Below are 173,116 nucleotides of genomic sequence, written 5' to 3' on the forward strand. Positions count from 1 at the left end.
TCCCCGCAACGGGGGAGGGAGACAACTGCCGCATCAAAGAAAATCCGCACGAAGTAATCCCCCCACTCCCGCACCCATGCGATTCTGCCCCCGTCACCCACACGGGCGCGGTCGCGTACGGACGGTCGGTGGGGCGATTTCGGTGCTGGGGGAGCCGTCCCCTGGCGGCCGCGGCTATGGGCACCCGTCCACCGTTTCCGTGCTTAGCGCACGGCGTGCGAACGCTTCCTCGTGGTCCCCGCAAAAACTCCGAACAGTTCCGGCGTGGCGACGGCCTTCATATTGCGGACTACCCGCGTGGTCGAAGCCACGCCGGAACCGCCCGACTACCCGAGCACCCCGGAGCCGAGAGGCGGTCGGGCAATTTGTCCTGGCCGGCCCTCCCCATTGTCATCGGGCTGGTCTAGGGTCCGCGCCGACGAATTACTGGAGGGACATCATGGAATATCGGTTGCTCGGCCGCTCCGGCCTAAAGGTCTCATCGCTGTCGATCGGCACGGTGACGTTCGGCAATGACGGCTCGTGGGGCGAGACAGAACTCAAGGACGCGCAGCGCCAGATCGACCTCTGCCTCGATGACGGGATCAACCTGATCGACACCGCCAATGTCTACAACGCCGGCAAGTCCGAAAGCATGATCGGCGAAGCGCTGGTGGATGGGCGGCGCGACAAGCTGCTGATCTCCTCCAAGGTGCGCTTTCCCACCGGCAAGGGCCCGAACGACCAGGGCCTCAGCCGCTGGCATATCATCCGCGAATGCGAGAACTCGCTCAAGCGGCTGAAGACCGACGTCATCGACATCTATCACGTGCACGAATGGGACGGGCAGACGCCGCTCGAGGAGACCGTCGAGGCTCTCGATACGCTGGTGAAGCAGGGCAAGATCCGCTACGCCGCCTCGTCGAACTTTTCGGCCTGGCACCTGATGAAGGCGCTCTCCATTGCCGACGCGGCGCACTACCAGCGCTTCGTTGCCCAGCAGATTCACTACACGCTCTATTCGCGCGAGGCTGAGTTCGAACTCGTGCCGCTCGGGCTCGACCAGGGCGTCGGCATTCTCGTCTGGTCGCCGCTGGCCGGCGGTTGGCTCTCGGGCAAGTACACCCGCAACACCAAGCCGGAAAGCGGACGGCAGGTTACCGGTTTCAGGGAGCCCCCGATCTACGACGCGGATCGGCTCTGGGACATCGTCGATGTGATCAACGAGGTAGCGGCAGCCCACGGCGTCTCCGGCGCACAGGTGTCGCTGGCCTGGCTGCTGCAACGGCCGCTGGTGGCCTCGGTGATCATCGGCGGGCGCAGCACAGCGCAGTTCGAGGACAACCTGAAGTCGGTCGACCTGAAGCTCACTGCCGAGGATGTGGCCAAGCTCGACAAGGTCAGCCAGCCGAACCTGCCTTATCCCTACTGGCATCAGAGCTTCACCGCGCAGGACCGCCTCGGCGAGGCCGACCTCGCGCTGCATCGGCCATACATGGACGAATGACCAATGGTGCGGGCAGGCCGATCTCCCCTGCCCGCACAATCCTGAACTGCGGCGTCATGTTTTCTTGACTAAGTTTAGAACCGTTATAAAGTGTGAGGCAGTTCCAGACCCCATCCAGCCGGAAGACTCCTTGAAAAGCAGGGCTTCCGCGGGGAAGCAGCAAAAGTCGGCGTGACCGCCGAATCGGAGATTCGATGAGACTGACTCGCCAGTCCAACTATGCCATCCGCACCCTGATCTATTGCGCGGTGAACGACCCTGGCCTCAGCCGCGTCGCCGACATCGCCAAGGCGCACGCCATTTCAGAACTGTTCCTGTTCAAGCTGATCAAGCCCTTGGTCGAGAACGGGCTGATCGAGACGGTGCGCGGCCGCCGCGGCGGCATCAAGCTCGGCCGTCCGGCCGATGAGATCACACTGCTCGATACCATCCGCCTCACCGAGGAGAGCTTCTCGATGGCCGAGTGCTTCGAGGACGGCGACATCACGTGTCCGCTGGCCGAGAGCTGCGACGTCAATGCGGCGCTGCGCGAGGCGCTGGGGGCGTTCTTCAACGTGCTCGAGAGCTACACCATCGCCGACCTCGCCTCGAAGCGTAAGTCGCTGCGCGAGCGGCTCGGCCTCAAGTTCGAGGATATGGAACCGGTACTGATCGCCCAGGCGGCACACTGACCGCTCCGTACAAGTAGCGGATGCCGGACCGACTCCAACCGCCCGGCACCCGCCCTTTCGCTGCACACGCCCGACCCGAAGGGCGTTGCTCGTGCAGCGGAACCCAGTCTCTCTGGGATTGCCGGCAGGCGGCCAAGGGCCCGGAATAGTGGACCCTCGGAGACCTGCCAATCTGCCCCGAAGCCCGCGGCAACGCGTTTTTGCCAAGTCGCAGTTGAACGGCTTCTGACTCCGGCCGTTAGGCCCGGTTCATTCATCTTTGTGGCGGGCACGGCGTCGCGTTGATCTCGCGGCCCGCACGTGCTCTATGCCGCCCGACCCCTCTAGACCCCGGACTTCCCGATGGCCCCCGCGCCCATTCTGTTCCTGCAGCAAATTCGCCTGAGACTCGGCTCGACCGAATTGCTCGAGGGCGCCGAGCTGCAGCTGATGCCCGGCGAGAAGGTGGCGCTGGTGGGTCGCAACGGTTCGGGCAAGTCGACGCTGCTGAAGATCGCCGCCGGCGAGATCGAAGCCGACGGCGGCCGCCGCTTTCTGCAGCCGGGCGCCACCATCCGCTACCTGCCGCAGGAGCCAGACCTCTCCGGCTATGCTGATGTGCTCAGCTATGTCGAAGCGGGCATGCAGGCGGGCGACGATCACTACCGGGCGACCTACCTGCTCAACCATCTCGGCCTCACCGGCACCGAGGAACCGTCGCGGCTCTCTGGCGGGGAAGCTCGCCGGGCGGCGCTGGCCCGGGTGCTGGCGCCCGAACCCGATATCATCCTGCTGGACGAGCCCACGAACCATCTCGACCTGCCGGCCATCGAGTGGCTGGAAAACGAGCTGTCATCGATCCGCTCGGCGCTGGTGATCATCAGCCACGACCGCCGTTTCCTTGCCGATCTCACCCGCTCGACCGTCTGGCTCGATCGCGGCACCACCCGCCGCCTCGACAAGGGGTTCGGGGGCTTCGAGGAATGGCGCGACCAGGTGCTGGAGGAGGAAGAGACCGCCCGGCACAAGCTCGACCGGCAGATCGTCCGCGAGGAGCACTGGCTGACCTACGGCGTTACGGCGCGGCGCAAGCGCAACGTGCGCCGCCTCGACGGCCTGTTCGCGCTGCGCCAGGAGCGGCGCGACCTGAAGCGCTCGGTCGGTGACGTGAAGATTTCTGTCTCCGAGGGCGAGACCTCAGGCAAGATGGTGATGGAGGCCAAGGGCATCTCCAAGGCCTTCGGCGAACGCGTCATCGTCAACGATTTCACCACCAGGGTGATCCGCGGCGACCGGCTCGGCATCATCGGCGCCAACGGCGCCGGCAAGACCACGCTGATCAAGCTGCTGACCGGCGTGCTGGAACCTGATAGCGGCACGGTACGGCTCGGCGCCAATCTCGAACTCGCCAGCCTCGACCAGCGTCGCGCCTCGCTCACCGCCGACATGACGCTGAAGGAAGCGGTGACCGGCGGCGGTTCCGACACCCTGATCATCAACGGCCAGCCCAAGCACTTCATGGGCTACCTCAAGGACTTCCTGTTCGGGCCCGAGCAAGCCGGCACGGCGGTCAGCAAGCTCTCGGGTGGCGAGCGCGGCCGGCTGGTGCTGGCCCGCGTCCTGGCGCTGCCCTCCAATGTGCTGGTGCTGGACGAACCGACCAACGATCTAGATCTCGAAACGCTCGACCTGCTGCAGGAAATGCTTGCCGACTATCCGGGCACGGTGATCGTGGTCAGCCACGATCGTGACTTCCTCGACCGGGTGGCGACCTCGGTGATCGTCTCCGACGGCGGTGGCCAGTGGACCGAGTATCCGGGCGGCTATTCGGACATGGTCACCCAGCGCGGCTATGGCGTCACCGCGCCGCCCAATGCGGGCAAGACCAAGGGTGGTAAGCAGGCGGCCTTGCCGCAGACCACCTCGCATCCGGCAAAGCATAAGCTCAGCTTCAAGCAGAAGCACGCGCTGGAAACGCTGCCCAAGGAGATGGCGAAACTCGAAGCCGAGATCGCCAAGCTCAACGGCACGCTCGCCGATGGCAGCCTCTACGCCAAGAACCCGCAGAAGTTCACGGACACCGGCAAGGCGCTGGAAAAGGCCCAGGCAGCTCTCGCCAAGGCCGAGGACGAGTGGCTGACGCTGGAAGCCCTGCGCGAACAAATCGAAGGCTAGCGCGTCTTTCTATCGTCATTAGCCGATGGTCGACTCGACGGAACATCCGACGCGCGCTAGACAGCGTTGAAGCGATTCAATCCATCGAGGGAATACCATGCAATATCGTAAGCTCGGCAATGGCGGCGCCGTCGTCTCCGCCTTCACTCTTGGCACGATGACCTTCGGTGCCGAAGCCGACGAAGCCACCTCGTTCCAGCTGATGGACGATTATGTCGCTGCCGGCGGCAACTTCCTCGATACCGCCGACGTCTACTCCGCCGGCAAGTCCGAAGAGATTGTCGGCCGCTGGCTGAAGGCCCGTCCGGACGCGGCAAAGCAGGTGGTGGTGACCACCAAGGGCCGCTTCCCGATGGGCACTGGGCCGAACGATCTCGGCCTCTCGCGCCGGCATCTCGGCCAGGCGCTCGACGCGTCGCTGCGCCGTCTTGGCGCCGAGCAGGTCGACCTCTATCAAATGCACGCCTTCGACGCGTTGACCCCGCTGGAGGAGACGCTGCGCTTCCTCGACGACTCGATCCGCAACGGCAAGATCGCCTATTACGGCTTCTCCAACTTCATCGGCTGGCAGCTGACCAAGGCGTCGTTCCTCGCCAAGATGGGCAACCTCGCGCCGCCGGTGACGCTGCAGCCGCAATACAACCTGCTGGTCCGCGACATCGAGCACGAGATCGTACCGGCGGCGCTCGACGCCCAAATCGGGCTCTTGCCGTGGTCGCCGCTGGGCGGCGGCTGGCTGTCGGGCAAGTACAAGCGCGACCAGCAGCCAACCGGCGCCACCCGGTTGGGCGAGAACCCGAACCGCGGCTCGGAATCGTATGGCCCGCGCAACGCGCAGGAGCGGACCTGGCGGATCATCGGCGCGCTGCAGGACGTATCCGAGACCCTCGGCGTGTCGATGGCGCAGGTCGCCCTCGCCTGGCTCGCCGACCGCCCGGCGGTGACCTCGGTGATTCTGGGGGCACGTACGCGGGAACAGCTGGCGGACAATCTCGCTGCCGCTGGTCTCAAGCTCGATGCCGAGAACACGCAGAAGTTGACCGAGGCCAGCGCGCCGGAGGTTGCGGACTATCCGTATGGCAAGGGCGGCGTGAACCAGCGTCACCGCAAGATCGAGGGTGGGCGCTAACTCATCACCAGCATCGGCGACCCGCTGATCGGAGGGTGCTGACCTATGACGGCAAGGACGCTCCGGTTTAGCGAGTTTTAGGCCGGAGGTGGCGGGGTTGGGAAACTGGCCACCGCTTCTCTCAGCCAGGCCACGAAATGCTCCGTCTTTCGTCGCCCAGGCCGGTCGACCCTCACGACATAGCGATAATTGCTTTCCAGAAAGCCGCGAGGCGCCAGCAGCCGACCGCGCGTCACATCCTCGGCAATGAGATGCCACGGTACGATTGCCGCACCGAGACCGTTCAACGCGGCCTCGATGGTCAGATGGTAATGATCGAACGTTCGGATCACACTGGCCTTGTCCTGCCGAGGCTCACCGGTGAGGCGCGCCCAATCTTGCCAGATCTGGCTGCGCGTCCGGGTTTCGAGGCGCGGCAACCCCGCCACAACGGCCATTGATGGCGCAACGACCATGCCGATTTTTTCGTGAAACAGCAGGCTGGCGTTTTCCGGGGTCGGCGCGTCCGGCGGCATCACCACGATCTGCGCATCGACCGGGGTGCGGACCGGCCTGTCGTCGGTGGCGAGGCGCACGTCATAGCGCGGATATTGTGCGGCGAAATGATGCAGGCGGGGAATGAGCCAGCGCATCGCGAAAGTGCTGAGGCACCCCACGTCCAGTATCGTATCATCGCTCTTGGCAATGATGCGCAGCGCGTCCTCCATCTGGTCGAAGGCGGCGGTGAGCGCGAAGCCAAAGACGCGGCCTTCCGCTGTCAACGTCGGACGATTGCGGGCCCCCTCGAAAAGCGGCGTTCCAATAAGCACCTCGAGATGGCTGACATGGCGGCTGACCGCCCCATGCGTTACTGCGAGCTCCTCGGCTGCGGCGGTCAGCTGGCCGTGGCGCGCGGCGGCTTCAAAGGCACGAAGGGCCGCGAGGGGTAGGTTTCTCTGAAGTTTCATTGTGACTAGAGATCACAATGAAACGGCCAAGGTGTCAATATGTACAGCGGCTTCACTGTGATAATTCAGCTGACATTGCAACATGTCAGGTTGAGCCATGCCCTTCGTCAGAACCGCCGTGCCCTTCGGAATGGATCCCGCGCGCAAGCGTCATATCGTCGAGGGCATTCATGACGCCCTGGTCGACAGCATCGGCATGCCCAGGGACGAGTTGTTCAACCTCGTCAACGAATACCGCGATCAGGACTTCTTCTTCGACCGTGGCTTTAATGGCATTGCCCGTTCCGACGCGCTGATCGTGGTCGAGATCACCATGCGGCGGGGCAGGAGCGACGCGATGAAGCGGGCGCTCTATGCCGCAATTGCGCAAAATCTCGAAGCCCGGGCGGCCGTCTCCCCGAAGGACGTCTTCATCTTCGCCCATGAGAACGACTACTCGGACTGGAGTGTGGGCAACGGCGTTTTCGCCATGGCCCTGGCGCAGCAGCGCGGAGCCGACGGCTAAGCGTCAATGCAGTGCAGCACCGCTCTATCAACACCCTCGATGCCACGCCGGCCTTGTGCCGGGGCCCATCTCGAGATCAGGCCGCCGCCCTCAGAACCAGATCTCCGGTTCGTGCAAAATCTGCAGATTCTCCGCTGCTTCGCCATTAATCCGTCGGAGCAGCAGTTCACCCATCTGCTTGCCGGCGAGCGCGGTGTCCTCGAAGATCGCGTCGACCTTGGGCCGCACCTGGCTGAAGATGCCGGAAGTCTGCTTCACCACCATCTGCACGTCCTTGCCGATCTGCCGGCCGGCATCGGTGATGCCCGCCATGATCGACAGGGCGGCGGCGTCGCCGGTGCAGATGAAGCCGTCCGGCGCGTCGGGCTCGGCGATCCGCCGCATAATGGCAAGGCGGATTTCGTCGGCGGCGTTGTCGAGCGTGGCGCCGTCGATGATCTCGTAAGCGAGCCCGGTCTCGTTGATCGCCGCCATGAAGCCGTCGCGTAGGTGATAGCCGAAGCTGAAACGGTCGGGCGGCAGGATGATCGTCACCTTGCGGCAGCCCTTGGCCTTGAGCCGCATCACCGCGTGATGGGCGAAGGCATAGTTGTCGTAGTCGACATAGGGGTGCGGTGACGGGAACGCCGTGCGCCCGTGCGAGACGAATGGAAAGTTCTCCTCCATCAGCAGCTTCACCCGGTCGTCGTCCGGCTCGGTGCGCGAGAAGATCACCCCATCAGCCGCCTTGTTGCGAAGGATGTAGAGGATCGGGTCGAGCGGCGAGGCATTGGCGTAGGTCGGCGTGATGACGAGGTGGTAGGGCGTGCCGCGCAGCGCCGCCGTCAGCCCCGAGACCATCGACTGGCCGAAGCCGAGGATTTCGTCGTGCGGATCGAGGATCAGGCCAATGACGTGGGTGCGCCCGGTCTTCAGCCGCAGGGCCGTGCGGTCGGGGACGTAGCCGATTTCGGCCGCGATCTTCTGCACCCGGACGCGGGTTTCCTCCGACAGTTCCGGCGCATTGTTGAGCGCACGCGAAATCGTGGTGATCGCGAGGCCGGTCATCTCTGCAATGGTGCGCAAGGTGGGCTTGCCGCCCGGCTTGATGGCGCCGCCAACGCCAAGAGGGCGACGACCTTTGGCGCGCTTCTTGTCGCGCGTTTCCGTATCGGCCAACGATGTCCTCCCTCGAGCGGATGATGCCTTCTTGCGAGGCATATTGGGTGAGCGGCGATGCTCCCCAGATCCGCTCAGGCGTAGCTCAACAGATTATGCAATCGATTTCAAGGCAGGAAGCCCAAGGCTTCCATCACGCTGGCATACTTTGGTAGCAACCGTTGCGGCGGCCATGACGACGCGCCGAGCTTTTCGTCCGATCAAATCTAATGGGCAGGAAATTTCACTTTGATGCTAGCGGTTTGGAACGCGCCGGGCTGGCGAAGCGGCCGTGGCCCGCCTATGTTTGCGAGATCGACGACGAAAGCCGGATAGACCTGCGGCAGCCGACGCCGTATAACCACCAGATGGCGGACTCAGGTTCGCCACAGAAAAGCTGCGGGCGACGAGCTATTCTCGCCCTCATTGGAATCACCCAGGCCGATGGCCGCCGGAAGGAGACGAACATGCACATCGCAATTCGCACCACTCTCCAAACCGGGCTTATTGGTAAATGGGTAGATCGCTCCAACGGGTGTTACCGACCCCAACGAATGTGACCTCTGTCACCCATTCGTCTCACAGTTCAGGTAACACCCCGGCCGTCCCCAGAGACGTGCCGATGGAGGTCATTCCATGCAGCATGCCCCGTTCGAAAAGCCGCATAGCGCCAAGCCCATAGCCGTCGATGTCGATGGCGAGCCGAAGGGTGTCTTGGTTGCGCTCGATGCCGGTTTCCGCTTCCTCGCCGTCAAGTTCGACGCGTTCGGAGTGGATGGCCAGATATTCGAGACCATCGAAGCCGCCGAGGCGGCAGTCCGCGACGCACTGCGTCCCGGAGTATGACAAGGGTCCCCGTTAGGGGGCCCTTTAGGTCCGGCTAGCGGACCGTTACGTCATGAACTTCCGCCAGTCCGACGCATAAGCGGCGGCGGCAGGACCGCTCTCCACCAGAACCGGCGCATGGCCATCGGCAAGCGGCCGATCCATCCGCGCCAGCAAGCCAGCACCGATCGACGTGCCTGTGGCGCTGCGCTTCACCGGCTCCACGGGACGCCCGGTCGCCGCTGCCAGCATTCGCAGGAACAGCGCGTTACCGGCAAAGGGGCCCTCGACCACAGTGTGGTTCTCGGCGCCGGTCAGCGTCAGGCACTCGGCCGTCATCATCGCCAGGTAGAACGAGGTGACGACATAGACCTCGTCATCGCTCAGTTGGTCGCGCGGCTTGCTCCACTGCGCCTGCCGGCCGGGGAACGGGCCGGAGCCCTGCACCACCGACGGGGTCAGCATGATGCGGTCGCGGAGCACCCGCTCGATCGCTTCGGCCGATGGCTCGCGCGGCGTCGTCAGCATCTCGAACTCGCGGCCGCCCATGAAGCGCGATGAGGGCACTGGTCGTCCCATTGCATCTATGTTGGCAAGGCAGTCGCGGTCCGGATCGAGATTGTCGATATCGCCACCGGGCGAGGCGACGATTACCCAGGTACCGGTGGAGACGAGGCCAAAGGGCGGGTCGCGCTCGAGCAGGTGCGGCAGCAGCGAGGCGTTGGAATCGTGGATGCCGGAATAGACCGGCAGCGGGCGCTTCAGGCCCAGCGCGGCGGTAACCGCGGGGAGGGTGACGCCGAGGATGTCGGAGGCGGGTCGGACTTCGGGGAACTTGTCGAGCCAGCCCTGTTTCATCACCAGCGAGGAGTAGAGGTCGGTGGTGAAATCCCACAGGTCCGTATGGCAGCCGAGCGAGGTGATCTCCTCCGCGACAACGCCGGTCAGCCGGAACGACCAGTACTGCGGGTAGGTGAGGATCCACCGGGTGCGGGCGAAGTCGGCCGGAAACGCATGGGCCTGCCAGAACAGCTGGGCCCCGAGATTGAGCCCGCCGGGCAGCCGCGGGGTGAAGCTTTCGGAGAAATCCGGGCGGGCGCGATCGTACTCGGCCCAGAGCTGGTCGGGGCCGGCGAACTCGTAATCCAGCACCGGCAAGGCCAGCTCGCCATCGGCGTCGATCAGCGCGGCGGAGGCGCCGTGGGTGGTGACGCTGAGGGCGTCGAAGGGGATTTCGGCGTTCAGCTCACGCAGCGCATCGGTGACGAAGTTCCAGAGCCCGTCGATGTCGAAATGCGGATACTTCCCATCGCGGAGCACAGAATTTGGCCGCTTGCGCACGGCGATCTCGGTGCGTGTGTCGAGATCGACGACAGCCACTTTCGCATTGGACTTGCCAATGTCGATGACCCCGACCTTCGAGACGGTCACTTGCGGATCATCCGGTAGACGATGGGGAGGGCGATCACCACGATGAGCAGTAGTCCGATGAAAATCGACATGACGATTCCAGGGACATTCAAGAGCCCAAGGCCGAACGTTACAAGCCCCATGATGAAGGCGGCGATCACCACGCCGATGATCGAGCCGGCGCCGCCGAGGATGGAGACGCCACCGAGCACCACCATGGTGATGACCTCGAGCTCCCAGCCCTGGGCGATCGACGGACGGGTCGAGCCGAGCCGGCTGGTCAAGAGCACCGAGGCGATGCCGGCCATCAGCCCGGTGAGGCAGAACAGCACGAACTTCACCCGCTCGACGCGGACGCCGGAGAACTGTGCGGCGGTTGAATTGTTGCCGATGACGAAGATGCGGCGCCCGAAGCTCGTCCGGTGCAGCACCACGTAGTAGATGGCGGCCGCGGCGAGGAAGAGCACGAACTCGAACGACACCACCCACCAGACATAGCCCTGGCCGAAGACGGCGAAGCTTGCGGGGTAGCCCTTGAAGGCCTGGTCGCCCAGGACGATGAAGCTGATGCCGCGGAACAGACTCATCGTGCCGATGGTGACGACGATCGAGGGCAGCCCTAGGCGGGTAACGAGGAAGCCGTTGAAGGCGCCGCAGATCAGCCCCGTGCCGATGCCGATGGCGACCAGCCCCGGCGTATCGACGCCGAACTGCAGCGCGAAGCCCATGGCGGTCGAGGCCAGCGCGATGATCGCAGCGACCGAAAGATCGATCTCGCCCGAGATGATCAGCAGCGCCATGGCGAGCGCGATCAGCGCCTTCTCGGTGAAGTTGAAGGTCGCGTCGCTGAGCGACCAGGGCGAGAGGAAATAGGGCGAGGCCAGCGAGTTGGCGATGAAGATCGCTAGGGCGACCACCAGCAGCAGGCTCGGCCAGCTGAACAGCGCCGAACGCAGCGGCTTATCGAGCCGGTCGGGGATGTGGCGCGTGGCCGGGGTCTGGTCGTTCATGGTGCGACGGCCTCCGCCCGCTTGAGGATGATGCGGCCGGTCTTGCGGCCGGCGCGGGCGTTGAGGACGACGGCGAGGATGATCGCGGTGCCAGAGATGGCCATCTGCCAGAACGGCGATACGCCGATCACCGGCAAAGCCGAACTGATGACGCCGAGGAACACCGCGCCCAGCAGGGCGCTGCCGACTGTGCCGACGCCGCCGGCGATCGAGACGCCGCCGATGACGCAGGCGGCGATCACCTGGAGCTCATAGCCCACCGCCGTCTCGGAGGAGGCGATGACGTAGCGCGACACCCAGAGGTAACCGCAGAGCCCGGCGACGAGCCCGGAAATGCAGAAGGCGATGAACTTGGTGCGGCCGACATTGATGCCGGCATAGACCGAGGCCGTCGGGTTGACGCCGATGGCGTAGATCGAGCGGCCGATCGGGGTGCGGGTCATCACCACATAGAACGCGGCGGCGATGACGACGGCGGACCAGCTGAGGAGCGGCAGGCCGAACAGCTCGATGCGGGTGATTGAAATGAAGTCGGGCGTCATCTCGGCGGCGTTCACCCACTGCCCGCCGGCGACGAGGAAGGTGGTGCCGCGATAGATGGTGAGGGTGCCGAGCGTCACGACGATCGCCGGGATATCGAGCTTCCAGACGAGGAAACCGTTGATGGCCCCGAGCGCCAGCCCGATCAGCGGCGCGGCGAGGATCAACAGCGGGACCGGGATCCACGGCATGGTGGAGTTGAGCAGCGCGATGACCATGCCCGAGAGCGCCACGTTGGCGGCGATCGACAGGTCGATCGAGCGGGTGAGGATCACCACCATCTGGCCGAGCGCCAGGATCATCAGGATGGCGGTGTTGTTGAAGATGTCGGCGAGATTGGCCGGGGCGGCGAAGCTCGGCGCCCGGGTGGCGATGGCGCCGATCATTGCGGCGATACCGATGGCGAGCCAGAACTCGCGCAGCTTGAACAGCCTTAGTGGCGCGAGCGTAGAGAGATTCCGGGTCATGCCGCCACCTCGTGGGCGCCGATGGCGCGCTTGACCAGCGCGTCGGCGGTCAGTCCCTGGTTGTCGAGGATGGCGTCGATCCGGCCGGCGCGCATCACCACGATGCGGTCGGACATGCCCATGACTTCGGGCAGTTCGGACGAGACCATGATCACTGCCAGCCCCTCGGCCACCAGTTCGGCCATGAAGGCGTGCACAGCGGCCTTGGAGCCGATGTCGATGCCCTTGGTCGGCTCGTCGAGGATGATCACCTTGGGCTGGGTGGCGAGCCACTTGGCGATCACCACCTTCTGCTGGTTGCCGCCTGAGAGGGTGCCGGCATTCTGGCTGAGCGAGGCGGCACGCAAGTCGAGCCGCTCGGTGTATTTGCGGGTCAGCGCGAACTCCTCGGCCATCTGCAGGAAACCCTGGCGTGAGGTCTTTTTCAGCGACGGCAGCGAGACGTTCTGGACGATCGGCAGATCGACCACCACGCCCTGCTTGCCGCGCTCCTCGGGCACATAGACGATGCCGGCTTCGATGGCGTCCGCCGGCGAGTGAGGATGGAACGGGGTGCCGTCGAGGGTCATGGCGCCGCGCGAGGTGCGCGTCAGCCCGAAGATTGCCTGCATCACCTCGGAGCGGCCGGCGCCCACGAGGCCGTAAAAGCCGAGGATTTCGCCGCGGCGGAGCTCGAAGCCAATGTCGTCGAATTCGGTCGGATGGCTCAGGCCCTCGAGCTTCAGCACGGTCTCGCCGATGGTTGGCGCCCGCTCCGGGAAGATGTGATCGACCGAGCGGCCGACCATCATGCGGATGATGTCGTTCTGCGGCGTCTCGTCGATCAGCCCCTTGCCGATCATCTCGCCATCGCGGAACACGGCGAAGCGATCGGCGATGCGGTAGATCTCGTCGAACTTGTGGCTGATGAACAGCACCGCTTTGCCGTCCTCCTTCAGCAGTTCAATCAGGACGAACAGGTCCTCGATCTCCTTGTGGGAGAGCGCCGCGGTCGGCTCGTCCATGATCACCACTTCGGCGTCGATCGACATGGCGCGGGCGACGGCGACGAGGTGCTTGTTGGCAATCGACAGGTCGCGCAACCGCGTCTCGGCATTGATGTGCCCGGCGCCCATGTCATCAAGCACCTGGCGGGCGTTCTTCCGCATCAGCGTCCAGTCGATGGTGCCGAAGCGGGTCTTGGGCGCGTGGCCCAGATAGATGTTCTCGGCGACGCTGAGATCGTCGAACAGCACGGTTTCCTGGTGGATGGCGGTGATGCCGAGCTCGAACGCCTTGTGGGCGGAGCTGAGGGTCACGGGCTTCCCGTCGAGCACGATCTCGCCGGCGTCGGGCTGGTAGATGCCGGTGAGGACCTTCACCAGGGTGGACTTGCCGGCGCCGTTCTCGCCGATCAGCGCGGTAACCTGGCCGGGATAGAGCTCGAGGCTAACCTCGTGCAGCGCCCGCACGCCGGGGAAGGACTTGGTGACGCCGGAGAGGGTGAGCTTGGGTTCGGGCATGCTGGGCATTGTACTCTTTGCCAACCCATTCACCGATGTCATCCCGGCGCAGGCCGGGATCCAGCCTGAGATATGGCTGTCGGCGTGGGTGGTGAGACCTCAGGATGGCCCCCGGCCTGCGCCGGGGTGACACCGTGGGTGTGGAAACAGAAGCCCGGCAGCGCGAGCGCCGCCGGGCCGGGTCAGCGACCTCAGTAGATCTTCGAGAACTCTTCGATGTTCGACTTGTTGAACTCGAACGGTGCGGCCATGGCGGCCGAGTTGGTGTCGTCCAGCGTGATCGAGCCGACGCGGCCGATCGAGATAGTGGCGCCCGGCTTGGCTTCGACCTTCTTGGTCGCGAGCTGGTAGGCGATCTGCACGGCCGAGTAGCCGAGGTCGATCGGGTTCCACAGCGCCACGGCCTGCGAAGCGCCGTTGTCGATGAACTGCTTGAACTCGGACGGCAGCGCGAGGCCGGTGACGTTGATCTTGCCGATCAGGTTGTCATCGGTCACCACCTGCGCGGCGGCAACGACGCCGACGGTGGTCGGTGCGATGATCGCCTTGAGGTTCGGGTAGGAGGCGATCAGGCCCTTGGCTTCGTTGGTGGATTTCACCGAGTCGTCATCGCCGTAGACCGTGGCGACGATGTTGAGCTTGGGGAACTTCTCGGGCTGCACCTTCTTGGCCGCTTCGATCCAGGCGTTCTGGTTCGTGGCAGTCGAGGAGGCCGAGAGGATCGCGACGTCGCCGCCATCCGGTAGGTAGTCGGCAGCGAGCTTCAGGATGGTCTCGCCGATCAGGTTGGTGTCGGACGGGTTGAGGTGAACCTGGCGGCCTTCGGCGGCAACGCCCGAGTCCCAGCTGATCACGGTGATGCCGCGTTCCATCGCCTTCTTCAGGGCGGGAACCAGCGCATCCGGATCGTTGGCCGAAATCGCGATGGCGTTGACGTTCTGGGCGATCAGCGAGTTGATGATTTCGATCTGGCCTTCGGCGGTTGCCGTGGTCGGGCCGGTATAGATCACCTCGACGTCGCCGAGTTCCTTGGCGGCTTCCTGCGCGCCCTTGTTGGCGGCATCGAAGAAGCCGTTGCCGAGCGACTTGACGACCAGCGCAATCTTGGTCTGGGCGAGCGCGGCGGGGGCCGACAGCATCACTGCGGTCAGCGCCGTGGCGACGGCCAGTTTCTTCAATAGGCTCATGATTTCCTCCCTGAGCGGTTGTTAGTCGTTATTGCCAGCCGGTCAGGCGACCGATTGGGATTTGTTGATCTCGGCGGTTTCCACGGCAGCATCGACCACAGTAAGGCCGACGCCGGCTTTCTCCAGCATGGTGCGATCCTCGTCGCGGATGCCGCCATCGGTGATGACCATGGTGATGCGATCGAGCCCGCAAAGGATCAGGCTGGAGCGCCCCTCGAACTTCGAGGAGTCCGCCAGAACGATCAGCTCTTCGGCCTGCCCGATCAGCGCCAGTTCGGACTGCACCACCATCGGGTCGGCTTCCATCAGGCCGTGCTGGCCGAGGCCCTGGCAGCCGATGAACATGCGCTTGGCGTAAAAGTGCGAGGCCACCACGCCGCCGAACGGCGAGAGGATGACGTTCTGCTCGCGATAGACGGTGCCGCCCGGAATGACGACGCTGTTGCGCGAATTGTGCAGCAGGTGCTCGGCGATACCGAAGCTGTTGGTGAACACCGAAAGCCGGCGGCCCGTCAGGTAGTGCACCATCTGATAGGTGGTGGTGCCGCCATTGATGATAATCGGCTCGCCGTCCTTGCAGAGGTCGGCGGCGGCGCGGGCGATGGCGCGCTTGGCGCCGATGTTGATCGTCTCATTGACCGAGAACGGCCGGCCCATCAGGCTGCCCTGCTCGGGCGGGTTGATGGCCTCGGCGCCGCCACGCACACGGCGCAGCCGACCCTGCACGTGCAGCGCTGCGATATCGCGGCGAATGGTGGCTTCCGACGTGCCGGTGATATCCACCAGATCGGCCACCGTCGCCAGCGGGCGCGCCTGGACCGCGGCCAGAATGACCCTGTGTCGCTCGGTTTCGTGCAAAGTCTTCTCCCTTACTGCCTCAATTTCACCAAAACCCGTCAGTGTCAATCATTGTGCCGCAGAGAGTGCGACTTTCGGCCCAACTCTGATTGTTATTGAGTGTTTCTGATTGACATGCTCGGGCCTTCGGAGGCATGTCCGATACCAAATCAGGACCAATGCCTACGGGAGGAATATCATGTCGGGGACCGCGCCAGCGCGCCTGCAAAACCTTTGGGACGATGCCAAGGCGGCAGGAATGACCGAGCCGGAACGGCTGGTCTACCGCTCCAACATCCTGGGCTCGGACAAGCGCGTCACCAACTATGGCGGCGGCAACACCTCGTCGAAGATCTTCCAGAAGGACCCGCTGAGCGGCCAGGACGTCGAAGTGCTGTGGGTGAAGGGCTCGGGCGGCGACTCGGCCTCGATCAAGCTCGACGGCTTCTCGACGCTCTATATGGACAAGCTCCGCGCGCTGAAGGGGCTCTATCGCGGGCCCGCGCACGAAGACGAGATGGTCGGCTACCTGCCGCACGCGACCTTCAACCTCAACCCGCGCGCTGCCTCGATCGATACGCCACTGCACGCCTACGTGCCGCACGCCTTCGTCGACCACATGCACCCCGACGCGATCATCGCGATCGCGGCGAGCAAGGATAGCAAGGCGCTGACCAAGGAGATTTTCGGCGACGAGATCGGCTGGCTGCCGTGGAAGCGGCCGGGCTTCGAGCTCGGGCTGTGGCTGGAAAAGTTCTGCCTCGAGAACCCCGGCGCAAAGGGCGTGATCCTCGAGAGCCACGGGCTGTTCACCTGGGGCGATACGCCCAAAGAGTGCTACGAGCAGACCATCAACACTATCAACAAGGCAATCGCCTGGTTTGAGGGCAAGACCGCGGGCAAGGCGGCCTTCGGCGGCCAGGTGGTGGCCCCGCTGCCGGCGGCGGAACGCCGGGCCATCGCGGCGCGGCTGATGCCGAAGATCCGCGGGCTGATCTCCAACGAGTTCAAGATGCTCGGCCATTTCGACGACAGCGCCGCGGTGCTGGAGTTTGTCGGCTCGCGGGACCTGAAGCCGCTGGCGGCGCTCGGCACCTCGTGTCCCGACCACTTCCTCCGCACCAAGATCCGGCCGCTGGTGATCGCGTTCGATCCGGCCAAGCCCGATATCGATGCGGTGGTGGCCGGGCTCGAGAAGGCGACGGCGGATTACCGCGCCGACTACGAGGGCTACTACAACCGCTGCAAGCACCCGGACAGCCCGGCGATCCGCGACGCCAACGCCGTGGTCTACCTGATGCCGGGCGTCGGCATGTTCACCTTCGCCAAGGACAAGGCGACGGCCCGCATTTCGGGTGAGTTCTACGTCAATGCCATCAATGTGATGCGGGGAGCATCTGCGGTTTCGACCTATCAGGGGCTAGCAGAACAGGAAGCGTTCGACATCGAGTATTGGCTGCTCGAGGAAGCCAAGCTCTCCCGCATGCCGAAGCCGAAGTCGCTGGCCGGGCACATTGCGCTGGTCACCGGCGGCGCCGGCGGCATCGGCAAGGCAACCGCGGTGCGGCTGTTGCGCGAGGGTGCGTGCGTGGTGCTCGCCGATATCGACGAGACGGCGCTGGCCGCGGCGAACGAGGAACTGGGCAAGGTGTTCGGCAAGGACTTCGTCCGGCCGGTGAACCTCAACGTCACCAGGGAAGAGGCTGTCATCTCGGGCTTTGCCGAGACCGCGGTGGAGTTCGGCGGTATCGACATCCTCGTCTCCAATGCCGGGCTGGCGTCGTCGGCGCCGATCGAGGAGACGACGCTGGAGCTCTGGAACAAGAACATGGACATCCTGTCGACGGGTTACTTCCTCGTCAGCCGGGAAGCCTTCCGCATGTTCCGGGCGCAGAAGCTCGGCGGCAACGTGGTGTTCGTGGCCAGCAAGAACGGGCTCGCCGCGTCGCCGAATGCCGCGGCCTATTGCACTGCCAAGGCGGCCGAAATCCACCTTGCCCGCTGCCTCGCGCTGGAAGGCGCGTCCGAGCAGATCCGCGTCAATGTGGTGAACCCGGACGCGGTGCTGCGTGGCTCCAAGATCTGGGCTGGCGAGTGGCTCGAACAGCGCGCCTCGACCTACAAGACCGACAAGGAGGGGCTCGAGGAAATGTATCGCCAGCGCTCCATGCTCAAGCTGAGCGTGTTCCCCGAGGATATCGCGGAGGCGATCTACTTCCTCGCTTCGGACATGTCGGCCAAATCCACCGGCAACATCATCAACGTCGACGCGGGCAACGCGCAGAGCTTTACGCGGTAAGCGAGAAAGGCCCCCTCACCCGGCGCTGACGCGCCGACCTCTCCCCTAAAGGGAGAGGTGTGATGGGGCGAGATCGTGCCTTCGCATCACCTCTCTCCCTCTGCGGGAGAGGTCGCCGCAAAGCGGCGGGTGAGGGGGCCTTTTGAACTGAGGGGAGAGAACATGACCGACCAACTCATCGACCAGTCCGTGGTCGACCAGACCAATGATGCCAACCGTAAGGCATTGGACTCGGACTACGCGCATCTCGGCGAGCAACTCAGCCGGCGTGGCATCGATATCGACGCGATCCTCAAGAAGGTCTCGGCCTACACCGTCGCCGTTCCCTCCTGGGGCGTCGGCACCGGCGGCACGCGCTTTGCAAAATTCCCCGGCGAGGGCGAGCCGCGCGACATCTTCGACAAGCTCGAGGACTGCTCGGTGATCAACCAGCTGACGCGCGCCACGCCGAATGTCTCGCTGCACATTCCGTGGGACAAGGCCGATGCGAACCGACTGAAGCAGGCGGCAAGCCGTTTCGGGCTGGGGTTCGATGCGATGAACTCCAACACCTTCTCGGATGCGCCGGGCCAGAAGCACTCGTACCGCTACGGCTCGCTCGCCAACTACGCCAAGGAAACGCGGCAGCAGGCGATCGAGCACAATCTCGAGTGCATCGAAATCGGCAAGACCATTGGGTCGAAGGCGCTGACGGTGTGGATCGGCGACGGCTCGAACTTCCCCGGCCAGGTGAACTTCACCAGGGTGTTCGAGTACTATCTCGACGCCATGAAGGCGATCTACGCCGACCTGCCGGCTGACTGGAAGCTCTTCACCGAGCACAAGATGTACGAGCCGGCGTTCTACTCGACCGTGGTGCAGGACTGGGGCACCAACTACCTGATCGCCACTGAACTCGGCGACCAGGCGCAGTGCCTCGTCGACCTCGGGCACCATGCGCCGAACGTCAACATCGAGATGATCGTCGCCCGGCTGATCCAGTTCAAGAAGCTCGGCGGCTTCCACTTCAACGATAGCAAATACGGTGACGACGACCTCGATACCGGCTCGATCGACCCGTACCGGCTGTTCCTGGTGTTCAACGAGCTGGTCGACGCGGAACTCCGCAAGGCCGACGGCTTCGAGCCGGCCCACATGCTGGACCAGAGCCACAACGTCACCGACCCAATCGAGTCGCTGATCCGCTCGGCCAACGAAGTGCGGCGTTCCTATGCGCTGGCGCTGCTGGTCGACCGCAAGGCGCTTGAGGGATACCAGCAGAGCGACGACGCGCTGATGGCGTCGGAGACGCTGAAGACGGCGTTCCGCACCGATGTCGAGCCGATCCTTGCCAAGGCACGGCTCGATGCGAATGGGGCGATTGATCCGATCGCGGCTTATCGCAGGGCTGGGTATCGCCAGCGCGTCGCGGCCGTCCGCCCGGCGGTTGCTGCGGGTGGCGGCGGCATCGTCTAGTTCGACCACCTCGAAAAGCAAAGGCCCGCCGGTTGGCGGGCCTTTTTCGTTGCAGCGCGGGACCGGATCAGTCCCGCGCGTACATCAACATGCCCGCGTGATAGAGCACGCCGCCGATGAAATCGCCATCGGCCGAGAAGCCGGTGTCGTCGCGATACTCGATGTGGTCGCCCTCGATACGATAGTCGCCCTGATAGGCGACCTCGAGATGGCCGCGGGCTTCGATGTAGCGGCCATTGGGCAGGAGCGCCTGGCGGATCTCGCCGTCCTCGGTGACCCACAGCCCGATGTAGTCGTGCTTGGTGTGCATCTGTGAAACTCCATAAGCGGTGGCGGTGTGCCGGCCTGCCTGTGGCAGGCCGAAGGTGATACCCGCGACCAGCGCAAGCGCGGCGATCAGCACCGCGCCGGCGAACGTCGCGACGATCCGGCGCCTAGCCATTCATGCTCCGCCGCTCGCGGCGGGGCCGCCGCGGCGTCGCGTTCACCTGCTTCAGAAGCTTGTTGGTGATGGCGAGGATGGCCGCGGGCTGCAGGGTCCGGGCGATGTTGGAAAGATCGATGTTCATTTGGGGTCCTCGCTTTCTGCCGCTGATGTTCGTCCATCCGCGGTGACAGCTATATCGCTCACGGGAGCCTCGGAGCGGTAGACCGATCCTCCAGAGTGATTGCACAATCCTCCAAAACATCGTGATCGGTGGTGACTCGTGCACGCGAAGTGCTATGTATCTAGCACGCAGAATGAAGGAATTGGCCATGGATCGCATGGACGAACTCAAAGCGGCGATTGCACAGTTCGCAACGTCCGATGGTATTCAGGCAACGCCGATCGAAGGCATGTCGCTGGTGCGGATCTCGCATCCGTCCGAGCCGATGCATGCCGTGCACCACCCGGCGCTGTGCATCGTGGCGCAGGGGCGAAAGCGCGTCATCGCCGGTGATCGGGTGATGAATTACGACGCGTCGAACTTCCTCGTCGTCTCGGTCGATACGCCGGTGATCGGCCAGGTGGTCGAAGCGACGCCGGAGGAGCCGTACCTCTGCGTGAAGCTGGAACTCGATGCCGCCGAGATCGGCGCGCTGCTGATCGAGGTCGGCGGCGTGACCGCAGCCGCGGCAGCCGACGCCGAGCCGAGCGTCACGGTCAGCCCGATCATGCCCGAACTGCTCGATGCCGCCATCCGGCTGGTGAAGCTGCTCGAGCGGCCGCAGGACCTCGCGGTGCTCGGCCCGATGATCAAGCGCGAGATCCTCTACCGGCTGCTGCGCTCCGACCAGGCGACCAAGCTGCAGCAGATCGCGCTGGCCGAGAGCCGGCTGCAGCAGGTCAATCGCGCCATCGGCTGGATCAAGTCCAACTTCCGCGACAGCTTTGCCATCGAGACGGTGGCCATCGAGGCGCGGATGAGCCCCTCGGCGCTGCATTTCCATTTCAAGGCGGTGACGGCCATGAGCCCGCTGCAGTACCAGAAGCAGCTGCGGCTGCAGGAAGCGCGTCGGCTGATGCTGTCGGAAGCGCTCGACGCAGCGACCGCCGGCCACCGCGTCGGCTATGACAGCCCCAGCCAGTTCAGCCGCGAGTACGCCCGCACCTTCGGCGCGCCACCGCTGCGGGATGTGGCGCGCCTGAAGGCCGGCGACCTACTCTCGGCCGGCTGACCGTCTAGCCGGCGAGTGCCACCCTCCGCTTGAGGCCGAACCCCGAAAGGAGCAGCGCCAGCAACGTTGCGCCGACCGGCACCGCCAGCGCCAGCCGGATCGCCTCGAGTTCGGCGGCGGGTCCTTAACTGCTGCGCGCCCTCGACGGCATCAGCCATCGCATGCTGGCAGCCACGCTGCGGCAGCTCGAGCGCGACGCTGTTCCAGACGCTATTGAAGCTCGCCGAACGGACCGAGGCCAACCAGTCGGTCATCGAGCACTCGCGCGCCCGTTTCGACGCGGTCGCCGCCGAGCGGTGAATGTGGTCGGCCTCGATGACCTCATGTCCTGCGAGTTGTCACCGCGCCGCAACACAGCTTAAGCGGCCTGCTTAAGCCCACATAAACCGGCCACATTTAACTTGGATAGCCAAGGGGACCGCGCTGGCCGAAGACCCGGAATTTCGGGTTGGCTTGGGCTTGGCGAGACGGTCGGATCGCCCCATGGCGTCCGCATGCTGTCCCTCGACAGGGAACCGGCTGCCGGACACTCGCCATGCGCAAAAAGAATGCCGGGGCCCTGTACATGGATTTCCACGTTTCGCCTGATGATCGCGTCGGCGCCACGCCCAAGAAGGGCACGCGTTCGGAGCGAACTGCACCGGCGAAGAAAGCCGCACGCGGCGCCCGGATCGAACCCGGCTTTGGCGACGGCGACATTCGCGTCGACGACGAGCGCCAGGAGCGCGCTCCGCGCGGCAAGGCCCCGCGCGGACGTGCGCCGAAGGCCAAGAAGACCCGTGGCGGCCGGCGCGAGCGGCGGCCGCTTACGCTGTTCGGCGTCATCTGGAAGCTCATCTCCTGGCTCTTCATCCTCGGCATCTGGGGCGCCCTCGCCCTGGGCGCAGTGGTGGTCTACTACGCGGTGCAGCTGCCCTCGTCCGACACCTGGAAGGTGCCCGACCGCGCCGCCAATATCCGCATCGTCGCGGCCAACGGCCAGCTGATCTCGAATCGCGGCAAGACCGGCGGCGAAGCGGTGTCGCTGCGCGAGCTGCCCTATTATGTGCCGGCGGCGTTCGTCGCCATCGAAGACCGGCGCTTCTACGACCATTTCGGCATCGACGTGGTCGGCCTTGTCTCCGTGGCGCTCGAAAGCGTCCAGGCCGGTGAAGTCACCCGCGGCGCCTCCACCATCACCCAGCAGGTGGCCAAGAACCTCTTTCTCACCCCCGACCAGACGCTGGGCCGCAAGGTGCAGGAAGCGCTGCTCGCCGTCTGGCTTGAGCAGAACTACTCCAAGGACGACATCCTCGAGCTCTACCTCAACCGCATGTTCTTCGGCCACGAGTCCTACGGCATCGAGGCGGCGTCGCAGCGCTATTTCGGCAAATCGGCGCGCAACCTGTCGCTCGGCGAAGCGGCGATACTCGCCGGCTCGCTGCAGGCGCCGTCGCGACTCAACCCGCAGGGCAATTCCGACGCGGTGAAGACCCGCCAGGGCCTGGTGCTCGCCGCCATGGCCAAGGAAGGCTACATCACGCCGGCCGAGAGCAAGGCCGCCGCGATCGACCCCAACCAGACTGTGCGCACCAAGGTGGTGGGCGGCGAATCCTACGTCGCCGACTGGGTCGAGAGCCTTATGACCGCGTATCTCGGCGAAGTGAAACAGGACGTGATCGTTCACACCACGATCAACTGGGACCTGCAGAAGGAAGCAGAATTCGTGGTGAAGGAAGCCGTGGCCAACCACGGCGCCGAGATGAAGTTCACCCAGGGCGCCCTGGTGGCCATGGACGTCGATGGCTCGGTGCGTGCGCTGGTCGGCGGCGTCGACTACCAGCAGAGCCAGTTCAACCGCGCCGTCACCGCGCGCCGCCAGCCGGGCTCAACCTTCAAGCCGTTCGTCTACCTGGCCGGCATGGAGAAGGGCTATACGCCCGACACCATCGCCACCGACGGCCCGGTCGATATCGGCGGGTGGAAGCCGGAGAATGCCGACGGCAAGTATGGCGGCGACATGACCCTGCGCCAGGCGCTGGCGCTGTCGCGCAATACCGTCTCGGCGCTGCTCGCCAACGATGTCGGCCCCGACAAGGTGGTTGAAGCCGCCATGCGCATGGGCATTTCCTCGCCGCTGCAGGCCGTGCCCTCGATTGCGCTCGGCACGCAGGAAGTCTCGCTGCTCGAACTCACGGCGGCCTATGCGCCGTTCGCCAATGGTGGCATCGGCGTCATCGCCAACGTCATCACCCGCATCGAAACGGCGGACGGCAAGGTGCTGTATGACGCTGTCGCCGCCGGTCCGGGACGGGTGATCGAGCCCAACATCGTCGCCGAAATGAACGACATGCTGCATGCGGCGGTCGAAATCGGTACCGGCAAGCGGGCCCAGCTCAACGGCTGGCCGATGGCCGGCAAGACCGGCACGTCGCAGAAAGCCCGCGACGCGCTGTTCGTCGGCTACACCTCGCGCATGGTGGCAGGCGTCTGGCTCGGCAACGACGACGACGTGGGCACCAAGCTCTCTGGCGGCAACGTGCCGGTGGAGATCTGGAGCCAGTTCATGACCAAGGCCCACGAGGGCATTCCGGTTGCCGAACTGCCGGGCGCCATGACCCAGCCTGGCACGGAACAGCAGCAGCTGCAGCCCATGGAACAGCAGCAGACCGAACGGCCAAGGCGGACGCTGGTGGATCTCCTGGGCGATATCTTCGGGGGCTGAGTCGCTCCTCGCTGACGCTCGAAGCGGCGATGCTGGCGCATCGCGTACCATCGCTCGCGATGCGCGCTTGGAGCGTTTGCGACGAGCGGCAGCTACTCCAGCCCATACCCCATCAGCACCTTGCCGTGGGCCTTGAGCCAGGCCTTGCCCTTGGTCATGTCGGGCAGCGCCTTCTCGACGGTTTTCCAGAAACTCGGCGAGTGGTTCATGTGGACGAGGTGGGCCACCTCGTGGGCGGCGACGTAGTCGAGCACGAATGGCGGGGCGAGAATCAGCCGCCAGTTGTAGTTGAGCTTGCCCGATGAGGAGCAAGAGCCCCAGCGGGTGGCCTGGCTGCGCATCGCTACCGATTTGACCTCTACCCCGAGCGCCGCCGCATGCACGTCGGAGCGCACCGCTAGGTCGCGCTGGGCCTCGGCCTTCAGCCATTCGGTCAGCCGGCGCGGGATATGTGCCGCTTCGCCCGGCACCAGCAGCGACAGCTCGCCATCGATTTCGGACACTTCCACCCGCCCACGCAGCCGGCCGGTGGCATGGATGCGGTGGGGGATGCCGCGCAGCGGCACCACCTCGCCATCGGCAAAGGCGGTGCGGGGTGCGCTGCGCTTCAGCCGCGCGGCGAGCCAGCCGCGATGGCGGTTGAGAAAGCCTTCGGCTTCGGGCCAGCGTCCGGTCTTGGGCAGCGTCAGCACCGGGTTGCCGTGATGCGGCACGGTGAGGCGATAGCTCCGCGCCCGCGGGCTCACCTTCACCGTGATCTCGACCGGCTCATCGTCGATGAGGAGCGTGGTCGCGGCCGGCACCTTCGGCGCCTTGGCGGGGAACAGGAAGTTCATGGGCCGATCATCGCTGATTCGAACTGATCCCCGACGACAAAAAAGCGCCCCGCAAGGGGGCGCCAGTCGTCAGGAGGACAATAAGCGGGAGGGAACTAGACGTTCGTCCCGTTGTTCTGGTCGCCGCCGTAGTTCGGGCGGTTACCGTTCTTTTCGCGCATGAAGCGGTCGAACTCTTCGCGATCCTTGGCCATGCGGAGGTTGCGCATGTACTCGTGGAAGGCGTTGACCTCTTCGTCGAGCCGGCGGCGTTCCTCGTCGAGGCCCTTGAGCTGCTCGGTGCGATAGTCGTCGAACGCGGCGTTGCCGCTCGAATTGCGGAAGCCGTGGTGACGGTACCCGTTGGCGCGGGGACCGCAGTTTTCGGCCCAGGCCCGGGATCGATTGACGAACCCCTGAGCCTTGTCCGCCGAGCCGCCGAACATTTCGCCCCACAGGATGTAGGCGAGAACAGCGAGGCCGAGCGGCCACCAGATGACGAAGCCCAGGACCATCAAAGCTATGGTCAGCGGGCCCCATTGCGGTTTGATAATCGCAGTGTGCATTGGACTTTCTCCCAGTCACGAACAGCTCCGATGTGGTCCCACCGGACTGGGGGTCAAGCGTTTCGCTCGCGCATTTTTGCCCTTGAAATGCCATGCTAGACTTCCCATGCGGGCGGAAACGACATGCCCGGAAAGGATGATTTCATGGCATTGGCGGACTCCTCGGCGGCGATCCTGCCGGGTAACTGGCGCCCTCTCAGGCTCGCGACGCTGGTCGGGCTGCGCTGGCTGGCAATCGCCGGGCAGACCATCGGCGTGCTGTTCGTCGCCTTCGGGCTCAGCTTTCCGCTGCCGCTGACCCAGTGCCTGATGCTCATCGGGCTATCGGTGCTGCTCAACCTGTGGCTGGTGTTCCGGCTGGGCGAGGGCTACCGGCCGTCGCCCACCGTCGCGACGGTGCATCTTGGCTGGGACCTGTTTCAGCTGGCCGCCTTGCTGGCGTTGACCGGCGGGCTGCAGAACCCGTTCTCGCTGCTGCTGCTGGCTCCCGTATCGGTATCGGCGACGACGCTGCCGCAGCGCTCGACGGTGATCCTTGCGACGCTGGCCATCGTCCTTGCCTCCCTCCTCTCGGTGTTCCACTTCGACCTCCCCTGGGATCCCGACTCGCGCATCGTCTTCGACCGCGTCTATGTCATCGGCATCTGGGTCTCGATCATCTGCGGCACCATCTTCATCGCCGGCTATACCAACCGCGTGGCGCACGAGGCACGCCAGCTCGCCGACGCGCTCGCCGCCACCGAGCTGGCGCTGTCACGGCATGAGCAGTTGAGCGCGCTGGATGGGCTGGCGGCAGCCGCCGCGCACGAGCTCGGCACGCCACTCTCCACCATCGCGCTCGCCGCGCGCGAAATCCGCGACGAGGTACCGGCCGGCCCGGTGCGCGAGGATATCGAACTGATCATGTCGCAGGCGGCGCGCTGTCGAGAAATCCTCGGCAAGCTCAGGAGCCTGCGCGAAACGCCGGGCGACCCGTTCGCCGCGGTGCCGGTCTCGGCGCTGCTGGCCGAGGTGATCAAACCGCTCGAAGGCGGCGGCAAGGTGATCTCGGTGCGCACCGGCAAGGGTGCCGGCGCCGAGCCGGTGATCCGCCGCAACGCGGGACTGCTCTACGGTCTCGGCAACCTGATCGACAACGCGGCGCAGTTCGCGCAGCGCGCCGTGCTGGTCGAAGCCAGCTGGGATAAGCAGGCGGTCACCGTCACCATCACCGATGATGGCCCAGGCTTTCCGACGGACCTGATCACCCGGCTGGGAGAGCCGTATCTCACCACGCGGCCGCGCAACGCCGACAGCGGAGAGCCAGGCGGACTGGGGTTGGGCATCTTCATTTCCAAGACTCTATTGGAGCGCACCGGCGCCAAGCTCAGCTTCGAGAACGAGGCTGCGGACGGCCATGCGCAGGTGCGGCTGATCTGGCCGCGCGCGGCAATCGAGCAGGTGTGAGTGTGGCGCGAATGCTTGCGTTCCCCACCGGCGTCATTCCCGCGCAGGCGGGTAGATACCGATTGTGCGTCCCTCCGTATTTTTGACCTTTTCACCAAAAGACCCTACATGAGGCGGCGATGAGCACAGTCGATGAACTCCTTGCGGCCGACCGTACCTTGCTGCTGGTCGATGACGACAAGACCTTCCTCACCCGCCTCGAGCGGGCGATGCAGAAACGCGGCTTCGATGTCCGGATCGCCGACACCGTAGCCGGCGGCCTCGCCGCCGTATCCGAGGCACCCCCGGCCTACGCCGTGGTGGACTTGCGACTCGAGGACGGCAACGGCCTCGATGTGGTCGCGGCGCTGCACCAGAAGCGCGAGGATGCCCGCGCGGTGGTCCTCACCGGCTATGGCAACATTGCCACTGCTGTCACAGCGGTGAAGCTGGGCGCGGTGGACTATCTCAGCAAACCCGCCGACGCCGAGGACGTGATCAACGCGCTGCTCGCCACCGGCAACAAGCCGCCCGAGCCGCCCGAGAACCCGATGTCGGCCGACCGGGTGCGCTGGGAGCACATCCAGCGCGTCTACGAGCTCTGCGATCGCAACGTCTCGGAGACGGCACGCCGGCTCAACATGCATCGCCGCACGCTGCAGCGCATCCTCGCCAAGCGCGCGCCGAAATAAACCTGTCACACTGAGATCAGATAGTTCGCCCGGGAGGCCACGATGACCGTCACGCTACATTTCCACGGGGCGTCGGGCACCGTTACGGGTTCCTGCTACCGGGTGGTGCACCCCAAAGGCCAGTTCCTCGTCGATTGCGGCATGTTCCAGGGCAACAAGACCGTCCGCGATCTCAACTACAAGCCATTCCCGTTCGATCCCAAGGCGATCGACTTCCTGCTGCTGACGCACGCCCATATCGACCATGCCGGGCTGCTGCCGCGGCTGACGCATATGGGTTATCGGAAGCCCATCTGGGCCACGGAGCCGACCAACGGCCTGCTTGAATATCTCCTCCCCGACGCCGCCGGTATCCAGGAGAGCGAGGCGGATCGCGAGACCAGGAAGCGCACCCGCCGCGCCGAGGAACCGTTCCAGCCGCTCTACATCATGGAAGACGCCAACGAGGCGCTGAAGCTGCGCAAGGGCGTCAAATACGAAGAGTGGATCACCCCGGGCCCGGGCGTTCGCGCCCGCTATTGGAACGCTGGCCACATCCTCGGCTCCGCCTCCATCGAAGTCGAGGTGCAGGACAGCGACGGCAAGGCCATCCGCATCCTGTTCTCGGGCGATCTGGGCCCCGACGTAAAAGTGTTCTGGGAGGCGCCCGACGCGCCGGCCGGCTACGACTACATCCTCAGCGAATCCACCTATGGCGGCCGCGAGCGCGAGGATTACACCCTCAAGCAGCGCCAGGAATCGCTGAAGAAGGAAATCAACGAGGCGCTAGCCCGTGGCGGCAACCTCGTGATCCCGACCTTCGCGGTGGAGCGCAGCCAGGAGCTACTGCATGACATCGGCTACCTGATCAAGACCGGCGAGATCAGCCCGAGCCTCGTCTTCCTCGATAGCCCGCTGGCCTCAAAGGTCACCGCCGTCTATCGCAAGTACGCCGCCATGTTCGACGACGTCGAGCTGAGCGCCGACGAGCTGTTCAACGATTCCCGCTTCCGCATCGTCGAGAGCGTCGACGAGAGCAAGGCGATCAACTCGATCCGTGGCGGCGCCATCATCATGTCGGCCTCCGGCATGGCGGACGCCGGGCGGATCAAGCACCACCTGCGCAACAACCTGCCGCGCTCCAACGCCACCGTGCTGTTCGTCGGCTACCAGGCGCCGGGCACGCTCGGCCAGATCATCCAGTCCGGCGCCAAGGAGGTGCGGATCCATTCCGAGCTGGTGCCGGTGCGCGCCCATGTCCGCAGCCTCGGCAACTACTCGGCACACGCCGATCACTCCGAACTCGTCGCCTGGGTGACCAAGCGCCTGCCGGCACATGGCGCGATCTTCTTGACCCACGGCGAGGACGAGGAGCGCGCCGCGCTCAAGGCGGCGCTGATGCATGATGACGGGCTGGCGAGCGACCAGGTGCTGATGCCGTTGCTCGACGATGCGTTCGAGCTGCGGGCCGAGGGGATCGCCGGTGTGGAGCGTCCCGCCGAACGCCGCGTGGACATGACGCAAATCACTGCGGATTGGCACAATGCCTATGCGAGCTTCATCATCGATTTGAGCCACCAGCTACAGGACGCGCCTAGCGATGCATGGCGCATCGCCGTGATGGACTCGCTGAAGGCGACGCTCGCCGGCACCGGCCCGGTGACCCCGCCACTGCCGATGAAGACCCAGGCGGGCAACGCCCCCGTGGTGCACGGGGAGCCGAGCGGGGAGTAGCCGTCAGCCCTTCCGCGGCGCCAGATACCGGGCCAGGTAGAATGCCAGCAGCAGTGGTGGCAGCAGCACGGCGAATGTCACCCGGATCGACGCCACGGTGGCGATCCACCCCATGATCGCCGGCGTGAAGAGCAGCAGCATCTGCTGGCTCATGGTCAGCGCCGCGACATTCTCCGAGGCCGGGCGGTCGCCCAGCCGCGCCGCCGCCGAGGTGGAGAGCGGAAACGACACGCAAACGCCGAAGCCGATCAGCGTGAAGCCAACGAGCGCCACGATCAGGTTAGGCGAGAACACCACCAGCAACAGCCCTACCAGCGCCGTCAGCGTCAGCGTCCGCGCCAGCCGCACCGGACCCCAGCGCGTGACCCCGCGATCGCCCAGCAGCCGGCCGATCGACTGCGCCGTCATGAAGGCCGGGAGTGTCAGCGTATCGACCCAGTCCGGCGCGACGAAGCTGTCGCGCATGAAGATCACCGACCAGTTGCGCAGGCCGCCCTCGAGCAGCGATGCCGCCACCGCATAGCCGAGCAACAGCAGCGTCATCGTCGTCGGCAACGCGATACGGAAGCCCTTGGCGGTTGGGGCATGCGGCCGCGCCGGGGCCGCCTGCATCGGCCAGGCGAACAGCGCCAGCCCGACCAGCACCGGCACCAGGATGATGGCAAAGTGCACGGCCGGTGCCACATTGGCGCCGCGCATCGCCGTGCCGATCAGCGACGACGTCAGCAGGCCGACGCTCCAGATGCCGTGGCAGGTGTTCATCAGCCGCCGGCCCGCCGCCGCCTCCACCCGGTCGGCCTCGACATTGATCGAGATATTGCTGAGCGCGAACACCGCGCCGAACACCACGAAGCCGAGCCACATGACCAGCAGGTTCGGCGCCAGTGCGATACCGACAAGCACCAGCGCCAGCAGCGGGATGGTGGTGAGGATAATGGCCCGGGTGCCGAGCTTTTCGACCACGAGGCTGGCGAACAGGAAGGTCACGATCGCGCCGGCCGGCTGACCCAGGAGCGCGATGCCGAGTTCTGCTTCGTTGAGCCCGAGCGCCAGCTGCATGTCGGGGATGCGGCTGAACATGCCGCCCTGCGCCAGCGCATGGAGGAAGAACACGATGACGATCGGCTGAGGCAGTTTCACCGGGGCGCTTTCAGCAAGTCCGTGGCCACCGGCCGTCAGAGGTCATTGGGATCCATCAGGACGTGGATGCGGTCGGCGCCGAGCCGCGTCAGCTTCAGCAGCATGGCCTTGCGGCGGGCTGGCGGCAGCGGCGTCTCCTCGGACATGCGGAGGATCGCCGCGTCGTGCCCGTCACCCACCATCAGCCCCTCGCCCGCCGGGAAGATGTCGGGGTCGAGTTCCGGCGGCTTGGCGAAGAAGAAGCGGTCGCAGAATTCCTTGTAGTCCGGCCACTTGCGATCGACCTGGAAGTCGATCAGCGACGACTTGATCTCGACGATCCAGATCTCGCCCTTCGGCCCCACCGCCAGCACGTCGGCGCGCCGGCCATTGGCCAGCGGCACCTCGGCGTAGCAGCAGAAATCATGCGCGTTGCGCAGGAACCGCATCACCCCGCGTTGCACCCTGAGCGCCGTCGGCGATTGCCTGAGATCGACGATCGGCGGCAGCTCAGCCATGGGGCGTGGCTGGCTCCGGTTCGGCCAGCAGCGGCGTCGGCTTGGGCGACAGCGCCCGGATCACCAGCAGCGCCGCGATGATCAGTGGCACGCAGACGAAATACGAGATCCGGATGCCGAAGCTCTGGGCGACGAAGCCGAGCAGCGGCGGCCCGAGGAAGAACACCACGAACGTCATCTGCCCGAGCGAGGCCACATTGACCGACGCCGGCCGGTCGGTGCGCTGCGCCGCCGCCGAAACCGCCAGCGGATAGACCGACGAGCAGCCGAGGCCCATCAGCATGAAGCCGAACAGCGCCACATAGGGGTGCGGCGCGACGCCGACGGTGATCAGCCCGATGGCGGCGATGCCGAGCAACGCACCGGCGACGACCCGCGGGCTGTAGCGCTCGACCACCGGATCCATGAACAGGCGCGCCAGCGCCATGAACAGCGAGAAGATGGTGATCGACAGCCCGCCGACGAATGGCGGCACGTCGAACACATCGCGCATATAGATCGCCGACCAGTCGATACCGGCGCCCTCGACCAGCAGCGGCGCTGCGCCGATCAGGCACAGCGGGAGGAGGCCAACGGTCGGGAAGGCAACGAGCGGCATCTTGCCATCGTGGCTATCGGCGCGCGCCGGAGCGTTCTCGATCTTCGAGAATACGAAGACACCGGCGATCACCACCACCACCAGCGCGAGGAAGGTGTGCATGTGCACGGACACGCCGGCCTGGCGCACGCCGGCCGAGATGAACGCGGTGACGAAGAAGCCGAGGCTCCACATACCGTGCGCGCGGCTCATGATGCGGGTGCCGAGCTGCGCCTCGTGCCGGTCGGTCTCGAGGTTGACGTTGATCTCCAGCGCCCCGGCGAACAGCCCGGCGATGAAGAATATCGGGATCAAGAAGATCGCCGAGGGGATCCACGGCACGATCGCATACATCAGCGAGGCGCCGAAAACCGTGACGAAGGCCGTGGCGCGGGCGCCGTATTTCTCGATCAGCGGGCTTGAAAAGGTCAGCCCGCAGAGCGCGCCGACCGACATGGCGATCAGCGTCAGGCCGAGCTGGCCCTCGGTGAGCTTCAGCGAGCGCTGCAGATCGGGCAGGCGCGACAGCAGCGCCCCCATCGACAACGCGAAGACGAAGAAAATCCCATAGACCCGCTGATGCGGCTTCAAACTAAACATCAATCAACCTCATGCCGGATCGGCTTGGCGCCCAGCGCCCCGGCGAAAACCAGACTTAGAATAACCAAAGGAACGCCGATACCGAAGGACCAGCGGATACCAAAATGCTCGGCAACATAGCCCAGAAGCGGCGGCCCGAAGAGAAAGGCAACGAACGAAATCTGCGCCAGCGACGCGACATTGCTCGCCGCCGGCCGGTCGGTCCGCTGCGCCGCCGCCGACATGGCGAGCGGGAAGATCACCGAGGTGCCGACGCCCATCAGCCCGAAGCCGATCAACGATAGCCAGTCGACGGGCGAGAAGAACACGATCACTGCGCCGAGGCCGAGCACGCTGAGCAGCACGCGCGAGACGATGGTCGGGCTGTAACGCTCGACGAACGGATCGGCGAAGAAGCGCGTCACCGCCTGGGTGAAGGCGCCGAGCGCCACGGCGAACCCGGCGAGGAACGGCGACACCTGGAACTCGTCCCGCATGTAGATCGCCGACCAGTCGATGCCAGCGCCCTCCATGATCATGGCCGAGAGCGTCACCGCCACGAGGATCATGATGGCGAGCGTCGGCGCGGCAAAGCGTGGCGCCTCATCGGTCGAACCGCCGGTGCGGTGCGGCGCCGGGGTGAAGCGGCCGAGCAGCAGCGCGACGCCAGCGATCACCACGGGCACCATCAGCAGCAGGTGCAACTGCACGCTCAGCCCGGTCTGCGCGATCGCCGCGCTGACGATGCCGGCCGAGAAGAAGCCAAAGCTCCAGAATGCGTGCGAGCGGTTCATGATGCGCCGCCCGATCATGTGCTCGGTGCGGTCCGCCTCGAGGTTGAGGATGATCTCGATGCCGCCGATGACCAGCCCGACCGGTACCAGGAGCAGGAAAAAGGCGATCGGCCCGGTGGCGAACGACGCCAGGGCATAGCCCAGCGCCAGCAGCGGGATCAGCGTCAGGATGGCGCGGCGATAACCGAAACGGTCGAGCAGCGGTCCGGCAAAGCTCAGCGAAATGAGCGTGCCGAGCGCCGCGCCGATCAGCCCGAGGCCAAGCGCCCCCTCCTCGATGCCCATGGCGCGCTGGATATCCGGCAGGCGCGGCGGCAGGCTCCCCATGCAGAACGAATAGATGAAGAAGCCGCCATACACCCGCTGCTGCGGCGGCAACTCGATACCGAATCTCATGGTGGGGAACTCGCGGAAAGAAACGCGGGCGACCCTAGTTAAATCGGTTCAATTGGGCAAGTTAGGCTTTGTGATGGGGAGTATTGGTGCCGGACGACTACCCGCTGGCGCCCAGCCACCGGCGTCATCCGCGCGAAGGCGGGAACCCAGTGCGATCTCTCGACATCTGCTGGCGATGCAGCATCCCACTAGGTTCCCGCCTTCGCGGGAATGACGTCGGTGGGTGTGAGATCGCCCGGATAAACTAAATCGCCACCTGCATCTCATCGCGCATCACGCTCACGCCGCGCGATGGGGAGCGGATGATCTCGAGCCTGCGGTATTGGCTGCCGGACCGGCTGTGGGTCCGCTGCGCCCCGCGGTCGGGGCCGAGATAGTCGGCGGTCTCGAAGTACACCTGGGTGTGCTCGACCAGCCGCTCGAGCCGTGCCGTCACCCGCTGTTGCGTGAACGGCAGGGTCAGCACGTCGTCGAAGCCCATCTCGACGCAGGTCTTGATCGCCTCGACCAGCGGGCTCTCTGAGAAATACACCATCGGCGAGAAGCGGATGCGCCGGCTGGGCGAGAAGCGGATGGCATCCGCCACGGCCTTCAGCCCGGCGACGTCATCGACCGCGGCGAAGAGGAAGAACAGCAGTGGCGTCTGCTGCGCCTGGGTTTCGGCCGCGGCCAGGCCGGCATAGGTTTGCACGATCGGAAAACCCAGTCCGCGCGCCAGATCCGCCAGCGCTGCGCCGGGGCCATCCGGCGGGCCGACCACATAGGCACAGGCCCGCATCCTCAGGCACTCCACGATTGCATTCCCGCGCGGAGTATCGGCCCGCGCCGCTTGCCGCGAGGTTAAGACGGCGGGAGGCGCCGCTCGCCCTTGAACAGCGGGCCATGCTCGCGCATCAGCTTGGCGATCCGGTCGGCGACCAGCCGCACTTCCGGCCGGTGGCGGTCCTCGTGGTGCGACACCAGCCATTGCTCGGTCTCGAGTTCGGCGATCGGCGTCGCCACCCGCACCAGCCGAGGATCACTGTCGCCCACGAAGCAGGGAAAGACACTGAGCCCGGCGCCGGCTGCCACCAGTTCGCGCACGCTCTGCACATCGTTGCCGCGCACCCCGATCCGGTCGCCGTGGTGGGCCATCAGCCAGCGGGCCGAAGCGACGTTTGCCGCCTCGCCGGTGATGCCGACAAACAGTCCCGCCTTTATGCCGTTGATCAGATTGAGGCCGGAATAGATCGCATGCGCTACGCGGCCGATCTGCCGGCCGGCGAGATTGGGCTCCACCGGCCGCTCCGACCGTAGCCCCAGGTCGGCGGCGCGGCGCCCGATGTCGAGCTTGCCGTAGGCGGTGGCGAGTTCGACCCGGATGTTGTCGTCTACGTGCCAGAGCTCACCGATATGCCGGGAGAGAAACGCCGAGGTCCAGGTCCCGGCCGAGATGCGGACGATCTTCTCGCCCAGCGTGCCGTCGCGCCAGCGCTTCAGCTCCTGCATAGCGGCTTCGACATCCTGGGCGCGAGCCAGCAGCTCCTCGCCGGCCAGGGTCAGCTGGTAGCCGGTCTGTCGGCGCACGAAGAGCGGCTCGCCGATCTGCTGCTCGAGGGCGGTGACCCGGCGCCCGAGGGTGGCGGCGCTGAGCCCGGTGGTGGCGGTCGCGGCACTCAGTCCGCCCAGCCGCGCCACATCGAGAAACAGCCGCAGGTCGTCCCAGGAGATTGCTTCACCGACGCTCATTTTTCATTCCTGAAAAGCTCGTTGCGAAGCTGATTGTATCGCTTCAAGCCCAGAATGAGCAAGTATGGGTCTCAGGAAAGCACTGAAGCAACAGCGACTTTCCAGCAAGCCGCAAAGCGACAGTCTGGTTACGGCAGCTCAGCTGAGTTGCCGCGAGACGAGATGTTTTGCGCTGATGAAGGAGAAGGAAAATGCTCGGAACACTGTCACGCCGCCTGATCGAATGGTCACGCATCCGCCGCGACATCCGGCGGCTCAAGCAGCTGGACGATGTCTTGCTGGCCGATCTCGGCATCGAACGCGGCTGCATCGCCCACAGCGTACGGACGGGTGAGAAATGAGCCCGACGACGCTACGCATCTGGAACGGGCTCGAGGTCCCGCGCATCGGCATCGGCTGCTGGGCCATTGGCGGCCCGTTCAAGATGGACGGTCGCAACGATGGCTGGGGCGAGATCGACGACAACCAGTCGCTGAGGGCCTTGACGCTGGCCCACGAGCTCGGCGCCCGTCTGTTCGACACAGCCGATGCATATGGCACCGGCCACAGCGAGGAGGTGCTGGGCGAAGCGTTCGGCAACCGTCCGGACGTGGTGATCGCCACCAAGTTCGGCTTCACCCATGACCGGGCGAAGCGCGAGCTAACGGGCACAGACGTCACGCCTGTTTACATGGAGCTGGCGCTCGATGCCTCGCTCAAGCGGTTGAAGCGCGATCGCATCGACCTCTACCAGCTGCATGTTGGCGATGCCTCGGCCGAAGCGATGGACCGCCTGGCACCGGCCCTCGAGCGCCGCGCCGAGTCCGGCGACATCGCCGCCTGGGGCTGGAGTACCGATGACGCGAAAGCCGTGTCGAGGGTGCTGCACTTCCCGCACTTCAAGGCGGTGCAGCAGGGATTGGATGTGTTCCGCGACGGCCCGGAAATGGTGGCGCTGTGCGACAAGCATGGGCTGCCGAACCTGATCCGGTCGCCGCTTGCCATGGGGTTCCTCACCGGCAAGTTCACGGCGCAGTCGCGCGTGTCGACGGACGATGTGCGGGGCGCCGGGCATAGCTGGGTGCGCGACTTCAAGGATGGGCGGCCGTCGGCGGAGTCCTTGCGGAAGCTCGATGCCATTCGCGACGTGCTCACCAGCGGCGGCCGCACGATCGCGCAGGGCGCCCTCGGCTGGGTGCTGGCGCGTTCGCCGCAGACCATCCCAATCCCCGGGTTCAAGACCGAGGCACAGATCCGCGACAACCTGGGCGCGCTCGACAAGGGCCCGCTCTCCCCGGCCGCGATGGCCGAAATCAGTGCCCTGCTTTCGCGGGAACTGGCCTGACGCGAGACGATCAGCAACGACCGCCCCTCGCGTCGATGAAGGAGAACCAAATGTTCGACACTCTCATTGAGCGCATAATGTCCTGGGCACGTATCCAGTCCGGCATCGAACGGCTGCAAGGGCTCGATGACCGCCTGCTGGCCGATATGGGCATCGAGCGGGAACTGATCCCGCAGATTTCCCGGACCGGGATCGTCGTTGCCCATGCGACGCTGGTGGACGAGGCCAGTCGGCCGGCTGTGGTAGCCGCGAGCACGGCACGACCGCCATCGCTCGGCCGAAAGGGCAGCGAATGTAGCACCGTGCCGAGCATGAGCTGAACCAGAGTGGAGCGACGGCCCGAGGGGCCGTCGCTTCCTAGTCAAAGGAACACACAATGAAAAAGCACCAGTTCGGCATGATCGGCGAGGTTAGTCGCCTGACCCTGGGCGGCGGCGGCATCGGCCAGGTCTGGGGTCCGACCAGCCGCGAGGAGGGTATCGCCACACTGCGAATGGCGGTCGACGAGGGGATCGACGTGATCGACGCGGCGCCCGGCTACAAGATCTGCGAGGCGCTGATCGGCGAAGCCTTCGAGGGGCGGGTGCCCGAGGGGGTAAAGGTCACCACCAAATGCGGCATCGGCACCATCCCGGATGACCAGGTCTATCCACGTTTCCGTGCGTCGTTGGAGGCGAGCCTCAAGGCCATGCTGCTCGAACGGGTCGACCTGTTCTTCCTCCACAACCAGATCTGCGCCGACGACTTTGTCTACCCGGCGGAGAACGAGCGTCGCGCCGAAATCGCCACCAGCTGGTCGAGCTATCGCGATGCCGTAGTGCCGGCCTTCGAACGCCTGAAGCGCGAGGGGCTGATCGGCGGCTGGGGCATCACCGGGGTCAGCGTTCCCGAGACCATCCTCGATGCGCTCGTGCACACGCCGCGTCCGGATGCCGTGCAGGCGGTGGCCAATCTGATGGACAGCCCGGGCGGCCTCACCGGGCTCAGGACACCATCGCGATCGCGCGAGATCATCGCCTCGGCACAGACCAACGGAGTGGGTGTAATGGCGATCCGCGCGGTACAGGCGGGCGCCCTCACCAACAGCTTCGACCGTGAGTTGCGGGCCGACGATCGCGACATGGAGGATTTTCGCCGCGCCGCGCCCTTCCGCGACCTCTGTGCAAGATGGGGCGCCGACCCAGCCATCATCGCACATCGCTACGCGCTTGGCATGGCCGGGGTCGAAACACTGGTGCTCGGGGTCAAGAACCGCGACGAACTGGCGGACGCGCTGGGTGCCGAACGCGAGGGCCCGCTCGAGCCGGCACAGATCGCTGCGATTGACGGTCTCGGGTTGGCCGGGTTGCCGGCCTGAGGCGAACGTCGGGCGTGTCGGCGGATTGTCCAACCCGACACGCGAAACTGCGCACGTAGTAACCCTCACCTCAAGTTCCGCCCTCGCGGGTAGTGTTCCGCCAAGGGGAGGGCCAGCCATGGCACAGGACTTGGAAGCAGGCGATGTACAGGGTTTCGCGCGGTTGCAGGGCCGCCAGCAGCTGTTTGTGCTGGCGGCACTGATCACCGTCTACGCCGCCTTGCCGGTGGTGCTGGTGACGGACTTCATCCTGCAGCTTGCATCGGGGCCCGCCGGGGCGAAGCCGGTGATCGACACGAACGCATTGATCGAGTTCGTCAACCCGCTGGCCAGCGCCAAGGGTAGCGTGCTGGAGGTCTTGCACAAGCTGGTGCTGCCGCTGGCCGCGCTGTTCCTCGGCGCGAACTTCAGCATGCTGCGCAACGGACGGGTGGCCGCCTGGCTGTTTCTCGTGCCGCTGCTGGGCACCATCGCCGCATTGCTCGCCGCCAGCCTGCTGGATGCGTTCCAATCGGTCGAGATCAAGGCACGGTACGCCGGGCTGCCGACGCTGTTCCGGGATGTCGCCAGCAACCTGGGCATCGTGATGATGCTGCTGATCGGCCAGACGCTGGGGAAACAACCATGAGGTCACTTGCGCAGTTTGGACTGTTGGCGCTCGCCGCAACCATCGCCACCGCCGCTTACGCCGAGGACGCTTCGGTTCAGCTGATGGTCTATGTGGAGCCCTCGGGAATTGCCAAGGGCGCCTACGTTTCGTCGGGCGGCGACGAGATCTCGATGGCGTTCACCAAGGATGCCAGTTCCGGGCCGATTGCCTTCACGCCGGGGCTTGTCGATGACTTGCCGGTAAGCCTCACCATCGAGTGGGACAGTCAGAACAGCACCAGCATTCCGGCATTCGTCTTCACCCCGTACTCGGGCAAGAAGATCCCGGTGCGGGTCTACCGGTACAACTTCACGCTCAATGACGCCGACAAGGCGGATGCCCTCTGCTGGCATACGCAGCCGAGCGACATCAAGAGCGCGTTCCGCGCGTTGTTCGGCTGCCAGGAATGGGTCAAGCTGATTGAAAGTGCCGACGAGAAGTGGACCAAGTCCCACCTCAGGGGGCTGCGCGGGTGGTTTGCCGGTTCGTACTACCTGTTCACCAAGGTGCGGCCGATCCACGGACTGGGCCTCAGCCCGTGGGGGTTGCAGCCCGAGCTGGTGGACCGGCTGCGCGAGATCGTGACCGCAGTCGACGAGGGTCAGGAGACCAAGGGCTCGTTCGAGCCGTTTCTGCGCATCCCGGATATTCGCCAGGCACTGACCGAATACGATCGATGGGAATTGCGGCTCTATTCGCTGATTCCGGAGATGATCAACGCTGGCAACCTCGAGGGCGCCAAGGCCCTCAACGACCGGGTCAGTGCCGCCTACGAGCGCTATGCCGGTCCACTCGCGACCGAGGCGATCGACGGCGTGAACCGCAAGAACCTCGACAACAATGCGTCGATGATCGAGCAGCGCCTTGCCGCACAGTGATTTTGGCGGGACGAAGGGGCCGCCGGCGAGCGCCAGCTTTGACGGCCCCGCTTGCCTCGGCTACGCTCCGGCCATGAGCAGGAACCAGGCAGCCTCGACCACCTCTACCACCACCGTGCCGCGGTGGTCGGTTGGCGCATGAACTAGCCCTGTTCATTGACTGCGCAGACCAACCCCGCCCGGATACGAGCGGGGTTTTTCTTGGTCCCGACGTGTCCCAACCCACAAGGACATCGCCGTGAACGAGCACCACAACAAAGCTATCGCCGACCGCGCGCTTGCCGTAGCCGAGAAGGCCCTTTCCAAGCGATACGGCGGTGCCGCCTGCGCCTTCGTCACCGGATCGATCATGCGCGGGCAGGGCACCACAGGCTCGGACATCGACCTGGTCGTCGTGTTCCCCCGCCTCGAACGCGCCTGGCGGGAATCGTTCATCGAAGACGGCTTCCCGGTCGAGGTGTTCGCCCACGATCCCGAGACGCTCGCCTACTACCAGGACAAGGACATCGAGGGCGGTCGTCCAATCATGGCCAATATGGTGGCTTCAGGCGTGGTCATCGGCCCCAACCGCGCTCTCGCCGAGCCGATCCGGATCAGCGCGGCAGAAGCACTCGCGAAGGGCCCTCTCCCGCTTGCCGGGCCCGCCCACGATACAATGCGCTACATGGCCAGCGACCTGGTGGATGACCTCAAGGGAGAGCGGCCGGTTGCCGAGATCGCCGCCATCGCGGCACACCTCTATCCCAGGCTGATCGACCTGATGCTGCTGGGGCGCGGAGCGTGGAGCGGCGTAGGCAAGTGGGGTCCACGGCTGCTGCGACGGCTCGACAGTCAGCTCGCCGACAGCTTCGACGAGGCTTTCCGCGCGGCGGTCCACGGCAACGCCACCGCCCTCGTCGCACTGGCCGAGGCGGAGCTCGAGCGCCATGGCGGGTACCATTTCGATGGCTACAGCCAGCAAGCGCCGCTGGAGGCACGCATCGCTGCCAGCACTCCCGGCAACTGAGGTCCGCCCGCTACTTCTGGTCCCAGCCGACAATAACCCCATCTTCGAGGGTGACCTTGTCGCGGTAGCGGTCCTTGGCCACCGGGCGGTATTTGAAGACCTGCTTGATCTTGGTCTTCATCACCTTTTCCTCGATCGAGGCGGGCTCGCCCCAGCTGTCGCGCAGCTGTTCGGCGGTCATGCCCTGCCAAATGGTCTTCGAGATCAGGGCGTCGACGAGCTTCTCGTCGGCATATTTCTGCATCAGGCGGGCGTAGCGGCTACGCTTCGCCAGCGCGATCGCGACGAACCACAGCACCGCGATCGCGACAATGACGAGAATGCCCGCGACGAGCCATTCCATCGCCGGCCCCGTCAGACGTCGAGGTTGGCGACGCTCAGGGCGTTGTCCTGGATGAACTCGCGGCGCGGCTCGACCAGGTCGCCCATCAGGTTGGAGAACAACCGGTCGTGGTCGTCGCTTTCCTTGATCTGCACCTGCAGCAGGGTGCGGACGTTCGGATCGAGCGTCGTTTCCCACAGCTGGCTGGGGTTCATTTCGCCCAGGCCCTTGTAGCGCTGCAGCGAGATGCCCTTGCGGCCGACAGCGTTGATGGCGCCGAACAGCGAGGACGGGCCGTAGATGTCGAAGCTCTGGTCCTTGCGGGTGAGCTTGGCGACCCCACCATAGAGATCGGCGAGCTTTTCCACGGTGGCACGGATCTTCCTGGCATCGGCACTGGCGAGCAACTGTGCATCGATCGAGTGCACTTCGGTGACGCCGCGGATGGTGCGGGTGAAGCTCAGGCCGCCCTGGCCATCGGACTGGCCCTGCCAGCCGCGTTCGACTTCATCGGCCAGCCGGTCGAGCCGGCGGACAACGCGTTCGATGATGGTGGCGGTGCGCGCCGGGTGGAGCAGCGCCTCGGCATCGAGGCCGCCGACGATGGCTGCCTGTTCGATCAGCGAGCGGTTGTAGCGGGTGTTGAGCCCTTCGATGGCGTGGACGATCTCGCGCGCTTGCCTGACGATCTGCAGCAGGTCCTCGCCGGCATGGGCGACGCCATCGCGGGTGGTCAGCACCGCATCATCGGTGCCGGTATCGATCAGGTAATCCTCGAGCGCCCGCTCGTCCTTCAGGTACTGCTCGGACGAGCCGCGCTTGATTTTGTAGAGCGGCGGCTGGGCGATGTAGACGTGGCCGCGGTCGATCAGGTCGCGCATCTGCCGGTAGAAGAAGGTCAGGAGCAGGGTGCGGATATGGGCGCCGTCGACGTCGGCGTCCGTCATGATGATGATCTTGTGGTAGCGCAGCTTGTCCGGGTTGAACTCCTCGCGGCCGATCGAGGTGCCGAGCGCCATCACCAGGTTGCCGATCTGCTCGGAACCCAGCATGCGGTCGAAGCGGGCGCGCTCGACATTGAGGATCTTGCCGCGCAGCGGCAGCACGGCCTGGGTGTAGCGGTCGCGGCCCTGTGAGGCGGAGCCACCGGCGGAATCGCCCTCGACGAGGAAGATTTCGGACTTGGCCGGGTCCTTCTCGGAGCAATCCTTGAGCTTGCCGGCGAGGAAGTTCACGTCGAGTGCCGACTTGCGCCGGGTGAGTTCACGCGCCTTGCGAGCGGCCTCGCGCGCCATGGCGGCTTCGGCCACCTTGCCGACGACGGACTTCGCCTCGGCCGGATGCTCCTCGAGCCACTGCTGCAGCTTATCGTTGACGCCGTTCTCGACCACCGGCCGCACTTCGGACGAGACCAGCTTGTCCTTGGTCTGGCTCGAGAATTTCGGATCCGGCACCTTCACCGAAAGCACGCAGGTCAGGCCTTCACGGATATCGTCGCCGGTAACCGTGACCTTCTCGCGTTTGGTAATACCGCTCGATTCGGCGTAGTTGGTCACCTGCCGGGTGAGCGCTGCGCGGAGGCCGGCGAGGTGCGTACCGCCATCGCGCTGCGGGATGTTGTTGGTGAAGCACAGCACATTCTCGTGGTAGCTGTCGTTCCACCACATCGCCACTTCGACGGTAATGCCGTCGCGCTCGGACGAGAGCATGATCGGCGCACCGATCAGCGGGGTCTTGGCGTTGTCGAGATAGCGCACGAAGGCTTCGAGGCCGCCCTCGTAGTGGAGTTCGATCTCCACCGGCTCGGGATGGCGCAGGTCGCGCAGGATAATGCGCACGCCGGAATTGAGGAAGGCGAGCTCGCGCAGCCGGTGTTCCAGCGTCTTGAAATCGAACTCGACCATGGTGAAGGTCTCGGTCGACGGCAGGAAGGTCACCAGCGTGCCCGAGCGGCCTTCATAGGTGCCCGGCTGGTGGTTCGGCACATAGGTGCCGACCTGCTTCAGCGGCGCCACGGCGTTGCCGTGCGCGAACTCCATCTCGTGGACCTCGCCGTCGCGACGGATATTGAGCTTCAGCGACACCGAGAGCGCGTTCACCACCGAAACGCCGACGCCATGCAGGCCGCCCGACACCTTGTAGGAGTTCTGGTCGAACTTACCGCCGGCATGCAGCTGGGTCATGATGACCTCGGCCGCTGAAACACCCTCTTCGGCATGGATGCCGGTGGGAATGCCGCGACCGTTGTCGTTCACCGACACCGAGCCATCGGCATTGAGCTGCACCGTCACGAGGTCGGCATGGCCGGCCAGCGCCTCGTCGATGGCGTTGTCCACCACCTCGTAGACCATGTGGTGCAAGCCCGAGCCGTCATCGGTGTCGCCGATATACATGCCAGGACGTTTGCGCACGGCATCGAGGCCCTTCAGGACCTTGATGGAATCGGCGCCATATTCGTTCGGATCGGAGGGGGTCTCGGAGGTGCTCAAGGGGGTCCCGAATCAGGTCAGCAGGTCCGCTAAAGTGGGTCTAGCGGATCGGGTGCTCTTACCCAAGGGAAATGGCTATTTTTAGCCCGTTTTACAAGGCTTAGGAGTTCGCAGAGGGGAGCTGGGCATGGGCCTTCTCCCCTTGCGGGAGAAGGTGGCCGAAGGGCCGGATGAGGGGTCCGCAACCGGAGGTTGCGCGATCGGAGCGAAGCGACGAGCGACAGAGTTCGCGGAGAGAACCCCTCATCCGCCCTTCGGGCACCTTCTCCCACAAGGGGAGAAGGCACTCGTCGCGCTCGCCGGGGGCCTAGCCAGGCTCCTTCGCCAGCCGCCCATCCTTCACCGTCACTCGCTGCGCCCCCTCGCCGAGGGCCTCGAACAGCATCGGGTCGGTGCCGGTCATGAAGCACTGGGTGCCGAGGCCGTCGAGGGCGGCGAAAAGGGCAGCGCGGCGGCCCGGGTCGAGGTGCGCCGCGACCTCGTCGAGCAGCAGGAAGGGGGCGATGCCGGCGGAGCGCTTGACCAGTCGGGCATGGGCGAGGATCAGCCCGATCAGCAGCGCCTTCTGCTCGCCGGTGGAGCCGAGCGCCGCCGGCATGTCCTTCTGCGCGTGGCGCACTTCGAGATCGATGCGATGCGGGCCGATCAGCGTACGGCCGGCGGCGCGGTCGAGATTGCGGTTGGCGCGCCAGAGGGCCCGGAGCTCGGCCTCGAGCGCGGCCGAGGACTGCGGCTCGTGACCGTCGGCGAAGAGCGGGGTCAGCGCCAGGTGGGCAGCGGGGAAATTGGCCTCGTCGACGCCCTGCGCAATGAGCCCCTGCAACTCGCCAAGGCTGTCGGCACGAGCGAAATGCACCGCCGCGGCAGCGCCCGCCATCTGTGCTTCGACGGCGTCGATCCAGATGGGATCGGCATCCTCGTCGACCAGCCGGTTGCGCTGGCGCATGGTCTTTTCGAAGTCCGACACCTGGGCCGAGTGGCCGGGGATCAGCGTCGTTACCAGCCGGTCGAGGAAACGCCGGCGCTCGCTGGCGGCCCCGGTGAACAGGCCGTCCATCGCCGGGGTCAGCCACAGCACGCGGAGATAGGCGCTCATCTCCTCGATGGTCCGGGCATTGGCGCCATTGATGCGCGCCCGGCGACCACCCTCGGGCCCGCCGGCGCCGGTGCCGATATCGACTGGTCCCTCCGGCGTCTCGACGGTCGCGGCCACCGCCCAGAGCCCGTCAGAACCCTGCGCCGCAACCTCCTCGAACGGCGCACCACGCAGGCCGCGGCCGGGCGACAGCAGCGACACCGCTTCGAGCAGATTGGTCTTCCCTGCCCCGTTCGAGCCGACCAGCACCAGGTGCCGCCCGTCGAGATCGAGCGCCGCCGACGCATAGTTGCGGAAGTGGGAGAGGCGGAGCCGGGAGATGTAGCGGGAGGGGATCATGAAGGCTGCCCGTCCAGCGCTCTCGCCGCAGCTTTTCGGACGTGGCCGTCGGCGTCGTCCAGCAACGGTCGCAGCGTTTCCATGTCCGCAGCATCACCGAACTTGGCGATCAGCTCGCAGGCAAATATCCGGTGTCGTGGCGTGGTGTCGCCGAGCAGGACTGGCAGCGCACGCCGCCAGCTGGCGGGGCCGGCCAGCGCCGCCATCGCCCACGCCGCCGCGTTGCGAACGTCGCGCTCCCTGTCCCGCGAGAAAACTCCAAGCAGCATGTCGATATCTGCTTCCGAACCCACCTCGCGCAGGGCGCCCAAGGCCGCGCGTCGCGTCAGCGGGTCGGCATCAGCGCACAGCAGCCGCAACTGCGGCGCGGCATCCCCGAGCCTCCACCGGCTTGCGATCTCGGCTGCCGCACGGACAACATAACCAGAGCCGTCGTTGAGTGCGCCCAGCACCAAGCCATCGAGCACGCCATCCGCCGGCGTCCTCCCCAACGTCTCCAGCGCCGAACGACGACGGAAAGCGTCGCGATCCTGGAGCGCCGCGATGAGCCGTTCCCGGTCGGAGGAGGAGGGGGCGCCGGTCACACCCGCATCGGCATCAGCACATAGAGCGCCTTGGCGTCGCCATCCTCGCGCACCAGCGTCGGTGAGCCTGCGTCGTTGAACAGGAACACCGCGTTCTCGGAGCGGATCTGGCCGATGATGTCGAGGAGGTACCGGGCGTTGAAGCCGATCTCGAAGCTCTCGGGCTCGAATTCCACCGCCAGCTCTTCGCTCGCCGTGCCGTGGTCCGGGTTGGTGACGGAAAGCTCGAGCTGGCCTTCCTTCATCGACAGTTTTACCGCCTTGCCGCCGCGATCGGACGCGATGGTCGAAACGCGGTCGACGGCCGTCGCAAACGTCTGCTTGTCGACGTTCATCTGCTTGTCGTTGTTCTTGGGCGTCACCCGGTCGTAATCGGGGAAGGTGCCCTCGATCAGCTTACTGAGCAGCACCACGCCGCCAAGCGTGAAGCGGATCTTGGTGTCGCTGAGCTCGACCTCGACGTCGCCCTCGGCGCCTTCGAGCAGCTTCTGAACTTCGGACACGGTCTTCTTGGGCACGATGATGCCCGGCATGCCCTTGGCGCCGGTGGGCGCGTCAGCCTCGGCGCGCGCCATGCGGTGGCCGTCGGTGGCGACGGCGCGCAGCGTCGGCACGCCGCCGACTTCCAGCATGTGCATGTAGATGCCGTTGAGGTAGTAGCGCGTCTCCTCGTTGGAGATGGCGAACTGGGTGCGCTCGATCAGCTCGCGCAGCGTCGGCGCCGCGACCGAGAAGGTGTGGGTGAAGGTACCGGACTTCAGGTCCGGGAAGCTGTCAGGCGACAGGCACGCGAGGTGGAAGCGCGAACGGCCGGAGGTCACCAGCAGTTGCTCGGTGCCTTCGTTCTCGAGCCGCACTTCGGCACCATCGGAGAGCTTGCGGACGATTTCGTAAAGGGTGTGCGCAGGCACCGTGGTGGTGCCGGCCTGGCCGACCATCGCCGGGACGCTTTCCGTCACTTCGATATCGAGGTCGGTGGCGCGCAGGTCGAGCTTGCCGTCGGATGCCTTCAGCAGCACGTTGGCCAGAATTGGGTAGGTGTTGCGGCGCTCCACCACGCGGTGGACGTGCCCCAGCGACTTGAGCAGATGGTTGCGCTCGAGAGTGACTTTCATAAACTCAAAACCCCTACCGCGGACGGCTATTGCCCGGTCAAAACCCGGTCAAAGCCAAGCGAAACCGGGCTGCGACATTACAATTCAAGGGGCAAAAGGCAAGGGCGCCCGGGGCCGCAGGCCCGCTATCCCTAGAGAAAATGCACCGCGAACGCTGCCCTGGAGGTCGATCGCCTTCTCCCCTCGTGGGAGAAGGTAAGAACGAGCGACCGCCGCTAGCGCTTCTCGCCGTTCAATGCGCGCGCCATGTCGTCGAGCCGGCGCTCCGCATCCTCCGCGTCGAGGCGCACCAGCATCTCGTGCCAGGCCCGATCGGGTGGCACCGGCGGGGGCTCGGGATGCGCCCCGAGGTCGAGACGCTTCAAGCCCTTCCTGATCCGCAGCAATAGCCGCGGGGCTCTCGAACGCGATGTCAGCAACGCCACAACTCACTAGAGACCCTACTGGGTCGAAACTCATAGATCCGCCAATGGTTCAGCCGGCGGCGCCCTCTCCCTGAGGAGAGGGCGAAAAACTCATTCTTCGAGCATGCGCTTGAGGAGTTCGATCTCTTGGGCCAGCTCGCCGTCATCCTTGATCATCTGCTCGACCTTGCGGACCGAGTGGAGAACCGTGGTGTGATCGCGGCCGCCGAAGCGCCGGCCGATTTCCGGCAACGAGCGCGAGGTCAGGGCCTTGGCCAGATACATGGCGATCTGGCGCGGGCGGACCACGTCGCGCGAGCGGCGCGACGAGAGCAGGTCGTTGCGCGGCACCTTGTAGTGGCGCGAGACGATGCGGAGGATGTCCTCGATGCGGACGCGGCGGGCGTCGCGCTGGCGCACCAGGTCGGCCAGCGTGCGCTCGGCGAGCGCCACGGTGATCGGCTCCTTGGTCAGCTGGTTGGCGGCCAGGAGGCGGTTCACCGCCCCATCGAGGTCGCGGCCATGGCTGACCACGACGCGCGCCACATAGTCGAGCACTGCCGGGGCGAAATGCGCATCGGAGAAGCGGCTGACGGCCTGCTCGGCGCGCCGGGTGACGATGGCACGGCGGAGGTCGAGGTCGAACGAGTTGATCGGCACCACCAGCCCGCCGGAAAGCCGCGAGCGCACCCGCTCGTCGAGCATCTCGAGATCGCGCGGCGGCGCGTCGCCGGCCACCACGACCTGCTTGGCCCCGGTGAGGAGCGTACCTAGAGTATGGCCGAACTCGGTCGCGGACTTGCCCTGCAGGAACTGCATGTCGTCGATCAGCAAGAGATCGACCCGGCGCAGCCACTCCTTGAAGCCGAGCGCCGACTGGCGCTGCACGGCGGTGATGAAGTGGTACATGAAATGGTCGGCGGTCAGGTAGACGATGTTCCGGCCCGGCTCGGCCGCCCCGGCGGCCCAGGCGATGGCATTGAGCAGGTGGGATTTGCCGAGGCCAACGCTCGAGTGGATATAGATCGGGTTGAAGCTCACCGTATTGTTAGCGGCCGCGTGTGCGACCTGTTTCGCCACCTGCAGCGCCATCTCATTGGCCCCGCCGACGACGAAGCTGTCGAAGGTCATCTTCGGATCGAGCGCGGAACCGGAAAGCGCGTCGCCGCGCTGGGCCGGCTGCGCCGTCACCGGCTCGCGAATGGTACGCGGCGTCGGCGGCGCGGTGGTCACCTCGGCAACCACCGACTCGGTCGCGGGTTCGGCGTGATGGAGGCGCGGCCGAGCCTGGCCGTTGACCCGCACGGTGAAGTGCAGCCGCTCGAGACCGGCCGACTCGGCGCGAAACGCCTCGAGAATCTTCTCGGAATAGTTCGACTGGACCCAGGAGCAGAGGAAACGGGTCGGAACGCTCAGGTGGGCGAGATCATCGACGATTTCCTCGAGCTCGAGCCGGGCGAACCAGGAATTGAACACATCCTCGCCCACGGCTGCCTTGAGCCGCGCACGGACGCGCTGGAAAACCTCGTTCGAGCCGAGTTGCTGGCCGTCCTTGCCGGTCATCATCATTCCCCCCTTGTCGCTGCCCAGCCCCTTTCCGCTATTTGCATCCGTCATCCAATCAGCACGACCCGCCGCCGAGTTCATCGCCATCGTGTTAGCCCCAAATCCTGTTCTCATGCCGCCCCTTATGGGAGCAGCGCCGCCAACCTTGCTGCCCGCAATTGCGGACAAACCTGTCCTGCCCGCGAACTTCGCCGCGGTTCAGTCTATTCAAACTTTCGAGTGATCCGGGTCGCTGATCGCGCCCGGGCTACCGCAACGTCTTACGAGCCCGCAAGACTACAACTAGTACTAATCAAACCAGACTACGAAAGGAATTTCCCCAAGACTGCCGGCTGCGTCCACACCGCCTCAGCCACGATCTCAAAGTCAGCATTCCTGCCAGTCATGTCGCTCCTCTACTCGGTTCTAGCGCCGGATGTTCCTGAGCGACGAGGGCCATCTTAGAGGGGGGGAATTTTCCAATCAACGGGGGTTTTTTGCCTAGAGGGGGTTGACTCGCACCTCTTGCAAAAACCTTTCCGCGGCACTTTGTCCGCCCCCAAATCCAAGGCGCTGTGACTCAAGGGGGAATCGGGATTTCGTGAGGTTTTCGACACTCTGGCAATTGTGGCAACGTCGCATCAAATGCGGCATTTCATTCCTGACAGGCAGATGAAATTCTGATGACGGACACTGGCAAAGGCCCGGAAACGCAGGGCTTTCGCGAGGGGATAACTCTGTTGCCCAGTGTCGCAAAGCTGTCACAGTCTGCGAGATGGGCCTTTGCTCACCCCGAAATAAGAAAAGCTCCCGTGGGGGAGCTCTTCGGCATTCGCAAAACTGTCGTAACTTCGTCTTGAAGACTGGTGGCCGATCAGGCCTGCAGGGCCTTCACGCGCGAGTTCAGGCGGCTCACCTTGCGGGCGGCCACGTTGGCGTGGACGATGCCCTTCTGCGAGGCACGGACGATCTCGGGCTCGGCTGCCTTGAGGGCAGCGACGGCAACGGCGTGGTCGCCAGCAGTGATGGCTTCCTCGACCTTGCGGACGAAGGTGCGCATGCGCGAGCGGCGCGACTTGTTCACTTCGGTACGGGCCGCAATCTTGCGGGTGGCCTTCTTGGCGGAAGCAGTGTTGGCCATCAATTCCTCTTTGGCGCTCAACCCGTTGGCCCAGCCTGAGCCGGAAATCCAGGGGCGATGAAATGAAATCGGCGGCATCTCGGGCCGCCAAGTTGGGCGCTGTATAGTCGCGACGGGGTGGGACGTCAACTGGATTCCCCGGAGGCGGGGCTAGAGGGGCTGAGCGACCATCGACAACCACCGTCTTGCCTTCTCCCACAAGGGGAGAAGGTACTCCGTCCGGGACCTGCACCAGCTGTCAGTGCTGGCACACGGGACAAAAGAACGTCGAGCGCCCCGACTGGACGATGCGCTTGATCACCCCGCGACAGCCAGGCGTCGGGCACGGCTCGCCCTCGCGGTCATATACCGCAAAGCGGTGCTGGAAGTAGCCCGAGCCGCCGTCGGCATTGCGGAAATCGCGCAGGGTTGAACCGCCGGCGTCGATCGCCTCGATCAGCACAGTGCGCACCCCATCCGCCAGGTCCTCGAGGCGCTTCGACGGCTTGCCGGATTTCAGCACCAGCTTCCGTGCCTCGATGTCCGGGCGGATATGCGCGCGGTGCAGTGCCTCGCTCACGTAGATATTGCCAAGCCCGGCCACCACACGCTGGTCGAGCAGCGCCGCCTTCATCGGGGCTTTCTTGCCCTCGAAGCGCTCAGCCATCTCGGCGGCATTGAAGGCATTGGATAGCGGCTCGGGGCCGAGGCCCTCGAGATAGGGGCTATCCGCCTCATGCTCGAACAGATCGACGAAGCCGAAGCGGCGGGCGTCATTGTAGATGAGCTTCATTGCGCCGTGCTCGGGGTGGGTGAGTTCGAGCACCAGGTGGTCGTGCTTCCTATCCTCGTCGGGCTCGTAATACCGCGACGGTTCCTTGAACTTGAAATCCTCGAAGCGGTAGGCGCCGGTCATGCCGAGATGGCTGAGCCAGGTCTTGCCGTTCGACAGCCGGAACAGCAGGTACTTGGCTCGCCGCCCGGTGCTCTCGATGGTCGCGCCCTCGAGCGCGGTCTTGAAGCCGTCGGGGAACGGGAAGCGCAGGTCTTTGCGGTTCAGCGTCACCTTGTCGATGTGGGCGCCCGTCACGTAAGGCTCGAGCCCGCGGCGCACGGTTTCGACCTCTGGCAATTCGGGCATCGGATCCTCGCTGGGTTCGGCGCCTCTATGTGACCGCAGGGGGCGCCGGTAACAAGCCCACCGTTCTGTCAGGGTTTAGCATGCGCCCGTTTCCCGCATGGCAAGCCTCAGCCCCATCCGCTATAACGCCGGCAATTCGGAGACGCGAGCATGGCTGAGACCACGCATTTCGGCGAACGGACGGTCGCCCTCGACGACAAGCAGGGCCTCGTCAACGACGTGTTCCATCGCGTTGCCGATCGCTACGACCTGATGAACGACCTGATGAGCGGCGGCGTCCACCGCATCTGGAAGGACGCCATGGTGGCGAGGCTTGCTCCGCCCAAACAGGGGAGCGTCCCGTACCGCGTGCTCGACATGGCCGGCGGCACCGGCGACATCGCCGAGCGCATCGTCAACGCCTCGGTCGGCTATGCCGAGGTCACCGTCTCCGACATCAATGCCGATATGCTTCGTGTTGGCGAGGAGCGCTCGCACGGCTGGCGCTTCCCGGCGCAGGTGAAGTTCGTCGAGGCCAATGCCGAGGAGCTGCCGTTCGAGGACGAGAGCTTTGACGCCTACACCATCGCCTTCGGCATCCGGAACGTGCCGCGGATCGAGCTGGCGCTGAAGGAGGCGCATCGCGTCCTGAAGCGCGGCGGGCGGTTCCTCTGCCTCGAGTTCAGCCAGGTCGATACCCCGGTGCTCTCCGATATCTACAAGGCCTTCTCCGATCGGGTGATTCCGCCGATCGGCCGCGCCGTCACCGGCGATGCGCAGCCCTACCAGTATCTGGTGGAATCGATCCGCAAGTTCCCGACGCCCGAGCGCTTCAGCCGGATGATTTCGGACGCCGGGTTCAAGCGCGTCACCCACACCCCGTTTACCGGCAACATCGCGGCGCTGCACGCGGCCTGGAAGCTCTGACACCATGGGGCTCGCCGCCTATTTCCGCCTGGCCCGGGCCGGCTTCGTTCTGGCGCGCGAAGGTGCGCTGTCGATCTTCGACAATGACGCGCTGCCGCCGGTGATGCAGGCCGGCGTACGCTTCGGGCGGCTGTTCGAACGTGGCGAGGTGAAGCGCACCGGCAAGGTCGAGCGGCTCACCCGCGCCCTCAACCGGCTCGGGCCCACCTATGTCAAGCTCGGCCAGACGCTGGCCACCCGCCCGGACATCGTCGGCGCCGACGTCGCCGCCGAGCTCGCGGTGCTGCAGGATGCGATGGAGCCGTTCGACGACAAGCTCGTTCCGGGGCTGCTCGAGGCGGCACTCGGTTCGCGCGCTGCCGAGCTCACCAATATCTCGCCGCCCATCGCCGCGGCCTCGATCGCCCAGGTCCATCACGCGACGCTCACCGAGGGCAATGGCGGGCACAAGGTGGCGGTGAAGATCCTCCGCCCCGGTATTCGCCAGCGCTTCCGCGCGGATATCGAGAGCCAGTATGCCGGCGCCAGGCTCGCTGAAACGCTGGTGCCGAAGCTCCGCCGCCTCCGGCCGGTCGACGTCGTGACGACGCTCGACCGCTCGGCCCGCGTCGAACTCGACCTGCGACTTGAGGCAGCGGCGATCTCGGAGTTCTACGAGAACATCAAGGACGATGCCGGCTTCGTCATCCCCAAGGTCTTGTGGGACTACACCTCGGACAGCGTGCTCACCACCACCTGGGTCGACGGCATCCCGATCCGCGACAATGCGGCACTCGATGCTGCCGGGGTCGATCGCAAGGCGCTGGCGAAGAACCTGCTGCAGGCCTTCCTCCGCCACACGGTGCGTGACGGCTTCTTCCATGCCGACCTGCACCCGGGGAACCTCTTCGCCGACCCCACGACGCACGATGTCATCGCCGTCGATTTCGGCATCATGGGCCGGATTACCCGGCGCGAGCGGCGCTTTCTCGCCGACATCCTCTACGGCTTCATCACCCGGAATTACCGGCTGATCGCCGAGCGGCATTTCGAGATCGGCTACGTGCCGCGCACCCAGTCGATCGACGACTTTGCCCTGGCGCTGCGTGCCATCGGCGAGCCGCAGCATGGCCGCCGTGTCTCCGATATCTCGATGGCGAAGGTCTTGGGGCAGCTGTTCGCCACCACCGAACTGTTCGAGATGCAGACCCGGCCGGAGCTGATCCTGCTGCAGAAGTCGATGGTGCTGGTCGAAGGCGTGGCGCGGGCACTCGATCCCGAGCTCGACATCTGGACCATTTCCGAGCCGATCGTCGGCGACTGGGTACGGCGCTCGGCCGGCCCTCTCGGCCGGATCGAGGAGCTGAAGGATCACTTCGACGTGGTGGTGACGACACTCGGCCGTCTGCCCGCGATCGTCACCAAGGCCGAGACGGCCCTCGACGATTACGAGCGCGATAAGAACTCGCCGGACCGCAAGTTCAACCGCTTCATGATCGTCGCTGGATTCTGGCTCGCCGCGGCGGTGCTGGTTATGGCGCTGTGGCGGCTGCTCGGACTCTGAACGCCGGTTCATCAAGCGTTCATCACTGAGGCCATACCGAGGCAACATGAGCTTGCGGCGCTTGGGACCGGCTCCTACAACGGGGGCAATGCGGCGGGCGATGTTGAGGAGAATTCCATGACCCTGAAGACCATTTCCCGGCTCGCCGGGATCCTGCTGCTCAGCGCGGGCCTCGCCGGCTGTATCGACATGACGGCGGAGATCGACGTCCAGTCGGAAACGACCGGCAAGGCGACCACCACCATGACGATGGGCGCTGATTTCTACCCGATGCTGAAGCAGATGGCCGCCGCGGGCGGCGAGAACGCCAAGCCGGACGACGGCTTCTGCAAGGAAGAGGGCGACGTCCTCACCGAGAACGCCGATGGCAGCGCCACCTGCGTCAGCGTGAAGGAAGGCGAACTCGCCAAGCTCACCGAAGAAGACGGCCCGAACAAGGATTCGAGCTTCACCGTGGTGAGCCCGGGCGTCGTGCGCGTCGCCTTCAAGACCAGCGAGATGACCAGCCAGCTCAGCGAAGGTACCGGCGGCGAACAGGACGCGCAGACCGCGGCGATGATGAAGACCTATTTCGAGGGTCACACCGCCACCATCCGCATCAAGGGCAAGCGCATCGTCGACACCAACATGACCAAGGTCGGCGACAACGCCGCCGAGGTGGTGCTGAAGTTCACCGAACTGCTCGACGGCACCGCCAAGCTGCCCGAAGAGTTCTTCGCCGTCGTCGATACGAACTGACCATGACGGATCGGGTCAAAGTCGATTTCATCTGGCTCGATCACGGCCGGGGCCTCGAAGCCCCGAAACAACAGAGCACGGGCGCGGCAGGAGTTGATCTCCTTGCCGCGCTCGGCGCTTCCGAGACCATGACGATCGAGCCCGGCAAGCGGGCCCTGGTGCCATCAGGCATGTCGATCGCGTTGCCGGCCGGCTACGAGGCGCAGGTGCGTCCGCGCTCGGGACTTGCGGTCAAGCACGGGGTCACGGTGCTCAATACTCCCGGGACGATCGACGCCGACTATCGCGGCGAGATCAAGGTAATCCTGATCAACCACGGCGACGCCCCATTCACCATCCAGCGTGGCGATCGCATCGCCCAGATGGTGGTGGCACCGGTTTCGAGCATAGAATTCGCGCTCAGGGAGACCCTCGATGAAACCAAGCGTGGTGAAGGCGGCTTCGGTTCGACTGGCCGCTAGTTTCGGTTTTCTCGCGCTCGCGGCTGCCCCGACGCTGGCCGGCGATGCCGCCAACCTGGCACTGCTCGGTTTTTCTCCGGATGGCCGCTATTTCGGCTACGAGGAGTTCGGCATCCAGGACGGCTCGGGCTTCCCCTATTCGAACATCTTCATTCTCGATGTCGCCGAGGACAAATGGGTCGGCGGCTCGCCGTTCCGGGTCCAGCACGACGAGGAGAGCCCAACGCTCGCGGGCGTCCGCACCGAGGCGATGGAGCACGCCACTAAGGCATTTGCCGATCTCGACATCACCGAGCCGGCGGTTATCGAGGCGCTGAACGGCGATGGCGAGGTTGGCCATGATGGCACGACGCTCACTTTCGGCACGCGTGGGTTCGACATGAACCCGCCACCCAACCCGGTGACGCTGAAGATCGAGACCTTCGCATCCACCTCGACGGTCCGTTGCGTAGAGGACTTCAGCTTCGAGCCACCGGTCGGCTTCGCGCTGACGCTGGAGGCCGATGGCCAGACCACGGAACTGCATCGCGATACCAGCGTCCCCGCCTCGCGCAACTGCACCGTCGCCTACCGGCCGTACGGCATCGTGGCGCCGGTCAACTGGTCGTGGCTGGGCCGCACGCCGGTCGCCATCATCTCGGTGTTCTCGCACGGCTTCGAGGGACCGGACCGCCGCTTCATCGCCGTGCCGGTGACTGGCCTCAAGTGACCGCCCTCAGTCCGGAAGAAATAAAGCGCTATGCCCGCCACATCGTGTTGCGCGGGGTGGGTGGCGACGGCCAGCAGAAACTGAAGTCGGCGCGGGTGCTGGTGATCGGCGCCGGTGGGCTCGGGAGCCCGGCGATCGCCTATCTCGCGGCGGCCGGCGTCGGGACGCTCGGCGTGGTCGACCACGACACCGTGTCGCTCTCGAACCTGCAGCGCCAGATGATCCACCAGAGCAACGGCATCGGCACGCCCAAGGCCGAGAGCGCGGGGACGTTCGTTGCCGGGCTCAACGCGCATGTCGAGTACATCCCGCATATCGAGCGCATCACCCAGGAGAATGCCGCGCGACTGCTGGAGGGCTACCACCTGGTGCTCGATGGCACCGACAATTTCGGTACCCGCAAGATCGTCGCGGAAGCGGCGGAATCAGCTGGGATCCCGCTGGTTTCAGGAGCCGTTTCGATGTTCGACGGCCAGGTCACGGTCCTAATGCCGGGCGGCAGGCAGTTCCGCGACCTCTACCCCGATACCCCGGACGAAGCCGACTTGCCCTCATGCGAGGTGGTCGGCGTGCTCGGCGCTGTCACCGGCGTAATCGGCACGCTGATGGCGATGGAAGCGATCAAGCTGATCACCGGCGTAGGCGACCCGCTGGTCGGCCGCCTGCTACTGTATGACGGGCGGGCTGCGCGGTTCACGGAGCTGAATTACTAGGCTGGTATTCATCTATCCACCGGCGTCATCCGCGCGAAGGCGGGGGTCCTGGGATGCTTCAGGACCAGCGGACGTCGAGATATCGCACTAGGTTCCCGCCTTCGCGGGAATGACACCAGTGGTGATGGGCGACCTAGAAAGCGCAGACCGACCAGACGCGCCTACGCGTCCGGGTGCTGGAACACCAGCGTGGCGTTCGTCCCGCCGAAGCCGAAGCTGTTCGAGAGCGCGATGCCGATATCGACGTTGTCGCGGCGCTGGCGCAGGATCGGCATGTCGGCGAACACCGGATCGAGTTCCTCGATATTGGCGCTCTCACACAGGAAGCGGTTGCGCATCATCAGGATGCAGTAGATCGATTCCTGCACGCCCGTCGCGCCGAGCGAGTGGCCGGTGAGCGACTTGGTGGCCGAGATCGGCGGACAGCTGTCGCCACTGCCGAACACGGTGCGGATCGCTTCCATTTCCTTCAGATCGCCGACCGGCGTCGAGGTGGCGTGCGGGTTGATGTAGTCGACCTTGCCCTTCACCGTCGACAGCGCCTGCCGCATGCAGCGGATGGCGCCCTCGCCCGACGGGGCGACCATGTCGTAGCCGTCGGAGGTCGCGCCATAGCCGACCAGTTCCGCGAGGATGGTGGCACCACGCGCCTTGGCGTGCTCGTATTCCTCGAGCACAAGTACGCCGGCGCCGCCGGCGATGACGAAGCCGTCGCGCTTCGCATCGTAAGCCCGCGAGGCCTTTTCCGGCGTGGCGTTGAAGTCAGTGGACATGGCGCCCATGGCGTCGAACAGGTTGCTGAGCGACCAGTCGAGATCCTCGTGGCCACCGGCAAAGACGATGTCCTGCTTGCCCCACTGGATCTGTTCGTAGCCCGCGCCGATGCAATGCTTCGATGTCGCGCAGGCCGAAGTGATCGAGTAGTTGACGCCCTGGATACCGAACGGCGTCGCCAGCGTCGCCGAAGCGGTCGAGCTCATCGCCTTGGGCACGGCCAGCGGCCCGATGCGCTTGGGGCCACGCTCGCGGGTGATGTCTGCCGCTTCGATCAGGGTGGGGGTGGAGGGGCCGCCCGAGCCCATGATGATGCCGGTGCGCGGGTTCTTGATGTCTTTTTCTTCGAGCCCGGAATTGGCGATCGCCTCTTGCATGGCGATGTAATTCCACGCAGCGCCCTTGCCCATGAAGCGGGTGGTGCGGCGGTCGAGCACTGCGAACGGATCGAGCTTGGGCGCGCCATGCACCTGGCAGCGGAAGTTGTACTTGGCATAGTCCTCGGCGAAGACGACGCCAGACTTGGCCTCCTTAAGGCTCACGATCACTTCATCGAGATTGTTTCCGATAGAGGAGACGATCCCCATGCCGGTGACGACAACGCGCCTCATATTGCCTCCTCTTGGTCCGCGGACCCTCAGGTCCGCCGGCGGGCAGAAATCAGGTGAAAAGACCAACGCGCAGGCCGGACATCTCGTAGATGATCTGGCCGTCGGCCTTCACCCAGCCGTCGGCGATGCCGAGCACGAGCTTGGACTTCATCACCCGCTTCAGGTCGATGCCATACTCGACGAGTTTGACATCATTGGTGATCTGGCCAGAAAATTTTACGTCGCCGCAGCCGAGCGCGCGACCCTTGCCGGGCGAACCGTCCCAGCAGAGATAGAAGCCCAGCATCTGCCAGACAGCGTCGACGCCGAGGCAGCCGGGCATCACCGGGTCGCCGATGAAGTGGCACTGGAAGAACCACAGGCTCGGATCGACATCGAGCTCGGCGCGCACCAGGCCTTTGCCATGCGCGCCGCCTTCGCGGCTGATCTCGGTGATGCGGTTGAACATCAGCATCGGCGGGGCGGGCAGCTGGGCATAGCCCTTGCCGAACAGCTCGCCCTTTCCGCTCAGGATCAGGTCGTCATACCCGTAGGCGTTCTTCCGATCCGTCATAGGCCGGCTTTCTCCGTCGGTCAGTTGAGACCGTTACTAGAGAGCGGGGGGCGGAGGGTCAAGCGCGCCCAAGGGCAACCCACCGCCGCGCCTGTTGCCGCGACCGACCGCCGCTTGTGCAGAGCCACCCCGAAAGTTATAAGCTGCAAGCTGATAAGCCTTGTCACCAAAGGACCCGATGACCGACCGCAGCCTCAACGTACGGACCGTTCCGTCGCGCCGACCGTGCCTGACGGCGGTGCTCCGCATGGCGGGACTGCGGCCAACACGTCAGCGCGTGGCCCTGGCCGAACTGCTGTTCGGCGGTGCGCATCGGCATGTCAGCGCCGAGCAGTTGCATGACGAAGCGGCGGCGGCGCGGGTCAATGTGTCGCTGGCGACGATCTACAACAGCCTGCACCAGTTCCGCGAAGCGGGGTTGTTGCGCGAAGTGGCGGTGGACGCGTCGCGATCGTATTTCGACACCGACACCTCGGATCACCACCACTTCTATCTCGAGGACGAGCAGCGGGTGATCGATATCCCCGCGTCGGCCATCGTCATCCAGAACCTGCCCGAGCCGCCGCGCGGCATGGACATCACGCACGTCGACGTGGTGGTGCGGGTGCGGAAGGTTCGGGGCTAAGGGTTCACCTCAACCACCGGCTTGCCTTCTCCCCTTGTGGGAGAAGGTGGCGCGAAGCGCGCCGGTGTCAGCCTCAGTCGAACGCTTCGTCCTTGTAGACGCCCCAGAGATCGCCCTGGTGCAGGTAGCCGTCGAAGACCTGCGGGCTGCCGTTCAGCGGGTGGGTGGTGGCGGCCACCTTGCACCATTTGCCGTCGCATTCCTTGATGTCGACGCGGAAGCTTGGGGTCAGCCAGGCGCGGACGCCGGCATCGTCGTTGGCATCGCTGCGCAGGGCCACCGGCTCGGCGGCAGCGGGCGTCACGAGGCCGGCGCGCTTGCCCTGCAGGAGGTTCTGGTGCAGCCAGCCCTCGGAGCCGTCGACGTCGCGGATTTTACGCCAGGTATCGAATTCCTGGATGATCTCGACTGGAGTGCCGGCCTTCACATAGACCCAGGCCACGTCGTATTTCGTGCCCGGGCCGACCCGCACGTTGATTGGGTTGGAGCGGGTGGTGACGAAGCGCGGCAGCGGCAGGCCGCTCGGCCCTTCGGCAGCGAGCGGGGCAATAGGCATGCCCATCCCGGCCGTGGCCAGAATTGCGAAAACGGCGGCGCGCAGAATCGCGGAATTCTGCCGCCCGTGGGAGCGCCTCGTGAGGAGCATGGAGCTGACTTTGCCGAACATGACTTTGCAGGGGTGTGCTTTTTTCCTACACTTATGCAAAAGACCTTAATGGTCGCTGAAAGCGCCTGATTTGACCCTCAGCCGGCCCAAAATTTTCGTTACCCGGCGCCTCCCCGAGCAGGTCGAGGCCCGGATGGCGACGCTGTTCGATACGACCTGCAAGCCGGTGGATGGGGCGCTCAGCCCTGACGCCATCATCGAGGGCGTTCAGGGCAAGGACGTGCTGGTCTCCTCGATCAACGACCGGATCGACGCCGAGCTGATCGCCCGGCTGCCGCCGGAGCTGAAACTCATCGCCCAGTTCGGCAACGGTTTCGACAATATCGACATCGAAGCGGCCTATGCTGCAGGGCTCACCGTCACCAACACGCCATCGGTACTGACCGAGGACACTGCCGACATGGCGGTGATGCTGATGCTGGCGCTACCGCGCCGGCTGGTCGAGGGCGCCGAGGTGCTGCCCACCACCGGCGAGTGGCCGGGCTGGTCGCCGACCTGGATGCTGGGGCGCCGACTGCGCGGCAAGGCCCTCGGCATCGTCGGCATGGGGCGGATCGGCACCGCCGTGGCGCATCGGGCCCGCAGCTTCGGGCTGAACATCCACTATTTCTCGCGCCATCGCCGGCCGCCTCAGATCGAGGAGACACTGGGCGCCACCTACTGGGAATCGCTCGACGACATGGTGGGCGAGGTGGACATCGTCTCCCTGCACACCCCGCTCAGCCGCTCCACCCATCACATCCTCAACGCGGCGCGCCTCGCCGGGATGCGGCAGGACGCCTATGTGGTGAACGTTTCCCGCCCCGAGCTGGTCGACGAGGCGGCGCTGATCGGCGAGATCGAGAATGGACACCTGTCAGGCGCGGCGCTCGATGTGTTCGAGAGCCGCAACGGCATCGACCCGCGGCTGCTGCAGCTGGCCCGCGACAACAAGGTCGTGCTGACTGCCCACATGGCATCAGCGACGCTCGAAGCGCGGCTCGAGATGGGCGAGACGGTGATCGTCAATATCCGCGCCTTCATCGACGGCGCCCAGCCGCCGCATCGCGTACTGCCGGAAGGGCGCGGCAAGCTGGCCCGCGGCTAATCCCTCCCGCGGGTCTATTGTACCGAAAGCTCCTTAAGCCGCCCCTCGAGAAACCGCTGCTCGGCCGCCTGGTGCGTCAGCTCCAGCGCCGCGGTGTAGGCCGCTCGCGCCTCGTCTTTCCGGCCAAGGCGGCGCAGCAGGTCGGCGCGCGTCGCGTGCAGGTAGCGGAACTCCCGCAAGGCCCCAGACTGGAGAATCACCTCGATCTCCCGCAGCCCGGCCTCCGGCCCGTCCCGCATGGCCACCGCCACGGCGCGGTTCAGCGCAACCACCGGCGAGGCATCGGCTCGTACCAGGAGGTCGTAGAGCCGCACGACCTGATCCCAATCGGTCGCCTCGGCACTCGCCGCGGTCGCATGCTCGGCGGCAATCGCCGCCTCGATCGCGTAGGCGGTCAGCTCCGGCCGTGCCATGACCCGCTCGACCAGCGCGACGCCCTCGGCGATTTCGGCCCGGTCCCAGAGCCGGCGATCCTGATCGGCAATCAGCACGAGATCGCCGGCGGCATCGGTTCGAGCGTCGCGCCGCGAGTGCTGCAGCAGCATCAGCGCCAGCAGACCTTCGGTCTCCGAATCGGGTTCCGGCAGCAGCGCGATGAGCAGCCTGCCAAGCCGAATCGCCTCGGCGCAGAGGTCGGTGCGCAGCAACTGGGCACCGTGGCTCGCCGCGTAGCCCTCGTTGAAGATGAGGTAGATGGTGCGCAGCACGGCATCGAGCCGCTTTGCGAGGTCCTGCGGCTCAGGCACCTCGTAGGGCAGCTCGAGCTCGCGGATGCGGTTCTTCGCCCGCACGATGCGCTGCGCGATGGTGGTGGGCTTGGCCAGAAACGCCGCCGCGATCTCCTCCGTCAGCAGTCCGCAGGTCTCGCGCAGGGTCATGGCGATCTGCGCGTCGGGAGGGACCTCGGGGTGGCAGCACACGAAGATCAGCCGCAACTGGTCATCGGCGATGGACTCGGGCTCGGGCGCCATCTGCGCCTCCTCTTCAAGCGCCAGCTCTGCGGCGACAACGTCGAACCGGGCCTTGCGACGGATCCGGTCGATGGCCTTGAAACGGCCGGCGGACACCAGCCAGGCCCGTGGATTGGCCGGCATGCCGTCGCGGGGCCATTGCTCTGCCGCGGCAAGAAAGGCGTCGTTCAGCGCCTCCTCGGCCCGATCGAAATCGCGCAGCAGCCGGATCAGCGTCGCCAGCACACGGCGCGATTCGGTGCGCCAGACAGTCTCGATGTTGATGGTGGCCACCGCGCCCTGCCCTAGCCGTCGGCCTTGTCGTGGCGTGGCACATGGTAGATCGGCCGCACCTCGATGGTGCCGTATTTGGCCAGCGGAATGCCGCCGGCAATGCGGATGGCATCATTGAGGTCGCGCGCTTCGATCAGGATGAAGCCGCCCAGCTGTTCCTTGGTCTCGAGAAACGGCCCGTCGGTCGCAGAGACCTTCCCGTCGCGCACCCTCACGAGCACCGCGGTCTCCGGCGGCTGCAGCGCCTGGGCTCGCACCAGGTTGCCGCTCTGCGCCAGTTCCTTGTCGTAGCCCATCGAGTCGATATCGAGCGCCTTTCGCTCGGCGGCGTCGAGGTTGGCGAAGACCTGCTTGTCGTCGAAATGGACGAGACAGACGTACAGCATGTTCGGGTTCTCCCAGGATGTTGTCAGCTAATCGAACGCCGATGCCGTGTTTCGACAGAAACTCAGCCAGATTTTTGCTCCCCTGTCGAACCCAGGCGACCCGCAGCGCATTTTAGCGATTTCGTAACCCTCCGCTTCACCACACCGCTTCACCGCGCGCTAAGCGCTTCCCCGGATGGGACAACGCAACAACGCCGATCTTTGGCATCATGAAGCCGAATGCAGGAGCCTTGGGGGCTTTCCCAGCGATGTTTGCCGGCCTGAGCCATGCGCGTGAGCAGACGGAACTGCCCGTCCGTGTCCGCTCGCGCCTGTTGTCGCTGGCAACGGTACTGCTGGTGGTCACGCTGGTGGTGACCTCGATCGCCGGCTTCATCCATGTCAGCACGCAGCAGCGCATCCTCACCGATCTGAGGGTACATGGCGAACATCTGCGCTCGATGTACCAATCACTCATCGAAGCCGACGCCGATGCCATGCATTTTCTCACCGGCGAGACCGGGGCGCTGCGCACGCACCTGGCCCATGCGGCGCGCCTTGCCGGCCCCGAGGCCGATATCTTCGGCGAGGTGGCGCCGGTCAGCGCCGGCAAGCCGATCCCCGATCTGGTGCAGCAGCTGGTTGCCGACTGGACGGAAGCGATCGGACTGGCGACCGCGGGCAACGGGCAGGCCGGGTTGACGCTGCTCACCGGCCGCCACACCGGCGAGACCCTCACTGCCATCGGCACCGAGGTGGGCCGGGTGCTGAGCGCTTCCGATGCGCGGCTCGCCCTCCATGACGAGCGCATCCAGGTGGGTACGCTGCTGGTGCTGGTGTTGCAGCTGGGGGCCGGGTTGCTGGCCATTCTCGGGCTGCTCTATGCCTTCCGTTCCAGCGCCTCGGAGGCCGACGGCCGTGCGGCGGCGGTGGCCTCGGCGGATCGCTCGCGCGAGCAGGTGGCGCGGCTGTTCGAGATGGCGGATGTGCTGCAGAGCGCCGCTGACCATGCCGATGCCAATGCAGTGCTGAAGGCCACGGCGATCGAGCTGGTGCCCGGCTTTTCGGGGGCACTCTACGTGTTCAACAACTCACGCGACCGGCTGGTGCTGTCGACCACCTGGGCGCGAGCCGAGCATGATGCGCTGCCCGAAACCATCAATCCCGGCACGTGCTGGGCGCTGAAGCGCGGCAAGCCGCATTTCAACCGCGGCGACAGCAACAAGCTCTGCTGCGCGCATCACGTGGGATCCGAAACCACCCTCGAGATTCCGATGATCGCCCGCGGCGAGATCGTGGGGCTGCTGCAGCTGTTCGCCTCGGGCATCAGCGCGGTCGAGCGGCTGGAACAGGTGACGGGCCTCGGCTCAGCCCTCGCCGATGGCATGAGCCTGGCGCTCGCCAATATGGCGCTGCGCGAAAAGCTCAGGAACCAGGCGCTGCGCGACCCGCTGACCGGGCTCTACAACCGCCGCTACATGGAAGACTGCCTGCAGCGCTTCGTCCGCCTCGCCGAGCGCGAGAACCGCGAGATCTCGCTGATCATGGTCGATCTCGACCACTTCAAGCGGCTCAACGACGAGCACGGCCACAGCTTCGGCGACCAGGTGCTGCGCGATACGGCGCTGGCGCTCACTGGATCGCTGCGGGAAACCGATATCGTTTGCCGCTTCGGTGGCGAAGAACTCGTGGTGATCCTGCCCGATTGCCCGCTCGAACGGGCTGCCGACAAGGCGGAACTGCTGCGGTTGAGGATCGAGGAGCTGAGCAATACGCACGGCACCGATATCTCGGCGTCGTTCGGCGTCGCCTCGTTGCCGCACACCTCGCAGAGCGTCAGCGACCTGCTGGTTGCCGCCGACCAGGCGCTCTACAAGGCCAAGCAGGCAGGTCGCAACCAGGTGGTGAGAGCCCCGCTGCGACCGTTCCGCGTGGACCGGGCGGCCGACGATGCGGCCCAGCTCGAAGAGTTCCCTCGCGCCGCCGCGGAATAAGCTCAGCCGGTCAGGCCGTAGCGGCCGACAAGCACCGGAATCGACTCGAAATGCATCTCGATGCCGTAGCGGCTCCAGGTCTCCGCCGCTGCGCCGAGGTCGAGTTCGGGTTTGCCGAGCACGGCCGCCATCTCGCGGAAGTAGTCCTCGAAGCCGCCGGGCGAGATGATCTCGAGCAGCCGGGCGGGTTCGTCGCCGGCGTTCCAGAAGGCGTGCGGCACGGCTCGGGGCTTCAGCACCAGGTCGCCCGGGCCGGCTTCCAGCACCTCGTCGCCCAGCTGCAGCCCGATCTTGCCCTCGAGAATGAAGGAGTATTCGTCCTCGCGGCTGTGAGTATGCAGCGGCGCCCCAAGCGAACGCGGCGGCAGCGGATGCTCGACCAGCGAGAAACCACCGCCGGTCGTGGCGCTGTCGAGCATGAAGCGAACACCCAGCGCTCTCAGCTGCACGCGATCGCCGGCCTCAGGGCCGAGCAGGTGATCGAAATAGGTCATGGCAGATCTCCATTTCAATGTACGCCCCGCTCATTCAATTGTCACACTTGCGGGCCTGAGTCAATTTCGATAAACATGTCGATCAATGAATAGATCGTACCGGCAGAACAAGCGCGCCGAGGCTGCCGCGGAAACCCGGCGGCGGATCGTCGAGGCGACGGTGGAGCTGCATCGCACCGTTGGTCCGCGGCATACCACGGTGGCCGAGGTGGCGCGCCGCGCCGGGGTCGAGCGCCTTACGGTGTACAACCACTTTCCCGACGAAGCCGACATGGTGCGAGCCTGCCAGGGGCACTGGCTCGGCCTCCATCCGCCGCCCGATCGCGCCGGCTGGGCGGCGACGCCCGATCCGGAGGCGCGGCTGCGTCAGGCCCTCACCAGTCTTTATGCCTGGTTCGAGGAGACCGAGGAGATGATCAGCCGGGTGGTCCGCGACGCGCCGGACCTGCCCTCGTTCGACTTCATCGTGAAGGGGTGGATCGAGCAGAACCGGCGCACGGTCGAGATCTTGGCCGAGGGCCGGGTCCCGACATCGCGGCTGGACGCAACGCTGCGAACCGTGACCAGCTTTCACACCTGGCAGGTGCTGCGCCGGCAGGCCGGGCTTGGAAACGATGCGGCGATCGCGCTGGCGATGGACTGGGTGAGCGCAGCCGAACGCGCTTAGGGGAGTAGCCGCTTCGACAGCATGGTTTCGTACTGCAACTGCTGCTGAACTAGCTTTTGCTGCTGCAGGTCGCGCTGGATGCGGCTCAACGTAGCGTCCAGTTGAGTCTGCAGGGTCCGCTCTGCGGTGGATTGCGCCAGCTCCTGCTGCAGGCAGAGGGTGCGCTTCAGGTCGTTGCCGGTATAGCCGTCCTTGGCGCTGTCATGCAGCGGATAGCAATAGGCCTGCGCCCCCGAACTGAGGGCGACGACGACGAGCGATGCAAGCAAGATGCGCATGGGGCGAATCTGGGGACTCCGGGCCGCTGGCGCAAGTCACGATCACGCGCGCGGTGCGGCGGTGCTTTGGCGGACGATCAGTTCGAGCGGCAGGCTTTCGCGATGCACGCTGCCATCATGCTCGAGGATGGTCTTGACCGCGCGGCGGCCGATCTCGGCGATCGGCTGGACGACGGTGGTGAGCGGCGGTTTGGCGATGGCGGCTTCCGGCACGCCGTCGAAGCCGACGATCGAGATATCGCCGGGCACGCTGATGCCGCGTTCGGCCAGCATTTCCAGCGCGAACATCGCCACCCGGTCGGACATCGCAAGGATGGCGGTAGGCCGTTCGGGGCCCGCGAGGATGTGGTCGAGCCCGCGGCACACGCTGTCCGCGGTGCTGCGGGTTTCGTAGATCGGGATCGACTCGCGATCGACGCCGTAAAGCGCTAGCTCCTCGAAATAGCCGTAGGCGCGGTCGCGTGAGGTGGAATAGGTGGCCGCCGCAATCTCGGCGCCGCCGACCGGCCCCTCGTGTTCGTCGTCCAGCTCGAGGGCGAGGACGCCGAAGCGGCGGTGGCCGAGCTGGGCCAGGTGCCGGGCCGCCATCTGGGCGCCGGCATAGTCGTCGACGCCGATGGCGGAGATGGTCTCGTCGGGCTTGCCGAGCGCCAGCGCCACAAAGGGCAGCTGCCGCTCGCGGGTCAGCTCCACCAGCTTCTCGCCGTTCTCGATGCAGAGCAGCACGAAGCCATCGACCAGCGCGCTCTGGATATTCCAGGCCAGCCGCTCGCTGTTGCGGGCCGAGACCAGCGCCAGCCCGGCGCCGCGCTCGTCGCAGGCTTCCGAGATGCCCTGCATCAGCACACGGGCGAACGGATCGTCGAAGAAATAGGATAGCGGCTCGGCGGTGGCGACGCCGATGGCGTTGGACTTGCCGGCGCGCAACAGGCGGCCGCGTGGGTCGGGACCGGCATAGCCGAGATCGCGGGCGGTCTGCTGCACCCGTTCGCGCACTTCCGGGCGAACCAGGTCGGGCCGGCTGAAGACGTTGGACGCCGTTCCCTGTGAAACCCCCGCGGCTTTCGCCACATCGCTCAACCGCACCAGATCGCGTGCCATCCGAACCTTTCCTGTTTGCCGGGGCCTCGCGTTGCCCGGCCTTGTTCGCATCGTACCCAAGTCCTTTTCATATAGCACGCTTTTGTATCGGTTCAAATTCTGCTTGACTCGAAGGCTCGACTGAGTATCATTGAACCGATTCAAGAGATCAATCCGCCGACCGATTGAATCGGTTCAAATCGAAAGGAGACTTGTGATGATTCCCGCCAGTTATCTCTACAAGGATGCCTACAAGCAGCACTGGGGCGAGGATTTCGCCCGCCGGTCGGGCGAGGAGCCCTGGGAAGTGCACCGCGACGCCGGACTCTGGGAAAAGCCAGCGTTGTGGCGCCGGCTTTCCAGCCTCGCCGCCCGCCTGTCCGGATCGACGGGGCGTGCCACCGACACTTCGGCTTCGGGGCACCACTGCCCCGAAGCGACCGATCGCAAGCCGGCGCTGCCCGCCTAACGTTGCTCCGGCCAGGTGCCGCTTTCGCGCTGCGCTTTCTCCCGATCGAGGGTCTCGCCCGAGACCTCGTCGTGGACGAAGTCCTCGACCTCGGAGACGCGGCGCACCTCGACCTCCTCGCCTTCACCCCACATCGGGATCTTCTTCACCCAGCCGATGGCCTCGTCGAGCGAGTCGGCCTTGATGATCCAGAAGCCGCCGATCAACTCCTTGGCCTCGGTGAACGGCCCATCCTTGACCACCAGCTTGCCGCCCTGCATGACCACCTTGGCGCCGGTCTTCGACGGTTGCAGGCCCTCACCCGCCAGCAACACGCCGGCGTCGATCATCTCCTTGTTGAGCTTGCCCATCGCGGCGAGCAGTTCTGAGCTCGGCGGCGGCGAGGGTTCCTTGCCTTTGACGATGATCATGTAGCGCATGTGGGGTCTCCCAGTTTGGTGGCTTGTACCCCCAATCCTGCGTCAAAAGAAAAGGCACGGTCAAACAAGGGCCCACCTGCGCCAACTCAGCATGCGCCAGCGCACGGTCCTGCCTGCTGTTGCGGCAGGCGCGGCCGGTTGAAAGACCGCGGCACCAATGGTGGACATTGGCCGCATCGCTAAAGCGTTGACTTAAGCATCTTCGCTTGATACTTAAGTCCGCCCTTAAGTGAAAGGAACGGCCATGACTGACCAGATCAAGCGCGCCACCGCCCGCGAATGGACCGGCCTCGCCGTGCTGGCGCTCCCCACGCTGCTCATTTCCATCGACGTCTCAGTCATCCTCCTCGCCCTGCCGCGGATCAGCGAGACGCTGCAGGCCGACAGCGCCCAGCAATTGTGGATCCTCGACATCTACGGTTTCATGCTGGCCGGCTTCCTCATCACCATGGGGACAATCGGCGACCGGATCGGCCGTCGGAAGCTGCTGATGTTCGGCGGCGCGGCCTTCGCAGCTGCCTCGGTGCTCGCCGCGTTCTCGACCAGCGCGCCGATGCTGATCGGGGCTCGCGGCCTCCTCGGCATTGCCGGGGCGACGCTGTCGCCATCGATCCTCGCACTGATCACCAACATGTTTCACGACGAACGGCAGCGCGGCTTCGCCATCTCGATCTGGCTCACCTGCTTCATGGGCGGCATGCTGCTCGGGCCGCTGGTCGGCGGCGTCATGCTCGAGCATTTCTGGTGGGGCGCCCCGTTCCTGCTCGGCGTGCCGGTGATGCTGCTGCTGCTCGCCACCGCCCCGGCGCTGCTGCCCGAATACAAGGCGCCACATGCCGGCAAGCTCGACCTGTTCAGCGTGGTGCTGTCGCTCGGCGCCATCCTGCCGGTAGTCTATGGCCTCAAGGAGCTGGCAAAGGGCGACGTGTCGCTCACGACGTTCGCCGCCGTCGCGGTCGGGCTCATCCTTGGCGTCGTCTTCATCCGCCGGCAGGTGACGCTGGCGCATCCGCTGGTCGAGCTGAAGCTGTTCAAGAACGTCGCCTTCACCGCGGTGATCGGCGCCATGTTCCTCGTCACCGTCACCGGCGCGTTCATGGTGTTCATGGCGCAGTATCTTCAGCTGGTCGCCGGCCTCTCACCGCTCTGGGCCGGGCTCTGCGGCCTGCCCAGCATTCTCTTGATGATCGTCGGCTTCATGCTGGCGCCGAAGCTGGCGCAGACCATCCGGCCGGGTCGGCTGATCGCTGGCGGCATGTGCCTCTCGATCCTGGGCCTGCTGATCGTCGTGCTGTTCGTCGAGAGCTTCGGCGTCCCCGCGATGATCGTCGGCTTCGCTCTCTTCAACCTCGGCTGCGCGCCGATGGTGACGCTCGGCACCGGCATCATGATGGGCTTTGTCGAGCCGACCCGTGCCGGCGCCGCCGCGGCGCTGCAGGAGACCTCGTCGGAGTTCGGCTTCGCTTTGGGCATCGCCGCCCTCGGCAGCCTCGGCACGCTGGTCTATCGCGGCACGCTGGCCGGCTCGCTCCCCGCCGATCTCAGCGCCGAACAGGCCCGCCTCGCCTCGGAGACCCTTGCCGGTGCCTTCACCGTCGCCGCGAACCTCCCCGATGGCGCGTCGCTGATTGCCGCTGCCAACCAGGCGTTCGTGCTGTCGATGCGGCTCGTCGCAGGGGTCGAGGCCGGCATCTTCGTCCTCATCGCCATCGTCGCGCTGACCGCGCTGCGTGGCGTCAAACCACTCGGCGCCATTTCCGGCGCCCACGGCACTCCGCCCGAGGCGGACACGGAAGACCGTCTGGCTGCTGCCCAATGACGGTCGGATCGGCGGCGGGAGAAGCGCTGGGTACGTGAACCCCGCCGCCGATCAACTCAGTAGCGCTGCGGCGCTGCCGGCTTGTTGCCCATGATCTCTTCAATCTTGGCCAGCACGTCCGGCGTCATCTTCGACTTCGAGTCGAGCGCCTTGAGGTTGTCCTTCAGCTGGCTCAGCTTCGAGGCGCCGAGGATCACCGTGGAGACGTTGGGGTTGGCGTTGCACCAGAGCAGTGCCAGGTGATGGATCGGCATGCCGAGCTCATCGGCGAGCTTGGCCAGCTGCTTCACCTTCGCCAATTCGGCGCGGCCCTTGTCGCTATCCAGCCGCGCCTTCAGCCACTCGTAGCCGGGCAGGTTCATGCGGCTGTCCGCGGGGATGCCGTCATTGTACTTGCCGGTCAGGATGCCCGAGGCGAGCGGCGACCAGATCGTCGTGCCCAAGCCGAACAGGCTGTAGAGCGGAAGGAACTCGGCCTCGACCTTCTCGCGACGGAACAGGTTGTATTCCGGCTGCTCCATGGTCGGCGGCGTCAGGTGCTCCTGCCGGGCGATCGCATAGGCTTCGGTCAGCTGCTGCGCCGTCCATTCCGAGGTGCCCCAGTAGAGCACCTTGCCCTGGGTGATCAGGTTGTGCATCGCCCGCACCGTCTCTTCGATCGGGGTATCGATGTCCGGGCGGTGGCAGAAATAGAGATCGAGATAGTCGACCTGCAGGCGCTTCAGTGCGGCATGCGCAGCGTCGGTCACGTGCTTGGCGCTCAGGCCCTTCTGCGTCGGCTTCGAGCCGCCCCAGAACACCTTGGACGACACCGCATAGCTGTCGCGGCTCCAGTTCAGCGCCTTCAGCGCCTCGCCCATGACGATCTCGGCGTTGCCCTGCTCATAGCCTTCGGCATTGTCGAAGAAGTTGATGCCGTTGTCGTAGGCGTAACCCATGATCGAGGCGGCGGCGTCCTCGCCGACCTGCTTGCCAAAGGTCACCCAGGCGCCAAATGAAAATTCACTGACCCGAAGGCCAGCCTTGCCGAGGCGGCGGTATTCCATGATGTCGATGTCCGTGGTTGGGGTCGTCGGAAGGAAGACGGTCGTTTTATCGTCGCTTGCCGATGAATACAACGGCAGCATGAGGGACTACCGAGAGTTCCGCCGCACCCTCGCCATCACCAATGGTCTGACTTGCCGGGCGGGAGCGCAGCGGCCACAGTCCCCATTCCCCGATCGGAGACCGACATGCGATTCATTATCTATGGCGTCGGCGCCATCGGCGGCACCTTTGCTGCGGCGCTGGCCGGCGCGGGTCACGAGGTAATCGGCATCGCGCGCGGCAGCATGCTGCAGGCAATCCGCGCCAATGGCGGCCTGATGTTCCGCACCACTGCGACGTCCCAGCTGGTGCACTTTCCAGTGGTTGGCGCGCCCACCGAGCTCGAGTTTCGGCCCGATGACGTGATCTTTCTCACCATGAAGGGTCAAGATACGGCCGCGGCGCTCGAAGCGTTGCGCGCGGCCGGCGCGACCACGCAGGCCGTGGTCTGCGCCCAGAACGGCGTCAACAATGAGCGGCTGGCGTTGCGGCTGTTTCCCAATGTCTACGGCATGACGGTGATGCTGCCGGCCGACTACGTGACGCCCGGGGAAGTCATCTGCTACGGCCAGCCGAAATACGGCCTCGTCGATCTCGGCCGCTATCCGCATGGGCTCGACGACAACGTGGCTGCGATCGCCACGGCCTTCGACAGCGCGGGTTTCGCCGCCTTCCCGCTCGAGCACGTGATGCGCTCGAAATACGGCAAGCTGCGCGACAACCTCGGCAACGTGGTCGAGGCGGCGCTCGGACACGGCAGCCGCTCGGGACCGTTGATGGACGCGATCCAGGCCGAAGCCGAGGCGGCCTACCGTGCCGCAGGAATCGATTGGGTGGCCGTCGGCAACGACGATCCGCGGCGGAAGGGCCTGATGAAGATGGGCGCCGTCGACGGCGTCACCCGCACCGGCGGTTCGTCGGTCCAGAGCCTGAAGCGTGGCACCGGCACCATCGAGACCGACTATCTCAACGGCGAGATCGTGCTGCTCGGCGGCCTGCATGGCGTGCCCACTCCGCTCAATGCCGGGCTTGTCGCAGTCGGTCGGGAGCTGGTGGAGAAGAGTGCGAAACCCGGGAGCATGACCGAGGCCGAGTTGCGGGCGCGGCTGGGTGTCTAGCCCGCCCTTGCACCGATCCGTCATCGGCGCTATATGAACGCCAACAACATCTCTGGCTTAAAGCGAGAGTGGGGTGCCGAAGCGGCCCCCGCTCTTTTTGTTATCCAAAGGCCCAAAAGAGCGGCATGACCTTCGATCTGACCGAAAAGCGCTACATCAAAGAGACCGGTCTCGAGCAGCGGATCGCCCGCATCGTCGAGCCCGTCGCCAACGATCTCGGCTATAGCCTCGTGCGTGTGAAGATGACGCAGGAGAACGGCCTGACGCTGCAGATCATGGCCGAGGACGGCAATGGCCGCTTCAACATCACCGACTGCGAGCGGCTGAGCAAAGACGTCTCACCGGTGCTCGATGTCGAGGATCCGATCGACCGCGAGTACCATCTCGAGGTGTCGTCGCCCGGTATCGACCGGCCGCTGGTCCGGGCCCGTGATTTCGCCACTTATGTGGGTCATGAGGCCAAGATCGAGCTTTCCGACCTGCTCGATGGCCGCCGCCGCTTCCGCGGCATCATCAAGGCGGTCGATGGCGACAGCGTCATCGTCACGCTGCCTGATGTGCCCAAGGGCACCGACCCCGACTTCAAGCTGCCGCTGATGCTGTTGGCCGAAGCCAAGCTGGTGATGACCGATGCGCTGATGAATATCGCGCAGGTCGACCAGGAAGAATTTCCGATCGACGACGACGAAGAAATCGAGACCGTCGAGATCCCTACTGAATCCGAAGAAGACGCTTCCACTGAGGAGACCAACTAAATGGCCGTTAGCGCGAACCGCCTGGAGCTGCTCCAGATCGCTGATGCCGTAGCCCGCGAGAAGTCGATCGATCGCATGATCGTCATCGAGTCGATGCAGGACGCGATCGAGAAGGCGGCCAAGACCCGCTACGGCGCCGAGACCAACGTGCGCGCCGAGATCAACCCCAAGACCGGCGAGCTGCGCCTGTGGCGGCTGCTCGAGGTGGTCGAGGCGGTGGAAGAACCCGGGCGCCAGGTCGAGCTCAAGTACGCCAAGACGAAGAACGACGCCGCCAAGCTCGGCGACTTCCTGACCGAGCCGCTGCCGCCGATCGAGTTCGGCCGCATCGCCGCCCAGTCGGCCAAGCAGGTCATCGTGCAGAAGGTGCGCGATGCCGAGCGTGACCGCATGTATGAAGAGTACATCAACCGCGTCGGCGAGATCGTCAACGGCACGGTCAAGCGCGTCGAATACGGTAACGTCATCGTTGACCTCGGTCGTGGCGAAGCCATTATCCGCCGCGACGAACTGATCCCGCGCGAGCTCTATCGCTACGGCGACCGCGTCCGCGCCTATATCTACGATGTGCGCCGCGAGCAGCGCGGCCCGCAGATTTTCCTCTCCCGCACCCATCCGCAGTTCATGGCCAAGCTGTTCATGCAGGAAGTGCCGGAGATCTACGACGGTATCATCACCATCCGCTCGATCGCCCGCGATCCGGGCAGCCGCGCCAAGATCGCCGTGACCTCGTCGGATTCCTCGATCGACCCGGTTGGCGCCTGCGTCGGGATGCGCGGTTCGCGCGTTCAGGCGGTGGTTGCCGAACTGCAGGGCGAAAAGATCGACATCATCCCGTGGACCGAATCGATCGCCGACCTCGTCGTTTCGGCGCTGCAGCCGGCTGACGTGGCCAAGGTCGTGCTCGACGAGCAGGCCGAGCGCATCGAAGTCGTGGTGCCGGACGAGCAGCTCAGCCTCGCCATCGGCCGTCGCGGCCAGAATGTGCGCCTCGCTTCGCAGCTGATCGGCTGGGATATCGACATCCTGACCGAGCAGGAAGAGTCGGAGCGCCGCCAGAAGGAATTCACCGAGCGCTCTGCTTTGTTCATGCAGGCCCTTGATGTTGACGAGATGGTTGCCCAACTACTGGCTTCCGAAGGCTTCTCCTCGGTCGAGGAACTTGCCTATATCGATGCGTCCGAAATCGCCTCGATCCAGGGCTTCGACGAAGAGACCGCCGGCGAGATCCAGCAGCGCGCCACCGACTACCTGGCGGCGATCGAGAAGGCCAACGACGACGAGCGCATCAAGCTCGGCGTCCTTGACGAGCTGTACGAGATCCCGGGCCTGAATGCGGCGATGCTCGTCGCGCTGGGCAAGGAAGACATCAAGAGCGTCGAAGACTTTGCGGGCTGCGCCGCCGACGATCTCGTCGGCTGGACCGAACGCAAGGACGGCGAGACCAAGCGGTTCGAGGGCACCTTCAAGGATTTCCCCGTGTCGCGCGAAGAAGCCGAAGAAATGATCCTCCAAGCCCGCCTGAAGGCCGGCTGGATCACCGAGGCCGATCTTGCCGTGCCCGACGAAGAGCAGTTCGAGGAAGGAGCGCCCGCGTAATCGGGTGGTTTAGAGCCCGGTGCCGCGTCGCGAAGAAACCGAGAGGCAGTGCGCCCTCACCCGTGAGGTGAAGCCCATTGCCGAACTCATCCGCTTCGCCGTCTCTCCCGACGGAGAGGTGGTGCCCGATACCGACGGCAAGGCCGAAGGTCGCGGCGTATGGATTAGCCTGGGCCACAAGTTCGTGGCCGAGGCGCAGAAGAAGAAAGCCTTCGCCAAAAGCCTCAAGGCCGAGGTGAAGGTGCCCGACGATCTTGCCGGACTGACCCGGCGCCGGCTCGAGGAGCGCTTTCTCAGCGCCCTCAGTCTCGCCAAGAAAGCGGGGCAGTTGGTGACCGGCTCGATGAAGGTCAAGGCGGCGATCGAGGCGGGCGAAGTGCAAGGTCTCCTCACCGCGACGGACGCGGCCGAGGACGGCAGGAACAAGCTCCTGGGTTCGCTCAAGGGCTACACAATGGCGGCGGAAGAGGCAGGTTTTGGGCCCGCTTTAACCCCTCATTTCGAATTGCTCGATTCGGGCCAAATGGGTTTGGCACTCGGGATCGAAAATGTGATACATGCTGCGCTCATCAAGGGGGGCGCGGCCCAGGCGGCGGTGCAACGAGCTGAAAGACTGGCTCGTTACATCGCCAACTAGACGGGTTGTTTGAGCGGCGCAGCAGCGCTATGCCGCCCCCTGAGCCCTACAATCGGACTTGGTCAGAGAGCGCGAAGCCGCGCTTTCTCGGGCAGGTTTCGTGAAGGAAGACGCGAGTTACATGGCTGATAACGACGACAAGCGCGAAGATTCTGGTGCCGGCGGCAAGAAGACGCTGTCATTGAAGGGAGGCCCCTCGATGGGGGCACGCCCCAATGTGGCACGTTCGTCGCGGAACACTGTGGTCGTCGAGAAGCGCACCCGCTTTGTGCCGCCCGGCTCGCCGGTGCACACCCCGCATCCGCCCCGCCCGCCGCAGGGTGGTGGCGGCGCCGCCCCTTCACAGGGTTCGGGCCGCCCGGCTTCGTCCGGTGCGCCGTCGGGCAATCGACCGTACCAGTCCAACCAGGGCCGTCCGCCGCTCCGTTCAGGTTCCGGCCCGCGCCCGAGTGCCGGCCTCAGCGCCACCGAAGCCGATGCCCGCGCTCGTGCGCTGCGTGAAGCTGCCGGCCGCCAGGCCGAGGATGAAGCCCGCGCCCGCGCCGAGGAAGCTCGCCGCAACGAGGAAGACGCCCGTCGTCGCGCCCTCCGCGAGGAAGCTCAGCGCGCCGAAGAGGCTAAGGCTCGTGCCGCCGAAGGCGAGCGTGCCCTCGAGGAAGTCGCCGAGATCTCAACCGTCTCTCGCGAACCGCGCGTTTCGCCGGCCCGTCGTGCGGCCGCCACTCCCGGTGCCCGTCCGGTCACCCCGGTGGCCGAGCTTCCGCCGACCCCGCCGTCCGAGGCCGATGGCCGCAAGACCCGCACTGCCCCGGCAGCGCGTCCGCTGGTCAATGCCGCAGAGCTCGAGAACGCTCGTCGTGGTGGCGCCGCCCGCGTCGCTGCAACGCCCGAGCGTCCGACGCGCCGCGCCGGCGAGGAAGCCTTTGCCCGTGGTCGCCTGACCGTCACCAATGCCGGCTCGGAATCGGATCGCGACAAGGGCCCGTCCCTCGCCGCCATGCGCCGCCGCCGCGACAAGAAGATGGGCCGCAACCAGCAGCAGGCGCCCAAGCTCAGCCGTGAAGTGACCATTCCCGAGGCGATCACTGTCCAGGAACTGGCCAACCGCATGTCGGAACGCGCCGTCGACGTGATCAAGATCCTGATGGCCCAGGGCCAGATGGTGAAGATCACCGACGTCATCGACAGCGACACTGCCGAACTGATCGCCACAGAACTCGGCCACACCGTCAAGCGCGTCTCCGACGCCGACGTGGAAGAGGGTCTGTACGACATCCCGGCCGACGACAAGGCCGAGGACCTGACCAACCGCGCGCCGGTCGTGACCATCATGGGCCACGTCGACCACGGCAAGACCTCACTGCTCGACGCCATCCGCGAGACCAACGTGGTCTCCGGTGAAGCGGGCGGCATCACCCAGCATATCGGTGCCTATCAGGTCGAAAAGAACGGCCAGAAGATCACCTTCCTCGATACCCCGGGCCACGAGGCGTTCACCGCCATGCGTGCCCGCGGCGCCCAGGCGACGGATATCGCGGTGCTGGTGGTGGCGGCCGATGACGGCGTCATGCCGCAGACGATCGAATCCATCAAGCACGCCAAGGCGGCCGGGGTTCCGATCATCGTGGCCATCAACAAGATGGACAAGCCGAGTGCCAATCCGCAGCGCGTTCGCACCGAACTGCTGCAGCACGAAGTGTTCGTCGAATCGATGGGCGGTGATGTGCTCGACGTGGAAGTCTCGGCGGTCACCAAGGCCGGCCTCGACAAGCTGCTCGAAACCATCCTGCTGCAGGCCGAAGTGCTGGAGCTCAAGGTGGCCCGCGATGGGCGTGCCGAGGGTCTGGTCATCGAGGCCAAGCTCGATCGCGGCCGCGGTGCGGTGGCGACGGTGCTGGTGCAGCGCGGCACTTTGGCGATCGGCGACATCCTCGTCGCCGGTACCGAGTTCGCCCGCGTCCGTGCGCTGATCAACGATCAGGGCGACCAGGTGAAGGAAGCCGGCCCGTCCATTCCGGTGGAAGTGCTGGGCTTTACCGGCGTGCCGTCAGCCGGCGACCGCTTCTCGGTGGTCGAGAGCGAAGCGCGGGCCCGCGAAGTCACCGAATACCGTCAGCGCCTGATCCGCGAGAAGACGGCGGGCGGTGGTGCCACCAGCCTCGAGCAGATGATGAATCAGCTCAAGGCCTCGGGCGTCGCCAAGTTCCCGCTGATCATCAAGGGTGACGTGCAGGGCTCGGTCGAAGCGATCAACGCTTCGCTCAACAAGCTCTCGACCGACGAAGTGTCGGCGCAGATCCTGATGAGCGGCGTCGGCGCCATCACCGAATCCGACGTGACGCTGGCTTCGGCCTCGAACGCCATCATCATCGGTTTCAACGTCCGCGCCAACAAGCAGGCCTCCGATCTCGCCACCCGCGAGGGCATCGAAATCCGCTACTACAACATCATCTACGACCTCGTGGATGACGTGAAGGCAGCGATGTCGGGCCTGTTGAAGCCGGAACGCCGCGAGACCTTCATCGGCTACGCCACGATCAAGGAAGTCTTCCAGATCACCAAGGTCGGCAAGGTCGCCGGCTGCCAGGTCACCGAAGGCATCGTCGAACGCGGCGCCGGTGTGCGCCTGCTCCGCGACAACGTCGTGATCCACGAAGGCAAGCTGAAGACCCTCAAGCGCTTCAAGGACGAAGTGAAGGAAGTCGCAGTCGGCCAGGAATGCGGCATGGCCTTCGAAAACTACGAAGACATCCGCGCTGGGGATGTGATCGAATGCTTCCGCGTGGAGAGCGTAGTCCGCTCGCTGTAAGCGATGGCCACTACCGAACACAAAGAGAGCGCCTGGTGGAAACCGGCGCTCTCTTTTCTTTTTGGGGGGCGCGAAGGCGATCATCGCTATCGTCGCCTTGCTGGCAGTGCTGTTCGGCAGCTGGCTGGCTTGGTGGTGGTCTCGCCCCGATCTCTTTTCAGTCCTGTCAGCCGGCCGGTTACGTTCGACAGTCTTGGCAAGCTGGAAGCGGCAGCGAGCTCATTCAATGTCACTCCCAACTGCCTTTGAAGAGCTGATCGCCTGCTCGCCAAGCGATCAGGTTGAGAACCCTCCCCAACTCGCCTAAGTATCGGCGATGCGTGGAGTTGGCGGCAGAAGCGGTGGCGGGGGACGAGGGCTGAACGGCCCGGACATCCCCGATGCGCTCCCCTTCGACAAGGGCGAACGCCTCAAGACCTTCCGCCATCTCGGCCGGTTGTTCGCGCAGATGTGGCGGACCAGCCCGTGGCTGATGGGCCTCAGCATCGTGCTCCGGCTCATCGTCGCCATCCAGCCGCCGCTGGTGCTGCTGCTGACCAAGCTGATCATCGACGAGGTGGTGCACCAGACCAGCCTCGGCGTCCCCGGCCCCGAGCTCGCCGACTGGCTTTCGAGCGGCCGGCTCACCACCCTGCTCTGGCTGCTGGCCGGCGAGTTCGCACTGGTGTTCGCCCGCGATGCCTTCAACCGCGCCATCAATGTCGTCGACAACATCCTCGGCGAGAGCCACTCCAACGCCGTCAGCCTCGAGCTGATGCAGCATGCGGCCAAGCTCGACCTGAAGCACTTCGAGCAATCCGAATACCAGGACCGGCTGGAGCGAGCCCGTCGCCAGGCCGCATCGCGCTCGACCGTGATCTCGCAAGTGTTCGGCCAGGCACAGGCGATGATCACTGCCATCGCGCTCGCCGCCGGCCTCTTTCTCTATGCGCCGCTGCTCATCGGGCTCCTCGCCCTCGCGCTGATCCCGGCGGTGTGGGGTGAGTTCCGCTTCAACCGCCTCGCCTACTGGATTTCACACAACCGCTCGCCCGAGCGGCGGCAGCTCGAATACCTGCGCCAGATCGGCGCCAGCGCCGACAGCGCCAAGGAAATCAAGCTGTTCGGGCTAGGCGGGTTCCTGTCAGGCCGCTTCGAGACGCTGAGCCAGCAGATCCTCATCGAGAACCGCAACCTCTCGATCAAGCGCGCCTGGCAGACCGGGGCGCTGGCCGCCATTTCGACCCTCACCTACTATGCTGCCTACGCCTACATCGTCTGGCGCACGCTGCACGGGGAGTTCTCCATCGGCACGCTGGTGTTCCTGTCGGGCAGTTTCAACCAGCTCAACGGCTATTTGCAACAGATCCTCATCGGCTTCACCCAGATCGCCGGGCAGTCGCTCTATCTCGACGACCTGTTCAGCTTCTTCGAGATCGAGCCCACCATCCTCGATCCCAAGCACCCAAAACCCTTCCCGCTTCCCGTGAAACAGGGGATCGTGTTCGAGAATGTGGGCTTCCGCTATCCGGGCTCCGAACGCTGGGCGGTGCGCAACCTCAGCTTCACGGTGCCGGCCGGCGAAACGCTCGCCTTGGTCGGCGAGAACGGCGCCGGCAAGACCACCATCGTCAAGCTGATGACCCGGCTCTACGACCCGGACGAGGGCCGCATCACCCTCGACGGCATCGATTTGAAGGAGTTCGCCACCGCCGATCTCCGCACCCATATCGGGGTGATCTTCCAGGATTTCCTGCGCTACAGCTTCTCGGCCTCAGACAATATCGGCGTCGGCCGCATCGAGGTGGCCGACGACCGCAACCGTATCATCGCCGCGGCGGAGCAAAGCCTTGCCGATCCAGTGATCCGCCGCCTGCCCGAGGCCTACGACCAGATGCTCGGGCGCACCTTCCTCAAGGGCCAGGACCTTTCGGGCGGCGAATGGCAGAAGATCGCCATCGCCCGCGCCTATATGCGGAACGCCGAGATCATCATCCTCGACGAGCCCACCGCGGCACTCGACGCCCGCGCCGAAGCGGAGGTCTTCACCCGCTTCAAATCGCTCGCCGAAGGCACCACGGCGGTGCTGATCTCGCACCGCTTCTCCACCGTCCGCATGGCCGACCGCATCGTCGTCCTCGCCGACGGCAAAGTGGTCGAAGCCGGCACCCACGACGAACTGATCGCCGAAGCCGGCCGCTACGCCGAGCTGTTCGAACTGCAGGCGCAGGGCTATCGCTGAGTCATCGGCAACTCGGGCACCGGCATCGGCAGTTCGCCGCGTTCGGTGAAGATCGAGTCGATCAGGCCCCAATCCCTTGCTTCTTCCGGCGACATATAGCGGTCGCGGTCGAGGGTGCGCTCCACCTCCTCGATGGTGCGGCCGCAGTGCTTGGAATAGATGCGGTTGATCCGGGCCTTCACCTTCTGGCTCTCCTCGGCGTGGATCAGCACGTCGGTGACCTTGCCCTGGGCGCCACCCGAGGGCTGGTGCACGAGGATCGAGGCATTGGGAAGCGCCATGCGGCGGCCCGGCGCGCCGCCGGCGAGGAGGAATGAGCCCATCGAGTAGGCAGTGCCCATGCAGAGCGTCGAGACCGGCGACCTGATGAATTGCATGGTGTCGTAGATGGCGAGGCCGGCCGTCACCACGCCGCCGGGCGAGTTGATGTAGAGGGCGATCTCCTTGCCCGGCCCTTCGGACTCGAGGAACAGCAGCTGGGCGCAGATCAGCGCCGCCATCTGGTCCTCGACCTCACCGTTGACGAAGATGATCCGCTCGCGCAGCAGCCGCGAGAAGATATCGAACGAACGCTCTCCCCGGCTCGACTGTTCGATGACCATGGGGACGAGCTGCATCGTGTCGCGCATCGGCAACCTCCTTCAGAACTGCTTTGAGTGAAGCTTGGGGCTAGGCGGCCCTGAGCATCGCCACGTTGGCGTTGGCGGGGATCGGCACTCGCATGGGCTCCATCACCCGGTCGTGCACCAGCCGCAGCCAGGTGCCGCCGTCGGGCGTCGCCGTGAGCGTGAAGGTGACCAGTTCCCCACCGGCATCGCCCTCGCGCCAGCTGAGGCGCAGGCGATGCGGCGGCACGGCCTCGACCACCTCGGCGGTGAAGCGCTCGGCGTCGCCGTCCGGCAGCAGCCAAGCGTCGCGGTAGGCGGGGATGCTCAGCGCGCGCCACACCTTTTCCGGTGCGGCATCGAGCGCGCATTCCACCGTCACGCGCTCAGCTTCGGTTTGCGGCTCGCTCATTGGTCCATCTCCTTGAGGAAGTCCTTGAGGCGGCCCAGCCGTTCCGGCCAGAACGCCTGGTAGCGGCTCAGCCAGTCGTGCAGCGGCGCCATGCCGTCGGGGTTCACCGCGTAATGCACGCTCCGCCCCTCGCGCCGTTCGCGGATCAGCCCAGCGCCGCGCAGCACGGCGATGTGCTGCGACATCGCCGGCTGCGAGATGGCGAAGCCCTCGCCAAGCGCCGAACCGGTCAGCTCACCGCTCGCCAGCCGCTCCAGCATGGCACGGCGGTTCGGATCGGCCAGCGCCTTGAAGATATCTGCTTCCATGACCAACACATAAGCCAATACTTATGAGTCGTGCAAGCCTCCTCGACTCGATGACCCGCCTCGGCATAGGGTCGCGCCCGTTCCGACAGCGGAGTTTGTCACGTGCGTGCCCTGATCCTCGCCCTTTGCGGCCTTCTCGCCATCGGCAGTGCCGCCGCCCAGGACGCACCGACCCTCGGCCGCGACGGCGTCAACCTCAGCTTCGAGGCGCTGGGGCATCGTTTCGTGCTGCCGACGCCGGATTGGCTGTCGCCCACCGAGCGGCTTTCGCCTGATGTGCTGAAGCTGGTGGAATCCAACACCTATGGCGATGCCGGGCAGGCCTTCGCCGAGTTCTTCCCGCTCGGTGAGTCCATCGACAAGTGGACCCAGACCTACGCCGTGCGGCTGACGCTGCAGCCGGGCCGCAGCCTCGACGACTACCGCCGCGCCACGATGTACGGCTACTCGCAGATCTGCAAACCCGAGGCGATCGGCTTCTTTAATTTCGGCGAGGAGACCGGTGATTTCTTCCCGGCGCTCGGCATGGTGTGCGGCGCCTACAAGGACAACGGCAAGCTGCGCGGGTTGGGCGAGGTGATGGTCGCCGTATTCAAAAAGACCGATACCGGGATTGCGATGGTCTATCAGGAGTGGAAGGGCCGGGCGTTCGATCCGTCGGATCCGAAGACCTGGCCGGTGGATGCGGCGGTGTTCCAGGCTCGGGCGAAGGAATTGCAGGACGCGGTGACGCTGGAGAAAGTGGCGGCCCAATAGCCGCGCCCGTGGTGGCCGACAGCGAGGAGGCTAAGCCCCCCGCGCCGCCAGCGCCGCCCCCGTCAAACTCCCCTTCGCCCCGCGCAACCCCGTCGGCGTCCCCTCGAATACCACGCTCCCACCCTCGTGACCCGCGCCCGGCCCGAGGTCGATGACCCAGTCTGCCCGGCTGATCACATCGAGATTGTGCTCGATGACGATCACGGTCGATCCCGCATCGACCAGCCGGTCGAACAGCCCGATCAGCGTATCGACGTCGTTCATGTGGAGCCCGGTGGTCGGCTCGTCGAGCACATAGATATTGCCGGATTTACCCAGTTCCGCCGCCAGCTTCAGACGCTGGCGTTCACCGCCCGACAGCGTCGACAGCGGCTGGCCCAGGGTTAGGTAGCCGAGGCCGACATCGTCCAACCCCTTGAGGATCTTGGCGATGGCCGGCTCGGTGAAGAACTCGGTCGCCTCGGAGACGCTCATTTCGTAAACGTCGCTGATCGCACGCCCACGCAGCTTGTGCTGCAGCACTTCGTCGGTGAAGCGCTTGCCCTCGCAAGTCTCGCAGACGCTCGCCACCGGGTCCATGTGGGCGAGGTCGGTATAGGTGACGCCCAGGCCCTTGCAGTCCGGGCAGGCGCCCTTGGAGTTGGCCGAGAATAGCGCCGCGTCGACGCCATTGGCCTTGGCGAAGGTCTTCCTCACCGTGTCGAGGATGCCGGTATAGGTCGCGGTGTTGGAGCGCGACGAGCCGCGGTTGAGGTTCTGGTCGATGATCACCGTGTCCGGGTAGGCCGTCGGAAGCGAACCTTGGATCAGCGAGCTCTTGCCGGCGCCGGCGACGCCGGTCACCACGGTCAGCACGCCCTCGGGGATCGCCACCGACACATCGCGCAGGTTGTTGGTCTTGGCGTGCGCGATCTTCAGCTGGCCCTTGGGCTTGCGCAGGTCGGTCTTGATCGGCTGGTACTTCTTCATGTGGTTGCCGGTGAGGGTGCCCGACTTCAGCAAACCGTCGAAATCGCCCTCGTAGACGATCTCGCCGCCCTTCGAACCAGCAAACGGCCCCATGTCGACGACGTGGTCGGCAATGGCGATCATGTCGGGCTTGTGCTCGACGATCAGCACGGTGTTGCCCTTGTCGCGCAGCTGCTGCATCAGCCCGGCTAGCGGGCCGACATCGTGCGGGTGCAACCCGACGCTCGGCTCGTCGAATACATAGGTGATGTCGGTCAGCGATGAGCCGAGGTGCCGCACCATCTTCACCCGCTGGCTTTCGCCGCCCGAGAGCGTGGAGCTCTCGCGATCGAGGCTGAGATAGCGGAGCCCGATGATGACGAGGTTCTCGAGCCGCGCCGCCAGTGCCTCGAGCATCGGCCCGATGCCCGGCGCATCGATCGAGCGGACGAACGGGGCGAGGTCGGACACCTGCATCGCCGAGCATTCGGCGATATTCTTGCCGTTCACCTTGCTGCCGAGCGCCGCCGCATTCAGCCGGGCGCCGCCGCAGGCGGGGCAGGTCTTGCGGGTGAAGATCCTGTCGTACTCGGCGCGCACATGCGGCTGCAGGTTCTCAGGGTCCTTCGCGCCCAATCCCTTCTTCAGCTTGGCGACGATCCCGTCATAGGTGAGCCCGATCTTGCCGACCTTGACCTTGCGGCCATCGTCGAGGTGGAAGAGGTTCTCGCGCTCTTCGGCGGTGAAGTCCTTGACCGGCTTGTCCATGTCGAAGAAGCCGGAGGCCTTGTAGAGCTCCCAGTACCAGCTATCGACCGCGAAATCCTTGGGCAGCAGCGCGCCCTGGTTGAGCGATCTGCTCTCATCGACAACCGCGTCCATGTCCATGGCGGCGACCTGGCCGATGCCCTCGCAATCGGGGCACATGCCGCGCGGGTCGTTGTAGGAGTAGAGCCCCGGCGCGCCCAGCTTCGGCGTGGCGGCACGCGAAAAGATCACGCGCAGCATCTGAGCGGCATCCGTCACCGTCGCCACGGTGGAGCGAGAATTGCCGCCCAGCCGCTGCTGGTCGACGATGATTGCAGCGGAAATGTTCTCGAGCTGATCAGCGTCGGGCTGGCCGTAATGCGGCATGAACTGCTGGACGAAGGCGGGGTAGGTCTCGTTGATCAACCGTTGGCTTTCGGCCGCGATGGTGCCGAACACCAGCGAGCTCTTGCCCGATCCAGACACGCCGGTGAACACGGTGATCTTCCGCTTCGGGATATCCAGCGACACGTTCTTGAGATTGTTCTCCCGCGCGCCGCGGATCTTGATCGAACCGTACATGCTACCCTCTTTCGTAATTTACCAGTTAGTTAAATAAGCTTTCGGGGAAAGGCAACCCCTCCCCCACCAACGGTGTCACCCCGGCGAGGGTCGGGGCCCATCCTGAGATGCCGCGGTAGCAGCGCATGAGCCGACACACCTCAGGATGGATCCCGGCTTCGCCGGGATGACATCGAGTTTGGGGAGATGCTCACGGCAGCCGATCCAGCACCGCGAACTCCTGATGCATCCGGCGCCGTTCGGCGTCGGAAAGAGGCAGCGCCCGGAACCTGCGATGAAGGTCTGTCGCGACCTGGTGCTGCCCCATGGCCACTGCCAGTTCGATACGCGATGCGAGCGCTCGTGCGTCGCCGCCGCTGGTGACTGCTCCGGAGAGGACTGGGATGGTTATCTCTTCGCTCATCGCTTGACCTCGCTTTCTGAAAGGTGAAGCCGGACACCCGTGGGTGCCCGGCGTGGCGCGCTAGATGCTCGCCTTGCGGATCGCCCGGGCGCCGATGGTCAGGCCAACCACGGCAACGCCGGCCGCGACCAGCACGCCCCACAGCACCGTGGTGGTGAACAGTTCGCCGGCGAACAGCGCCCGTTCGGCTTCGACCAGGTAGGTCAGCGGGTTGAAGCGGCTGGCCGCATAGAGCCAGCCGGGCCCGTTCTCGATCGGCAGCAGCACGCCGCCGAGCAGCATCAGCGGCAGCGCCACGGATTGGCTCACCATGTAGAACAGCGAGGTGTTGTGGCGCGCGGCGATGGCGAGCGAGTAGGACAGCGCCGCGACGCCTGCGCCGAACAAGGCAAGCAGCGCCAGCCCGAACAGCATCTGGATCGGATGAAGCTGCAGCCCGAATGGCCAGGCGAGGAGGATGAGCGCCACCGCCTGCAGGGCCAGCGGGAACATCTCCTTGAGCGAGCGGCCGAAGATCAGCGCCGGCCGGCTCATCGGGGTGGCAAGGAACCGTTCGAGCACACCGCTCATCAGCTCCTCGGTGAGGCTCCAGCCGACCATCGCCGTGCCGAACAGCGTCAGCATGACGATCATCCCGGGCACGAACCACTGCAGCGCGTCGGCGGTGGAGCCGCCGACGTCGAGCAGCGGCACGAAGAAGGCGAGATAGAGCACCGGTTGCACCAGACCGAACGCCATCCACGAGGGATCGGCGAGGGTGGGCTTCATCTCGCGGGTGAACGAGGTCGCGACATCACGGAAGAAGGTCATCGTTGAATCTCCTGAAGCTCGATCATGGGGGCGGGCCACCACCCTGCCTTCTCCCCTTGTGGGAGAAGGTGCCCGAAGGGCGGATGAGGGGTCTCTCTCCGCAAGCTCAATCGCCCGTCGCTTTGCTCCGGTCGCGCAGCCTCCGGCTGCGGACCCCTCATCCGGCGCTGCGCGCCACCTTCTCCCACAAGGGGAGAAGGCAGGGTGGCTCGCCGCCTCACAGGTGCAAATGGCCCCTTCATGCTGCGCTCTCCCTGAGCGAGCGGCCGGTCAAACCCAGGAACACGTCGTCCAGCGTCGGTCGCCGCACATTCGCCGCCAGCACTCGTGCTCCTCGCAGATCGAGCGAGCGGATGAACTCCGGCAGCACCGCTTCGCCGCCCTTCACCGTCACGCCGACCCGGGCGCCGTCGCGGGTCACTTCGCGCGCTTCGGGCAGGTTGGCAGCGACCTCGGCCGCCACCACCGAGTCCGTTGCGTCGATGGTGATGCGGTCGCCGGCGAGGTCGGCCTTCAGCCGTTCCGGCGTGTCGTTGGCGATGACTTGGCCGTTGTCCATGATCATCACCCGCTCGGCCATGGAGTCGGCCTCATCGAGATAGTGGGTCGTGAGGAAGATCGTCATTCCCGTCGCCTTGCGGATCCTGACGATGTGCTCCCAGAGGTTGGCGCGGCTATGCGGGTCGAGCCCGGTGGAGGGCTCGTCGAGGAACAGCACCTTGGGGCTGTGCATCAGCCCGAGCGCCACATCGACGCGCCGCTTCTGCCCGCCCGAAAGGCTCATGCCGGTGCGGGCCTCGAGGCCGGTCAGCTCGAGCATGCCGATCAGTTCGTCGGCTCGTTTCGCCGCGGCGGCCTTGCTCATCTGCTGGGCAGCGCCCTGCGTCAGCAGTTCATCGCGCAGCTTGTTGTAGTTGCCAGTGCCCTTGCCCTGGCCGACATAGCCGATCTGCTTTCGCACCTCAGCCGGGGCGTGGAGGACATCGTGCCCGGCCACGTTGGCGGTGCCTTCGCTTGGCGGCAGCAGCGTCGTCAGCATCCGCACGCTGGTCGATTTGCCGGCGCCATTGGGCCCGAGAAAGGCGACCAGTTCGCCCTCCGCGACATCGAGATCGAGGCCGCGCACGGCCTCCACCACTCCGGTCTTGGTCTTGAAACTCCGCATCAATCCACGCGCATGAATCACGGCTGGAACTCCTCTTTGACTTCTCAAGGCAAACTGTTCCACCCCTCCTGACATGACGTGTCAGCAGGGTGGATTTCGACGTAAGGCTCGACTTTTCCGCACAGGGGCCATAACATTGTGCGGCGTACAAGGTTTAGCATAATCCCGTACGGTGTAAAGAGTTAATCGGAGGCCGGATGAACGACATTGCCGGGCGGGGCGACCCGATCCGCACGCTGCAGTTGCTGTGGAGCGGCGCGCAGCCGCCCAAGCGCGGGCCGAAGCCGAAGGTGGCGCTGGCCGATATCGTCGCTGCCGCTATCGTCATCGCCGATGCCGAGGGGCTCGAGGCGGTGAGCACGCGGCGGGTAGCGGAGGCCGTCGGCATTTCGCCGATGTCGTTCTACACGCACGTTCCCGGCAAGGCCGAACTGCTCGACCTGATGGTCGATGCCGTCATCTGGCCGGTGCCCGAAACGCCGAAGTTCGATCCAGCCAAGTGGCGGGACAATGTCAGCCTCATCGCCACCGGCTACCGCGACTTCTACCTTGCCCATCCCTGGGTGTTCGAGCTCGCGACGCACCGGCCGGTGATGGGACCCAACACCTTGCGGGCCTACGACATGGCGCTCGCCGCCTTCGACAATCTGGGGCTCGACGAGGTCGAGATGGACCAGAGCCTGACCTTCGTTGCCAACTACGTGCATGGCGCGGTGCGCGACGTGGCCCGCTCCCGGATGGTGAAGCAACTCACCGGCATGAGCGACGACGAGTGGTGGCTGAAGATCGAGCCGTTCCTCGCAACGCTCGACTATACTCCTTATCCCGTGGTGCAGCGCGTTGGGCCGGTGGTGGGCGAACTCTACGGCCTCGGCGACCCCGATCGGGCGTTCGCCTTCGGCCTCGCGCGCATCCTCGATGGGCTGGAGCGGCTGATCGCATCCAAGGGCAAAGTTGACGCGCGCCCGCCGAGCGCCTAACTCGGGCGGATGAAACGCGACAATCACAAGCCCACCGGTCCCAACCAGCGCATGCTGCGCGTCGGCGAACTGGTGCGCCATGCCCTAGCCGGGCTATTCGCCCGCGGCGAGATCGACGATCCCCTGCTCGAGGGCAAGGTCATCACCGTGCCCGAAGTGCGCATGAGCAACGACCTGAAGCTCGCCAGCGCCTACGTGGTGCCGCTTGGCGGCGAGGGTGCCGACGAGATCGTCGTCGCCCTCAACCGGCATGCACGCTTCGTGCGCGGCCGCATCGCGCCCGAGCTCGACCTGAAGTTCGCCCCCGAAGTGCGCTTCTTCGTCGACACCACGTTCGACGAGTTCGGCAAGATCGACGCCTTGCTCCGCTCCGATCGCGTGCAGCGCGACATCCACAAGGATGAGGACGAAGATTGACCACCGAGAAGCGCCAGAAGCGCGACGTCTCCGGTTGGCTGGTACTCGACAAGCCCTACGACATGACGTCCACCCAGGCGGTGGGCAAAGTCCGCTGGCTGTTCGGCGCCAAGAAAGCCGGGCACGCCGGCACGCTCGATCCGCTTGCTACCGGCATCCTCCCCATCGCGCTGGGCGAAGCGACCAAGACCGTCCCCGCAGTACAGGACGGCACCAAGGTCTATCGCTTCGCCATCAAGTGGGGCGAGGAGACCACCACCGACGATGCTGAAGGAATCGTCAGCGAGCGTTCATCCGTGCGTCCGGATGAGGTGGAAATTAGGTCAGCTCTACCGACCTTTACCGGCGAGATCATGCAGACCCCACCCGCCTTCTCGGCTATCAAGGTCGACGGCGAGCGCGCCTACGACCTCGCCCGGGCTGGCGAAACGGTCGAACTCGCCGCCCGTCCGGTCTACATCGAGTCGCTGCAACTACTTGAACACACAGGCGAAATCAGCCGCCTCGAGATGACCTGCGAGAAGGGCACCTATGTCCGCGCCCTCGCCCGCGATCTCGCCCGGCACCTGGGCACCCGCGGCCACGTCGTCGAACTTCGCCGCGCCGCCGTCGGCCCCTTCACCGAGGCGCGCGCGGTCACTCTGGAGGCCCTCGAAGCCGCCGCCGACCGCGATTCCCTGCTCCTGCCGGTGTCCGCCGGCCTGTCGTTGCTGCCCGAAATTCGCCTTACGCCAGATCAGGTTAGCGCCGTGCGCCACGGCAATCCCGTGCTGCTCGGCGGGGCCTCGGCGCCGATCGCGCTCGACAGCGCCTGGGCCAGCAGCGCCGGCGCCGCCGTCGCCCTGGGCCGCGTCGAAGCCGGCATGTTCAAACCGCAACGCGTCCTCGCCTGAGCCCAGGATTTTTGTCGTAACCGCCGGAACTCAATAGCAGAATCGGACGTTTCCATGTTTCGACGCTTTGTAGAGGCTGGGGTTGCATGTCCGCCGGGGTGCTAAATGGCTGACGGGCCCGGCCCGGCTGAGACTATTGCTGCCGTGCGCCGTCGCGTTCGCACCGCGCGCCCGATTGCCGTCTATCTCTTCGTGCTGGCACTGGTCGCCCTGGTTCCAGCCTTCATTTTTTCGGCCATCCTGCTGCAGCGCAACAACGAGGCGCAGGAGCGGGTAGTCGAGACGCTGATCACCGGCAACGCCCGCTCGATCGTCCAGGCGGTCGACCGTGAGATCAACGCTAATATCACCACGCTGCGCGTGCTCGCGACCACTCCACCGCTGTCTCCGGCCGACTATCCGGAGTTCCATGCGCGCGTCAGCGTGGCGCTCGAGGGCACCGGGTCGTATGTCTATGTCATCCATCCGGACATGACGTCGGACCTGACGACCCGCCGGCCACTTTCGGATCAGGGCGACAATGCCATCAGCGATGTCGAGACGGCGCAGCGTGCCTTCGATAGCCGCGACGTGGCCATATCCGACGCGGTTTACGGCCGGGTCTCCCAGCAATGGGTGGTGAATATCCTGCAGCCGATCTTCCCGGCGGGACATCCGCCGCTCGTCCTCGGCTTCAGCCGCACCGCCAGCCAGCTATCGCTGCCACTTCTGGCGAGCCGCATGCCCGATGGCTGGCATGTGGCCCTGGTCGACCGCAAGGGCGTGATCATCGCGTCAGCGGGCGAAGGCGGCAATACCGGCGATTCTTTCAACCTGGCTCCCGTGAAAAACCTTGGCTCCACCTCCGGGTGGCGCACCCTCAAGTCCGAGGGCAAGGAATACCTGGTGGTGGCCCAGCAATCGCTCCTCAGCGGATGGTCGCTGGTCACCTGGGCTGATCGCGACGTCGTTGCTCAACCGCTCGCCGATGCGTTCTGGTCGCTGCTCGCCGGCGGGGTGCTGCTCGCCGCCTTGGTGGTGCTCGTGGTGTACGGCGTGAGCCTGCAGATCGGGCGTTCGGTGCACGGGCTCGAGGCCGACGCCAAGCGATTGGGCGCCGGGCAACCGGTCGAGGCCCGTTCGTTCCCGATCGCCGAGATCGAGACCGTTTCCAGCGCGCTGGGCGATGCATCGCGGCGGCGCCAAGCGGCCGAGACCGAGGTGCGCTTCCTGATGCGCGAGCTGGCGCACCGCTCCAAGAACCAGATGACCGTCATCGCCGCAATGGCCAAGCAGACCGCCCGCGGCGCCGACACGGTTCCGGAGTTCGTGTCGAGTTTCGAGCGCCGCATCTTCGGCCTCGCGCGCTCGACCGACCTGCTGCTGGCGCACGGTGTCGCCGGCGTCGACCTCAGGGAATTGCTGGTCAGCCAGATCGATCCGTTCTGCCCCGTCGACGGCGAGCGCGTCGTCGTCGACGGTCCGTCGCTGCGGCTCAACGCGCAGGCGGCGCAGATCCTCGGCATGGCGGCACACGAACTCGCTACCAATGCGGTGAAGTACGGGGCCTTCGCCAAGGATGGCGGGCGCCTCGAAGTGACGTGGAAGCGCGCCGACGACGCGGTCGCCTTCGTCTGGCACGAAAGCGGCAACGCCCCCAGTTCCGCCACGCCACGGCGCGGCTTCGGCACTACGGTACTTGAGAACATGGTCGGCCGGTCGCTGGGCGGCGAAGTCGAGCGCATCGTGCATGACCTCGGCATCGAGTGGCGCTTCACCATTCCACTCGCCTCGCTCGATCCTTCCGACACGCTCAACGGCAGCACCGACAAGGCCACCGAAAAGCCTGCGGCCGACAAATAACTGGCGTTTGCCACCCCTTTCCCCTATAGAGCGCGCGAGTTCCGGCCCTGCCGGCGCTTTTTCATGGCTCAGCCTGGACGACATCCCGGGCTGCAGCGTCCCGATGATCCTCTATTTGAAAGGACCTTTCCGATGTCGATTACCGCAGAGCGGAAGACTGCGCTCATCAAGGACTACGCCACCAAGAAGGACGACACCGGCTCGCCGGAAGTTCAGGTCGCGATCCTCTCCGAGCGTATTGCCAACCTCACTGAACACTTCAAGCTGCACGGCAAGGACAACCATTCCCGCCGTGGCCTCTTGAAGATGGTTTCGACGCGCCGCCGTCTCCTCGACTACGTCAAGAAGTCGGACGAAGCGCGCTACAAGGCGCTGATCGAGCGTCTGGGCCTGCGCCGCTAAGGCTGGGTTCGACTGCAACTCCGGACCCACGAGGTACGCCTCGCGGGTCCAATCCCGGCCAACCTGCCGGGTAGTAGCGTAGGCTGACGAACTACGCGGAGCATGGCGAGATCATCGGCCGCTCACGGCACCAGCGGGTGCCTCCCTCCCCGGAAAATGAGCGGCTCATCGTCTTGTCCATGTTCCGCCCCACCTCGACAGGTGGGTGTCAGCGCGGAACCGTGCCGATTTTGGGCTGCAGTCGCACATGGGGTGCGGCGCGCGGCTGGCACACCGGATGAGTTCGCGGGGTGACTACGCCCCCGCGTTCCCGCTCATTCCGGCAGAATGGAAAGACAACGATATGCCCATCAACTTCGAATACCACAAAGTTGAGCTGAACTGGGGCGGCCAGCCCCTCACCCTCGAGACCGGCAAGATCGCCCGCCAGGCAGACGGCGCCGTGCTCGCCACCCTCGGCGAGACCGTGCTGCTCGCCACCGTGGTTTCGGCCAAGTCGGCCAAGCCCGGCCAGGACTTCTTCCCCCTGACGGTCAACTATCAGGAGAAGTACTTCGCCGCCGGCAAGATCCCGGGCGGCTACTTCAAGCGTGAAGGCCGTCCGACCGAGAACGAGACGCTGACCTCGCGCCTGATCGATCGCCCGATCCGCCCGCTGTTCCCCGATGGCTACAAGAACGAGACCCAGGTGGTCGTTACCGTTCTGCAGCACGACATGGAGAACAACCCGGACGTGCTCGCCATGGTCGCCGCCTCTGCGGCCCTGACCATCTCGGGCGTCCCGTTCATGGGCCCGATCGGCGCTGCCCGGGTCGGCTACATCGACGGTGAGTACGTCCTCAACCTCGACGTCAACCGTCGCGCTGAGTCGAAGCTCGACCTCGTCATGGCCGGCACCCAGGACGCCGTGCTGATGGTGGAATCGGAAGCCCAGGAGCTGTCCGAGGAAATCATGCTCGGCGCCGTGATGTTCGGTCACGAAGCCTCGCGCAAGGTCATCGACGCGATCATCAAGCTGGCCGAACTCGCCGCCAAGGAACCCCGCGACTTCACGCCGCCGGACTACTCGGCGCTCGAAGCCGACGTGCTCAAGGTCGCTGAAGCCGATCTGCGCGCCGCCTACAAGATCACGGACAAGGCCCAGCGCTACGCTGCGGTCGACGCTGCCAATGCCAAGGTCAAGGCGCACTTCGCGTCGCAGATCGAAGCCGGCACAGTCTCATCGGAAGCTCTGGGCGAAGTCGTCCACAACCTCCAGGCCAAGATCGTCCGCTGGAACATCCTCGACACCAAGTCGCGCATCGACGGCCGTGACCTCACCACGGTCCGCCCGATCGTTGCCGAAGTCGGTGTGCTGCCGCGTACGCACGGCTCGGCCATCTTCACCCGCGGTGAAACCCAGGCCCTCGTCGTTGCCACCCTCGGCACCGGCGATGACGAGCAGTATGTCGACAGCCTCGAAGGCACCCAGAAGGTGAACTTCATGCTGCACTACAACTTCCCGCCCTACTCGGTCGGTGAAGCTGGCCGCATGGGCTCGCCCGGCCGTCGCGAAATCGGTCACGGCAAGCTTGCCTGGCGCGCCATCAACCCGATGCGTCCGAAGGCGGAAGACTTCCCCTACACGATCCGCGTCGTCTCCGAGATCACCGAGTCGAACGGCTCGTCCTCGATGGCGACCGTCTGCGGCACCTCGCTGGCGCTGATGGATGCGGGCGTTCCGCTGAAGAAGCCGGTGGCGGGTATCGCCATGGGCCTGATCCTCGAAGGCGACCGCTTCGCCGTGCTGTCCGATATCCTGGGTGATGAAGATCACCTCGGCGACATGGACTTCAAGGTGGCGGGCACTGCCGACGGCATCACCTCGCTGCAGATGGACATCAAGATCGCCGGCATCACCGAGGAGATCATGAAGGTCGCGCTCGGTCAGGCCAAGGGCGGCCGCGAGCACATCCTGGGCGAGATGGCCAAGGCGCTCGACACCTCGCGTGCCACGGTGGGCGAGTTTGCTCCGCGCATCGAGACCATCACCATCCCGACCGACAAGATCCGCGAAGTGATCGGCACCGGCGGCAAGGTGATCCGCGAGATCGTCGAGAAGACCGGCGCCAAGATCGACATCAACGACGACGGCACCGTGAAGGTCTCGTCCTCGGACGGCGCTTCGATCGATGCGGCCATCAAGTGGATCAAGTCGATCACCGATGAAGCCGAAGTCGGCGCCATCTACCAGGGTACCGTGGTCAAGACCGCCGATTTCGGCGCGTTCGTGAACTTCTTCGGCGCCAAGGACGGCCTCGTCCACATCTCCCAGCTCGCCACCCAGCGCGTCGGCAAGACCACCGACGTCGTCAAGGAAGGCGACAAGGTGTGGGTGAAACTGCTCGGCTTCGACGAGCGCGGCAAGGTCCGCCTGTCGATGAAGGTCGTCGACCAGGCGACCGGCAAGGAAATCGTCGAGGAAGCCGCCGAGTAATCGGCAGCCTCAATCGAAATGCGAAAGGCCCGGGAGCGATCCCGGGCCTTTTTTTGTCTAAGCCGTCGCCGGCCTGAGCCCGCGGAACATGGCGATGGTCGTCACCGCCGCAATGAGGACGATCGCCGCACCGAGCAGCGCTGTCACCAGCATGGCGTCGGCATAGGCCACGCGAGCCGCTTCGAGCAGCGCCATCGCTACCGCTTCGCCCGACAGCCCGTCCGGCGGCGCGGAACTCATCACCAGGTCGGCGGCGCGATCAGCGACAGCGTCGATGGCGCCAGCGTCGCGCCGGCAATACCGAGCAGGGCGCGGGCGAGGATCAGCGGGTCGGCGGTGGAGGAGAAGGCGGCGTGAATGGAGGTGGCGCCGAACGCCACGGCTCCGATCATCAAGAGCTTCCGCCGGCCGATGCGATCGCCCAGGGTTCCCATGGTCAGGAGCGAACCGGCGACGAAGAAGCCGTAGAGGTCGACGACCCACAGCTGGGCTGCCGTGGGGTTGAGTGTGGCCGTCAGCGACGGCACGGCAAGGCAAGGTTGAGGACCGTCAGGTCCATGGAATAGAAGGTGCAGGGCAGTGCAATGACCGCCAGCCCGATCCATTCGCGTCGTGTTGCGCGCAGCGGCGTTGAGCCCGACATGCGGCGTTGCTTTCGAGTCTTCTGTCGTGACGCAACGATGATAGCTCGGTAAGGCAGCCACCTGCTGTTAGGCTTGTTTCGATCCTGCTGACATGGCCGATGATTTGGCGGATGGGGCGCCTTGCCCCATATTATGGGCATGCCGACACCAACCGACACCTCGCCCGCCGCTGTCTGGTCGATCCTCTCCTCCTGGCCGCTGGGCTACTTCACCGCCCGCTATGCCGGGCGGCGCTATGGCGTCACCAATGCCGCCCACGCCCACGGCAACAGCTTCAAGCTCTATGCCGAGGAGCTCGGCGGCGCCGACCGCATCAGCCTCAACATCTATCGCCCGCCCAGCAGTGCTGAGCCGACGCTGAAGCCTTGCGAGATGCCGGTCGACAAGGTGACGGCATTCGTCACCGGCGCAATGATCGAAGCGACCGCCTAGGGCAGCATCTTGTCCGCTACCTTGCCGTCGAGCTCGAATGTCACCCAGCCGCTGGTCCAGCCATCGTCCTTGCCGGCACGGATCTCGAGCAGCAGACGGGTGTCCTCGGGCGCCAGCAGCAGGGTGTTGCGCGAGAACGTGTAACGAAACACCGCTGCGCCCTCGAGCTTCATGGTTTCGAGCGTGGTATCGGCGTATTTGCCGAGGGCAGCCGCGTCGAGCCCTGCGAGATCGGCGAGGCGGAAGCTCTTGGCCTCGTTGAGTTCGGCTTCCCACGGCATCGGCGTGCCGAAGCGCATGATGCGCTGCGGATCGATGATGAAACTCGCCATGGTGCCGGGGGTCTGCGGGTCCTCGACCAATACCGAACCCTGCGTGTCGTTGATCAGGATCTCGCCGAACCGCGCGTCGGGTCCGAACTCCTTTTCGAGCCGCTTGAGCGTGCCGAGCACCGTTTCCGGGGCCAGCCACGGGCCCTGGGCAGCGATCGCCCGGCTTTCCGACAGCACGACCTCCAACACCTTGGCGTTGGCGTCGAGCAGCACCTGGCCCTTCTCGCCATCGGCCTGCTTGAGGTCGACACTCCAGACGAGCAGCGGTGCAGCCGCCCGATCGGTGGGCTTTTCCGCATTGATGTAGGTGATCGTCGCGCCGAGCGAGGCAAAGGCCTCGAGCGCGGCGGACTTCACCTGCGGCAGCTTGCCGAGATCGAGTTCGGTGATGTCGAAGGGGACGCTGTCGCCGAAATCGAAGGCCGGCGTGTCGATCCCCTGCCGCACGCCACCGAGATTCCACGAGTAGTCGCTGGTGGTGTCCGGTTCGGTCGGGTGGGCGGCGCTGAAATAGATGTAGGTGTCGTAGACCCGGAGCTCCTTGAGCGGCCGTGCGCCCAGCACGGCCGCGATATCCACCTGCGCTTCGGCCATCGGCCAGTCGTTGTCGGCAATCAGGTCGAGCCGCTGGGCCCGCGTGGTGCCCGAGAGGTCGGCGCCGATGACCCGGCCGCCGATATCGGCATAGACCGTGGCGGTCTCGCGCGGCGTCGCGAGCCCGATGGTCCAGCGCACTTCGTCATAGTGCGGCTCGGGCAGGATGCCGATCTGCCGGGCGATGACCAGCGAGGTGAGGTCCGGACGCTGCTCCATCTTCGCCATGGCAATGGCTTCAGCGATGGTGATGTCGATCTGCTGGAGCCCGACGTCGGCGAGATCGAAGAAGCTGCCCTCCTGCTTGGCGACGATGCCGTCACCGTCGGTCGGCTTAGGGCCGTCGACGATGTCCCGGTCGAAGACCAGCAGCTTCATCCGCGAGACCGTCCAGCTGTCGGTGTAGTGCGCCGCCTCGCGGCTCTGCGTCCAGACGGTGATCAGGTCCTCGGCGACCTCGATGCGCGAGACCGGCGGCATCGGGTCAAGCTTCCTGGTCAGCGCCGTGAGGGCGCGGGTCCGCAGTTCGCCCGAATTGAGATAGGTGGCGTTCTCGCGGATAACCGGGGCATCGACGGTCTTGCCCACCTGCGCCCAGCCGGGGCCGGTGGCGATGAGGGCGAGGGCAACGGCAAGCGCAGCGGCGCGCAGCGTGGAAGGGATCATTCCAGCCTCCGTTCAGGGTGCCGCATCATCCTGCGGCGCGCCTGAAGCGTTGCTGAACGATCTATCGCCGAGGGTGCCGCGTCCAGTGCGATAGCGCGGCCGCTGGCGGCCCTGTCACTTCTCCCACGTCAACGCCTCGGCCTCGGCGCCGAGGCCGCCCAGCGCCGCCTTGAGGTCCGCTACCATCGGGTCCGGGCCACAGAGGTAGAAGTTCTGGCTGATGTCGTGCACGCGGCGCTTCAGGAACGCCTCGTCGATGCGCTCGTGCAGGACGCCCTCGGCCGACGGCTCGTCGGTGATGGTCCAGGTGACCTCGAGGCCCTCCATCTGCTCGAACTCATCGCGAAGGATGATGTCTTCGGCCTTGCGGTTCGACGCGATCAGCCGGTGGCCGGCCAGCTTGCCGTCCTTCTTGAGCTGGCGGAGGATGGCGATGAACGGGGTGACGCCGGCGCCGCCGGCGATGAAGGTGCCGGGCCCCTTGTAGGTGATGGTGCCCCACGGATCGCGCAGCACCAAGCGCTGACCCGGTACGTAGCCGAACAGGCGCTCGGTCATCCCGTCACCCCCGGTGTTGAAGTAGCTCTTGATGGTGAACTCGAGATAGTCCCAATCGTTGAGCGCAGTGAAGGTGAACGGGTGCTTCTTGTCGCGCCAGCCGTCCTCGTCCAGTGAAAGTTCGGTGGCTTGGCCGGGTTCGAACCGGTATCCGGCAGGTTTTTCCAGCACGTAGCGCCGCACATTATGGGTCACTTGCTGAATATTCAGGATTTTCACGGCTTGGTGCACAACACGACTCCTTGTCGTCGTGGGACGCGCCAAATGCGCCCTTGGTTCCCGCGAAACCACACCCTGCAACTGCTGAAAATCAGGCGCAACCCCTGCTGCGACCTACGGTACCCTTGAGGCAACCAACGCTCCTTAAGGGAGGTGGGTTTCTCAACGGGTGGTGGCACTCCGCCGCGTAACCCTCTGCATACATTATCGAATTTCAAGAGCAACAAGTGCAGATTCTGTCACTTGCGAAGGTGGGCGGGGAGTCCGATCTCCCAGTTGTCCAGAAAACGAAAGGGACATTGAAATGAAGACTTCCGCTCTTGGCCTTGCGGCCGTGCTCCTCGTCGGTGGCCTCTCGGTGCCGGCTTTTGCAGCCTCCGATGACTCCAGCTTCGACAGCGGCTTCCTCGTGACCCAGCTGCAGCAGAAGGGCATCAACGCGGTCGACGTGTACGAGAACTCGGACAACGTCATCCGCGCCGAAGTGAAGCTGGCCGATGGCTCGACCACGTTCCAGTACTTCTACGAGGATACGCTGACCCCGGTGAATGCTCCGGCGCAGGGCAACACTCGCGTGCTGAGCAAGCTCGATACCGGCGTCAAAGCTGCTCCGGCTTCGTCCGACTCGCTGCTCGTCGATAACTTCTTCGACTAATGGCCATCATCCGAGCCGGCAGGTTACGCACCTGCCGGCTCGCTGATCCCGCGGGGGATCAACGGCCGGTACTGACGCGCAGCACCTGAGGCTCGAGATGATCGGCGTCACGGGCGTCGAACAGCTGCCGCGCCTCAACCACACGGTGCCAATGGCGCGCGGCGAAAGCCTCGAAGGCCTCGAAGGCTTTCAGCGCCTCGGCGCCGAGATCGGTCAGCGCATAGTCGACGCGCGGCGGAATGGTCGCATAGCTGGTGCGGCTGACGAAGCCATCGCGCTCGAGGGCCCTTAGGCTTGCGGTCAGCGCCTTCTGCGAAATGCCGCCGATGTCGCGCTGCAGTTCGGAAAAACGCAAAGTGTCGTGCCGCAGGTGCAGCACCACAGTGAGCGTCCATTTGCTGTTTCGAGTGGTCAATAGTTCCTCGATCACAGCCTGATTGACGGGCGGACGGTTCTGCTGACGCATACGCCAACTCCCCACAGTATTTTGGCCAGCCGTTGCCGGATAGCGGAGATCCCCTTCGGGCCATATCGTCGTTCGGAGCGGATTTTCCAGAGGCAGGCGGCGGATTTCATTTCGCCGTTGCCTAAACGTTCCGTTAAATCGCGTTAACGAGGCCCGCTCAGCGGCGCTCAAAGCTCAGGTAAAAGCTCCTGAGGCGGCCGGCGATGCGGGCCTTTTCCTCATATCGCGTCGGCTCCCAACCGACATACGGCTCATGCCAGATCCCTGCCCGCTCGGGCGAGAACCGGAATTCCGGGGCGCGCAGGATGTGCGCGAGCGTCCAATCGGCATAGTCCTCGATGTCGGTCGCAAAGCGGAACAGGGCGCCCGGCTTCAGGGTGCGGGCGAGCTCTGCGAGCGTCAGCGGCGAGATGAAACGGCGCTTGTGGTGGCGGGTCTTCGGCCAGGGATCCGGATAGAGCAGCCAGGCACCATCGAGCGAGGCGTCCGGCAGCCTCTGCAACAGCTTCAGCGCATCGTCAGTGTACAGCCGGATGTTCTGCAGCCCCGCTTCGTCGATCTGCTGCAGGAGCTTGGCGATGCCGCCGGAAAACACCTCGCAGCCGATAAAGCCGGTGTCGGGATGCCGGCTTGCTTCGAGCGACAGGTGCTCGCCACCGCCATAGCCGATCTCGATCACCCGCTGCGATCTGTCCGGAAACAGCACCGCCGGATCGAGCAGCTCATCGCCGGGCGCAATCTCGAGCGCTGGCAGCAGCTCCTTGAACAGCAGGTCCTGCCCCTTATGCAGGCGCTTGCCGGAACGGCGGCCGAAAAAGGCGCGCGGCTCGCCGGAGACGTTCAGCGGGTGGTGGGTCTTGGAGGTCATGGGGCGTCCCACTAGCACGGAGTCATTGCCGCGAAAGCGGAATTTCCGTTCGGCACGGGCGGTCATAAAGAGAAATCCCCGCTTGCGCGGGGATGACGTCGTGGAGGTGGCGATCTCTTGAGGACCTCAGGCAGCGGCCTTGACCGCGGCCTTCAGCGCGGGAACCAGGTCGATCTTCTCCCACGAGAAGCTGCCGTCCCGGCCCGGCTTGCGGCCGAAATGGCCATAGGCCGAGGTCTTGGCGTAGATCGGCTTGTTGAGATCAAGATGGGTGCGGATGCCGCGCGGGCTAAGGTCGAACACCTCACCGAGCACGGTCTCGAGCTTACCCTCATCCACCTTGCCGGTGCCGTGGAGGTCGACATAGATCGACAGCGGCTTGGCGACGCCGATGGCGTAGCTGAGCTGGATCGTGGCGCGATCGGCAAGGCCCGCGGCGACGACGTTCTTGGCCAGATAGCGCGCCGCATAGGCGGCCGAGCGGTCGACCTTGGTCGGGTCCTTGCCCGAGAAGGCGCCGCCTCCATGCGGAGCTGCGCCACCATAGGTGTCGACGATGATCTTGCGGCCAGTGAGGCCGGCATCGCCGTCGGGCCCGCCGACAACGAATTTACCGGTCGGGTTGACGTGCCAGACGGTGTCGGCGCTGATCCAGCCATCGGGGAACGAGGCGCGGACATAGGGCTCGACGATCTTGCGCACATCCTCGGACGAGAGGCTGGCATCGACATGCTGGGTGGAGACCACGATCTGCGTCACGCCGACCGGGTGGCCGTTCTCGTAGCGGATGGTGACCTGGCTCTTGGCGTCGGGCCCGAGCTTGATGGCGGCGCCCTCGCCTGCCTTGCGGGCGACCGTCAGCGCCTCGAGGATCTTGTGCGCGTAATAGATCGGCGCGGGCAGCAGCTCGGGGGTCTCGCGACTGGCATAGCCGAACATGATGCCCTGGTCGCCGGCGCCGACGTCCTTGTTGCCGGATTCATCGACGCCCTGCGCGATATCGGCCGACTGGCCGTGCAGCAGCACGTCGATCTTGGCGGTCTTCCAGTGAAAGCCCGACTGCTCGTAGCCGATTGCCTTGATCGCCTTGCGGGCGGTCGACTTGAACTTGGCGGGATTGACCACCGGATGGCCGGCTGCATCGATGAGGATCTTGCCGTCCTTGCCCTTCTTCAGCAGCGTCTCGGGGACGCGCACTTCGCCCGCGATGACGACGCGGTTGGTAGTGGCGAGGGTCTCGCAGGCGATACGGACCTTGGCCGGGTCCATGCCGGCTTTCTTCGCTTCACGGAACACCAGATCGACGATCTCGTCGGAAATCCGGTCGCAGACCTTGTCGGGATGACCCTCGGAAACCGATTCCGACGTGAAGAGGTAGGAAGACCGAGCCAAGGCGAAACCCCCGAAAAGTGCTCAAAAAGTGCGAAAATCACACAGTTGGGCTTGTGTTCTGCCACTCGGTCCTCGCTGGGTCAAGTGATATAAAGGAAGCTTTATGTCTCCGTGGGGCGGCTGCGGAGAAAAATCATGCGACCCGGCGCGGCCGCCGCGCCGCAATAAGCGAGCCAAAAATGCCGAGGCCCACGGCCAGCCAGAACGGCAGGTCGCCGATGCGATTGAAGATGGTGCCGCCGGGCAGTGGCTCGGATGGAACCACGTCGAGGACGCCGATCTGGTTCTCCGCCAGCTGCGCGACGATGCGGCCGAGCGGATCGACGCTGAGCGTGACACCGGTGTTGGCAGCCCGCAGCATCGGCAGCCCGGTCTCGACGGCGCGCATCCGCGCATGGTGGGCATGCTGCGCCGGGCCGATCGAGCCCATGAACCAGGCATCGTTGGTGACGTTGAGGATGAACTTCGCTTCGGACGGGTCGCCGATATCGCCTGGGAACACCGCTTCATAGCAAACCAGCGCCAGGAAGGGCGGCGTGCCCGGCGGCGTCATCAGCCGGCGGCCATCACCGGCCGCCCAGCCATTGGTGCCCGGCACGAACTGGTTGATGCCGAACAGCCGCCAGAAGCTCTGGAACGGCAGGTATTCGCCGAACGGCACGAGATGCGACTTGTCGTAGCTGGCGACCACTTCGCCGGCCGTGTCGATGGCAAGGATCGAGTTGAAGCCCGGATTGTCGGGGATCGGCAGACCATCCTCATCCAGCGGTTCGCGTGGTGCGCCGGTGAGCAGCAGCGTGCTGTCGGGGAGCATGCGAGCGATACGAGCGATGCCGTCCGGGTAGTTGGTGAGGAAGAACGGAAACACCGATTCCGGCCACACCAGGTGCGTGACCCCAGATAGACCGGGATCCGAAGGGGTCAGCTTGGTCTCCGACAGGCTGATCAGCTGGTTGATGATGGCATCGGGGTCGGCCACGCTCCAATCGGCGTGATCGAGGATCATCGGCTGCACCATGCGCACCTTCATATCGGTACGCGCGACCAGCGTCGTGCTGGTGAGCCGCCAGTTGCCATATGCCACCTGCGCCGCAATCACCGCCACGGCGAGGAAGAACGGGACCAGCCGTCGCACCAGCCCGCGCTGGTCGGCCGGCCAGATCAGCGCCGGGGTCATGGCGATGAGCGCCGCAAGGAAGGTGAGGCCGTAGGTGCCGATCACCGAGGCGAGCTGCAGCATCTCGTCATTGGCGGTCAGCGCGTAGCCGATGAGGTCGAAGGGGAAGCCGGAGAACAGGTGGCCGCGACCCCACTCGGCCAGCGCTAGCAGACTGGCGAGGGCAACGATACGGAACGCGCCGCCCGACCACAGCATGTGCGCCAGCGCACTGGCCAATCCCCAGAAGAGCGAGAGGATGGCCGCGAGCCCGACGATGGCGAACGGCATCAGGATGAGGAAGAAGCCGCCTGCCTGGAAAAACGCCGCCCCAAGCCAGTGCAGCGCTACTGTGAAGTAGCCGAGCCCGAAGGCGAAGCCGATCTGGAATGCCGGACCGACCAGCCGTCGCCAGCCGCTGCGTCGTTCGGCGCCATCGAGGGCCCAGACCCAGACCGGCAGCGCCAGGAACAGCGTCGGCAGCAGGAAGAATGGCGGCACCGACGCCGCAGCCAGCGCCCCCGCCGCAACGAGGATCAAGAAACGTCGCCAGCCGTGGCTCAACATCACGGTCTCGGCGAGCCAGGTCATGCGGCGCTCGAATCACAGGGCATGTGGCAAGGTCGCGGGGTCGAAGCGTGGGGTCAAGACGGCAACGGCGTCGCGGGCGGGACCAGCGCAACTGAGATCAAGCGACTGGCTCGACCGTGCCCCGCAGCATCGCGAGCGAAAGAACAAGGGAGACGGCAGTGACGAACTGGAACAGGGTAACGCCTGAAGCGGCAGGGTTCGCCGCCAATCTGGAACGGAAGCTCGCTGCGGGGTTCGAGTCGGGGCTGCTGCTGCCGATCCACGCGCTGCTGGTAAGCCGCGCCGGCAAGCTGGTGCTCGAACAGTATTTCGAGGGCGAGGACGAGAGCTGGGGCGATCCGCTCGGCCGGGTGCAGTTCGGCCCTGAGGTGCTGCATGACCTCCGGTCGGTGACCAAGAGCATCGTCGGCCTGCTCTACGGCATAGCGTTGGAGCGTGGGCTGGTGCCGCCGTTGGACGCGCCGGTGATCGAGGCCTTCAAGGAATACCCTGACCTCGTCGCCGACCCGGAGCGGCGCAAGGTGACGGTGGCCCACACGCTCAGCATGACCATGGGCATGGAGTGGGACGAGAACAAACCCTACACCGACCCGACCAACAGCGAGATCGCCATGGAGATGGCGTCGGACCGTTACCGCTTCATACTCGACCGACCGATCATCGGCGCACCCGGCGAGAAATGGGTCTATTCCGGCGGCGCCGTGGCGCTGATCGGCGCGCTGATCGAACGCGGCTCCGGCATGAAACTGCCCGACTTCGCCCGCGAAGCGCTGTTCGCGCCGCTGGGGATCACCGATTTCTACTGGCTCGCGGGGAGTGACGGGGTGGCGTCGCCCGCGTCCGGATTGCGGCTGACCGCCCCGGACCTGCTGAAGATCGGCATGCTGCTGGTCGATGGCGGGCGGTTCGAGGGGCGGCAGGTGGTGCCCGAAGCGTGGATCGAGGCGTCCTGGACGCCGGCGGTGCAGACCTGGGACGGGCTCGGTTACGGCCGTCTCTGGTACATCCACGAGGCGCCGGCGCCCGGCTACGACAAGCCGCTGCGCTGGATCGGCGCCTTCGGCAATGGCGGCCAACGCCTCTGGCTGGCGCCAGAAGCCGGCATCGCCTGCGTCATCAACGCCGGCGACTACAACCTGTTCGAGCGCTGGGTGACGCCCGCGCGGATCTGGCGCGAGATCGTGGTGGGGAATGTGGTGCGAGCCGGCTAGCCAGGCCACCCAACCCACCGCCGTCATCCCCGCGAAGGCGGGGACCCAGTGGGATGCCTCGGTCCCACCTGGCGCTGCGATATCGCACTAGGGTTCCCGCCTTCGCGGAAATGACGGCGGTGGGGCTGGTAGCTCGGCGAAGCTACTCCGCGGCCGGAGCCTGCGTGCCCTCGGGCGCTTTCGTCACCGGCGGTTTCGGCGGCCGTGGCTTCGGCTGCTTCGTGCGCTTGATCTTGACGCGTTTGACCTGGCGGCTATCGGCCTGCAGCACTTCGAACTCGAAGCCCTTGATGCCGTTTACGTGCTCCCCCTTGGCCGGGACGTGGCCGGCCAGTTCGAAGACCAGACCACCGAGCGTATCGACCTCGTCGGCGTGGGCGCCCGGATCGAAATCCGGGCCGATGACATCGCGCACCTCGGTCAGTTCGGCACGGGCCGAGGCGATGAAGACGTTGGAGTTGATCTTGCGGACCAGCGCCACGTCGTCGTCGTGCTCGTCCTCGATCTCGCCAACAACCGCTTCGAGCAGGTCCTCGATGGTGACGAGGCCGTCGGTGCCGCCATATTCGTCGATGACCACCGCCATATGGACGCGTTTCAGCTGCATCTGCTGCAGCAGGTCGCCCACCGGCATCAGCGGCGGCACGAACAGCACCTGGCGCACGATATCGAGCTTTTCGAGTTTCGAGCGGAGCGGCGGCGAAACCAGCTTGACCGGCACCGCGGCCTCCGGATCGACCACCGGTTCGGTGATGCGGCGCAGCGCATCCTTCACGTGGATGAAGCCGGTGATGTTGTCGAGGCTGTCGGAATAGACCGGCATGCGCGAGTGACCGACCTGACGGAAGCGGCTGACCAGCACGCCGAGCGTTTCGGTGTTTTCGATCGCCTCGATGTCGGCGCGGGGGATCATCACGTCTTCGACCCGCTTTTCGGCGAGGTCGAGCACGTTCTTCAGAATGGTCCGCTCGGACTGGGTGAAATCGGCGGTGCCGCCGTTGTTCTCGGATTCGAGGGCGACCTCGAGGTCGTCGCGCAGCGAAACCGTGCGCATGGCGACGAGGCCGCGCACCGAGTGCCACAGACGTTGCCCCCACGTGGCCGCGGGGGCGGGACTAGAAGGAGGTTCGCCGTTGGATTTGGCGGGCGCCGGTTTTTTGGGCGGCGCGGACGGACTGTCGGAGTCGTTCATCGGGTATGGCCGCGTGCGGCCTTCAATTCATCGGAGGGTGTAATTTAGCTATCGGCGTAGGGATCGGCAATGCCGAGGGTCGCGAGGATCTCGGTTTCGAGCCCCTCCATCTCCTCAGCGTCCTCTTCCTCGATATGGTCGTAGCCCAGAAGGTGCAGGAAGCCATGCACCACGAGGTGGGTGAAGTGGGCCTCGAAGGTGATGCCCATCTCGGCCGCTTCTCGCTCCACCGTCTCGCGCGCCAACGTGATGTCGCCGAGCAATCCAGCGACCGGACCGAACGGCTCGATCTGCGGGAAGCTCAGCACGTTGGTGGATTTGTCGAAGCCGCGCCATTGATGGTTCAGCTCGCGCTGCTCGGCGTCGTCGGTGAGCACCACCGACACCTCGGCCACGCCGGCGACCTTGGCCTCCGACTGCTTCAGCGCTTCGCGGATAGCGGTTTCGGCGATGGCCTCGAGGTCTTCGGGCCAGCCCTCCGCGTTGACCGCGAAGGCGATTGATAATGGGGCTTGCATCAGGCCTTCGTGTTGTTCTCGGCCAGCCGGCGGGCGGTATCGGCCTCGTAGGCGCGGACGATCCGGCCAACCAGCGCGTGACGTACCACGTCCTTGTCGTTGAAGCGCGAGATATGCACGCCCTCGATGCCGTCGAGCAGCGATACCGCCTCGATCAGGCCCGACTTTTCGCCACGCGGCAGGTCGACCTGGGTCGGGTCGCCCGTGACGATCATCTTGGAGTTCTCGCCCAGACGGGTCAGGAACATCTTCATCTGCATCGAGGTGGTATTCTGCGCCTCGTCGAGGATGACCACCGCGTTGGCCAGCGTGCGGCCACGCATGAAGGCGAGCGGCGCCACTTCGATGATGCCCGAGGTGATGCAGCGCTCCACATGCTCGGGGCGCATCATGTCGTAAAGCGCGTCGTAGAGCGGACGGAGGTACGGATCGACCTTGTCCTTCATGTCACCCGGGAGGAACCCGAGGCGCTCACCGGCTTCAACGGCCGGACGGGAGAGAATGATGCGGTTGATGTCGCCGCGCTCGAGCAGCGTCGCGGCATGGGCCACCGCAAGGTAGGTCTTGCCGGTACCGGCCGGACCGACGCCGAACACCAGCTCGGAGCGGTCCATGGCGCGCATGTAGGCATCCTGTGCCGGGGTGCGGGCAACGATGGTCGCCTTGCGGGTCGCGATCTGCGCCATGCGCACCCTGCCCTTCTTCTCGAGCGTGGGCAGGCTCAGCTGGCTGTCCTCGGTCTCGATCATCCGGATGACGCCGTCGACGGTTGAAACCTCGATTGGCCCGCCTTCTTCGAGTTGCTCGTAAAGCGACTCGAGGACGCGCCGTGCCTGATCGACGGAGGTCGCGCCGCCCTTCAGCATGACGTGGTTACCCCGCGGTGTCGCCTGCACGGACAAGCGCTGCTCGATCAGGGCAAGATGCTGGTCGAAATCGCCGTAGAGTTGCGCGGCGAGCTTGTTGTCTTCGAAGGCGAGTTCAAGCTGGGAGGATGGGCCGTGGTCGGAAGACGGGGGCAAATGCCTGCTCAAATCTCTGGTAGCTCCGTAATGGCAGCCTCAGATATGGGCCGCGGTGGCTCGAGACTCAATAACGCTAGCAGGATTCGGTTCCGCAACTGTGACAATCTTGCCAATGAGGGAATTATTCCGGGCTGCGACTATCTCCACCGGAATGATCTGTCCGATCAGCCGGGTCGCGCCTTCCATGTGCACCGCCTGCAGGTAGGGCGAGCGGCCGCCGATCTGGCCGGGCTGGCGGCCGGCCTTCTCGATCAGCACCGGCAGGGTGCGACCGACAACGGACTGATGAAACGCGTGCATCTGCGTGTTGATCTGGTCGTTGAGGCGCTGCAGGCGCTCGGTCTTTTTTGCTTCGGCGACCTGGTTCTCCATCGTCGCACCGGGCGTGCCGGGACGGATCGAGTACTTGAACGTGTAGGCGGACGCATAGCCGACATCCCTGACGACCTGCATGGTCTCTTCGAAATCGGCATCGGTCTCACCGGGGAAGCCGACGATGAAATCGCCTGACAGCGCCATGTCGCGGCGCGCCGCCTTGATGCGCTCGATGACGCGCATGTACTCGGCCCGGGTGTGGCGGCGGTTCATCGCCTTGAGGATGCGGTCGGACCCGGACTGGATCGGCAGGTGCAGGTAAGGCATCAGTGCATCGAGGTCGCGATGCGCCTCGAGCAGCTCGTCGGTCATGTCGAGGGGGTGCGAGGTGGTGTAGCGGATGCGGGCGATACCCGAGATCAGCGACAGGCGATAGCAGAGCTCACCGAGGCCGACGCTGCGGCCCTTGGCATCGAGGCCGTGATACGCGTTGACGTTCTGGCCGAGCAGCGTCAGCTCGCGCACGCCGGCTTCGGCAAGGTTCTGCGCCTCGCGCAGCACCTGCTCGACCGGGCGCGAAACTTCGCTGCCACGAGTGTAGGGCACCACGCAGAACGAGCAGAATTTATCGCAACCTTCCTGCACGGTGAGGAAGGCGGTGAGCCCACGCGCCAGCGTGACTTCCTTCTTCGCCGCCGGCAGATGCTCGAACTTGTCCTCCTCGGGGAAGTCGGTGTCGACCACCTTCGCGCCATTATGGGCGCGGGCGATCAGCTGGGGCAGGCGGTGATAGGATTGCGGGCCGAACACCAGGTCGACGGCCGGTGCCCGGCGGACGATCTCGTCGCCCTCGGCCTGCGCCACGCACCCGGCGACGCCGATCATCAGGTCCTGGCCGTTGGCCCGGCGCTCCTCGCGCAGGTCGCGCAGCCGGCCGAGTTCCGAGAACACTTTCTCCGAGGCCTTTTCGCGGATGTGGCAGGTGTTGAGGACGACCAGGTCGGCGTCCTCCATCACCTGCACCGGCTCGTAGCCGTGCGGCGCCAAGGCATCCGCCATGCGGTCGGAATCGTAGACGTTCATCTGGCACCCGTAGGTCTTGATGAACAGCTTCTTGGGCGTGTGCTCGGTCATGGGCGGCTGAATACACCGAAGTGGCGGGGAGTGCAAAAGCCGGGGTGGCAGCAGACGCCCGATTGGGGCAACCTCCGCGGCCTGGAGAACGCCCATGACCAAGAACCTCGATACTCTCGCCCTGCATGGCGGCGACGGCGCCCGCGTCGTCGGCGAGCCGCTGGCGCCGGCACCGGTGCTGTCCACGACCTACTTCACCCATCCGGACGCCGTTGGCTTCTCCGCCTCGGACCTCCAGGCCGACGCCCCGCATTTCTACACCCGCTGGAGCAATCCGACGCTGGAGCTGCTGGAGAAGCGCCTGGCGCTGCTCGAGGGCGGTGAAGCGGCACTGAGCTTTGCCTCCGGCATGGCGGCAATCACCGGGCTGTTTGCCGGGACGCTCAAGGCTGGCGACCATCTGGTGCTGTCGGACGTCTGTTACGCTGGCGTCGCCGAGTATGCGCGCCACGCCCTGCCGCGACAGGGGGTTGCAGTGTCGTTCGCCGACAGCTCGGACCCGCAGAACGTCGCGGCGGCGATGCGACCCAACACCCGGCTGGTGCATATCGAAACGCCGGCCAACCCGATCCTCAGGCTCACCGATATCGCGGCCGTAGCGAAGATTGCCCACGCCGGCGGCGCAGAACTGTCGGTGGATTCGACCATCGCCACCCCGGTCGGCACCAACCCGATCGCGCTCGGCGCCGACTATGTCTGCCACTCGCTGACCAAGTACCTGTGCGGTCACGGTGATGCGCTGGGCGGAGCGGTGATCGGACGGGCCGACGACATCGCCGCGCTGCGCAAGGACGTGCTGATCCACCACGGCGCGGTGCTGTCGCCGTTCTCGGCTTACCTGATCCTGCGCGGCATCGAGACGCTCGGCCTCCGGATGGAGAAGCATCAGGCAAACGCACGGGCGGTGGCGGAGTGGCTGGAGCAGCACCAGAAGGTGCGCCGGGTACTGTGGCCCGGCCTCGCAAGCCACGAGCAGGCGGAACTGGCGCGCCGGCAGATGCGCAATTTCTCCGGGCTGCTGAGCTTCTCAGTGAAGTCGGACAGCGCCGGCATGGCCCGGCAACTGGCAGAGCGGCTGAAGACCGTCAGCTATGCGGTGTCGCTGGGCAAGACCAAGTCGCTGTGCTTCTACATCCCCACCGAGGACATCCTGCGCTCGTCCTTCGCCATCACCCACGAGCGGAGTTACCGCGACTGGGCCGGCGAAGGCGTGTTCCGGGTCTCGGTCGGCATCGAGGATGCCGATACGATCATCGCCGATTTCGAGAGCGCACTGGGATGAGCGGGTTGCTGAAGGAGATCGTCTTCGATTGCAAACGCGCTGCGCCCCTTGCCCGGTTTTGGGCTCAAGTCCTGACCGGCTACGCGGTGCGCGCCTATGACGACGAGGAGATCGCCCGCCTCGCGGCGCTCGGCCTCACCCCGGACACCGATCCGGTGGTGATGGTCGACGGCCCCGGCCCGACGCTCTGCTTCCACGAGATCGAACGCGGCCGGGTCCAGGGCCGCATCCATCTCGACGTGAAGGTGACCGACCGCGCCGCGGAACGCGCCCGCCTCATTGGCCTCGGTGCCGGCGTGGTGCGGGAAGCCGACGGCTACACCGTGCTGGCCGACCCCGAGGGCAACCACTTCTGCCTGGTGGACTGAACCTACTCCGCCGCCACCGGCAGCGGCGTGCCGCGGTTCAGCGCCACGAGCATGCGGCGAACTTCGTTCTCGGTCTGCTTGGCCAGTTCCTTGCGGTTGGTGCCGGCGCTGAGCGGACGGGGAGTGCCGAAGGCGAGGGTGACCTCGCGGGTGCCGCCGGTCAGGATTTCCTTGATGTTCTGCTTCACCGACTTGGACTTGATCCAGGCGATAAACGAGCGATCGGTGCGGCCGACCGGCAGGCCCTGGAGCTTGGTGTAGGCGATGGTCAGGGGCTGGATCATCACCTCGCCGGCGCCGGCATCTTCCATGGCGTGCTGCGCGGCGCCGATCAGCGCCGAGCGGAACGGCAGCACGTGGGTGCCGATATCTGACTGGCCCTCGGCGAACAGCAGCACGGCGCCACCCGAGGCCATGCGCTTGCCCATCTCCTCGCTCACCCGCTTGGCGTCACTGCGCTTCTTGCGATCGACGTAGAGCGTGCGCTGCAGCGAGGCCATGAAGCCGACAAAGAACCATTTCTGGATCTCGGACTTGGCAACGAACGTGACGTCGGCCTTGGAGCCGACCGCGATGATGTCGGTCCACGAGACGTGGTTGGAAACGATCAGCGTGGCGCGGTCGTGCGAGGGCTCGCCGATCACCTTCACCTTCATGCCGAGGAAGGTGCAGCCGAACCAGTGAAACCAGCGCGGAATCCGGTTGTTGAACCATGGGCTGCGCGAGACGAGGAACTGCAGCGGCACGAACACGATGAGGAACGGCACGTAGCAGAAGATGAAAAACAGGCTGCGGAGGATCATTTGGCCTCGTCCGGCTTGAGCGGCACAGCATAGAGCTCCAGCCGATGGTCGACCAGCCGGTAGCCGAGCCGCTTGGCGATGACTTCCTGGATGGCTTCGATCTCTTCGTTGCGGAACTCGATCACCTTGCCCGAGCGGATATCGATCAGGTGATCGTGGTGCTCGTCGGGGATCAGCTCGAAGCGCGCCCGTCCATCCTTGAAGTCGTGCTTGGTGACGAGCCCCGCTTCCTCGAACAGGTTGAGGGTGCGGTAGACGGTGGAGAGCGAAATCCGCACGTCGATCGCCGAGGCCCGACGATAGAGCTCCTCGACATCAGGATGATCGAGCGCCTGCTCGATGACCTGCGCAATGACGCGACGCTGGTCGGTCATCCTCATGCCCTTCTGGGCGCACTGCTCTTCGAGAGTTTGAATACCGGGTTTGCTCATCGGGCGTCCCCCGTTAAGGTCTTTCCTTGGTCGCGCTCTCGAACCGGAAAAGTCTGCAACTTTTCCCGATCACGCTCCTGAACTCGGTTAGCCAAGATCACGCGCCATGACAATAGCGGTCGCCGGTGTGCCGTCGGGCCGCGGGTAGTAGCCCTTGCGCTCGCCGACGGTCTTGAAGCCCAGCTTGCCGTAGAGCTTCAGCGCCGGTGTGTTGTCGGCGGCCACCTCCAGCAGCATGCGCTTGGCGGGGCTCATCAGCACGGCGTCGAACAGGGCCCGCATCAGCATCAGGCCGACGCCCTTGTTCCGCCACTTGCGATCAACCGCGATGGAGATGAGTTCCACCTCCTCGCCCAGGTGCCGCAGCATGGCGAACCCGGCAATGCGGCGCCGGCTGTCGCAAGCGACGTAGACCGGCGTGTCCTTGCCGGCGACATAGGCGGCGAATTCTTCCCGCGTCCAGCCGCGATAGAACCCTTCGGCATGGAGCCGCGCGATCGTCTCCGCATCGCCGCCACGGGCCGGCTCGACATGGAGGGTGGTGGGCGAGAGCCAGAAGTTCATTGCCCGACCCTCGCAACGCGGAACTTTTCCTGCGGCTTGGCATCGGCATCGCGAACATAGGCCGCTTCGGGCGGATAGTTGCCGGGATCGACGGTGGCGGCGAAACGCGCCAGCGCTGCGATATCGACCAGCGGCGAGGTGACGAGGGCGGCGCCGGGCGGGACGCGTCGACGCGCCTCGTCCATCGGCAGCAGTTGTGGCTCGCCTACTGGAATGCCGGGACCACTGAAGAGCTGGAAATACGCCTCATCGCGCCGCGCATCGAGCAGCACGGCGGTGGCGTCGCATTGGGTGCCGAGCGACAGCGCCAGCAGTGAGGGCACGCCGATGACAGGGATGCTCAGCGCCAGTCCAAGCCCGCGCGCGGCGCTCAGCCCGATGCGGAGTCCGGTGAACGAGCCCGGGCCGGTGGTGACAGCGATCCGGGTGAGGTCTTTGTACGCGACGCTATTGCGCGCCAGCAGTTCGTCGATCGCGGGAAAGATGCGCTCGGCCTGTCCCTGCGCCATGTCCTCGACCAGCGCATCGGCGCGCTCGCCCAGTAGCAGTGCCAGTTGCAGGCGCGGCGCGGCGGTATCGATGGCGAGAAGGACGCTGGACATGAGGGAGAGATAGGGGTTGGCGCAGGGATTGTCATCACCATCGGACCTCTCCCCACACTCGATGTCATCCCAGCGAAAGCTGGGACTCAAGCGGCAGCGGACGCAGGACGTGAGTTGGGTCCCTGCTTCCGGAGGGATGACATCCGGTAAGTGGCGGAACGAGTGCCTCAAAAGCAAATCGCCCGGCATGGGGGCCGGGCGATCGGAAACTCTACCGCTGAACCGAGGCTCAGACCTGCTGCACGGCCTCGACGCCGGGGACGAAGTGGCGGAGCAGGTTCTCGATGCCGGACTTGAGCGTCGCGGTCGAGGACGGGCAGCCCGAGCAGGCGCCCTGCATGTGGAGGAACACGGTGCCCTCCTTGAAGCCCTTGAAGGTGATGTCGCCGCCATCCATGGCGACGGCGGGGCGCACGCGGGTGGCAAGCAGTTCCTTGATCACCTCGACGGTCTCGGCATCGCCCTCCTCGAAGAACTCTTCGCCGGCCACCACTTCGGCAGTGCCGTCGGCGAGCACGGGCTTGCCGGAGAGGAAGTGCTCCATAATCACGCCGAGGATCGCCGGCTTGATGTGGCTCCACTCGGCCGTGTCCTTGGTGACCGAGATGAAGTCGGAACCGAGGAACACGCCTTCGACGCCGGGGACGTCGAACAGGGCGGCGGCCAGCGGCGAAATCGCCGCCGATTCGGCCTGACGGAAATCGCGCGGTTCACCGACCAGCACATCACGGCCGGGCAGGAATTTCAGGGTCGCCGGGTTCGGCGTCGCTTCGGTCTGGATGAACATCGGGCGTTTCGGACTCGTGTTAGAACAATTCCAAAGTAGTGTTTTGGAGCCCGAAACGCAAGGCCTTGGCGCGGCGCGTCAGGTCACCGCGACGATCTGCTCGTCGGTCATGGTGCCGGGGATGATGGTGACGATGACCGGCAGGGCGGCCTGGCCGGCGCGGGTGGCAAAGGCGCTGACCAGCGGCCCGGGGCCTTCTTTGCCGCCGGCCGCCGCGATCACCAGGATGGCGATACCGGGATCTTCGGCGACCAGCCGTTCGATCTCGCTGACGAGGTCGCCCTCGCGGATCACCGTCTCGGTGCGGATGCCCTCGCCGATCTGGCCGATGCGGGCGCGCTTGGCGTCGAGCATGCGCTCGGCTTCCTCGCGGGCCTCGGCGCGCATCACTTCCTCGACGCCGAGGAACTGGGTGAAATCCTGGCTGTCGATGACCGAGAGCAGCACCACCGTGCCGCCGGTGCGCTTCACCCGGTTGGCGGCGAAGGTAATGGCGCGATCGGCTTCCTTGCTCTCGTCGATGACGACGAGAAACTTGCGTTTGTATTCGCTCATGCTGTCAGCCAAAGCGCCGCACCTTCAGCTCGGAAGATGCGGCATTGTTCCAAATGCGCGGCGGGGCCGCAAGCGGCGCGCGAGATCAGCGGACGAAGCCGACGATCTTGCGCACGTCGTCCATGATCGGCACGGCGATGGCACGGGCGCGATCGGCGTTGCGACGGAGGATCTGGTCCATCTCGCCCTTGTCCGCGACGAGCCGCTTCATCTCGGTGGCGATCGGCGAGAGCACCGATACCGCGAGATCGGCCAGCGCCGGCTTGAACTTGCCCCAGCCGGAACCGCCGAACTCGGCCAGCACGCCATCGACCGAGGTATCGGAGAGGGAGGCGTATATGGCGACGAGATTCTCGGCCTCGGCCCGGCCGGCGAGGCCCGCGGCCTCGGTCGGCAGCGCATCGGCGTCGGTAGTGGCGCGCTTGATCTTCTTCGCAATCGTGTCGGCGTCATCCATCATGTAGATGGTCGACATGTCGGAGCTGTCCGACTTCGACATCTTCTTCTTGCCGTCCTTGAGCGACATGACGCGCATGGCCGGGCCGGTGGAGAGCGTCTCGGTCAGGGGGAAGAAGTCATCCTTCACGCCCAGGCCTTTGATCTGCTGCCTGAAATCGTGGTTGAATTTCTTGGCGATATCGCGCGTCAGCTCGAGGTGCTGGCGCTGGTCATCGCCCACCGGCACGGCCGTGGCCTTGTAGAGCAGGATGTCGGCCGCCATCAACGAGGGATAGGCGAAGAGCCCGAGCGACACCGCTTCGGAGTTCTCGCCACCCTCGGCGCCGGCCTTGTCCTTGAACTGGGTCATGCGCGTCATCCAGCCGACGCGCGCCACGCAGTTGAAGATCCAGGCCAGCTCGGCATGCTCGACCACCTGGCTCTGGTTGAAGATGATCGACTTGTTCGGATCGAGCCCCGCCGCGATGTAGGCCGCGGCAATCTCGTAGGTCCAGCGGCGCAGGTCTTCGGGGTCCTGCCACACCGTGATCGCGTGCATGTCGACGACGCAGTAGATCGTCTCATGCGTTTGCTGCAGCGGCACGAAGCGCCGGATGGCGCCGAGATAGTTGCCCAGGTGCAGGTCGCCGGACGGCTTGATGCCGGAAAAGACGCGCGGAGTGAAAGCCATAACCGATAAATCCAGTGTGAAGCTGGGCTTATCGCCGATGAGCGCCCCCGCGCGCAAGCCACCTACCACTCGAGAACGATCTTGCCCTTCTCGCCGCCGGCCGCCAGCTTGAACGCCTCGGCATAGTCGTCGGCGCTCATCCGGCGGGTGATGACCTTGCGGACATCGAGCCCCGACTCGAGCATGGCCAGCATCTTGTGCCAGGTCTCGAACATCTCGCGGCCGTAGATGCCGCGCAGCGTGATCATGCGGAACACGATCTTGCCGAGGTCGAAGATGAACGGCCGCGCCGGTACGCCGAGCAGCGCGATACGGCCGCCCATCACCATGTGGTCGATCATCTGGTCCAGTGCAGCGGGGGCGCCGCTCATCTCGAGGCCGACGTCAAAACCTTCCTTCATGCCGAGCTTGTCCATCACCTCGCGGAGGTTCTGCGTCGTGATGTTGACCGGCACGACGTCGGCGACTTCTGCAGCCAACGCTAGGCGCTCCGGGTTCACGTCGGTGATGACGACGTGGCGGGCCCCGACATGGCGGGCGACCGCGGCGCCCATGATGCCGATCGGGCCGGCGCCGGTGACCAACACGTCCTCGCCGACGATGTCGAAGGCGAGGGCGGTGTGGACGGCGTTGCCGAGCGGATCGAGGATGGCGCCCATCTCGTCGTCGATGGCGTCGGGGAGCGGGATGATGTTGAAGGCCGGGATCCGCACGAACTCGGCGAAAGCCCCGGGAAGATTGACGCCGATGCCCTTGGTGTCGGGGTCGAGGTGGAACTTCCCAGCGCGGCTGGCGCGGCTCTTCATGCCGACGACGTGGCCCTCGCCGGAGACGCGTTGACCGATACTCAGGTTCCTTACGTCGGCGCCCAGAGCGACGATTTCGCCGGAGTATTCGTGGCCGGTGATCATCGGGACGGGGATGGTTTTCTGGGCCCAGTCGTCCCAGTTGTAGATGTGGATGTCGGTGCCGCAGATGCCGGTTTTGTGAACCTTTACAAGCACATCGTCGGGGCCGATATCCGGGATTGGGCGGTCTTCGAGCCAGATTCCGGGCTCTCGTTTGGCTTTGACGAGGGCTTTCACGAGATGATCCCTAGTTCGCGGCCGGCCTCAGTGAAGGCGGCGATGGCGAAGTCGATGTCGGCCTCCGACAGGGCGGCGGACATCTGCGTGCGGATGCGGGCTTTGCCTTTCGGAACAACGGGATAGAAGAAGCCGGCGACGTAGACGCCGCGCTTGTCGAGGGCCGCGGCGAGGTTCTGCGCGAGTGTGGCTTCGCCGAGCATGACGGGAATGATGGGGGTTACGCCGGGGAGCAGATCGAAGCCGGCTTCGGTCAAACCGGTTCTAAATCGATGGCTTAGATGCGTCAGGTTTGAGCGGAGTTCGTCGGCAGATCGTGCAATTTCAATCGCCTTCAGCGAACCGGCCGTTACGGCGGGGGCGAGGGCGTTGGAGAAGAGGTAAGGACGGGCGCGCTGGCGCAGAAGGTCGATGACCGGCTGCGGGCCGGTTATGAAGCCGCCCATGGCACCGCCTAGCGTCTTGCCGTAGGTGCCGGTGATAATGTCGGGCTCGGCGCCAGTAAGCGCGCCGGTGCCGCGACCCTCCGGGCCGAGATGACCGGTGGCGTGGCAATCGTCGACCGCAACTATGGCGCCATACTTGTCGGCCAGGGCGCGAATCTCGGGGAGCTTCGCGACATAGCCGTCCATCGAGAACACCCCGTCGGTGACGATCAGGCGGAAGCGGGCGTTGTCGGCGACGGCCTGCTTCAGCTGGGTTTCGAGATCGTCCATGTCGGAAGTCTGGAAGCGGTAGCGCTTGGCTTTGCTCAGCCGCACGCCATCGATGATCGAGGCGTGGTTGAGGCTGTCGGAGATGATGGCGTCGTCCTCGGTGAGGAGGGTCTCGAACAGCGCGCCGTTGGCATCGAAGCAGGCGGCGAAGAGGATCGCGTCGTCCTTGCCGAGGTAGCGGGCGGTGGCTGTTTCGAGCTCGCGATGCAGGTCGAGCGTGCCGCAGATGAAGCGGACCGAGGCCATGCCGAAGCCGTACTGCTCCAGCGCCTCGGCGGCCGCGTCGGCGATGGCGGGATGGTCGGCGAGGCCGAGATAGTTGTTGGCGCAGAGGTTGACCATCTGCCGGCCGGCGACCGTGACCCGGCCGCCCTGCGGCGAGGTGATCTGGCGCTCGCGCTTCATCAGGCCCTGGGCTTCGATGTCGGCGAGGACAGTGTTCAGGTGGTCGAGATAGCCGGCTTGCATGGTCATTCCTCCGATATGGAGGAAATTCCGCTATAACGGACGAATAGTCAAGTGAGCGCGGAATTTCCGCTTGGCACGGCCAATCTGCTCGGAGATAAAGGCGGCATGGCAAGCACCGAAGCTCCCGATATCGGCCCGATCATTCAGCGCGAACGCAAGGCGCGGCACCTGACGCTGGAGCGGCTTGCGGCGCTTTCGGGCGTGTCGCGCTCGATGCTGAGCCAGATCGAACGGGGCGAATCGAACCCGACCTTCGCGGTGCTCTGGGGGCTGACCCAGGCGCTGAAGATCGACCTCGCCGACCTGATCGCGGGCGGCGCGGCGCATCGCCGGGCGGCGCCGGTGGACGTGGTGACGGTGCCGCTGACGCCTGAGATCAACAGCCCGGAGGGGCATTGGCGGCTGCGGATCTTGAGCCCGACGGCCATGGCCGGGCGGGTCGAGTGGTATGAAGTGGAGATCGCCCCTGGCAGCCGGCTGCATAGCGCGCCGCACGCCGCCGGGACCTACGAGCACCTGACGGCGCAGACCGATGGGCTGCGGGTGAAGACGGCGCTGGGGGAGCAGGTGCTCGGTTCGGGGGAAACCGCTCGGTATCGGGCTGATGTCGAGCACGAGATTGCCAATGAGGGGCGTGAGCCGGCTCGGGCGCTGATGGTGGTGGTGTACGAGTAGGCCTCAGGCCTTGTGCCGCCGCAGGCGCCGCAGCAGCCCTCCGAGAGGCTGTATCCTGGTAATGTGCGCGAGCGCGAAGTAGAGCCCCGCGCCGAACACGCAGAGGGCGAACAGCGCCAGCGCCTGGGCTAGGAACGAATAACCGGGGTCGAACACTGGCCCCAGCAGCACCACAAGGCCATAGAGCGCGCCAGACATTACCAGCGTGAGCAGCAGGATCATGCCCTGCTGGCGCCATTCGGCGGCGGTGATGGTGAAGTGACCGCGGCGGCCTAGGAAGATGGCGAGCAGCACCACGTTGGCCCAGGCGGCTATCGAGGTGGCGAGAGCGATGCCGACGTGCTTCAGCGTCGGGAACAGCGCCAGCGACAGTACGATGTTGATGATCAGCGAGACGAAGGCGAACCAGGTCGGGGTCTTGGTGTCCTTGCGCGAGAAGAAGCCGGGCTGCAGCACGCGGATGAGCACGAAGGCTGGCAACCCGACGGCGAAGGCGAGCAGCGCGTGCGAGACGTTGACGCTGTCGGTTGCGCCGAACTCGCCGCGCTCGAACAGCACCCGGACCACTGGAAGCGCGAGCGCGATCAGCGCGCCGGCGGCCGGCATCGACAGCAGCATCGAGAGGAACAGCGACTGGCTCTGGCTCTGCCGCGCTTCGAGTTCGCGGCCGGCACCGAGATGGCGGCTCAACTCCGGCAGCAGCACCGTGCCGATGGCGATGCCAATGATGCCGAGCGGCAGCTGATACAGCCGGTCGGCATTGTAGATGATCGACATCACCTCGTTGGCGCCCGAGGCGATGATGGTGCCGACGAAGATGTTGATCTGGGTGATGCCGCCCGCAATGATCGCCGGCACCGCAAGGATCCAGAAGCGCCGCACTTCAGTGTCGAACCGCGGCCAGCGCAGTTTCGGCACGAACCCGGCGCGGCGGATGGCCCAATAGACCAGTACGAGCTGGGCGATGCCGCCGAGCATGGTGGCGATGGCCACCCAGAAGGCGGTATCCGGCGCCTCGAGCGTCAGGATGGCGAGCGGGATCAGCGCGCCGATATTGACGATGTTGAGCACGATCGGCGCGAAGGCGGCGGCGAAGAAGCGGCCGAGGCTGTTGAGGATCGCCGCATAGGCCGCCATCAGCGACATGCAAGCGAGATAAGGGAACATGATCCGGGTGAGGAAGACCGTGAGGTCGAACTTCTCCGCGTCACCGACAAAGCCGGGAACGAACAACACCATGATCTGCGGGGTGAAGATCTCGACGAGGATGGTGACGACGAGGATCGCTGCGACCAGCCAGCTCATGATCCGGCCGGCGAGTTCCTTCGCGCCCTCGTTACCCTCGGTCTCGAGCGCGGTGGAGAACATTGGGACGAAGGCGGTGTTGAAAGCGCCCTCGGCGAACAGCCGCCGGAACAGGTTAGGGAAGCGGAACGCGGCGTTGAAGGCGTCGGAGACGGGCGAGATGCCGAGCACGGCCGCCATCAGCGCATCACGGGCGAAGCCGAAGACACGTGAGACGAGGGTGAGCCCGCCGACGGAGAGGAAGTTGCGGTAGAGGCTCAACGCAAGTCCTCCAGCGGAGAGGGCGGTGCGGGAAGAGTACCTCCACCCCTGTCCCCTCCCCTCAAGGGGGAGGGAGACGCCAACACTTGCACTGAGTGCAAGGCCGCGAAGGCAGATTCGGAGGGTCTCCTCCCCCCTTGAGGGGGAGGGACAGGGCGGGGGGTGTTTGTGAGCGCCGGGCTATCCCGGTGCACGTCACCCATTAGCCACCTTGCCCGCCTTTTCCTCGATGGGTTGGAACACCGCCAGCAACGCGTCGTGGATTTTTTTCTGGCGGGTTTTGGACTCGATTTTGTGGCCGGTGAGGTCGGTGACGTAGAACACGTCGACGGCCTTTTCGCCGTAGGTGCCGATATGGGCCGAGCCGATGGTGAGGTTGAGGTCGGAGATCTGGCGGGTGAGCTGGTGGAGCAGGCCCGTGCGGTCGAGGCCCATGACCTCGATGACCGTGAACTTCTCCGAGATGGTGTTCGAGACGGCGACTTGCGCCGGCAGGGTGAAGGGTTTCAGCCGCTTGTTGTGGCGGCTTTCCTTGCCGAGGTCGATCAGCACCTGACGCTTGCCCTGCAGCAACTGCTTCACCGTATCGATGATGCGGGTGGCGCGGACTTTCTCATCCTCATCGGAGGTGAACGAGCGGCGGAGGCGGAAGGTGTCGACCGCGCGGCCATCGCGGGTGCCGAAGATCTGCGCGCCAATGATCGAGGCGTCGGCCATGGTGCAGGCGCCGGCGATCAGCGACAGGAGCCGCGGATGGTCCGGGGTGTAGAACGAGACCTCGGTGATCGACTCGAACGACTTGATCCGGATCGAGCCGGCGAACATCTGGCCGGCCTGGTCGGCGACGCGGATCATCCGGGCGTGCTCGACCTGCAGTTCAGGCTCGGCGCGGAGCCAATAGTGGTCGTAGTGGCGGCCGAGATAGGTCTCGACTTCTGGCGCGGGCCAGGTGGAAAGCGCGCCGCGCAAGACGGTCTTCGCCGCCTCGATGCGATCGCGCTGGGTGACCTGGCTGTGGCCACCCGAGAGCAGCGGCTCGGTGGCATAGTAGAGCGAGCGGAGCAGCGAGCCCTTCCAGCCGGTCCAGACGCCGGGGCCCACCGCGCGGATATCGCAGGCGGTGAGGATCATCAGCAGCGCCAGCCGCTGCGGCGACTGCACCACATCGGCAAAGGAACGGGCCGTCTCGGGATCCTGGATATCGCGGCTCTGGGCGATCTCGCTCATCAACAGGTGATGTTCGATCAGCCAGGAGACGGTGTCGGTTTCGGCCGCATCGAGCCCGAGGCGCGGGCAGAACTTCTTGGCGATGCGGGCGCCGGCGATCGAGTGGTCCTCGGGGCGGCCCTTGGCGATATCGTGGAGGAACAGCGCGACGTAGAGCAGGCGTGTGTCGTTGAGATGCGGCAGCAGTTCATGGGTCAGCGGCAGCTGTTCGCGGAGGCCGCCATTGGCGATGTCGGCCATGACGCCGACGGCGCGGATCAAGTGCTCGTCCACGGTGTAGTGGTGGTACATGTTGAACTGCATCAGCGCGACGATCTTGCCGAACTCGGGCACGAAGCGGCCGAGCACGCCGGCTTCGTTCATCTGGCGCAGGATGCGCTCGACATAGGTCGGGGCGGTGAGGATCTCGAGGAACCAGGCGTTGGCCTGCTTGTCGTTCCGGAGGTCATGGCCAATCAGCTTGAACGAGCGGCGGATCAGCTTGATGGCGTCGGGGTGGAGGTGCGCATCGTGCCGCCCCGCCAGCATGAAGCCCTTGATGAGGTTGCGCGGGTCCTTCTGGAAGACGTCGGGGCCAGCAACGTTTAGCCGGCCGCCCTCGATGACGAAATCCGTCTCGCCCTTGATCGCCACCTTGCCGCGCTTGAACGGAGCGAGCACGCGCCCGACCATATCGAGGGGCTTTGCGTGATCGAACTCCAGCGAAGTGCAGAAGATGCGGGTGAGGTCGCCGACGTCTTTCGCCACGAGGAAATAGCGCTTCATGAAGCGCTCGACCCCGAGCATGCCGGCGCGATCGCTGTAGCCGAGGCGGGCGGCGAGATCGGGCTGCACGTCGAAGGTCAGCTTCTCGTCGGGCCGGCCGGTGAGGAAATGCAGGTTGCAGCGAATGGCCCAGAGGAAATCCTCGGCACGCTGGAACAGCCGGTATTCCTCGCCGCTGAGCACGCCCTTGCCGACCAGTTCGGCGCTGGATTTGACGCGGTAGAAGTACTTGCCGATCCAGAACAGGGCGTGGAGGTCGCGCAGGCCCCCCTTCCCGTCCTTGATGTTGGGCTCGACCACGTAACGGGTGTTGCCCATCTGGCGGTGGCGTTCGTCGCGTTCGGCCATCTTGGCGGCGATGAACTCCGGCCCCGTCTTGGGCATGATCTCGGTTTCGAAGCGATGGATCAGCTCGTCGAAGAGTTTTCTGTCGCCGGTGAGGTAGCGGGCTTCGAGCGTCGCTGTGCGGACCGTCATGTCGGAGCGGGCCATGCGGATGCAATCGTCCACCGAGCGCACGGCGTGGCCGACCTTCTGGCCGAGATCCCACAGCATGTAGAGGATGTATTCGGTGATCTGCTCGCCCCAGGGCGTCTGCTTGTAGGGCAGGATGAACAGCAGATCGATGTCGGAGCCGGGCGCCAGCGTGCCGCGGCCATAGCCGCCGACCGCGGCGATCGAGATCATCTCGGCGCCCGAGGGGTTGTCGACCGGGTAAACGTCGCGGACCGCGAAATAGTGGACGGCGCGGATGATCTCGTCTTCAGCGGCGCTCAAGTTCATGGCGCAGCGCGTGCCCTTGCCGGTGGCCATCAGCTCGGCCTCGGCGCCAACTCGCGCCGCGGCGAGGACGGAGCGTACATGCGCCAGCACGAGGCTGCGGGCGGCGGCGGATTTGGGGTCCAGCCCTGCGGTCAGCCGGCGGATATCGCCCAGGATGGTGTCGGCGGCCGTAAGCTGGAAGGCCGGTTTTCGCGGTCGGACGTCAATTTCGGCGAGCTGCATCGCGGATTTTCTTAAGCTCGTAGATCAGGTCGATGGCCGCGCGGGGCGTAAGGTCGTCGGGGCGCACCTGATCGAGCATGTCATGGATGGGATTAACGGCCGCCTTCGGGGTGGGCGGTTGATGCGCAAAGAGCGGCAGATCGTCTAGCACGACGGCTTTTCCGCCGGAAGAGCGCTGTTCGAGGACGCCCAATACCTGGCGTGCACGGCTCAGCACGGATTCAGGCAGGCCGGCGAGCTTGGCCACCTGGATGCCGTAGCTGCGATCGGCGGCGCCGTCGGCGACTTCGTGCAGGAACACCACTTCGCCCTCCCACTCGCGTACCTTCATGGTGTGGTTGGTGACGCGCGCCAGGGTCTTCGAAAGCGCAGTCATCTCATGAAAGTGCGTCGCGAACAGGGCGCGGCAGCCGGTCTGATCGTGCAGTGCCTCGACGGCGGCCCAGGCGATGCTCAGACCATCGAAGGTGGCCGTCCCGCGGCCGATCTCGTCGAGGATGACGAGGGAGCGCTGCGTGGCGCGATTGAGGATGGCCGCGGTTTCGACCATCTCGACCATGAAGGTCGAGCGGCCGCCGCCGATGTCGTCACTGGCGCCGACGCGGGAGAAGACGCGGTCGACGACGCCGATGTGGGCGGCGGAAGCGGGCACATAGCTGCCCATCTGTGCGAGGATGGCGATCAGCGCGTTCTGGCGCAGGAAGGTGGACTTGCCGCCCATGTTGGGGCCGGTGACCAGCCACAGCGCGCCGCCGGTGAGGTCGCAGCCGTTCTCGACGAACACTTCGTGCTGGGCCCGGACATTGGTTTCGACCACCGGATGGCGGCCGCCCTCGATGTAGAAGGCGAGGCCGTCGTCGATGGTGGGGCGGCAGAAGTTGCGGGTCATCGCCAGCTGCGCGAGGGCGGCGGCGACGTCGAGTTCGGCCAGCGCGTCGGCGATCGCCCGGAGCCGCGTGTTCTCGGCGGCGACGGCCTCGGCGAGGCGGGTGAAGATGGTGGCTTCGATGGCGAGGGACGCGTCGTGCGCCTTGGCGATGCGGCCTTCGAGCTCGGCCAGTTCCGCCGTGGTGAAACGCATGGCGTTGGCCATGGTCTGGCGATGGATGAAGGTATCGCGGTGCGGCGGCTCGAGGAGCTTGCCGCCATGGCCGGCGGGGACCTCGACGAAATAGCCGAGCACGCCGTTGTGGCGGATTTTCAACGAGCGGACATCGGTCTCGTCGATGAGGCGGGCCTGGAGGGCGGCGACGACGGCGCGGGTTTCCGAGGCCAGCGCCCGTTCGGCATCGAGCGGGGCATCGTAGCCGCGTTTGACGAAGCCGCCGTCGCGGGCGAGCAGCGGCGGTTCGTCGTCAATGGCGGCGGTGAGCTCGGCCGCCAGTGCGGCGGGGGCGTCGGCTAGGCGAACGGCGATGGATTTGAGATCGGCGGGCGGGCGGTCGAGGGTGGCGAGGCGATCGGCGAGGGCGATGGCGGCGGCGATGGCGCCGCCGGTGGCACGGAGATCGCGGGGGCCGCCGCGGCCGAGCGCGAGGCGAGTGAGGGCGCGGGTGAGATCGGGGACGGACTTGAGATCGCCGCGCAGGCGCTGGGTGAGGAGGCCATCGGCGACGAGGCTTTCCACCGCATCGAGGCGGGCGTTGATCTGGTTGGCATCGCGCAGGGGGGCGGCGAGGCGGCGGGCGAGGAGGCGCGAGCCGGGCGGGGTGACCGCGAGGTCGATCTCGTGGCGGAGCGAGCCTTTCTCCTGGCCGCGCTGGGTTTCGAGCAGCTCGAGCGAGACGCGGGTCGCGGCATCGATCGCCATGTGGGCGGAGAGGCGCTCCGCGGCGGGTGGGCGCAGGGCGACGGGGACGCCCTTCTGGCTATCGCTGATGTAGTCGAGGAGAGCGCCGAGAGCAGCGCGGCCGGCGCGGGAGTAGGCGGTGGGGTCGACTTCGCCGGCGGGGAAGGCGGCGGTGATCCGGTTAACTGCGAGTTCGCTGTCGAAGGCGGATGTGTCGAGACTGACAAGAGCCGCGTCGGGGAGCGGAATCTTGCCATCCGCGAGGGCGGTGCGGGTTGCTTCGGTGAGCAGCAGTTCGGCGGGGGCAATGCGGGCGAGTTCATCGGCGAGGGCGAGGACCGAGACGTCGAGCACCGCGGTTTCGCCGGTCGAAACATCGGCCCAGGCGAGGGCGAAATCCGTCTCGCCGTGGCGGACCATGCTGAGGGAGGCGAGATAGGCCGAGCCGCGGGTGGGGAGGAGGTCGTCCTCGGTAATTGTTCCCCTAGTCACAAGACGCACGACGTCGCGCTTCACCGGCGACTTGGAGCCACGTTTCTTGGCTTCCGCCGGGTCCTCCACCTGCTCGCAGATGGCGACGCGATGGCCGAGGCCGATGAGCTTTTTCAGGTAGTCCTGCGCCGCGTGGATGGGGACGCCGCACATCGGGATGTCGTTGCCCTGGTGCTTGCCGCGCTTGGTGAGGACGATGCCGAGCGCCTGGCTGGCGATCTCGGCGTCCTCAAAGAACATCTCGTAGAAATCACCCATCCGGTAGAACAGCAGGTAGCCCGGATTGACCGCCTTGATCTCGAGGAACTGCGACATCATTGGCGTGATAGGCGCGCTGTCGGCAGCACTCGGGGCGTTATAGGGCGCTTGGTCCATCGGGCTCGGCGGCGGAGACAGGGAGGCCGGGACGTTAGGGGGTTTGGGGGTGGCGGGCAACTGAGTCGCGGGTTGCTTCCCCAAGTCCACTTACCGTCGGTGCGGGACACGTACCCGCACCGGACTTGGTGATCGTCAGTACCGGTCGCTCGGATCCCGCACCGGCCGGTAGACGAAGTCGGAGAACACCGCTTCCTTCGCCGTCCCGTTCAAGTCCGATGCCGCCATGCCGACGAAGGCGCCGGTGAAGCTGCCGTGTTCGGCGTGGCCGCCGCATTCGTCGGAGAGGAGCGAGGCGTCGAGCGTGCCGCCGACCGGTTGCCAGTTGCCGGCGGCCCTGGCGTCGCCTGCGGCGTAGAAGAACTGCAGCTTTGGGCCGCGGATCTCGATCTTGAGACGCACCGGGCCGTCCTGTGGCAGCGGAACCGGGGCGGCCGGGTAGCTAAGCCGGCCGTCGGGGTGCGACGCGAGCGAGCTCATGATCAGCAGCTCGCGCTTGCCGTCCGAATGCGCGGTGACGGTGAGGTAGTGGAAGTTGTAGCGGCCGTAGTAGCCGGTAAGGCCGGCGAACTGGCGTTCGTCGACAGGCGAGAAGTCGAGGGTGACTTCGGCGTCGTAGGAGAAATGGGTCTGGCGGCGGGCGACCAGCGCCTGCTCGAACCAACTGCCGATCGACTCGCGGCCGAAGAGGGTCAGCTTGTTGTCGCCGACCTTGAAGATGCGCTCCGTCTCCGGAGTGCGGAGCCACTGGAAGTCCTGGTGCAGCGTGTCGAAGCTGTAGCGCTGCTCGGCCCAGTAGCCGGCGTCATCGCGAGTGCCGGGGATTTCGACTTCGAGCGAGGGGACCGGGCCGTTCTTCACCCACAGCCAGTCGTCGGCGCCCCAATAGGCCTCCTGGATGCCGGTTTCTCGGCCGAGCACGCAGCGGCGCTTCTGGGTGGTGGGGCGGCCCATCAGATGGACGAGGAAGGTCTTGCCATCCGGCGTCTCGACGATGTCACCATGGCCGGCCCGCTGCACGGCGTTGAGCGGCGCGTCCTTGGCGGTGAGAATGTGCTGGATCGGGTGGGTTTCGTACGGCCCATCGATATTGCGCGAGCGGGCGAAGGTGACAGCGTGCTCGTAGCCGGTGCCGCCCTCGGCGGTCAGCAGGTAGTACCAGGGCTGCCCGTCCTTGCCGTTGCGCTTGTAGAGATGCGGGCCCTCGACCAGCTTCAGGTCGGTGCCCTGGTAGATGTTCTTGATCGGCCCGACGAGCTTCTTCTGCGCGTGGTCGTATTCCTGCAGCGCGATGCCGGCGAACAGCAGCGGGCGGGTTCTATGGTCCCACAGCATGTTGACGAACCACTTCTTGCCGTCGGTGTCGTGGAACAGCGAGGGGTCGAAGCCGGAGGAGTTCATGTAGACCGGGTCGGACCACGGGCCTTCGATCGAGGGAGCGGTGACGAGGTAGTTGTGCGCGTCCTTGAACGAGCCGTCCTTGCGCTTCACGTCGGTGTAGATGAGGAAGAACTGCTCGCCGTCATGGCTGAGACACGGCGCCCAGATGCCGCACGAATCCGGATCGCCACGCATGTCGAGTTGGCTGGCCCGGGTCAGCGGGCGGGTGACCAGCTCCCAGTTGGCCAGATCATTGGAATGATGGATCTGCACGCCCGGGTACCACTCGAAGGTGGAGGTGGCGATGTAGTAATCCTCGCCGACGCGCAGGATCGAGGGATCGGGGTTGAAGCCGGGGAGGATGGGATTGCGGATGGTGGGCATGTGACTCGTTTCAGCTGAGCGGCAGGCGATACTGGATGAAGCCCGAACGGGAGGCGACGCGATCGTAGAGGGCCTGGGCAGTGGTGTTGGACTCGTGGGTCAGCCAGTATACCCGGCCGCTGCCCGCCTGCTTCGCCTGGTCGGCGACATAGGCGATGAGGCCGCGACCGTGACCTAGGCCGCGCCCGTCCGGCGCCACGAACAGATCCTGCAGGTAGCAGTTGTCGGCCAGCGCCCAGGCGGTGCGGTGGTAGATATAGTGGACGAGACCCACCGGGCGCTCGCCGGCGAGGGCGAGTGCACCCCATACCGGCTCGTCGTCGGCCAGAAGGCGTGACCAGGTCGAGGCATAGATCTCCTCGGGCAGGACGCTTTCGTAGAAGGCCAGGTACTGCCGCCAGAGATCGGCCCAGGCGGGCCGATCATGAGGGGTCAGTGGCCGGATGGAACCCGTCTCCGCCATCAAACGAACCGGTTGACCAGGTTCTCGAGGTATTCCTGCTGGCCGGATTTCGGCTGTGGGTTGATGCCCTGCGCTTCGACCCGGGCGGCGATATCGGCGAGGCTGTCGGAGGTCAGCATCTTCTGTGCTTCCGCGGACTTCCAGCCGGCATAGCGGGCCTCGATCACCTTGTCATAGGTGCCGTCTTCCAGCAGCCCGGCGGCGCCCTTGAGGCCGCGGGCGAGGATATCGAGGCCGCCGACATGGCCGTGCAGCAGGTCGGCCGGATCGATCGACTGGCGGCGCACCTTGGCGTCGAAGTTGAAGCCGCCCTTGCCGAGGCCACCGGCCTTGAGGATCTGGTAGAAGGCCAGCGCCATTTCGCCGGGGTTGTTGGGGAACTGATCGGTGTCCCAGCCCGACTGCAGGTCGTTGCGGTTGGCATCGACCGAGCCGAGGATGCCGAGGCCGCCGGCGACGGCAAGCTCGTGCTCGAAGCTGTGGCCGGCGAGGAAGGCGTGACCGACCTCGATGTTGACCTTCACGTCCTTCTCGAAGCCGTAGGTCTTGAGGAACCCGTACACCGTAGCGACGTCATAGTCGTACTGGTGCTTGGTCGGCTCCTGCGGCTTGGGTTCGATCAGGATCTGGCCCTTGAAGCCGATCTTCTTGGCGTGCTCGATGACGAGGCCGAGGAAGCGCGCGGCGTGATCCTGCTCTTCCTTGATGCGGGTGTTGAGCAGCGTCTCGTAGCCTTCGCGGCCGCCCCACAGCACGTAGTTCGACCCGCCGAGATCATGGGTGATCTCAAGCATCTCCTTCACCTGCCCGGCGGCATAGGCGAACACGGCCGGATCGGGGTTGGTGGCGGCGCCGGCCATGTAGCGGCGGTTGGAGAAGAGGTTCGCGGTGCCCCAGAGGAGCTTGGTGCGGCTCGACTGCATCTTCTTGGCGAAGATGTCGGTGATGGTGCGGAGGTTCTTGTTGCTCTCCTTGAGACTGTCGCCTTCCGGGGCGACGTCGGCATCGTGGAAGCAGAAGAACGGCGCGTCCATCAGGTCGAACATCTCGAAGGCGACGTCGGCCTTGATCTTGGCCCCCTCGAGGCCCTTGTCGTACCAGGGACGATCGAAAGTGCGGCCGCCGAACGGGTCGCCGCCTTCCCAGGCGAAAGTGTGCCAGTAGGCGATGGCGGGGCGGATGTGATCTTCCATCCGCTTGCCGAGGACAATCTCGTCCTTGTTGTAGTGCCGGAACGCCAGCGGGTTGCTGGACGTCGGTCCTTCGAACTTGACGGGCGAAATTCCCTTGAAGAAATCAGTCACTTACGGGCCTCCTCGATGGCGGGGTAGAGCGCGCGGTAGCGCGCATATTGATCGGAATAGGCGGTCTTCAGCTTGGCGTCGGGTTGGATCACCCGCTTGATCGCCGGCATGGTCATGATCTCGGTGGGATCGGCGCCCTCGGCGGCACAGAGGCCGAGGCGGGCGACGCCCAGCGCGCCGCCGAAATCGCCGTCCTCGGGGAGCGCGATCTCGGTGTCGAGATTGGTGGCGATGAGCTTCAGCCACAGTTCGGATTTCGAGCCGCCACCGACGGCGAGCAGCCGGCCCATCGTCGTGCCGGCATCGTTCAACACGCGCTGGCAATCGCGGAAGGCGAAGGCGACGCCCTCCATCACCGCTTGTGCGAGCAGCGCCGGATCAGTGGAGTGGCTGAGGCCGGTGAAGCTGCCGCGGGCGGCGGCGTTGTTGTGCGGCGTGCGCTCGCCCGAGAGGTAGGGGAGGAAGATTTCCTCGCCCGGACCCTTGAACCCGGACTCGGCGGCACCGGCCAGTTTGGCCGGGTCCTGGCCAGTGATCTTGGCCAGCCAGTTGAGGCTGTCGGTGGCCGAGAGGATGACGCCCATCTGGTGCCACGTATTCGGGATGGCGTGGCAGAAAGCGTGGACGGCGCCCTTGGTGTTGGGGCGGAAGCGGTCGTTCGAGACGAACAGCACGCCAGAAGTGCCCAGCGAGACGAAGCCTTCGCCCGGCTCGGTGGCGCCGATGCCGCAGGCGGCAGCCGCGTTATCCCCTGCCCCACCGGCGACGACGACCTCGCCGGACATACCCCAGCGGTTGACGAACTCACGCTTGAGGTTGGCGGACGGCGCGGAGCCCTCGACGAGCCGCGGCATGTGCGAGCGATTGAGGCCGGTGAGCTTCAGCAACTCATCGGACCAGTCGCGCTTGCCGACATCGAGCCACAGTGTGCCGGCGGCGTCGGACATCTCCTCGACATGCTCGCCGGTGAGCAGCAGGCGGATATAGGCCTTGGGCAGCAGCACCTTGGCGAGCTTCGAATAAATCTCCGGCTCGTGCTTGCGGACCCAGGCGATCTTGGGCGCAGTGAAGCCAGGCATGGCGATGTTGCCGGCAATATCGCGGAGCGCGGGGAGCGCCGCTTCCATCTCGGCGCACTCGGCAGCGGAGCGGCCATCGTTCCAGAGGATGCAGGGGCGGAGGACCTTGTCATCCTTGTCGAGCAGGGTCGCGCCATGCATGTGGCCGCTGAGCCCGATGCCGCGGACCTTGGCCATTTCGGCCGGGTGGGCCTTCGACAGCTTGTCGATGGCTTCGAGCGTGGCGTGCCACCAGTCGGCGGGATTCTGCTCTGACCAGCCGGGATGTGGGCGGGTGGGTTCGACCGCCTTGGCGGTGGCTTCGCCAATCGGCGAGCCGGCCCGGTCGATCAGCAGCGCCTTGACGCCGGAGGTGCCGATATCGATGCCGAGATAGGTCATGAGGCACGTACCTCAAGACCGTGCAGACAGAACATGCTGAAGTCCTCCCGGGGCGTAGCTATTGATTGATTACCCTCTGGGGAGATTGTCGCGCAGATAGAGCCCGATTTCAATGGGGGCCGGACGGCGCTCGGCATCCTGGCCCAGCGCGAGCGCTCGGGCGACGGCGAGCGCGGCGGCGATTTCGCCATCCGGGTTCTGGTCGATGACCACGTCGATGGCACCGGAACTGAGGCCGGCGCGGGTGGCTTCGGTGAGTTCGTGGGCGACGACGCGGACCTTGCCGGTCATGCCGGTTTTGTCGAGCGCACGCAGCAGGCCGGAATAGCCGCCGCCCATGTTGTAGATGCCGCTGAGCGGCTGGCTCAGCAATTCGAGCGCCGCGGCCTCGGTCTTGGCGTCGTCGTCAAAACCCTCGAGCGGACCGATGATCTTGTGACCGGGGAACTCGGAGAGAAGCACCGCCTCGAAGCCTTCGCGGCGCTGGTGGTGATCGGCGAGGCTGAGGGAGCCGGCAATGAGGCCGATAGGTCCGGGGGCGGCGAAGCGGCCGAGGAGCGAAGCGGCCGTGCGGCCGGCGGCGTTGTTGTCGATGCCGACGAAATGGCGGCGGGCCGAGCCGGGGAGGTCGGAGACCAAGGTTACGACTGCGATGCCGCGGCGGGAGGCCTGGTCGATGGCGCGGCGCACCTTGTCATCCTCGGTGGCGACGACCACGGCGCAATCGCAGGTTTTGGGGTCGAGTCCGCTTAGCGCGCTAGCGAGGGCGGCGGGGTCGAACGCGTGCACCAGCTTTGTGGTGATGGAGAGTCGTTCGCCCTTGGTGGTGCGGGCGCGGCGGTGAATGGCATCGACGAGGCCGAGCATGAACTCGTTGCGGCCATCGGGGATGAGGAAGGTGACGCCGAGGTCGCGAGCCCGCGCGAGCAGTGACGCAGAGATATCGCGGCGGAAGTCGAGCGTCTTGATCGCCTCGGCGACCTTGTCGGCGGTTTCCGTGCGTACTCCGGGGCGGCCGTTGAGGACGCGATCGACCGTTGCGAGCGACACGCCAGCCTCGCGAGCGACATCATGCACCGTGGCGCGGCGCTTCACTTCGTCCATCTCGCCTCCTCCCCCGCTTCCGCTTCCTCAAGATTGCGGCTATCAACCCGTCGCACGAAAGAGGAGATAACGGCAATGAGCGTCACGGTGGAAGAGTTCGGCAGCTTCGAAGGCAAGCGGGTCGAACAGTTCAAGCTCAAGAGCGACACCGGCGTCGAAGTCGACATCATTTCGTGGGGCGTATTGGTGCGTGACTGGCGCGTGCCGGTGGCCGGGGGCTTGCGTTCCGTGGTGCTGGGCTTCGACAAGTTCGGCAGCTATCCGGCGCATTCGCCGTATTTTGGCTCGCTCGCGGGGCGCGTTGCCAACCGCATCAAGGATGCGACGTTCAGCCTCGACGGCAAGACCTACACGCTGCCGGGCAACTTCCACGGCCACACGCTGCATGGCGGGCCGGAAGGCATCGGCCGGCTGGTGTGGGAAGGCGAGGCGGACAGCGCCAACAATGCCGTGCGCTTCACCCTCGAATCACCCGATGGCGCCATGGGCTTTCCGGGGAACGTGAAGTTCACCGCGACCTACACGCTCAGCGGCAACCGGCTGCGCCTCGATATCGCGGCCAAGGCCGACCGGCGCACGCCGATCAACGTGGTGCAGCACCAGTATTTCAACCTCGGCACCGGCCCGGATGTGCTCGACCACAAATTCAAGATCGCGGCCAGCGCCTACACGCAGCTCGGCGAGCAACTGATCCCGACCGGCGCGATCCTGCCGGTCGATGGCACGGTGTGGGACTTCCGCCAGGGCCGCAACATGCGCGACGCCAGCGGCAAGCCGATCGACTATGACGGCAACGTGGTGCTGAACAGCGATCGCAAGTTCGCGGATCCGGTGGCGGTGGTGACCGGGCCGGACGGGCTGCTGACACTGAGGCTCTATACCGATCGGCCGGGCCTGCAGGTCTACAACTCGGTGACGACGCAGGCTGCAGCCGAGGGCAAGACGTACGGCAACCACTGCGGCTTCTGCCTCGAGGACCAGGATCTGCCCGATTCGGTGAACCACCCGCATTTCCCCTCGACGATCTACGGGCCGGACCGCGACTACAGCCACCGCGTCGACATCGAGATCGCGTAAATGGCGGTGTACGTCGCCCTGATCCGTGCAATCGGACCGGTGACGCACGCCAAGATGAAGATGGCCGCGCTGCGCGACGCTTGCGCAGCGGCGGGCCTCGACGACGTCTCGACGGTCGGCAATACCGGCAACATCATCTTCTGCTCGGGGCACACTTTGGCCGAGGTGCGGAAGATCGTGCAGGGCGCGGTAGATGGCTTCGGGCTCGGTCCGGCCAACGAGGTGTTCGTGCTTACGCCGAAGGCGATGGCAGCGGTGGTGAAGGCCAATCCGTTTCCCGAGGTGGCCACGGAACGACCGAGCGAACTCGGCGTCTCTTCCTTCCACAAGGCGCCGGACTGGGCGCCGGTGATCGGCTGGGCTGGACCGGAGCTGGTGGCGACGGTGGGTGCGCACTTGATCGTCGCGTACCCCAAGGGGATCACCGGCTCGAAGCTGCAGATCGAGAAGGCGCTCGGGGCCAGGATGACGCAGCGCAACTGGACAGTGTTTGCCGCGCTGGCGGCGAAAGCGGCGGCCCTGGCGAAAGCTGCTGACAGCATCTGACAGCAGGCCTCGCGCATCGATCTCCGCGTACCCCAACGTGGAGACGATCCTTGACCCCTTTCACCATCGCCATTGCCGACGCCGATATCGCCGACCTCAGGAGCCGGCTGCAGCACGCCCGCTTTCCTGACGAGGTCGAGGATGCCGGCTGGGAGTATGGCACCAGCCTCGCCTTCCTTCGCCGCTTCGTCGACTACTGGGGCAATGAGTTCGACTGGCGGGCCGCCGAGGCGCGGCTCAACCGCTACCCGCAGTTCACTGCCGAGATTGATGGCGAGACTGTGCATTTCGTCCACGCACGGGGCAAGGGCAGCAACCCGGTGCCGGTGCTTCTCACCAACGGCTGGCCGAGCAATTTCGTCGAGCTCTTGCCGCTGGTCGACCGGCTGACCGCCGACGGCGTGTCGTTCGACGTGATCATCCCCTCGCTGCCGGGCTATGGCTTTTCCGGCCGGCCCCGGCACAAGGGCATGAACCTGACGCGGACGGCGCAGCTTTGGGCCAAGCTGATGGATCGGCTCGGCTACCCCCGCTTTCTCGCCTCAGGCTCGGACCTCGGCACCGGCGCGATGCTGAGCCTCGTGCGACACCATCCCGAGCGGCTGCTCGGCGCGCACTACTGCAACGTCTTTTCGGGGTACCCAAAGCCGGACGACCCGACGTCGGAGGAGGCCGAGTATTTTCAGAAGGTCGCCTATACCGGCTTTGCCGAGGGGGCCTATGCCCTGGTGCACGGCACCAAGCCGACATCGCTGGCGGTGGGCCTCAACGATTCGCCCGCCGGGCTCGCGTCGTGGATCCTCGAGAAATTCCATCGCTGGGGCGACACCGGCGGCGACATCGAGAGGGTGTTTCCGTTCGAGACACTGGCGACGCTTCTGTCGGTCTACTGGTTCACCGAGACTACCGGTTCGTCGGTCCGCCTCTACAAGGAAGCCTTCGCCGACCACGAGATCATGTTGCCGATGCCCAGGCACGACGTTCCGCAGGGCGTACTGGTGCCGGCCGAGGCCGACCTCCCGGCGCCGCGCGCCTGGGGCGAAAGGAACCTCCAGAACCTGATCCACTGGAACGAGGCCCGGCAGGGCGGACACTTCCCGGCGCTCGAGGTGCCGGATGTGCTCGCCGGGGACATCCGGGCATTCCATCGCGAGATCGCGCGGCGCGGCTAGCGCTTGCCCGCCGGGGTGGCCGTCAGCTCGGCCACCTCATTCGCCGCCCGTTCCACCACGGCGGCATCGGTGCGGTAAAACCAGAAGCGGCCGCGTTTTTCGAGCAGCAGCAGGCCGGATTTCCGCAGCACCTTGAGATGCTCGGATACCGTTGCCAGCGACAGCTCGGAGAGGGCGGCGAGATCGCCCGCCGCCTTCGCTTCGGACATGCAGGCAGCAACGAAGGCGCGCCGGTCGGGATGCGATAGGGCGCGCAGCACTTCGTCGAGGTCGAAACTGTCGATCGCCGTCAGCCCTGGATGAGGGTGATGAGGTTGCCGGCGGGGTCGCGGACCTGCGCCTTTTTCACCCAGCCATTGTCGACCGCCGGCATGGCGATGGCTCCGCCCTTGGCCTCCGCAGCGGCGAGCGCCTGGGCGAGGTCGGGCACCACGATGCCGAGGGTGAGCGACGGGGTTTCGGCCTCGACCAGCGCGCCGTCCGGTCCGCCATCGGGGGTCGCGACCATGCCATAGCCGGGGCCGCGCGGCGTTATCTGCCAGCCGAGCACGCCGGAATAGAAGCTTTGCAGGGCGCCGAAATCCGGACCGGCGATATCGAAGTGACCGATGCCGTTGAGGCTGTGGGGCTTGCCGCTCATCACGATCTCCTGTCGTTGCGGACACATTATTTCGGGATATCCCGAAATGTCAATCGCTGCTGACAGCCTCTGGCAGGAGCCCCCTCACATGGTGCAGCGAGCCGAATTTCGGTAGAACCGAAGGACCTGGGAGATGATTGCTTGGACAAGACCGAACGCCTGTTTTCCGTCATGGACGCGCTGCGCCGTCACCGCCGCCCGGTTACAGCGGCACAGCTCGCCGAAGAACAGGGCGTGTCCGTCCGCACGCTCTACCGCGACGTGCAGACGCTCATCGGGCTGGGCGCGCCGATCGATGGCGAGGCCGGGGTGGGCTATATGCTGAAGCCCGGATTCTTCCTGCCGCCGCTGATGTTCACGCCCGAGGAACTCGAGGCGCTGGTGCTCGGTGGCCGCTGGGTGCAGGCGCAGCCCGATGCGGGGTTGGCGGGTGCCGCGAAGAACGCACTGGCCAAGATCGCCACCGCCTCTCCTGACGATCTGCGCGACCGGATCAAGGATACGGGGCTTTGGCCGGTGCTGATGCGCGGGCCGCTGGAGCCGACTCCTGTACTCGGCGTGGTGCGAGCGTCGATGCGCAACGAGAAGGCGCTGCACATTGCCTATGCAGACGAGAGCGGCAAACAATCGGAACGCGACATCTGGCCGGTGCAGCTTGCCTATTACGAGGGCAAGCAAATCGTCGTCGGCTGGTGCTGCATGCGCGAGGCGTTCCGCAATTTCCGCACCGACCGGATCGTGTCGGCGGCGGAGACCGAGCAGCGCTATGGGCGGCGGCGGTTGCAGCTCGCCAAGGAATGGCGCGAGGAGTGGGGGCGGCTGCACCCGGATTGGGCCTCGTCGCCGGGTGGCTGACACTATCGAAGGACTTGGCTTCAGATCCCCGCCTGCGCGGGGATTTTTGTTTGCGTCACAGCGGGATAACGATGCTGCCACGGTCTGTCAGCAGGGGTGATGCAAGGTCTTTTGGAGACGCCGGGCCATGGTGGGCCGGCGCGGAACAGGAGCCGAAAATGACCGAACTTGATCGCAGGAGCTTGTTGAAGGCCGCAGCTGCGGCGGCAGTCGTCCCGGCGCTCGGCGCCTTCGTTTCCCACGCAACCGGAGCAGACGAAATGAGCATCACCCCGTTCAAGGTCCAGGTGTCCGAGGAGGACATTGCCGACCTCAAGGAGCGCCTGACCATGGCGCGCTGGCCGCATGCGACGAGCACCGACTGGAGCCGCGGGCAGCCGGTCGCGTTCATCAAGGAACTCGCCGACCAGTGGCTGAACAAGTTCGACTGGCGGGCTTGGGAGGCCAAGCTCAACAGCTACCCGCAGTTCCTCACCGAGATCGACGGGCAGACCATCCACTTCCTCCACATCAAGTCGAAGGAGCCCAACGCCTTCCCACTGGTCCTGACGCATGGGTGGCCCTCGAGCGTGATCGAGTTCTTCGAGGTGATCGGGCCGCTGAGCGATCCGCGGGCGCATGGGCTCGACCCGGCGCTGGCCTTCGATCTCGTCATCCCCTCGCTGCCCGGTTACGGCTGGTCGACGCCGCTCGCGGCGCCCGGCTGGGACACCGCCAAGGTGGCGAAGACCTGGGACACGCTGATGAAGCGGCTCGGCTACACCCGCTATGGCGCGCAGGGCGGTGATGTCGGCTCGCTGGTCGGCAAAGAGCTCGGCATCCTGAAGCCGGAAGGCCTCGTTGGTACGCACCTGCAGCAGATCTTCGCCTTCCCGACCGGCGCACCGGGCGAGATGGAGAAGCTGACGCCGTTCGAGAAGGAGGGCTGGGCCAATCTCGACATGTTCATGAAGTATAACGGCTACCAGGACATCCAGAGCAAACGCCCGGGCACGCTGGGCTATGGCCTCGTCGACTCACCTGTCGGTCAACTGGCCTGGAACACCGAGCTGTTCTTCGGCTTCGAGGGTCAGGGCGTGCAGTTTGTCGATCGCGACCGGTACCTGGCGCACGTCTCGATCTACTGGTTCACGGCGTCGGGTGGCTCGGCCGGGAATATCTATCTTGAGGATGCGCGCTCCGGTTCTGGCTATCGCGAGGAGCGCAACGACACGCCGACCGGGGTCGCAGTGTTCCCGTGGGATTTCCGTTCGGTCCGCAGCTTTGCCGAGCGCGCCAACAACATCGTGCACTGGACCGAGATGCCGTCAGGCGGCCACTTCGCGGCGACCGACGCACCAGATTTGCTGGTCGCCGATATCCGGACGTTCTTCGGCGGACTAATCTAAAGGGGCGGCAGCGTACCTTCTCCCCTTGTGGGAGAAGGTGCCCGAAGGGCGGATGAGGGGTCTCTCTCCGCGAACTCCAATTGCTCGTCGCTACGCTCCGATCGCGCAACCCTCAGGTTGCGGACCCCTCATCCGGCGCTGCGCGCCACCTTCTCCCACAAGGGAGAAGGTAACCCGGTGGGTGGGGGAAGCCCCGCCCCTTCGTTACTCGGCCGCCTCCAGCTCGCCGACTGCCGTCAGCTCGACATCGTGCGGGAAGCGGATGAGGTTGGAGTAGGGGCAGATGTCGTGGGCCAGCGCCATGACTTCTTCGAGCGTCGCCTGGTCGAGGCCCGGGGCGCTGGCGGTGAGGGCGGCCCTGATGCCGTAGCCGACGCCATCTTCGCGATCGTAGAAGCTGACCGCACCGGTGACCGTGGTGTCCTCGGGCAGCTTCACCTTGAGGCGCCCGGCAGCGCCCTTCATGGCGCCCATGAAGCAGGCCGAGTAGCCCAGCGCGAACAGCTGCTCGGGGTTGGTGCCCGGGCCGCCGTCGCCACCCATCTCCTTGGGAACGGAGAGCGAGACGGCAACCTTGCCGTCATCGGTCGCGGCGGTGCCGGTGCGGCCGGCATAACCGGTGGTGGCGTGGGCGGTGTATTTGACCTGCATGGTGAAAAGTCCTTGTCGAAGGGAGGAGGAAGGCGGAACGTCGGGGTACATAGACGACAATTAGATTGTGCGCAATTCAATTGTGCACTATCTATCATCGCATGGAGACGAACGTGGCAAACGCATCGGCAAAGGACCTACGGCTGGACCGGCAGCTCTGCTTCGCGGTGTATTCGGCGGCGCACGCGTTCAATCGCTTCTACAAGCCGCTGCTGAGCCAGCTGGGGCTGACCTACCCGCAGTATCTGGCGCTGCTGGTGCTGTGGGAGGATGACGGGCTCACCGTCTCGGCCATTGGCGAGCGGCTGCTGCTCGATTCGGGGACATTGACCCCATTGCTGAAGCGGCTCGAGGCGATGGGGCTGGTGAGCCGCCGCCGCGACGAGCGGGACGAGCGGCAGGTGATGATCCGGCTGACCGAGAAGGGCAACGGGCTGCGGAGCGTGGCGGAGGGGTTTCCGGCCAAGATCCTCGATGCGTCCGATAGCCCAGGCGAGGAAGTCGACGGGCTGCGCCGGCGGCTGGTGGACTTGCGCGAAAAGCTCGACCGGTCCGTCGCCTAGCCGAACGGGGCGAGGACCAGCAGACCGGTTAGCACCGCCATGTGCAACACGGTGATCATGGCCGTCACGATGACGAAGCTTCGCTTGCTGGTCTTGTGACGCAGTAGCTGCTGCGCGACGAGGCCGCCGGCGATGCCGCCAATGAGATCGATGGTGTGCAGCGACCGCTCGCTCACGCGCCAGCGATCGGCTTGGGCGGCTCGCTTGTCGAACCAGTAGACGATGATGCTGGTGACGCCGAGAGCGAGGTAAGCGGCTGGCAGCCAAGCCGGGGCGCGGCCGAGAAGGACGGCGGCGACAGCGAGCAGCACGATGAGTGCGGCTCCAGTGGCGAACAGCCAATTGCCGGATGGCTGCCGAACGGATGGCGCACCACGCCGATTGGCGGCCAGGTTCACCGGATTGGCGCCTGCGATCTTCACGTCGTCGGCAGCCGGCCGGCCGTCTCGGCCCTGGGTGAGGGTGAAAGACACCCGATCGCCGACACGCGGGCGCGTCGCGATACGGCCGATGGCCTTGATGTGAACGAAGCAGCGCCGGCCGTCATCGGCGGCGATGAAGCCAAAGCCCCGGTCGTCGTTCCATTGCACAAGTTCGCCGGTCTGCCGCCCCATCCTACAGTCCCGCGAGATCCGCTTCGCTCCACCCAAGCGCCGCGACGTCCTCGATGCGGTCGCGAAAGTCGCTGGCGGTGAGGAATTCGTCGAGCTGCGGCGGCTTCACGGAGCTGCCCGACAGCATGGCATGGACCTGACCGCGGTGGTGGGTCTGGTGCATGAACAGGTGCAGCAGCAGATCGTCGGTGCGCTCGTCCTGGATGCGGTTGGTACGGTGGACATGGGTTTCGGCGGCAAGCCGCGCGTCGGTTAGGCCGGTGCAGAAGGCGAGGAGGCGCTCGTCGACAGCGAACTGCGCCGCCGCCAGCGGTGCGATGGCGTCGAACGGTTCCTCCGGGTCCCAGGCCTTCGGCCCGAGCGTGCCGCCCTCCAGCGCATCGACGTAGAACCAGTCGACGGTGAGGATATGGCTGAGGGTGGATTTGAGCGAGGGAAAAAAGCTCACGCGCCTCGCTTCGAACTCGCCCGGCTGCAGCGCGAGACAGGCGGTGAGCAGCCGGTGATTGGCGAGCCGGTTGTTCTGCGCGAGCTTGCGCATGATGCGGCCGGCGATGCTCATGGCTTGCCTCCCGGCTCGATGGGCTTGGTCGGGGCCGCCATGCCATCGGCTACCATGCTGCCGAACAGCTGAGCCAGACGGTTGCTGACCGGAGTGTTGGCGGTGGCAAGGACGCGCGACACCTCGCCCACGAGGTTGCCGCTGAGGGTGTTGAGCAGCTCGGTGCCCTCAGCGGTGAGGGTGAGCACCTTGGCGCGGCGGTCATCCGGGTCTTCGGCGCGGGCGACGAAGCCGCGGTCGACCAGCGTGCTGGCGACCCGGCTCGCCGCCGGCAGCGATAGCGCCAGGGCGGTGGCGAGGCTGTTGATCCTCAGCGCCTTGTCGCGATCGAGCAGGTAGAGCGCCGCCAGTTCGGCCAGCGTCATGTTCTCGTTGCGGAGGTTCCGCGCGGTGCTCGACAGCAGCTGCGCCGACATCAGCCGCAGGAACTGCGCCATCGGGCTCATGGGGTCGGCGGCAGCTATTACTTGCATATCTGGAATCATTGCAATCTGACAACAATTATGAACGCGCACTAAATGGTGCGCTCAAAGGCGGTTCAGTGGAAGCCCGTCATAAGGCCGCCGTCCAGTCATCCACCGGGAATGCTGGACCGGCGACCGGAGGACTGGCGCCGTCCCCTCCCGGACAGGAGACTGAAATGAACGTGACCAAATCGGCAAGCCTCGCCCTCGCGGCGATCCTGCTCAGCACCAGCCTCGCCTCGGCGGGTGGTATTCACATCCCGGGCCTCGACGGATCGGGTTCGGGCGACGATTCGCATTCCATCGACATCTTCCACGATGCGATGCCCGATAACGATCCGCCGGATTTCGGCGACATCTTCAACCCGCAGCCCGAGCTTGAGGTCACCATCAATGAAGACCTCTTCGAAGTGCTCAATCCGCCGCTCGATGTCATCGATCTGGGCATCGACATGGGCAACGGCGCGCCTGGCAAGGGCGGCAAGGCAAAGGCCGGCCAGCTCAGCGCCAACGTGAAGCTCGGCGCGGCGCTCAAGTGCGTCGTCTCGGGGACGCCGAGCGAATTCCCGGACGATCTGCGCATCGCCAATGCCGGTGTGCTGGCGCTGCCGGCCGGCACACAGTTCAAGTGGAAGGCGGCGGGGATCAGCGGCGTTGCGAGCCTCGGCAAGACGCTGCAGCCGGGCAAGGCGCTCAAGCTCTCCAACGTGCTGCCGGGCGGCGTCGAAGCCGGCACGGCGTGCTCGGCCAAGGTCATCGGCCTTTGACCGGAGGCGAGGTCCCGGCCGTCGATGTCGGGACCTCAGCGCATGAAACGCGCGCGGTACTGCCGCGGCGTCATCTGTTTGGCCGCCTTGAACTGACGGTTGAAATTGGCCAGCGAGTCATAGCCCACGTCGGACGCGACGTGGGCTATCGGCCGTGATGTGCCCGACAGCAGCGCGCAGGCCTCGCCGATGCGGAGCCGGGTCACATAGGCCGAGACGGGGCTCCGCACATGGCGGACGAACATCCGGTGCAGGCCGGAGGGCGACAGCGCCGCGATGTCGGCGAGCGCGTCGATCGACAGCGGCTCCATGTAGCGGGTGTGGATGACGTCGAGCACCCGGTCGATACGGGTGCGGTCAGCGGAGTGATGCGGCACCGCAGCGGCCGGACTGGCGAGCGGGGTGGCGGCGTCGTCCTCGGCGAGGCGGCGGAGGATGTCGATCAATACGCTGAGCCGGTCGGCCGGCGGGCGGGCGAACAGCGCGTCGATCGTCGGGCGGATGGCATCGGAGGCCGCGGTCGAGAACTTCAGCCCGCGCTGCGCCCGCGCCAGCAGGTCGGCGACGGGACGGAGTTCGGCCAGCAGCTTGGTAAGGCCCTCGGCCCAGTCCGGGTGGAACCACATCACCCGCGCCACATGCGGGGCGGCGGGATCGAGCTTGTCGCGGCTCGCCCAAGTGTGCGGCAGGTTGGGGCCGATCAGCACCAGGTCGCCATCGCCGTAGTCGCCGATGTGGTCACCGATGAAGCGCTGGCCGACCGAGTTGAGCGTGAGGGTCAGCTCGAACTCGGGGTGATGGTGCCACTGGAACGGGATGGCGTCATCGAGCCGGCGGTCGAGCCACGCCCAGGAAGCGCCTTCCGGCGGCATCACCTTCTCGAGAAGCGGCTTCATCGTGCAGATCACCCACCACCAACGCCAGAATAGTATCAGAACTGGCCGGAGCACGGCAACATGCCGGGGCGTGGCGGCCCTAGCCTCTCTCCATCGAAACCGATCCCCGAGGGGGAACATCAGATGGAGGACTATGATGTCGATGGCTCAGGGCATGGCGCCGCAAGGCATGGCGGCTGGGATCAAGCGGGATTCGCACCCGACGACGCAGAAGGTCACCACGCAGCTCAAGGACATCCGGAAGACGCTGCCGCTGCGGGTCCTCAGCGAGGCGGACTTCAAGCACTGGCAGGAGCGGGGCTATGTGATTGTTCGGAATGCAGTCGACGCGGATCATGTCGAGCGGCTGAAGGCTTTGCTCTGGCAGTTTGAGGAGAAGGACCCCAACGATCCCTCGACCTGGTACACGCCGCAGCGCCGCGACCACATCATGAAGGAGCTCAACGGCACCGGCATGGTGGAGATCTACAACCACCAGTACCTGTGGGATAACCGGCAGCAGCAGCGGGTCTACGACGCCTTCGTCGATATCTGGGACATGGAAGAGCTGTGGGTCTCGATCGACCGCGCCAACCTCAATCCGCCCAAGCAAGTCCCGGGCCCGAACCAGAACGGCTTCATCCACTGGGACAGCGACACCTCGCTCGATCCGCTGCCGATCGGCGTGCAAGGGGTGCTCAGCCTCGTGAAGCAGGACGGCGATATCGGCGGCTTCCAGTGCATTCCCGAGCTGTTCTACGATTTCGACAACTGGGTGAAGACCCAGCCGGCCGACCGCGATCCGATGCATCCCGACACCACCGGGTTGAAGATCACCAATATCGAGATGGAGCCGGGCGACCTGATGATCTTCAACACCCTGCTCGCCCATGGCGTGCGCCCCAACCACTCGATCAACTCGGGCAACCGGGTGCGGATGGCGCAGTACATCTCGATGTTCCCGGCCAACGAGGAAGACGTGATCGAGCGGGCCGAACGGGTGCGGCTGTGGCGCGAACTCGACCACCCGCAGCGCGACGCCTTCCCGGGCGATCCGCGCGAGTGGGAAAAGAAGAATGCCCGGACGGCCAAGCTCAGCGAGCTGGGCGAGAAGTTGCTCGGTCTGCGCAGCTGGAGCTAAGCGCCGGGGATCGACAGTGGATGGGCTGGCGGCAGGAAGATATCCTGCCGCCAGCCCTCGTCTTTCAGTGGCAGCCGGCGCGGGTGACGAGAGCGTTGACGATCAGCGGCGTGGCCGCCGTCTCGCCCCAGCTGCGCTTGTCGGGCGCCGCCTTGGCCAGCACCTTTTTCACGAGCCCGGCATCGAGCGCCATCGAGCGCTCGCAGGTGACATAGGGCTTGCCCGTCGCGTCGGTCGCCGAGATCAGCACACCGGCAGATTCGCCCAGCCCGCCCAGATAGGCCTGCAGCAGCTGCGCGGCATGGCCGTCGCTTCCGGCGCGATCGAGAACATCCATCACCTGGGCGACGGAGATCTGACCGCCCGAGGTCGACGACGTCGCCGCAACCGCCGGCAGGGTAACGGCTACGAGCAGGCCGGCGACGATGATGCGCCGGATGAGGCGAGAGGAATGGTGCTGCATGTGGAAAACTCCAATGGTTCACGAACGGCGACATCGATAGACGACGATTTGTTATTGCACAACGATAATTTCTTATCGTAGATTGCGCATTCCAGATGACGTAGGGGTGAAGCATGAGGACTGATGCAAGGCGGCGGCGGGTCGCCCGGTTGAGCGCGGTGACGCGCATGGCAGCGCTGGTGCTGGCCGGCGTACTGCCGGCGCTGGCAGCCGCCTACTGGGGCTTTGCCACCGACGCCGAGATTGCCCGCAGCGCCGGCCTCGCAGCGACGGCCGTACAGCTAGGTGTCGGCGAACGGGTCGGTGCGGCCATCATCTCGGCGCTGTCGCCGTTGGCCTTGAGCTGGGGGCTGGTGCGCCTCGCGGCGGCGCTCGGTTATTTCGGCGCCGGCGTACCCTTCGTGCCCGCGGCGGCTCGCGGCATCCGTGATTTCGGCTTTGCCGTCCTCTTGTGCACGGTGCTGAAGGTGTTGGCAGGCACGGCGTTGAGCGTGCTCCTGAGCTGGAATGGAGCGGGGCAGCGGCAGTTTGCCGTCAGCATCAGCTCGGACATGCTGCTGATGCTGCTCTTGGGCGCGGTGATGGCACTGATGGGCTGGGCGCTCGGCGAGGCGGCGGCACTGGCCGAAGAAAACGCGCAGTTCATCTGATGCCGATCAAGGTCAATCTCGCGGTGCTGCTGGCCGAGCGTGGCATCAAATCGAAGGACCTCGCCGAGCATATCGGCATCACCGAGGCCAACCTGTCGCTGCTCAGGCAAGGCAAGGTGAAGGGCATGCGCTTCGATACGCTGGAGGCGATCTGCGGCTACCTGGAGTGCGGGCCGGGCGACCTGCTCAAGTACGTACCCGGCGAACCGCAGGAGTGATCTCCTACGACGCCTTGCGCCGGCGCAAGCGGAGCAGGTCGTCGCCCTTGCTGGTAAGGAAGGGCGGCGAGACCCGGTTGCGGCCATTGTCCTTGGCGTCGTAGAGGGCCGCGTCGGCCTCGCCGATGAGCTGCTGGAACTCGAGGCCGGCCACTCGCGCCGAAGCGACACCGAAGCTGGCCGTGACCAGTTGCGGGGCCGGCCGCGCCGGATGGACGATGGCAGCGGCCTCGACCAGGCGCCGCAGCCGCTCGGCGGCGCCGACGGCCTGCGACAGCTCGGTGCGGCGCATCAGCACCAGGAACTCCTCGCCGCCGAACCGGAAGGCCTTGTCGCCGGCATTTCGCAGCCCCGACTGGAGGAGCGAGGCGACGTGCTTGAGGCACTGGTCGCCGGCGAGATGCCCAAGCGCATCGTTGTAGGGCTTGAAGTAGTCGATATCGATGAGTGCGATGGCGATGTCCTCGCCGGGCTGTGCAGCTTCGACGATGGCCGCGATCTCGCGCTCGAGCGCGCGGCGGTTGCCGACCCCGGTCAGCGGGTCGCTGAGCGACAGCTCTGAAAGCGTCAGGTTGGCGAGGTGCTCGCGCAGCGCGAGGAGATACGAGCGGCGAGACTCGCGCTCGAGGTGCCAGGAAGCGGTCAGCGCCATGACCACCGCGGCGAAAAAGATCACCACCTCGGCGATGAACTGCGCGAACTCGTGGTCGCGCGTCAGGAACATTTCCGACAGCATCAAGCCGAAGGTGAACAGGCACCCGGCGACGGCGTAGACGAACCGCACCCGCATCACCATGGCGATGAACAGCACCACCAGGATGATGGAGTTGTGCTGGATTTCGCGCAGCGGGCTCTCGCTCGCCTCGACTATCACCAAGGTCGTCAGCGCGGCGAGGACCGGGATGAGGGTGACCAGCCCTTCGCGGAGCGGGGCGGGCGGGTTGCGGCCGAGCAGGAGCAGCGCGAGCCCGACGAGAGGCAGCAATAGGCCGAGCCTCAGGCCAACGGCGAAGCCGAAAACATCCGGGGTCACCAGCCAGTCGGCAGCGAGATAGGCGATGAGGCAGAGGGTGCCGAGGATGCCTTGCCAGGCGAGCATGCGGCAGCGTGCCAGGCCGGTTTCGGCCTCGAAACGTGCCTCGAGCGCTGGTTCGAAAGCGAGGCGTGGCCCGCTTCTCTCGAGCTGGTGCTCGACCAGAGCCTCAGTGACCGCGACAGTGGAGGCGTCGGATGCCACCTTGGTCCTCGTGCCGAAGTTCTACTGGCCGCATTCTGCGGTTCGTGGCGTTAAGGAATAATAAGGAAATGGCTGAGCGTTTGCCGTAGCGCCGATTGTCAGAAGCGCCTTGCCAAGCGCGGCCACACGCGCAGACTTGGCACCCGAGGAGAGAGCCGATGAAACTGCTGCACACCACGCTCGGGCCGAAGCGGGCCGACGAACTCGGCATGATCCTGCCGCATGAACATGTGTTCGTCGACCTCAGGACCCCCGACCAGCCCGGCTACGCCGAGGCGGACCCCGCCAACGTCGTGCAAGTGATGGCGCCGGAGATCGAGGCGATCAGGGCGCGCGGCATCACCGCGCTGGTCGAATGCTCGACCGGCGGAGTGGGGCTCAGGGTGGATATCGACCTGGCGGTCAGCCAGGCCACCGGCTTTCCGATCGTCGTGCCGACCGGCAATTATCGCGAGCCGTGGATCCCCGACTGGGTGCGCGACGCCAGCGAGGCCGAGCTCGAGAACCGGATGTATCGCGATCTCGCCGAAGGTGTCGGTGAAACCGGGGTGAAGGCAGCCTGGATCAAGGTTTCGGCAGGCGATGAAGGCATCACGCCGCTGGAGGCGAAGATCCTCAGGGCTGCGGCGCGAGCCGCCCAGCGCACCGGTGCGGTGATCGGCAGCCACACCATCAAGGCCAGCGTGGTGATGGACCAGCTCGATATCATCGAGGCCGAAGGCTATCGCGCCGACCGTTTCATCTCGATCCACAGCCAGGAAGAAAAGGATTTCGGGCTCAACATCGCCGTGGCGCAGCGTGGCGCCTGGATCGAGTACGACCATGTCGGACGGGCGCCCGATGCGACGGTAAGCGAGCTGATCCTCCGCGCGCTGCAGGCCGGTCTGGGCCACCGGCTGCTGCTCAGCCACGATCGCGGCTGGTACGACCCGGCCCTGCCCGGCGGCGGCACGCCGACCCCCTATACGCACCTGAGCGACGTGATGCTGCCGCTGCTGCAGGCGGAGGGCGTCGACGATGCCACCGTCCGGCAGCTGACCGTGAGCAACCCGTTCGAGGCGTTTGCCCGCTGAGCAGCGAGGATGGCGAATAGCAGGGCAGCGCTGCTGCCCCTTGTCCGGGTCTCCCGGCGGCGGTACAATTTCGTTAGGATCATAACTAATGGGGTTCCGTGATGAGCGCCGGGCCAAAATCCTATTTCACCTCCATTCTCAAGGAAGCGGGGATCGAGCTCGGCGGCAGCCGGCCGTTCGACGTCACGGTGCATGACGACCGATTGTGGGCCCGGGCCATCAGTCACGGCACGCTGGGGTTCGGCGAGGCCTATATGGATGGCTGGTTCGACACCGATGCGCTGGATCAGTTCATCTACAAGCTGCTCGAATACGACATCTACGCGCACCTGAAGCCGGACCTGGGGCTGGCACTGAGCTTTGTGCGTGGGAGGCTGCTCAACCTGCAGCGCGCCCGCGTCACCGAGGTTGGCGAGCGGCACTACGACATCGGCAACGATCTCTACGCGGCGATGCTCGACAAGCGGATGATCTACTCGTGCGGCTACTGGGCCGAGGCGACGACGCTGGACGCGGCGCAGGAAGCCAAGCTCGACCTGATCTGCAAGAAGGTCGGGCTGCAGCCCGGCATGAAAGTGCTGGATATCGGCTCAGGCTGGGGCGGGTTCCTGAAATTCGCGGCCGAGCGCTACGGCATCGAGGGCGTCGGCATCACCATCAGTAAAGAGCAGGCAGCCTATGCCGAGGCGACCAAGGGCGCCCTGCCGATCGAGACCCGGCTGATGGACTACATGGCGCTCGAGGGGCAGTTCGATCGGGTGATCTCGATCGGCATGTTCGAGCATGTGGGCTACAAGAACTACGACGCCTATTTCCGTAAGGTGCGGTCGCTGCTCGTGCCCGACGGGCTGTTCCTGCTGCACACCATCGGCAACAATTTCACCTCGACCCACGGCGACCCGTGGACCGAGAAATACATCTTCCCCAACGGCATACTGCCCTCGATCAAGCAGATCGCGGCCGCCAGCGAGCGGGTGTTCGTGATGGAGGACTGGCACAATTTCGGTGCCGACTACGACAGGACGCTGATGGCCTGGTGGGCCAATTTCGATGCGGCGTGGCCCAGCCTCAAGGACAAGTACGGCGACCGCTTCTGGCGGATGTGGCGGTTCTACCTGCACGTGTTCGCGGCGATGTTCCGGGCCCGCAACATCCATCTGTGGCAGCTGGTGCTGAGCCCGGACGGCATTCCGGGCGGCTACCGCCGGATCTCTTGAGGCGGCGGAATAAACTCGAATCTTGGGTGTTGTTCCTGTTAGCCGACCGGTTGCGGCGGCGAGGGGAGCATGGCCCAGGAGATCCATATGCCATTCAAATATCTGACGAAAAGCTTGACGATTCTGGCCGGCGCGACGCTCGTCGCCAGCATGCTGGCAGCCGCGCCGGTCTACGCCGTCGATGGTGGCGGTAGTGGCGGCGGCGGGAACAGCGGTGGCGGTGGTGGCGGCAGCGATGGCACCTCGGAAGTGGTGCGCGTTCCGTCGCTCGACGACGCCCGGGTGCTGATCCGCGCCAAGAAGTGGAAATCGGCGGTCAGCATGCTCAAGCAGATCGTCCGCGCCGATCCAGGCAGTGCCGAAGCCAACAACCTGCTCGGCTACTCGCTGCGCAAGACCGGCGACTACAAGAACGCCCAGGGCTTCTATCTCAAGGCGTTGAAGCTCAGCCCCGGCCACAAGGGGGCGCACGAATATCTGGGCGAGCTCTATGTCGAGGTCGGCCAGATGAAGAAGGCCCAGCAGATGCTGGCGCAACTCGAAAAGCTGTGCGGCAACAAGACCTGCGAGGAATACGAGGACCTCGCGAAATTCATCGCCGCCAAGAGCTGACGACCATGCCTCCGCCGTGACAAGGCGGAGGCCCTACCCCAGGGCCAGGTTCAATCGATAACTCAGGGCTTCGGCCAAATGCGGGCGCGCGACCTTTTCGGCGCCCGCGAGGTCTGCGAGCGTTCGCGCCACCTTCAGCACGCGGTGGTAGGCACGGGCCGAAAGGTTGAAACGTTCGGCGGCCTGCAGGAGGAGGGTCTGGCTATCCTTGTCGGGGTCGACCAGCTTTTCGATCAGTGACGGGCCGGCCGCGGCGTTGGTGAAGACGTCGGGATGGCCGGCTTCAAGATAGCGCTGGCGCTGGCGTTCACGGGCTTTCTCGACGCGCGCGGCGACGGCAGCGGAGGGTTCGGCAGTCGCCGGGCCGATCATGTCGGCGGCGGAGACGGCGGGGACGTCGATGCGCAGGTCGATGCGATCGAGGAAGGGGCCGGAGACGCGGCCCTGGTAGTCGAGCGCGCAGCGGTCGCCGCGCTTGCAGGTGTGGCCGGGCGTGCCGGCGAGCCCGCATTTGCAGGGGTTCATCGCGGCCACGAGCTGGAAGCGGGCGGGGAAACTGACATGCGCGTTGGCGCGGGCGATCACGGTCTCGCCTGCTTCAAGCGGCTGGCGCAGACTGTCGAGTACCGATGGCGAGAATTCAGGCAGCTCATCGAGAAACAGCACGCCGTTATGGGCGAGGCTCGCTTCGCCCGGACGCACCCGCAGGCCACCGCCGACCAGCGCTGCCATCGAGGCGGAATGGTGCGGGGCGCGGAACGGGCGGCGATCGGACAGGGCACCGCCGGCCAGTTCGCCAGCGATCGACTGGATCATCGACACATCAAGCAGCTCGCGCGGGTTGAGCGGCGGCAGGATCGAGGGTAGCCGGGCCGCCAGCATGGACTTGCCGGCACCGGGCGGCCCGATCATCAGCAGGTTATGGCCACCGGCCGCCGCCACTTCGAGGGCGCGGCGGGCGACTTCCTGGCCGCGGACTTCGGACAGGTCCGGGAGACCTGTTGCGTCGGTTTGCCGCCGCGGCACCGGCCGGGTGCAAAGCTGGAAGCCGCCGAGGTGGTTGACCAGCGCCAGGAGCGTCTGCGGCGCGACGATTTCCAGGTCGTCGCCTGCCCACGCCGCCTCGGGCCCCGCGCTTTCAGCACAGATGATGCCCATGTCGCGCGACAGCGCGGCGATCGCCGCAGGCAGCACCCCGGCGGTCGGCGCCAGCCGGCCATCTAGGCCGAGTTCACCCAGCGCCAGATAACCCTCCAGCGCGTCGGACGGGATGGCGCCGATGGCCGCCATCAGCCCGAGCGCGATCGGCAGGTCGTAGTGGCTGCCCTCCTTGGGGAGATCGGCCGGCGCGAGATTCACGGTAATGCGTTTGGGCGGCAGGCTGAGGCCGGAAGCATAAAGCGCGGCGCGCACCCGCTCGCCGGATTCCTTCACCGCCTTGTCAGGCAAACCGACGAGAAAGAAGTTCGGAAGCCCCGGCGCGATCTGCACCTGGACGTCAACCGGCACCGCCTCGATACCCTGAAACGCTACGGTCGCGACCCGCGTGACCATCACTACGCCCCCAACTATCCCCACGCCGAACGCTATCAGGAGAATTACGGATGGTGCAAGAACATTACGGGAACAGCACATCGGAACAACAATAACCGCCGGCGCATTCAGCTTGCCGTCGTCCTGCTCAGCACGTAGCGCCGATGCCGGATAAGCTCACCGCGGGAGCGAGACCTGGGCTCGACTGTATCCATGCCACGTTGCCGCTCCGGCTATTGTGTGCGATCGACGCCGTACCAGATCTGCCGGGCCACCCGGTTGAGCGGCGCGGTGATCCGCCATTTGGAGGTTCGGTTGACGCGCTTCGCCAGCCCGGCCATGTCTGGAACACGTCCGTGCAGGATCTTGACGCCGCCGCCGATCGCGCCCGGATAAGGCAGCCGATAATTGTAGGCCATGGGCAGCACTGCGAAGCGGATATCGGTGTGGTAGAGCGCGTGGCGGAACGGCTGCTGATCCTGCTTGAGGCCTGTCTCGGTATGCCGCGCTGACCAGAAATCGAGGAAAGCATCGGTTTCGGCATCCTTGCGCAGCGCCACCAATCCGGAATTCAGCTTGGGGAACGATATCGGGATGCCGTCATCGTCCGACACTCCGCCCCGCTGCTGCAGCTCGACGGTCCAGAAGGGCGTTACGGCCGCCGCCAGCGGGAAGCGATCGAGGATCGTGAACAACTCGGGGACCGGATCGCAGACGAAGGTGTCGGTGTCAATGAACACCGTTCGGGCGAACGGACTGTGTCGCATTGCCCACATCTTGAGCGACTTGACGTGCATGCCTGGGGGCGGCGCGATCTGGATGTCGAACAAGTGCTGCGGCATGGGCTTGTCGGCAACAATCGCCACTGCAGCCTGAGGCATCACCGCCTTGATGCTTGCCGCGGAGCGTTCGGCTTCGATGAGCCAACGGTCGCCCCTGGCGCAGTAGAGAAATCCCTGGTCGGACATGTGCACTTCCGCCGGCCTACATCTGAACGTGATTTCTGATCAGCCCCGGCGCGAAGTAGGCGACGATTTCGGCGCCGTAGATCACCAGCGCGTAGCCAGCTCCAAAAACGAACGAGCCGCTTGCCGTGAGCGGATCGAGACCCAGCGGGCGGGCACGTGACGCGATCGTCTGCCCGTTCCTGCCGATGGTACGCACCAGCCGTACGGCGCCGCCGAGCGGGCTGGCGTGCAGCCAGCCCAGCGGTCGCTTGTGCCGCCGCCAGTAGACATTGTCGTAGCCCTGGCAGACGGCACGGATGAACGCATGCCGCAGTCCTTCGGGCGCAGGGTGGCTGACAGTCGCATCGGCCGCCCGCCAGATCTGTATGCCGTCGGCCTTGAGACGGCCCGCCAGCTCGACGCATTGCCCGCGATAGCTGCCGGCGCGGCGGAAGCCGTAGCGCTCGAGGATCTCGCGCTTGAAGGCGACGTTGTTGGCGTAGAAATGTCCGGTCGGGCTGACGCCGGTGTGCTTGGGGTTGGGTTCGAAGAACCAGAAGCCCGAGAACAGGCGGTCGAGCAGCGTGTCCCTTGCAAGGTAGGTGTGGCCGCCGACCACCTGCACGTCATCCCGATCCACCGCCCCCAGCATGTGGCCGAGCCAGCCGGCATCCGGGATGACGTCGCTATCGAGGAAGACGACCGTATCGGCGGTGGCCGAGGCCGCGCCAAGGTTCTTCTGCTCGAAATAATGCAACCCGGGGGCTGCGATGTAGCGGATATCGCCGGGCCAGTTTGCCGGGTCGAGTTCTTGATCGACGGTTGAGCGCGGCACGGCGACGTCGATCTCGCCCGGATCATAGGCGACGAGCAGCTCGAACCGGGTGTTGTGCGACCGGGCGTAGTCCCTGGCTTGCTCACCGAGCCTCGACAGCATCTGGCGTGCCCGGTCGACATCGGACAGCAGCGGGTTTTCCCACTCGATCACGATTGAAGCAGTTGATGGCAATTTTGGCCCCCCGACCGATTGCCATCAGAAGCTATCAAACTGTCCGGCGCAGCGCGAGTCCCGCGTTAACCATGCTGGAATAACAAAGGGTTAGCGCAAGGTTTCGTTAAGCGCGCCATGTTGATTCAAAGGCTTCCGATCTCTGTCCGAAAGCCAGACGACCAGCATGCTTGCCGCCGCCCGCCCCGCGTTTCCGTTCGCCAAATCCCTGCTGCTGGTCGGGCTAACCCTGCTGCTTGCCGCCTGCGGGCGCTCGCCTACGCATGACTATCGCGGCATCCCCGGCGACAACGATCCGCATGACGGGGTGCGACGGGCCTGGGGCCTGCCGATCCAGGGGCTGGATGTGGCGCGCTACCAGGGCCGCGTCGATTTCAACGCGGCGCGGGGTGGCGGGGTGCACTTCGTCTACATCAAGTCGACCGAGGGCAAGGACTATATCGACCCCAATTTCTACGATAACTGGCGCGGCGCCCAGGCGGCCGGCCTGGCGCGTGGCGCCTATCATTTCATGACCTGGTGCAGCCTCGCCTCGCAGCAGGCCGCGTGGTTCAAGCGCATGGTGCCGAACGATCCGGACGCGCTGCCGCCGGTGCTCGATCTCGAGTGGAACAACCACTCGAGCTGCAAGAACAAGTTCAACCGCGAGGACGTGCTGGAGAAGGTTCGCGTAATGCTCGCCGAGATGGAGCGGCACACCGGCAAGGTGCCGATCATCTATACCGACATGAACTTCTACAGCGACATCCTCGCCGGCGAGCACTTCGATTCCTCGTTCTGGTTGCGCTCGACTGCCGCCGAACCCCACACCAAGTATGGCGACGAGCCGTGGCTGTTCTGGCAGTGGACGCAGACCGGCACGATGTCGGGCGTGCGCACCGAGGTCGACCGCAACGCGTTCTACGGCAGCGAGGGCGACTGGGTGACGTTCCTGCTCACCGGTTGCGACCCGCGTACTGTCGACCGGCTGGGCCCGCAGGGACGCTGCCAAAGCCACAAGTAACGGTGCGTGAGTGCTTGGCGGCCTTGTCAGTATTTCGCCTTGGTTCTAGCCTCACGTAGTGATTTGCCGGCGGAGTCGGCGCGAAACAATGGAAGGGGATACGCTATGGCCAAGGGTCAGCTGAAATCCAACAAGGAAGCCAAGAAGCCCAAGAAGGAAAAGCCGAAAGTGCTGGCGACGGCCGGGATGACCCCCGCCACTGCCGCTCCGGCGAAAAAGAAGTAATCGGGCTGATCGATCATTGTTCAAGGGCCGTGGCATCGCCGCGGCCCTTCGCTATTTGATCAAGGCGCCGGGGTGATGTTCCACCACTCCTCGAGCACGCCGCAGAGCAGGCCCGCTGGGCCGCCCGGCGCTGCAAAGGTGAGACGGAAGACGCCATCGACCTCGCGATGCACGCCCTTCTTCAAATCGGTGAAAGCGGCGTGCCAGTGGGCATAGGCCATCGGTCCATCCACCGCCCACAGGCTGAACGAGAATTCGATGTCACGCTGCCGCGCAACGACATCGGTGTCCCAGTAGGCGCGGATACCGGCGTGGCCGGCGAAGGGCGGCCTGAAGCGGGTCTCGTGATAGAGCCCGTCAGGCGTGAACAGTGAGACGATCAGCGCGGTGTCCTGCGTCACCCACGCCTGCTGGTAGAGTGCGAGCCAGGCAACCGCTTGCTCCGGCGTAACGCCGAGATCAGCCACCGAGCACACCGCTCTGCTTTACCCCATCCAGCAGGAACTGCACGGCGAGCGCCGCGAGCAGCACCCCGACGACGCGGCTGACCACGGCGAGGCCGGTAATGCCGAGCAGCCGCTGGATCGGGATAGCGACGAGCATCACCAGGTAGCAGAGCAGCAGGATCGCCAGTAGCGCCACGACCACGATGAACCAGGCAAGATTGAAGCCGCCGCCGGTGCCGGTGGTCAGAAGGATCACCGCGCTGATGGCGCCGGGACCGGCGAGCAGCGGCGTCGCCAGCGGGAACACCGAGATATCGGAGCGGTGCTGCGCTTCGTTTTCTTCCTCGGGTGTCGTGCCGGTGCCGCCCGAGTGGCGGGCGAACACCATGTCGATCGAGATCAGCAGCAAGAGGATGCCGCCGGCGATGCGCAGCGCCGGCAACGTGATGCCGAACAAGCGCAGCAGCACCTCGCCGAATACCGCGAAGAACAGGAGGATCACGCCGGCGATGACGGTGCCGCGCAGCGCCATCGAGCGCCGCTCAGCCTGGGTGTTCTTCTGTGTCAGCGCCGCATAGACGACGAGCAGATCCGCCGGCCCAAGGGTGGCGAAGAACGTGGTCAGGGCGAGGAGAAGCGTATCGACGGGCATGGCGGGACAATGGCCGAGGCCGGGCCGAAAGGCGAGAGGGCGCGAAGGATTTCACCCGGTCGCGCAAGACCTCCGCAAATCAGCCGCAAAGCCGCCCGACTGAACAGCGGCTGCCATGACCATTACCCTCGACGCATCGCCGATCGATGTGCTGCCTCAGCCGCGACCGCTGTGGGGGACGCTGGCGTCGTTCGGCCTGCATGGCGCGCTGCTGGCGCTGTTGCTGATCGGGCCGAACATACAGCGGCTGCGGCCGGTGATGCCCCGCAGCATTGCCGTCGAGATGATCACGGCAGCGCAGTTCGCGGCACTGACACGGCCGCCCGAACCCCCACCAGTCGCGGTGGAGCCCACTCCCACCGCACCATCCACCGCCCCGGCGTCGGCAGCCCATGCGCCCGCCCCCATCCCGAAGGCCGCACCTGGCGGCACCATCCGCGCCACCGATTTCTATGCCGGAAGCCTGCTGGCCGAGCCGGCGAGTGCGAACCTGCGCGAGACAATGAAGACGCTCGATGGCAGCGAGCGCGTGGTGCAGCTGTGCAGTATCGAAGCAATCGAGCAGATCCGCCGCGCCCGGCCGGAATTCGATCCGGACACCGTCGTCGCTTATGCGATGGCCGACATGGCGGTGCGAGACGGCGCCTTGATCGCCGAAGGCGGTGCCTTCCGCAGCCGGCGCGAATGGTATGGGGTGCGGTTCAGTTGTACGGCCGCTGCCGACTACTCAGCAGTCGAGCAGTTTGAGTTTTCGGTGGGTGAGTTTATCCCGCACGAGCTGTGGGACGCGCATTATCTCACGGCGGCAGAGGACGACGACGACTGATCAGGCCGGATGGGGCGCGGCTCGCGCGAGCACCTAACTGTCGTTCAGGATGGTTTCGACAAGCTGGTTCAGTGCCTCCAGTGGGGCGCCGGCCGTCACGGCAACAATGGCGATGTTCAGGTCCGGAGACCGAACGGCCTTGGCCGGCCATTCGGCCAGGTGCCGGCCGCGAAGTCGTCGATGGCTCGGGAGCCATGGGAGCGAGCGACGGCGATGAAAGCTCGCAGCGCCGACAGGCGATGCGAGCGGTTGCACCGCGCCTAGCTCCGCCGCTTCTCGATCGCGTCCCAAATCATCACGGCGATATCCGGCCCGCCGAAACGCTTGATTTCGCGGATGCCGGTGGGCGACGTGACGTTGATCTCGGTGAGGTATTCGCCGATCACATCGATACCGACGAAGATCATGTCGCGCTCCTTCAGTGCCGGCCCGATGGTGGCGCAGATTTCGCGCTCCCGCTCGGTCAGCGGGGACAATTCCGGGCGGCCGCCGACATGCATGTTGGAGCGCGCCTCGCCATCGGCGGGGATGCGGTTGAGGCCGGCCACCGGCTCGCCATCGACGATGATGATGCGCTTGTCGCCCTTGCGCACATCCGGCAGGTACTTCTGCACCATGAAGGGCTCGCGGAAGCTCTGCTCGAACAGCTCGATCAGCGAGTTGAGGTTCTGGTCGCCCTCCTGCAGCAGGAACACACCGGCGCCGCCATTGCCGTAGAGGGGCTTGAGGATGATGTTGCCGTGTTCCTTGCGGAACTCGCGGATCAGGCCGCGATCGCGCGTCACGAGCGTCGGCGGCATCAGCTCGGGGAACTCGGTGACGAGGATCTTCTCCGGCGCGTTGCGCACCGCAGCGGGCGGATTGACCACATAGGTCTTGGGGTGGATGCGCTCGAGCAGGTGGGTGAGCGTGGTGTAGTTCATGTCGAACGGCGGATCCTGCCGCATCAGCACCACGTCGTAGGCCTGGAGATCGGCCCGTGCGAACTCGCCCAACGCGTAGTGCTCGCCCTTGGGCTTGTCGAACACGGTGATCGGGGCCAGCTCGGCCGACACGTGGTTGTCGCGCAGCGCCAGGGTCTGCGGCACGTAATAGTCCACCTTGTGCTTGCGCGCCTGCGCCTCGAGCATCATGGCGAAGGTCGAATCCCCCGCCGGATTGATCGAAGCGATGGGGTCCATCTGCACGGCGATTTTGAGGGACATGAAGCGGTCCTAGCTGGCGTCGAAAGCGCCTTTGACATGGCGCGGCCACGTGCGCGGCGCAAGGAAAATCACATCGAACCGGAGGGGCGTTTCGGCGAGGGCCGGGTGGCGCGCAACATAGTACTGCGCGGCGCGGGAGATGCGGCTGGCATTGACCGCAGCGAGGGCCATGGCCTCCTCCGAGCGGGCCTGCCGGGCCTTCACTTCGATAAAGGCGGTGAGCCCGAAGCGGCGGGCGACAAGGTCGATCTCGCCGACCGGTGTCTTCACGCGCGCCGCGACGATGCGGTAGCCCTTGAGCCGTAGGTACCACGCAGCCAGCGCTTCGCCGCGGCGGCCGAAGAGTTCGGCGCCGAGCCGGGCACTGCGGGTCTGGTTATTCCTCGGCCTTGAGGGCGAGGGCCGCATCGTAGACCTCCTTGCGCTTGAGGGCGTAGCGCGCGGTGATCTCGTCGACGGCGGCGCGCAGCGGCTGCGCAACCAGCGCCTCCTCGAGCGCTGCCTTCCAGTCGGCCTCCTCGACCACCACGCCCTCGGCGCCGCCGACGAGGATCACAGCCTCGCCCTTGGTGTCGCCGGCCCCAAAATGGCGTGCGAGTTCGCTGAGCGTGCCGCGCTCGACCCGCTCGAACCGCTTGGTGAGCTCGAGCGCTACTGCGGCAGGCCGGTGGCCCAGTGCTTCAGCCATGGCGGCGAGCGTATCGCCGAGACGGCGGGGCGACTCGTAGAACACCAGCGTGTCGGCGCGCCCCTTGAGCGCTGCGAGCGCGTTGGCGCGGGCTCCGGCCTTGGAGGGCAGGAAGCCGATGAAGCCGAAGGCGTCGGTGGGGAGGCCGGCGCTTGCCAGCGCCGCGAGCAATGCCGACGCGCCGGGAATGGCGAACACCGGCAGTCCGGCTTCGCGCATGGCGCGGACCAGCGGGAAGCCCGGATCGGACAAGAGTGGCGTGCCGGCGTCGGAGATCTGCGCCACCGCGCGGCCCGCCTGAAGGCTCGCAATCACCTCGCCGATACGGGCGCGTTCGTTGTGCTCGTGCAGCGACTTGCGCGCGGTGCGGATGCCGTAGTGATCGAGCAGCGTTGCCGAGTGACGCGTATCCTCGCAGAGGATCAGGTCGGCAGCGGCCAGCGTCTCAAGGGCGCGCAGCGTAATGTCCTTGAGGTTGCCGATCGGGGTGGCAACGACATACAGCCCGACCGCCAGAGGGGCCGCGGGAAACTCGGTTCCGGCGATGAAGAAGCTCTTCGGCCGATCGTCCACGCCGCCTCCGATTAACACGAAGTTAAGCTCGGTCTTTATGAGCCGGGCCCGATTCTGTATAGACGCCTTTCAAGGTGCGCCACGCGCGGCAGAGTGCGGGACTTGATAAAGGTAGGGCAAGTGAGAATTGCAACGGGCGCGAACGCGCTGACAGGGCTCAGGTATCTCGGGCTCGGCCTTGCTGCTGCGGCGCTGCTCTCCGCCTGTTCGCCGGGCAATTTCAACTTCGGGCCGGGCGGCGGCACGACCGCCGGGGCGAACCAGCCGCTCGCCACCGGCAAGACCTTCGGCAAGGGTCCGGTGCGGGTGGCGCTGCTGCTGCCGCTTTCGGGCGATCCCAATCTGGCGGCAGTCGGCACCTCGATGGCCAATGCGTCGGAGCTGGCCATCGGCTTTGTCGAGACCAACCCCAATATCGGCGAGAACATCACCGTAGTGTTGAAGGACACCGGCAGCACGGCCAGTGGCGCGGCACAGGCCGCGACCCAGGCGCTGAGCGAAGGCGTCAGCCTGATCCTCGGGCCGCTGCGCGCCGACCAGGTCACCGCCGCGGGCCAGGTGGCGAAGGCGGCTGGTATTTCGGTGATCGGCTTCTCCAACAATTCGGGCGCCGCCTCGCCGGGAGTGTTCCTGCTCAACATCCTGCCCGAGAGCGAAGTGAAGCGCTCGATGGGCTATGCCAAGAAGCTCGGCAAGAAGGCCTTCGCGGGCGTGTTCCCGACCACCGATTTCGGCCGCATCCAGGAAGGCGCGTTCCGCCAGGCCACCGCCGATCTCGGACTGAATGCCCGCGCCGTCTACAACTTCTCGTCGGAAGCCGAAGCCCGCACCGTCGTGACGCAGCTGGTGCCGATGCTGCAGGCCGGGCAGATCGATGCGCTGTTCATCCCCGACCGGGCGACGGCGCCGAGCTTTGCCAACCTTCTCAACGAAGCCGGCATCGCGCCGGGCAAGGTGCAACTGATCGGCTCGGCCGACTGGGATGGCGATCCTTCGATCCTCAACACCACGACGCTGGCCGGGGCGATCTTCCCCGCTATCGACGACGCCGGCTACAACGCGCTGCTGCCCGAGTACCAGGCGAAGTTCGGCTCGGCGCCGCACAAGTTCGCCACTATCGCCTACACCGCGACGATCCTCGCCAATGCCGGCACACTCGCCAACGGCACGCCGAAATACGACCGTGCCCAGCTGACGCTGCCGGCCGGCTTCAACGGCCGCGACGGAGTGTTCCGCTTCCTGCCCGATGGGCGGAGCGAATACGCGCTGGTGATCAAGCAGGTGTCGATCGGCGGCGCGAGCGTCGCCGAAGGGGCGAAACTCTAGCGCCTAGCTGTGATACCAGCCGTTGAGGTGGGCCTTCTCGTGGCGCAACACCTTGCCGCGGGTCTCGGCGCTCAGTCCCTTGACGATCCAGATGACGTCGCCGCCGATGCGGGAGCACCCTACGACACGGGCGTCGGGATCGCTGCGGCGCGCTGCAGCGAAGTGATCGGCGCACATGCGGTTGATGGTTGCCTGGTCCGAAGTGAGTACGCGGTAGTCCTGGATCGGCTCGTGGTCGAAGAGTACAGGAGGCATACGGACGTCCCTCGCCACCGCCGGTCCCGCCACGAGGACCAGGACGGCAGCCATTGCCATCGCTTTCATGGTTTAGTCGCTCAGAGAGTCTGCTGCCGCTCAGCAGTAGATGCCGTTGGCCTCCACGACGCAGTTCCCATCCTCGGTGGTCACGAGGCTCCCGCCTTCAAACGGGATGATCGATACGAACGAGCCGGCCGAAAGCGGGGCGCTCGCCACCCAGTGCCGGTCGTTCCAGTACCAGACGCCGGCCTTCGCTGACGGCTTGGGCTCTTTGATGATGCCTGGATACTGAATGTGTGGACTCGCCAGTCCGTCGGTCGAGTAGACGCCGCTGTCGGTCTGCATGACTCTGACGAAGGTGGTGTGCCCGTAGGCGATCTTGCGAACCACCGTCTCGGCAACCGGCTCGATCGAGACGCCGGGCTGCACGTAATAGCTCCAGCGCATCAGCTTGTCGGGATCGAAGACCGGCGGCCACACCTCGTCGGGTGTGCTGAGCAAGGTGCGCATCGGCTCCTCCTCGGCGACCGCGCGCGGCAGGATGTTGGGCAGCGACAGCAAGGCGGCAGCGCCGAGTCCGATTGCTCCCCCAAACATGATGGCGCGAGTCGCATCCATTCGCCGTTCTCCGGTCGGTGTTAACCAACCATCAACCATACCGGCGAAACGCGTGTCAAAATGGAACAGCGATTAAGGTAAATTTAACCTAGGGAAGCGCGGCCGCGAGCTCTTCGACCACCTCGACGAAGCGGTCATAGGCCTCGCGGGTGGGCCAGGGCCGGATCAGCTTCTCGAACGGCTCGAACTCGAACACCGGGAAGCTCGGCTCGCCGAAATAGCGTCGTGCTTCCTCGGGCTCGAACCCGGCGAGATGGGTGGCTTCGAGGAAGGCAGCCTCGCGATCGGCGCGTTTGATCTGCTTCTGCAACGCCGCCGGGGGCGTCGCGGGAAGGGAAAAGCGGAGGTAGACGGCGCCGAGCAGCCGGTTCTCCACCTCCTTGTAGTTGCCGCCCATCGCCGCCTTGAACGGCGAGATGATGTCGCCCATCACGTATTCGGGCGCATCGTGCAGCACGGCGTAGAGCATGGCACGCGGATCGGCATCGCGGTTCAGCGCGCGATAGAGTTCGAGCACCAGCACCGAATGCTGCGCCACCGAAAACGGGTAGTCGCCGATGGTCTGGCCGTTCCAGCGCGCCACGCGGGCGAGGCCGTGCGCGATGTCGGATAGCTCGACATCGAGCGGTGACGGATCGAGGATATCGAGCCGTCTGCCCGACAGCATGCGCTGCCACGCCCGCTCCTTGCCTCGCGCCATGGAATCCCCCGGTGTTTGAAGCCGAGGAAGCTAGTCTTCGGGGGTTGATTCGCCAAACCCGGTCTTCGTCGGCAAGGCGGCCATCACGCGGCGGCGGTGGCCCTGGCTCGCATCGTGTCGACGCTCCAGGTCCCCGGCCCGGCGAGGACCAGATAGAGGAAGATGAAGCAGTAGAGGATCGCCGACACGCCGAAATTGTTGTTCGGGAACGGGCTCATCGGGAAATGGAAACCCCAGTAGGCGACTGCCATGAAGCCGCAGAGCACGAAGGCCACCGGCCGGGTCAGCCAGCCGACGAGAATGAACAGGCCACCCACGAGCTCCAGCCATCCGGCCACAGTCATCAAGGTCTGTATCTCGGGCGGCGAGGGCTGCACCGGCGGTGGGAAGTTGAAGACGACGGTGAGTCCGGCGTGGACGAACAGCAGGCCGGTGACAATGCGCAGGATTGCCAGCCCATGCGGCGCGTAGGCGGAAAATCGATCAAGCATTTTGGGTCTCCCTTCAATGTCGGGCGCTCAGGACGGTATCGCGATCGGATATCCATAACCAGAACGTTCTATAACTATAACGTTATAGATGAGGCCTCGATACTGTCAAGAGTTGCGATCACGGTCGCGAGATCAGGCTTCACTCCTCGGGCGAAACGTCCCCGAACTGGTACGTCGCCCAAGGTGGAAGGCTAACCGTCACAGGCTTGCCATCGACCGTCACGGCGGCCGGATCGGTGACGCGGTCGAGGCGGAGGATGGCGACGGCGCGGCCATCGACGACTTCGCCGATCGAACCTGCGTCGCGGCCGCCGGCAATGACGGACGTGCCGGCTGGCGCATCGATGCCGGAGACGATCACCGGGCGGCGGCGGGCGGTGCCGCGGTGCTTCATGCGGCTGACCACTTCCTGGCCGATGTAGCAGCCTTTGACGAAGTCGATGCCATCGAGCAGGTCGAGCCCGATATCGTGGGCGAAGTTCTGGTCGATGCCAAAATCCGGACCTTCTTCGGGGATGCCCGCGCTGATGCGATGCGTGGCAAAAGTGTCGTCCGGCGGCAACCAGCCGGTAGTAGCGGACTTCTCGGCGATCACGCGTTCACCAAGTCCGCGCGGATCGGCGTGGACCACGCCCTCGGTCCAGCCATCAAAGCTCCAGCCGACGGCGTGCGTGTCGCGCAGGTCGTCGATCTGCACCTGGGCGCGGAGGCGATAGAGCTTCATCTTCTTGAGGAAGGCATCGGCGACGGAGGTGTCCACATCGAGCCAGAAGGCATCCTCGGCCCAGCCGCTCAAGCCCTCGGCCTGCACCTTGCCCTGCGGCGAGAGCAGCGCCCACCACACGGCGGGGCCGGGTTCGGCCAGCAGGCGCCCGGTCACCACGTCGAACAGCAGCTTCTGCGCCTCGGGCCCGGAGAACCGGAAGGCGGCACGGGACGGACGGAGGATTGTGGGCATGGGATGGTTCCGCTACACCCGCCGAAAGGCAGGCGGACCACAGACATGGCGCAGTACGAGACGATCTTCAAGAACGGCACGGTGGTGAACCATGACGGGGTGCACCGCACGGACATCGCGGTCAATGACGGGCGCATCGTCGCGCTGGGCAATCTTGGCGCGGCTTCGGCCGGTGAGGTGGTCGACTGCACCGGGCTGCACGTGCTGCCCGGCGTCATCGATACGCAGGTGCATTTCCGGGAGCCGGGGCTGACGCACAAGGAGGACCTCGAATCGGGGTCGCTTTCGGCGGTGATGGGCGGCGTGACCGGCGTGTTCGAGATGCCCAACACCAACCCGCTGACCACGACGCGCGAGACCTTCGAGGAAAAGATCCGCCTCGGCACTCGCCGCATGCACTGCGACTTCGCCTTCTACATCGGCGGCACGCACGACAACGTGGCGCAGCTGCCGGAGCTGGAGCGCCTGCCCGGATGCGCCGGGGTGAAGGTGTTCATGGGCTCCTCCACCGGCTCGCTGCTGGTGCCCGACGATGTCGGTGTCGAGGCGATCCTTTCCGCGATTTCGCGCCGCGCCGCTTTCCACTCGGAGGACGAGTATCGGCTCGAAGAGCGCAAGCACCTCCGCGTGCCCGGCGATCCTTCCTCGCACCCTGTATGGCGCGATCCCGAGGCGGCGATGCTGTCGACGCGGCGGCTGGTGGCGCTGGCGCGGAAGACCGGCAAGCGGGTGCACATCCTCCACATTTCGACCGCCGAGGAGATGGTGTTCCTCGCTGCGCACAAGGACGTGGCGAGCGTCGAAGTGACGCCCCACCACCTGACGCTGGACGAGACGGCCTACAGCCGGCTCGGCACTTACGCGCAGATGAACCCGCCGGTGCGCGACAAGGCGCATCGCGAGGGGATCTGGGCCGGTGTGGCGAACGGCGTCGCCGACGTACTTGGCTCCGACCACGCGCCACATACGCGCGAAGAAAAGGACCATCCGTATCCGGCCAGCCATTCCGGCATGACCGGGGTGCAGACGCTGGTGCCGATCATGCTCGACCACATCAACGCCGGCCGCATGACCCTCGAGCGCTTCGTCGACATGACCAGCCACGGCCCGAACCGGCTGTTCGGCATCGCCAACAAGGGCCGCATCGCGGTCGGCTACGACGCCGACCTGACGGTGGTGGACCTGAAGCGGCGCGAGACGATCACCAATGAGTGGGTAAAGAGCCGCGCGGGCTGGACGCCGTATGATGGGGTAACGGTCACCGGCTGGCCGGTGGGAACGATCGTCCGCGGCAACAAGGTGATGTGGCAGGGCGAACTGGTGACCCCGAGCGTCGGCCAGCCGATGCGGTTCCTGGAAGCGCTCTGAGGCTTACTGCAGCGAGCGGCTGAGGCTGTATTCGCCCGCCTGGATGCGATCGGGCAGCGTCGCGATCAGCTCCGAGATCGCCGTCTCTCCGTGGTGCTCGACCAGCGACGTGATGGCAGCGAACAGCGAGGCATGGGCCAGCGCCAGCGTCGCGACGCCGTCGTCCTCGGCGGTGTTCCAGGCTTCCGCGATGTATTCGAGCGCCACTTGGCGCTCTTCGCGTTCGGCCTCGGCGAGACGTTCGATGCTGCCGTTGTCGCCCTTGAGGGTCTTGGAGAGTTTCATGACATCGCCCGTAGCACGCCCGCCCGCGAGGCGCGCCTCAGACGTCTCCAAAAGGTTAATATGCACTCTGCAATTATTGTTAACCCGCGATGCGGCGCTATTCAGCGTAGCGCGAGTGGATGTCGCGGGCGGTTTTCTCGGCCTCGACCAGCAGCCGCGACATCGCCTGTTCGGCTGAAACGGTGCAGACGCGATAGAGCCGCGCATAGGCTTCGTAGCCGGAGTTGAAGGCCCCCGTCAGCCGTTGTTTGCGGTCGTCATCGGGCTCGTCCAGCGCGATCAGGTCGGCCATCTCGCCGCGCCAGTCCGATGAGGCGGCGGGCTTGCACAGCGGATCAAGGAAATAGAGGCTGCCGAGGATTTCCGAGAGCCGCTCCATCTCCGCCTGGTAGGGCGGATCGATAGCCCGCGCCGGTCCCGCCGCGAGCAGCAGGGCAACAAGAGCAAGGCGAAGCGGGCGGAAGCGCATGCCCGCATCCTTAAGTGAAACGCCCGATTGCCTCAACTGCGATCGAAGATGCGGAAGGCTCCGGCCACCACGTCGCCCAGATCGGGGGTGGTGTACATGCCGCCGACATCGTCCGCTCGCACCCAACGCCACGCGCTGACTTCGTCGGAGGCGACGATCTCGCCCTCGAAGGCTTCGGTGGCATAGACCTGCAGCACGAAGCGGCCTTCGCCGAGGAACATGCGGCGGATCGGGTGCAACCGCCAGACGCGCAGGCCAACCTCTTCCAGGATCTCGCGCTCGGCCGCCTGCTCCGGCGTTTCGCCCGGCTCGAGCCGCCCGCCGGGCAGGCTCCACATGCCGAAATACGGCTTTCTGGCGCGCTGGATCAGCAGCACCTTGTCGCGATCGATCAGCGCGACACTCGCAGCATTCGGAGGCCGTTGGGACGCGGGCATAAACCGATGATTGTGGTTTGTCCTCGGCGCGGCAAGTGCCTAACTAGGGAGTGAAGGAGAGCCCCTTATGTGCGGACGCTACGCCACCACCCTGCCGCCGGAAATGATGGTCGAGCTGCTCAACTTGCTCAACAAGATCGACTTTCCGCCACGCTACAACATCACCCCGACGCAGCCGATCGCGGTGGTGTGGGAGCAGTCGGGGCGCCGCACCATCCAGCTGGTGCGCTGGGGGTTCGTGCCGAACTGGGTGAAGGATCCGCGCGAGTTCTCACTGCTGATCAACGCACGGGCCGAGACCATGGCGGAAAAGCCGTCGTTCCGCGACGCTGTGCGCCACTCGCGCTGCATCGTCCCGGCCTCGGGCTACTACGAGTGGATGAAGGGGCCGGACGGCAAGCGCCAGCCCTACTACATCACCATGGAAGACGATTCCCCGATGATCTTCGCGGGGCTCTATTCCAACTGGTCGGGGCCGGACGGTGAGGAGGTGGATACCGCCTGCATCGTCACGGTGGAGCCCAATCTCGAGATCAGCTCGGTCTATGACCGGATGCCGGCGATGCTGACCGGCGACGCGGTCGACATGTGGCTCAACACCCGCGACTTCGACATCACCGCCGCCCGACAACTGGCCTTGCCGCTGCCTCCGGGTTCGCTGAAGTATCATCCAGTGGGCAAGGCCATCGGCCGCGCCGATGTCGATGGGCCGGAGTTGATCCGGCCGATCACGCCCGAAGAGGCAGAGGCCGAAGCCGCGGCGGCGGTGAAGCCGAAGAAGAAGGTGGCCGCTGGCGGCGGCGGGCAGCTCGACCTGTTCTAGAACAGCTCGAAGTACCCGAGCGCATCGCCGATCGCCTCTTCCTCGTAGCCGAGATGGCTGAGGAGGACCCGTTCGAGGGCGCGGTAGAGTTCGAGCGTATCGGCAAAGCGGCTCGCGCCGGGTTCGGTCGCGAGTTCACCCAGCGCATCGATCAGCCGCACCAGCAGCTCATGCACGACGACATGCTCGGCCTGCAGCCGATCGGCGATGGCCTTGAAGCCGGCGCCCTGCGCGGCGATAGCCGGGAACACCGCCTGGTCTTCGATCGAATGGTGCGCGTTGACGATGTTGCAGTGCTGGCCGCAGAGGTTGCCGAAGCGGCGGTAGTTGGCGACCATGGCGAGGCTGGCGGCCTCCTCCGTCGCTTCTGTCGCGCGAACTTCGCCGGCGGCGGCGCGATCGATCAGTACGGCGAGAGTTTTCATGTTGTCGCGCAGGTGGTCGTGCACCTCCTTGAGGTGCAGGCCGGGCGCGCGCTGAGCCTCGGTCAGGCCCTCGAGCCTGATGGGCGCGGGCCGGGTGGCGTCGTCGAGAAATCCGATATCGAGCAGCATGGCCGTGAGATGGGACGCGGGTGGCGTGCCGTCAACAAGGCACCTCGTGGTGACCTGCTCTAGAGTACCTTGCCCGGGTTCAGGATACCGTTCGGATCGAGCGCCGCCTTGATGGCGTGCATCATCTCGAGCGCCACCGGGTCCTTCACCTGCCGCAAGAGGCCCGACTTCAGTTGCCCGATGCCGTGCTCGGCCGAGACCGAGCCACCGAGTTTCCGCACCACCTCGTAGACCGCCGCATTGGCATCGGCCTCGCGGGCCATGAAGGCCTTGGGATCGGCGCCGACTGGCTGGCTGAAGTTGAAGTGGATGTTGCCGTCGCCCATGTGGCCGAACGGGCATGGCCGGACGCCGGGGATGGCGCGTTCGACGGCCGCTGTGCCCTCCGCGATGAGCTGGGGGACCGCGCCGATCGGCACCGATACGTCGTGCTTTATCGAGGCGCCCTCTTTCGATTGCACCTCGCTCATCTGCTCGCGTGCCGCCCACATCAGGGTGCGGTCTGCCTCGGACTCCGCGACCACGGCGTCGCCGACGAGGCCCGAACCCAGGGTCCCCTCCAGCGCCGATTGCAGCGCGCCGGGCACGCCGCCCTTCATGCGATTGACCTCTGCCAGCACGTACCATGGCGAGAGGCTCGCGGTCGGATCGCGCGGCAGCAGACCGTACTTGAGCTGCAGGTCGACCCCGAAGCGGTTCATGAGCTCAAAGGCCGTCAGCCGCGAGCCGGTGCGCTCGCGCAAGAGGTAGAACAGCTCTAGCGCAGCCTCCGGGCCGCTGACATTGATCAGCGCCGTCTCCTGCGCCTCGGGGATCGGGAACAGTTTCACCGTCGCGGCGGTGATGAAGCCAAGCGTGCCTTCGGCGCCGACCAGCAGGTCCTTGAGGTCGTAGCCGGTATTGTCCTTTTTGAGCGCGTTAAGGCCGTTGTAGAGCCGGCCGTCGGCCAGCACCGCCTCGACCCCGAGAGTAAGTTCGCGGGCATTGCCATAGGCCAGCACCTGCACGCCGCCGGCATTGGAACTCAGCACCCCGCCAATGCGGGCCGAGCCCTGTGACGCCAGCCAGAGCGGGAAGATCGCGCCCGCCTCTTCCGCCACCTTGTGCGCCTCCTCGAGGATCAGGCCTGCTTCGACCGTCATGTGCCCGGCCGCCGCATTGACCTCGCGCACTCGGTTGATGCGGGAAAGGTTGACGATCACCTCGTCGCCGCGCAGCGGCACTTGCCCGCCGACCAGCCCGGTATTGCCGCTTTGCGGGATCAGCGGCACCCGGTGCTGGTTGGCCCAGCGGCAGAGCGCCTGAAGCGCCGCGACGCTGCCGGGTAGCGCCACGGCCACAGCAGCGACATGGAAGCGCTTCCGCGGTTCGGTCACATAGCTCGCCATTTCCTGGGGATCGGCTATCAGCGTACCGGCTTCGCCTAGGAGGGCCTTCAGCGCGCGGACGATGTCTTTGGGGGCCAGCGTGGTCATGGCGCCGGAAGATAGCCCCCGGCCCGCTTGGCGCAAGGGCGAACTTGCCCGCGCCAAGCCCCTATGCGACAAGCGGCGCCAACGAGACATTCCATACGGAGCAGAACGATGGCGCAGGGTCTGATGGCCGGCAAGAAGGGCCTGATCATGGGCGTGGCGAACAACCGCTCGATCGCCTGGGGCATCGCCAAGGCCCTCGCCGACCAGGGCGCCGAGATCGCCTTCTCCTACCAGGGCGAAGCACTGAAGAAGCGCGTCGAGCCGCTCGCCGCCGAGATCGGCGTCACCACGCTGGTCGAGTGCGACGTGTCGAACGACGCGGCGATGGACGAGACCTTCCGCGTGCTGAAGGAGAAGTGGGGGACGATGGACTTCCTCGTCCACGCCATCGGCTTCTCCAACAAGGAAGAGCTCGAAGGCCGCTACATCAACACCAGCGCCGATAATTTCGCGCTGACCATGAACATCTCGGTCTACTCGTTCACCGCCGTCGCCAAGCGCGCCGAAGCCATGCTGAACCCCGGTGGTTCGCTGCTGACCCTGACCTATTACGGCGCGGAGAAGTACGTGCCGAACTACAACGTCATGGGCGTAGCTAAGGCGGCACTCGAGGCCTCGGTCCGCTACCTCGCGCACGACCTCGGCCCGCAGAACATCCGCGTCAACGCCATCTCGGCCGGCGCCATCAAGACCCTCGCCGCCTCGGGCATTTCGGGCCTTCGCACCATGCTGCACTATCAGGAGAAGGCGGCGCCGCTGAAGCGCAACGTCACCCAGGAAGAAGTTGGCTCCGCCGCGCTTTACCTGCTCAGCGACCTCTCCTCGGGCGTCACCGGCCAGATCCAGTATGTCGACTGTGGCTTCAATATCATCGGCATGCATGTCGATGATGAACCTGCCGCCGCCGCGCCCACTGCCTGACCTATTCCAGGGCTGCCGCGAGGCGGCCCTTTCTCTTTCCGAGCGTCACGATGTCTATCAACTGGCCTGAACTCTATTTCATCCGCCACGGCGAAACCGACTGGAACGCCGAGGGCCGGTATCAGGGATCGAGGGACATTCCGCTCAACGACATCGGCCGCGGCCAGGCCGATCTCAACGGCAAGCTGCTGCATCAGATCCTCGCTCGCGCCGGCAGGACGCCGCACGAGTTCAACTGGCATGCCTCGCCGCTGGGCCGCACTCGGGAAACTATGCAGCGCGTCCGCTCGGCGTTTGCCGAACCGCTGCCCGAAGTCAGGTTCGACGACCGCCTCGTCGAGGTGTCGTTCGGCGTCTACGAGGGCCGGCTCCATACGGAACTCAGCTCGGGCGAGATGGCCATTGCCGGCGAGCGCGACGCCGATTTCTGGTTCTTCCGCCCGCCCTCGGGTGAGAGCTACGAGGATGTGGCGCAACGTGTCCGGAGCTTTGCCGCCGATACCCTCAAGGGTCCGGCGATCATCGTCGCGCATGGCGGCATCCTGAGGATCCTCCGCCGCCTGATCGAGGACTTTCCGGCAGAGCGCGCGGTGAACTGGTTCCCGCCGCAGGATTCGGTGGTGCACTTCATCGACGGCAAGAGCGTCGTGTACCCGGCCGGCCACAGCTGGGACGACTGAGCGGAGCGGCGGATGTCGACCACCACAGCATTCGCCACGATCCTCCATGACACCGAGGCACGCCTCGCCGGCCCGATCGCGGCGGCCGCCCCGGCGCTGCGCAGTCTCTTCGCCGGCTTTGCCGTCAGCCTGACTGAGGCGACCGATCCTCGGGTAGCTACCGTCCTCGCTGAAACGCTAGACGCGCGGGTCGCCTGGCATCCGACCGGCGAAGCGATCATCGGCCAGGCGCGGCGGAGTGCCGTCGGGCTGGCGCTCGAATGTGGCACCGAGCGTGTGCTCTATTCCGATCTCGACCATATCCTGCGCTGGATCGACACCCATCCTGCCGAGATGACGGACGTGCTTGCCGCCCAGCCCGAGGCGCAACTGCTGATCATCGGGCGCACGGAACGCGCCATGGCGGCGGTGCCGAAGCGGTTGCGCGATACCGAGATGCCCATCAACCGGACCTACGAGCTGCTGACCGGCCGTTCGGCCGACCTGCTGTTCGCCGTGCGCCGGATGGACCGCGCCGCGGCTAGCGACATCGTCGCGCACAGTCGGGTCGACAGCATCGCCAACGACGTCGATTGGCCGCTGCTCGCCGAGCAGCTCGGCCACCGTATCGGCTATGCCGAGGCGCACGGCCTCTACTATCGCACCATCGACGAGTATGGCGCGGCGGCCGACAGCTACGACCTCGAGCCGCTGCAGTGGATCCGCCGCATCGAGATCGCCGCCGAGATGGCGAAGGCAATGCGACCATACCTCCGCCCGTCGGATTGAAGGATCACGTGGACAACATCTCCATCCGACCGTGGCGTTCGACGGATTCCGTGTTCGAACTGACCGAGATGCTGCACCGCGCCTATGCCGGGCTCGCCGGGATGGGGCTGCGCTTTTGGGCGACGCATCAGGGTGCCGATGTGACGCTGAAGCGGATCGAGCAGGGGGAGTGCTTCGTCGCCGAGGCCGATGGAGTGATCTGCGGCACTATCGTGTTCCGTGACTGCACCCGGACCGGCGGTTGTCCCTGGTATGATCGCGCAGACGTCGCTTCCTTCGTTCAGTTCGCCGTTGAGCCCGGCCTTCAGGCCAAGGGCCTCGGCCGGCGCCTCCTCGCCCATGTGGAGGAACGTGCCATCGCCTCGGGCGTCCGGGAACTGGCCCTCGACACGGCGGAGCCTGCCACTCACCTCGTCGAATGGTACACGCGGCTTGGGTACCGGTTCATCGAGCACGCGCAATGGTCGCACACCAACTACCGCAGCGTCGTCCTGAGCAAGACGCTCCGCGCTGCGTGAGCCCCTTGCACCGAAGCGCCGATTGACCTTCATCGGGCAGGTTCCTAGAAGTCCTTCACGCTGAGGACCTGCGATGTCGTTCAACACCTTCGGACACCTGTTCCGTTTCACCACCTGGGGCGAGAGCCATGGACCTGCCTTGGGCGTGGTGGTGGACGGCTGCCCGCCGGGGCTGCCGATTTCGGCTGAGGTGATCCAGCGCGATCTCGATCGGCGGAAGCCCGGGCAGTCGCGCTTCACCACGCAGCGGCGTGAGGATGACCAGGTGCGGATCCTCTCGGGTGCGTTCGAGGACGAGCGCGACGGGCAGCTCAAGACCACCGGCACCCCGATCTCGCTGATGATCGAGAACACCGACCAGCGCTCCAAGGACTATTCCGAGATCAAGGACAAGTACCGGCCGGGGCACGCCGATTTCACCTACCACCAGAAATACGGCATCCGCGACTACAAGGGCTCGGGCCGTGCCTCGGCGCGCGAGACCGCAGCACGGGTGGCGGCCGGCGCTGTGGCGCGGCTGGTGATCCCCAATGTCACGGTGCGCGCCAGCCTCGTGCAGATCGGCCCGCACAAGATCGACTACTCGCGCTTCGACTGGGATCAGGTGGACCAGAACCCGTTCTTCTGCGCCGATCCCGTGGCTGCCAAGGAGTGGGAGGTCTACCTCGACGGCATCCGCAAGGCCGGCAACTCGGTGGGTGCGGTGATCGAGGTGGTGGCCGAAGGCGTGCCGCCCGGCTGGGGCGCGCCGATCTACGGCAAGCTGAGCGCCGACCTCGCGTCGGCGATGATGTCGATCAACGCGGTGAAGGCGGTGGAGATCGGTGCCGGCTTCGAAGCGGCCGAACTCACCGGCACCGAGAATGCCGACGAGATGCGGGCGGGCAATGCCGGACCCTATTTCACCTCGAACAAGGCAGGCGGCATCCTCGGCGGCATCTCCAATGGCGATCCCATCGTCTGCCGCTTCGCGGTGAAGCCCACCTCGTCGATCATCACGCCGCGCCAGACGGTGACGACGCACAACGAGAACACCGAAGTCATCACCAAGGGCCGCCACGACCCCTGCGTCGGCATCCGTGCCGTGCCCATCGGCGAGGCGATGATGGCGGTGGTGCTGGCCGACCATTTCCTGCGTCACCGGGGCCAGACCGGGCGCGAAGGCGGCATCGGCTACTGAGAACAGTCCGCAGCGCTCCGCACGCTGCTGTGGCGGATGCTTAGGCGGCCGAAAATCGGTCGTTCAGCGCTCGCGCTTATGCGCGTTGACGCCGCCGGTCCGGCAGGGCCTCTTGTGATGACAACGTGTAAGTCATTGCCAGCGCTGGATTTATTCTAAGGGTAAGTGCTGGACGACTAAGCGGTCGCACTGAGACAACCGAGGGGTCGTCCGATGTTCGAACACTGTCGCGCCTTCATCATCGCCGCCGATCAGATCGAGACGCGGTCGCTTGAACTCACAGCGCACCATCTCGGTTTCGGCGAGGTGGTCAGCAAGCTGGACGGACCAAGCGCCATGCAGTCGCGCGCTGGCGTCACCTACTTCTTTCTCGGCTCCCGGATGCGCGACGACGAGTTGCTCGACGTGATCGAGGCGGTTCGCGACGAGCGACGCTCGAAGCTCTGCTACTCACCGATCATCCTGTTCATCGACGATTGCCCCGCCGAGATCATGCTCAAATATGTGCGGTTCGGCTTCGACGACGTGATCGGGCTGCCGCAGCACCGCGATACGCTGGCCGAGCGGCTGGCGGAGCAGCTCAACAGCGAGCAGACCTATGTCGAGGCCAAGGACTATCTCGGGCCCGACCGGCGCCGGCTGGACCACGGCGCGGACCTGCGGGTCGGCGTCGCGGCGCACACGAGGCTGGTGTTCCAGCGCGATCCGAAATACGGCACCCGGGTGATCCACCGCGAGGTGCGCGGTCGCCGCTTCCGGGCGCTGCCCGACCCGAGCACGCATTTCATGCCGAAGCTGTTCGGCCACCGCGCCGTCTAGCGGCGCGAACCGCTAGGACGCGAGGAGCTTCCGGATCTTGCCCACCGCGGCGTCGGTGGGCTCGCCATAGGCGATGGTGCCCTCGAACTGGCCGTCCTTGTTGATCAGGAAGACCGAGGCCGTGTGGTTGACGAGGTAGTAGCCGTCCGCATCGGGCGCCGCGGCCTCGGACATCGCGCCGAAGGATGCCTTGGCGTCGGCGGTCTGCACTTCGTTGCCGACGAGGCCGATGGTGCCGGGGAACGAGCTCAGATAGTCGGCCAGCACGTCCTTGGTGTCGCGCTTGGGATCGACGGTGACGAAGATGGTGCGCAACTGGTCCGGGGAAATGCCGAGCGCCTCGCGCCACGCGGTCGATTCGGCCAGCGTTGTCGGGCAGACATCCGGGCAGTGGGTATAGCCAAAGAATACGAGGCTCGGAGTGCCCTTGAGGTTGTCCTGGGTGAAGGTGCCCCCGGCGGTAGATTCGAGCGTGAAGGGCTTGCCGGTGACCCCGATGGGAGCGGCCGGCGGCCTGAAGATGAACAGCGCCGTGGCGCCGATGGCCGCAACGACGACCAGCGTCCACAGAATGATGCGAAAGCGCGCCAGCGCCGGGGAATTGGTTTCGGCCATGAATGTTGCCCTACTGTGTTGGCGCTGCTTATAGCGCCCGTGGGGCAGATTTGGCGCGCGTCATTGTCGCGCAGTCACTGAGGTTTGTGTCTGCGGGCAGCGCCCGCGTTACTGCGGGTCGAGCGGCTCGGTGCCGGTGGGCTGGCCGTTGCGCAGGGTGATCTTCTCGATCCGCATCTCGGCGGCCTTCAGCAGCGCCTCGCAATGCGCCTTCAAGGCCTCGCCGCGCTCATAGATGGCGATCGACTCGGCGAGCGGTGCCTGGCCGCTTTCCAGCTTGCCGACAATGCCCTCGAGTTCACGCAGCGCCGCCTCGAAGCTCATCTGCTTGATGTCGTCAGGGGTGGCGGGGGAATCGGCCATGTCAGTTCCTTCGATGAGGCTCGTTGCAGAGCGCTTTCAGGAAAAGTTGCAGACTTTTCCGGTTCGAAAGCGCGACAAATCAGGAACCTGGAGCATTTCGCCGTTTCAACGAAACGGTGAGATGCTCTAGCCCGCGGCCAGCAACTTTTCAACATGCGCGGCGACCCCGGTCGCGAGGCCCTGCCGGTCGTAGCCGCCCTCCAGCATCGAAACCAGCCGCCCCTCGCAGACCCGCCCGGCGACCTCGGTCAGGCGCTCGGTGACCCAGGCGAAATCCTCGGGGTGCCAGTTCAATCCGGCGAGCGGATCGCGATAGTCCGCGTCGAAGCCGGCGGAGACGAGAAGGAAATCCGGCCGGAACGCCTCGAGCGCCGGCAGGATGCGGTCGGTATAGGCGGCGCGCATTTCCGGCCCGCCGCTGCCGGCATCGAGCGCGGCGTTGCAGATATTGCCAACGCCGGTGAAGCTCGGCGATCCGGTGCCCGGATAGAGCGGCATCTGATGGCTCGAGGCATAGAACACTGTCGGGTCGTCCTTGAAGATGTCCTCGGTGCCGTTGCCGTGATGCACGTCGAAATCGACGATTGCCACGCGTTCGGCGCCGAACTTGCGCTGCGCCTCGCGCGCCACGACGGCGATCGAGTTGACGAGGCAGAAACCCATCGGCCGGTCGATCTCGGCATGATGTCCCGGCGGCCGCACCGCACAGAAGGCATTCCGCACTTCGCCCAGCGCCACCGCCTCTAGCGCAGCAAGACCGCCGCCCAGCGCCGTTGCCGCCGCTTCGAGCGAGCGTGACGAGATGAAGGTGTCCTCGTCGATCTGGCCGATCCCTTCGGCCGGGCGGGCGCGGGTGAGGATGCTGAGGTAGCTGGCGTCATGCACCAGTTCGGCCAGCGTCAGGTCCGCCGAAGGCGCATCGCGGCGGATGAGCCTGGCGAAGCGATCAGCGCCGAGCGCCTCCTCGACGGCACGTAGCCGGTCGGGTCGCTCGGGGTGCCCGGTGGGGGTGACGTGGCTTTCGAAATTGCGCTGGGAGACGAGAAGGGTGGCCATGGGCTCGGAACTGTCGCTGCCCCAATAGCTTGACGTTTTGCTGTCGAGCTTGTCAAACCTCGCGCCATGGCCGGTGCCGTTCATCCCCCGTCGGATTTGCTCGCGCTCGCAGCGCTGCTGCGGGCCGGCGAGCTCGTCGCCTTCCCCACCGAGACGGTTTACGGGCTCGGCGCCGACGCGACGAACTCCGATGCGGTGCTGAAGATCTACGAGACCAAGGGCCGTCCGCGCTTCAATCCGCTGATCGTGCACGTCGCCGATTTCGCCATGGCCGAGACGCTGGTGCACTTCAGCCCGATGGCGCGGAAGCTCGCAGAATTCTGGCCCGGCCCACTGACGCTGGTGCTGCCGAAACGACCGGAAGCCGGGCTTTCCGATCTCGTCACCGCCGGGCTCGATACCGTCGGCATCCGCATCCCCAACCATCCGCTGGCGCTCGAGCTGATCCGCGTGGCCGGCCTGCCGCTCGCCGCCCCATCCGCCAATCGCTCCGGCAAACTGTCGCCGACCACCGCGGCGCAGGTCGAGCGCTCGTTCAGCGGCGCGGTGCCGGTGCTCGATGGCGGGCCATCGCAGGCGGGGGTCGAATCCACCATCCTCGCCGTCGAGGGCGACGTGGTGACGCAACTACGCGCCGGTGCCCTGCCGCGCGACGAAATCGAAGCGGCAATCGGCCGGCCGGTGGCGGTCGCGAAACACGATGCAGCGATTGCCGCGCCAGGCATGCTGGCCAGCCACTACGCGCCGAACGCGACGCTGCGGCTGGATGCCGAGCGGGCGGAGGCAGGGGAGACGTGGCTTGGCTTCGGTCCGGGCCCCGCCGGCGCCAACCTGTCGCCGAGCGGTGACCTGCGCGAAGCCGCCCGCAACCTGTTCACGATGCTGCACCTGCTCGACGAGGGCGCCACGCGGATCGCCGTGGCACCGATCCCCCGCAAGGGCCTCGGCGAAGCGATCAACGACCGGCTGAAACGCGCCGCTGCCCCGCGCGGCTGACTGTAGCGAACCTCCGCTCCATCTCAACCTCAACTCCCCACCGGGGTGGGTTCGATCGTGCCCCAAACTCGATGCGGCACCTCCCCCTCTGACGGGGGAGGATGGGTGGGGGTGAGCGGAGCCACAATCACGAGGCCGGGCAAAGCGTTGCGAGAATCTTGCGCCGATCTATCCCCCCACTCCCCACCCGTGCGATTCTCCCCCATCCGCTGCACCGAAGCGAGATCATGACGAGTGGTTGGTGCGGGGGAGACCGGGTGGGCTGCGGGTCGCTGCAGTTCAGGCGGAAACCATCACGGCAAGGACCGGTTCGCCGGTCAAGCCGCTATCACGCGAGGGTTGCTCGATGCGGAGTGGCCCAAGGGACGAAGCCTGGCACGCATGAGCCGGGCGGGAG

At 65.6% G+C, this 173,116-nt stretch carries 178 protein-coding genes and 1 pseudogene; 76 read left to right on the top strand and 103 right to left on the bottom strand.

Annotation, left to right across the window (positions count from 1 at the left end):
• Positions 1–439: 439 nt before the first annotated feature.
• The 4 genes from AC1DWU_RS18945 (at position 440) to AC1DWU_RS18960 (ending at position 5,440) form a co-directional block, all read left to right on the top strand.
• A complete protein-coding gene (locus AC1DWU_RS18945) occupies positions 440–1,486 on the top strand; it encodes an aldo/keto reductase (RefSeq protein WP_477151563.1) in 1,047 nt (348 codons plus the stop codon).
• A gap of 194 nt (positions 1,487–1,680) precedes the next feature.
• Positions 1,681–2,157, top strand: coding sequence for an iron-responsive transcriptional regulator RirA (gene rirA / locus AC1DWU_RS18950; protein ID WP_477151564.1), 477 nt, complete (start codon positions 1,681–1,683; stop codon positions 2,155–2,157).
• A gap of 342 nt (positions 2,158–2,499) precedes the next feature.
• Entirely contained in the window at positions 2,500–4,311 is a 1,812-nt protein-coding gene (locus AC1DWU_RS18955) for an ABC-F family ATP-binding cassette domain-containing protein (protein ID WP_477151565.1), read from the top strand.
• 97 nt (positions 4,312–4,408) lie between these two features.
• Positions 4,409–5,440, top strand: coding sequence for an aldo/keto reductase (locus AC1DWU_RS18960; RefSeq protein ID WP_477151566.1), 1,032 nt, complete (start codon positions 4,409–4,411; stop codon positions 5,438–5,440).
• A gap of 77 nt (positions 5,441–5,517) precedes the next feature.
• Here the strand turns inward: AC1DWU_RS18960 and AC1DWU_RS18965 are convergent, their stop codons facing one another.
• Complete coding sequence (locus AC1DWU_RS18965) at positions 5,518–6,387, bottom strand: LysR family transcriptional regulator (protein WP_477151567.1); 870 nt, start codon at positions 6,385–6,387, stop codon at positions 5,518–5,520.
• A gap of 97 nt (positions 6,388–6,484) precedes the next feature.
• Here AC1DWU_RS18965 and AC1DWU_RS18970 point away from each other — a divergent pair, with 97 nt between their 5' ends.
• Positions 6,485–6,892 (top strand): tautomerase family protein, encoded by a 408-nt coding sequence (locus tag AC1DWU_RS18970; RefSeq protein ID WP_477151568.1) that lies wholly within the window; start codon positions 6,485–6,487, stop codon positions 6,890–6,892.
• A 90-nt stretch (positions 6,893–6,982) separates the two neighbouring features.
• Here the strand turns inward: AC1DWU_RS18970 and AC1DWU_RS18975 are convergent, their stop codons facing one another.
• Positions 6,983–7,981, bottom strand: coding sequence for a LacI family transcriptional regulator (locus AC1DWU_RS18975; protein WP_477151733.1), 999 nt, complete (start codon positions 7,979–7,981; stop codon positions 6,983–6,985).
• 684 nt (positions 7,982–8,665) lie between these two features.
• Here AC1DWU_RS18975 and AC1DWU_RS18980 point away from each other — a divergent pair.
• Entirely contained in the window at positions 8,666–8,875 is a 210-nt protein-coding gene (locus AC1DWU_RS18980) for a hypothetical protein (protein ID WP_477151569.1), read from the top strand.
• Between the two features lie 45 nt (positions 8,876–8,920).
• On the opposite strand, the gene AC1DWU_RS18985 is transcribed toward AC1DWU_RS18980, so the two are convergent.
• The 6 genes from AC1DWU_RS18985 to AC1DWU_RS19010 form a co-directional block, all read right to left on the bottom strand.
• Positions 8,921–10,285 (bottom strand): FGGY-family carbohydrate kinase, encoded by a 1,365-nt coding sequence (locus tag AC1DWU_RS18985; RefSeq protein WP_477151570.1) that lies wholly within the window; start codon positions 10,283–10,285, stop codon positions 8,921–8,923.
• Positions 10,282–11,274, bottom strand: a complete 993-nt coding sequence (locus tag AC1DWU_RS18990; RefSeq protein WP_477151571.1) for an ABC transporter permease — start codon at positions 11,272–11,274, stop codon at positions 10,282–10,284. The genes AC1DWU_RS18985 and AC1DWU_RS18990 overlap by 4 nt, the downstream gene beginning before the upstream one ends.
• Positions 11,271–12,281, bottom strand: coding sequence for an ABC transporter permease (locus AC1DWU_RS18995; RefSeq protein WP_477151572.1), 1,011 nt, complete (start codon positions 12,279–12,281; stop codon positions 11,271–11,273). The genes AC1DWU_RS18990 and AC1DWU_RS18995 overlap by 4 nt, the downstream gene beginning before the upstream one ends.
• Entirely contained in the window at positions 12,278–13,783 is a 1,506-nt protein-coding gene (locus AC1DWU_RS19000) for a sugar ABC transporter ATP-binding protein (RefSeq protein WP_477151573.1), read from the bottom strand. Before AC1DWU_RS19000 ends, AC1DWU_RS18995 begins: the two co-directional genes overlap by 4 nt.
• 191 nt (positions 13,784–13,974) lie before the next feature.
• A complete protein-coding gene (gene rhaS / locus AC1DWU_RS19005) occupies positions 13,975–14,970 on the bottom strand; it encodes a rhamnose ABC transporter substrate-binding protein (RefSeq protein WP_477151574.1) in 996 nt (331 codons plus the stop codon).
• Positions 14,971–15,012: 42 nt separating this feature from the next.
• Positions 15,013–15,828, bottom strand: a complete 816-nt coding sequence (locus AC1DWU_RS19010) for a DeoR/GlpR family DNA-binding transcription regulator (RefSeq protein ID WP_477151575.1) — start codon at positions 15,826–15,828, stop codon at positions 15,013–15,015.
• 178 nt (positions 15,829–16,006) lie between these two features.
• Here AC1DWU_RS19010 and AC1DWU_RS19015 point away from each other — a divergent pair, with 178 nt between their 5' ends.
• Both AC1DWU_RS19015 and rhaI read left to right on the top strand, forming a co-directional pair.
• Positions 16,007–18,106, top strand: a complete 2,100-nt coding sequence (locus tag AC1DWU_RS19015) for a bifunctional rhamnulose-1-phosphate aldolase/short-chain dehydrogenase (protein WP_477151576.1) — start codon at positions 16,007–16,009, stop codon at positions 18,104–18,106.
• 162 nt (positions 18,107–18,268) lie between these two features.
• Positions 18,269–19,561, top strand: coding sequence for an L-rhamnose catabolism isomerase (rhaI, locus tag AC1DWU_RS19020; RefSeq protein ID WP_477151577.1), 1,293 nt, complete (start codon positions 18,269–18,271; stop codon positions 19,559–19,561).
• 67 nt (positions 19,562–19,628) lie between these two features.
• On the opposite strand, the gene AC1DWU_RS19025 is transcribed toward rhaI, so the two are convergent.
• Positions 19,629–20,003 (bottom strand): Atu4866 domain-containing protein, encoded by a 375-nt coding sequence (locus AC1DWU_RS19025; protein WP_477151578.1) that lies wholly within the window; start codon positions 20,001–20,003, stop codon positions 19,629–19,631.
• On the bottom strand, positions 19,996–20,130 hold the full coding sequence (locus AC1DWU_RS19030; protein ID WP_477151579.1) for a hypothetical protein: 135 nt from the start codon (positions 20,128–20,130) through the stop codon (positions 19,996–19,998). Before AC1DWU_RS19030 ends, AC1DWU_RS19025 begins: the two co-directional genes overlap by 8 nt.
• Before the next feature lie 187 nt (positions 20,131–20,317).
• Between AC1DWU_RS19030 and AC1DWU_RS19035 the strand changes: the two genes are divergently transcribed.
• Together AC1DWU_RS19035 and AC1DWU_RS19040 are read left to right on the top strand one after the other, a co-directional pair.
• Positions 20,318–21,220 carry an AraC family transcriptional regulator gene (locus AC1DWU_RS19035; protein ID WP_477151580.1) on the top strand — a complete coding sequence of 301 codons (903 nt, stop codon included), beginning with the start codon at positions 20,318–20,320 and terminating at the stop codon, positions 21,218–21,220.
• A 535-nt stretch (positions 21,221–21,755) separates the two neighbouring features.
• Complete coding sequence (locus tag AC1DWU_RS19040) at positions 21,756–23,924, top strand: transglycosylase domain-containing protein (protein ID WP_477151581.1); 2,169 nt, start codon at positions 21,756–21,758, stop codon at positions 23,922–23,924.
• Positions 23,925–24,016: 92 nt separating this feature from the next.
• Here the strand turns inward: AC1DWU_RS19040 and AC1DWU_RS19045 are convergent, their stop codons facing one another.
• Entirely contained in the window at positions 24,017–24,760 is a 744-nt protein-coding gene (locus tag AC1DWU_RS19045; RefSeq protein WP_477151582.1) for a M48 family metallopeptidase, read from the bottom strand.
• A 95-nt stretch (positions 24,761–24,855) separates the two neighbouring features.
• A complete protein-coding gene (locus AC1DWU_RS19050) occupies positions 24,856–25,305 on the bottom strand; it encodes a DUF2852 domain-containing protein (RefSeq protein WP_477151583.1) in 450 nt (149 codons plus the stop codon).
• 144 nt (positions 25,306–25,449) lie between these two features.
• Here AC1DWU_RS19050 and AC1DWU_RS19055 point away from each other — a divergent pair, with 144 nt between their 5' ends.
• The 3 genes from AC1DWU_RS19055 (at position 25,450) to AC1DWU_RS19065 (ending at position 29,135) form a co-directional block, all read left to right on the top strand.
• Positions 25,450–26,751: an ActS/PrrB/RegB family redox-sensitive histidine kinase gene (locus AC1DWU_RS19055; RefSeq protein ID WP_477151584.1), complete on the top strand. Its 1,302-nt coding sequence runs from the start codon at positions 25,450–25,452 to the stop codon at positions 26,749–26,751.
• A gap of 119 nt (positions 26,752–26,870) precedes the next feature.
• Positions 26,871–27,422, top strand: a complete 552-nt coding sequence (locus tag AC1DWU_RS19060) for an ActR/PrrA/RegA family redox response regulator transcription factor (protein ID WP_055047327.1) — start codon at positions 26,871–26,873, stop codon at positions 27,420–27,422.
• Between the two features lie 42 nt (positions 27,423–27,464).
• Positions 27,465–29,135, top strand: coding sequence for an MBL fold metallo-hydrolase RNA specificity domain-containing protein (locus AC1DWU_RS19065; protein WP_477151585.1), 1,671 nt, complete (start codon positions 27,465–27,467; stop codon positions 29,133–29,135).
• Between the two features lie 3 nt (positions 29,136–29,138).
• Here AC1DWU_RS19065 and AC1DWU_RS19070 read toward each other — a convergent pair whose 3' ends face one another.
• From AC1DWU_RS19070 to AC1DWU_RS19095, 6 genes are all read right to left on the bottom strand, one after another.
• Complete coding sequence (locus AC1DWU_RS19070; protein ID WP_477151586.1) at positions 29,139–30,275, bottom strand: MFS transporter; 1,137 nt, start codon at positions 30,273–30,275, stop codon at positions 29,139–29,141.
• Positions 30,276–30,310: 35 nt separating this feature from the next.
• The gene (locus tag AC1DWU_RS19075) at positions 30,311–30,772 is read right to left on the bottom strand and encodes an MmcB family DNA repair protein (RefSeq protein WP_477151587.1); all 462 of its coding nucleotides are present in this window, start codon (positions 30,770–30,772) and stop codon (positions 30,311–30,313) included.
• Positions 30,765–31,949 carry an MFS transporter gene (locus tag AC1DWU_RS19080; RefSeq protein WP_477151588.1) on the bottom strand — a complete coding sequence of 395 codons (1,185 nt, stop codon included), beginning with the start codon at positions 31,947–31,949 and terminating at the stop codon, positions 30,765–30,767. The genes AC1DWU_RS19075 and AC1DWU_RS19080 overlap by 8 nt, the downstream gene beginning before the upstream one ends.
• The gene (locus tag AC1DWU_RS19085) at positions 31,949–33,118 is read right to left on the bottom strand and encodes an MFS transporter (protein WP_477151589.1); all 1,170 of its coding nucleotides are present in this window, start codon (positions 33,116–33,118) and stop codon (positions 31,949–31,951) included. The genes AC1DWU_RS19080 and AC1DWU_RS19085 overlap by 1 nt, the downstream gene beginning before the upstream one ends.
• A 244-nt stretch (positions 33,119–33,362) precedes the next feature.
• Complete coding sequence (locus AC1DWU_RS19090) at positions 33,363–33,896, bottom strand: response regulator (protein WP_477151590.1); 534 nt, start codon at positions 33,894–33,896, stop codon at positions 33,363–33,365.
• 62 nt (positions 33,897–33,958) lie between these two features.
• The gene (locus AC1DWU_RS19095) at positions 33,959–34,846 is read right to left on the bottom strand and encodes a LysR family transcriptional regulator (protein WP_477151591.1); all 888 of its coding nucleotides are present in this window, start codon (positions 34,844–34,846) and stop codon (positions 33,959–33,961) included.
• Between the two features lie 191 nt (positions 34,847–35,037).
• Here AC1DWU_RS19095 and AC1DWU_RS19100 point away from each other — a divergent pair, with 191 nt between their 5' ends.
• From AC1DWU_RS19100 to AC1DWU_RS19130, 7 genes are all read left to right on the top strand, one after another.
• A complete protein-coding gene (locus tag AC1DWU_RS19100) occupies positions 35,038–35,187 on the top strand; it encodes a YjiS-like domain-containing protein (RefSeq protein ID WP_477151592.1) in 150 nt (49 codons plus the stop codon).
• Positions 35,184–36,170: an aldo/keto reductase gene (locus AC1DWU_RS19105; RefSeq protein ID WP_477151593.1), complete on the top strand. Its 987-nt coding sequence runs from the start codon at positions 35,184–35,186 to the stop codon at positions 36,168–36,170. The genes AC1DWU_RS19100 and AC1DWU_RS19105 overlap by 4 nt, the downstream gene beginning before the upstream one ends.
• Before the next feature lie 50 nt (positions 36,171–36,220).
• Entirely contained in the window at positions 36,221–36,490 is a 270-nt protein-coding gene (locus AC1DWU_RS19110) for a DUF1127 domain-containing protein (RefSeq protein WP_477151594.1), read from the top strand.
• A 56-nt stretch (positions 36,491–36,546) separates the two neighbouring features.
• Positions 36,547–37,527, top strand: coding sequence for an aldo/keto reductase (locus AC1DWU_RS19115; RefSeq protein ID WP_477151595.1), 981 nt, complete (start codon positions 36,547–36,549; stop codon positions 37,525–37,527).
• 118 nt (positions 37,528–37,645) lie between these two features.
• Positions 37,646–38,155 (top strand): hypothetical protein, encoded by a 510-nt coding sequence (locus AC1DWU_RS19120; protein WP_477151596.1) that lies wholly within the window; start codon positions 37,646–37,648, stop codon positions 38,153–38,155.
• Positions 38,152–39,054: an SH3 domain-containing protein gene (locus AC1DWU_RS19125; RefSeq protein ID WP_477151597.1), complete on the top strand. Its 903-nt coding sequence runs from the start codon at positions 38,152–38,154 to the stop codon at positions 39,052–39,054. The genes AC1DWU_RS19120 and AC1DWU_RS19125 overlap by 4 nt, the downstream gene beginning before the upstream one ends.
• Positions 39,055–39,292: 238 nt before the next feature.
• Positions 39,293–40,060, top strand: coding sequence for a nucleotidyltransferase domain-containing protein (locus AC1DWU_RS19130; RefSeq protein ID WP_477151598.1), 768 nt, complete (start codon positions 39,293–39,295; stop codon positions 40,058–40,060).
• A gap of 10 nt (positions 40,061–40,070) precedes the next feature.
• Here the strand turns inward: AC1DWU_RS19130 and AC1DWU_RS19135 are convergent, their stop codons facing one another.
• From AC1DWU_RS19135 to mutM, 9 genes are all read right to left on the bottom strand, one after another.
• Complete coding sequence (locus tag AC1DWU_RS19135) at positions 40,071–40,403, bottom strand: hypothetical protein (protein WP_477151599.1); 333 nt, start codon at positions 40,401–40,403, stop codon at positions 40,071–40,073.
• A gap of 11 nt (positions 40,404–40,414) precedes the next feature.
• Positions 40,415–42,871, bottom strand: coding sequence for a DNA topoisomerase (ATP-hydrolyzing) subunit B (gene gyrB, locus AC1DWU_RS19140; RefSeq protein WP_477151600.1), 2,457 nt, complete (start codon positions 42,869–42,871; stop codon positions 40,415–40,417).
• 307 nt (positions 42,872–43,178) lie between these two features.
• Positions 43,179–44,306 (bottom strand): DNA replication/repair protein RecF, encoded by a 1,128-nt coding sequence (gene recF / locus AC1DWU_RS19145; protein ID WP_477151601.1) that lies wholly within the window; start codon positions 44,304–44,306, stop codon positions 43,179–43,181.
• Complete coding sequence (locus AC1DWU_RS19150) at positions 44,303–44,890, bottom strand: HEAT repeat domain-containing protein (protein ID WP_477151602.1); 588 nt, start codon at positions 44,888–44,890, stop codon at positions 44,303–44,305. Before AC1DWU_RS19150 ends, recF begins: the two co-directional genes overlap by 4 nt.
• Positions 44,887–46,005, bottom strand: coding sequence for a DNA polymerase III subunit beta (dnaN, locus tag AC1DWU_RS19155; RefSeq protein ID WP_477151603.1), 1,119 nt, complete (start codon positions 46,003–46,005; stop codon positions 44,887–44,889). The genes AC1DWU_RS19150 and dnaN overlap by 4 nt, the downstream gene beginning before the upstream one ends.
• 215 nt (positions 46,006–46,220) lie before the next feature.
• Complete coding sequence (locus tag AC1DWU_RS19160) at positions 46,221–46,370, bottom strand: hypothetical protein (RefSeq protein ID WP_477151604.1); 150 nt, start codon at positions 46,368–46,370, stop codon at positions 46,221–46,223.
• Between the two features lie 150 nt (positions 46,371–46,520).
• Positions 46,521–47,975, bottom strand: a complete 1,455-nt coding sequence (gene dnaA, locus AC1DWU_RS19165) for a chromosomal replication initiator protein DnaA (protein WP_477151605.1) — start codon at positions 47,973–47,975, stop codon at positions 46,521–46,523.
• Positions 47,976–48,828: 853 nt separating this feature from the next.
• A complete protein-coding gene (gene rpsT / locus AC1DWU_RS19170) occupies positions 48,829–49,095 on the bottom strand; it encodes a 30S ribosomal protein S20 (protein ID WP_055047341.1) in 267 nt (88 codons plus the stop codon).
• Positions 49,096–49,333: 238 nt separating this feature from the next.
• The gene (mutM, locus tag AC1DWU_RS19175) at positions 49,334–50,215 is read right to left on the bottom strand and encodes a bifunctional DNA-formamidopyrimidine glycosylase/DNA-(apurinic or apyrimidinic site) lyase (RefSeq protein WP_477151606.1); all 882 of its coding nucleotides are present in this window, start codon (positions 50,213–50,215) and stop codon (positions 49,334–49,336) included.
• Between the two features lie 150 nt (positions 50,216–50,365).
• On the opposite strand from mutM, the gene ubiE reads away from it, so the two are divergent.
• The 6 genes from ubiE to AC1DWU_RS19205 all read left to right on the top strand — a co-directional run bounded on the left by ubiE (position 50,366) and on the right by AC1DWU_RS19205 (position 55,285).
• Positions 50,366–51,121, top strand: a complete 756-nt coding sequence (gene ubiE, locus AC1DWU_RS19180; RefSeq protein WP_477151607.1) for a bifunctional demethylmenaquinone methyltransferase/2-methoxy-6-polyprenyl-1,4-benzoquinol methylase UbiE — start codon at positions 50,366–50,368, stop codon at positions 51,119–51,121.
• Between the two features lie 4 nt (positions 51,122–51,125).
• On the top strand, positions 51,126–52,664 hold the full coding sequence (gene ubiB / locus AC1DWU_RS19185) for a 2-polyprenylphenol 6-hydroxylase (RefSeq protein WP_477151608.1): 1,539 nt from the start codon (positions 51,126–51,128) through the stop codon (positions 52,662–52,664).
• Positions 52,665–52,781: 117 nt separating this feature from the next.
• A complete protein-coding gene (locus AC1DWU_RS19190; protein WP_477151609.1) occupies positions 52,782–53,402 on the top strand; it encodes a hypothetical protein in 621 nt (206 codons plus the stop codon).
• 2 nt (positions 53,403–53,404) lie between these two features.
• Positions 53,405–53,863, top strand: coding sequence for a dUTP diphosphatase (dut, locus tag AC1DWU_RS19195; RefSeq protein WP_477151610.1), 459 nt, complete (start codon positions 53,405–53,407; stop codon positions 53,861–53,863).
• The gene (locus AC1DWU_RS19200; RefSeq protein ID WP_477151611.1) at positions 53,817–54,572 is read left to right on the top strand and encodes a DUF2259 domain-containing protein; all 756 of its coding nucleotides are present in this window, start codon (positions 53,817–53,819) and stop codon (positions 54,570–54,572) included. The genes dut and AC1DWU_RS19200 overlap by 47 nt, the downstream gene beginning before the upstream one ends.
• The gene (locus AC1DWU_RS19205) at positions 54,569–55,285 is read left to right on the top strand and encodes a HesA/MoeB/ThiF family protein (protein ID WP_477151612.1); all 717 of its coding nucleotides are present in this window, start codon (positions 54,569–54,571) and stop codon (positions 55,283–55,285) included. Before AC1DWU_RS19200 ends, AC1DWU_RS19205 begins: the two co-directional genes overlap by 4 nt.
• 161 nt (positions 55,286–55,446) lie before the next feature.
• Here AC1DWU_RS19205 and fabB read toward each other — a convergent pair whose 3' ends face one another.
• Both fabB and fabA read right to left on the bottom strand, forming a co-directional pair.
• Positions 55,447–56,670: a beta-ketoacyl-ACP synthase I gene (gene fabB, locus AC1DWU_RS19210; protein WP_477151613.1), complete on the bottom strand. Its 1,224-nt coding sequence runs from the start codon at positions 56,668–56,670 to the stop codon at positions 55,447–55,449.
• Positions 56,671–56,719: 49 nt separating this feature from the next.
• Complete coding sequence (fabA, locus tag AC1DWU_RS19215; protein WP_477151614.1) at positions 56,720–57,223, bottom strand: 3-hydroxyacyl-[acyl-carrier-protein] dehydratase FabA; 504 nt, start codon at positions 57,221–57,223, stop codon at positions 56,720–56,722.
• A gap of 178 nt (positions 57,224–57,401) precedes the next feature.
• Here fabA and irrA point away from each other — a divergent pair, with 178 nt between their 5' ends.
• Positions 57,402–57,848 (top strand): iron response transcriptional regulator IrrA, encoded by a 447-nt coding sequence (irrA, locus tag AC1DWU_RS19220; protein ID WP_477151615.1) that lies wholly within the window; start codon positions 57,402–57,404, stop codon positions 57,846–57,848.
• Between the two features lie 73 nt (positions 57,849–57,921).
• On the opposite strand, the gene AC1DWU_RS19225 is transcribed toward irrA, so the two are convergent.
• Positions 57,922–58,404, bottom strand: coding sequence for an SH3 domain-containing protein (locus AC1DWU_RS19225; RefSeq protein ID WP_477151616.1), 483 nt, complete (start codon positions 58,402–58,404; stop codon positions 57,922–57,924).
• Between the two features lie 244 nt (positions 58,405–58,648).
• Here AC1DWU_RS19225 and AC1DWU_RS19230 point away from each other — a divergent pair, with 244 nt between their 5' ends.
• On the top strand, positions 58,649–59,602 hold the full coding sequence (locus AC1DWU_RS19230; protein ID WP_477151617.1) for a 2-hydroxyacid dehydrogenase: 954 nt from the start codon (positions 58,649–58,651) through the stop codon (positions 59,600–59,602).
• A 14-nt stretch (positions 59,603–59,616) separates the two neighbouring features.
• On the opposite strand, the gene AC1DWU_RS19235 is transcribed toward AC1DWU_RS19230, so the two are convergent.
• Positions 59,617–60,846, bottom strand: coding sequence for an RNA polymerase sigma factor (locus AC1DWU_RS19235; protein WP_477151618.1), 1,230 nt, complete (start codon positions 60,844–60,846; stop codon positions 59,617–59,619).
• An 11-nt stretch (positions 60,847–60,857) separates the two neighbouring features.
• A complete protein-coding gene (locus tag AC1DWU_RS19240; RefSeq protein ID WP_477151619.1) occupies positions 60,858–61,232 on the bottom strand; it encodes a YciI family protein in 375 nt (124 codons plus the stop codon).
• A 248-nt stretch (positions 61,233–61,480) separates the two neighbouring features.
• Between AC1DWU_RS19240 and AC1DWU_RS19245 the strand changes: the two genes are divergently transcribed.
• Entirely contained in the window at positions 61,481–63,205 is a 1,725-nt protein-coding gene (locus AC1DWU_RS19245) for a GGDEF domain-containing protein (RefSeq protein WP_477151620.1), read from the top strand.
• Positions 63,206–63,207: 2 nt separating this feature from the next.
• On the opposite strand, the gene AC1DWU_RS19250 is transcribed toward AC1DWU_RS19245, so the two are convergent.
• Positions 63,208–63,699 (bottom strand): cupin domain-containing protein, encoded by a 492-nt coding sequence (locus tag AC1DWU_RS19250; protein ID WP_477151621.1) that lies wholly within the window; start codon positions 63,697–63,699, stop codon positions 63,208–63,210.
• An 85-nt stretch (positions 63,700–63,784) separates the two neighbouring features.
• Between AC1DWU_RS19250 and AC1DWU_RS19255 the strand changes: the two genes are divergently transcribed.
• Positions 63,785–64,366 carry a TetR/AcrR family transcriptional regulator gene (locus tag AC1DWU_RS19255; protein ID WP_477151622.1) on the top strand — a complete coding sequence of 194 codons (582 nt, stop codon included), beginning with the start codon at positions 63,785–63,787 and terminating at the stop codon, positions 64,364–64,366.
• On the opposite strand, the gene AC1DWU_RS19260 is transcribed toward AC1DWU_RS19255, so the two are convergent.
• Both AC1DWU_RS19260 and AC1DWU_RS19265 read right to left on the bottom strand, forming a co-directional pair.
• Positions 64,363–64,644 (bottom strand): hypothetical protein, encoded by a 282-nt coding sequence (locus tag AC1DWU_RS19260; protein WP_477151623.1) that lies wholly within the window; start codon positions 64,642–64,644, stop codon positions 64,363–64,365. The two genes, AC1DWU_RS19255 and AC1DWU_RS19260, sit on opposite strands and share 4 nt — an antisense overlap.
• Positions 64,645–64,686: 42 nt before the next feature.
• On the bottom strand, positions 64,687–65,745 hold the full coding sequence (locus tag AC1DWU_RS19265; RefSeq protein ID WP_477151624.1) for a LacI family DNA-binding transcriptional regulator: 1,059 nt from the start codon (positions 65,743–65,745) through the stop codon (positions 64,687–64,689).
• Between the two features lie 196 nt (positions 65,746–65,941).
• On the opposite strand from AC1DWU_RS19265, the gene AC1DWU_RS19270 reads away from it, so the two are divergent.
• Positions 65,942–66,193, top strand: coding sequence for a hypothetical protein (locus tag AC1DWU_RS19270; RefSeq protein WP_477151625.1), 252 nt, complete (start codon positions 65,942–65,944; stop codon positions 66,191–66,193).
• Here the strand turns inward: AC1DWU_RS19270 and AC1DWU_RS19275 are convergent.
• On the bottom strand, positions 66,190–66,612 hold the full coding sequence (locus tag AC1DWU_RS19275) for a YciI family protein (protein ID WP_477151626.1): 423 nt from the start codon (positions 66,610–66,612) through the stop codon (positions 66,190–66,192). The genes AC1DWU_RS19270 and AC1DWU_RS19275 overlap by 4 nt on opposite strands.
• Positions 66,613–66,856: 244 nt before the next feature.
• Here AC1DWU_RS19275 and AC1DWU_RS19280 point away from each other — a divergent pair, with 244 nt between their 5' ends.
• Positions 66,857–68,431, top strand: a complete 1,575-nt coding sequence (locus tag AC1DWU_RS19280; RefSeq protein ID WP_477151627.1) for an MFS transporter — start codon at positions 66,857–66,859, stop codon at positions 68,429–68,431.
• Positions 68,432–68,487: 56 nt separating this feature from the next.
• Here AC1DWU_RS19280 and AC1DWU_RS19285 read toward each other — a convergent pair whose 3' ends face one another.
• Positions 68,488–69,477 carry a potassium channel beta subunit family protein gene (locus tag AC1DWU_RS19285; RefSeq protein WP_477151628.1) on the bottom strand — a complete coding sequence of 330 codons (990 nt, stop codon included), beginning with the start codon at positions 69,475–69,477 and terminating at the stop codon, positions 68,488–68,490.
• A gap of 186 nt (positions 69,478–69,663) precedes the next feature.
• Here AC1DWU_RS19285 and AC1DWU_RS19290 point away from each other — a divergent pair, with 186 nt between their 5' ends.
• The 6 genes from AC1DWU_RS19290 (at position 69,664) to AC1DWU_RS19315 (ending at position 78,656) form a co-directional block, all read left to right on the top strand.
• Entirely contained in the window at positions 69,664–70,635 is a 972-nt protein-coding gene (locus AC1DWU_RS19290; RefSeq protein ID WP_477151629.1) for a ketopantoate reductase family protein, read from the top strand.
• A gap of 125 nt (positions 70,636–70,760) precedes the next feature.
• Positions 70,761–71,390: a ribosome maturation factor RimP gene (rimP, locus tag AC1DWU_RS19295; protein ID WP_477151630.1), complete on the top strand. Its 630-nt coding sequence runs from the start codon at positions 70,761–70,763 to the stop codon at positions 71,388–71,390.
• Positions 71,391–72,989: a transcription termination factor NusA gene (gene nusA, locus AC1DWU_RS19300; protein WP_477151631.1), complete on the top strand. Its 1,599-nt coding sequence runs from the start codon at positions 71,391–71,393 to the stop codon at positions 72,987–72,989.
• 19 nt (positions 72,990–73,008) lie between these two features.
• Entirely contained in the window at positions 73,009–73,626 is a 618-nt protein-coding gene (locus AC1DWU_RS19305) for an RNA-binding protein (RefSeq protein WP_477151632.1), read from the top strand.
• Between the two features lie 121 nt (positions 73,627–73,747).
• Positions 73,748–76,435 carry a translation initiation factor IF-2 gene (gene infB, locus AC1DWU_RS19310; RefSeq protein ID WP_477151633.1) on the top strand — a complete coding sequence of 896 codons (2,688 nt, stop codon included), beginning with the start codon at positions 73,748–73,750 and terminating at the stop codon, positions 76,433–76,435.
• A gap of 316 nt (positions 76,436–76,751) precedes the next feature.
• Positions 76,752–78,656, top strand: coding sequence for an ABC transporter ATP-binding protein (locus AC1DWU_RS19315; protein ID WP_477151634.1), 1,905 nt, complete (start codon positions 76,752–76,754; stop codon positions 78,654–78,656).
• On the opposite strand, the gene AC1DWU_RS19320 is transcribed toward AC1DWU_RS19315, so the two are convergent.
• Genes AC1DWU_RS19320 through AC1DWU_RS19330 form a run of 3 tightly spaced genes read right to left on the bottom strand, consistent with a single transcriptional unit; the run spans position 78,647 to position 79,981 of the window.
• Complete coding sequence (locus AC1DWU_RS19320) at positions 78,647–79,285, bottom strand: ATP-dependent Clp protease proteolytic subunit (RefSeq protein ID WP_477151635.1); 639 nt, start codon at positions 79,283–79,285, stop codon at positions 78,647–78,649. The genes AC1DWU_RS19315 and AC1DWU_RS19320 overlap by 10 nt on opposite strands.
• Positions 79,286–79,325: 40 nt before the next feature.
• Entirely contained in the window at positions 79,326–79,673 is a 348-nt protein-coding gene (locus AC1DWU_RS19325) for an SRPBCC family protein (RefSeq protein WP_477151636.1), read from the bottom strand.
• Positions 79,670–79,981: an ArsR/SmtB family transcription factor gene (locus AC1DWU_RS19330; protein ID WP_055874328.1), complete on the bottom strand. Its 312-nt coding sequence runs from the start codon at positions 79,979–79,981 to the stop codon at positions 79,670–79,672. Before AC1DWU_RS19330 ends, AC1DWU_RS19325 begins: the two co-directional genes overlap by 4 nt.
• 102 nt (positions 79,982–80,083) lie before the next feature.
• Here AC1DWU_RS19330 and AC1DWU_RS19335 point away from each other — a divergent pair, with 102 nt between their 5' ends.
• A complete protein-coding gene (locus AC1DWU_RS19335; protein WP_477151637.1) occupies positions 80,084–80,737 on the top strand; it encodes a hypothetical protein in 654 nt (217 codons plus the stop codon).
• Between the two features lie 30 nt (positions 80,738–80,767).
• Here AC1DWU_RS19335 and AC1DWU_RS19340 read toward each other — a convergent pair whose 3' ends face one another.
• The 4 genes from AC1DWU_RS19340 to AC1DWU_RS19355 all read right to left on the bottom strand — a co-directional run bounded on the left by AC1DWU_RS19340 (position 80,768) and on the right by AC1DWU_RS19355 (position 85,413).
• The gene (locus AC1DWU_RS19340) at positions 80,768–83,014 is read right to left on the bottom strand and encodes an ATP-binding cassette domain-containing protein (RefSeq protein ID WP_477151638.1); all 2,247 of its coding nucleotides are present in this window, start codon (positions 83,012–83,014) and stop codon (positions 80,768–80,770) included.
• A 190-nt stretch (positions 83,015–83,204) separates the two neighbouring features.
• Positions 83,205–83,417, bottom strand: coding sequence for a hypothetical protein (locus AC1DWU_RS19345; RefSeq protein WP_477151639.1), 213 nt, complete (start codon positions 83,415–83,417; stop codon positions 83,205–83,207).
• 60 nt (positions 83,418–83,477) lie between these two features.
• Positions 83,478–84,227: an ABC transporter permease gene (locus AC1DWU_RS19350; RefSeq protein ID WP_477151640.1), complete on the bottom strand. Its 750-nt coding sequence runs from the start codon at positions 84,225–84,227 to the stop codon at positions 83,478–83,480.
• Positions 84,228–84,465: 238 nt separating this feature from the next.
• A complete protein-coding gene (locus tag AC1DWU_RS19355; protein WP_477151641.1) occupies positions 84,466–85,413 on the bottom strand; it encodes an ATP-binding cassette domain-containing protein in 948 nt (315 codons plus the stop codon).
• A 176-nt stretch (positions 85,414–85,589) separates the two neighbouring features.
• Here AC1DWU_RS19355 and AC1DWU_RS19360 point away from each other — a divergent pair, with 176 nt between their 5' ends.
• The 6 genes from AC1DWU_RS19360 (at position 85,590) to pnp (ending at position 92,402) form a co-directional block, all read left to right on the top strand.
• Positions 85,590–86,372 carry a TetR/AcrR family transcriptional regulator gene (locus AC1DWU_RS19360; RefSeq protein WP_477151642.1) on the top strand — a complete coding sequence of 261 codons (783 nt, stop codon included), beginning with the start codon at positions 85,590–85,592 and terminating at the stop codon, positions 86,370–86,372.
• A gap of 9 nt (positions 86,373–86,381) precedes the next feature.
• On the top strand, positions 86,382–86,789 hold the full coding sequence (gene rbfA / locus AC1DWU_RS19365; RefSeq protein WP_477151643.1) for a 30S ribosome-binding factor RbfA: 408 nt from the start codon (positions 86,382–86,384) through the stop codon (positions 86,787–86,789).
• Positions 86,786–87,682 (top strand): tRNA pseudouridine(55) synthase TruB, encoded by an 897-nt coding sequence (gene truB, locus AC1DWU_RS19370; protein ID WP_477151644.1) that lies wholly within the window; start codon positions 86,786–86,788, stop codon positions 87,680–87,682. The genes rbfA and truB overlap by 4 nt, the downstream gene beginning before the upstream one ends.
• A 105-nt stretch (positions 87,683–87,787) precedes the next feature.
• A complete protein-coding gene (locus tag AC1DWU_RS19375) occupies positions 87,788–89,524 on the top strand; it encodes a sensor histidine kinase (RefSeq protein ID WP_477151645.1) in 1,737 nt (578 codons plus the stop codon).
• A gap of 132 nt (positions 89,525–89,656) precedes the next feature.
• Positions 89,657–89,926 (top strand): 30S ribosomal protein S15, encoded by a 270-nt coding sequence (gene rpsO / locus AC1DWU_RS19380; RefSeq protein ID WP_055874294.1) that lies wholly within the window; start codon positions 89,657–89,659, stop codon positions 89,924–89,926.
• Between the two features lie 343 nt (positions 89,927–90,269).
• Entirely contained in the window at positions 90,270–92,402 is a 2,133-nt protein-coding gene (pnp, locus tag AC1DWU_RS19385) for a polyribonucleotide nucleotidyltransferase (protein WP_477151646.1), read from the top strand.
• A gap of 57 nt (positions 92,403–92,459) precedes the next feature.
• Here pnp and AC1DWU_RS19390 read toward each other — a convergent pair whose 3' ends face one another.
• Both AC1DWU_RS19390 and AC1DWU_RS19395 read right to left on the bottom strand, forming a co-directional pair.
• Positions 92,460–92,642 (bottom strand): hypothetical protein, encoded by a 183-nt coding sequence (locus tag AC1DWU_RS19390; RefSeq protein ID WP_477151647.1) that lies wholly within the window; start codon positions 92,640–92,642, stop codon positions 92,460–92,462.
• A gap of 17 nt (positions 92,643–92,659) precedes the next feature.
• Positions 92,660–93,045: pseudogene (locus AC1DWU_RS19395) on the bottom strand (MFS transporter); the annotation flags it as partial.
• Between the two features lie 121 nt (positions 93,046–93,166).
• On the opposite strand from AC1DWU_RS19395, the gene AC1DWU_RS19400 reads away from it, so the two are divergent.
• Positions 93,167–93,478, top strand: a complete 312-nt coding sequence (locus AC1DWU_RS19400) for a hypothetical protein (protein ID WP_477151648.1) — start codon at positions 93,167–93,169, stop codon at positions 93,476–93,478.
• On the opposite strand, the gene AC1DWU_RS19405 is transcribed toward AC1DWU_RS19400, so the two are convergent.
• Positions 93,475–95,070, bottom strand: a complete 1,596-nt coding sequence (locus AC1DWU_RS19405; protein WP_477151649.1) for a hypothetical protein — start codon at positions 95,068–95,070, stop codon at positions 93,475–93,477. The two genes, AC1DWU_RS19400 and AC1DWU_RS19405, sit on opposite strands and share 4 nt — an antisense overlap.
• A 114-nt stretch (positions 95,071–95,184) precedes the next feature.
• Positions 95,185–95,823 (bottom strand): ferredoxin reductase domain-containing protein, encoded by a 639-nt coding sequence (locus tag AC1DWU_RS19410; RefSeq protein WP_477151650.1) that lies wholly within the window; start codon positions 95,821–95,823, stop codon positions 95,185–95,187.
• A 328-nt stretch (positions 95,824–96,151) separates the two neighbouring features.
• Between AC1DWU_RS19410 and AC1DWU_RS19415 the strand changes: the two genes are divergently transcribed.
• On the top strand, positions 96,152–96,502 hold the full coding sequence (locus AC1DWU_RS19415) for a hypothetical protein (protein ID WP_477151651.1): 351 nt from the start codon (positions 96,152–96,154) through the stop codon (positions 96,500–96,502).
• A gap of 58 nt (positions 96,503–96,560) precedes the next feature.
• Here the strand turns inward: AC1DWU_RS19415 and AC1DWU_RS19420 are convergent, their stop codons facing one another.
• The 4 genes from AC1DWU_RS19420 to lnt form a co-directional block, all read right to left on the bottom strand.
• Positions 96,561–96,968 carry a winged helix-turn-helix transcriptional regulator gene (locus AC1DWU_RS19420; RefSeq protein ID WP_477151652.1) on the bottom strand — a complete coding sequence of 136 codons (408 nt, stop codon included), beginning with the start codon at positions 96,966–96,968 and terminating at the stop codon, positions 96,561–96,563.
• Between the two features lie 157 nt (positions 96,969–97,125).
• Positions 97,126–97,836 (bottom strand): tRNA (guanosine(46)-N7)-methyltransferase TrmB, encoded by a 711-nt coding sequence (gene trmB / locus AC1DWU_RS19425; RefSeq protein WP_477151653.1) that lies wholly within the window; start codon positions 97,834–97,836, stop codon positions 97,126–97,128.
• Between the two features lie 126 nt (positions 97,837–97,962).
• Entirely contained in the window at positions 97,963–99,228 is a 1,266-nt protein-coding gene (gene metK / locus AC1DWU_RS19430) for a methionine adenosyltransferase (protein ID WP_477151654.1), read from the bottom strand.
• Positions 99,229–99,361: 133 nt separating this feature from the next.
• Complete coding sequence (lnt, locus tag AC1DWU_RS19435) at positions 99,362–100,975, bottom strand: apolipoprotein N-acyltransferase (RefSeq protein WP_477151655.1); 1,614 nt, start codon at positions 100,973–100,975, stop codon at positions 99,362–99,364.
• A 158-nt stretch (positions 100,976–101,133) separates the two neighbouring features.
• On the opposite strand from lnt, the gene AC1DWU_RS19440 reads away from it, so the two are divergent.
• The gene (locus AC1DWU_RS19440; RefSeq protein ID WP_477151656.1) at positions 101,134–102,186 is read left to right on the top strand and encodes a serine hydrolase domain-containing protein; all 1,053 of its coding nucleotides are present in this window, start codon (positions 101,134–101,136) and stop codon (positions 102,184–102,186) included.
• 142 nt (positions 102,187–102,328) lie between these two features.
• On the opposite strand, the gene AC1DWU_RS19445 is transcribed toward AC1DWU_RS19440, so the two are convergent.
• From AC1DWU_RS19445 to miaB, 4 genes are all read right to left on the bottom strand, one after another.
• Complete coding sequence (locus AC1DWU_RS19445; RefSeq protein WP_477151657.1) at positions 102,329–103,258, bottom strand: hemolysin family protein; 930 nt, start codon at positions 103,256–103,258, stop codon at positions 102,329–102,331.
• Between the two features lie 164 nt (positions 103,259–103,422).
• Complete coding sequence (gene ybeY / locus AC1DWU_RS19450; protein WP_477151658.1) at positions 103,423–103,896, bottom strand: rRNA maturation RNase YbeY; 474 nt, start codon at positions 103,894–103,896, stop codon at positions 103,423–103,425.
• Entirely contained in the window at positions 103,896–104,930 is a 1,035-nt protein-coding gene (locus AC1DWU_RS19455; protein WP_477151659.1) for a PhoH family protein, read from the bottom strand. The genes ybeY and AC1DWU_RS19455 overlap by 1 nt, the downstream gene beginning before the upstream one ends.
• 27 nt (positions 104,931–104,957) lie before the next feature.
• Positions 104,958–106,370, bottom strand: a complete 1,413-nt coding sequence (gene miaB / locus AC1DWU_RS19460) for a tRNA (N6-isopentenyl adenosine(37)-C2)-methylthiotransferase MiaB (protein ID WP_477151660.1) — start codon at positions 106,368–106,370, stop codon at positions 104,958–104,960.
• Positions 106,371–106,464: 94 nt separating this feature from the next.
• On the opposite strand from miaB, the gene AC1DWU_RS19465 reads away from it, so the two are divergent.
• Together AC1DWU_RS19465 and AC1DWU_RS19470 are read left to right on the top strand one after the other, a co-directional pair.
• The gene (locus tag AC1DWU_RS19465) at positions 106,465–107,652 is read left to right on the top strand and encodes a trans-sulfuration enzyme family protein (protein ID WP_477151661.1); all 1,188 of its coding nucleotides are present in this window, start codon (positions 106,465–106,467) and stop codon (positions 107,650–107,652) included.
• Entirely contained in the window at positions 107,649–108,020 is a 372-nt protein-coding gene (locus AC1DWU_RS19470; RefSeq protein ID WP_477151662.1) for a VOC family protein, read from the top strand. The genes AC1DWU_RS19465 and AC1DWU_RS19470 overlap by 4 nt, the downstream gene beginning before the upstream one ends.
• A 2-nt stretch (positions 108,021–108,022) precedes the next feature.
• On the opposite strand, the gene AC1DWU_RS19475 is transcribed toward AC1DWU_RS19470, so the two are convergent.
• From AC1DWU_RS19475 to AC1DWU_RS19515, 9 genes are all read right to left on the bottom strand, one after another.
• Positions 108,023–108,823, bottom strand: coding sequence for a lysophospholipid acyltransferase family protein (locus AC1DWU_RS19475; protein ID WP_477151663.1), 801 nt, complete (start codon positions 108,821–108,823; stop codon positions 108,023–108,025).
• Positions 108,820–109,254 (bottom strand): Fur family transcriptional regulator, encoded by a 435-nt coding sequence (locus AC1DWU_RS19480; RefSeq protein ID WP_477151664.1) that lies wholly within the window; start codon positions 109,252–109,254, stop codon positions 108,820–108,822. Before AC1DWU_RS19480 ends, AC1DWU_RS19475 begins: the two co-directional genes overlap by 4 nt.
• A gap of 87 nt (positions 109,255–109,341) precedes the next feature.
• On the bottom strand, positions 109,342–109,818 hold the full coding sequence (gene rimI / locus AC1DWU_RS19485) for a ribosomal protein S18-alanine N-acetyltransferase (RefSeq protein WP_477151665.1): 477 nt from the start codon (positions 109,816–109,818) through the stop codon (positions 109,342–109,344).
• Positions 109,815–110,420, bottom strand: a complete 606-nt coding sequence (tsaB, locus tag AC1DWU_RS19490; protein ID WP_477151666.1) for a tRNA (adenosine(37)-N6)-threonylcarbamoyltransferase complex dimerization subunit type 1 TsaB — start codon at positions 110,418–110,420, stop codon at positions 109,815–109,817. The genes rimI and tsaB overlap by 4 nt, the downstream gene beginning before the upstream one ends.
• A 229-nt stretch (positions 110,421–110,649) precedes the next feature.
• Complete coding sequence (locus AC1DWU_RS19495) at positions 110,650–111,207, bottom strand: NifU family protein (RefSeq protein WP_326867316.1); 558 nt, start codon at positions 111,205–111,207, stop codon at positions 110,650–110,652.
• Positions 111,208–111,285: 78 nt separating this feature from the next.
• Positions 111,286–111,762, bottom strand: coding sequence for a universal stress protein (locus tag AC1DWU_RS19500; RefSeq protein WP_477151667.1), 477 nt, complete (start codon positions 111,760–111,762; stop codon positions 111,286–111,288).
• Between the two features lie 85 nt (positions 111,763–111,847).
• A complete protein-coding gene (gene trpS / locus AC1DWU_RS19505; RefSeq protein ID WP_477151668.1) occupies positions 111,848–112,891 on the bottom strand; it encodes a tryptophan--tRNA ligase in 1,044 nt (347 codons plus the stop codon).
• Positions 112,892–112,953: 62 nt separating this feature from the next.
• Entirely contained in the window at positions 112,954–113,976 is a 1,023-nt protein-coding gene (tdh, locus tag AC1DWU_RS19510) for an L-threonine 3-dehydrogenase (protein ID WP_477151669.1), read from the bottom strand.
• Positions 113,973–115,160, bottom strand: coding sequence for a glycine C-acetyltransferase (locus AC1DWU_RS19515; protein ID WP_477151734.1), 1,188 nt, complete (start codon positions 115,158–115,160; stop codon positions 113,973–113,975). The genes tdh and AC1DWU_RS19515 overlap by 4 nt, the downstream gene beginning before the upstream one ends.
• 105 nt (positions 115,161–115,265) lie before the next feature.
• Between AC1DWU_RS19515 and AC1DWU_RS19520 the strand changes: the two genes are divergently transcribed.
• On the top strand, positions 115,266–115,835 hold the full coding sequence (locus AC1DWU_RS19520; protein ID WP_477151670.1) for a helix-turn-helix domain-containing protein: 570 nt from the start codon (positions 115,266–115,268) through the stop codon (positions 115,833–115,835).
• 3 nt (positions 115,836–115,838) lie between these two features.
• Here AC1DWU_RS19520 and murJ read toward each other — a convergent pair whose 3' ends face one another.
• The 8 genes from murJ to AC1DWU_RS19560 form a co-directional block, all read right to left on the bottom strand.
• A complete protein-coding gene (gene murJ / locus AC1DWU_RS19525) occupies positions 115,839–117,401 on the bottom strand; it encodes a murein biosynthesis integral membrane protein MurJ (protein ID WP_477151671.1) in 1,563 nt (520 codons plus the stop codon).
• Between the two features lie 195 nt (positions 117,402–117,596).
• Entirely contained in the window at positions 117,597–120,398 is a 2,802-nt protein-coding gene (locus tag AC1DWU_RS19530) for a [protein-PII] uridylyltransferase (protein WP_477151672.1), read from the bottom strand.
• Positions 120,379–123,054, bottom strand: coding sequence for a DNA mismatch repair protein MutS (gene mutS, locus AC1DWU_RS19535; protein ID WP_477151673.1), 2,676 nt, complete (start codon positions 123,052–123,054; stop codon positions 120,379–120,381). Before mutS ends, AC1DWU_RS19530 begins: the two co-directional genes overlap by 20 nt.
• A 135-nt stretch (positions 123,055–123,189) precedes the next feature.
• Positions 123,190–124,818: a glycoside hydrolase family 43 protein gene (locus AC1DWU_RS19540; RefSeq protein ID WP_477151674.1), complete on the bottom strand. Its 1,629-nt coding sequence runs from the start codon at positions 124,816–124,818 to the stop codon at positions 123,190–123,192.
• Between the two features lie 10 nt (positions 124,819–124,828).
• Entirely contained in the window at positions 124,829–125,281 is a 453-nt protein-coding gene (locus AC1DWU_RS19545; RefSeq protein ID WP_477151675.1) for an N-acetyltransferase family protein, read from the bottom strand.
• Positions 125,281–126,585, bottom strand: coding sequence for a xylose isomerase (gene xylA, locus AC1DWU_RS19550; protein WP_477151676.1), 1,305 nt, complete (start codon positions 126,583–126,585; stop codon positions 125,281–125,283). The genes AC1DWU_RS19545 and xylA overlap by 1 nt, the downstream gene beginning before the upstream one ends.
• Positions 126,582–128,045: a xylulokinase gene (gene xylB, locus AC1DWU_RS19555; protein WP_477151677.1), complete on the bottom strand. Its 1,464-nt coding sequence runs from the start codon at positions 128,043–128,045 to the stop codon at positions 126,582–126,584. Before xylB ends, xylA begins: the two co-directional genes overlap by 4 nt.
• 69 nt (positions 128,046–128,114) lie before the next feature.
• Positions 128,115–129,149, bottom strand: a complete 1,035-nt coding sequence (locus tag AC1DWU_RS19560; RefSeq protein ID WP_477151678.1) for a LacI family DNA-binding transcriptional regulator — start codon at positions 129,147–129,149, stop codon at positions 128,115–128,117.
• A gap of 75 nt (positions 129,150–129,224) precedes the next feature.
• On the opposite strand from AC1DWU_RS19560, the gene AC1DWU_RS19565 reads away from it, so the two are divergent.
• From AC1DWU_RS19565 to AC1DWU_RS19575, 3 genes are read left to right on the top strand one after another with little or no spacing between them, the layout of a single operon-like run.
• Positions 129,225–130,226, top strand: a complete 1,002-nt coding sequence (locus AC1DWU_RS19565) for an aldose epimerase family protein (RefSeq protein WP_477151679.1) — start codon at positions 129,225–129,227, stop codon at positions 130,224–130,226.
• Positions 130,227–130,772 (top strand): DUF1697 domain-containing protein, encoded by a 546-nt coding sequence (locus AC1DWU_RS19570; protein ID WP_477151680.1) that lies wholly within the window; start codon positions 130,227–130,229, stop codon positions 130,770–130,772. It begins immediately after the preceding gene.
• A 50-nt stretch (positions 130,773–130,822) separates the two neighbouring features.
• A complete protein-coding gene (locus tag AC1DWU_RS19575) occupies positions 130,823–131,944 on the top strand; it encodes an epoxide hydrolase family protein (RefSeq protein WP_477151681.1) in 1,122 nt (373 codons plus the stop codon).
• Here AC1DWU_RS19575 and AC1DWU_RS19580 read toward each other — a convergent pair.
• Positions 131,941–132,204 carry an ArsR/SmtB family transcription factor gene (locus AC1DWU_RS19580; protein WP_477151682.1) on the bottom strand — a complete coding sequence of 88 codons (264 nt, stop codon included), beginning with the start codon at positions 132,202–132,204 and terminating at the stop codon, positions 131,941–131,943. The genes AC1DWU_RS19575 and AC1DWU_RS19580 overlap by 4 nt on opposite strands.
• Positions 132,205–132,233: 29 nt before the next feature.
• Complete coding sequence (locus tag AC1DWU_RS19585; RefSeq protein ID WP_477151683.1) at positions 132,234–132,584, bottom strand: VOC family protein; 351 nt, start codon at positions 132,582–132,584, stop codon at positions 132,234–132,236.
• A gap of 141 nt (positions 132,585–132,725) precedes the next feature.
• Between AC1DWU_RS19585 and AC1DWU_RS19590 the strand changes: the two genes are divergently transcribed.
• Complete coding sequence (locus tag AC1DWU_RS19590) at positions 132,726–133,439, top strand: helix-turn-helix transcriptional regulator (RefSeq protein ID WP_477151684.1); 714 nt, start codon at positions 132,726–132,728, stop codon at positions 133,437–133,439.
• 158 nt (positions 133,440–133,597) lie between these two features.
• Positions 133,598–134,827 (top strand): epoxide hydrolase family protein, encoded by a 1,230-nt coding sequence (locus tag AC1DWU_RS19595; protein WP_477151685.1) that lies wholly within the window; start codon positions 133,598–133,600, stop codon positions 134,825–134,827.
• Between the two features lie 204 nt (positions 134,828–135,031).
• On the opposite strand, the gene AC1DWU_RS19600 is transcribed toward AC1DWU_RS19595, so the two are convergent.
• Complete coding sequence (locus AC1DWU_RS19600; RefSeq protein WP_477151686.1) at positions 135,032–135,478, bottom strand: organic hydroperoxide resistance protein; 447 nt, start codon at positions 135,476–135,478, stop codon at positions 135,032–135,034.
• A gap of 113 nt (positions 135,479–135,591) precedes the next feature.
• On the opposite strand from AC1DWU_RS19600, the gene AC1DWU_RS19605 reads away from it, so the two are divergent.
• Positions 135,592–136,041, top strand: a complete 450-nt coding sequence (locus AC1DWU_RS19605; protein WP_477151687.1) for a MarR family winged helix-turn-helix transcriptional regulator — start codon at positions 135,592–135,594, stop codon at positions 136,039–136,041.
• Here AC1DWU_RS19605 and AC1DWU_RS19610 read toward each other — a convergent pair.
• Genes AC1DWU_RS19610 through AC1DWU_RS19620 form a run of 3 tightly spaced genes read right to left on the bottom strand, consistent with a single transcriptional unit; the run spans position 136,038 to position 137,690 of the window.
• Complete coding sequence (locus AC1DWU_RS19610; RefSeq protein ID WP_477151688.1) at positions 136,038–136,655, bottom strand: DUF1294 domain-containing protein; 618 nt, start codon at positions 136,653–136,655, stop codon at positions 136,038–136,040. The genes AC1DWU_RS19605 and AC1DWU_RS19610 overlap by 4 nt on opposite strands.
• A 1-nt stretch (position 136,656) precedes the next feature.
• Positions 136,657–137,217 (bottom strand): DinB family protein, encoded by a 561-nt coding sequence (locus AC1DWU_RS19615; RefSeq protein WP_477151689.1) that lies wholly within the window; start codon positions 137,215–137,217, stop codon positions 136,657–136,659.
• A complete protein-coding gene (locus tag AC1DWU_RS19620; RefSeq protein ID WP_477151690.1) occupies positions 137,214–137,690 on the bottom strand; it encodes a MarR family winged helix-turn-helix transcriptional regulator in 477 nt (158 codons plus the stop codon). The genes AC1DWU_RS19615 and AC1DWU_RS19620 overlap by 4 nt, the downstream gene beginning before the upstream one ends.
• A gap of 167 nt (positions 137,691–137,857) precedes the next feature.
• Here AC1DWU_RS19620 and AC1DWU_RS19625 point away from each other — a divergent pair, with 167 nt between their 5' ends.
• A complete protein-coding gene (locus tag AC1DWU_RS19625) occupies positions 137,858–138,448 on the top strand; it encodes a hypothetical protein (RefSeq protein WP_477151691.1) in 591 nt (196 codons plus the stop codon).
• Positions 138,449–138,483: 35 nt separating this feature from the next.
• On the opposite strand, the gene AC1DWU_RS19630 is transcribed toward AC1DWU_RS19625, so the two are convergent.
• Positions 138,484–139,344 (bottom strand): helix-turn-helix domain-containing protein, encoded by an 861-nt coding sequence (locus AC1DWU_RS19630; RefSeq protein ID WP_477151692.1) that lies wholly within the window; start codon positions 139,342–139,344, stop codon positions 138,484–138,486.
• Between the two features lie 169 nt (positions 139,345–139,513).
• On the opposite strand from AC1DWU_RS19630, the gene AC1DWU_RS19635 reads away from it, so the two are divergent.
• Positions 139,514–140,464 carry a phytanoyl-CoA dioxygenase family protein gene (locus tag AC1DWU_RS19635; protein WP_477151735.1) on the top strand — a complete coding sequence of 317 codons (951 nt, stop codon included), beginning with the start codon at positions 139,514–139,516 and terminating at the stop codon, positions 140,462–140,464.
• A gap of 64 nt (positions 140,465–140,528) precedes the next feature.
• On the opposite strand, the gene AC1DWU_RS19640 is transcribed toward AC1DWU_RS19635, so the two are convergent.
• Positions 140,529–140,927, bottom strand: coding sequence for a chlorophyllide reductase (locus AC1DWU_RS19640; protein WP_477151693.1), 399 nt, complete (start codon positions 140,925–140,927; stop codon positions 140,529–140,531).
• Positions 140,928–141,040: 113 nt separating this feature from the next.
• Between AC1DWU_RS19640 and AC1DWU_RS19645 the strand changes: the two genes are divergently transcribed.
• Both AC1DWU_RS19645 and AC1DWU_RS19650 read left to right on the top strand, forming a co-directional pair.
• Entirely contained in the window at positions 141,041–141,577 is a 537-nt protein-coding gene (locus AC1DWU_RS19645) for a hypothetical protein (RefSeq protein WP_477151694.1), read from the top strand.
• Positions 141,577–141,795, top strand: coding sequence for a helix-turn-helix domain-containing protein (locus tag AC1DWU_RS19650; RefSeq protein ID WP_477151695.1), 219 nt, complete (start codon positions 141,577–141,579; stop codon positions 141,793–141,795). The genes AC1DWU_RS19645 and AC1DWU_RS19650 overlap by 1 nt, the downstream gene beginning before the upstream one ends.
• Before the next feature lie 4 nt (positions 141,796–141,799).
• Here the strand turns inward: AC1DWU_RS19650 and AC1DWU_RS19655 are convergent, their stop codons facing one another.
• Positions 141,800–143,032, bottom strand: coding sequence for a GGDEF domain-containing protein (locus AC1DWU_RS19655; RefSeq protein WP_477151696.1), 1,233 nt, complete (start codon positions 143,030–143,032; stop codon positions 141,800–141,802).
• Between the two features lie 158 nt (positions 143,033–143,190).
• Between AC1DWU_RS19655 and AC1DWU_RS19660 the strand changes: the two genes are divergently transcribed.
• From AC1DWU_RS19660 to AC1DWU_RS19670, 3 genes are all read left to right on the top strand, one after another.
• Positions 143,191–144,105: a phosphotriesterase family protein gene (locus tag AC1DWU_RS19660; protein ID WP_477151697.1), complete on the top strand. Its 915-nt coding sequence runs from the start codon at positions 143,191–143,193 to the stop codon at positions 144,103–144,105.
• A gap of 101 nt (positions 144,106–144,206) precedes the next feature.
• Positions 144,207–145,322: a cyclopropane fatty acyl phospholipid synthase gene (gene cfa, locus AC1DWU_RS19665; protein WP_477151698.1), complete on the top strand. Its 1,116-nt coding sequence runs from the start codon at positions 144,207–144,209 to the stop codon at positions 145,320–145,322.
• Between the two features lie 87 nt (positions 145,323–145,409).
• Positions 145,410–145,934, top strand: coding sequence for a tetratricopeptide repeat protein (locus tag AC1DWU_RS19670; protein WP_477151699.1), 525 nt, complete (start codon positions 145,410–145,412; stop codon positions 145,932–145,934).
• 33 nt (positions 145,935–145,967) lie between these two features.
• Here AC1DWU_RS19670 and AC1DWU_RS19675 read toward each other — a convergent pair whose 3' ends face one another.
• From AC1DWU_RS19675 to AC1DWU_RS19685, 3 genes are all read right to left on the bottom strand, one after another.
• Positions 145,968–147,488 carry a YifB family Mg chelatase-like AAA ATPase gene (locus AC1DWU_RS19675; protein WP_477151700.1) on the bottom strand — a complete coding sequence of 507 codons (1,521 nt, stop codon included), beginning with the start codon at positions 147,486–147,488 and terminating at the stop codon, positions 145,968–145,970.
• Positions 147,489–147,700: 212 nt separating this feature from the next.
• Complete coding sequence (locus AC1DWU_RS19680) at positions 147,701–148,435, bottom strand: glycosyltransferase family protein (RefSeq protein ID WP_477151701.1); 735 nt, start codon at positions 148,433–148,435, stop codon at positions 147,701–147,703.
• Positions 148,436–148,451: 16 nt separating this feature from the next.
• Entirely contained in the window at positions 148,452–149,423 is a 972-nt protein-coding gene (locus AC1DWU_RS19685) for a glycosyltransferase (protein WP_477151702.1), read from the bottom strand.
• Positions 149,424–149,589: 166 nt separating this feature from the next.
• On the opposite strand from AC1DWU_RS19685, the gene AC1DWU_RS19690 reads away from it, so the two are divergent.
• Positions 149,590–150,426, top strand: coding sequence for a GH25 family lysozyme (locus AC1DWU_RS19690; RefSeq protein WP_477151703.1), 837 nt, complete (start codon positions 149,590–149,592; stop codon positions 150,424–150,426).
• Positions 150,427–150,710: 284 nt separating this feature from the next.
• Here AC1DWU_RS19690 and AC1DWU_RS19695 read toward each other — a convergent pair whose 3' ends face one another.
• Positions 150,711–151,118 carry a nuclear transport factor 2 family protein gene (locus AC1DWU_RS19695; protein ID WP_477151704.1) on the bottom strand — a complete coding sequence of 136 codons (408 nt, stop codon included), beginning with the start codon at positions 151,116–151,118 and terminating at the stop codon, positions 150,711–150,713.
• A complete protein-coding gene (locus AC1DWU_RS19700) occupies positions 151,111–151,749 on the bottom strand; it encodes a MarC family protein (RefSeq protein ID WP_477151705.1) in 639 nt (212 codons plus the stop codon). The genes AC1DWU_RS19695 and AC1DWU_RS19700 overlap by 8 nt, the downstream gene beginning before the upstream one ends.
• A 115-nt stretch (positions 151,750–151,864) precedes the next feature.
• Between AC1DWU_RS19700 and AC1DWU_RS19705 the strand changes: the two genes are divergently transcribed.
• Positions 151,865–152,575, top strand: a complete 711-nt coding sequence (locus tag AC1DWU_RS19705; RefSeq protein WP_477151706.1) for a DUF930 domain-containing protein — start codon at positions 151,865–151,867, stop codon at positions 152,573–152,575.
• Between the two features lie 260 nt (positions 152,576–152,835).
• On the opposite strand, the gene gshB is transcribed toward AC1DWU_RS19705, so the two are convergent.
• The 3 genes from gshB to rsmI are packed head-to-tail and all read right to left on the bottom strand — an operon-like array spanning position 152,836 to position 155,041.
• Entirely contained in the window at positions 152,836–153,780 is a 945-nt protein-coding gene (gene gshB / locus AC1DWU_RS19710; RefSeq protein ID WP_477151707.1) for a glutathione synthase, read from the bottom strand.
• Positions 153,781–153,789: 9 nt separating this feature from the next.
• Complete coding sequence (locus AC1DWU_RS19715; protein WP_477151708.1) at positions 153,790–154,188, bottom strand: YraN family protein; 399 nt, start codon at positions 154,186–154,188, stop codon at positions 153,790–153,792.
• Positions 154,157–155,041, bottom strand: a complete 885-nt coding sequence (rsmI, locus tag AC1DWU_RS19720; RefSeq protein ID WP_477151709.1) for a 16S rRNA (cytidine(1402)-2'-O)-methyltransferase — start codon at positions 155,039–155,041, stop codon at positions 154,157–154,159. The genes AC1DWU_RS19715 and rsmI overlap by 32 nt, the downstream gene beginning before the upstream one ends.
• Positions 155,042–155,161: 120 nt before the next feature.
• Here rsmI and AC1DWU_RS19725 point away from each other — a divergent pair, with 120 nt between their 5' ends.
• Complete coding sequence (locus tag AC1DWU_RS19725) at positions 155,162–156,367, top strand: penicillin-binding protein activator (RefSeq protein WP_477151710.1); 1,206 nt, start codon at positions 155,162–155,164, stop codon at positions 156,365–156,367.
• 3 nt (positions 156,368–156,370) lie between these two features.
• Here the strand turns inward: AC1DWU_RS19725 and AC1DWU_RS19730 are convergent, their stop codons facing one another.
• From AC1DWU_RS19730 to ygfZ, 5 genes are all read right to left on the bottom strand, one after another.
• Positions 156,371–156,622 (bottom strand): hypothetical protein, encoded by a 252-nt coding sequence (locus tag AC1DWU_RS19730; protein WP_477151711.1) that lies wholly within the window; start codon positions 156,620–156,622, stop codon positions 156,371–156,373.
• Between the two features lie 99 nt (positions 156,623–156,721).
• On the bottom strand, positions 156,722–157,243 hold the full coding sequence (locus AC1DWU_RS19735) for a hypothetical protein (protein ID WP_477151712.1): 522 nt from the start codon (positions 157,241–157,243) through the stop codon (positions 156,722–156,724).
• Between the two features lie 88 nt (positions 157,244–157,331).
• The gene (locus tag AC1DWU_RS19740; protein ID WP_477151713.1) at positions 157,332–157,943 is read right to left on the bottom strand and encodes a hydrolase; all 612 of its coding nucleotides are present in this window, start codon (positions 157,941–157,943) and stop codon (positions 157,332–157,334) included.
• An 83-nt stretch (positions 157,944–158,026) separates the two neighbouring features.
• Positions 158,027–158,434, bottom strand: a complete 408-nt coding sequence (locus tag AC1DWU_RS19745) for a DoxX family protein (protein WP_477151714.1) — start codon at positions 158,432–158,434, stop codon at positions 158,027–158,029.
• 139 nt (positions 158,435–158,573) lie between these two features.
• On the bottom strand, positions 158,574–159,392 hold the full coding sequence (gene ygfZ, locus AC1DWU_RS19750) for a CAF17-like 4Fe-4S cluster assembly/insertion protein YgfZ (protein WP_477151715.1): 819 nt from the start codon (positions 159,390–159,392) through the stop codon (positions 158,574–158,576).
• A gap of 45 nt (positions 159,393–159,437) precedes the next feature.
• On the opposite strand from ygfZ, the gene AC1DWU_RS19755 reads away from it, so the two are divergent.
• Positions 159,438–160,760 carry a dihydroorotase gene (locus tag AC1DWU_RS19755; RefSeq protein ID WP_477151716.1) on the top strand — a complete coding sequence of 441 codons (1,323 nt, stop codon included), beginning with the start codon at positions 159,438–159,440 and terminating at the stop codon, positions 160,758–160,760.
• Between the two features lie 3 nt (positions 160,761–160,763).
• On the opposite strand, the gene AC1DWU_RS19760 is transcribed toward AC1DWU_RS19755, so the two are convergent.
• The 3 genes from AC1DWU_RS19760 to AC1DWU_RS19770 all read right to left on the bottom strand — a co-directional run bounded on the left by AC1DWU_RS19760 (position 160,764) and on the right by AC1DWU_RS19770 (position 161,951).
• On the bottom strand, positions 160,764–161,045 hold the full coding sequence (locus tag AC1DWU_RS19760) for a hypothetical protein (protein WP_477151717.1): 282 nt from the start codon (positions 161,043–161,045) through the stop codon (positions 160,764–160,766).
• 97 nt (positions 161,046–161,142) lie between these two features.
• On the bottom strand, positions 161,143–161,514 hold the full coding sequence (locus tag AC1DWU_RS19765) for a TIGR02301 family protein (RefSeq protein WP_477151718.1): 372 nt from the start codon (positions 161,512–161,514) through the stop codon (positions 161,143–161,145).
• A gap of 32 nt (positions 161,515–161,546) precedes the next feature.
• Positions 161,547–161,951, bottom strand: a complete 405-nt coding sequence (locus tag AC1DWU_RS19770) for an NUDIX hydrolase (protein ID WP_477151719.1) — start codon at positions 161,949–161,951, stop codon at positions 161,547–161,549.
• Between the two features lie 67 nt (positions 161,952–162,018).
• Here AC1DWU_RS19770 and AC1DWU_RS19775 point away from each other — a divergent pair, with 67 nt between their 5' ends.
• Positions 162,019–162,774 carry an SOS response-associated peptidase gene (locus tag AC1DWU_RS19775; protein ID WP_477151720.1) on the top strand — a complete coding sequence of 252 codons (756 nt, stop codon included), beginning with the start codon at positions 162,019–162,021 and terminating at the stop codon, positions 162,772–162,774.
• On the opposite strand, the gene AC1DWU_RS19780 is transcribed toward AC1DWU_RS19775, so the two are convergent.
• The gene (locus AC1DWU_RS19780) at positions 162,771–163,328 is read right to left on the bottom strand and encodes a hemerythrin domain-containing protein (RefSeq protein ID WP_477151721.1); all 558 of its coding nucleotides are present in this window, start codon (positions 163,326–163,328) and stop codon (positions 162,771–162,773) included. The genes AC1DWU_RS19775 and AC1DWU_RS19780 overlap by 4 nt on opposite strands.
• A gap of 59 nt (positions 163,329–163,387) precedes the next feature.
• Positions 163,388–164,803, bottom strand: a complete 1,416-nt coding sequence (locus tag AC1DWU_RS19785; RefSeq protein WP_477151722.1) for an FAD-binding oxidoreductase — start codon at positions 164,801–164,803, stop codon at positions 163,388–163,390.
• Between the two features lie 108 nt (positions 164,804–164,911).
• On the opposite strand from AC1DWU_RS19785, the gene AC1DWU_RS19790 reads away from it, so the two are divergent.
• The 6 genes from AC1DWU_RS19790 to AC1DWU_RS19815 all read left to right on the top strand — a co-directional run bounded on the left by AC1DWU_RS19790 (position 164,912) and on the right by AC1DWU_RS19815 (position 169,689).
• Positions 164,912–165,724, top strand: a complete 813-nt coding sequence (locus tag AC1DWU_RS19790; RefSeq protein ID WP_477151723.1) for an enoyl-ACP reductase FabI — start codon at positions 164,912–164,914, stop codon at positions 165,722–165,724.
• A 50-nt stretch (positions 165,725–165,774) separates the two neighbouring features.
• Entirely contained in the window at positions 165,775–166,404 is a 630-nt protein-coding gene (locus tag AC1DWU_RS19795) for a histidine phosphatase family protein (protein WP_477151724.1), read from the top strand.
• A 12-nt stretch (positions 166,405–166,416) separates the two neighbouring features.
• Positions 166,417–167,172 (top strand): hypothetical protein, encoded by a 756-nt coding sequence (locus AC1DWU_RS19800; protein WP_477151725.1) that lies wholly within the window; start codon positions 166,417–166,419, stop codon positions 167,170–167,172.
• A gap of 8 nt (positions 167,173–167,180) precedes the next feature.
• A complete protein-coding gene (locus AC1DWU_RS19805) occupies positions 167,181–167,690 on the top strand; it encodes a GNAT family N-acetyltransferase (RefSeq protein ID WP_477151726.1) in 510 nt (169 codons plus the stop codon).
• 73 nt (positions 167,691–167,763) lie between these two features.
• The gene (aroC, locus tag AC1DWU_RS19810; protein WP_477151727.1) at positions 167,764–168,870 is read left to right on the top strand and encodes a chorismate synthase; all 1,107 of its coding nucleotides are present in this window, start codon (positions 167,764–167,766) and stop codon (positions 168,868–168,870) included.
• A gap of 213 nt (positions 168,871–169,083) precedes the next feature.
• Positions 169,084–169,689, top strand: coding sequence for a hypothetical protein (locus tag AC1DWU_RS19815; protein ID WP_477151728.1), 606 nt, complete (start codon positions 169,084–169,086; stop codon positions 169,687–169,689).
• A gap of 12 nt (positions 169,690–169,701) precedes the next feature.
• Here AC1DWU_RS19815 and AC1DWU_RS19820 read toward each other — a convergent pair whose 3' ends face one another.
• The 3 genes from AC1DWU_RS19820 to AC1DWU_RS19830 all read right to left on the bottom strand — a co-directional run bounded on the left by AC1DWU_RS19820 (position 169,702) and on the right by AC1DWU_RS19830 (position 171,723).
• Positions 169,702–170,304, bottom strand: a complete 603-nt coding sequence (locus AC1DWU_RS19820; protein ID WP_477151729.1) for an SCO family protein — start codon at positions 170,302–170,304, stop codon at positions 169,702–169,704.
• Positions 170,305–170,412: 108 nt separating this feature from the next.
• The gene (locus tag AC1DWU_RS19825) at positions 170,413–170,667 is read right to left on the bottom strand and encodes an exodeoxyribonuclease VII small subunit (RefSeq protein ID WP_477151730.1); all 255 of its coding nucleotides are present in this window, start codon (positions 170,665–170,667) and stop codon (positions 170,413–170,415) included.
• Positions 170,668–170,793: 126 nt separating this feature from the next.
• Entirely contained in the window at positions 170,794–171,723 is a 930-nt protein-coding gene (locus tag AC1DWU_RS19830; protein WP_477151731.1) for a histone deacetylase family protein, read from the bottom strand.
• 66 nt (positions 171,724–171,789) lie between these two features.
• Here AC1DWU_RS19830 and AC1DWU_RS19835 point away from each other — a divergent pair, with 66 nt between their 5' ends.
• Complete coding sequence (locus tag AC1DWU_RS19835; protein ID WP_477151732.1) at positions 171,790–172,719, top strand: L-threonylcarbamoyladenylate synthase; 930 nt, start codon at positions 171,790–171,792, stop codon at positions 172,717–172,719.
• The last annotated feature ends 397 nt before the right edge of the window (positions 172,720–173,116 follow it).

The sequence above is a fragment of the Devosia sp. P2_G7 genome, from assembly GCF_056403495.1.

Bases quoted from the DNA above. Each gene is read 5' to 3' on its own strand.
- AC1DWU_RS18945 (WP_477151563.1), top strand. From the start codon at position 440: ATGGAATATCGGTTGCTCGGCCGCTCCGGCCTAAAGGTCTCATCGCTG.
- rirA (WP_477151564.1), top strand. From the start codon at position 1,681: ATGAGACTGACTCGCCAGTCCAACTATGCCATCCGCACCCTGATCTAT.
- AC1DWU_RS18955 (WP_477151565.1), top strand. From the start codon at position 2,500: ATGGCCCCCGCGCCCATTCTGTTCCTGCAGCAAATTCGCCTGAGACTC.
- AC1DWU_RS18960 (WP_477151566.1), top strand. From the start codon at position 4,409: ATGCAATATCGTAAGCTCGGCAATGGCGGCGCCGTCGTCTCCGCCTTC.
- AC1DWU_RS18965 (WP_477151567.1), bottom strand. From the start codon at position 6,387: ATGAAACTTCAGAGAAACCTACCCCTCGCGGCCCTTCGTGCCTTTGAA.
- AC1DWU_RS18970 (WP_477151568.1), top strand. From the start codon at position 6,485: ATGCCCTTCGTCAGAACCGCCGTGCCCTTCGGAATGGATCCCGCGCGC.
- AC1DWU_RS18980 (WP_477151569.1), top strand. From the start codon at position 8,666: ATGCAGCATGCCCCGTTCGAAAAGCCGCATAGCGCCAAGCCCATAGCC.
- AC1DWU_RS18990 (WP_477151571.1), bottom strand. From the start codon at position 11,274: ATGAACGACCAGACCCCGGCCACGCGCCACATCCCCGACCGGCTCGAT.
- AC1DWU_RS18995 (WP_477151572.1), bottom strand. From the start codon at position 12,281: ATGACCCGGAATCTCTCTACGCTCGCGCCACTAAGGCTGTTCAAGCTG.
- AC1DWU_RS19000 (WP_477151573.1), bottom strand. From the start codon at position 13,783: ATGCCCGAACCCAAGCTCACCCTCTCCGGCGTCACCAAGTCCTTCCCC.
- rhaS (WP_477151574.1), bottom strand. From the start codon at position 14,970: ATGAGCCTATTGAAGAAACTGGCCGTCGCCACGGCGCTGACCGCAGTG.
- AC1DWU_RS19015 (WP_477151576.1), top strand. From the start codon at position 16,007: ATGTCGGGGACCGCGCCAGCGCGCCTGCAAAACCTTTGGGACGATGCC.
- rhaI (WP_477151577.1), top strand. From the start codon at position 18,269: ATGACCGACCAACTCATCGACCAGTCCGTGGTCGACCAGACCAATGAT.
- AC1DWU_RS19025 (WP_477151578.1), bottom strand. From the start codon at position 20,003: ATGGCTAGGCGCCGGATCGTCGCGACGTTCGCCGGCGCGGTGCTGATC.
- AC1DWU_RS19030 (WP_477151579.1), bottom strand. From the start codon at position 20,130: ATGAACATCGATCTTTCCAACATCGCCCGGACCCTGCAGCCCGCGGCC.
- AC1DWU_RS19035 (WP_477151580.1), top strand. From the start codon at position 20,318: ATGGATCGCATGGACGAACTCAAAGCGGCGATTGCACAGTTCGCAACG.
- AC1DWU_RS19040 (WP_477151581.1), top strand. From the start codon at position 21,756: ATGCGCAAAAAGAATGCCGGGGCCCTGTACATGGATTTCCACGTTTCG.
- AC1DWU_RS19045 (WP_477151582.1), bottom strand. From the start codon at position 24,760: ATGAACTTCCTGTTCCCCGCCAAGGCGCCGAAGGTGCCGGCCGCGACC.
- AC1DWU_RS19050 (WP_477151583.1), bottom strand. From the start codon at position 25,305: ATGCACACTGCGATTATCAAACCGCAATGGGGCCCGCTGACCATAGCT.
- AC1DWU_RS19055 (WP_477151584.1), top strand. From the start codon at position 25,450: ATGGCATTGGCGGACTCCTCGGCGGCGATCCTGCCGGGTAACTGGCGC.
- AC1DWU_RS19060 (WP_055047327.1), top strand. From the start codon at position 26,871: ATGAGCACAGTCGATGAACTCCTTGCGGCCGACCGTACCTTGCTGCTG.
- AC1DWU_RS19065 (WP_477151585.1), top strand. From the start codon at position 27,465: ATGACCGTCACGCTACATTTCCACGGGGCGTCGGGCACCGTTACGGGT.
- AC1DWU_RS19075 (WP_477151587.1), bottom strand. From the start codon at position 30,772: ATGGCTGAGCTGCCGCCGATCGTCGATCTCAGGCAATCGCCGACGGCG.
- AC1DWU_RS19080 (WP_477151588.1), bottom strand. From the start codon at position 31,949: ATGTTTAGTTTGAAGCCGCATCAGCGGGTCTATGGGATTTTCTTCGTC.
- AC1DWU_RS19085 (WP_477151589.1), bottom strand. From the start codon at position 33,118: ATGAGATTCGGTATCGAGTTGCCGCCGCAGCAGCGGGTGTATGGCGGC.
- AC1DWU_RS19090 (WP_477151590.1), bottom strand. From the start codon at position 33,896: ATGCGGGCCTGTGCCTATGTGGTCGGCCCGCCGGATGGCCCCGGCGCA.
- AC1DWU_RS19095 (WP_477151591.1), bottom strand. From the start codon at position 34,846: ATGAGCGTCGGTGAAGCAATCTCCTGGGACGACCTGCGGCTGTTTCTC.
- AC1DWU_RS19100 (WP_477151592.1), top strand. From the start codon at position 35,038: ATGCTCGGAACACTGTCACGCCGCCTGATCGAATGGTCACGCATCCGC.
- AC1DWU_RS19105 (WP_477151593.1), top strand. From the start codon at position 35,184: ATGAGCCCGACGACGCTACGCATCTGGAACGGGCTCGAGGTCCCGCGC.
- AC1DWU_RS19110 (WP_477151594.1), top strand. From the start codon at position 36,221: ATGTTCGACACTCTCATTGAGCGCATAATGTCCTGGGCACGTATCCAG.
- AC1DWU_RS19115 (WP_477151595.1), top strand. From the start codon at position 36,547: ATGAAAAAGCACCAGTTCGGCATGATCGGCGAGGTTAGTCGCCTGACC.
- AC1DWU_RS19120 (WP_477151596.1), top strand. From the start codon at position 37,646: ATGGCACAGGACTTGGAAGCAGGCGATGTACAGGGTTTCGCGCGGTTG.
- AC1DWU_RS19125 (WP_477151597.1), top strand. From the start codon at position 38,152: ATGAGGTCACTTGCGCAGTTTGGACTGTTGGCGCTCGCCGCAACCATC.
- AC1DWU_RS19135 (WP_477151599.1), bottom strand. From the start codon at position 40,403: ATGGAATGGCTCGTCGCGGGCATTCTCGTCATTGTCGCGATCGCGGTG.
- recF (WP_477151601.1), bottom strand. From the start codon at position 44,306: ATGATCCCCTCCCGCTACATCTCCCGGCTCCGCCTCTCCCACTTCCGC.
- dnaN (WP_477151603.1), bottom strand. From the start codon at position 46,005: ATGAAAGTCACTCTCGAGCGCAACCATCTGCTCAAGTCGCTGGGGCAC.
- dnaA (WP_477151605.1), bottom strand. From the start codon at position 47,975: ATGATGACCGGCAAGGACGGCCAGCAACTCGGCTCGAACGAGGTTTTC.
- rpsT (WP_055047341.1), bottom strand. From the start codon at position 49,095: ATGGCCAACACTGCTTCCGCCAAGAAGGCCACCCGCAAGATTGCGGCC.
- mutM (WP_477151606.1), bottom strand. From the start codon at position 50,215: ATGCCCGAATTGCCAGAGGTCGAAACCGTGCGCCGCGGGCTCGAGCCT.
- ubiE (WP_477151607.1), top strand. From the start codon at position 50,366: ATGGCTGAGACCACGCATTTCGGCGAACGGACGGTCGCCCTCGACGAC.
- ubiB (WP_477151608.1), top strand. From the start codon at position 51,126: ATGGGGCTCGCCGCCTATTTCCGCCTGGCCCGGGCCGGCTTCGTTCTG.
- AC1DWU_RS19190 (WP_477151609.1), top strand. From the start codon at position 52,782: ATGACCCTGAAGACCATTTCCCGGCTCGCCGGGATCCTGCTGCTCAGC.
- dut (WP_477151610.1), top strand. From the start codon at position 53,405: ATGACGGATCGGGTCAAAGTCGATTTCATCTGGCTCGATCACGGCCGG.
- AC1DWU_RS19200 (WP_477151611.1), top strand. From the start codon at position 53,817: ATGAAACCAAGCGTGGTGAAGGCGGCTTCGGTTCGACTGGCCGCTAGT.
- fabB (WP_477151613.1), bottom strand. From the start codon at position 56,670: ATGAGGCGCGTTGTCGTCACCGGCATGGGGATCGTCTCCTCTATCGGA.
- fabA (WP_477151614.1), bottom strand. From the start codon at position 57,223: ATGACGGATCGGAAGAACGCCTACGGGTATGACGACCTGATCCTGAGC.
- irrA (WP_477151615.1), top strand. From the start codon at position 57,402: ATGACCGACCGCAGCCTCAACGTACGGACCGTTCCGTCGCGCCGACCG.
- AC1DWU_RS19225 (WP_477151616.1), bottom strand. From the start codon at position 58,404: ATGCCTATTGCCCCGCTCGCTGCCGAAGGGCCGAGCGGCCTGCCGCTG.
- AC1DWU_RS19230 (WP_477151617.1), top strand. From the start codon at position 58,649: ATGGCGACGCTGTTCGATACGACCTGCAAGCCGGTGGATGGGGCGCTC.
- AC1DWU_RS19240 (WP_477151619.1), bottom strand. From the start codon at position 61,232: ATGCTGTACGTCTGTCTCGTCCATTTCGACGACAAGCAGGTCTTCGCC.
- AC1DWU_RS19245 (WP_477151620.1), top strand. From the start codon at position 61,481: ATGTTTGCCGGCCTGAGCCATGCGCGTGAGCAGACGGAACTGCCCGTC.
- AC1DWU_RS19250 (WP_477151621.1), bottom strand. From the start codon at position 63,699: ATGACCTATTTCGATCACCTGCTCGGCCCTGAGGCCGGCGATCGCGTG.
- AC1DWU_RS19255 (WP_477151622.1), top strand. From the start codon at position 63,785: ATGAATAGATCGTACCGGCAGAACAAGCGCGCCGAGGCTGCCGCGGAA.
- AC1DWU_RS19260 (WP_477151623.1), bottom strand. From the start codon at position 64,644: ATGCGCATCTTGCTTGCATCGCTCGTCGTCGTCGCCCTCAGTTCGGGG.
- AC1DWU_RS19265 (WP_477151624.1), bottom strand. From the start codon at position 65,745: ATGGCACGCGATCTGGTGCGGTTGAGCGATGTGGCGAAAGCCGCGGGG.
- AC1DWU_RS19270 (WP_477151625.1), top strand. From the start codon at position 65,942: ATGATTCCCGCCAGTTATCTCTACAAGGATGCCTACAAGCAGCACTGG.
- AC1DWU_RS19275 (WP_477151626.1), bottom strand. From the start codon at position 66,612: ATGCGCTACATGATCATCGTCAAAGGCAAGGAACCCTCGCCGCCGCCG.
- AC1DWU_RS19280 (WP_477151627.1), top strand. From the start codon at position 66,857: ATGACTGACCAGATCAAGCGCGCCACCGCCCGCGAATGGACCGGCCTC.
- AC1DWU_RS19285 (WP_477151628.1), bottom strand. From the start codon at position 69,477: ATGGAATACCGCCGCCTCGGCAAGGCTGGCCTTCGGGTCAGTGAATTT.
- AC1DWU_RS19290 (WP_477151629.1), top strand. From the start codon at position 69,664: ATGCGATTCATTATCTATGGCGTCGGCGCCATCGGCGGCACCTTTGCT.
- rimP (WP_477151630.1), top strand. From the start codon at position 70,761: ATGACCTTCGATCTGACCGAAAAGCGCTACATCAAAGAGACCGGTCTC.
- nusA (WP_477151631.1), top strand. From the start codon at position 71,391: ATGGCCGTTAGCGCGAACCGCCTGGAGCTGCTCCAGATCGCTGATGCC.
- infB (WP_477151633.1), top strand. From the start codon at position 73,748: ATGGCTGATAACGACGACAAGCGCGAAGATTCTGGTGCCGGCGGCAAG.
- AC1DWU_RS19315 (WP_477151634.1), top strand. From the start codon at position 76,752: ATGCGTGGAGTTGGCGGCAGAAGCGGTGGCGGGGGACGAGGGCTGAAC.
- AC1DWU_RS19320 (WP_477151635.1), bottom strand. From the start codon at position 79,285: ATGCGCGACACGATGCAGCTCGTCCCCATGGTCATCGAACAGTCGAGC.
- AC1DWU_RS19325 (WP_477151636.1), bottom strand. From the start codon at position 79,673: ATGAGCGAGCCGCAAACCGAAGCTGAGCGCGTGACGGTGGAATGCGCG.
- AC1DWU_RS19330 (WP_055874328.1), bottom strand. From the start codon at position 79,981: ATGGAAGCAGATATCTTCAAGGCGCTGGCCGATCCGAACCGCCGTGCC.
- AC1DWU_RS19340 (WP_477151638.1), bottom strand. From the start codon at position 83,014: ATGTACGGTTCGATCAAGATCCGCGGCGCGCGGGAGAACAATCTCAAG.
- AC1DWU_RS19345 (WP_477151639.1), bottom strand. From the start codon at position 83,417: ATGAGCGAAGAGATAACCATCCCAGTCCTCTCCGGAGCAGTCACCAGC.
- AC1DWU_RS19350 (WP_477151640.1), bottom strand. From the start codon at position 84,227: ATGACCTTCTTCCGTGATGTCGCGACCTCGTTCACCCGCGAGATGAAG.
- AC1DWU_RS19360 (WP_477151642.1), top strand. From the start codon at position 85,590: ATGAACGACATTGCCGGGCGGGGCGACCCGATCCGCACGCTGCAGTTG.
- rbfA (WP_477151643.1), top strand. From the start codon at position 86,382: ATGAAACGCGACAATCACAAGCCCACCGGTCCCAACCAGCGCATGCTG.
- AC1DWU_RS19375 (WP_477151645.1), top strand. From the start codon at position 87,788: ATGGCTGACGGGCCCGGCCCGGCTGAGACTATTGCTGCCGTGCGCCGT.
- rpsO (WP_055874294.1), top strand. From the start codon at position 89,657: ATGTCGATTACCGCAGAGCGGAAGACTGCGCTCATCAAGGACTACGCC.
- pnp (WP_477151646.1), top strand. From the start codon at position 90,270: ATGCCCATCAACTTCGAATACCACAAAGTTGAGCTGAACTGGGGCGGC.
- AC1DWU_RS19390 (WP_477151647.1), bottom strand. From the start codon at position 92,642: ATGAGTTCCGCGCCGCCGGACGGGCTGTCGGGCGAAGCGGTAGCGATG.
- AC1DWU_RS19405 (WP_477151649.1), bottom strand. From the start codon at position 95,070: ATGATCCCTTCCACGCTGCGCGCCGCTGCGCTTGCCGTTGCCCTCGCC.
- AC1DWU_RS19415 (WP_477151651.1), top strand. From the start codon at position 96,152: ATGAAGACTTCCGCTCTTGGCCTTGCGGCCGTGCTCCTCGTCGGTGGC.
- AC1DWU_RS19420 (WP_477151652.1), bottom strand. From the start codon at position 96,968: ATGCGTCAGCAGAACCGTCCGCCCGTCAATCAGGCTGTGATCGAGGAA.
- trmB (WP_477151653.1), bottom strand. From the start codon at position 97,836: ATGACCTCCAAGACCCACCACCCGCTGAACGTCTCCGGCGAGCCGCGC.
- lnt (WP_477151655.1), bottom strand. From the start codon at position 100,975: ATGACCTGGCTCGCCGAGACCGTGATGTTGAGCCACGGCTGGCGACGT.
- ybeY (WP_477151658.1), bottom strand. From the start codon at position 103,896: ATGCAAGCCCCATTATCAATCGCCTTCGCGGTCAACGCGGAGGGCTGG.
- miaB (WP_477151660.1), bottom strand. From the start codon at position 106,370: ATGACCGAGCACACGCCCAAGAAGCTGTTCATCAAGACCTACGGGTGC.
- AC1DWU_RS19465 (WP_477151661.1), top strand. From the start codon at position 106,465: ATGACCAAGAACCTCGATACTCTCGCCCTGCATGGCGGCGACGGCGCC.
- AC1DWU_RS19470 (WP_477151662.1), top strand. From the start codon at position 107,649: ATGAGCGGGTTGCTGAAGGAGATCGTCTTCGATTGCAAACGCGCTGCG.
- AC1DWU_RS19475 (WP_477151663.1), bottom strand. From the start codon at position 108,823: ATGATCCTCCGCAGCCTGTTTTTCATCTTCTGCTACGTGCCGTTCCTC.
- AC1DWU_RS19480 (WP_477151664.1), bottom strand. From the start codon at position 109,254: ATGAGCAAACCCGGTATTCAAACTCTCGAAGAGCAGTGCGCCCAGAAG.
- rimI (WP_477151665.1), bottom strand. From the start codon at position 109,818: ATGAACTTCTGGCTCTCGCCCACCACCCTCCATGTCGAGCCGGCCCGT.
- tsaB (WP_477151666.1), bottom strand. From the start codon at position 110,420: ATGTCCAGCGTCCTTCTCGCCATCGATACCGCCGCGCCGCGCCTGCAA.
- AC1DWU_RS19495 (WP_326867316.1), bottom strand. From the start codon at position 111,207: ATGTTCATCCAGACCGAAGCGACGCCGAACCCGGCGACCCTGAAATTC.
- AC1DWU_RS19500 (WP_477151667.1), bottom strand. From the start codon at position 111,762: ATGAGCGAATACAAACGCAAGTTTCTCGTCGTCATCGACGAGAGCAAG.
- trpS (WP_477151668.1), bottom strand. From the start codon at position 112,891: ATGGCTTTCACTCCGCGCGTCTTTTCCGGCATCAAGCCGTCCGGCGAC.
- AC1DWU_RS19515 (WP_477151734.1), bottom strand. From the start codon at position 115,160: ATGCAAGCCGGCTATCTCGACCACCTGAACACTGTCCTCGCCGACATC.
- AC1DWU_RS19520 (WP_477151670.1), top strand. From the start codon at position 115,266: ATGGCAAGCACCGAAGCTCCCGATATCGGCCCGATCATTCAGCGCGAA.
- AC1DWU_RS19530 (WP_477151672.1), bottom strand. From the start codon at position 120,398: ATGCAGCTCGCCGAAATTGACGTCCGACCGCGAAAACCGGCCTTCCAG.
- mutS (WP_477151673.1), bottom strand. From the start codon at position 123,054: ATGGACCAAGCGCCCTATAACGCCCCGAGTGCTGCCGACAGCGCGCCT.
- AC1DWU_RS19540 (WP_477151674.1), bottom strand. From the start codon at position 124,818: ATGCCCACCATCCGCAATCCCATCCTCCCCGGCTTCAACCCCGATCCC.
- AC1DWU_RS19545 (WP_477151675.1), bottom strand. From the start codon at position 125,281: ATGGCGGAGACGGGTTCCATCCGGCCACTGACCCCTCATGATCGGCCC.
- xylB (WP_477151677.1), bottom strand. From the start codon at position 128,045: ATGACCTATCTCGGCATCGATATCGGCACCTCCGGCGTCAAGGCGCTG.
- AC1DWU_RS19560 (WP_477151678.1), bottom strand. From the start codon at position 129,149: ATGGACGAAGTGAAGCGCCGCGCCACGGTGCATGATGTCGCTCGCGAG.
- AC1DWU_RS19565 (WP_477151679.1), top strand. From the start codon at position 129,225: ATGAGCGTCACGGTGGAAGAGTTCGGCAGCTTCGAAGGCAAGCGGGTC.
- AC1DWU_RS19570 (WP_477151680.1), top strand. From the start codon at position 130,227: ATGGCGGTGTACGTCGCCCTGATCCGTGCAATCGGACCGGTGACGCAC.
- AC1DWU_RS19585 (WP_477151683.1), bottom strand. From the start codon at position 132,584: ATGAGCGGCAAGCCCCACAGCCTCAACGGCATCGGTCACTTCGATATC.
- AC1DWU_RS19595 (WP_477151685.1), top strand. From the start codon at position 133,598: ATGACCGAACTTGATCGCAGGAGCTTGTTGAAGGCCGCAGCTGCGGCG.
- AC1DWU_RS19600 (WP_477151686.1), bottom strand. From the start codon at position 135,478: ATGCAGGTCAAATACACCGCCCACGCCACCACCGGTTATGCCGGCCGC.
- AC1DWU_RS19610 (WP_477151688.1), bottom strand. From the start codon at position 136,655: ATGGGGCGGCAGACCGGCGAACTTGTGCAATGGAACGACGACCGGGGC.
- AC1DWU_RS19615 (WP_477151689.1), bottom strand. From the start codon at position 137,217: ATGAGCATCGCCGGCCGCATCATGCGCAAGCTCGCGCAGAACAACCGG.
- AC1DWU_RS19620 (WP_477151690.1), bottom strand. From the start codon at position 137,690: ATGCAAGTAATAGCTGCCGCCGACCCCATGAGCCCGATGGCGCAGTTC.
- AC1DWU_RS19625 (WP_477151691.1), top strand. From the start codon at position 137,858: ATGAACGTGACCAAATCGGCAAGCCTCGCCCTCGCGGCGATCCTGCTC.
- AC1DWU_RS19630 (WP_477151692.1), bottom strand. From the start codon at position 139,344: ATGAAGCCGCTTCTCGAGAAGGTGATGCCGCCGGAAGGCGCTTCCTGG.
- AC1DWU_RS19635 (WP_477151735.1), top strand. From the start codon at position 139,514: ATGGCGGCTGGGATCAAGCGGGATTCGCACCCGACGACGCAGAAGGTC.
- AC1DWU_RS19640 (WP_477151693.1), bottom strand. From the start codon at position 140,927: ATGCAGCACCATTCCTCTCGCCTCATCCGGCGCATCATCGTCGCCGGC.
- AC1DWU_RS19645 (WP_477151694.1), top strand. From the start codon at position 141,041: ATGAGGACTGATGCAAGGCGGCGGCGGGTCGCCCGGTTGAGCGCGGTG.
- AC1DWU_RS19650 (WP_477151695.1), top strand. From the start codon at position 141,577: ATGCCGATCAAGGTCAATCTCGCGGTGCTGCTGGCCGAGCGTGGCATC.
- AC1DWU_RS19660 (WP_477151697.1), top strand. From the start codon at position 143,191: ATGAAACTGCTGCACACCACGCTCGGGCCGAAGCGGGCCGACGAACTC.
- cfa (WP_477151698.1), top strand. From the start codon at position 144,207: ATGAGCGCCGGGCCAAAATCCTATTTCACCTCCATTCTCAAGGAAGCG.
- AC1DWU_RS19670 (WP_477151699.1), top strand. From the start codon at position 145,410: ATGCCATTCAAATATCTGACGAAAAGCTTGACGATTCTGGCCGGCGCG.
- AC1DWU_RS19675 (WP_477151700.1), bottom strand. From the start codon at position 147,488: ATGGTCACGCGGGTCGCGACCGTAGCGTTTCAGGGTATCGAGGCGGTG.
- AC1DWU_RS19680 (WP_477151701.1), bottom strand. From the start codon at position 148,435: ATGTCCGACCAGGGATTTCTCTACTGCGCCAGGGGCGACCGTTGGCTC.
- AC1DWU_RS19690 (WP_477151703.1), top strand. From the start codon at position 149,590: ATGCTTGCCGCCGCCCGCCCCGCGTTTCCGTTCGCCAAATCCCTGCTG.
- AC1DWU_RS19700 (WP_477151705.1), bottom strand. From the start codon at position 151,749: ATGCCCGTCGATACGCTTCTCCTCGCCCTGACCACGTTCTTCGCCACC.
- AC1DWU_RS19705 (WP_477151706.1), top strand. From the start codon at position 151,865: ATGACCATTACCCTCGACGCATCGCCGATCGATGTGCTGCCTCAGCCG.
- gshB (WP_477151707.1), bottom strand. From the start codon at position 153,780: ATGTCCCTCAAAATCGCCGTGCAGATGGACCCCATCGCTTCGATCAAT.
- AC1DWU_RS19715 (WP_477151708.1), bottom strand. From the start codon at position 154,188: ATGCGGCCCTCGCCCTCAAGGCCGAGGAATAACCAGACCCGCAGTGCC.
- AC1DWU_RS19730 (WP_477151711.1), bottom strand. From the start codon at position 156,622: ATGCCTCCTGTACTCTTCGACCACGAGCCGATCCAGGACTACCGCGTA.
- AC1DWU_RS19735 (WP_477151712.1), bottom strand. From the start codon at position 157,243: ATGGATGCGACTCGCGCCATCATGTTTGGGGGAGCAATCGGACTCGGC.
- AC1DWU_RS19740 (WP_477151713.1), bottom strand. From the start codon at position 157,943: ATGGCGCGAGGCAAGGAGCGGGCGTGGCAGCGCATGCTGTCGGGCAGA.
- AC1DWU_RS19745 (WP_477151714.1), bottom strand. From the start codon at position 158,434: ATGCTTGATCGATTTTCCGCCTACGCGCCGCATGGGCTGGCAATCCTG.
- ygfZ (WP_477151715.1), bottom strand. From the start codon at position 159,392: ATGCCCACAATCCTCCGTCCGTCCCGTGCCGCCTTCCGGTTCTCCGGG.
- AC1DWU_RS19755 (WP_477151716.1), top strand. From the start codon at position 159,438: ATGGCGCAGTACGAGACGATCTTCAAGAACGGCACGGTGGTGAACCAT.
- AC1DWU_RS19760 (WP_477151717.1), bottom strand. From the start codon at position 161,045: ATGAAACTCTCCAAGACCCTCAAGGGCGACAACGGCAGCATCGAACGT.
- AC1DWU_RS19765 (WP_477151718.1), bottom strand. From the start codon at position 161,514: ATGCGCTTCCGCCCGCTTCGCCTTGCTCTTGTTGCCCTGCTGCTCGCG.
- AC1DWU_RS19770 (WP_477151719.1), bottom strand. From the start codon at position 161,951: ATGCCCGCGTCCCAACGGCCTCCGAATGCTGCGAGTGTCGCGCTGATC.
- AC1DWU_RS19775 (WP_477151720.1), top strand. From the start codon at position 162,019: ATGTGCGGACGCTACGCCACCACCCTGCCGCCGGAAATGATGGTCGAG.
- AC1DWU_RS19780 (WP_477151721.1), bottom strand. From the start codon at position 163,328: ATGCTGCTCGATATCGGATTTCTCGACGACGCCACCCGGCCCGCGCCC.
- AC1DWU_RS19785 (WP_477151722.1), bottom strand. From the start codon at position 164,803: ATGACCACGCTGGCCCCCAAAGACATCGTCCGCGCGCTGAAGGCCCTC.
- AC1DWU_RS19790 (WP_477151723.1), top strand. From the start codon at position 164,912: ATGGCGCAGGGTCTGATGGCCGGCAAGAAGGGCCTGATCATGGGCGTG.
- AC1DWU_RS19795 (WP_477151724.1), top strand. From the start codon at position 165,775: ATGTCTATCAACTGGCCTGAACTCTATTTCATCCGCCACGGCGAAACC.
- AC1DWU_RS19800 (WP_477151725.1), top strand. From the start codon at position 166,417: ATGTCGACCACCACAGCATTCGCCACGATCCTCCATGACACCGAGGCA.
- aroC (WP_477151727.1), top strand. From the start codon at position 167,764: ATGTCGTTCAACACCTTCGGACACCTGTTCCGTTTCACCACCTGGGGC.
- AC1DWU_RS19815 (WP_477151728.1), top strand. From the start codon at position 169,084: ATGTTCGAACACTGTCGCGCCTTCATCATCGCCGCCGATCAGATCGAG.
- AC1DWU_RS19820 (WP_477151729.1), bottom strand. From the start codon at position 170,304: ATGGCCGAAACCAATTCCCCGGCGCTGGCGCGCTTTCGCATCATTCTG.
- AC1DWU_RS19825 (WP_477151730.1), bottom strand. From the start codon at position 170,667: ATGGCCGATTCCCCCGCCACCCCTGACGACATCAAGCAGATGAGCTTC.
- AC1DWU_RS19830 (WP_477151731.1), bottom strand. From the start codon at position 171,723: ATGGCCACCCTTCTCGTCTCCCAGCGCAATTTCGAAAGCCACGTCACC.
- AC1DWU_RS19835 (WP_477151732.1), top strand. From the start codon at position 171,790: ATGGCCGGTGCCGTTCATCCCCCGTCGGATTTGCTCGCGCTCGCAGCG.